This window comes from Paraburkholderia fungorum (assembly GCF_900099835.1).
Classification (GTDB): domain Bacteria; phylum Pseudomonadota; class Gammaproteobacteria; order Burkholderiales; family Burkholderiaceae; genus Paraburkholderia; species Paraburkholderia fungorum_A.
Genome location: NZ_FNKP01000002.1, coordinates 746,085 through 976,770 on the forward strand (window position 1 = coordinate 746,085; position 230,686 = coordinate 976,770).

The window sequence follows — 230,686 nt, forward strand, 5'->3', positions numbered from 1 at the left end:
GCGTACAACAAGGCCGGCGGACAGTGGGTCGACAACGCGGTGGCGGGTGCCGATCAGGCGCGCTCCACCGCGATCAACCGGATCGTCGGCGGCGATCCACCCACGGCTGCGCAGTTCAACACGTCCAAGCAGTTTCACGACCTGATCGATCAGGGCCTGCTGAACAATGTCGACGACGTCGCCAGCAAGGAGAACTGGAACGGTATTTTCCCGCAGTCCATTCTCGACAGCATCAAGGTGAAGGGGCATTACTACGCGGCGCCGGTGAACATTCACATGCCGGCGTGGTTCTTCTACTCGAAGCCGGTGTTCCAGAAAGCGGGCATTGCCGCCGAACCGAAGACCTATGACGAGTTCCTCGCCGATCTCGGCAAGCTGAAGACCGCAGGCGTGATTCCGCTCGCGCTCGGCGGCCAGCCGTGGCAGGAAAAGATCACGTTCGACGCGGTATTCGCCGACGTGGGCGGCCCCGATCTGTACCTGAAGATCTATCGCGATCGTGATCAGAACGCGGTGAAGTCGGATGCGTTCAAGAAGGTGCTGGTCGCGTTCAAGCGTCTGCACGATTACGTCGATCCGGGTTCGCCGGGCCGTAACTGGAACGACGCCACCGCGCTCGTGATTTCCGGCAAGGCAGGCGTACAGATCATGGGCGACTGGGCCAAGGGCGAATTCTCGGCGGCCAATCAGACGGCGGGCAAAGACTTCGGCTGCTTCCCCGGCTTTGGTCCGCATTCGCCGTATCTGGTCGCGGGCGACGTCTTCGTATTCCCGAAGACCGACAATCCGACCGCGATCAAGGCGCAGAACCTGCTCGCCACGGTGATGACCTCGCCGGGTCCGCAAGTCGCGTTCAACGCGAAGAAGGGTTCGATTCCGATTCGTCCCGACGTGGACGTCAGCAGCCTCGACATCTGCGCGAAAGAGGGCATGGCGATCATGAAGGACAAGTCGCGTCAGCTGCCGAATCCGGAAATGCTGTTGTCGCCGGATACGCAGGGTGCGCTGATCGACGTGATCACGAACTTCTGGAACAAGAACCAGTCGGTCGACGACGCGCAGAAAGCGTTCGCCAGCGCATTGAAGAGCTAAGGTACGACGACGATGCACGCGCTCAAGCTTCCAGCTTCATCATCAGCGGATAAAAAGCTGAACAAGCCGAATAAGCCGCTAAAGAAGCGTTTTTCCATCGCAGCATGGGTGGCGTTGCTGCCGATGATCGTGACCGTCGTGTTCGCGTATCTCGGCACGATGGTCTGGACCGCGCGTGTGTCGATGAGCAATTCGCGCACGTTTCCTTCCGATAACTTCGTGGGCTTCGCGCAATACGTGCGGCTCTTCAACAACGACCGCTGGTTGTTGTCGCTGCAGAACATCGTGATCTACGGCGCGTGTTTCATTATCGCGTGCATGGTGATCGGTTTGCTGCTGGCGATTTTCATCGATCAGCGCGTCGTGGCGGAAGGTGCGTTGCGCACCATATTTTTATATCCGTATGCGATGTCGTTCGTTGCAACGGGGCTTGTGTGGCAATGGATTCTGAATCCGGAACTCGGCGCGCAGGAGGTATTGCACAGGCTCGGCTTCACGCATGCGCGTTTCGACTGGATCGTCGATCAGGACTGGGTGATCTACACCATCGTGATCGCGACGGTATGGCAGGCATCGGGTCTCGTGATGGCGCTGCTGCTCGCGGGGCTGCGCGGGATCGACGAAGAGTTGTGGAAGGCGGCGCGTATCGACGGCATTCCGCGTTGGCGCGTGTATGCGAGCATTGTCGTGCCGATGCTCGGACCGTCGATGTCCACCGCCTTCGTGCTGCTGTTCGTGATGGTGGTGAAGCTCTACGACGCGGTGGTCGCGATGACGCAAGGCGGCCCTGGCACCGCGAGTGAAGTGCCCGCGAAGTTCATCATGGATTATCTGTTCGGGCGGGCCAATATCGGGCTGGCGTCGGCGGCTTCGATCGTTTTGCTGGCCACCGTGCTCGCGATTCTCGCGCCGTTCTTCTATGCCCGCAGCCGCGCGGCATTGCGCAAGGAGGCTTGATGAACACGCTCAGTTCTCCGCTGAAAAGCGGCACGCCGAGCCGCGTGCATAAGAGGAAGCGCCGTTCCGCATTCACGCCGGCGCGCTTCGGTATCTACGCATTTCTGCTGACGGCGGCACTGTTCTTTTTATTGCCGCTTTACGTGATGCTCGTTACGTCGGTCAAACCGATGAGCGAGATCCGCATGGGCAATCTGCTGGCTTTCCCCGCCCATTTCACGCTCGACGCGTGGAGCGCCGCGTGGCAATCCGCGTGTACGGGGCTCGATTGCAACGGCATCCGGGTCGGCTTCTGGAACTCGGTGCGCATTGTCGTGCCGAGCACGATTCTGTCGATCGCGATCGGCGCGGTGAACGGCTACGCGTTGTCGTTCTGGAAACCGCGCGGCGCGGGCGTACTGTTCGGCGTGCTGCTGATGGGGGCGTTCATTCCGGTGCAGGTGATGGTTTATCCGCTGGTGCGGGTGCTGGCCAGCGTGCATCTGTTCAGTTCGCTGCCGGGCATCGTCGTAATTCACACGATCTTCGGCATGCCGGTGATGACGCTGCTGTTCCGCAATTACTACGTGTCGATCCCGCAGGAACTGTTCAAGGCGGCGCGGATCGACGGCGGCGGATTCTGGCGTATCTTTCTTCAATTGATGTTGCCGATGTCCACGCCGATCATCGTAGTCGCGGTGATCATGCAGGTGACGGGTATCTGGAACGACTTCATTCTGGGCCTCGTTTTCGCGGGCACGAAAAACCTGCCGATGACGGTGCAACTGAACAACATCATCAATACGACGACCGGCGAGCGTCTTTATAACGTGAACATGGCGGCGACCATCCTCACGTCGATGGTGCCGCTCGCGGTGTACTTCATTTCGGGTCGCTGGTTTGTGCGCGGCATTGCGTCCGGCGCGGTCAAGGGATAGGGCATGACAAACGTGGCTAATCTGGCAGATTCAGTGACAAACACGCTGGCAAATGCAGCGGATATGACGGGCGAAGCGAGCGCCGCCGACGCGGCGGGTCTCAAGAATCCGGCCAATGTGGCAGTGCGCGATCTGACGATCCGGCTCGGTGCGAATACCGTGATCGAGAATCTCAATCTCGACGTGCGGGCCGGCGAATTCGTGGTGCTGCTCGGGCCGTCGGGATGCGGTAAATCCACGTTGCTGCACAGCATTGCCGGACTGATCGACGTGACCGACGGCGCGATCGAAATTGCCGGTGAAGACATGACGTGGGCCGATCCGAAAGATCGCCGCATCGCGCTGGTGTTCCAGTCGTACGCGCTTTATCCGACCATGAGCGTCGAGCGCAACCTGTCGTTCGCGTTACGGATCAACGGCACGCCGAAGGCGGAGATTGCGCGGCGCGTTACCCGTGCGTCGGAGATGCTGCAACTCGGGCCCCTGCTCAAGCGTAAACCGGCGCAGCTTTCGGGTGGACAACGGCAGCGCGTTGCAATTGGCCGCGCGATCGTGCGCGAAGCCGACGTGTTCCTGTTCGACGAACCGCTGTCGAATCTCGACGCCAAATTGCGCACCGAATTGCGCCGCGAACTCAAGCAGCTGCATCAGCGCCTGGGCGCCACGATGATCTACGTCACGCACGATCAGGTCGAAGCGATGACGCTTGCCACTCGCATGGCGGTGATGCGCGGCGGCGTGATCCAGCAGTTCGGCACGCCCGCTGAAGTCTATGCGCGGCCCGACAACCTGTTCGTCGCGACGTTCCTCGGCTCGCCCGCGATGAATCTGCTCAAGGGCACGCTGGAAACGCGTGACGGCGCGCTGCATTTTTGCACGGAGCACTGGCGGCTCGACGTGTCCGCGTATCCGTTCAAAACCGCCCCGTCGCAAGGGTTGCCGTGTGTGCTCGGAGTCCGTGCCGAAGACGTGCGGATTGGCGAGGGCGCGAGCGAGCGCGCGAAAGTGTCGCTGGTGGAACCGATGGGCAATCACCGCGTCGTCTGGCTCGATTATCATGGCGTGCAAGTCGCCTCGATCGATCAGACGAAGACGCCGGTCACGACCGGCGACACCGTCGCGTTTTCATTCGACGCGGCGCATATCTCGCTGTTCGACGACGCGGGCGGCGCACGCTTGTAAAGCCTGTCGCGCCCGCAGGCGGCGCCATTCGAAGCAACATGGCTGACGGAGAACCGCGTGGCTACACTCAAGGATGTCGCGGCACTGGCGGGCGTGGGCATGTCGACCGCGTCGCGCGCCATTTCCGGCAAAGGGCCGATTTCCGCCGATGCCGCCGCGCGCGTGCATGCGGCGATCGAGCAACTGAATTTTCGTCCGTCGTCGATTGGCCGTGCAATGGCGACTCAATCGCTCGGCATGGTCGGCATTTTCGTGCCGACGTTTTTCGGCTCCTATTACGGCACGATTCTCAAGCAGACCGATACCGAACTGCGTGCGGTGCGCCGTCACGTCGTGGTCGCGACCGGCTGCGGAGAAGTGTCGCCGCGCGAGCAGGCGATCGAGGCGGTACGTTTCCTGATCGGTCGCGATTGCGACGGCGTGGTGGTGATCAGCCACGATCTGCATGACGAAGACCTGATCATGCTGCACCGCATGCATCCGAAGATGGTGTTCCTCAACCGTGGCTTCGAGCAGTTGCCCGAGGCGTCGTTTTGCGCTGACCATCGGCGCGGCGGCGAACTGGCGGCGCGTACTTTGCTCGATCACGGACATCGCGAAATCGGCGTGATTTCGGGGCCGTTCACGGCCTCGGACAACCAGCTCCGGCTCGAAGGCTTCTTCGCCGAACTGGCGCGTGAAGGCATTTCGCGCGACGACGTCACGCTGATCGAATCGGACTTCTCGTCCGAAGGCGGCTATGAATCGGCGCAGAAGCTGCTCGACGCGAAGCGGCGCGTGACCGGCGTGTTCTGCGCGAACGACACGATGGCGGTGAGCGCGCTCGCGCGCTTGCATCAGGCGGGGGTGTCGGTGCCGGAAGAGATGTCGGTGATCGGTTACGACGATGATTACTCGGCGGCCTACACCGCGCCGGGGCTGACGTCGGTGCATATCCCGACGGCGGAGTTGACGCAGAACGCGGTGCGCTGGCTGCTCAACCAGTGCTACCGGACGACGTGGGAGATTTTCCGCGAGTTTCCGGTCAGCGTGACGATGCGCGGGTCGGTGGGGCCGGCGCCTGTCGCGGCAGCGCCGCTGAAGGGCGCGCGCGTGGGTAGTGCGGGGTAGTCGCGGGGTAGTTTTTCTCGCGATGCAGTGTGGCCGGTCGCGGTCATTCGTTCTTGTCGCTGCCATTCCCGGTCGCGACTGAAAGTGACCGGGAATGCGAGCGAAGAGTGCATCGGATACTCTTGCGCGCCGCCTTGGCTTTTGCCCTACGTCCCGCTGCGCAGCGACTGTTCGTGGCGCAAACGGGCTTCTTCATCGAGCCGCGTATCTTCGAGTTCCTGGAGCACGGCTTCCAGATCGATCGGCGTGGTGTCCTGTTCGACCCGGCCTGTCAATTTCGCGTCGACGTGCAGCGCGCCCGCTTCATATAACGCCCAGATTTCCTTGCCGTAACTCGCGTCGAGCAGCGCGGGCGCAAAGCGGCCGAAATACGCGGCCAGATTGTCGACGTCGCGTTCCAGCATCGCGGGCGCTTCGAGATTGCCCGCGGCATCCACGGCTTGTGGCAGGTCGATGATCACCGGGCCGTCGGCTGCCAGCAGGATGTTGTACTCGGACAGGTCGCCGTGAATCATGCCGGCGCACAGCATCCGCACTACTTCGTTGAGCAGCGCTGCGTGCAATTCCAGCGCGCGTGCTTCGCTCATGTCGACGTCGTTCAGACGCGGAGCCACATTGCCGTCGGCGTCCGTCACCAGTTCCATCAGCAGCACGCCGTCCGTGCAGATGAACGGTTGCGGTACGCGCACGCCCGCGTTGGCGAGCTGGAACAGCGCGTCGACTTCGGCGTTTTGCCATGCCTGTTCCTGCACTTCGCGGCCGTAGCGGCTGCCTTTTTCCATCGCGCGTTGCTGGCGGCTGTTCTTGACCTTGCGGCCTTCGCGATAGGACGCAGCCTGGCGGAAGCTGCGCTGCTTGGCGTCCTTGTAGACCTTCGCGCAACGGATCGAGTCGCCGCTGCGCACCACGTACACGGTGGCTTCCTTACCGCTCATCAACTGGGAAATGACTTCGTCGATCAGACCTTCTTCGACCAGCGGGAGCAGGCGTTTCGGCGTCTTCATGCGACCGCCGGAAAGCGGTAAGCGGCGTGGCGGCGGGTGGCGGCCGCCCGAGCGGGCATAGGGGGGGAAATTCGGATCATGCGGGATTATACGGGGAGACCGGCGGGGCTCCGGGCGGCGCTCATTTTCGTCCGCATTTGCCTGTCGAAAGTGCGAGCCGCTTAGGGAATAGCCGCGCTGTCGGAACTTGCGCTCGTATCGCGTGATAGAGAAGCTATTCTAAATTCCGCGCTATTACCGCTGGTCAAGGATGTTTGTAAAAGCAATGGCATGGTTTCGGCAATTTGAAGCAAAGGTTTGCGATTCGTTCAATTGACGGCTTCCTGCTTTCAAAACGTCTGTTTAAATGCATTTCCTATGAATAAACCGAAGCCCTTACGAAAGATTTCTGTAATTGTCCGCAATAAAGCTTTGTCGTTTCCACTGATTCAAGATGCATCTCAATAGCGTAGACTTGCCAGTAACAAATTGTTACGGGGTGGTTGTGATGGTGTCCGTATTTCTGGTGGTCTGTCCAGTTTGTATCGCTGCGCTGTTTGGTTTTGCGCGGCGTATCGATCCACAGACAGGCGAATTCAAGCGTTGATCTGAAAGACGATTGCGGTTTCAGGCGTGCCGCCGGAGCGATTTTCGCCGCCGGTCATGTTTGGCCGATTCATCGTCAGTCTTGCCTTTGTGTGCCCGATCGCGGCACGATGCGCGATAACCTTAGTTTGGGGCAGCATCGCGTATGCAAGATTTTCTGGCGAATATAACGGCACGGTTCAACCTGCTGACGGGCATCCTTCCATTGGGCCGCGCTGCAGCGACGCGCGACGCAATAGCCGGCGTGCAGCTTGCGTCGATGGATATTCCGCAAGTGCTCGGCTATGCGCGCATTGCGGGCATGCCTGCCGTCACCGGGCTTTACACCGCATTTTTGCCGCTGCTTGCGTTTGCTTTTTTCGGCGCGTCGCGGCATCTCGTCGTCGCCGCCGATTCCGCCACCGCCACCATCTTCGCCAGCCGGCTTTCCACGATGGCGCCCGCGTCGAGCGCCGAATACGCCGCGCTGGCGGGCATGGTCGCATTGCTGACCGCCGGCCTGCTGTTCATCGCGCGAATCTTCAAACTGGGCTTTCTCGCGGACTTTCTGTCGCGTACCGTGCTGGTCGGCTTTCTGGCGGGCGTCGGCGTACAGGTCGGGATTGCGATGCTGGGCGATATGGTGGGCCTGACCGGGCATTCGTCGCGCAGCATCGATCAGCTTCTCGTCGTGGTGCGCGAGGCTGCTCATGTCAATCTGCCGACCCTTGCCATTTCCGCGCTGGTGGTCGTCGCCATTCTGGTTTGCAAGCGCTTCTTTCCGCGCCTGCCGGTGCCGTTGATCGCCGTTGTCGCCGGGATCGCCGCGAGCGATATCTACGGTTTCGCGGCGCGCGGCATCTCCGTGCTGGGGCCGGTGGCGGGCGGCTTGCCGCCGTTCGGCATGCCGTCGGTGACCTGGCAACAGTTGCTTGATCTGTTGCCGGTAGCGGCGTCCTGCTTCGTGATGATCGTCGCGCAAAGCGCCGCCGCGAGCCGCGTGTTCGCCGAGCGCTATCACGAACCTGTCGATACCAACGCCGACCTGCTTGGCATCGCCGCCGCCAACGCGGCGGCGGCTTTGTCGGGCGCGTTCGTGGTGAACGGCAGTCCGACCCAAACTGCAATGGCCGATCGTGCGGGCTCTCGCAGCCAGTTCGCGCAGGTCGTGTTCGCGCTCGTAGTGGTCGTCGTGCTGCTGTTTTTCAGTCGCTATCTGCAATATTTGCCGCACTGCATTCTTGCCAGCATCGTGTTCACGATCGCGGTCGGCCTGATCGACGTGAAGACGCTGTTCGCGATTCGCCGCGAAAGTCCCGGCGAATTCACGCTCGCTCTCGTGACCGCCGCAGCGGTGGTGCTGGTCGGCGTCGAGCACGGCATTCTGATGGCGGTGGCGCTGTCGCTGCTGCGACACGTGCGGCACAGCTATCGTCCGCACACGATGATTCTCGCGCCCGGCGACGACGGCGTCTGGGTGCCGGTGCCCGCCGTGCCGGGCATCCAGACTGCGCCCGGCCTGATCGTGTATCGCTTCGGCGCGGACCTTTTTTACGCGAATGACCACTTTTTCGTCGACGATACGCGGCGTCTGATCGACCAGGCACCGAGCGCGGTGCGCTGGTTCGTGATCGACGCAAGCGCGATCACCGATCTCGATTATTCGGCGGCGCGCTCGGTCGGCGAGTTGTGCGAGACGTTAAAGCGTGGCGGTATCGAAGTAATTTTCGCGCGCGTGAACCGCTACTTGCGCTCGGATATGGACCGGCATGGGATTACGCCGATCGTCGAAGAACGATGCATTTTCAGCACGCTGCACGAAGCGTTGAAGATGGCTGGCGTGGAGAAGCCGGAGGCGCAGATCAAGGGCGTGTCGTAGGTTGTTATCGACCTCACGCTTCTTCATCGGCGAAAAAATAGCCGATGAAAAAGCAGATGCCTGCGATTGCGATACCCAGCACGGCCACCGTATAAGCGAGCGCCGTACCGTGCCACAAGCCGTCGAACCATTGATGAAACTGCGCCATCAACACCGCTGCATTGCCGCCGATCCGCTGCAGTTCGATCTGGTAACGCGGGTCGGCAACGGCGTACATCGACGCCGCGCTATCCGGCCGCGCGGCGCTCGCGTAGATAATCGCCGCCGCGATAAAACCGGCTAGCAATACGGCCACGCCGGCCCGGTACAACTTTTTTCGCCACGGCCAGTGCTGCGTCGCCGGGTCCGACTGATTGCCGCCATTCATCGTGTTTGCAGGTCCGCTTCCATCATCGAGCCGACAGTATCGCAGAGCGCGCGACGCGGCCGGATTCCTGCACGTCGAAGCAAACCTTAGCTTTTCGATGTCAGCATCTTGATGCCTGCAATTCCGAACATGATCGCCAGCGACCCGTCGAGCCAGCGCCGGATCGCCACGTAAATGCGCCGCGCCGACGCGGTCGAGAACAGCACCGCGTAGCTGCTGAACACGGCGACGCCGATCGCCATGCAGCCGAGCACCACCGGCAGCGTGTGCGACGTGCCGCCGGCCGGGGACATCGCGAGCGAGACGATCGACAGCCACACCAGAACCGCTTTCGGATTGGTGAGATGCAACAGCAGACCGCGCAGATAAAGCCGCTTGAGCGGCTCATCCGTCCGCGCGGTGCTGGCGTTTAACGGCGCAGGACTCAACGCGGACCGTGCCGACTTAAACCCCAGCCACAGCAGATAAAGCCCGCCGGCAATCTTGATCGCGATCAGGCATTCGGAGTAAGTCGCGAGTACCGCCGACAATCCCAGCGACGCGAGCAGCGCCCACGAGAACGAGCCGGACACCACGCCGAGCGCGAACGTCAACGCGGAACGGCGCCCCGCGCTCATCGCGAGCGACATGATCGCCAGATTGCTCGGCCCCGGACTCGCGGTGCCGACGAAGTAGGCGCCGTAGGCGATCAGGACATCGGCGGTGAGAAAGGGGGCGAGCGTCATGATGGGAGTCGGCGTTCAATGTAAGAGCAGACGATTCTGCGCGCTGTCGCGCTTGCATCACAGATACAGTTGGCACTTCACACGACAGCACACCCGGCGAGCGGCTCGACTGTGAATCAGATTCACGCCGCCCGCATTCACAACCCCGCCGCCGTCCCGATGCAATCGGCGAGCGCGTCGGTCACCGCCTGTCTGCTATGACGCGGCCGCTGCACCAGTCCGATCTCACGATGGAAGGTCGCGTCCCCAAGCTCCAGCACCGCGACGCTGGCGGGCCATTTGCCGATCCCCGCCGTGTTCGGAATCAGCGCGACACCGATACCCCGCGCGACCAGTTGCACGATTGCCTGCAATTCGTCGAGTTCGATCACGTCGTTCACGTTCAGCCGCGAGCGCCTCAAAAATCGCTCGACCAGCCGGCCGCCAAACGAAGTCCGGTCATAGCGGATAAATGGTTCGCTCTTCAGCAACTCACGCCACGAACGCTGAGCGCGCGCCAGCTTTTTCGGCACCACCAGCACGAACGGCTCGCTGGCGAGCGTGCGCCATTCGAGTTCGGACGGCAGCGCAAAGGGCGGCTTGATGATGACGGCCAGATCGAGTTCGCCGGAGTCCACCTGCCCGAGCAGGCTCAGCGACACGCCCGGCACGACGCGAATCCGCCAGCCGGGCCGGTCGTCGCGAAAGCGGGCCAGCGCGTCGGCGAGCAACGACACCTGCGCCGACGCAATCGCGCCGATCCGCAGCATGCCGCTTTCCGCCGCGACCGCTCCGCGCTCGGAAAGCCGCGCGTACAGCGTCATCATTTCTTCGGCGAGCGTGAGCGTGTCGCGCCCGGCATCGTTGAGCGTGGCGGAGCGGCCGGTGCGGTCGAACAGCGCGAAACCGAGTTCGTCTTCGAGCCGCTGCATCTGCGCGCTCACAGCCGATTGCGTCAGCCCGATGCGCGCGCCCGCTGCGGAAAACGTGCCGTACTGGCTGACGGCGATGAAGGTTTTAAGTTCGCTGAGCATGGATCGATTAATCGATTTTGGTGTTGGTCAGGTCAAATATATATCGTTTTTCATCATTTTTAATCATGGATAAACTGTGCTTCACGCGTGGAGCCGCGCATACCTTCGCGCAGTTGTATCCGACCAGACCAATCCATTCCCCTCAGCGAGTTCTTCAATCATGAGCGTTGCCGACAACGTTTTGCCGCCGTTCCATCTGGCGTTTCCTGTTCATAGCCTCGCCGCTGCCCGTGAGTTTTACGGCGAACTGCTGGGCTGTCCCGAAGGACGCAGTTCGGAAGCGTGGGTCGATTTCAATTTCTACGGCCACCAGATCGTCGCGCATCTCGCGCCCGAGGAAATCGGCCACCGTCAGACCAGCAAGGTCGACGGCGACGCGGTGCCGGTTCGTCACTTCGGCGCGGTGTTGTCGATGGAGCAATGGCAGGCCGCTGCCGACAAGCTGCAAGGCGCCGGCATCGACTTCATCATCGAGCCGCATGTGCGCTTCAAGGGCGAAGTCGGCGAGCAGGCGACGATGTTCTTTCTCGATCCGTCGGGCAATGCGCTGGAATTCAAGGCGTTTGCCGATATGTCGTCGTTGTTCGCGAAGTAAAACGGCTCGACACCAAGCCCGCAGCACGTAAAAAAGGCTGTTCGCCCTGACGGGGCGAGCAGCCTTTTTTCATTTGATCCGACGCCAACAGACTTGCTTTGCACAAATCAATCTGAAAGTATATTTCTCTATATTTCAGCCTTCCGGCGCGACTCGCGCGAGGCAACCTGCTCTCAACCGCGCTTATCTTTGCGCAACAAACGTTTGCTTGCCGCCAATCGTCAGCGGATTAAGACGGGTTTCAGCGGACAAAAGCACTTACAAAAAGCTTCCTGACAATCCGGCCATTTTCGCGCCATGCAGGTGTTGGTGCTAGCGATCTAGCATAAGCGCAGATTCTCCATCCCCTTATCTGCATCCTCTCAGGCGCGTTTCAATGTGGATCGTCAACGTAGCGCTTAAACGGCCGTACACGTTCATCGTGATGGCCATTCTGATCTTGCTGGCGACGCCATTCGTGCTGTTCACCACGCCGGTCGACGTGCTTCCGGAAATCAACATTCCGGTGGTCAGCATTATCTGGTCGTACACGGGCTTGTCCGCCGAAGACATGGCCAACCGTATCACGTCGGTCAATGAGCGCAGTCTGACCACCACGGTCAACGACATCGAGCACATTGAATCGCAATCGCTGGCCGGGATCGCGATCCTGAAGATCTTCCTGCAGCCGAATGCGAACATCCAGACGGCCATCGCGCAGACCGTGGCCGTCGAGCAGGCGCAGGTCAAGCAGATGCCGCCAGGGGCCACGCCGCCGCTCGTGATCAGCTATTCGGCGTCGAGCATTCCGGTGATCCAGCTGGGTCTGTCGAGCCCGAAGCTCTCCGAGCAGTCGCTCAACGACACGGCGCTGAACTTCCTACGCCCGCAACTCGTGACGATTCCGGGCGCGGCGGTGCCGTATCCGTACGGCGGCAAATCGCGGCTGATATCCGTCGACCTCGACACGCGCGCGTTGCTCGCCAAGGGCTTGACGCCGTCCGACGTGGTCAGCGCATTCAATGCGCAGAACCTGATTCTGCCGACCGGCACGGCCAAGATCGGGCCGAAGGAATACACGGTCAACATGAACGGCTCGCCCTCGACGCTGGAGGGGTTGAACGACATACCGGTGCGCACGCTCAACGGTGCGACCACGTATCTGCGTGAAGTTGCGCATGTGCGCGACGGCTTCTCGCCGCAGACCAATGTCGTGCGGCAGAACGGCCATCGCGGCGTGCTGCTGTCGGTGCTGAAAAGCGGCAGCGCGTCGACCCTTTCGATCGTCGATACGCTAAAAGGCCTGCTGCCGGGCGCGCGCGCCGCGTTGCCGCCGGACCTGACCATCACTGCGCTGTTCGATCAGTCGGTGTTCGTAAAAGCGGCCGTGCAGGGCGTGGTGCGCGAGGCGCTGATCGCCGCCGCGCTGACTGCCGCGATGATCCTGCTGTTCCTCGGCAACTGGCGCAGCACCTGCATCATCGCGATCTCGATTCCTCTGTCGATTCTGTCGTCGCTGATCGTGCTGCATGCGTTGGGGCAGACCATCAACATCATGACGCTCGGCGGGCTCGCGCTCGCGGTCGGGATTCTCGTCGACGATGCAACGGTGACGATCGAGAACATCGAACGGCATCTGCATATGGGCACGAATCTGCACGATGCGATTCTCGACGGCGCGGGCGAAATCGCGGTTCCGGCGCTGGTGTCGACGCTGTGTATCTGTATCGTGTTCGTGCCGATGTTCTTCCTGACCGGCGTCGCGCGCTATCTGTTCGTGCCGCTCGCGGAAGCCGTCGTGTTCGCGATGATCGCGTCGTACATCCTGTCGCGTACGCTGGTGCCGACGCTCGCGATGCTGTTCATGGGCCACGCGCACAAGCCGAAAGAAGGCGCGAAGCCGAATCTGTTCATGCGGCTTTATCAGCGCTTCGACCGTGGTTTCGAGCGCATGCGCGCGGCCTACATCATGGTGCTGAGCAGTGTGCTGGTGCGGCGCGGCCGGTTCGGTGCGCTGTTCCTCGGCTTCTGTGTCGTGTCGATGGGCCTCGTGTTCGTGCTCGGCGAGGACTTTTTCCCGACCGTCGATGCAGGCGACATTCGTCTGCACTTCCGTGCGCCGACCGGCACACGTATCGAGGAAACCGCGCGTCTCGCCGATCAGATTGAAGGCGTGATTCGCGAAGTCGTACCCGAAAAAGAACTCGGCACGATTCTCGACAACCTCGGTTTGCCATACAGCGGTATCAACCTGTCGTATAGCAATTCGGGCACGATCGGCACGCTCGACGGCGAGATTCAGGTTGCGCTGAACGAAGACCACAAGCCGTCGCAGATCTACATGGACAAGTTGCGCACGATCCTGCCGCAACGTTTTCCGGGCGTCGAATTTTTCTTCCAGCCCGCCGACATCGTCACGCAGATTCTGAATTTCGGCTTGCCAGCCGCAGTGGATGTGCAAATTGCCGGGGCGGATCAGTCGGGCAACTTCGACGTCGCGCGTAAATTGCTCAAGCAGGTGCGGCTGATTCCGGGCACCGTCGACACGCACATCCAGCAGAAACTGGATGAGCCGGTCATCAATCTTCAGATGGATCGCACGCGCTTGCAGCAACTGAATCTGAGTGCGAGCAACGTGTCGCAGAACGTGCTGATTTCGTTGTCGGGCAGCTCGCAAACGTCGCCGGGATTCTGGTTCAACAACAAGAACGGCGTCGAATACCAGGTGGCGGTACAAACGCCGCAATATCAGATTTCGTCGATCGACGAGCTATTGCGCACGCCAGTCTCCGCGTCGGCCAACGGTCCGACGCAACTGCTCGGCAACCTGGTGCGCGTGTCGCCGCAGAATCAGTTTGCGCTGGTCACGCACTACAACATCCGGCCGGTGATCGATCTTTATGTGAGCGTCGAGAACCGCGATCTGGGCAGCGTCGCGAATCAGGTGGACAAGCTCGTGAACAACGTGCGCGCATCGTTGCCGCGCGGCAGCACGATCATCGTGCGCGGTCAGGTGCAGACCATGCGTAGTTCGTTCTTCGGCCTTGGTCTCGGCGTGGCGATGGCGATCGTGCTCGTGTATCTGCTGATCGTGGTGAATTTCCAGTCGTGGGTCGATCCGCTGATCATCATCAGCGCGTTGCCGGCGGCGCTCGCGGGCATCGTATGGATGCTGTTCCTGACGGGCACTCACCTTAGCGTGCCCGCGTTGACCGGCGCGATCATGACGATGGGTGTGGCCACCGCCAACAGTATTCTGATGGTGTCGTTCGCGCGGCAGAGATTGCAGGCCGGTTCGCCGCCGCTGACCGCCGCTCTCGAAGCGGGCGCGAGCCGGATTCGTCCGGTGCTGATGACCGCGTTCGCGATGATCATCGGCATGATTCCGATGGCGCTGGGTCTCGGCGAAGGCGCTGAGCAGAACGCGCCGCTGGGTCGCGCGGTAATTGGCGGCCTGCTGTTCGCCACGGTGTCCACGCTGTTCTTCGTGCCGCTCGTATTCGCGGGCATTCATACACGTCTCGCCCGCAAGCATGGCAACGGCGATGGCGATGGCGGCGGAGACGGTGGCAACGGTGGCAATAACGGTGGCAACGGCGGCGGTCACGGCAACGACGGTGACCGCGCCCATGAAGATGACAAACGCGCCGGGGCTGCCCAAGGCCACGCCCATGACAGTGGCAACACGCAAGGCAAGGGCAGCAACGACAGCAAAGACAATGGCAATGGTGGCGAGCGCGGCAATGACGGCACGGGCAGCGACCCCGCGCCGGACCACGGCGGCGCTGTCCAGCCCGCGTAAAGTTAAATGACGGCTGACTGAGATGGCTGACTGAGATGACCGAAAAAACTCATGCATCGCTAGCGATCCCCTCGCGAGACACCGAAGGGGGGCACGCTTTGCCACCGCGCAACCGCGAATGGAAACGCGCGAAGATCGCTATCTGGATCGTGCTGGCGCTGCTCGCGTTAGGCGCGTTGCGCAGCGTGATCGCCAACGTGCTGCAAAGCCGCTCCGTCTCCGCGACGACCAAACAGAACGCCACACAGTACGTGAACGTCGTGACCCCCACGCAGACCCAGGGCGGCGGCGACACACTGCTGCCGGGTACGTTGCGCGGCTTCGTCGAGTCGCCGATTTACGCGCGTTCCACCGGTTATCTGCTGCACTGGTACGCCGATATCGGCGCACGCGTGAAGCAGGGGCAACTGCTCGCCGAACTGGACACGCCTGAAATCGATCAGGAACTCGCGCAGGCACTCGCGCAGCGCCAGCAGACCAGTTCGAGCCTGGGCCTTGCGAAAAGCTCGCTGGATCGCTGGCAGCAATTGCGTCAGCGCGACGCCGTCTCTCAGCAGGAACTCGACGAGCGGCAAAGCACGTACACACAGGACGTCGCAAACCTCGCCGCCGCCGATGCCAACGTGAAGCGTCTGCAGCAGCTCGAATCGTTCAAGCGCATCGTCGCGCCGTTCGCGGGCGTGGTGACACAGCGCAACGTCGATGTCGGCGACCTGATCGACGCGGGCAGCGGCACGAGCCGCGCGCTGTTCGCGCTCGCGCAGTCGGACCCGTTGCGGGTGTATGTGCAATTGCCGCAGGCTTACGCGCAAAACGTGTCGGTCGGACAGAACGTGGTGGTGACCCAGGCCGAATTGCCGGGTCAGCAATTCCACGGCACGATCACGCACATTTCCGGCGCGATCGACGTGCCGACCCGCTCGCTGCAGATCGAAGTGACGCTGCCGAATCCCGACAGCAAACTGCGCCCCGGTGCTTACGTGCAGGTAGCGGTGCCCGCCGTCGCGCATGCACGGATGATGGTGCCGGGCAACGCGCTGCTGTTCCGCGCCGAAGGTCCGCGTGTGGCCGTGGTCGATGCAAACGGCAACGTGGCATTGCACAAGATCGTGATCGCGCAGGACCTCGGGCAGTCGCTCGAAATCGAAAGCGGGATCGAGCCGACCGACAAGGTCATCATCAATCCGAGCGATTCGATTGCGGACGGCGACCACGTGCAGATCGCGCAGCCGCAGAAGAATGGCAAGGAGGCGTCGTGAAGTACGTGGGCACACGCCGGGCAATCAGCGCCGTCGGCGGCGCGGTGAGCGTCGCAGGCATTGCGGGCGTGGCGCTGTCGCTGGCCGCGTGCACGGTCGGCCCGGACTACGCGCGACCGCAGGCCGACGTGCCGCCCACCTGGCAAACCGATTCGTACTGGCGGGTCGGCGCGCCGTCGCACGCGCCTGTTTCGCCCGACTGGTGGAGCGGCTTCGGCGATCCGATGCTCGCCACGCTGGAGACCCAGGCGCTCGCGCAGAATCAGACGCTGGCTGCGGCCAGCGCGCACTACGAGCAGGCGAAAGCGACGCTCGCGAACACCAGCGCGCAGCGGATACCCGAGGTCGACTTCGGCGCGCAGGCCTCGCGCTTCAGGATTTCGCAGAACCGTCCGCTGACCAATTACGACACGCCGACCATGTCGACGGTGCAGAACAACGTGCAGCTCGGTCCGACCATCAACTACGACACCGATCTATTTGGCCGGATACGTCGGCAGGTGGAGGGCGCGAAGGCGTCGGCGGAACAATCGGCGGACGATCTCGCGAACGCGCGGCTTGTGCTCACCACCGATCTCGCCACCGATTATTTCTCGCTGCGCGAACTCGATTCCGAGATCGACGTGCTGAATCAGGCCGTGAAATTGCAGCAGAAGGCGCTCGATTATGTGACCTCCGAGCACGATCTCGGCTCGGTATCGGGGCTCGACGTATTGCAGCAGAAGTCGCTGCTCGATTCGACGCGGGTGTCGGCGCAACTGCTGCTGAATCAGCGCGCACAATACGAACACGCGATCGCCGCACTCGTTGGCGTGCCCGCGCCGCAGTTCGCGATCGCACCGAAAGTGCTCGACGTGAAAGTGCCGTCGATTCCGCTCGGTGTGCCCAGCGATGTTTTGCAACGCAGGCCCGACGTGGCATCGGCGGAACGTGCAATGGCTGCCGCGAACGCGCAGATCGGCGTCGCCAAGGCGGCGTTCTTCCCGAGTTTGACGTTGACGCCGAGCATCGGCTGGGAAAGCACGCAGTTCGCGAGCCTGCTGAGCGCGCCCACGCTGATGTGGACGCTCGGCGCGACGGTCGGCCAGGTTCTGTTCGACGGCGGCCGTCGTGCGGCCAACGTCAAATATGCGAGCGAGGGCTACAAGGCCACCGAGGCGAACTATCGTCAGACGGTGCTCACCGCGTTCCAGCAGGTGCAGGACGGCATCACCGGACTGTCGGTGCTGGACGGCGCGGCAACGCAGTCGCACGAAGCGGTGGCCGATGCGCAACGTTTGTTGTCGCTCGCCAATGACCGCTATTCAGGCGGCCTCGTCGCGTATCTGGATGTGATCACCGCGCAGCAGTCGCTGCTCACCAGCGAACGCCAGGACGTGCAGATTCATGGCCAGCAGATGACGCTGTCGGTGTCGCTGGTGAAGGCGCTCGGCGGTGGCTGGGAGGCGGGCACCGAGGTGTCGGCTGCACCGGCCGGCAACCAGCCCAACGATTCGAAGGAGGCGATGGCTCCCGCACGGTGAGTCGCGCGCGATGATGATTGCCGGCGAGCAGGAGGAAATTCAGGGCGTTTCGTATAATGCAAATTCAAGGGGACGCGCATGAAATTGCTGATTGTTGAAGACGAGCACAAGGTCGTGGACTATCTGCGCTCCGGTTTGACAGAGCAGGGCTGGGTGGTCGACATCGCTCTGGACGGCGAGGAGGGCATGCATCTGGCCACCGAGTTCGACTACGACGTGATTGTCCTCGACGTGATGCTGCCCAAGCGCGACGGCTTCAGCGTGCTCAAGGCGCTGCGCATGCGCAAGTCAACCCCGGTCATCATGCTGACCGCGCGCGATCACGTGAACGACCGCGTGCGCGGCCTGCGCGAAGGCGCAGACGACTACCTCACGAAACCCTTCTCCTTCCTCGAACTGGTCGAACGGCTGCATGCGCTTGCGCGTCGCACGCGTTCGCAGGAATCGACGCTGATTTCGGTCGGCGATCTGTTCGTCGATCTGATTGGCCGCCGTGCGACGCGCGACGGCGTACGCCTCGATCTGACCGCCAAGGAGTTTCAATTGCTGAGCGTGCTGGCGCGCCGGCAAGGCGACATCCTGTCGAAGACGGCCATTACCGAACTCGTGTGGGACGTCAATTTCGACAGCCATACCAACGTGGTCGAGACCGCCATCAAGCGATTGCGCGCGAAACTCGACGGCCCGTTCCCGTCGAAACTGCTGCACACCGTGCGCGGCATGGGCTACGTGCTCGAAGTACGCGAGGAGGCGGAGCAATCATGAACCGGTCGATCGCCCGCCGCCTTGCGTTGATGTTCGCGTTCGTCGCGCTATTCGTGTTCACGCTGGTGGGCACCGGCCTGTTTCTCGTGTTGCGCACGCAACTCGAACATCATTTGCGCGAATCGCTCGACGACCGCACGCAGATCGCGCGAATCATCGTGTTTCACGCAGTCACGCCGGAAAAGTGGCGTATGGTCCGCGAAAAACTCACCGACATGACGCCGCACGACAGCAGCACGGTGTATGCGGCGACCAGCACGGACCCCGGCTTCCACTACGGCCAGCCGGTGGTCGGCACGGTCGTGCGTAGCTGGCCCGGCGGCTATCAGCGCGTAACACCCGCCGACGGCGGCCCCGACATGCTGATCGCCACGATGACGATACCGGCCAGCGCCGCGCGTCCCACAGTCCAGTTGCAGGTGGGCGTCAGCTATTCGCCCAATGTGCGGACCATGCGCGTGTTCGGCTCGGCGCTCGCCGCGCTATCGGCGCTCGGCAGTCTCGCCGTGCTGCTGCTCAGCTACTCGGTCACGCGAATCGGCCTCGAACCGCTGACACGTTTGACGCGCGATGCGTCGGCGGTGAGTCCGAACAATCGCTCGCAGCGTTTGAATACTGCGTCGTTGCCGCTCGAACTGAACGACCTCGCCAATTCGTTCAACGGCGCGCTCGAACGGCTGGACGGCGCGTATGGCCGGCTCGAATCGTTTAACGCCGATGTCGCGCACGAGTTGCGCACGCCGGTGACGATCCTGATCGGTCAGACCGAGGTCGCGTTGACGCGTAGCAATCGCACGGTCGACGATCTGCGTCATACGCTGCAATCGAATCTCGAAGAGTTCGAGCGGATGCGCGCGATCATCAACGACATGCTGTTCCTCGCGCGCGCCGATCAGGGCGAACGGGCAACGGGGCTGATCGACGTGTCGCTGGCCGCCGAGGTCGCGCATACGCTGGAGTTTCTGGAGATACCGCTCGAAGAAGCACGCGTGCACGCCACGCTGCGCGGCGACGCGATGACGCGGGTCAACCGTTCGCTATTCGGCCGCGCATGCACGAATCTGCTGATGAACGCGATCCAGCATTGCGAGCCAGGTGTGGCGATCAGCGTGACGATCGTGCGCGAGGACGAGCGTGTGCGCGTCGAGGTCGCTAATCCAGGCAAGCCGATTCCGCCGGACATTCTCGAACATCTGTTCGACCGTTTTTATCGCGCCGAAGTCTCGCGCACGAATAGCCGTGAAAATCACGGGCTGGGTCTCGCGATCGTGAAGGCGATTGCGGAGATGCATCGCGGCACGGTGTCGGCGCATAGCGCGCATGGAATCAATACGTTTGCGTTTTCGGTCGCGGCGTCGCAGGTGGAAAGCGAGTTGCACGCGGCACGCCCGGACGCTGGTGGGACGGCTCAAGCGGCGGGTTATTCGTCGCTGGCAAAAGGCAAGTCGGCCTGAACCGGCAGGCGCGGTTTGGGCGTGACCGCGCTGGCCGGCGTCAACGCGCTTACGCGCACGCCAAGCAGCCGCAGCTTGCGGTTCAACTCCACTCTGCGTAGACACTCGGTCGCCGCGCGCCGGATTTCGGCGGCGTCGGCGGTGGGCTCGTCCAGCGTCAGGTCGCGCGTGACGGTGCGGAAATCGTCATAACGCAGTTTGATGCCCACCGTGCGGCCCACATATCCTTTCCGCACCAGATCTTCGGCGACCCGCACGCATAGCCCGGTGAACGAACTGGACAACGCCGGGCGATCATGACGCGGATGCAGATCGCGCTCGAACGTGGTTTCGCGGCTCATCGATTTCGGTTCCGACGACACGACGACCTCACGGTCATCTTCACCGTGCGCTATTCGCGCCAGCCATGCAGCGTAAGTTCGTCCAAAGTTTTCCTGTAACAGCCCGAGGTCGGCTGAGGCCAGGTCACCTACCGTCACAATGCCGAGGCCGGCCAGACGCTCGCTGGCGCGCGGCCCAATGCCGTTGATCTTTTTTGCCGCTAACGGCCAGATGCGTGACTCGAGGTCCGACATCGAGAGGATGGTCAGCCCGTCGGGTTTGTCCAGCTCGGAGCCGATCTTTGCAAGCAGTTTGTTCGGCGCAATTGCGATGGAGCAGGTCAGGCCGGTTGCCTCCCGAACCGCGTTCTTGATACGAGCGCCGAGCACATGCGATTCACCCTCCGCCAGAGTGAGGTCGACGAAAATCTCGTCGATTCCGCGGTCCTCGATCTGGTCTGTGAATGTCCGCACTGCGTCCTTGAACAGGCGCGAGTAACGTCGATACGAGTCGAAATCGGTGGGTAGAAGGACCGCATCGGGCGCGAGTTGCGCCGCCTTCATCATGCCCATCGCCGAAAACACGCCGAACGCTCGCGCCTCGTACGTCGATGTCGTCACGACACCTCGCCCGGCGTAATCGCGGAGTTTGGCGAAGCGGCGCGTGCCATCGGGCAGGAGCTCGGGTGCGGCATTGCGGCCGCCGCCAATGACAACGGGTTGGCCGCGCAACTCGGGATAGCGGAGCAGTTCTACAGACGCATAGAACGCATCCATGTCGACATGCGCGATGCGACGTATGGGCTGACTGCTCACGACGACTGTACCGCCACACTGCACAACATATTGACCAATGTCCTTATGTGACGTTGCTTGGGGTCTTTGGGTGTGTTGCTGGACGCAACAGGGGTTTGACGCATATCGCCGTGGGACGCAATCGGAATCTGGTGGACTGTGTATTTATACAGTATTTTACTGGTATTCAGGAGATCGCGCGTGATTCGCCAGCATCGGAAGAGAATGGCCGAAGCGCATCTTCTCGAGGTAGTTCAGCAGGCGCATCTCCCGCACGCCCATAGACTTCCATGCCGCTCACAAACCGCCGCTCTCTAAGATGAATAGAGACGCGTAATGCTGGCCGCTTTTCGTCGACACTCCTTCACTACACAGCGCTTTCAGCGAGCATGAAGCACAACATTCGTTGCAGGTTCTCCGCGCTGTTTTTTGCCGCCGGAAATCTGAGCGCTTCAGAGTCGACCCAGATAAAGCAACCCAAGATAGACCGTGCAGCGCAACTCATTGCAGTTCGTTTGAAATGCGCTTGGAAATATGGAAAAACGCCCTAGACTTGACTTTGCGCCTACCGTCCACGTTTATCGGAGTCCATATGAATCGCGGTCAATGCCGTTGTCTGAAATGCGAAGAACCTGATCGTCGTCAAATGTTAAAAGTGGGATTCGGCATGGCGACGGCAGCAACGCTTGGCACACTCGGGTTGGCTTTTCCGCGCATGTCCCGCGCCGCTGCGCTCACGCAAAAAGAGCGCGATAGCATGACGCCGGATCAAATCATTGCAGCAATGAAGCGCGGCAACGAGCGGTTTGTGTCAGGCACAGCGCACCGACATGACTACCTCGCGCAAAAGCGCGCAAGCGCCAGCGGACAGTTTCCGTCATCGGTCATTCTCAGTTGTATCGATTCGCGCTCGCCTGCCGAACTCATTCTCGATTCGGGTATTGGCGAAACCTTCAATGCGCGTATTGCCGGCAATATTGCCAATGACGATCTGGCCGGAAGCCTGGAATTCGCGTGTGCCGCAGCGGGCGCGAAAGTCGTGCTTGTAATGGGCCACACCAGTTGCGGTGCGATCAAGGGCGCCATTGACAATGTCAAGCTCGGCAATCTGACCGGACTTCTCGCAAAGATAAAGCCGGCGATAGACGCGACGAAATACGACGGTGACAGAAGCGGCAGCAATATCGAATTCGTGGATCAGGTCGCGCGATCCAATGTACTGAACACGATCGGCGATCTGCGCAAAAGCAGCGACATTCTCGCGTCGATGGAAAAAGACGGGAAGATAAAGATGGTGGGATCGATGTATCACCTCAATACGGGCAAAGTCGAATTTCTCAGTTGAGTTTTACTTGAGAGAGGCGACGCGCCCAGATCCATTCAAAACCGGTAGCTCAGCCCAATCTGCACCGCAGGATAAAGCTTGTAGCGCGAAAGCTTGTTGCTGATGTTCTGCTCTTCCTGATCGATGTTCGCCTGTGACGTCAGCATCGAATAAATGGCCGGCACGTTATATGTCGTGCGCGGACGGCCATAGGCGACGCCCAGATCGAACGTCAGCCCGAAGCCCTTCGAAGCAGGTTTGTGACCATAGCCGATGCCGAGGTACGGCATCACGCGCGGCAGCGTGGCGGTCGCGGATGGCGCGGGTCCCACGGCCGGAACGAAGTCGTCGCCGATCTTGAACTCGCCTTGCGCGTTTGGCTGTGCCTGCGCGCTCAGGCGGTTGTCGTTGATCAACGCGCCCGCCGTCACGCGAAATCCGCTCGACACAAACGGGAACAAGTCGAGATAGGCACCGCCTTGCAGCAGTTTGAGATGACCGTCGTAGCGGTTGCCGTCGACATCGAATGAATGCGACAGGCCGAAGCCTTCGATCTCCGCATGCACGCCGCTCCATGCATTCAGGGACAGCGCCCCGCCGACACCGGCACCGAGCGTGCCGCCGTGGACATAGATTTCCTGCGCGTTCACCGCGCCCGGCAGCGCGATCGCGGCCGCCGCGATCGAAGCGATCGTCGCGGACATAACCGCATTTTTTACCTGTTGCATCGCACCGTCTCCAGACAGGAATCATTTCCTTGCCGACGACTTTACGAGCGGGCGTTGCGTATCAATGGAGGGAAAAGCGGGCGCTTGAGGCGGTTATTCGCACTCAAGTTTTGCGATGGAACGAAAGCGGAATTTATGACCTGTAAGTCCTGCCAAACCGCCGCTTCAATCCGGCGTTCCGCGCAGAAAAGGTCCTGTTTGAAGGGCTATCCGTTGAAAAGGATCGTAGCCGGATGGAGCGGTTACGGCAACTAGCCGGTCTTTGCCGGCGCGTTGCCGCAACCTGTATATCAGCCAGAAATCAGCCGACAGGAACCGCCTTTATTGCTTGATGCCTTCAGCCTGGATATGCAGCGTGGTCTTCATCTTGAAGCCATAAGTCTTGCCGAAGTCGACGCCGAAGTCGTCGCGATTGAACGTCGCGGTCGATTCCGTGCCGCACACTTCGCGCTTGAGCATCGGGTTCTGGAAGCACTTGAACGATTCGATCTTCAGGTTCACCGGCTTCGTGATGCCGTGCATCGTCAGCGTGCCGATCACTTCCACCGGCGTGTCGCCCTTGAAGCGGATCGACGTGCCCTTGTACTCGGCAGTCGGGAACTTCGCGGTGTCGAAGAACTTGTCGGTGACGAGTTCAGCGTCGAGCTTGTCGTTGCCGATATCGACCGAAGTCATGTCGATCGTCACGTCGACCGTGCCGGTCTTGGCCGCGCGATCCAGCACCACGGTGCCGCTGCTTTTCTTGAACTTGCCGCGCCAGATCGACACGCCGCCGAAGTGGTCGGTTTCGAAGCTCGGGTACGTGTGGGTCGGATCGAGCTGATACGTGTCGGCAGCCATCGCGCTGATTGCGTTAAACGACAGTGCAGCAGCCAATGCGCCGGTGGCGAGCAAAAATTGTTTCTTCAAGATGTTCTCCAGATGTCAGAAAAATACTGCGATGCTTCGATTCAGTGAGGCTTCGATGCGTTACTTCTTCGAAGCGACAATGTGAAATTTGATAACCACTTCGTCGGCGACAACCGACGTGTCTTTCCATTCGCCGGTGCCGACGTCGAACTGCGAGCGTTTGATCGGCACGGAGCCGTCGAAGGTTTGCGTGGCGCCGTTGCTTGCAATGCTGACCGGCACGACGACAGTTTGCGACTTGCCCTTGATGGTGAGCTTGCCGGTGATCCTGTACAGATTGCCGCCCGCCGGCGCAATCGCGCTGGAGACGAAGGTCGCGTTCGGGAACGCGGCGCTGTCGAACCATTCCTTGCCCTGCGCCTGCTTGTTGTAGTCGTCCGCGCCGAGGTCGTAGCTGGCGGTGTCGATCGACACGTTCGCGCTGCCTGCGGTCGGCTTCGCCGGATCGAAATTCAGTTGCGCGGAGAACTTTTTGAACTTGCCGTCGACGGGCACGTTCATCTGTTTCGTCGTCGCGATCACGCTGCTTTTGGCGAGGTCGACGTCCGCATGCGCGAGGCCCGCGCCGAACAGCGAAAGGGCGGCAATGCCGGCGAGCGTCGCGCGGGAAGCGCTGTGACGGGCGGAGTGGAAGATGGTCGATTTCATGGTGGTACGCATCCTATCGAACCCGTGTGCGTTAATTGCGCACTGCCGGGAATTAGATTGCCAACAGGCCGGAGCCAATCGAGGCCGCTCGAGGCCGATCGTTGAGCAACGGCTTCACTTCAAAAACGGCATCATCCGCGCCAGCAATCCGTCCCGGTCGACGAATTGATGCTTGAGTGCCGCCGCGACGTGCATGGCGACCAGCGCCAGCAGCGTGTAATTCAGCAATACGTGGACGGTGCGCAGCGTGGCTTTCAGCGCCTGGTCCGGGCCGATGATCGTCGGCAGCGGCACGATGCCGAGATACACGACCTGAATTCCGGCTGCCGAGCTGTAGAAATAGCCGGACAGCGGAATCGCCAGCATCAGCAGATACAGCAGGCCATGCACCGCATGAGCGGCGGCCTTCTGCCACGTTGGCGTAGCGCTGTCGAGCGGCGGCGCGCGGTGCGTGGCGCGCCACAGCACGCGCAGCACCGCGAGAACGAAGACGGTCACGCCGATCCACTTGTGCCACGAGAAATACTTCAGCTTGGTCGGCGTGAAGCCGGGAATATCGGTCATGATCCAGCCGATATAAAAGCCGCAGATAATCAGCGCCGCAATCAGCCAGTGCAGTGCAATGGCAATGCCGTTGTAATGTTCTGAACCAGAGAGACGTGATTTCATTGTGTGTTCGTCGATCGCAAGGTAAGGCGAATGAGTGCGAATGGTAGGGACGCCAATGAAAACTGAATAGGCGGGCAGAAGGGAACAGATTGTTGTCGGCGTGACGTTAATGGTTCTTCGGCTGACCTGAATCGAAGTTAGCCGCCCGCTTCCCGGCAACACATCAAGCCGCAAACAATTGGCCGGACACAGCGCTGTGGTAATTTGCCGTTAAATCGTCTTAAGGACCGTTCACCCATGAATAGCACTGGAAAACAGCCGGCCGGGCTCGGCGCGGATTTCTTGCGGCACGATAAAGATCAGGCAGACACGCCGGCCGATGCCGCTTCAGGTTCGACGGGCGTCGAAGGTTACATGGAACACGACGCGGCCGTCTACCGCACGCTGCTCGAATCGACGAAGGCCATTCCGTGGAAGATCGACTGGGCGACCATGGCGTTCGCCTACATCGGCCCGCAGATCGAAGCCTTGCTGGGCTGGACGCCGTCGAGCTGGAAAACCGTGCAGGACTGGGCTGCCCGCATGCATCCCGAAGACCGCGACAAGGTGGTCGAGTTCTGCGTCGCGCAGTCGAAGGCGGGCACCGATCACGAAGCGGACTACCGCGCGTTGACGAGCCGCGGCGACTACGTCTGGCTGCGCGACGTGGTGCATGTGGTACGCGACGAGCGCGGCGAGGTCGAGTCGCTGGTGGGCTTCATGTTCGATATCAGCGAGCGCAAGAAGACTGAGGAGAAGCTCGCCGAACTGCAACGCGAACTCGAAGCGCTGTCGTTCAAGGACGGTCTCACGGCAGTCGGCAATCGCCGCGAATTCGACGCGGTGCTGCAACGCGAATGGAACGCCGCGCAGCGTCACGGCGCGCCGTTGTCGCTTGTCATGGTCGATATCGATTTCTTCAAGTCGTACAACGACTATTACGGACACGTGCAGGGCGACGAGTGTCTGAAGCGCGTGGCCGGCCTGTTGAGCGACGCGGTGCGTCCTGGCGATTTCGTCGGCCGGTTCGGCGGCGAGGAATTCGTGCTGATCCTGCCGAATACCGGCGCGGACGCCGCGCGGCAAGTCGCCGAGCGCTGCCGCAACCGGATCGGCGCCGCGGAAATCGCCCACGAGCGCTCGCCGTTCCGGCAGACCGTGACCGCGAGTTTCGGCGTGGGCAGCGTGATTCCCGACGGTTCGGGCGATCCCATCGCGTTCGTGAATCTCGTGGATACCCAGTTGTATCTCGCGAAAGACAACGGCCGCGATTGCATCGCAGCGGTGAACCGGGTGGCATAGCGGGTGTCGCGCGACGCATCGGCCAGGGCGCGGTTGCAGGCATGTCGATTGCAACCGCAAGCGCGGGCCGCAATGATTCAGGCGTGATGCTGTGTGCAGGCATCGCGCCCGCAGACCAACCAAAGATCAACCGGTTATCAACCGCTAATCAACAATAAACCTGGGCTTGCGCTGTGAATTCCGTTTTCCTTTCGTGGGGCATTGCCGCCGTCGCCACCGCCGGTGTGATCACCCGGCCGTTCAAATGGCCAGAGGCGATCTGGGCAGTCGCGGGTGCGCTGCTGCTGGTGCTGTTCGGATTGCTGCCGGTTCATCTGGCCATCGAGGCGATCGGCAAGGGCACCGACGTCTACCTGTTCCTGTTCGGCATGATGGTGCTCTCCGAAGTCGGCCGCCGTGAAGGACTGTTCGACTGGGTCGCGGTGCTCGCGGTGAATCACGCGAAGGGTTCGCCGCGCAAGCTGTTCGTGCTCGTGTACCTGGTCGGCGTGGTGATCACCGCATTTCTGTCGAACGACGCAACCGCCGTGGTTCTCACGCCTGCCGTGTTCGCCGCCGCCAAAAAAGCGAAGACGCCGCCGCTGCCGCTGCTGTTCGTCTGCGCGCTGGTCGCCAACGCCGCCAGTTTCGTGCTGCCGATTTCGAATCCCGCCAACATCGTGCTGTATGGCAATCACACGCCCGCGCTCGGCGCATGGCTGATGCGTTTCACGTTGCCGTCGATCCTGTCGATCGCCGCCACTTACGCGATGCTGCGCTGGACCCAGCGCGACGCGCTCGCCGGTACTTGCGAGGCGAATCTCGACGCGGTCGAACTGTCGTCGAGCGGACGGGTTGCACTGGCCGGAATCGCGGTCACCGCGGTTGTCCTGCTGACGGTTTCCGCGTACGACATCGCGCTCGGTCTGCCCACCGCGATTCTCGGCGCGCTGACCGCGCTGGTCGTGCTGATCCAGGAGCGCAAATCGCCGTTGCCGATGATCCGCGAGATTTCGTGGAGCGTGCTGCCGCTGGTCGCCGCGCTGTTCGTGCTGGTGCAGATGCTCGATTACACCAGCGTGATCACTACGCTATCCACGGTGCTGCGCCGCGCGACCGAACACAATGAAATGGCGACCGCCGGCTGGGCGGGCGCGATCATCGCGTTCGGCAGCAATCTGATGAACAACCTGCCGGCGGGTTTGATCGCCAGTTCGACAGTGATGCAGGCGCATAGTCCCGAGCGCGTAATAGACGCATTGCTGATCGGCGTCGATCTCGGCCCGAATCTGTCGATCACCGGTTCGCTCGCGACCATCCTCTGGCTCAACGCGATTCGCCGCGAAGGCGAGGACGTGAGCTTCATGAAGTTTCTGAAGGTCGGCGTGCTGGTGATGGTGCCCGCGTTAGTGCTGGCGCTGGGGGCGCGGGTTCTGACTGGCTGAGCGAGTGTGTGGGTCGCATGGGAGTTTGCGTAGGCAGACCGAGGTGTTTGAAACTGCGGCTTTGATGTCCGGCCGCCGCTCACACTCAACCCACCGCCGGCTCAAACCGTTTCGCGCGACTCCCCCAACGTACGCAGCGTTGCTTCGAGACGCGTGACGCGTGCGCGTTGCGCAGGCATCATCGCCGAACGGTGCAGCGCGAGCAGCCGCTTATGCCAGTACGACAGGGGAAAGCGATCGCGCGTAGAGATCTTGCCGAACACGAGTTCGAGGTGGGCAATCTCTTTGTCTATGTCCTGATAACTCATCTGATGTTTCCGCAGAAGTGGGCCTGGCAAGGAGGCGTCCCGATAGCGCGCTCGAGCCTGACGGCTGGACGGACAGACGCTCTGTTCATACGCATCGATCCGCGTGTTTATCGCTGGATATCGAGCAAATCGCATTCCCGTGGCGGATGGTTTGCGTCGGCGGCTACCTGGTCCTGACGCGCAAATTGTCTGCGGTTTACCGCCGAACTCCGCCCGCTTTGCCTTTGACGCGAAGCGCGATGCCAACGTGTCGACCGTGATCGATCTGGGCCAGAGCCGTCGGACAAATAATCACGTTCACCCCGCGACCGCGTACGCCGTGCAATAACAACACGGTGTCGTTCACGCACACATCGGCCTTGATCACGAATTGCGATAACGGGAATCCACCAGGCGGTTTTGTCTGACGCATGTCCTATCCTGAGGCAACGGTCCTGATTGCAGGCAGCGGGTCAAACGCTGTCGTTCGCCGTCGGCGGACTCGCGGGAAACGCGTCGAAAAGTTCGGCTAGCGCGGCACCGCCATCAACGGTTGAGCGTAGGTAACGACGGGGGCGGGGACGACCGCATAGTTCGTCGGTGCGGGCACGACGACGTTGGTGTACATCGGCATCGGCTTGACCGGCGATGCAGGCGCACTCGCTACACCCGGAAGCGCGACGGCAACAGCCGCTGGCGGAGGCGCCGTCACATACACGGGATCGAGCGGCACCGGATAGTCAAGCGGCCGGGGCGGTGCGTAGATAACTGGAACGGGCATGTAGACGACGACACGGGCAAACGCCGTCGATGAACAGGCGAGGCCCAAAGCGGTGAAAGTCGAAGCGCAGGCGAGACGGATAGTCACGGGAAACTCCTGATGCATGAGGCGACGCATCTTCGGTTGAAGAAGCGTGCCGGGTGGTTCGGTATGAAGGGCGCTCGTGGCGCGGAAACAGGCTCGTGGCCGCTGCGGCACTGACGACATCGGCAGCACCGGCAGACGAAAGATACGCAACGCACACGCAAAACGGCATCACAAACTCATTTCATTCGATGTCATGCACAGCGGCCACCGTAGCCTCGATGCGAAGCGCAGCAGACGCACATCACCCGTTCGCATCAGCGAAAAATTCATGACATAACTCGACATGATTCTGCAATTGCCAACCATCGGCGCTTCGCCAAGAATTCGGCCTGTCATCGAACGGATCGCGGCACGAGGCAGGCGACGCCCGATGGCTCAATCGAAGGAGTCAGTCATGAAAAAGTTCATCGCCGCCGCGTTGCTGTGCTGTGCATCCACCGTTACGTTCGCTCAGGCCATGGCGCCGCAAGGCGGCAATCCGCAGCGTATGGAGCGCATGATCCAGCAGTTGCAAAACCGATTCGCCAACGCGAATACCACGCACGACGGCAAGCTCACCCGCGACCAGGCGGCGGCCGGCATGCCGATGGTCGCGAAGCATTTCGACGAGATCGACACGCAGAAAGCGGGCTACATTACGCTGCCGCAAATCGAGGCATTCGCGCAGGAACGCGGCGCAGCGCACTGAGCCCGGAGCATTCGCGCGCTGTCTGCCGAGGATTGCGGTATGTTCTGAAGAGCCTGAACCCAAGGAGCTTTCGCATGGATCGCCCCGCCAAAATCATCGTGCTCGACGACGAAGCCGAACTGCGCAACATGCTGCAGCGTTTTCTGCGCGGCCACGGTTTCGAGGTGCGCGTCGCCGAGGACAGCAAGCGTCTGAACCGGTATCTGGAGCGCGAGCCGTTCGATCTGCTGGTGCTCGATCTGATGATCGGCGAAGAGAACGGCCTTGAAATCTGCGCACGTCTGAGGGAGCAGGGGCAGACGCTGCCCATTCTGATGCTGACCGCGAAGGGCGATCCGCTCGACCGCGTGGTCGGTCTCGAAACCGGCGCCGACGACTACCTCGCCAAACCGTTCCTGCCGCGCGAACTGGTGGCGCGCATCAATGCGCTGCTGCGACGTCAGAAAATGGCGTCGGGCGATGTCACCGTGACGTCGCAAAGCGTGCGTTTCGGCAACTTCACCGTCGATGTCGGCAAGCAGCAGCTGTCACGCGCGGGCGAGTTGCTGGAGATTCATTCCGCGCAGATGCTGCTGCTGGTGGCGCTGGCGTCGTCGCCGAACCGGCCGGTGAGCCGCGACAATCTGCTGGCGCGTGCGCGGGGCCGCGATCACGACGCGCTCGATCGCAGCATCGACGTGCAGGTGTTGCGGCTGCGGCAGATCGTCGAAGACGATCCGTCGAAGCCGCGTTTCATCAAGACCGTGTGGGGCGTCGGCTACATGCTGGTCGCCGACGTCGACTCATGACGCGTCCACTATTGCGCAGGCTTCTGCCGAGAACGCTGCTGGCGCGCAATATCGCGCTGCTGATCGTGCTCGTGATGCTGAGCCAGATCTGCTCGCTCGCCGTGCTGCTGCATTACGTGCAGCGGCCTCGCGTGGAGCGCGCGGCGACCGTGTTCGCGACCTACGTGACGACGCTCGACAACCTGCTCGAAGCGACGCCGTCCGGCGCGCGCACCGCGTTGACGACGCGCCTCGACGCGCGCGCGGAACCGCCCGCGGCGAGCGCGTCCGAGCCGCCGCCGAGCGTCGCGCGCGCGTATCGCACGTATCAGCGCGATGTGTTTCTCGACAGCCTGCGCGCGCATCTGCCCCCCGACATGCCGGCACGCTGGCAGACCGAGGGCGGCCAGCGTCTGTGGATCCGCATGCACGCGCCCGCCGACGATCCGCACGCGCCGTACTGGATCGCGTTGCCGATTCCCGAAGACGCGCAGAGCAGCGGGCTCGAAGCGGCGATCGTGCTGTCGCTCGGCCTGGGCGCGCTGGCGGCGCTGGCGGGCTACGCGATCCAGCTTCATCTGAACGAGCCGCTGCATGAACTGACCCAGGCGGCGCGTCATGTGAGTGCGGGCAAAACGCCCGCGCCGTTGCCGACCGACGGTCCGACCGAAATCGCCGCCGTCAGCCGTGCTTTCAATCAGATGACGCAGACGTTGCAGGAGGCCGAGGCGACGCGCGCGCTGATGCTGGCCGGCATCTCGCACGACATCCGCACGCCGTTGACCAAGCTGCGCCTGTCGATGGCGATGGCGATGCCGGACGGCAGCGACAGCAGTTTCGTGGTGGCCGCCGAGTCGTATCTCGACCAGATCGAGACGATCCTGCAACAGTTTATGGACTACGCGGGCAGCGGCGAGCGCGAGCAGCCGCAGCCCGGCGATTTGAACGCGCTGATCGAACGGCTGGCGGGCGATTTCGCCGGGCTTGGGCACGAGTTCGAGTTGTCGCTTGGGGCGCTGCCGGTGCTGGCGTATCGGCCGATCAGCATGATGCGACTGCTGATGAACCTGATGCAGAACGCGATCGTGTACGGCAAGACGGGGCTGGCGGTTCGAAGCTGGGTGACGACCGCAGCCAAAACCGGCGAAGAAGACGGGCAGACGGCGATCGTCGCAGTCGGGGATCGCGGCGCGGGGCTGTCGGCGCAGGAACTGGAACAGCTGAAAGCGCCGTTTCAGCGCGGGCGCAATGCGCGCTCGCATAGCGGCGGCACGGGATTGGGGCTGTCGATTGTCGAGCGGATCGCACGGCTGCATGGCGGCAGCCTGCAATTTCATGCGCGCGAAGGCGGTGGACTGGAGGTGTGGGTGGTGTTGCCGGTCAAGACCGGGTGACGATGATTCTGCTGCGGCTGTAGTGTCGATGCCCGGCTGCCGGCGTCGCCACTCGCAGGTTCACTCGCGATCCAGGTACGCATCCAGGCCGACGCGGAACGCCACGCCCGCGATCACCGGCACGGTCAGCATCAGGATGATGCCGAAGTTCGGAATCGGGTCGCCGTACATGAACGTGCTGTAAAGCACGACCGTCGCGACGATCGCGAAAACCCCGAAGCCGATGGCGACCATCATGAGATTGCGCACGGTAATGCTCAGCGTTTTGCGCGTGGCCGCGCCCGGCGTCGTGCTGGCAGGAGAAGCTTCGTCGTGTTGGGCAGGCATGATGGTTCTCGTGGCTGAAATAGTGCGTCGAGCGCGCTTGGTATGCGACTTGGGACCCTGCGCGAACAAGGTGCGCGACCGGCATCATAACCGCATGCGAGCGCGCTGCGCAGATCGGCGGAGCGGGGTGCGGGGCGCAGCGGGCCGGGCGGGTGAGCGAAGGCTCGTTAGCTTCAATATAGGCCGCATTGCCGGCGGGCAGATGAAATACGCGATTCGCCGCGTGGATGAGACCTTGCGAGGCGATGGCGGCTGGTGAGCGGCCGTCTCGCCGAGCGTACACGCATACTGCGTCGCGCTAGCGCGCTCGCGCTTCGCCTCAAACGGCGAGTCTCCCAAGCTTCTTTTCATGGTGACGTCCCCAGCGCCGGTAGCGAATCGATTCTAGCGATACCGCCGTGAACCGCCGCCACGCAATACATGATCCACCTCGCGCCGTTTTATGGAATCCACTAACCTTGTGGGGCGTCACCGCCCAGCGCGCTTTTGCGTCCTCCAACATCCGTCCTGCCTATGCCGGGATGCCAACGTGTCGAGAGCTGCCATCCGATGTCTAACGACCTTCCAGAACCGCAAGCTGTCTGCAATGCCATTACCCGTAGCGCCATTTTCATCGTCGCCACGCTGACGCCCGGCGACGATCACGCGGACACCGTACGCGGCTTATGCCCCGACATCGCCGGGCTGGTCCGCGCGGTCGGCACACGCGCGCCGACGGCCGACCTGTCGTGTGTTTGCGGATTCGGCTCCGCCGCGTGGGACGCGCTCTTCGGCACGCCGCGTCCCGCGTCGCTGCACGCATTCCGCGAATTCGGCGAGGGCAAGCGCCGCGCCGTGGGCACGCCGGGCGACATCCTGTTTCACATACGCGCGGATCACATGGATCTGTGCTTCGAACTCGCCGCGTTGTTGATGCAGCGTCTGAAAGGCGCGGTCACGGTGGTCGACGAGGTGCACGGCTTCCGTTATTTCGATTTGCGCGACATGGTGGGTTTCGTCGACGGCACCGAGAATCCGCGCGGGCGCGAAGCGTTCGACTTCGCGGTGATCGGCGATCAGGACCCCGGTTTCGCGGGAGGCAGTTATGTGATCGTGCAGAAGTATCTGCATGACATGGAGGCGTGGGAAACGCTGCCGGTCGAGGCGCAGGAACGCATCATCGGCCGCAGGAAGCTTTCGGATGTCGAACTCGACGAATCGGTCAAGCCAAGTTCGTCGCACAGTTCGCTGACGACGATCGAGAAGGACGGGCAGGAAGTCAAGATCCTGCGCCACAACATGGCGTTCGGCCGACCCGGCGCGGGCGAGTTCGGCACTTACTTTATCGGTTACGCCAACTCGCCGGAGCCGACCGAGCAGATGCTGGAGAACATGTTCGTGGGCCGTCCGCCCGGCAACTATGACCGGCTGCTCGATTACAGCCGCGCGGTGACCGGTGGGCTGTTTTTTGTTCCGTCTGAACCGTTGCTCGAGCAGCTGGCGGACCGGAAGCCGGCGAGCAATGGGTGAGTTGCGAGGGTGGAGTGCTCGTGAACGTGTGAGATTTGCCGTTGGCTGGATGCCGGCAGCCGGATAAAACCGGCCCGGCAAATGTTGGCGACAAGAAAGGTGTTGGGTAGGGAAGCGGTTGCGCAGCCTGCCGATGCAGGTTGCTTCGTGCGTCCATGACGCAGCACGGTTCCGATCGAGAACGGTCCGCTCGTGCCGACCCGCAGCCGTCTTCACGGAAAGCCGCATCGCACGTAGCGTCGCGGTTCGCCCTGGCGCCTACGTTAGAATGCCGGGCTTTTCCCTTTCCAACGTCACACTGTGCAACCCGCCTCCTCTGCGGCTTCCCGTGAAGCCGACGGCGTCGAATCTTCCGCCGATCTCGTCTACGGTCTCAATGACCGCCCCGCACCGACCATCGCCTTCGTGGCCGCGCTTCAGCATCTGCTCGCGATCCTCGTGCCGATCGTGACGCCCGGGCTCCTTATTTGTCAGGCGCTCGGCGTGTCCAGCCGGGATACCACGCTGATCGTGTCGATGTCGCTTGTCATCTCCGGTATCGCGACTTTTCTGCAGTGCAAACGCGTCGGCCCGCTCGGCGCGGGTCTACTGATCGTTCAGGGTACGAGCTTCAATTTTGTCGGCCCGCTGATCGCGGGCGGCAGCCTGATGGTCAAGCAGGGGACGCCGGTGCAAACCGTGATGGCCGCCATTTTCGGCGTCGTCATCGCGGGTTCTTTCGTCGAAATGGCCGTCTCGCGCATCCTGCCGTTCGTCAAGCGGCTGATCACGCCGCTCGTCACCGGCATTGTCGTGCTGCTGATCGGCCTGACGCTGATCAAGGTCGGCCTGATCAGCATGGGCGGCGGTTACGGTGCGATCTCGAAGGGCGACTTCGCGAGCGTCGGCAACCTGACGCTGTCCTGCCTCGTCCTGGGCACCATCATCGTGCTGAACCGCGTGCCGGTCGTGTGGATTCGCAGCACCGCACTGGTCATCGCGCTGGTCATTGGTTATGTCGTCGCGGGCGCGATGGGACGCCTCGATTTCACCGGGGCGCGGCAGGCGGCGCTGTTTCAGATTCCGACGCCGCTGCATTTCGGCATTGGCTTCTCGTGGTCGCTGTTCGTGCCGATGCTGATCATTTACCTCGTCACGTCGCTCGAAGCGATCGGCGATGTCACGGCCACCAGCAAGGTGTCGAAGGAGCCGGTCGAAGGGCCGGTATGGATGCGGCGGATCAAGGGCGGCGTGCTCGTCAACGGTTTCAATTCGTTGCTGGCCGGATTTTTCAACACGTTTCCCAGTTCGGTCTTCGCGCAGAACAACGGTGTCATTCAGTTGACGGGGATCGCCAGCCGCCATGTCGGCCTCTGGATCGCCGGCATGCTGGTCGTGCTCGGCCTGTTCCCGCCGGTCGCGGGCCTGTTGCAGGCGGTGCCCGAGCCTGTGCTCGGCGGCGCTGCGATGGTGATGTTCGGCGCGGTGGCCGCGTCGGGGATCAACATTCTCGCGGGCATCCGGCTCGACCGCCGGGCGCTGCTGATCATCGCGGTGTCGCTCGCGTTGGGGCTCGGCGTGTCGCAGGTGCCGGAGATTCTGAACAGCCTGCCGCACGCGCTGAAAAACGTGCTCGAATCGGGCGTCGCGACAGGCGGAATCTGCGCGCTGATATTGAACTGGTTCCTGCCGGAAAAGGCGTGATGTGATGCGGTCGGCACGCGGATGATCGCGGATCGCAAGGGTCGCGCGCGCAGTGAGCGGGATGGCAGTGTTGCGCGCAATCAGACGAAGGACAGGCTCCTGATCGAACTTTGCCCGATGACAGGCAGCCCGTTCGACCCTCGGCGGGGTTTTCCAGTTTCCCTGAAGCAGCCGGTCGGACATCGCCCGCGTGCTACGTGAGATTCAATCCGCCGTCCGACAGCAGAATCTCGCCGGTCAGATAATCCGAAGCGACCAGCAACGCAACAGCCTGAGCAATATCGTCGGGACTGGCGGCGCGACGCATCGGCGCGCGTTCTTTCCAGAGTTGCTGGGCTTGCGTCCAGTCCGCCGTCAAAGGCGTATCGACCAACCCCGGCGCGACCGCATTCACGCGAATATCCGGCGCAAGGGAAACAGCGAGCAGGCGGGTCACGTGATTCAACGCCGCTTTAGTCGCCGCGTAGGGAATGGACGCCCCCTTTGGCCGCACACCGGCATGCGAACTCACGTTCACGACGCAACCGGGCCGCCCTCGGGTGGCCGCTTCACGGAGCGCCGATTGCGCTTCCGTGACCAGGCGGAACGGAGCCACGACGTTGACTTCATGCAGTTCCTGCCAGATGTCGGGTGTCGCCGCAGCGAGATCCGCATGAGGGATGACGCGACTGATCCCCGCGTTGTTGACCAGAACGTCGAGCCTCCCCCATACGGCAATGGCTTCGCGAACGAGCCTCACTCTTTGCGCGTCGTCGGCCAGATCGGCTTGCACATAGGCCGCCGATCCGAGTTCGCGGGCCAGCGCGTGACCGGTAGCCGCCGAACTCCGCGAATGAAGGACGATTGAGAAGCCGTCCTTCGACAGCCGTCGTGCGATTGCGGCGCCGATGCCAGAGGTTGAGCCAGTGACAAGAGCGACAGGTGCGTCAGTTTTCATGGAGGCGCTGATAAGGGGGAGTCAGGTTTTTCGGAGGGGTGGAAATCGTCTGCTTCGCCTTTGAACGGCTGACCGCAAAGGCCGACTGACAACAAACGTCATCGATTCTCGACGATCCAGCCCGCGCTGTCGATTGGGCGAAAGTGACGCTTGCCCGACGCGCGCCTTTCGTCGTCGCCTCAAACCCGCGCAACCCTCCGCAGCCCCCGCTAATGCGATCCCGCCACCCGCACGAGCGCGAACACCAGCGCCAGCAACACCACAATCACCCCCGTCGCAACGGCCAGGCGGTCAGCCAGTAATCGACGCATCGCAATTCTCCTAAACGAAGCTGTAGCGTTCGGAATGGTATCTGGCGAGCGGTACTTTCATCCCGGCCAGTGCGGTTTCGATTACGTCCATCATCATGTCCGGTCCGCAAATGAAGTACTCGTGATCCGCGTACGCAGGCGGCAAATGGCGCCTGAAAACGTCCGCCGTGATGCGTCCGCTTTCTCCGCTCCAGCCCTCGGGCGGCTGCGACAGAACATAAACGATCTTCAGATCGAGCCTCGTTTTCAGCACGTCGAGTTCATCGCGAAAAGTTAGCGTGTCCCAGTCCTTGCCGCCGTACAGCAGCACCAGCGGACGCGTGTCGCCACGATCGGCGAGCGTGCGGATCATGCTCATCATCGGCGTGATGCCGATGCCGCCCGCGATCAGCACGTGCATGTCGGTCGGGTTGCCGATCGTGAACGCGCCGTACGGGCCGTCGAGATAGATCCGCTGGCCGGCCGTCACCGTGTTGACCGCGCTGGTGAAATCGCCGAGATTGCGGATGGTCATCTCGACGCGGCCATCCGGCGCTTCGGCGCTCGACGAAAACGAGAACGGATGCCCGGTGATGCGGAACGGACCCGCCCACAGCGTCAGCCAGCCGAATTGTCCCGGCTTGAAGCGAAAACCCGCGTGACCGTCGGGCTGCATCACGAGCGTGGTGGTGTCGCCGCGTTCGGTGCGCACTTCGGCAACGCGATACGGACGCCGCAGCATGAAAAGCGGCTTGAACAGGCGTACATAAAGCAGCAAGCCGATCCAGAAAATCGTCATGCCGATCCACAACGCGCGCTTGAGTGGATCGACCAGATAGAAGCCCCAGCCGACCATATGCAGCATGCCTGCGAAGACGGCGGTCAGCGCGAGCACGATATGCGACAGATGCCAGAGTTCGTAGCGGATCTTCAACTGCTTACGCCACAACGCGGTGACGACGAGCAGAAGCAGCGAACCGATCGACAACACCGCGAAGCGCGCGCCCCACGGAATGTCCCAGACCGAATCGGGCAGCGCGAGCGACTCCGAGCGGATCGCGATCAAGATCAGCGGATGCACGACGACGAGGCCGACCGCCATCAGCGAAATACGCCGGTGGAAGTGATAGATGACGTCTTCGCCCCACGGCTCGGTCACGTAGCGAAAGCGCGCGGTAAGGCCGAATTGCAGGCCCATCATCGCGAGACCGGAGTAGCCGAGTGCAACCGAAAACTCGGTGCCGAAATTGCGCGCGGGCGGCAGCCTGCCCGCAAGCAGCGCGAACAGCGGTGCGAGAATGAACAGCAGATAGACGGCGGACCAGATGGCCTTGCGCATGAGATCGCGGTGCTGCATGGATCCTTTCTCCAATGGCGGTGGCTGTGGTGCCGTTGGCGTTGGCTGTTGCGATGGGCGACGAGTTGCAGCGTTCTGCTTCGACCGGCGTCGGCTTGCGACGGCGTGCGTTGGCCTTCGACGACCCGCTTCGGCCTTCCATGACGCGCATCGACCCGCATCGAACGATCCGCGCGAGAAGCGAAGGCTCCGCGCTTTCACACACGCGGCGCGGTTTCCAGCGAGCCGCACTACCTGGCGAATTCGCTCTCGCCATTCAGATCGCGTTACCCACAGCCGCCATGCCGGTCAGATGCAGGTGGTCAGCAACAACGCCGGTCCAAACGTAATCACCGTGGCGGCCAGCGCCGCGATCAGTGTCCACACGACAACGGTATGCAGAAACGCGCCGATACGCTCCGGCCCAGGTTCGCGGCTTGTCCTGGTTCCGGCCGTGGCCCAGTAACGCCACAACCAGCCAATCGCGATCAGATGCAGCGCGAGCACGATCGCGAGGCTCAACCGAAGCGGGCCGCCCGGCCAGCCGAACGCGCAGCCGATCGCGTGCAGCGCATAGAGAATCACCAGCGCGAGGCACCAGATCGTGAAGCCGACGGCCAGCCACCACAAACGCCTCGGCGAAAGCGGACGCCCGTTCATGGCCGCGCTCCCAGCATCGCCACCAGCCCCGGCAGCGCGAGCACGAGACCCAGCGCGATCACGCCGGTGGCCAGCGTGTAATCGATCCATAAACGCGTGAGACGCAAATCCGTCAATCGTCGCGGTGAGATGAAACCGGCGCCAAGCCGCAGAACATTGCTGATCAGAAACAGCAGTCCGATGCCCGCATGTAGCGCGACATACGAGAGCAGCGCGGCGGCGGTCGCGCCGAGCGCATGTTCCAGAGGATTCGGCGTGACACCGCCGATCAGCGCGACATCGGCGGCAATCGCTGCGACCAGGGCGAGCACGGTCACGCCGATCCACCCATGCGGTTTCCCGCCCGCAGCCGCGCTTCGCAGCGAGCCGCGCGCGGCCACGGCTGCAACGGCCAGCGCGACGACCGTCGCGAGCGCAAGCAGCCGGCTCGGCTCGGGCGTGACGGCGGCCGGCCAGTTCGGCGCGGCGATCCACAGATAGAACACGCCGAATACCAGCGACGTGAACAGCGTGCCGTTCGCCACCAGCGTGCAGATCAGCGCGAGCCACGCGGGCGAACCCGCTACCTCGGTATGCGGCGGCACGCTGATGCCGCGTCCCACCGGCAGCGGTCCGTAATCGCGTGCGAGACCGGCGCTTTGTCCCGCGTAGATGAACATACCGAAGGTCACGAACGCAAAAGCGAGCGCCGGCAGATAGAACTTGAACAGCATCGCGAGCACCGCCGCGCAGGTGATGAGCGCGGTGAACAACGGCAGATACGTCGCTCGCGGCAGCACGATCAGTTGCTCCGGTTCGCCCGACGTCATATGCACGCCGAGCGTTTCCTGCCAGCCGTTGCGCGTCGAGCCGAGGTAGCCGTCGCCGCGTGCGAGCGACGCCGCCAGCGTGCCCGGCGCGATGCCGTCGGTCTCGGCGCCGATTCGCGGGATCGACGCGAACGCGTACGGCGCGGGTGGAATCGGCATCGCCCATTCGAGCGTGGTCGCGTCCCACGGATTGCGCCGCACGCGCCGCCCGAAACGCACCTGCACGATGATGTCGATCGCGACCAGTGCGAAGCCGATCGTCATCACGAAACTGCCCACCGACGACAGCAGATTCAGCCAGTTCCATCCTTCGTCGCCGCTATAGGTGAAGACGCGGCGCGGCATGCCGAGCAGGCCGGTCAGATGCATCATGAAAAACGTCATGTTGAAGCCGATGAACACCAGCCAGAACGCGGGCAGCGACAGCTTGTACACGGCAGTGCGACCGGTCAGTAGAGGCAGCCAGTAATAGAACGCGGCGAGCATCGGAAACGCGAGCGCGCCCGCCACCACGTAGTGCATGTGCGCAACGACGAAGTAGGTGTCGTGAGCCTGCCAGTCGAACGGGACCATCGCGAGCATCACGCCGGTCAACCCGCCAGCGGTGAACACGAAGAAGAAGCCGAAGATGTACAGCATCGGCACGTCCCAGCGCGGCCTCCCGTGCGACAGCGTGGCGAGCCACGCAAAGAACTGGATCGCGGTCGGCACCGCGACGATCGCCGATCCCGCCGAGAAAAACGCCAGCGCGAGATGCGGGATGCCCACCGTGAACATATGGTGAACCCAGATGCCGAAGCTCAGAAAAGCGAGCGCGATGATCGCGACGACGATCGCGCGATAACCGACCAGCGGCCGTCGCGCGAACACGGGGATGATGGTGGAGAGCACGCCCGCCATCGGCAGGAAAATGATGTAAACGTCGGGGTGCCCGAACAACCAGAACAGATGCTGCCACAGCAACGGATCGCCGCCGCGCCGCGGGTCGAAGAACGGCAGGTCGAACGCGCGCTCGACTTCGAGCAGGATCGAGCCGAGGATCAGCGGCGGAAACGCGACGATCATCATCATCGCGGTGACGAGGATGTACCACGCGAAAATCGGCATCCGGTCGAGCGACATGCCGGGCGCGCGCATCTTCAGGATCGACACGACGATTTCCATCGCGAGCGACAGCGCCGAAATCTCGACGAAGGTGATGCCGAGCAACCACACGTCCGCGTTGATGCCGGGCGTGTACACGTGCGAGCTGAGCGGCGTGTACATGAACCAGCCGCCGTCGGGCGCGGCGCGCAGGATCAGCGAGACGGTGAGGATCGTGCCGCCCAGCAGGTAGCACCAGTAGCCGTACGCGGTGAGGCGCGGAAACGCGAAGTCGCGCGTGCCGAGAATTTTAGGCGTCAGGTAGACCGCGAAGCTTTCCACCATCGGAATCGCGAACAGGAACAGCATCATCGAGCCGTGCATCGTGAAGACCTGGTTGTAGGTCTCCGCGTCCATGAACGCGGCGTGCGGCGTCGCGAGCTGCACGCGCGTGAGCATGCCGAGCACGCCTGCAATCGCGAAGAACAGGAACGACGTGATCATCATCCGCATGCCGAGGACGCTGTGATTGACCGCGGCAAAGCGCTCGATGCCGGGTCCGGTCGCCCAGATCGCGGCAAGCTGGCGGTGCAGCCGCAGCGCATTGCCGCGCGGTGACGGCGGCTCGACGGGCACGCTCATTTCATCCCCTCCCCGGTGGCGGCTTGTTTGACGGCGGCGGCGAAGTCTTCTGGACGATCGACGCTCACCGAGAAGTGCATTCCCGCATGGCCTAATCCGCAAAACTGGTTGCACAGGCCTTCGTATTCGCCGGGCTGATCGGCCTGGATGCGCAGATGCGTGGCGTGACCGGGGACTGCGTCGATCTTGCCCGCGAAGCGCGGAATCCAGAAAGAGTGCACGACATCCTGGCTGGTCACGACGATGTCGACCGGCATGCCGGCGGGAACGTGCAGAACGCCGTGCGTTTCGACGCCGCCCTGGTCCGGGTAGCGGAAAGTCCAGTTCCATTGTTTTCCGATCGCCTCGATGCGCTGCGGCGCGTGTCCGGGCAACGGCAGAAGCTGTTCACCCGCATAGAGCGCATAGCAGATCAGCGGAATCAGGACGATGGCGGGCAACACGAGGCCGCCGAGTACGATCCAGCGCCCGGGCGACACGCGCGAGCCCCAGCCGGGGCGCCGGTACACCATCAAAAACAGCACGAGCACAAGCGCGAACAGCACTGCCGCGCCCGCCAGCATCACCCACCACAGCCCCGCAATCGACGCAGCCGATGGACCCGACGGCGCCAGCGTCGATAACGGACCCGCGCAGCCTGTGAGTGCCGCGAGTGTGGCGAGTGACGCTAACGATGCTGGCGTCGCGACTCGCGATGCCGCATTGAATCGTCCTTGGACCCGCCTGTTCAGGAAGCTATGATGATCTGCAGCGCTCTCCACCTTCACGTTAAGCAAGGAATACTGATCATGGCAAAGAAAGGTGATTCCGCTTCCAGTTCCACCTCCCAACCCAAAAGCGAAGTGCTGCTGGAATTGCTGCGGCTCGACGCGGGCTCGGCCGTCGCCTTCGTCGGCCATCCGATTCACGTGATGATGGTGCATTTCCCGATCGCGTTCGTCGTCGCGACGCTCGGCGTGGATGTCATCTACTGGTGGTCGGGCGATCCGTTCTGGATTCGGGCCGGTTTGTGGGCCGCCGGTTCGCCTTCTGGAGCGGCGTGGGCGCGAGCCTCGTCGGCACCGCCGAGCTTCTGCTGGTGCGCGGCATCCGGCTCAGGGAGGCCAGCTGGTCGCACGCCGTCGCCGCGATGACGCTGGTCGCCATCGCAGGCGCGAACTGGGGGCTGCGTCTTTACTATCCCGGGCAAATCCTGCCGCACGGGCTCGCATTGTCGGCGCTCGCGTCGGTGATGACGGGCTTCGCCGGCTGGCATGGAGGCAAGCTCGTGTTCGATCATGGCGTGGGCATTCTCGTGTCGCCGAAGGAGTGATGCAGCCATCGGGCGAGTCCGCCGGGTTCGAACAGATGCGGGGCGAACAGGTTCGAGTCGACGTGCGGTTTCGCCAGCACGATCCAGATGATCGCGACGATCACCACCACGTAGGCGCTCATCAGCGCGACGCCGGACAGGCGGCTGAAGCGGCCCTCGGGCAGGAACAGGTTCAGCATCACGAGCCCGGCGACCACGTGCAGCATCGCCATGATGCCGACCAGCACCATCTTCAGCGAGAACCATTCGACGAACGTGGCCTGCAGAAAGATCAGCGCCGTGCCGCTCGCAATCGCGACAAACGCGGCGGGCGAAGTCAGTTCCACATAAACGAGCCGCGTAATGCGATGCAGCCGGTCGAGTTCGACGCCGCTGGTGAGCGCGCGGCGTTGCCAGAACAGAAACGGCAACACGATCAGGCCGCCTGACCACAGCGCTATCGCGGCCAGATGGATGAACTTCAGCAGGATCGTCACAGTGCGGGCTCGGTTGCGCGCAGGCTGGACCAGGTGATCCAGAGTCCGGCTGCGAGATAGGGGACCATCGCCAGCACCCACATCAACAGTCCCGCGAGTTGCTGGTCGGTGAGCGGCGTGATGCCCCACGCGGCCGTGCTGGCGAAGTGCACGCCGTACAACGGCTCGGGCGCGAACACGATCAGCGCGCCGAGCAGGCCCATCTGTCCGATTGTCGTGGCGAGTGCGATGAGCGCGGGCCAGGCCGGCGTCGACGGGGCGAAGATGCTGCGCCACATCAGCCATGCACTGCCGAGCAGTGTGAGTTGCATCAGCCAGTAACCGGGCACGGTGGCGAGTCCCCATGCGTAGGGGCCGGGTGCATGCCAGAGCCAGACAAGCACCGCATGCGCGGCGACCACCGGAACCAGTGGCGGATAACCCATTCGCGGCAATGGAAACGCGAGCACGAGAAGCGGCGCGACCGCAGCAATGAGAATGATGTGATGGGTGACGCGCGCCGAAAATAATGCCGACGACAACGCGCACAGCGGCGACACGAATACGACAGCCATCAGCGCTATTGCGGCCCAGCCGGCTCGCGCATTGGCACTACGGCCGCTGGCGACGAACCACGCCAGCGCGGCGAGTGCTGCGAGCAGCAGCGGGTCCATATTCCAGCGCACCCATAAATCGTCGGGGACGGCCGCTGGTCCACAGTAGGCGACTGGAAAATATGGCATGACGCGATATCTTCGTAGGGTCTGCATTCAATGCCGGAGCACCAGGCCGGCTTGATGAAGCTTGCCTCGACACGGTGCCTGTTCGTCTTTCTGGTGTTTCAGTAGAGCGGGGCGGCGCGATGAATTAACAAGCTTGTTTAGACTAACCTCGGTCGATCCGGCACGCAATATAAATTCTTCTGCGTTCCTGGAGGAGAAGGCGGTGATTTTTCAAAGCGAGAAAGTACTTGATAATGCGGTGTTTTCTGCTTTCCGGCTCTTGCGGCTATTTTTGCGCTGCAATGATCATTGCGCGCGTTGAACCGTTAGTCACGCTAACTACTCAAGCTAAAGCGGTTGTGCGTCGCAATACGATCAGGCTCGCACCACGCTGACTCCAGCCGCCTCGATTGCCTCTGTCAACGCATTGTCGGTTGTCCGCTCGACAACCACCGTTTGCGCCAGCGTGATGTCGCCGATCGAATACGCGGACGCCGCATTGAGCTTGTCCATCGAAGCGAGCACAACAGTCTCGGCCGACCTCGCGGCGAGCGCGCGTTTCACATAGGCCTCTTCGAGATCGCCGGTACTCAGCCCAGCGGTGGGGTGAACACCGGTCACGCCCATGAAGTAGAGATCGGCGTGGATGTGCGAGATCGCCTCGATGGCAGCCGCGCCGACATTGACGATGGAGTGCTTGTACAGCCTGCCGCCGATCATGATTACGTCAATCGAAGGATGATCGACCAGGGCGACGGCCACCGTCGGACTGTGCGTGACGACCGTCGCTGCCAGCGTGGGCGGCAGGTGCTTCACCAGTTCGGCGGACGTCGTGCCGCCGTCGATCATCACGATCTGCCCCGGCAGGATCATCGCGGCAGCGGCCATGCCGATCGCGCTCTTGCCCGACGACTCCAGCGCGCGCCTGGCGGAAAACGGCGCCACCGCCGACGACGCCGGCAACGCCCCGCCATGCACACGTTGCAGCAAACCCTCCGAGGCCATCTCGCGCAGGTCGCGCCGGATCGTGTCCTCCGAGACGCCGAAGGTCGCTGCGAGCGGCGCCGCCAGCACCTGTCCGTCACGAGCAAGCAATTCGAGGATGGTTTTCTTGCGTTGGGTCGTCAACATGATATGCACGAATTTTCTTGATATTGCACGAAATTGCACGATATCATGATTTCACCTTTTTCGTGACCGGAGCGACTCATGACAGCGACGCAAGACCGTGTACGCATCGTCGACACAACCGTGCTTTCGAACGACTGGTATGTGCTGAAAAAGACCACCTTCGACTTTCTGCGGCGTGACGGCACGTGGCAGCGTCAGAGCCGCGAAACCTACGACCGAGGCAACGGCGCGACCATTCTGCTGTTCGATCCTGTGCGCAAAACCGTGATTCTCACGCGCCAATTCAGGTTTCCCGTTTTCGTGAACGGTCATGACGGGATGCTCGTGGAAGCGGCTGCGGGTCTGCTCGACAACGCTTCGCCAGAGGAACGCATCCGCGCCGAAGTGGAGGAGGAAACGGGGTTTCGCGTGCGGGACGTGCAGAAGGTCTTCGAGGCGTATATGAGCCCCGGCTCGGTGACCGAAAAGCTCCACTTCTTCATCGCGGAATACGACGCGACGACGCGCGTCAGCGAGGGTGGCGGAGTCGAAGCGGAAGGCGAAGACCTGGAAGTGATGGAGTTGACGCTGGCGGACGCGCTAGCGGCGGTGCGGCACGGTGAGATCGTCGACGCGAAGACCATCATGCTGTTACAGCATCTGGCTCTGCGCGAACTGACGGAGCAGGGCGGAAACTAGCCGCCTCTGGCCGTCAGTCCGCCGCGCGTTTATGTGCCGCGCGTTTATGTGCCGCGCGTGCTGGTTCCTAGCGGCTGGTCCGTTTTCTTGCCCAGCCTTGCTTTCAACTGACGCCCGAGGCTTCCGCCCGCAATGCGCTGGCGCAGACCGCCGTATTGCAACTGAAGGGCGCGCGCGGCAAACGCCATCTGCCCCCACCGGCTTACTGCAATTCGAAAATCGGTGCAGGCATAGCCGAGTCCACCGGTCCAGATCGATTTATAGCGGCTGTCGCCGGAACCGAAATCGACATCGCGCTGATTCTCGAATGCCCATTTGAGAATACTTTCGAGTAACAGAGAGCCGGGTGAGCATTTCGACTGAGCGGGATCGTAAGCCGCCTGCATTCCTATCACCGTGCGCTCGGATATGGCGACAAGACTAATGGCGATCGCTTTGCCATTCAGTGTTGATATAAATAGCCGGAACGATTCTCCGAATAGTGAATCGGCCGACATTTTTCGCAGGAAATTCTGATAGGGCTGTTTAAAAAATTCGCCGTCTGCGCCAACCTTTGCCGCCCACTGGTGTTTCCACTCGAGCATGGTTTCGACATAAGCGGCGCTGCGTGGATCGTCCAGTCCGATTATCAGCAATGCCGATTCCCCGGTTCTCAGCAAACGACGCTGATGGTAATCCTGTTCTTTTTTAAATGAATCCGGTAGTGCATGACGATATTCGCTCCATTTGCCGTACCGCATCAATCGCGCCATGCCGATCATGCGCGGTTCGGCGCGCGACTGCCATTTCGCCGCCGATGCATGCCGATGCAGCGGGGAGCCGGTACGCACCATCGGCAGCCGGATGATGTCGCTGCCGCACGATGAAAGCAGCACTCGCCACGCAGCGGCCACCAGCGATTCCCTGTCGCCGCCGGGCCCAACCAGCACTTCCGACTGCTCCGAAATGTCCGGCGCCAGCGGCCGCACGGTGGTCCACGCGTATTCGCGGTAGCGGATCAGCGGCCACGCCAGCACCATCCGCCCGTCCTGTCTGCCGATGATGCAATGCAGGCTCGCGCCCGTGGGAATCGCCACCTCGCGCAGTGCGTGAAGGCAGTAGCGAAACAGTTGGAACGGCGTGCCTCCGGCGGATTGCCAGAGCGTTTCCCATTCCTTGTGCAATGCGGTGAATGCGTCGATATCGGTGACAATTTCAAACTGCACAGTGCCTCGGTTTGACTGCGTTTCCATTGGTGTTTGTCCATAGGAACAGCGTAATTCGGTGGATGAATTTTTATTTGAAGCTATTGCGTTGTTATTTGTTAAATGCGTAACGAGGTCAAATAATCAGCATCGATTTATGTTGTCGTTTATTCGCAAGGTAAGGAATATGTAGCGTTTTTTTACATCGACAGAATATCTGAAGATTAGTCGCCGTTATGCGGGGTCGCGCACACTTCAAACGTGCGATTTTTTTCTGGAATAGCGTAGGAATTGCCGGTCGGGCGGCAGCGGTATTCCGTATTTATAGTGAGTGACTGAATGAGGATTTCAGTATGGAAGTTTTTACCGCGATGTCGATGTTTTTGACATAGGCAGGTAATAACTGAATGTTCGATTACGTACGTGCGTGGGCTGAATCATCAACTGAATAATAATCGGGCGTATTCCCAGAATGAGTGTCAGGTGATTGACAGGCGCGAAACGTGCTATCGATTTGTCCGATCGCACGCGAGACGGAAACCGTACCCATTTCAATAACAGACCCATCGCACCATGCCCCAAAAAAACAACGTAAAACGCAAACTGCCCGATGCGCAAGCGCGCCAGCCGCTGTTGACCAGCCGCCGCAACGCCCGAATGGCGCGCTCCGCGCACGCATATGTCCGTGGCAATACCAGCAAGTTCTACGAGTGGCTCGACGGTATCGACGGACACGCGCTGCCCGAGGGCCCGGCGATCTGGATTTGCGGCGACTGCCATAGCGGCAATCTAGGGCCGGTGGCCGACTCGCGCGGACGCGTCGAAATCCAGATTCGCGATCTCGACCAGACCGTGATCGGCAATCCCGCGCACGACCTGATCCGGCTCGGTCTGTCGCTGGCGACTGCCGCGCGCGGCTCGGACCTGCCCGGCGTCACGACGGTCCGCATGATGGAGGCGATGGCGGATGGCTACGAGCGCGCGTTCGACGAAGCCGCCGGCGACGCCGACATCCACGCGGAAAAGCCCGAAGCCGTGCGGGTGGTGATGAAGGAAGCGGTGCGCCGTTCATGGCGTCATCTGGCCGAGGAGCGTATCGAGGATATCGAGCCGAGCATCCCGCTGGGTCCGCGTTTCTGGCCGCTGGCAAAGCGCGAGCGGCGCGAGATCGACACGCTGTTCGAAAAGGGGTCGCTCGAAGGACTCGCCAGGGTGCTGCGCGACGGCCGCGAAGGCAGCGACGTCACGGTGCTGGACGCCGCCTACTGGGTAAAGGGATGCAGCTCGCTGGGCCGTCTGCGCTATGCGGTGCTGCTCGACATCGACGGTGCGGCGGTGGAGGGCGACGACCTCTGCCTGATCGACATCAAGGAGGCCGCTCAGGCTGCCGCGCCGCGTTACGCGGGCGTCCGCATGCCGCGCGATAACGCCGAACGGGTGGTGGAGGGCGCGCGCCATTTGTCGCCGCTGCTGGGCGAGCGGATGCGCGCGGCGCGTCTCGCGGATCGCGCGGTCGTCATCCGCGAACTGTTGCCGCAGGACATGAAGCTGACGATCGAGCAATTCACCCGCGACGAGGCGATGAAGGTGGCGCGCTTTCTCGCGCTGGTGGTGGGCAAGGCGCACGCGCGGCAGATGGACAGCGTCGAGCGTAAGGCGTGGCTGGCGGAGTTGCGCAAGAACCGCTCGAAGACGCTCGACGCCCCCGGCTGGCTGTGGACCGGCATCGTGGAACTGGTGAGCAGTCACGCGGCCGGTTATCTGGAGCATTGCCGGCGCTATGCGACGGAGCGGTGAAGCCTGGCGAGTCGGGTACTGCTTTGGAGAGCATCATTCGAACGACGGCCGGCGTCGATATGAAAACGACGCCGGCCGTCGCCGGACTTCAACCCTGCGTCACTAGTTCGACAGCGACAGATACGGCGAGCTGAGCGGAGCGGGCGGGAACGGCTGCAAGCCGGTCTGCTTGCTGAAGCTGTAGCGCACGTACACGGCGGCGAGCCACTCGCGATATTCGTACGCATTGCCCAGCGAAGCCGTGGCGCCGAACGCCAGTTGCGGCGCGAGTTGATACTCGCCCACCGCGCTGAGCGAGTACGACACGCCCGTCTTGCTCTGGCCTGGATAGACCTGATTGGCGACCACGCCGCTGGTGCCCGTGCTGTTCAGCAGCGCGGCATTGCTCACCGCTGCGGATTGCAAATTGCCATTGGTCGGGAAATAGTTCGACGCGTCCTCGCGATAATGCTGCACGCCGATCGAGCCCTTCACGTCATAGGTGAACGCGCCGTTACGACCCATCCATTCCACCGGCAGATTCAGGATCACGTACTGCTGCGGGCTGAAGTAGCCGCCCTGACCGTACGTGAAATAGGACAGGTTCTTGTCGTAGCGCATCAGCGTTGTGTTCACGCCGATTGTCAGCGTCTGGTCCGCATCCTTCAGCAGACGCGTGTAGACGCCGCCGCCGCCCTTCACGGCGTTGTTGCTCTGGACGTTATCGCCGCCGTAATACTGATACGAGCCGTTCACGTACAGGCCGCTCGTGCCGTCGTCCCAGGCGAGGCTCGCTAGGCCGCCCGTCGACGTGACGCCGCCCCATTCAAGGCCGGAACCCGAGTCGCGCGCACCGGCGTACGACAACAGGCTGTCGGTCACCGCGCGGCGTGCGATCGCGAGCGAGTACGACACCTTGTCGCTGATGCCGCCGTTGTATTGCGCGCCGCCCACGATGTTGGTTTCGCGGAAGCCGATCGGTGTCACGCCGATATCGGCGGCGATGCTGCGGCTGTCGTAGCCGACCGACAGGCCCACGCCGCTCGCGGTCTGGCTGCCGTAGTTGTTGGTGCCCGCCACCGCTGCCGATTCCGACGTGCTGTTCGACAGACCCGCACCGAAGCGCGCGAGCGTCGACGTGCTACCGGACGCGGTGCCGGCATCGAGCGTGACAGGCGTCGCCGTGACGACGATGTGGCCATTGCCCGCCTTGATGCGCCCCTGGATCGGCGCTTCGATATCGTTGAGGGTGGACAGGCCGTCCTCGCCGCTGCGGTTGCGGAACACGATCCCGCCCGACACGGTGCTCGCCTGCTCGCGGTTGATCTGCGCGAGTTCATCCGCGACGCCGAGCGTTTGCGTATTGGCGACGTTCGACGGCTGGTAGCTGTTGTCGTTCGCGCCCGGCTGTTGCGGATAATACGGCTGCGCGTAGCCGGTGGGCGGCTGCGGAATGTACGGCTGCTGCGCGTAGTAGCCCTGGTTCTGATACGCCTGTTGCTGCGGCGGATAAGGCTGGTAGGGCTGATACGGCTGCTGTTGCTGCTGATACGGCTGTTGCGCGTAGGTCTGCTGCCGGTTATAGGTCTGCTGGCGCGCGTTGGTGGTGGCGGTGTGGGTCGTACGCGGCACGCTTTGCCGTTTGGTGGTCGTCGCGCGTCGCGCCGTGGTGGTTGCAGGGGCGTACGGCTGCGGCATCGCGCCGGGATTGGCTTGCGCCTGGCGTGAAGCGGGCGACATCGGCCAGGGCGTCGACGCGTAGCCGTCCTGCCCGTATGGCTGCTGTTGCTGTTGCTGCTGCGGATAGCCGGGGTTGTATTGCTGCTGCGCCTGCTGCGGATAGCCGCCGTTGTACTGCTGTTGCGCCTGCTGCGGATAGCCACCGTTGTACTGCGGCTGTTGCTGCTGCGCATAACCCGGGTTGTACTGCTGCTGCGGCTGCCCTTGTCCCTGGCCCGGATACGGCTGCAACGGCGCACCCGACTGGCTCGACCCGTAAGCTTCCTGCCCATAGCCGCCCGAATCCGCACCCTGACGCGGCGCGTTATAAGGCAACGCTGCGGGCGCGACGTTCGGCGTGTAAGGCTGCGCGGGCGCAGAGTAAGGCGCGACGTAAGGCGCGGGCTGCGAAGGCGGCGGATAGTTCGGCACGGTCTGTGTCGGCAAGGAGGACTGCGTGTACGGAAGCGCTGCGCGCGCGGCATTGAAGCTGCCGTCGGCACCTGCGCCAGTGGCGGTGTCGGTCGGCGAAGCGACGGCGGTTTTGCCCTCGAAAGGATTGGTGCCGGGCAGCGGCGTCGAGCCCATCCGGCTCATGGCCGCTTCCCAGCCGCGCGGCACGTTGCTGGCCGTGCCGTTACGCGGCGCGTTGGCCATCAGCGGCGTGTTGGCGGCGACCAGCGAGCGCTGCAAATACGTTGACGCCAGCGACAGCTTGCCTTCTGCGCGATACATGCGGCCGACCGTGGCCAGCAGACCCGGATCGCCAGGCGAGGCGGCCAGCGCCTGTCGGGCGAGCGATTCGGCATAGCTGAACTGCTTCGCGCCGACCGCAGCGGGGATCGCCGCCTGCACCAGATTCAGGTCGTCGGGTCTGCGCTGCAAGGCGACGCGATAGGCCGCGAGCGCACTGCGGTCGTCGCCGGCACTGGAGTAGAGACGCGCCAGCGCGGCCTGCAAGTCGGGGTTGTCGGGCATGGCTGCGAGCCACGGTGCGATCACGTCGTACGCGCTGGCGAGATCGCCGCGCTGACGCACCGAATCCGCCTGCTTGATGACGATGCCCAGATTCAGATTGCCGAAGTCGGTGCGCTGCTGCGGCGTCAATTGCATCGACGACAGACGGCGCATCACCGAGCCGAGTTCGACGTCCTGATGCGTCGCCGACAGGATGCCCGCGTATTGCAGAAGCAGATCGGTGTTACCGGGCGCGGCGTTCATCGCGCTGCGCACGAGACCGAGCGCGCGGGTCGGGTCGCCCGCCTGCTGATACGCACCGGCGATCACGCCGATCAACTCGGGACTGTTGCCGGCCACCGGCTCGGTCGCGCGCAACGTGGCGAGCGCCTGCTGGTTCTGACCGGCGCGCGCCATCCGCGCGGCCAGATCGGCCTGCTGATGCACCCACAAACGGTGCTGCAACGCGGTCATCGCGTCGGTGCGCTGGGCGACCGGAATCCGCTCGAGTTGCGCGAGTCCCGCCGACCAGTCCTGTGTTTCGCCCGACAGCAACGCGCTTGCATACAGCGCGTCGGTCATGTCGGGATGCGCGGCGAGCAGCCCGTCCATCATGCTGCGCGCGTTCGCGACCGCGCCCTGGCGCACGTAAATGCGTGCGAGGTCGAGGCGCAGCCACGGGTCGTCGGGCGTGTTCAGCAGCGCGTCTTCGAACAGGCTGCGGGCAGTGCCGAGATCGCCGCGCGCTTCGGCGGCGCGCGCCTGCGAAGCCTGCGCCTCACCCCGCAGACGGTTGATGCCGCCCGCTTTCGACTGCTGTTCGGCATTCAGCTGATTGGCGAATTGCAGCGCTTCGTCGCCCCGGCCTTGCGCGGCCAGCGCGCCGACCAGTCCGCGAATCGCGTCGGGGTTGTCGGCCTGACGGCGCAGCGCCATCCGGTAAGCCTGTTCCGCGCCGACCGCGTCGTGATTCGCAAGCAGCATCTCGCCGAGCTGCACCTGCGCGGTGACATCGGACGGATTCAGCGCAATCGCGCGCTCGAACAGCGACTTCGCCTTCGCGAACTCGCCGTTGCTGCGCGCGCCGATAGCGTCGCTCGTGTAGGTCCAGTAGGTCGCGCTGTCGAGCGCGGTTTTCCAGCGCGCCGGATTGCCGCTGCGCGACGCGCGTTCCAGATAGTTGCGCGCCTCCGCGAAATGCTCCTGCTTCAGCGCGGCAATGCCCATGCCGCCGAGCGCGTCGGTGTCGTTCGGATTATTAGCGAGCACCGACGAAAACTTGGTGCGCGCGGTCGCGGCGTCGTCGCGGTCGAGCGCGGCGAAACCTTCGCCGATCACGCGGCCGCGCGCATCCGCCGCGACGTTTTCCTGTGACCGCTCGCGGGTCGCGCTGTCCTGCTGCACCATCGAATCGAAGCGCGCTTTGACGGCGGCGTCGTCGGTACTGGTTTGCAGATACGCCTGATATAGCGCCGAGTCGGACGGCCGCGCGTCGAGCCACAATAGCGCCTGCCGCCAGCTCTTTTTCGCCGCCGCGCCGACCGACCCGTCGGACGCGAGCTTCTGCAGCCGCGCGATACCGTCGCGGCGCGTCGTGTCCCGATAGGTCAGATGCTGTGCGTAAGCGAGTGCGTAACGCGGATCGTCGGGGTTGTCGCGCGCGAGCTGTTCGAGACCGCGCCGTGCCTGATCCCAGCCCTGCGGCGTCGCCGACAGCGCCTGGTAATACTCCAGTTGCAATTCCGGCGTGGCCGGTTTGCCTTGCAGCGCGCGCTGATATTCCTGCACCGCGCTCGCACTCTGGCCGCTTTGCGCGAGCCGCCGCGCGTCGTTGACGGTCTGATCGCGCTCGCTGGTTTCGCCGAGTCTACGGCCCAGTTCGTCCATCCGCGGATAAGCCGGCGCGGCCGCCTTCAGCCGCGCCAGGTATTGCTGGGCACCGGCGCCGTCCTTGCGGTCGGCGAGCACCATGCCCATGCCCCACAGCGCGTCGGGCTGCTTTGGATCGATCCGCAGTACCTTCAGCCACGCCTGCTCGGCGAGGTCGCCGCGCTGGTGCGACTGCCAGTACTTGCCCTGATCGATCAGCACGCTCAGAGGATCTTTCGACGCCTGCGCCAGCGCGTCGGGCGCGGCCGTCGCCACGCAGCAGACAGCCGTGACGCTCAGCGCGAGGCGCAATGACAATGCGAGGGCGCTCAATCGCATGCGTTTCTCCAACTTGGCACGAGACGGCCGGCTTCGTCGAAACGATAGCGTCCGTCGATAAAACCCGTGCCGAACAAGCCCAGCACACGATCGTAGTAAACCGGTTCGTGACCGGGCAGGTGAGTGTCGAGCGCGGCCAGATGCTCGCGAGCGAGGCCGAGGCCGCGTTCGTCGCCGAGCGACTTGAAGTACGGCGCGAGCGCGCCCCAGTAGCTGAGCGGACCTTCGCCGCTGGCAGCGCCGGTGGTCGATGAAACCTTCTCGGGCGGGAAGCCGGTTTGCGCGACCTTCGTGCGCATGCCGCCGAGCGCGGCGAGCCACGGCTTCGCGAGCGGATCGGCGGACGACGCGAGACCCGCCCACAGATACACGCGGATCGCGTCGTAGCTGCCGACGTCGCCGTTTTGCGGATCGACCACGAACTGGCCGCCTTGCCATGCCGCCCAGTCGGGCGCGAAGCCTTGCGGCGAGGTGGTCTTGACGAGCTTGTACGCGCTGTCCGCGAGCTTGCCCCACGGGCCGCCCGGCAGATCGTGCGCGAGGCCGCGCAGCACCGGCAACGGCATATAGCTCGGATTCAGCCGCGTCACGCCTGCGTTGACGAAGCCCTGCGGCCCCGGCAACAGCATCGGTCCGACGCCGGGCAATGTCGTGATTTCATGACTCGCTATCTGCCCGGCCAGTGCCTCGCCGAGTTGCGTATAGCTCGTATCGCTCCACAGGCGGCCTGCCTGCAGCAGATCGTAGGCGATCCACAAGTCGGAGTCGGACGCGGAATTCGGATCGAGCACGCCGAACGAGCCGTCCGGCTTTCTGCCCCATTGCCACGCAGGCAGCCGCGCGTTCTGCCCGTCGAACTGGTTGCCCGCGAGGTTGGTGCGCGTCCACGCGAGCAGCCGGTCGAAGGTCGCGCGGTCGTTCGCGACCAGCGCGAAGAAGAGGCCGTACGACTGGCCTTCCGACGTGGTTTGCTGAATCGGCGTCGAGTAGTCGATCACGCGGCCGTCAGCCTGCACGAAGCGTTCGACGAACGTGCGGTAGCCGGTCCATTCACCGCACGCGCCGGTGGTCTGTGCAACTTTCATCATGCCTGCGAAGCTGGTGGAGGCGGCAAGGCCCAATCCGAGGGCCAGCACCGCGCCAAATTTCCGGTTAATTCGAACCCGCATATCTGTCCTGTTAGTCCTTCAGGCGGCGCGCGGCGATGGAGCGCAGCGTCCGGTAGAAGAGGCCGGCGATCAACAATGCGGCGAGCACGCCGCCAAGCATCAACAGCAGCGGATGCGACGACAGCGCCCAGCGCAGATATTCCTGCGGCGACAGATGACCGACATAGTAAGCCGTGCCGTTCGACGTGATGGTCACGTCGCGGCCATGGATCACGGCCATGGCGCCTTGAATCTTCGGCAGCACGTCGGCGTCGAGCAGGGCGGCGGACAGGTCCGCGTCCGACTGGCCGGCCGCGCTCACCAGCGCGACCGCACTGCGGTTCTTCTGCAGCGGCGACTCGAAGCCGGTCAGCAGCGCGGAGCCGTTCGAACTGACGAGCGTCAGATCGGCGCGGGCGGGCGTGCGTTCGACGCCGCGCTCGCCGTGCCACCAGTCCTGCAGCTTGAACACGATGTCGGACAGCTGGAACGTGCGCGCGTCGCCGTCGCTCGAGAACGGCATCGACTTCGACCAGCGCTGCAACAGCGGCTGCTTGCCCGGTGCGCCGAAAATCAGCAGGTCCTTGTTCGCGTACTTGTCGGCGTCGTCGGCGGTGCCGACCGTCACGCCCGTCACCGGATAACCGGTCGACGCGCCCATCCGGCCCATCGTCAGCAGATACAGGCTGAAGTCGCTCGAATCGGCGTCGTTCGGCAGGATCACGGCGGTCTCGGAGAGGTCCGCCATCCGCGTGAACGGGAAGCCGCTGTTGGCGAATGCAGCCAGATCGGGCAGCGCCATGTAATGCGGGAACGACGACAGGTCGATGGTCGAGTTCGGGTCGATCGCGCCGACCACGTTGTCGAGCAGGCGGCCGTGACATTCACCGGTATTCGGGATGTCGTAATAGAAGTGCAGACGCACCTGCGTACGCGGCGTCAGCAGCAGCGGCGGAATGTAGACCGTGCGGCGTGCTTCGGCGGTCCGGTCGGGCATGATGCGCGCGAAATAGCGGCTCAGTTCGAATACCGACGCGGATTCCGCCGGAATCGGCAGCGCCTGCACGAAGCCGTTGTTCACGCTGATGTTCAGCGACGAGCGGTCGCGCGCCGGACGCACCGTGTAGCGGTAGCGCAGATCGAGCGGCGCACCCTTGGTGTGCCACATGAACAGATCGGGCGGCACGCGCATGTTCACGCGCACGGCGTCGGCGTCGTAGCCGGACACGGTCAGGTCGGCCGGATTGGCGAGCTCGCCGAAGCGCACCGGACGGTTGGTCGGCAGCCAGTTCGGCGCGTCGTACGGCTCGCGCGGTGCGAGCTGGGTCAGCGAGGTGATCGTCGCGCTCGGGCCGCTCAGCGTGTTCTGCCCGATACCGAGCGACTTCGCGGCGGTTTTCAGTTCGGCTTCGTTGCGCCCGAGCACGAGCAGCAGCTTGCCGTGCGCCGGCGCGTCGCGGTCGACCACGGCGATGGTCGGCCCGGAGATCGCGGGAATCGTGATGCCGGCGGGGCGCTGGTCGTCGGTGGCGAAAACGACGGCGTTGCCCGACAGCGGCGCGTTATCCAGTTGCGACGGGAACACCGCGCCGCGATAACCGGCCAGCGCGCCGAACCACGACGCGACGATGCCGGCCGCTTCGAGCGTGCCGTTGCCCGGCTTCTGCGGGAACACGAACGGCAATTCGAGCCGGCGCACGTCGCGGCGGTCGAAGAACGGCTGCGGCAGCGCCGCCAGTTCCGGCTTGGTCGCGAGCGACGCGTAGGTCAGATCGAGCGAACTCGCATTGCTGACCGTAGCCCACAGCGACGAGTTCGCCGGGTCTTCGCAACTGGTCGTGTAATGGCCGATCAGCTGCACGTTCAGGTGATTGAATTCGGTGATGAAGCGCGGATCGATCGATACATCGCGCGCCACCAGCATGCCTGCCTGCTCATGCGGCACGGGCAGGGTAGCGGCGACTTCGCCGTTCACCAGCACCTTCAGTTGCGACAGGCTCGGCAGCAGCGCGGGCGAGTAGCTGTACACCAGATGCAGGATCGCGCCGGTCACGACTTCGTCGCCGCGGACCGAAAACGCGATGCCGTTCTGGCCGTCGGTGCCGCGCAATTGCAGCGGATCGAGCGCGCCGAGATCGGCGAACGTGAGCGTTTGACGGCGGCCGCCTGGCACCTGGGTGCCGGGTTCGGCCGTGGTCGGCGTGCGAATGCCCAGCGCTTTCACCGACGACGCGGCGAGCGCGGGCGTCGGTGTCGCGAGTTGCGGTTGTTCGATTGCGTTGGGATCGAGCGGCACGGCCGCGCTCGGCGGCGCCATGCCGGGGGTGCCGGTGGCGGCGCGTGCGCCCGCCGACGACGGCGCACCTGCTGCCGCGGTTTGCACCGCCGCACCCGTGCTGACGCTGCCCGACGCCGCCAGCGCTTCAGCCGCCGACGCCAGCGGCGCAGCCAACCCGGTCTGCAAGGCGAGCCAGCAGGCGATACCGCGCATGAATCGTTGTGAGCCGGCGCGTCCAAAGAAACGCGTGTCCGGGTGAGTGCCGCTGCGCTCGTGATGCGAGCGTTCGATGTTTTGCTTCGCCATCCTCTTGCCTTAGATCAGTCTTTGGTTTTTAGCTTCTTGACGTCCACCGGACGGCTTTTCATCGAACTACGAATGTCGGCGTAAAGATGTTCGAACAGCCCTGCGATGCCGAGCGCTCCCACCCTCAGCACATGCGACAGACCACGCAACGGCGTGTCCTGCTGCCGCCCTTCGGCCCACCCGGTCCAGGCGTCCGCTCGAGCGAAAGTTGTCTTGACGAACTCGTACTCCTGCTCACGCGTCATCGCGGAGAAGCGCAGCCCCACACGCCCCGGCGCGGTGAAGCCGACGGTCGCGGGGAAGGCGTATTCCTCGTCGCCGCGAAACAGCGACACGCTCACGCGTTCGTGCATCGGCACTTCGATCTGCGCGGGCAACGCGACGCCGACCCCGCCTTCGGAGTAGTCGATCGTTTCGCAAGCCAACGTGCGGCCGGTCGAGAACTTGAGCATCACAGGCATCTTCATCGCGACGCGGTGAACCGCGCGCACCTGGCGGCGCTCGCTCGCGGCGGCCACGCTGGCGCCGAGAATCAGCATGTTGTAGCCGGTCCACGCGAGGTTCAGGATCGTGGTTTCGACGACGCTGCGCGTATGCCAGTTCAGATAGATGTGCACCAGCCCGACCACGAAGCCGATCAGGTTCAGCAGCAACAGGAACAGGTACGGCCGCGAGATCGACCAGTCGAAGTAGCTCTTCTCGATCTGGCCGCCCTTGGCCGTCACGTTGAACTTGCCGAGCTTCGGGTTGATCAGCGCGAGCAGGGTAGGCGCGGTGATGTACGACGCCAGCACCGACTCATACACCTCGGCCCAGAACGAGTGGCGGAACGAGCGCTGCATCCGCGAATTGGTGATGCTCGCGTGCATCATGTGCGGCAGCGCGTAGATCGCGATCGTGCTGGCGGCGGCTTCGATCACGTGCGCGCCGAAGAACAGATACGACAGCGGCGCAGTCAGGAACACCAGACGCGGAATGCCGTAGAAGAAGTGCATCATCGCGTTCAGATAGCACAGCCGCTGGCCGATCTTCAGCCCCTTGCCGGTCAGCGGATTGTCGATCCGGAAAATCTGCGTCATGCCGCGCGCCCAGCGAATCCGCTGGCCGATGTGGCCTGAAAGACTTTCCGTCGCGAGACCGGCCGCCTGCGGAATCGCCAGATAAGCGGTGGTGTAGCCGAGGCGGTGCAGCTTCAATGCGGTGTGCGCGTCTTCGGTCACGGTTTCGACCGCGATGCCGCCGATCTCCTCGACCATGGTCCGGCGCAGCAGCGCGCACGAACCGCAGAAGAAGGTCGCGTTCCACAGGTCGTTGCCGTCCTGCACCAGCCCGTAGAACAGTTCGCCTTCGTTCGGCACCTTGCGAAAGGTGCCGAGATTGCGTTCGAACGGGTCGGCGTTGAAGAAGTGGTGGGGCGTTTGCAGCATCGACAGCAGCTTGTCGCACAGGAACCAGCCGAGGCCGATCTGCAGGAACGAGCGGGTCGGAATGTGATCGCAGTCGAAGATCGCGAGGTATTCGCCGGTGGTGATCTTCAGCGCCTCGTTGATGTTGCCGGCCTTCGCGTGGCGGTTGTGCGTGCGGATCGTCCAGTTGACGCCGACTTCCTCGCAGAACGCCTTGAACTCGGGACGGCGGCCGTCGTCGAGCACATGAATCGAGATTTTTTCGGCCGGATAGTCGAGCGCGAGCGCGGCGTAAATGGTCGGCTTCACGACCGACAACGGCTCGTTGTAGGTCGGAATGAACACGTCGACGGTCGGCCATTGGTCGCGCGACGCAGGCAGCGGCATCGGCGTGCGCTTGAGCGGCCATGCGGTCTGGAAGTAGCCGAGCATCAGCACGACGGTCGAATAGACTTCCGCCGACACCAGCAGCAGACCCCACGCGGCGTCGAGCGGATGTTCCCAGTACGTGGTCGAGGTCAGCCGCCAGTACATATAGCGGCCCGACGTGACTACCGACAGCATGATCATCACCATCGTCGCGTATCGCCCTTGCAGACGGCGGAACAGCAGCGCGACCACGAAGCAGCAGGTGGCGAACGTCAACTGTTCGTAGAACGCGAGCGGCACGGTGAACACGAAGTACAGCATGCACAGCGCGAGCAGCGTGACGACGACCGTGACGATGCGGCTATTCCAGAAGCGCGCATCGACGAAACGTTCCAGCCGCGATGGCGGACCACCCTCCAGGCTCTGCGAATCCGGCGTACTCATGCGACGTTCCTCGGCGAGACGGCGATCGCGTCGACCGCCGCCATCAGCCAGTCGCCGCACGAACGGAGGTCGGCAGCGGCCTGGCTGAGTGGATCGTAGTGAATCAGCGTGGTGTCGCAGGCGAGCGCTTCGCTCACCCCTTCATCCTGATGGATCACGCCCGGAAATACCCGGTTGCCGAGCATCTGGCGCAGCACCTTGAGCACGTCCTTGGTCAGCTGGCGAGACTGGTCGATCTGGTTGACCACATAGCCTTCGCCGCCGAACTCGGGGCGCGGTGCGGCGTAGGTCGCGATCAGCCGTTCCATTTGCGGGATCGCCGCGTACGACGCAGCGTCGGCGAGCACCACGTTCAGCGCGAAGGTGGCCGCGCACAGGGCGGTGCGGACATACGTGGACGACCCCGGCGGCGTGTCGATGATGACGATGTCGGACGGATCGAGCCGCAGGTTCTGCAGCGACTGCGCGAGCCAGCGCGGATCGTGGTCGATATACGCTTCGAAGCGGCGGCGGTCGTCTTCGAGCACCGCGCCGTACGGCAGCACGGTCACGCCGTCGATGCCGTCGAACATCACCGTTTGCCACGGATCACCGGTCAGCGTGGCGCGCGACAAACCGTCGATGCTGTCGAGCGGCACGCCGAAGTGCAGGCGCAGCGCGTTCTGCGGGTCGAGGTCGAGGGCGATCACGCGACGGCCGCTGGCGGCCAGTACGGAAGCGAGATTGGCGGCGAGGGTGGTCTTGCCGACCCCACCTTTGGCGGACACTACCGCGATGACTTTCATGAGCGACGGGGGCCGTTGACCAGCCACGAAGGGGGGACGCCGGGCGCGGCGGCCTGCGGTTGCGGCTGTGCCTGACCGGACTGGCCGCGCAGGCGGTCGAAGACCGATTGCAACGGTGCGGGTTGAGCGGCGGAGGCGTCGGCTGCGGGCGGCTGTTGCGGCGCGGCCGTGGGCTGCGCGGCGAACAGCTTGCCGAGAATCGACGAGGACGGCGCGGGTTGCGGGGTTGCGTGTGCCGCGTGCATGAATGCGGCGTGCGGCGGAGCTGCAGCAGGCGCTATGGCAGGTGTGACCGGCGTCGCGGCGTAAGCTTGCGTGGGCGCCGGTGCTTGCGCCCAATTCGGTACCGGGGATGCAGCCGGTGTAACCGGTGCCGCGTACGCGGGTTGCGCAGCAAGAGCGGCCGGCGTGCGGAATGGACTGCCGAACGGAGCGGCGGCTAGCGGGGCCACAGGTGAAATCGATGCCGCAGGTGGCACGGCTGCAATCGATGCAAACAGACCCGTCGACACGCCCGGAGCCACTGGCACCGCGAAGGGATTCGGCGCAGCGTGCGCTGGAGCCGCCACGGGTGCAGCCGGTGCAGCCGCAGCGATCGGTGCAAAAGGCGCAACGAACGGAGCAGGCACAACAGGCACAACAGGCGGCACCTGCGCCGCGACAGCAGGCCGTGCGACCACCGGATCGTTCATTGCCACAGCGGGTGCGCTTTCCTCGTGACTGCCCAGCGCGCCGAAGCGCGACGCGCCGCTCGGCGCGGCAGGCTGGGGTGCGGTAATGGCGACCGGCGGAATGTCCCGCCGATGCGATCGCGTGAACAGCGGCGCTTTGGCGCGCGTGACCGACGCGACGTCTTTCGGCGTCGTGTCCTCGCGATCGATAGCCGGCGCCGGGGCGACCGGCTGCTGCGGTCTCGCCTCGCGACGTTGGCCGATTTCGGGAATCGTCGGCTGCGTGAGATCCAGCGTGACCAGCAACGGCCAACGCGTGCGCGCGGTGCGCGCATCGTTCTCGCGGCCGATCTCCTGATACGCGTTGGCGTCGCCGCCAAAATGATCGAATAATTTTTCGATGTCGCTCGATGAACTCATAATGCCGCCGTCTTGTTCATGACTTGCCTTGCCCCGATCCTTAAATTTTCTCGCGGCGCTCAACCCCGTACTGCAACCTCACCCTGCACTCGATGCTGTGTTACGTGCCGTGTGTTACGTCCTGCGTGCCACGTGCTACGTATCACCTTGCGTATGTCACGCGTCCGGTCCGGCGCGTTCTCTCCTGCTTTATCGACTGCTGCTGCCACTGCCTTTAGCTACCGTACCGGTCCGCGCTGACATCCACGTTCAAATGGCGCCGGACCGCAAGCGCCAATGCACGAGTCATGCCTGACGAATGCGCTGCGCTGCCGGTTGGACGGCCAGCGCAACCCGTGCACTCCGCGCAACCGTTCAGGCCGGATGGCGGCCCAGACGGAATTCGATCGCGGTGTCCTCGCCATAGGCGCTGGTCTGCGCGACCGACAACCCTTGCGCGCCCAAGGAACTCAACCACGTCTGATACACACCCTCGAGAAACGCCGGAGTCCAGGCCAGCGCCGCACCGCCGAAGGCCGGCAGCGGCGCGCAGTAATGAACGATGCGCAGCGATTCGGCTTCGTCGACGAGTTTGACGTAGCCCCAATCCATCTCATGCCAGTACAGGTTCAACGCATTGGCAAGCTCGGCTGTTGACCCGCAGGCCGGCAGCGGATGCGCGGCCGCGAAACGGCTGCCGACCCGATGCATCAGCAGACGCAACTCGTCGCGGCCGATCTGCGCTTCGAACTCGGTGGCCAATGCGGTCAGCATTCCGCGCCACTGAGGCGAGACTTGACGATCCAGCAGGTAATCGAGAATTGGGACCATATTTTCCAGGGGACGGCCGTCGTTTCGGTTTGCATCCAAACCGCTTGCGGCCAGGTGAAGATAAATGCGTCGGGAAATCGCGCGTTGCACGCGTCTAGGTTACTTTTACCGGGATGTCCAGTCTGTCCGGCACACTTCGGAAGAAGTCTACTTAAGACATTAACGTTTTGCCACTTCCCATTGGTATGTTGATACGCAGAATGGATTGGAATGGATGCAGGGTAATTACGTAATTTTTGCGGATCAAATCGCGCGCGTCCCTTGCTGCTGTACTTACGGCATGCATAAGCGTCGGCAATATAGGGATTAACACGTGAGCCGGACTGTGAATCCGGCTTAACCGTTTTGTCGCAAATGCAACGCTTCGGTGACTGGGCAAGACCCGCGCGCATTGGCTGAGGCCACTTTCTTTCATAATCTTCCGCTTTCGCGGCGGTCGCTGTTTTTGCGCGGGCAGTCAGATTTGCCGGTTAAGCTTACGTTCGCCACGGAGTGTGACGGGTTGTCGTGAATCAATGACGACACGATCACGGTTAAAACCAATGCATTAAGCGTGCGACGGGGTGATGCAAAAAACGCCACGCTAATCGTTTGCCGTTTGATTCACTGAACTGTAATGCTCAATCCACTCAGTATTCTGCTGATCACGGTTTTGTCGAGCGCCATGGCAATGGCGGTGCTCGGTTCGCTATGGCGGGCGGCGATTCCGGGCGTCGGCTACTGGATTTCGGCCAACGCGGCGGCGATCGTCGCACTGCTCGCGTTCGCGATGCAGGGCCGTGCGTCGCCGTGGCTGAGCTTCGTCGGCGCCAACGAATTGCTGGCCGTCTCGTTGCTGCTGGTGGTCGAAGGCAGCCTGCGCTTTCAGGCGAGCCGCCTCCGGCTCTGGCCCGCCTATGCCGGGCTGGTGGCCGTCTTCGCGGGGATCGCGTGGTGGACCTTCGTCACGCCGGATTTCAACGCGCGCGTCGCGCTGGTGTCGGCGTTCCACGCGTCGCTTTACGCGGTGCTCGCCGTGCTGATGTGGCGCGGACGTCCCGCAAACCGGCCGCGCTACAGCTACTATTTTCTCGCTATCGCGGCTGCGCTGCTATGCGTGGGGCATGCGTCGCGCGGCGTGATGTACGGCTTCGGCATCATCGAGCAAACCGGACTGATGCAGGTCTCGCCGTCCAACATCATTTTTCTCGCGCTTGGCATCCTGGCGCCGCCGTGTCTGTCGATCGGCGTGGTGATGCTCGCGCACGACCGGCTGGCCGAGCGGCTGGAGCGGCTCGCGAATGTCGACGACCTGACCGGCGTGCTGTCACGCCGCGCGTTCCTGGCGGCAAGCGGCGTCCTGCTGAAGGAGTCGCTGAGAACCCGTTCGCCGGTGACGATGGCGATCATCGACATCGATTCGTTCAAGGCCGTCAACGATACCCATGGACATGCCGCGGGCGATCAGGTGCTGAGGCATTTCGCGGCGTTCGTGTCGCGCAACCTGCGAGCCGGCGATGTGTTCGGCCGGCTCGGCGGCGAGGAGTTCGGCGTGCTGTGCCCGGCGACCACCGCCGCCGAGGCGGTCGCAGTCATGGACCGTCTGCGCGTGCGGCTCGCCGCGATTCCGCAGTCCGCGCGGCCGTTGGGACTGGCATACACGTTCAGTGTCGGCGTCGACCAGTACCGGCCCGACGAATCGCTCGACCAGCTCAGCGCCCGCGCCGACGGTGCGCTCTACGCGGCCAAGGCGTCGGGCCGCAATCGCGTGATGGCGGCAGCCTGACAGAACGGGCGCCGACTCCGGCCTCGCAGCGCAATCTGCAATGCGTAACCGGCCTTAACGAGCAATTTCTTACGCTTTTTTGCACGACAGGCATAAATATTCGTCAGACATTTGCCGTTATCCAATGGCGGAGTGACTGGAACCAGCCTGAGACAGCCTGATAACGATCAATATGCCTGCCACCTCAACGCCTCACCTACCCGAACCAGGTTTGCGGGAACGTTTTCATCGACGTTCGCTAGAACATCAACGGCCGCTTTCCACGGTGACGATGGCATTTACCGTGGTGGCGTTCCTCTGTCTGGTCGGGGCGCGCAACCTGGTCAGCGGCCCAGCCACACCGCTGGCTTACCGGCTGGCCTGCGCGCTGATCCTCGCGCTGCTCGTGCTGGCGATTCCCAGCACCCGCTCGACATGGCTGTTCGGCGCAATCGGCGTCGCGTACATGCAGGTGCTGGTCGCCGGCATGGCGCTGAACATCGGCGGCGTCGAGCAGCCGTTGCTGTGGCTCCTGCCCGCGATGGTGGTGGTCCCCGTCTGCGCCGCGCCGCTGTGGCTCACGCCCGCGCACTTTTTCACCGGCACCGCGTTGTTCTATGCGTCGGCGTTCGCGCTGCTGTTCGACGAGCCGCTGACCCATGACATCGACACGGTCGTCTGGACCTGGATCATCGCGATCGGCGTGCCGACTTCGGCGGTGTTTCACTTCGGCTTCTATCGCTTCCGGCGCAATCACTTCCTGCTCGAAAGCCAGCTCGCGCAACTCGCCGCGACCGATCCGCTGACCGGCCTGCAAAACCGCCGCGCGTTCGTCAAACAGGCCGAGCATCATCTCGACACGATCATCGGCGACGCGCAGGTCAGCGCGATCTTTCTCGACATCGACAACTTCAAGTCGCTGAACGACCGCTTCGGCCATGCGGTCGGCGATCACGCGCTGTACCAGGTCGCCCAGGTCCTGATGGAGCAGACCTCCGCCGACGACAGCGTGAGCCGGATCGGCGGAGAAGAATTCGCGGTGCTGCTGCGCAACGGCCTGAGCGGCGCGCTCGATCTGGCCGAGCGGCTGCGCGGCGCGATTGCCGCGATCGAACGGCCCGACGGCAATCTGACCGCGAGCTTCGGCGTGGCCCAGCACCGGCGTGGCGAAAGCATCATGGTGCTGCTCGACCGTGCCGACGAAGCGCTGCTGCGCGCCAAGTATTCGGGACGAAACCGTGTCTGCGCCGAGCGCCGCATGCTGCCGGACGTGCAGCGCCTGTTTGCCGACGAGCGGCGCGGCGAAGGGCATCGGCATCAATGGGAAGACTATTACCTGACTTCGCATTTCCAGCCGCTCTACAGTTTGTCGCATCAGAAGCAGGTGGGTTTCGAGGCGCTGCTGCGCGGCGAGCAGGACGACGGCACGCTGGTGCCGCCCGTGGTGATGTTCGCGCCGAAGCCGTCCAGCGATGAGGGTGCGCTCGACCGCGCGAGTCATACCGTGCACCTGGGCAACGCGAGCCAGTCGCTGCCGAACGACGCGTGGCTGTTCCTGAATATTCTGCCGGCCACTTTCATTGCAACCGGTTATGCCGATCAGTTGAGCGAGCTCGTGCGCGCAGCCGGGCTCGAACCCGAGCGGGTGATTCTGGAGATTCTCGAATCGCACGGCGGCAGTGTCGACGATATGTCGCGGGCAGCGGCGCTTTATCGCGAGCATGGCTTCCTGATCGCCGTCGACGACTTTGGCGCCGGTCAGTCGAACCTCGACCGGCTGCTGCGGATTCGCCCCGATCTTGTGAAGCTCGACGGCGAACTGATCCGCGCGACGAGTCACGGCACCGGCCATCCGATCCTGCCGAAGCTCGTGTCGCTGCTGCATCAGGCGGGCATGCTGGTGGTGGTCGAAGGTGTGGAGACGACCGACGAGCTGATTCTCGCGGTGGAATCGAATGTGGATTTCGCGCAAGGCTATTTGCTCGGGCGGCCGGCTGCGCAGATTGCGCCGCCGGAGTCGGTGCACCGGCAGATCGACGATGCATTCGACGTGATCGCGCAGGGGCGCGCGCATCAGTATGCGTTGTTCGAATCGGAAGTGGAGCCGTACCGGGTCGCGTTGCGCGATGCCGCCGATGCGTTGCTCGCGGGCGTCGCGATGGACGAGGCGTTTGCACCGCTGGCGAGGTTCGATCGCTGCATCAGCTGTTTCATTCTCGACGATACGGGCAGACAGGTCGGTCACGAAGTGCCGGGTCCGGCGTGGAGCCGGGACGGGGCGTCGCTGCAACCGGTTGCAAATCCGCGCGATGCGCGTTGGGATCATCGGCCGTATTTCAGGAATGCGGTTTTGCTGCCGGGCGTGGCGGTGACCAGCAATCCGTATCTGTCGCTGGCAAGCGGCAGGCCGTGTATCGCGGTGACGCTGGCGGTGCCGTTCGCCAACGAGCGCTCGGTGATCGGCGTGGAGCTGGACTGGTCGGCGAGGGGCTTGCCTTGGCCTGCGGGCGAGTAGGGGGGGTTGCCGCAGGCTTTCGTCTGTCGATGAACAAGCTAACGCCTATCAGTAGCCACCTTTAACCGGCGCCGCGCTCGCCGCGGTTTTCTTGTACGACGACGCGAGGTCCGCGGCCGCACGGCTCAGCAGACCCGTGTCCGAGCCGACCGCGACAAAGGTCGCGCCGGCCGCAAGATACTCGGCGGCAATCGCGGGGTCGGCGGCGAGCACGCCAGCCGCTTTGCCTGCGTCGCGCGTTATCGCGATGCCGTTGCGGATTGCTTCGCGCACGCTCGCGTCGCCCGGCTTGCCTAGCAGGCCCATCGACGCACTCAGGTCCGATGGGCCGAAGAACACGCCGTCTACGCCGTCCACTGCGGCGATGGCCCGCAGATTCTCCATGCCTTGTACCGATTCCACCTGCACCAGCACGCACAACTCTTCGGCGGCGGTGGTCAGATAATCGGGTACGCGATTCCAGCGCGATGCGCGCGCCAGGCCGCTGCCCACACCTCGAATGCCTTGCGGCGGATAACGTGTGGCGGCGACTGCGTCGGCGGCCTGGTCGGCGGTATCGATCATTGGCAGGAGCAGCGTTTGCGCGCCGATATCGAGCAGCTGCTTGATCAGCGCCGCGTCGCTGCGCACCGGACGCACCACCGGATGTGACGCATAGGCGGCGACCGCCTGCAACTGCGCGAGCGTGCTGCGGACGTCGTTCGGCGCGTGCTCGTTGTCGATCAGCAGCCAGTCGAAACCGGCGGTGGCGAGCAACTCGGTCACGTACGCGTCGGCGAGCGCGGCCCATAGGCCGAATTGCGGTTGGCCCGAGGCCAGCGCGCGCTTGAATGGGTTTTGCGGAAGGGACATGTCGATCCAGTCGGGTTGTATGCGGTTACGAATTCAGATGAAATTCAGGCCGATGCCGCCGAGCGGGCCATAGTCGACATGGAATGTGTCGCCTGCACGTGCGGGGATCGGACTCGTGAAGGATCCGCTCAGGATCACGTCGTTCGCGTTCAGCATCTCATCGTAGGGCGCGATCTTGTTGGCGAGCCACGCCACGCCGGTTGCCGGGTGATTCAATACTGCCGCTGCGAGACCGCTTTCCTCGACCGCGCCGTTTTTATAGAGCAGCGCGCCGACCCAGCGCAGATCGACATCGAGCGGACGCACCGGACGCCCGCCGAGCACGATGCCCGCATTCGCGGCGAAGTCCGAGATCGTGTCGTAGACCTTGCGCGGCGCACGGGTTTCGCGGTCGAACTGCTCGATGCGCGCGTCGATGATCTCCACGGCGGGCGTGACGTAAGCGGTTGCATCGAGCACGTCGAACAACGTGACGCCTGGGCCTTTCAGCGGCTTGTTCAGCACGAACGCGAGTTCGACTTCCACGCGCGGCGCAATGAAGCGGTCCGCGCGAATATCCTGGCCGTTTTCGATAAACATGCTGTCGAGCAGCGGCGCGTAGTCGGGTTCGTCGATCTGCGACGAGCGCTGCATCGCGCGCGACGTGAGGCCGATCTTGCGGCCTTTGATTACGTGGCCTTCGGCCAGCTTCAGCCTGACCCACTCGCGCTGGATCGCGTAACCGTCTTCGATGGTCATCTGCGGATATTGCGCTGAGAAGTGGCGCAATTGCGTGCGGGTTTTCTCGGCGTGATCGAGTTGCGCGGCGAGTTCGCGGATGGTCTGTTCATCTAGCATGATGGTTTCTCCTTGCGACGCGGCGCTAACGTAGCGCCTCGTCAGGCGGATCAGGTTTTGAAACGTGCATGCAGGTTGTTGTGCTTCCACGAACCGGCTTCGCTGAATTCGCCGATTTCCAGCGATAACGCCAACCCGTGCTGTTCGAATTCGGCGGCGAAGTGCTGTTTGATCAGCGCGAATAGCGCGTCGCCGGTAGCCTTTTTTACGGCCCCGGAGCGGCCTGCGCCGATCTTCAGATTCGCGTGCAGAAACGCGGCGTCGGGGCGGCCGTCGGCGATGTAGTACTGGTCGCAACGCAATGCGCGCACGCGGATGCCGCCCAGCGGATAGACGCGCTGTTCGCCATCGCGTTGGGCAGCCAGACATTGCGCGAGCGTGTTGCACAGCTGGCCGATGCTTTTCTCATCGGCGAGATTGGCGCTGTATTCGAGCGTGAGATGCGGCACGGTAAGCTCCTTCGAAATCAGACGGGCAGCGGCGTAACCGGGAAGATCGCATTGATCTGCCCGGTACCCGAACTGCCGAAATACGGTGTGACGACTTCAACCTTGCCGTCGTAGCGGTCCCAACCCAGCGCGCCGAGCAACATGGCGGTGTCGTGCATGCCGCCTTCGCCCCAACATTTCTCGTTATAAAGCGGCAGCATGTCGCAGAAGCTTGTCCAGTCGCCGGCTTTCCATAACTCGACCACGCTGCGGTCCATCTGTTCGAGAAACGGATTCCATACCTTGTGCATGAATTGCTCGGCGGTGCCGTTGTTCGCGAAATGATGGCTCAGCGAGCCGCTTGCCAGAATCGCGACGGTGCCGTCGTAACGTTCCTCGATCGCCTTGCGAACCGCGAGGCCGAAGCGGGCGCTGGTGGCGAGGTCGTGCCACATGCACCAGCCCGATACCGACACCGCTTTAAAACGCCGGTCGCTGTTCATATAACGCATCGGCACCAGCGTGCCGTACTCGAGCCCGAGCGTGGTCTCGCTATGCGCGCGGCTTTTTACGCCCATTTCGTTGGCGACTTCCGCGATCAGATTGCCGAGTTCGACGTTGCCGGGGTACGAGTACGGCATGTTCCTGATGAAATGCGGCAACTCATTGCTCGTGTAGACGCCTTCGAAATCCGGTGCGCAATTGATGTGGTATTCGCTATTGACGAGCCAGTGCACGTCGAACACGACGATCGTATCCACGCCCAGTTCGCGGCAACGCCGGCCGATTTCATGATGACCGTCGATGGCGGGCTGACGGCAACCTTTATGCGGGCCGTCGAGTTCCGATAGATACAGCGACGGTACGTGAGTGACTTTTGCTGCCAGCGCGAGCTTGCCCATCGCGGTCTCCAGTTCGGTGTTGCTTTGGCCGGGCGCGTCGTATTTGCGCGCGGCATCTCATGCGCCGCTATGCTTTTGACGCGTTGACTACATTAAACGCCCCAGCGCGGAATTTGATGCGATCCGAGCGACACGCACACGTTTTTTGGTTCGAGAAATACTTCGTAGCTCCACGTTCCGCCTTCGCGGCCCACGCCGGATGCCTTCGTGCCGCCAAACGGCTGACGCAGATCGCGCACGTTCTGGCTGTTCACGAAGCACATGCCTGCTTCGACGGCCGCCGCAACACGATGCGCGCGGCCGGTGTTCTCGGTCCAGATATAACTCGACAAGCCGTACGAAATGTCATTGGCAAGCCGGATCGCTTCGGCTTCGTCGTCGAATGGAATCAGGCACGCGACGGGTCCAAAAATTTCTTCCTGGGCGATGCGCATGCGATTGTCGACATCGACGAAGACGGTCGGCATCACGAAGTTGCCTTTGCGCATCGCGTCGGGCAGGTCGGGCGTATCGAGGCCGCCGCACGCGAGCGTCGCGCCTTCTTTCGGACCCAGTTCGATATAGCTGCGGACTTTCGCGAGATGCGCCTGACTGATCATCGGCCCGACGATGGTGCTGTCCGCGAGCGGATCGCCTACGGTCAAACGCTTTGCACGTTCGATGAAACGCTCGGCAAAACGCGTGTAAATCGAGCGTTGAACCAGAATGCGCGAACCTGCCGTACAGCGTTCGCCGTTGTTCGAGAAGATCATGAATACGGCGGCGTCGAGCGCACGTTCGAAATCGGCGTCGTCGAAAATCACGAACGGCGATTTGCCGCCGAGTTCCATCGAAAACTTTTTCAGCCCCGCGGTTTGCACGATACGGTTGCCGGTCGCCGTCGATCCGGTGAACGACACCGCGTGCACATCGGGATGCGCGACCAGCGGTTCGCCGGTCTCCTTGCCGAAGCCGTGCACGACGTTCAGCACGCCCGCAGGAATGCCGGCTTCGAGCGCGAGTTGCCCGAGCATCGACGCGGTGAGCGGCGACAGTTCGCTCATCTTCAGCACGGCCGTGTTGCCGAATGCCAGGCAGGGCGCGACCTTCCACGTAGCCGTCATGAACGGCACGTTCCATGGCGAAATCAGCGCGCACACGCCGACCGGATGAAACAGCGTGTAGTTCAGATGCGTATCGGTCGGATACGTATGGCCGTCGACGCGCGTGCACATCTCGGCGAAATAGCTGAAGTTGTCGGCGGCGCGCGGTACGAGTTGCTTGCGCGTTTGCGAGATTGTTTGGCCGGTGTCTTTTGTCTCGGTCTCCGAAATATCGGGCACGTTCTTCGCGATCAACTCGCCGAGTTTGCGCACCAGTTTCGCGCGCTCCGCAGCGGGCTTCGCGGCCCATGCGGGAAATGCGTTTTTCGCCGCGCGCACGGCTGAGTCGATCTCCTGCGCACCACCGCGCGCAACTTCGGCCAGCACTTCCTGCGTGGCGGGATTGACCGTCTCGAAGTAGTCTTTCGCGGCGCAGGTCTCGCCGTTGATCAGATGCTCGATTCGCATTGCGATGTCCTTTTATAGCTCTATCGATGACGGATTACGTACGGCCAAAGTCGGCGTCCGACGCAATCGTGTTCACGAGACGGCCAAGACCGTCGATTTCGCAGATCACTTCGTCGCCCGCATTCACATTGACGACGCCTTCAGGCGTGCCGGTCAGGATCACGTCGCCGGGCGCGAGTGTCATGAAGCCGCTCAGATATTCGACCAGCGAGGGGATATCCGTGACGAGGTCGCGCGTGTTGCCGTGCTGTTGCTGCGTGCCGTTCACAAAGGTGCGCAATTCCAGTTGATTGACGTCTTCGATATCGGCCGCGTCGACGAACCAGGGGCCGAGTACTGTGCCGCCGTCGCGATTCTTCACGCGAAGATTGGGGCGATAGTAGTTTTCCAGGTAGTCGCGGATCGCGTAGTCGTTCGCGATCATGTAGCCGGCCACGTGCTGCATCGCGTTTTCGCGCTTTACGTTGCGTGCGGTCTGGCCGATCACGACGGCGAGTTCGCACTCGTAGTGCATGAACGTGACGTCTGCGGGGCGGCGTGTGAAACCGCGATGACCGATTACTGTGCCCGGCCCTTTGAGAAAAACGAGAGGTTCTTCCTGCTTGCCGAACTGCAATTCCTTCGCATGTTCGGCGTAGTTCAGACCGAGTGCGAAGATCGTGCCGACTTCGATGGGTGCGAGCCACACCACTTCATCTTCGCGACGCACGCGGCCATCGGCGAGGAGCACGCCCTGTGCGTGCGGATGGGCTTCGTGAATCGCGCCTGCATAGGCAACGCGGCCGCGCATCATGACAGTTCTCCAGCGTATTCCTGTGCGGCGACAAACGAGACAGTGAGCGGTGGCAAGCCTTCAATCGACAACGTGGCCGTGTCGCCGATATGCGCGGGCGGCGAACCGTGCGGCACGCCTAATGTGAGCACATCGCCTGCGCTGAGGGTCATGAAGTCGGTGACATCCGCGAGCAATTGCGCGACGTTGCGTACCGCCGACGCTGTGTTCGCCGAAAAAATCTCCACACCGTTGAGCGAGACCTTGATCGCCAGATGATCCGGCGTTGCAACGTGACGCGCTGCCACCACCGCAGGCCCGATTGCACAAAAACCGTCGCGCGCGCGAAACCTCACGGAGGGCCGATAGACGCTCGCATGCGGGACGCTGAGGTCGCCGACCAGCGTATAACCGGCGATATATTCAGCCGCGCGATTTGCGGCGATACGTGTTGCCGTGCGGCCAATCACGATCCCCAGCGAAGCACCGACTTCCACGCCCAATTCGTTATCCGGCACGACGACGCGCGCGCGATGCCCTGCAAACGTGTTACGCGGCTTCAGATAAAGAACGGGTGCTTTCGGGGGTGCTTTGTACGGCGCGGCGTGCATCGCGTCGCCCAATGCCTGCAGCGCGGCACGGTCGTTTAGCAGGGTGCCGTACACCGCGCCGCTAACAGGCGCGCGACAGGCGAGGCCGCTACGCAGCAGCGCCGCGAGAGTACTGGCATCTACGTCGCGGGGCAGCGCTTCGCCTTCGGGATGCAGCAGATGATTGGCAAGTGCAAACATCGATGAGCCGCCTTTCTGTAAAGGATCGCGAAAAAAGCCGGAAAAAATCCTGCGAAAACACTAACATGTTAGTAGTATTGCGCTTGATATGATTCACGGTCAATAGGCCGTCGGCTGATCGCGGGTTTTCCCTTAAATTTCGACGGTAGTTTTTATTCTTCTGCCACTATGTCCGCTGCGTCCACACGAGTTTTGCATCGCAATCTGCCCATGCTGCTGTTGCGAGCCAGAGAAAAAATGATGGAGCGGTTTCGTCCGCTGATTACCGCGCATGGACTCACCGAACAGCAATGGCGCGTGATTCGCGCGCTCAACGAACATGGGCCGATGGAGCCGCGTCACATCTCCGATATCTGTACGATTTCGAGCCCAAGCATGGCCGGCGTGCTCGCGCGCATGGAGAGCATGGAACTGGTGACGAAGGAGCGTTTCGCGGAAGATCAGCGCCGTGTGCTGGTGTCGCTGACAGACACCAGCGTGGAACTGGTGCGCGTGATTTCGAAAGACCTCGAAGCGCACTATCGGGAGTTGGAGCGCAAGGTCGGACCGGAGATCGTCGAGCGCGTCTATCGCGCGGTGGACGATCTGCTGGCCGGTCTTGGCGAAGAGGACGAGTGAGTCCAGGCTAAAGCGGCGTTGCGGCTTACCAGCCGTGAAAACGTTGCCATTCGACGCTGCTTCCATCGGGCGAAACCGCGTGATATTCGGGAAACTGGGCGCCCGTCGCGCACGCATGATTCGGCAGAATGCGCAGCTTCATACCGATTGGAAAGCGCTGGGTAATGTCGGGAGTTTCGTCCGCTTGCGAACCGTCCCCCGTTGACGAAAGAATGCCGTGCTCCTGGTTCGCGCCGCTCACCACGTAGCCGGGAAGCAGCGTGCCGTTCAGCAGACACGGCTGCCCGTAGCCGAAATCGTGCGCCTGCTTCGACGTGCCGCGATCGCGGCTCATCGCCATCCAGCCCGCGTCGAGAATCGCCCAGCCTTTTTCCGCCTGATGCCCGATCACGGTGGCGAGCACGCTGAGCGCGATATCGTCGAGTGCACACACACCCACGTTGTGCATGACCAGATCGAACAGCACATACACGCCGGCGCGGACTTCGGTCACGCCGTCGAGTTGCGCGGCGGCGAGCGCGGTCGGCGTCGAACCGACACTGACGACGGGGCACGGAATACCCGCATCGCGCAACCGTTGCGCTGCGCGTACGCAGCCCGCGCGTTCCTGTTCGGCGAGCGCGGCGAGCGCCTCCGGCGTGTTCAATTCGTAGCTCGACCCGGCGTGGGTCATCACGCCGCCCAGCTTGACGCCGTTCTCGTGCAGAATCCGCCCGACTTCGAGCAACGTGTCCTGTTCCGGCGTGATGCCCGAGCGATGACCGTCCGTGTCCACTTCGATCCATACCTCGAAGGTTTCGCCGTGCTGGTCGCCGAATGCCGCGATCGCCGCTGCGGCGGTCGGGTTGTCCACTACCAGTTTCAGGTCGCAGCCCTGGCGGCGCAGCGCGAACGCTCTCGGCAACCTCGCGGGCACCATGCTGACCGCGTACAGAATGTCGCGGATGCCTGCTGCGAAAAACGCCTCCGCTTCCTTCAGCGTCGACACCGTAATGCCGCGTGCGCCAGCCGCGATCTGTGCGCGCACCACGTCGATACATTTGGTGGTTTTCACATGCGGACGAAACGCGACGCCCAGCGTGTTCATCTGCGCCTGCATTCGTGCGATGTTCTTCTGCATCCGCGCGACGTCGATCAACGCGGCGGGAGTTTCGATCTGTTCGAGTTTCATGCTTTCACCGGGAAATAAGGTGGTTTTGGACTCACAGGCCGCCGAAGCGGCTGAGCCACGGGAGCAGCTGGTCGAGCGTAGGCGCCTCGATCTCCGGGGCTTGCGCGCCCGCGACGAGCGGCAAGCCGACGTGGTTGTGCCAGTATGTGCGCAAGCCGACCGCAGCGGTACCGAACATGTCATAACTGGAACCGGCGACGAAAGCGGCTTCGTGCGCTTCTACACCGAGTTTGTCGAGTGCGAGACGGTACGGTTGCGGGTCCGGTTTATAGACGCCCGCTTCTTCGGCCGTCACGATCGCATCCCAACTGACAGGGAAAATGTTCGCCGCCTGCGAACCTAACCGCGTCGAGCAGTTGGTGACGACCGCGAGTTTGCAGTGTGGCGCGAGCGCCTGTAATGCATCGGTAGCACCTTGCCATGGCGTGAGTTTCCGCCAGTCAGCTTCGAGCGCGAGTGCCGCAGATTCGGGCAGTCCTACTTCCGTGGCCGCGTCGCGAACCAGTTGTTCATATGGAATGTAGCGACCGCAGCCATATGTCAGACGCAAATAGGCGGCTCGCCATGCGCGGCCCGATTCTTCGGACCCTGCTGCGTGATTCCACGAAGTCCAGGAATCGAGCAGGGCGGTCAGAAGGTCGAACAGAACGGCTTTGGGGTACAAGGTGGAAGTCATGACGGCTATTTCACTTTGACCGGCTGTGAACAGTGAACCCATTATAAAGTTCGATCCGCGGAATGAAGTTCACAGTGGCTAACTCATAGATTCAGTCAAACTGAATGACGGTGTTGGCGTATTGCTGGCTTTATCGTCTCCACGGAGGAACCGGCTTGAAGCGGCTCTGCAGAAACTGCATGAAATGACGGGTCCGCGCGGGCAAGCCCGCTCTCTGGTGCGTAAGCGCCATCACGTTGGCGTCGGGCGCTTTCCATCCAGGCAGCAAACGTACGAGCTTACCCCGGGCGATGTCGTCGGCGACGTCCCATTCGGAACGCAGAATCACGCCGCGCCCTTCGCAGGCCCATTGACGGATCACGTCGCCGTCGTTGCAACTCAGGTGAGCGGAAACGCGTACGCTGCGGCGGGTGCGCCCCTTGCTGAACTGCCATAGCGTCACATCTTCGTTGTTCTCGCGCAGCACGATGCACGGCAGCCTGCCCAATTCATCCGGCGATTCCGGCATGCCCAGGCGTTTGACCAGACCGGGCGCTGCGCAGACGAAGCGCGCATTTGGTGCGATTGCGTAGCCGACACGATTCGACAGCGGCAACTCGCCGATATGCACGACGATATCGAAGCGGTCCATCGTGTCGGTCAATGGCTGATCGGACAGCGTGAGCGAAATGTCGATATCCGGGTTCTGCTGCTGGAACTCGCCGATCGCGGGCGCGAGATGGCGTCGCCCGAACCCTAGCGGTGCGTTGATTTTCAGCGTGCCGACCAGGCCGTTGCGGCGCATCTGCAAGTCGTCGAACAGCGAGTCGAACTGCTCGATGAGTTCGGCGCCGCGTTCGCACAGCAGCACGCCTTCCTCGGTAAATTGCAGGCGGCGAGCGGTGCGGTTCACCAGTTGCGCGCCGAGTTTCTTTTCGAGTTGCTGCAGGCGTTGTGTGATCGCAGAGGGCGAGAGTCCCAGCTTGCGTGCTGCGGCGATCAGGCTGCCACTTTCGCGGATGGTCAACAGAAAGCGGATATCGGCCGAATCGTTCATGTCAGCAATTTTCGAGTGCGGAATCTGGCAGCATAATGGCTTTGCGCGAGCTGTTCCATGCTTACCGTGTGCGCATTCGCGATTGCGCGCGGGTATCGCAAGGTAAAGTATTGTTTCCGTAACGCAGCCGACAGCCTGGTTCGCTAAAGTACGCGCTTCTCGAGCGTCGCTTGGCGGCTAATGCTTTCCATCGACTCGTTGTCATTTCCATTTGAAGAGAAGTCCCATGTCGTTGCCCAACTCCGCTAACGATCCGGCAAACTCCGCCGATCATGCCACGCAAAAAAGTGCCGTGAAACAGGCAGTATTTCTGCATACAGGTTGGCGCAGTGCCGGAACGTGGGTATGGTCGCGTCTGCGTGAGCTGGAGGGGGCGACCGGTTTCTATGAGCCGCTCAGCAATGTTCTCGCCGACTTGAGCCCGGCCGACGTCGCCGCGTCGCGTCCCACGCTTACGTCAGGACACCCGCCGCTCGACGCGCCGTATTTCGACGAATATCGCCCGTTTCTTCAGGATGGCGCGCGTGGTGTGACTGGCTATCGCAAGCGCTTCAGCATTGATCGCTTCTCGCGTGAACCGGATGCGGATTTCCCGGTGTTGCAGGCGTATCTGCGTAACTTGTGCGCGCGCACGGTCGAGCAGAGCAGCGTGCCGGTCTTCAAGTTTTGCCGTTCGTCAGGGCGGTTGCCCTGGCTCAAAGGCGCGTTTCCCGATGCGATGCATGTTGGCGTGTTGAGAAATCCGGCGTCGCAGTTTGCGTCGGGCTGGCTGCTCAGTCAGCAGTGGGGCAATCCGTTTTTTGTCGCCGCGCCGTTTCGCGTGCTCGGGTTGAATCTGTCGGACCCGCTTGTGCGGCAGGTTGTCGAGGCGTGTAGCGTGAGCTTGCCGCCGTCGTCGTCGATGACGGACGACGCCTACGCGATGGCGTGCGAGCAATACGCGCGCACCGCGGAAGGCAATAACGCCTATCGCGCGTTTGTCGCGTTGTGGACGCTGTGCGCGCTGCGGATGGCGGAGGGCGTCGATCTGCTGGTCGATATCGACAGGTTGGGGCAGTCGCGCGACTACGCGGCCGGTTTGCGCGCCGGATTTCACGCGCAGAGCGGTTTGTCGCCGGACTTCGGCAACGCGCGCGACCTGGTTGAAGAGACGCGCCGCAGCGCGTCGCGTATTGCCGGAATCGATGGACGCTCGATGCGCGCCGTGCATTCCGCCGCGCTTAAATTCCTGAAGAGCCAGGGCGGTCTCGATGCCGCGCTGGTCGACGTGATTCGCGAGAAGATGGTGCTGGCCAACGAACTGACCGACCAATGGCGCTAACTATCCGGCGATTGCTTATCCTGCCGCAGACACCGCCGCCCGCAATCCCAATAGATAACTGTCCACGCCGAAGCCGCAAATCTGTCCCTTGACGATTTCCGCGAACACTGACACATGCCGGAACGCTTCACGCGCGTGAATGTTGGACATGTGAATCTCCACTACCGGCACTGTCAGAATGGCGAGTGCGTCGCGAATGCCGTAGCTGTAGTGGGTCCATGCACCGGCGTTGATCAGCACGCCGTCGGCGTTATCGGTGAATGCCTGGTGAATACGTTCGCACATCCCGGCTTCGCTATTGGTCTGAAAGCTCTCGACCCGCACGCCCAGTTCCTTGCCCAGTGCATGAAGTTTGCTGTCGATTTCAGCGAGCGTTACCGTGCCGTATTGCGCGGGATCGCGCTTGCCGAACATATTGTGGTTGATGCCGTGCAGCATCACGAATGTTTTCATCGAGTGTCCCGGAAGAGTGAAATCGGCGGCGCGAGCCGCACTGCGTTAATGGACAGCGGAATGCGCGGCGGAGTTCACTGCTGGGTTCGCCGCGGAGTTCACCGCAACTTCGGGTGCGGTATCGACAACCACTCCCGCATTGGCCGCGTGCACGATTGCCTCGGTAATCCGCAGATTCTGCAAGCCGTCGCGAGCGCTGACTAGCGGCGCAGTCTCGCCGCGAACCACTCGCCCGAAATGCTCCAGTTGAAGCTTCAATGGATCGTCGCGCGTCATGTCGGCGACACTCACGTCGAACGGCTTCCACCACGAGCGGTCTTCCGCTTTGCCATACGTCTTCAGGCGCATGGTCGGCACGGCGAGCGAGCCGAATGTCCCTGCAATCACGTAACAATCTTCATCCGGATACGACGGATAAGCCTTGTTTTCCTGCGATGTCTGTTCCCAACTGCGCGCACTTGCAGCCGTGTCCGACAGCATGAAACTGCCTAGCGCGCCGTTCGCGAAACGCAGGTTGATCGCTACCGTATCTTCGACCGGAAAGCCGCGCGTCGCATGCGATGAAAACGCCTGCACGGCGACGATATCGCCGCACAACATACGCAGGTTGTGCACCTCGTGAATCATGTTCAGCAGAATCGGGCCGCCGCCGGCCTTGCGTCGCCATTCGGCGCCCGAGAAGTACTCATCCGGTTTGAAAAAAACCGCGCTGCCCATCACCGCGACCAGTTTGCCGAGCCTGCCTTCGTCGATCAATTGCCGCGCCCGCGCCATGATCGGGCTATGCGCGCGGTGATGGCCGATCAGCAACGGCACACCGCAGCGCTCGACTTCCGCGACGAGCGTTTCGGCCTCTTCGACCGTCGACGCTATCGGTTTTTCGAGCAGCGTCGGCATGCCGGCCGCGAGACAAACCTGCGCATGCTCCACATGCAACTGGTTCGGCGTGGCGAGAATGACGCCATCAGGACGATCCCGTTCGAGCAGTTCATCGAGCGTACGGTAAAGCGGAACGCCGGCCTCGGCAGCCAGCGCGGCCGCCGCCGACGACGGGTCGACAATGGCCGACAGTGTGCAGGTCTCGCTTTGCTGCGCGACGGCCATATGAGCGCGGCCGATATAGCCCGCGCCGGCCACGGCGATCCGGGTTCGGTTCATGGAGCAGTTCCTTCAGGCCGCCGGGCAGGCGGCACAGTGAGCTTGCGGTTGAGCAGCAGTACCTAAACTTCAGGCGAGTGCTTTCTTCGCTTCGGCCATGGTTTCCGCGCGCAATGCATCGTAGCTGTGCTTGTCGATAGGAACCGCGTTGGGCTCGCCGAGATCGCTCAGTTTGACGCGGAAGTTTTCTCGCGCGGTCCATGCCGTCACCGCCGATATCACGCAGATGCCGAACGTAATCGCGCCGATGGTGAGCGGCACGTTGTTCGATCCCGGCGGCGCGACATAAGCAAAGAGGGCGGGCAGAAGCGCGGTAATCGTGGTGCCGATGTTCTGGCCGATCGCCATCGCGGAGACGCGCGAGCGGGTCGGGAACAGCTCCGGGTAGAAGCTTGGGAAGGTCGCGTTATAGCCCTGATAGATGACGCCCCACATGAGGATCGACATCACCATCGCGAGCGGCACGTTATGGATGCTGATCGCGTATAGGTAACCGAACGAGAGCAGACCCGCGCCGAGCGCGCCGACGATGATCGGCAGGCGGCGGCCGATCCGGTCCGACAGATTGCCCACATAAGGAATCACCAGCACGGCGACGATGTTGCCGACCACCGGAATCCACAGATACACGCTCTTCGAAAAGCCGATGCCGTACGACGCCTGCACCGCATAGGCCGCGCCGAATATGGTGGCGACCACGGGGATCACGTTCATCAGCGAGCAGAGCACCACGCGAATCATGTCGCCCCAGTTGTAACGGAACGCTTCGACAATCGGCGACTTCGGCACGCCGCCGCTTGCGTCTTCCTTGGCGAACGCGGGCGTTTCTTCCACTTCGCGGCGGATGATGTAACCGGCGATCAGCACGACCGAACTCAGCAGGAACGGAATGCGCCAGCCCCACGAATTGAACGAGCTTTCGTCCATGTAGTAGGCGAGCGGCAGGAACACGGCGGCGGCGAGAATCTGGCCGGCCTGCACGCCTTGCAACGTGAAACTGGCGTAGTAGCCGCGTCGTCCGAAGGGCGCGTGTTCGAGGATCATCGAGCTGGCGCCCGAGATTTCACCGGCCACCGCAAAACCCTGAATCAGACGAAGCACGACCAGCATCGCCGGTGCGAGCATGCCGACGCTGTGATATGTCGGCAGAAAGCCGACTGCCATCGTCGAGAAGCCCATCAGGAACATGCAGACCAGCAGGACGTTCTTGCGGCCGTGCGTGTCGCCCCAATGCCCGAGAACCAGTGCGCCGATCGGCCGGGCGACGTAACCCACGCCGTAAGTGGCGAGCGACGCGACGATCGCGATCTTCGGGTTGCCCGAGGGAAAGAACAGTTGGGGAAAGATTAGTGCGGCGGCCTGCGCGTAGATGAAGAAATCGTAGTACTCGAGCGCCGAGCCAATCCAGCCGCTGGCGGTCGCTTTGCGAGCCTGCGAGCGATGTGCGTGCGCGTCCGGCGATGCATTCGTTTCCATATCGTCTCCTGAGCGGAAGTGTTTTTTATCAGCTTCTATGGCTGACTCATTGGGCGTCCTGAAAGCACAACAATGCAAGCCAGGACTTTCCGGGACATGTGGCCCAGGTTTCCTGTCCAGCGGGTTTGCCGCAGTGCGGCATTCAACGGTGAGCCGGGATGCAGCACAGGGTTAACCATTGATTGGGTATCCGGAATATTGCGTCCGGCCTGCTTTGCTTGCCCGATCGATTCGTTACGGCTAGGGTAATGTGCTTCTGCACCGACACAATGCGCCCCGATGGAAAATCAGAATGCGCTCACAGCCAATAATGAATCTTTCCTGCGCGATCTCCAGTTGTTCTGCAACATCGCCCGGCGGGGAAGCTTTATCGCGGCATCGACGGAAATGGGTTTGTCGCCTTCGCATGTGAGCAAGCGCATCGCGATGCTGGAGGCGAGTCTCGGCGTGAAACTGTTTCAGCGGACCACGCGGCGCGTCAGCGTGACGAGCGACGGCGAAGCCGCTTTGCAGTGGGCGCAGAAAATACTCGACGACGTGCAAGGCATGGCCGACGCATTCGCCGATCGCCGCACCGAATTGCGCGGCCTGCTGCGTATCAGCACGAGCTTGCGGCTTGGCCGCAAACATGTGTCGCCGATTCTCGCGATGCTGCGCGAGCGTCATCCGAATCTGGAGCTGTGGCTCGAGTTGCTGGACCGTCGCGCGGATCTGGTCGGTGAGAATTTCGACATCGACGTACGTGTGGGCGAAGTGCACGAGCCGCATCTGATCGCACACAGGATGGTGGAGAGCGCGCGCATTCTGTGCGCGTCGCCGGCGTATCTGGAAAGGCGCGGCATGCCGCTCGATCCCGGTGAGCTGGCGCAGCACGACTGCCTCGTGTTTCGCGGACGCGACGACCGCTTCGGCGTCTGGCGGCTCGCCGGACCCAACGGAGAGAAGAGCGTCAAAGTGACAGGTACGGTCGCGTCGAATCTCAGCGATATCGTCGTGCAATGGGCGCGAGACGGTTACGGGATCGTGATGGTGTCGATCTGGGACGTCGCCGAAAGCCTGCGCGCGGGCGAACTCGTGCGCGTGCTGCCGGACTACCAGCAATCCGCCGATGTGTGGGCGGTCACGGCGGAGCGGCTGTCGTCGTCGGCGAAGATTCAGGTGTGTATCGAGTTCCTGCGGGAGCAGTTGACCAGCGGCCCCTATGCGCTGGTAACGCGTGGCGTGGGCGGGTTTTGAAGCGGCGTGAAACCCCGTTCACGCCGCTTTACTTCGCAAGCTTCATTCAGCACCGGGTCACTTCTTGCCGAGCCCACCTACCAGTCCGCCCACCGCGCCCGTGACAGGCGAGAGCAAGCCGCCGACTGCACTGGTCGTGCTGGTTGTGGTCGCCGAAAGACCCGCCGTCGCCGTGACGCTCGCCGACGAACTCGTGCTCTTGCCCGACGAAGTCGAGCCGGCCGGTGTCGTTACGCTGCCAAGGGTGCCCGTCACGGATGAGACGAGGCCGGTGATCGGCGAGGTCAGTGCGTTGCTGCCGCCGCCGGTTGCGCCGCTGAGCGAGCCGGTTACCGTCGAAGTCAGTGCGGCGACCGGGTTGGTGCCGCTCGTCGAGCCGGTTGCCGCTGTGATGCCCGACAGCGTGCTGGCGATGCCGTTGCTGCTGCCGCCCGTCAGCAGGCCGCCCGTCGATGCCACCGTCTTGCCCGTATCGGCGACGACGCTCCCTAGTCCTGCCGTGACCGGATTGCCGCCGCTGGTCGCGAGCAGCGCGCCGGTCTTGTCGAGCGTGCCGCCGACCGTGGCCAGCACGCCGTTGACCGGCGCGCCGAGACCCGTGGTCGTGCCGACAGTTTGCGTCGTCTGCACCAGCACGGATTCGATTGGAGCGACCGCTGAACTCACGCTGCTGGTGACCTGCTGAACCGGGCCGGTGGTGACCGCGCTGCTGAGCGAGGTGCCGAGGTTGGACACCGTGCCGCCGAGCGCATCGACGGCGCCGCCCACGGGCGTGGTGACGGTCGCGAGCGGCGCGAGCGCGCCGCTGCCGAGGCTGCCGACCAGCGTACCCGCGTTGCTTACCGCTTTGCCGGCGTAGTCGACAGCGCCGCCTACGCTGGCGGCGGTGGTGCCGACTCCGTCCGTGCCGGTGCCGAGTTGTCCCAGCCCGGCGGAGATGCCGTTGCCGAGCGTCGCGACGCTGCCTCCCACGTTCTGGACGATGCCGCCAGCGGCCTGGGTGGTTTGTGCGTCGCTGACCGGCAAGGTCTGCGAGCCGATCACGGTGCCGACGCCGGAAACGGTGTTGCCCGCGTCAGTGACGACATTGCCGGAATTGCCTACGGTCTGGCTCAGCGCGTTGGGTGTCGTCGTACTGCCTGTCGTATTGCCGCCGGACGACGTCCCCGTGCCGCCGCTCGTCCCGCTCGATGAACCGCCTGCGCTGGCAGTCGAACCGGTGGTGCCCGAGCCTGCGGCCAGTGCGCCGCCGCCTTGACTGCCGGTTCCTGAACTCAGCGCGCCGGACCCGCCGCACGCACTGAGAGAAAGGACCGCGGCCACCGAGGCCGCGATCAAGCTGGTACGCAACGTACCGTCGGTCGTTTGAATCTTCATGTTGCCCTCGGCTCTCGTGTGTCGTTATGAAGGTGCTGATTTTTTCAGCACCTAGCTTCGTCAACGGCTTGAAAGTAAGGAACTGGAGGCGGGTTTTCCCGCGTTTTTACACTTTTAAAATGGCGACGGATTAATGCAAATTGATCTGAAAAAGAATGCCGATCCATGCAACTTGGCCGCTTTTATTTAAGCGAACGTGTGAATGAATTCGCGTGTTGCCGATGAATTGAATGCGGCTTGGGCCAATACAGTTGACGTTTGCAAAACAGCACAGTGAGGCGCGGTTTTATTACGCTGTATCGGGAATACGATCCGCGCCGTCGATTACAGTTGGCGGGTCAATTTTTCCTACGACCCGGCGTGGTCCTCCTATCTGCCGTGGTCAATCCCGAACCCGAGGTCAGGACATGAATGCAGTGAACGAACAGGCGCAGTTGTCGGTGCAGCAGTTGAGCCACTACATCGGCGGTGCGGTTGTGGCGCCGACAGGCGGCCGCTTCAAGGATGTGTTCAATCCGGCCACTGGCAAGGTGACTGCTTCGGTGGCGCTGGCATCGGTTGAAGAAGTCGATGCGGCGGTCAGCGCAGCGAAGGCCGCGTTTCCTGCGTGGAGCGAAACCGCGCCGATCAAGCGCGCCCGCATTCTGTTCAAGTTCAAGGAACTGCTGAACCAGCATCACGACGAACTCGCGATGCTGATCACACGCGAACACGGCAAGGTATTCACCGACGCGCAAGGCGAAGTCGTGCGCGGTATCGAAGTGGTGGAATTCGCGTGCGGCATTCCGAACCTGCTGAAGACTGACTTCACCGACCAGATCGGCGGCGGCATCGACAACTGGAATCTGCGTCAGCCGCTCGGCGTCGTCGCGGGCATCACGCCGTTCAACTTCCCGGTGATGGTGCCGATGTGGATGTTCCCGGTCGCGCTCGCTTGCGGCAATACGTTCGTGCTGAAGCCGTCGGAACGCGATCCGTCCGCGTCGCTGCGGATCGCCGAATTGCTGAAGCAGGCAGGTTTGCCGGATGGCGTGTTCAACGTCGTGAACGGCGACAAGATTGCCGTCGACGCGTTGATCGATCACCCCGATGTCGCCGCGTTGTCGTTCGTCGGCTCGACGCCGATCGCCGAATACATTCATACGGAAGCGTCGAAGCGCGGCAAGCGGGTGCAGGCGCTCGGCGGCGCGAAGAATCATCTGGTGGTGATGCCCGACGCGGATCTGGATCAGGCCGTCGATGCGTTGATCGGCGCGGCCTACGGCTCGGCCGGTGAGCGTTGCATGGCGATTTCGGTGGCGGTGGCGGTCGGCAATGTCGCCGACCGGCTGATCGAGAAACTGGTGCCGCGCGTCAAATCGCTGATCATCAAGAATGGCGAAAACCTCGACGCTGAAATGGGACCGCTGGTGACTGCCGAACATAAGGCCAAGGTGGCCGCCTATATCGCATCGGGCGAGGCGGAAGGTGCGAAATTGATCGTGGATGGCCGCGCGCATCCGGTCGCGAACGAAGAGGGATTCTTTATCGGCGGCACGTTGTTCGACGAGGTCGGCACGCAGATGAAGATCTACAAGGAAGAGATTTTCGGCCCGGTTCTGGCGGTGGTGCGTGTGCCCGATTTCGCGAGCGCCGTCGAGTTGATCAACGCGCATGAGTTCGGTAACGGCGTGTCGCTGTTCACGTCCGATGGCGGCGTCGCGCGTGCATTCGGCCGGCAGATTCAGGTGGGCATGGTCGGTATCAACGTGCCGATTCCTGTGCCGATGGCGTGGCATTCGTTCGGCGGATGGAAGCGTTCGCTGTTCGGCGATCACCATGCTTACGGCGAAGAAGGCGTACGTTTCTATACGCGCTACAAGAGCATCATGCAGCGCTGGCCGGATAGCATCGCGAAGGGCGCCGAGTTCACGATGCCAGTGGCGAAGTAAGCGGGTCGATAAGCGCGATACGGAATGTGAAGTACTGGTACTGATGCAATGAAAAAGCCGCACCTGATTTGTCAGGCGCGGCTTTTTTAATGTTGAGAAGATGACCGTTTAAACGCCTGAAGAAGAGTCCTCTTCGGCTTCGTTCAAAACGGCGGCCTGTAAGGAACTGACGGTGACATAAGACGGCGCGCGACGGGGTTCATCGATGCTGTAGCGCAACCGTCCGTCCTCGAAATACACGCGTAACTGGCGATACTTGTACAGATAAAGCAGGCCGACGAGCGCCGCGAGAATGCCGGATGCGGCGCCCACTCCCAGCGCCCAGCGTGGGCCGAAACGGTCCGCGACCCAGCCCACGACCGGCGCGCCGAGCGGCGTGCCGCCCAGTGCAATCGCCAGCAGGATCGCGATCACGCGGCCGCGCATCGCGGGTTCGGTGGAGAGTTGAACGAGGCTGTTGGTCGAGGTCGTGAAGGTTTGCGTCGATACGCCGATCACGACAAGCGCCATGCCGAACAGCACGTAGTTCGGCATCAGCGCGGCCACTGTGCAGCCCACGCCGAACACAGCTGCCGCGCCCAGCAGGAGCGCCATGCGCGGCCTCGCTCTGCGTGCCGAGAGCAGCGCGCCGGTGACCGAGCCGATCGCCATTGTCGAACTCAATAGCCCGTATTGACTCGCGCCCGCGTGAAACGCGGTGACCGACATGGTCGAGATAAAGATCGGGAAATTCAGTCCGAATGTGCCGATCAGGAACAGCATCAGCAATGCGGCTTTCAGATCGGGGCGCGTCCACACATATTTGAAGCCTTCGACAAAACTGCCGCGCGAGCGTACAGCGCGAGGCTTCAGATGCAGTTCATGCAGACGCAGCATGCGCAGCGAGCCGAGCACGGCGACGAACGAGATCGCATTGATCAGAAACACCCAACCTGTGCCCACTGACGCGATCAGCAGCCCCGCGACTGCCGGGCCGATCATCCGCGCTGCGTTGAACGACGTGGAGTTCAGCGCGACCGCGTTCGACAGATCTTCTTCGCCGACCAGGTCCGACACGAAAGTTTGACGCGCCGGTGAATCGAATGCGGTGACACAGCCGAGCAGTCCCGCGAATACGTACACCTGCCACAGCTGGACGAGACCGGTGACGGTAAGCAGGCCGAGACCCAGCGCCAGCGACCCCATCGCCGCCTGAGTTGCGAACAGCAGCTTACGACGGTCGAAGTGGTCGGCCGCATAGCCGGTAAGAGGCAGCAAAAGCATTTGCGGCCCGAATTGCAGCGACATGACGATACCCACGGAAGTCGCATTGTGATGCGTGAGTTCCGTGAGTACGAGCCAGTCTTGCGCGGTGCGCTGCATCCACGTACCGATGTTGGAGACGATCGCGCCGCTGGCCCAGACCCGATAGTTGAAATTACGCAGCGAACGGAACGTGCCTGTCACCGGCCGGCCCTCACATGAAGAAGCCGAACGGTGCAATAGCGGACGCGAGCGCTCGTGCGCAATGTCATGCGCGCGTGCCTTCCAGCAGGTCGAGCAGTTCCTGCGTCGTGCCGGTTTCGCCGAGACGCGGGAAGATGCGCGTGACGCTGTTGGTATGGGCGTCGGCGTTCATGTCGGTCATCGCATCGACGACCAGCGTGACGTTCAGGCCGAGTTCGCTTGCGTAACGTGCGGTGGATTCGACGCCGATGCTGGTCGCGATACCCGCGAGCACGATTTGCGTGACGCCCTGTTCACGCAGATGCGCTTCGAGATCCGTGTTCGTGAAGGCGCCCCACGTGCGCTTGGTCACGACGTGGTCCGACGGTTGCTGCTTCAGTTCCGGCACGAGATCGGCGAAACCGGCGGGAAAATCGCCTGTGCTGCGACCGTTGTCGGTACGGCCCGGTGCGCCTGCGGTGACGCGAACCAGCACGACCGGCAAGCCATGACGGCGAAACGCATCGAGCAGCGCCACCGAGCGTTGCACGATTTCCTGCGCGGGATGAACAACGGGCAGCGCGACGATACCGCTCTGCAAGTCGATGATGACGAGTGCGGTTTTTGCGTCGAGAGTAGTGAGTGCCATGACGATGCTCCTGAGAAATACGAATGACAGATTACGAGTCGATGAGGCGTTTGAGTAAGTCGACGCCCGTTGCGAGCTGTTGTTGCTCGGCCGCTGAAAAGCCGGTTTGAATGGTGCGAAACAGCCAGTCTTCGCGCGCCGCGCGGCTGGCCTTGACCTTCTTGCGAAACGCCGGTGTGAGCGAGAGAACCGTTTGCCGACCGTCATTGGGGTCGGGAGCGCCACTCACGAGTCCGGCAGCTTTCAATACTGAAAGTGTCTCGCCCATGGATTGCGGACGCATGCCGATAGCGCGTGCAAGTGCTGTGACCGTTGCCGGACCTTCACGTTCCAGCAAATTGAGGACCTGCACCTGCGACGGCGTGAAGTCGCCCACGTGGGACTCCTCGCGCAGACGGCGGCGGAGTTTGCCGGCCAGCACACGCAAATCTTCTGCCAGGGCATGCAATATTTCGGGCGCAACCGGCGGAGCGTTCTTGCTCATGATGACAGGATATGAAGGTTACCTGTGAAGGCTACCTTCGTATCTCGGTCGAGTCAAGGTGATGAAATGGGGCGGGGAGAAGATCGCAACGAGTCGCCACGGCGAGTCGCGATGGTGTGCGTGGCATCGCGAGGTGCCCGCGCATGTCACTGCATGCGACGCCCGCGCTGATTGAAAAGACGCCACAGCGCCGCGACGAACACCGACCCGCCGCCGACCACGACGCCGAGCAGCACGATCGAACTCATATGATCGTGCACCAGCGGCATGTTGCCGAACAGATAACCCGCAGTCACGAGCGCGCCGATCCATAACGCAGCACCCGCGCAGACGAATGACACAAAACGCACGAACGTCATGCGCGAAACGCCCGCGACGAATGGCGCGAATGTGCGCACGACGGCGAGCAATGGCGACAGCAGAAAGGTCAGGCCGCCTCGCGCTTCGTTGAAGGCGTGCGCTTTGCGCAGCGCCTCTTTGTTGAGCCAGCGGTAGTTGGCGGTATAGGCCCGCTCGCCGATTGCACGGCCGATTCCATAGCCGACGATGCTGCCGGCAACGGTGGCCATGAATAGCGTCAGCATGATGAGCCAGACATTCAATGCACCGGTGGCCGCGAGTCCGCCGCAAATGAAAATCAGCGGATCGCCGGGCAGGAAGAACAGCGGTAGAAAACCGATTTCGAAGAAGATGACGAGAAACAGCATGGCGTACACGGTCGTGCCGAATTGCGCGGTCAGTGCGCCCAGGTGCCTGTCGATATGCAGGGCGACGTGCAGGATTTGCATCAAATGCATCATGGCTCGAGTGAAATCGGAATCTCATGAGTGTAGCGCCGTGATCGCCTACGCACTTGTGTATTTGTAAGCAGGAGTGTCAATATCCCGGAGCCGTGTACCTGGTCACGAAAGCTGGCTCTCACGATAAAAGCCCATGCAATACGCACCCAATGTGATGTTTCGTTTTGCCGCACTGCACGATGCACAGTCGATTCGCGAGATCGAATTCGAAGCGGGTCAGCGATTTTTGAGCGTCGATATGGCGGGGATTGCCGATGCCGCGCCGATGGACCTGGAGGTGGTCGAGCGCAAGATCGATACAGGCGAGATCATCGTCGCCGTCGATTTCAACGCCGATAAAGCGCTGGTCGGCTTCGTCATGTTCGAACCGCAGCCTACGCGAATCTACGTGCAGGAACTCGATGTGCTGACCACGCATGCCGGACGCCGAATCGGCGCGGCATTGATCGAACAGGTTGCGCAACTGGCTCGCGAGCGGGCGTTAAAGCAACTCGTGCTGTCGACCTTCCGCGATGTGCCGTGGAATGCGCCGTATTATCGGCGGCTCGGGTTTGCCGATATCGATTTCACCGAACTCGATGCAGCACTGATCGAGCGGCGCAACGCGCATATCGCACGAGGACTCGATGAGTCGAAGCGCGTATTCATGCGCCGCGATCTCGCGTGATGTATGGCACATGCACGCTATTGCGCAACTAGACGCGCATAAAAAATGCGGCGGGTATGGCCGGCATATCGTCCGGTCATACCCGCCGCGCGGTGCTACAACGTGCTGATTTATTCCACTGCTTCCAGCGTCGGATAATCGACGTAACCGGTTTCACCGCGAGCGTAATACGTCGACGGATTCGGCTTGTTCAACGGCGCATCCGTTTCGAAGCGGCGCACCAGATCCGGGTTGGCGATGAACAGTTGACCCCAGGCAACCGCGTCCGCTTCACCTGCGTCGAGCACGTGTTGCGCGGTTTCTTTCGTGAACTTTTCGTTCGCGATGTACGGGCCACCGAATTCCTTCTTCAGTTGCGGGCCGAGGCGGTCATCGCCGAGCGACTCGCGTGCGGCGATGAAAGCGATCTTGCGCTTGCCGAGTTCGCGTGCCACATAACCGAACGTGCCGGCCGGATCGGAATCGCCCATCGTGTGTGCGTCGCGGCGCGGTGCGAGATGCACGCCCACGCGGTTCGCGCCCCACACGTCGATACATGCGTCGGTCACTTCGAGCAGCAGACGTGCGCGGTTTTCGATCGTGCCGCCGTACGAGTCGGTGCGCTTGTTGGTGCTGTCCTGCAGGAACTGATCGAGCAGATAGCCGTTCGCGCCATGTACTTCGACGCCATCAAAACCGGCTGCTTTCGCATTTTCCGCGCCTTTGCGGAACGCTTCGACCACGCCGGCGATTTCGTCGAGTTCCAACGCGCGCGGCGTCACGAACGGACGTTCCGGGCGCACATGGCTCACATTGCCTTGCGCCGCGATTGCGCTCGGCGCGACCGGCAGTTCGCCGTTCAGGAACAGCGGATCCGAAATGCGGCCCACGTGCCACAGTTGCAGGAAAATCTTGCCGCCCTCGGCATGGACCGCGCTCGTGACGAGCTTCCAGCCTTCAACCTGTTCCTGCGACCAGATGCCCGGCGTTTCTGCGTAACCCACGCCTTGAGGCGTGACTGACGTTGCTTCGCTGAGGATCAGGCCGGCGGTAGCGCGTTCGGCGTAGTACTTCGCCATCAGCGCGTTCGGCACGCGGATTTCTTCAGCGCGTTGACGCGTAAGCGGAGCCATGATGATGCGGTTCGACAACGTGATGTCGCCAATTTGCAGCGGATCGAAAAGAGTCGGCATAAGTATTCACCTTTGGCGGCGGGCGCGAGTCCCGAGCCTGAATAAACTGCTTGATGAAAAATCAGGAAAAAAGCGCGGCGATGCCAATGACGTGTTCAGAGCCGGGCGTTCATATGATCGAGAAACGCCTGGATGACAGCCTCATTGCGCTTGAAAAAGACCCACTGACCGACCCGCTTCGACGTGACCAGCCCAGCACGCTGCAATGCCGCGAGGTGGGCCGACACAGTGGACTGCGACAGACCGCAGCGCGCGTCGATCTTGCCCGCGCATACGCCATGGTCGAGCGGCAGCTCCTGATCGGCGAAATGCGCGTACGGCTCGCGTAGCCAGCCGAGAATCTCCCGGCGGACCGGGTTGGCCAGCGCTTTGTGAATCGCGTCGATATCGGGCGTCATTGAGTTCGTTTCAGTATTCGGCAACGGGCAGGTGCGGCGCGAATGGGCGTCGACACATCTGCATCGCTACAAGACGAATCATATATCGGATTTTTGCGATATGCGAGAAGGCACTACTGGCGATGGGGCGATAGGGATGGCGGCGAATCTTTCTGTTTCCTTGCGACACAACTCGCCGCCTGCCTTTTATAAAACAACACCAACCTACAGCAACGATTTCCCCTGAGCGAGAATCTTGTCGCAGACCTGTTTCGTGAGCTGCTCTTTCAAACCGCCGCCGCTCAGGTCGACCTGCTTACCGCTGCCGCTGTTCAGAATGCCCTTGGCGCCGTCGGTGTATCCACTATCGGTCGACGAAGAGCCGCCCAATTTGCTCATCAGCCCGTCTTTTACCGACGAAGCACTCGGATCGAGATAATTGTTCTTGACGCAGAACTGCAGCACGCCGGCAACGTTGCCCGTACTGCTCGACGTGAGCGACTGCAACGACGATCCGCCGGTTAAGCCGCTGAGACTGCCAAGTCCGCCAGCAGCACCGCTGTTGCCGTTCTGATTGAGGAGATTGCCGAGCTGCGCGTGCGCGGCGGGAAGATAGAGCAGGGCGCCGATCAGAAATCCGCTGGCCCAGGTGCGACGCTTGCTTGAAGTCATCGAAGAACCCTCTTCAAGGATTGAAGACAGTCTTCACTATAGTGCGTTTCGCAGACGGCGCGGTTTTGATTCGGGCGCTTACGCGTGCGCCGATCACGCAGAAAGCGCCTCATCCAAAGCAACCGCGAGCATCATCGCATCGGCGTTGGTCGGAGGCGGATCGGCCTTGGTCGGACGATAAATCGGCTCGCCTCTCGCAATCGGCTGGCCGGTCAGCACGCAGGTTCCCGCACGCTTGGCCGCCGCGAGCCGCCAGACCTGTTCGCCATATTTGCAACCTTGCGGATCACTCCACGAGACCGTTGCAGTGCGCGGGCTGATCCGGTCGAGCAGTACGACCGAGACGGCCTCGTTTCGCGGCGACACGCGGGTCGACACATGCGAACTCACAATCTGCCTGACATGCGCTGCGAACTGATGCGCGCATCCTACGTCGAGCTGACCGACCGTTTTCTGCCATGCCGTGTTGCTGATGTTGCATTGATCCACCGTCATGCCCCTTTGAAGATGTGCTGGATTCAGGTCAGCCGGATGCTGGGTTGCACGAGGCCATTGATCCGTTCGGCGGTCCACAGCAGCGTCGCCTTGCGAAAACCGTGCAGTGCCTGTTGATGTTGCCGGTAAAGCATCGCGTGACTCAACTGCGCAAAGCGGCCTTTGATAAAGCCGCCTCGAAAGAAGCCGAACTGACCGAGTGTCCCGAAAGCGTTGTAGTCGCTAAGGGAAACCAGCGCGCCGAAATCGTGGAATGCGAAGTCGGGTAACGAGCCTGTTTCGAGCCAGTCTGGCAAGTGCTTCGCGAGAAATTGCGCCTGCTGCGTAGCGACTTGCGCAGTGGGCGCGAGTGCGCGCTCGTTACCGGCGAGTGTCAATGTCGAACAGTCGCCGAGAGCGAAAATGCGGTCGTCGTCTAGTGCCTGCAGCGTTGGCCGCACGCTGATCTGATTCGCGCGATTGACCGCGATTCCATCGAGCTTTCCCAGAAATTCGGGGGCTTTGACGCCAGCAGCCCACACCATCAGATCGGCGGCCTGCATGGTGCCGTCACCGAGTTGCAGTCCGTCGGATTCTGCTGCGGTCACACGCGTTCCGGTTTGCACGTTGAAGCCAATATGACGCAACTGTGCCTCGCTCGACTCCGACACCGCAGGCGGAAATGCCGCGAGTATGCGAGGCGCGCTTTCATAGAGCGTGAGTTTCAGACGCGAGCGAATGCCCGCGTCGCCATAACTCGCGGCGACTTCGAGCAAACGACTCAACTCCGCCGCGAGTTCGACCCCTGTCGCTCCCGCGCCGACAATCGACACGCGCAACGGGCTTTTCGCCACGACGCTCTGGAATATGCGTATACGCAGGGCTTCGTTGAAGACTTCGGCCTGCGCCTGGCTATCGATGAAATGGCAATGCTCGAGCACGCCAGGTGTGCCGAAATCGTTGGCGCGGCTGCCTAGCGCGAGAATCAGTACGTCGTATTCGACCGTACGCGAGCCGATCACCACTTCACCCGAAGGCGCTCTGAGTTCGGCCAGCTTCACCACGCGCGCGCCACGGTCCAGACCTTCCATTTCCCCCGGCTGATAGTCGAATCCGTGATCGCGCGCGTGGGCCAGATAGATGACCTGCTGTTGCTGCACATCGCGCGTGCCGGCCGCGATGGTGTGCAGCATCGGCTTCCAGATATGGGTGGCGCTTTTGTCGATCAGCGTGACGTGCGCGCGGCCGCCGCGCCCGAGTGTGTCGCCGAGCCGCGTCGCGAGCAGAAGTCCCGCAATGCCGCCGCCGACGATAACGATCCGGGTCGGGTTGGTTGCTTGCATCGCTACGGTCATAAGCAATTAATTCTACGAGTGATGAATTAATGCGATACTACGGACTCGAACAGTTCATGTCAAATGGGTGATCGCTGTTACGCACGCAAGCCGAGCGGTTAAAATTTCGGACTTTCCCTGAACACTGCTTTGCGCCGCCGATGAAACAACCGAGAGACACTGCCGTGCCTGCCACGACGACCGCGATGCCGCGTCGCACGCGTGGCCGTCCCGCTTGCACCGATGCGGGTGGCGCCGATGCGTTACTGCGCAATGCGCGCATTGCGTTCGCGAGAAACGGCTATGAGGCGACCAGCGTGCGGGAGATCGCCAAGGCTTCAGGGGTGGACCCGGCGCTTGTCGCGCATCATTTCGGGTCGAAAGAATCGTTGTGGATGGCGGTGGTCGACCGGATCGCCGACGAAGCCGCGCCGATGATCGCGAAGACCGGCACCTTGCGGGAAAGGAGCGAATTGGGGCCGAGAGCGCGTATCGAAGAAGCAGTGTCGATCCTGATCGACCAGGTGTTTCTGACGCCCGACGTAGGCATGTTTTTCTCGACTGCCGCGACGGAAAGCGGGGAGCGGCTGGATGCTCTGACCGAGCGGCTAGTGCGGCCTTTTCATGACGCGCTGGTGCCACTGCTTGCCGACGCGATCGATGCCGGTGAGGTGCCTCAGCAGGACCCTCAGGTCATGTTCATGCTGCTCGTCAACGGGATCAGCAAGACGGTGGCTTATGGTCATGTGTTGAGTCCATTTTCCGCGCTGCCCAGGCGGCCGAAAGCGTTTAAACAGGCTGTATTGACGAGTGCGCTTGCGATGTTGAGGTGAGGCGGCGCGTGCGCTGCCATGTCTTTAAAAAAACTGCGGTCGATGAAAAACTGGCCACAGGTTAGCGAAAACGAATCGCGCGAGAGAGCATCGGCTTTCGCGCGCATCATGTTTTGGCCGCTATTCTTTATCTATTACTCTGGCTTCGACAGCATCGTTGCAAGAAGACGCCGCAATTCAGAGCGCTCACAATCGATCGAAGCTTCCGCCCCGAGAATGGATGGATTCCTGAACATTGTGGGACCGGCTTGTTCTTCGTAGGCGAGGTAGTGTTGTTTGCCGGTTGTGACAACGCGCAGCAGGTCGCCAAGCCGCTCCGCACCGCGACGGCTGGCGAATTTGACAAACAGCCTCGTCGATGACTTGACAATAGTCCCCCGTCCTCCAAAAAAAGCTCATGCGTATCCGGTGATATGAACTATAAAGTTTAAACGGGTACGCATCGCCCGACGACAACCGGAGGATAAGGATGGAGTGGTTTTATCGCCAGGCCCGAGTCGAAAGCATGAGCGTCTGCGTTCCCGGGCAATACGCCAGGTCATTCCGTGAAGCATTGGCTGAAAGCGCAGCCGGTCGCTTTGCGCGAAGTCGCAGCAAAACCATCCATGTCGCGCATCTTATTGGCCCAGGTTGACGTGGGCGCCAATCCAATTTGTTAACTGTTAAACATTTCAATCTCAACCCGAATGTCTGGAGAAAAGAATGCTCTTTAATGGTGGGTTCACATTTCCGAATTTTCTGGCCGACGTTTTTTCGGTATTCATGTTTATTTTGTGGTTCTGGTTGCTGATCACGGTGTCGGGCGACCTGTTCCGCCGCAGTGACGTATCGGGTATAGCCAAGGTCATCTGGATCATCGTGCTGATCGTGTTGCCGTACATCGGCATATTCGCGTATCTGTTGACACAAGGTCGTGGTATGGCGGAGCGCGACGAAGCGCGAATGAAACAGGCGCGCGACAATCTGCGCCAGGTTGTCGGCTTCAGTGCCGCCGACGAGTTGGAAAAGCTCGACCGCCTGAAGGCAGCGGGATCGATTTCGGACGAAGAATACAAGCGTCTGAGAGCACGGGTCATGCAATAGTCAGGGGCCGCTGCGAGGCGGCTGGCAGCAGCACGTCGAATCTGCCAGACCGCCGACATCAACCGGCTGGGTAAGTCGTCGGTATCATGGTCGCCTCGTCTTTGTCCTTGTGGATTGCTAAGGGGGCAGCAAGGGCGCACGCTTCAAGATGATCGGTCAGGCAGATAGAACGAAGCACCAAGGCCGTAGTTGGAGGAATCCATGTTGACCCGTCTGGCTCATATTTCCGATTTCGCCGCGAGGGGCAGGCGGACATCTACGGTTTTTCGCCACGCTGCGGTAGCGTGCGTTACAGCGCTGATGCTGGCCTCATGCGCGCAGCCATGGCAGCAATTCGAGGCAGGCCAGGACCAGTCGACGATCATCGCGCGAATGGGGCCGCCGCGCGAAACCTATGATCTACCCGATGGCGGCCGGCGACTCATGTGGCCGACCCAGCCGATGGGCACAACCACGGTCGCCGCCGACATCGACGCATCCGGCAAGATTGTGAGCGTGCGTCAGGTGTTGCAGATCAACGAGTTTAATCGCGCGGAAATCGGCAAATGGACGCGTAATGATGTATTGATCAATTTCGGCCGCCCCGTGGACACCGTTTTCTTCCGGCTCTCGCAACGGGAAGTCTGGTCGTATCGTTATGTTGAAAACAACATTACGCCTTTGCTTTTTAATTTTTCTTTCGACACGACCGGCGTATTGCGTGAAACGCAGCGAACGCCTGATCCGTTGCGTGACCCGAGTTTGCGGCGTTTCTGATTTCTCTTTCAATAAGCAAATTTCCGGTATTGCTCCGGTGCATGCGTTGCATTGAGTTGCTCGACGCGCGGCATGTACCGCAGTAAGCGCTTTGCTCGCGTGCTCAATTGCGCGTGAACCTCGGCAGGTACGTCGATATGAACTTCCGGCCTGAAATACCAGCTTCTGCTATAGCCGATCACCACCATTGGGCGCGGAATGTCGGTGCGGTTCGGTGTGCCGCGATGCAGTGCGCGAACGTCGCGGATCATGACGTCGCCCAACTCCATTGGAATTGCGTGCAACGCTATGCGGCCGTCGCGCCATGCATCCATGGCTTCTTCCTGGCGCATGCGGTGCGTGCCTAGCGTCGTTTCGAATGGGCCGTTTTCTAGCGTAACGTCGCACAAAGGAAAATTGACGGCCAACTGGAAAGACGGCGTTTCCGCAATGCTATCGAACAGCGCCGGCGTATCGCGATGAATATCCTGATATGTCGAACCGTTCATTGGCGTGTCGGTGGCAAGCTGGCACATCACGGGATCGTCGCCAGCCACGCGTTCGACAATAGCCAGCACGTCGGCATCGCAAAAGATGCGCTCGTCGGCGAAGACACCACTGAAGGGCAGCGTAATGTAATGCCGGTTCTCGCCGCGCACGGCTGTCGCGCGTGAGGCAATCCGTTCGTCGAGCAGTGGAGTAAATGCCTCACGCCAGCGTTCAAGCGTCTCTTCAGGAAAATGGCCCTTTAATATAACCAGTCCATCGCGCTCGAATGTCGCTGCGTAGTCATCGAGCTGATCGGTCGAGAAGCGTGCCACAGTTGTCTCCTTCGTCTCTTTTCAGATTCATTCGTAGTCGGACCGGCAATATGCTGCTGCCGCGTCAGTAGGGCGGCGAGCCGCTATCGCTGAGCGCGCCTCGACTATCCTGATGCGCTCTTGTTTCCACATAGTACATTTGCAGGGCGTCAGCAGAGCGGCTGCCTAATGAGTTAATTCGCGCGACCCAGTCGGTTTGTACCGGCCACTTCTTTGCAATGAACGGCGGGTATATCTGCCGGGCGAATTGATGGAGTGCCTTCGCGCCGATATTGCCGCTGATTCCAAGAAGCTGATGCAATGTGTTGTGCGTCGCTTCAAGATCGTTGGCATCTACGTTAGTAGCGATTCGCGCCACAAGTACGCGAATCTGTTCAATGCCGTTCAGGAAAGGTTCATCCAGTAGCTCGAGCGTCGCAAGTTCTTCCAGGTGTTTTTCGTCGAGCAGGTTTTCCAGGGGAGCAGTTTCCGCGACAGAAGCTGGGCTGCTAACCGGTGTAATAGATGCTTGCAAGCGTTCTGCGTTCGCCGGTTTGCCGGGTTCGGATTGCTGCGCAAATTGCCGCGCCACGCACGCGTAAAGCGAGTCGCCGTGCACGGGTTTTATCATCACTTCGTTCATGCCGATCGCGAGACATGCCTGCATCGATTCATTATCTGACTGGCTGGTCAATGCAATGATTGGTATGGCGGCATACGCGTCGGCGCGGGCGCGAATTGCGGCGGTCGTCTCCGCGCCACTCATGCCAGGCATGTTCATGTCCATCACGATTGCGTCGACAATCTCTTTCGCCTGGAGGCGGTCCAGCACGGCTTGCCCATGTCCGGCCTCGATGACGGTCGCGCCGCAGCGCTCCAGACAGGCTTTGGCCACCAACCGGCTATAGGTGTCGTCGTCGGCGACAAGGATCGATTTGCCCGCGAGTCCATCGGATCTCTGGCTTTGATGGCGCTCCTCGCCGTTTTCAAGAAGCGTCTGTAAAGACGTGATCAACTCCAGCACGCCGGACGATTTGCTGACCATGTCATCCATGCCGGCTCTGCGCGCATGTACGCGCGCGGCATTGCCGGGCTCGGCGGTATAGGCCACGATCAACACGTCCCAATTCGGATAGCGGCGATTCGCGCGAATCTTCTCCGCCGTCGCGTAGCCATCCAGTCCGGGCATATTGATGTCCATCAGCACGAGGTCGTAAGTTGTGGGCTGCTGCAGCAGAATCAACGCCTTTGCACCGCTTTCCGCCGATTCCGCGCGCGCGCCGACCCGGGACAACGCGTGACAGGTTCTGGTCCGGTGACTGGCTTCGTCGTCCACTACCAGCACGCGCTTGTCTTTGAAAAACGGCGTGGCGCGGTCGAGAATCCTGTGTTCGTGGCCGGCCACTTCTTCTTCGGAGACGGCGGGAAATTGCAGCGTGAACTCTGTGAACTTGCCGACTTCCGACCGGCAAACGATGCTTCCGCCGACCGCCTGCATGGCTCGCTGACAATAGGCGAGTCCGAGCCCGGTGCCCGCCGAATTGCCCGCGGTTCGGAACGGCTCGAACAGGTACGGCAGAATTTCGGGCTTCACGCCCGTGCCGGTGTCCATCACGATTACCGTTTGCCGGTCGACCTTGAGCGTAAGAGTGGCCAGCGGCAGTGTCGCGATGTGATGCAGCGCATTCTTGATCAGATTGAATAGCGTGAACAGATAAACCGTTTCGTCGACTTTGAAAATGAAATCTTCCTGCACGACCAGTTTGACTTTGCCGCGCTCCTTTTCATTATCGAAGCCATATTCTTCCAATGCCTTACGTGTGGTGTCGGCCGCGCTCAGATAGGTCAGGTGATCGGAGCGGATCGATTTGTCGCCCACTTCGTCGAGTGTCATCGCAATGATGCGCAGACCGCGCTCGATCGACAATTGTCCATGCGCGACATGCTGATAAAGCTCGGCGGATCTGGCGGCCGATAAGGCGGTCAACTGGTTTGAATGGGTAGTGGCGGGGAGTGCCTCTTCTACCTGATCGAGAACATGCCTCAATTGACTTAGCGGATTGCGCATTTCATGAGCGATCGATCCGGCGAGTGCCTGTAATGCACGGTTCTTTTCGACAAAAATGCGTCCTTTGCTGATTGCATGACTGAAAGCCATGCTGCACAGCACGACAACCGGCAGTAACGCGAGATTGGATTGCGTGGCCGCGTCGAGAACGATCGGCGCCGGAGAAGTCGCCACCGCCGCCACTGCACCGGAGAACATTCCAATGCCAATACACGCCATGAGTAGAAGCGGGTTGTCGATACACAATGCCATGATGAAGATCATCATGACTTCGGTCATCATCCACATGGTGGAGAAATCGTTTCTGATCGCCAGAAACGTGCAGACAAACGGCAATACGTAGATCAGGCAGCAATGCCAGTAAATCAGCAGATAGTGATTAAAGCGCTTCGGCCAATGCGACTGAAAAATCAATGGCACGCAAACAGCCGCTGCACTCAATCTGAGTAGCAGGTTGTCATAAGGTTGAGGCAGAACATACGTCCAGATGACGTAATAGATGGGGTGGCACAGGAGGCCCAGTGCACCTCCCCATCGAATTGCAAACCGGCTTCTTTCCAGCATGTCCCGCATGCTTTCGCGCGGTACGACCATCAGGCCTCCGTGGTTGCTCAATTGAGAATCAGGACCCCATCAATTCATGCTCGCCGCTGTGCTGGGTACCCAGAATGATTGGCGACCCATTTTTTCCGTGAAACGGGCCGACCGCAAAACCGTACTTCTTCAGAAGGCTATGCGTATAGGAGACCGACCAGACGGGCGGACTGCCAATGATGAAGTCGGAAGCAATGCCTTCCTGCCAGGCTGAATAGCCTTCGGCGAAACACGTGTAGCAGTCGCGGGTGGTCGGCAGTCGAAACGGAAATTTCGTGTCGAGGCCGGCCGGACCACGGGCGAAGCACTCAATATATAGCGTATGTTCGCGCGACGCGAGTTCGGCGTCGACGCTTGCCGCGCGGGGGTGCGAATCGTCGATCCAGAACTGTGCCCGTTTGAGGTCGGCGGCGGTGAGGTAAGGCACGCTCGTACTGCTGGTGAGGATCGCGCCGTCGAATTGCGGCAAGGGCGTGTCGGGGCTGAAAGTATGAATCGACACCTTCGACTTGCCGAGCAGATCCGACGCGAGAAGCTCCTGCGCCTGATCCCTGAGCAGGTTCACCTTGTCCGGCAAATCGATCAGCACCAGTTCCTTCGGCGCATCTTTATAGAGCACGTACCTGGCCACCGTGGTGCCGAGCCGCCCGGCCGCACCGAAAAGCGCGAGCTTCGTATTGCCGAATTCGAGACCGACTTCGTTGCTGCAATGAACGGCCCAATCTTTCAGCATTGCCGCCGTGGCCGCGTGACCCGTGGTGATGTGAGGCGGTTTGACCGGACGCGGCAGTGCGCCGTAATTGCACGCATAGGGCGTGGACGCACCCATCGCCACCATGTTCAGACCCGCCAGTCTCGCAAGTTCGAGTGCCGGAAAAAATTGCGTCTCTCGAAACCGCTTGATCCCGCGCGGACTGCCGAGCCACATTTCGAGTGGAACCGGACACGCAATATTGGCGCCGATAACCTGCGTCCCCTGGTAGATAGGCGAAGCAATAAAGGGCTTCGTGTTCCAGAGTTCTTCTTCGAATAGCGCGTCTCTTGGTTTGACGTTGTGAAATGAAAATGAAAGCGTCTCCCAGTCGGTGGCGTGAAACATGAAGCCGATGCCGCCTTGTCCTTGCGGAAGGTTGTCGCGAATCTCTTCAGGGCGGATGACGTGTTTGAGTGCCAAAGGAGCACTATTTCGATGCAGTTGAAGACCGTGTTGATCATTGGAATCGGTCAATACTTCTCTGTGGAAAGAAGTTCTCATTTGTTTTTTCCCATAGGTTGAATTAACGCTGAAATCAGCGCAGAGGCGTCCGTCAAAACTGACAGATCCCTCTTCGAATGCTACCCCCAAGGTAATTCAACAGATCGGGAGGTTCTGACTCGGCGTACTCCATTTCGCGGCGTCGGCGAGAGCGCGCAAACGCTTGCGGTAGCACGCATTTGGGGCTTTCGGCCGGTTTTTATTGTCGAACGGACGCAAGCGCGTGGCGGTGCGTTTTGCAACAGTGCGGATCGTTTGAATGAGAAAAGTGGCGCCGCCGTTACCCGGCGAATCGGGGCATCGCGGATGTTTGAAACAACTGGGGGAGTGGAGAGGGAGAAGAAGGCCGGAGAGGCCGTCTTTCAATGCGTACGTGGGAGAGATCGGTACTTATTACAAATCGGCTGTGTTGGCCGAGAGAAAATACAGGACGCAATACGCGACGCTTATTTTATGCGTGGCGCGTAAAAGCAGTAGGGGATATCGCAAAGCAATAAGCCGTAAGGGAAGGCCGAAAAGTTAGCCTTCTCCCGGCAGACGAACAGGTGGCGCACCCGAAACCAGAACCCCAATACGGGGATTCAGCTTCGATCGCAAGCGCGCCACCTCAGAACCTCAATGACTATTGCGAACCCGGCCACGTCTGACCGGCCGGCGACGATTCCCCGATACCTGGGAAATCGACATAAGCCGCTGTGCAATCCACGGCCGTCGCCATGCTGAGCGAGCGGGACGCCACGCCATTCAACGTCACGTTATTCGCCGTCGATGCAAAAATCGGCAGGTTGACGTTGGTTAGCGTGAGGTTCGCATCGGACGTGCTCACGGCCACCGTGTCGGGCGAATCGGCCAGTACGTTCGTGAGCGTCATGCCGAGCGGAATCTGCGCATGAGCAATGCCGCCGGTATTGGCCTGGAAGCCCTGAAGCTGAACCGTCGTGGTGCCGGTGATATGCACGTTCGACACCGAGATGTCGTGGAAGTCCGGATACAGCGGCGAGGTCGGATTCGACAGCGCTTTGGTGCTGTAGTACGGCGTGAACACGAGAGCGTTGTCGCTATTGCGGATACAGATGTTGTTGTAGTCGACGTTGGTCACCGTGCCGCCCCGCGCCCAGTCCGACTTGATACGCAGCGCCGATTCCGCGCCGTCGAACGAGTTGTCGTAGACCTGGATGTTGGTGACGCCCGCATTGGTCTCGCTGCCCACCGAGATACCGTGCCCCGCGTAGATGTGATTGTGCGCGATCACAAAACCGTACTTGCGGTCGGTCGCGACATCGCGATTGCCATCGACGCCGAACAACCCCGAACCCGCCGGACTCGGATTGCTGGAGCCCTTGATCGCAACGTCGTCGTCGCCGGTGCTGATGTAGTTGTACGCGAACACCGTGTTCTTCAGATAGCCGTCGAACGAAATCTTGCCGGCGCTCGAGGTCTTGCCGTTACCGGTCGTCAGTGCCTGAACAGCGGTTTTCGATGCGGAGCCCGGATCGAACGCATCCGTATTCTTGGCGGTTTCGACGCTCGGCAGCATGCCGAGATAGTTAGGATTGCCATTGCCTGCAGGGTTCGCCGATGCCGACAGCGACGGCGTTTGCACCTTCACGCCCCACACGGTCAGACCGTCCACGCCGCTCGGCACGACATGGAAATTCGCGCTGTTATTGAGCGTGATGCCGTACAAGGTCAGGTTCTTCGCATAGCTGAAGACCATCATGCGGAAGTTCGACTGCGAGCCGACGCCGGTCGTGCCGTTCTCGATCATGTTGCCGAGCCACGCCAGATCCCACCACGTCATATGACGCGACGAGCCCGCCGTATCGACGAACGTGCCGCCGTTATCGCACGAGGTTCCCGTGGTCGCCTGTTTGCCGGTCGCGTACGCGGCGTACGTGTTCGTGCAGGTCAGATCGACTCGCATCAGCGGATAGAGCGGATTCGAGCTGACGATCTCGGAGGCCGCACGGCTGTCGATACTGCCGCCGCCGACAATCGCGGAGTTCACGAGGTAGTTGCCGCCGATCAGCGGCAGGCAGTTGCCCGAGCTTCCCGCCTTGGTCGAACTGACGGCGGTGTTCGCGCAATACGGGCCAGCGGCGTTGGGCGCGTATGCCATCACGTCGCGCGTGGCATACACGGTGACACCGGTGTCGATCCACAGCGTGACGCCGGACGGCAGCGTCAGCGGACCGGTGATGAACGCGTTGCCCGGACCGCTGCTCGACACGCTGAGGCGCACGGCGAACTTGCTCGCGCGGTACTTCGGCTGCGCCAGTTGCTGCGCCGACGCGCCCGCGATATTCACGTTCGGAAGCGCCGCAGCGGTTTGCGAGGCGGCGGCCGCTGCGTCCGCTGCGGCGATGGTTGCGCCGACCTCGGCATCCACGGCTGCGCCGCACGCGTCGAGCGCGGCCTGAATACGTTGCTGGTCCGGATTCAGGATTGCCGAGGTCGTGCCGTTGTCGGCCTCCGGCCCCAGCGCGCCGCTCGGTTGCCGGACGTAGCTGTTGCTGGCTTCGACGGTGCTGCACACCTGGGCATCGGTCGGGAGTTGTGGCGCGGGCGGCAGTGCGGCGTCGCTGGTCGTCACGCCGACCTTGAACGGCGCCGCGGCGATCGGGGTCGGCGTGCTGGCGGAGGGTGGCGGCGAGTCGTCGGACCCGCAAGCGGCGAGCGACGCAAGGACGCATAAGACTGCTGTTGTGCGAATTGACATGTCCTTATCCTGAAGGTGGCGGTTGAATCGAAAAACAAAAAAGACGGCCGGGCGACGCCATCGCCAGCAAAGGCGATCGCGTGGATCGGTTGGTCAGAAGCGGAAACGGAGTGGGCTGCGACGTGCCCGTGTGTGCCGGTGGCGATCAGCCGGTTCGGGCGAAACGGCGTGATGGCCGGATGTCTGGAGTGGTGGTGTTGAAGCTTTGCGATGCGCGGTCGCCTGGCGAGGCGCGGCGTTCGCGAGTCACGCGGCGGACGTCAACGGGCAGGGATTGATACGGCATCGTGAGCGCCATGCGTTGTCTCCGTGAACGGGCAGCGCCGATATGGGTTCGGCGTCTACAGTCCATCATGTTATATGTCATCCTATCTCTTTCTCATTGTTACATTCGCGTTGCTTTCAGCGTAAGCCATGTAAACCCGTAAATTGCTGCTTGTTTAAGCGATATTGATGCGAGACGAGTAGGTTTTGAAAGTGTTTGTTATAGGACAACGTATCTCAGAGATGCGGCTGTAATTGAGCGGCTTCTGAATCCATCCAAATGTCAGATAGGTCCCAAATGGAATCGTGTCGTTAATTCGCAGAAGATCCGTGGGCCGCCTTCAACCGAACCACTCAAGGATCCCCGACGTGAACAGCCTGATTCGTGCCGACCATGTTTTGCCCATGACCGACGACAATGCCGTGATCGTCGACGGCGCGGTGGTAATCGACGCGAGCGGGCGGATCGCCGCAATCGGCGATGCGCGCGAACTGATCTCGCGCTATCCGGCACTGCCGGTGCGCCATCTGAAAGACCGCCTGTTGATGCCCGGCCTGATCAATACCCATTGCCATTCGGGATTGCTGCGCGGCACCGCTGAAGGACTGCCGGTGTGGGACTGGTTGCAGCAATTCATCGATCCGATGCACCGCGTGCTCAATGCAGAAGAAGCGGAAGCGGCCTCCTGGTTGTGCTACGCCGAAGCGCTGTTGTCCGGCACGACCACGATCGTGGATATGTGGCGCTTCATGGACGGCAGCGCTCGCGCGGCAACTGGATTGGGTATTCGCGCGGTCCTCGCTCCTTATGTTGCCGAGCATCCCGAGCACGATTACTTCGAAACGCTCGATATCAACGAGAAGCTGATCGAGCGCTGGCATGGTCGTGCCGATGGACGCATTAGCGTATGGGTCGGCCTCGAACATATGTTCTATGCCGTGCCGCAAGCGTGGCAACGCGCGGTTGCAATGAGTCGCACGCATGGCGTCGGTTTGCATACGCACAGTAACGAAAGCCGCTTCGATGTCGATGCAACGCAAAAGCGCTATGGTGTGCGGCCCATTCAGGCGCTGGAAAAATTCGGTTTGCTGGACGCGCACAAAGTCATGCTCGCGCATTGCGTCTGGCTCTCCGACGACGAAATCACGATTCTCGCGGACCGCAATGTCGGCGTTGCACACAATCCCGTCAGCAATATGAAGCTTGCGAGCGGCGCGGCGCCGGTCGAGAAGTTACTGGCAGCAGGTATTTGCGTCGGCCTGGGGACGGACGGAGAGAAAGAGAATAACAACCTCGATATGTTCGAGGAAATGAAGGTCGCGTCGTTGCTCGCGAAGGCGACGGGTCTCGACGCGGCAGCACTCGATGCCTGGTCCGTCTGCCGGATGGCGACCGCGACGGGCGCACGCGCGATCGGATTGTCGAACGACGTGGGTACGCTCGAAGTCGGCAAATGCGCGGACATGATCGCCGTGCGCACCGACACGCCGCGTATGACGCCGCTATTGACGGGGCGGTATATGAACCTGCATCACAATCTGGTTCACGCGGTGCAGGGTGGCGATGTCGACATGACGATCGTGAATGGCCGCACGGTGGTGGAAAATGGGCGACTGGTCAACGGCGATTTGCGGGAGTTGATTGCGCGCGTGAATACGCTGGTTCCCGGATTGTTCGAGCGTCGCGCTCGCTGGCTCGACAGCAATGGTGCGATTACCAAACGTGGCGCGGAGAACTCGCTGCTCGATGCGCTTAGCTAAGTATTGATTGCCTCGAGCGCGAGGCGCGCAAATGAGCCCGCCTAATCGCCGATTTCATTGCGGCTCAATTCAGAGCGCAGGCACATCGCGGCTTGTCCCGACTGCTGTTGTGTCGACCAGATCAGATCGATTCCCACCGCCCATTCTGTGAATGGATAAGCAGCGAGTTTGAGTTCCACCAGTTCGCCGGATTCAAGCTCGCTGCGGATCATCCGCTTCGGAACGGATGCCCATCCCAAACCGTCCCTGATCATGTCGAGAAGTGCCGTATAGCTCCTGACGTTCCACGAGCGAGGTGACTTCAGGTACTCGCCGGTCGGCAGCTTTCGGCCGTGCGGCGTCACGACAATCTGCCGATGATCGTTCAATGCCGCAAACGACACCTCCGGCATCGTCGCCAGTACGTGATCGTGTCGAACCGCGTTGGTGAAAATAAGCTTGCCGAGCCGGCAGAAAGCGATCTGCTTCGGGTACTCGGCCTGAGCGAACATGAGTCCGAGATTGACGTCGCCGGCTACCGTCAGTTGAAGAATATCTTCGTGCGACGGCTGGCGCATATCGAGTTCGACATCGGGAAATGCCGCTTCGAACCTGCGCAATGCGGGCGACACGGCTGCATAGGGAATGGCATCGTCGAATGCCAAAGCGAGCTTCGTTTCCACTCGCGCGCCGAGCTGATTCGCACGGTCCTGCAATGCCCCGCAGTGCGCGACCACGGCTTCGGCTTCGCGCAACATCGCGCGGCCTTCTTCGGTGAGTGTGGGGTAGCGGCCGCTGCGATCGAACAGCGTTACACCGAGATCGATCTCGAGATTGATGACAGCGGTGCTGATTGCCGATTGCGCCTTGCCGAGCTTTCGCGCCGCGCCCGAAAACGAGCGTTCATGCGCGGCACAGACGAATGCCTCCAGTTGCTCGAGAGAAAAACGTGAAGACATTTAAAACGTCCTGATTCTGGAGAGTTTCTGATTTTACGTCTCCAGAAATCAGGCAGATCACGCGCACGTGCTGATACGCAAATAATTCACGCGTAAATAATGTTCGTGCCGTTCCCGGTGATCCAGTTGGCGAATTCGTCGCTGAGCCCTTCGTCGGTGACGAGGTAGTCGACGCGGTCCATCGCACCGAACGTCGCGAACTCGCGCTTGCCGAATTTTTGCGAATCGGCAAGCAGGTACACAGTTTTGGCCGCGTCGATCATCGCGCGCTTCACGTGAATATCGATGAAATCAGGGTATGAAATGCCCGACTCCATCGACACGCCGCCCGCCGCGAGAAAGAGTTTGTCGACGAACATGCCTTCAAAAAAGGTCGATGCCTTTTCGCCCGAAACGGCAATCGTCTCGGCTTTGAAGATACCGCCCGTCAACATCACGCGATTGGTCGGTTCGGCGCCGAGCAGGATGGCGATATTGAGCGCGTTGGTCACGATGCGCAGGTTCTGCCGGTCGAGCAGGTTCTTCGCGAGTTCGGTGGTGGTTGCGCCGCAATCGAGAATGACCGAATCGCCGTTCTCGATCAGGCTCGCAGCCTTGCGACCGATCAGCGCCTTTTCCGGACTCGTTGGCAGAACGTTCGAGCCGAACGTGCGGCGGGTGGAATCGGACTGGGTGGTTTTCAAACGCACGTTACCGTGCACGCGCTCCACGCGTCCTTCTTTTTGCAACTCGTCGATGTCCTTGCGGATGGTCGGCATGGAGACGCCGAATTCGCTGGAAAGCTCCGAAAGCTTTACCAGTTTCAGCGATTGCACCCGTTCGAAGATTTTTTCTGTTCTGGTCCGTTGATCCATTTTCGCTTTCCTTGCGAACTGCCGGCCGGCGTCGCTACTACAGGACGTATTGTGCCTGATTCCACCAGCCGGAAGCTGTCGTTAGGTGTTTTCCCTCTTTCCGTCGTTTTCCTTTTGACTTTCGAAAGAAAGTAACAGAAACTTAAAGCCAAGAAAACAGGAAGTACAGGAGCAGGGAATGGAAAACCCCTTCAAGCAGACCGGCGTCCCTTTGCACCGGCGGGCGCAGGAAATCCGTAAGAAGATATGCGTGATGAATTCCGCGGCAAAAAGCGGCCATACGGGCGGCGACATGTCGGAAGCGGACATTCTCGCGGCGCTGTATTTCCACGTTCTCCGCTATGAGACCCAAGCTGACCGCACGGTCCGCTGGCACGACGAATTCATTCTGAGCAAAGGTCATGGCGTGGGCGGTCTGTATGCGTGCTTCGCCGAACTAGGCTGGCTCGCGGACGAAGAACTGCTGACCTACCTGAAGGACGATTCGCGGCTCCCCGGCCACCCCGTCAAGCAGAAATTGCCTACCTGGGTGACCGTCAACACGGGCGGTCTCGGTCATGGGCTGCCCATCGCCGCCGGTCTCGCGATGGCCAAACAGCGCCACGCCGCCGCCACGCAGGGCGACGTCGGCCGCGTGTTCGTGCTGACCGGCGACGGTGAACTCGAAGAGGGGTCCAACTGGGAAGCCGCGATGGCGGCCGCGCATTTCGAACTGTCGAACCTGGTGGTGATCGTCGACCGCAACCGACTGCAACTCGCCGATTTCACGCACAACATCATGGACCTCGATCCGCTCGACGAAAAATTCCGGGCTTTCGGTTTCGAGGTGCACGACGTCAATGGAAACCAGCCGGACGCTGTTTGGAAACTAATAGAAAGTCTGGATAGCTCAAACGGAAAACCGAAAGTGCTGATTGCTCACACGATCAAAGGCCGCGGCGTGTCGTTCATGGAGAACGTGCCGGCATGGCACCACAAATTCCCCGATGAGGATCAACTCAAACAGGCGTTGAAGGAGCTGGATCATGCGTGAGTACGGTGACTTGCGAGACGGAGCAGTGAATGCGCTCGGCCGGCTCACGGCTGCCGGTCAGGACATCATCGTGATGGTGGCCGACTCGACCTCCACGTCGAAAATCGGCTCGTTCCTGGACAAGTATCCGGAGCGCGTGATCAACGTGGGCATTGCCGAACAGAACATGGTCGGCATGGCTGCCGGACTCGCACTTGGCGGGCATGTCGTTTTCACGGCTAACGCTGCGCCTTTTCTGATCGGCCGCGCGAACGAGCAGGTCAAGAACGACATCTGCTACAGCGCAACGAACGTGAAGATGCTCGGCCTCAATGCCGGTGTCGCGTATGGTCCGCTCGCGTCGACGCATCACGCAATCGACGATATCTCGGTGATGAGCGGCTTCGGCAACGTGCAGATTTTCGCGCCATGCGACGAAGTGGAAACGTCGCAGATGATCGACTACGCGGCGTCGATCGACGGACCGGTTTATATCCGTCTCGACAACGCAAAGTTTCCGATTGTTCACGACGCGCAATACCGCTTCAAGCCGGGCCGTCCTGATGTGCTGATCGAAGGCAATCGGGTTGCGGTGATCGCGTTGGGCTCGGTAGTCGGCGAAGCGCTGGAAGCGTGTGAATCCATACAGAAGCAGGATGGCATCAATGCGACGCTCGTCAATCTGTCGTCGCTGCGGCCGCTGGATCAGGACGCGCTGGCCGCGATCATCGAGCGGCACGATGCCATCGTCACCGTCGAAGAACACTCGCTGCACGGCGGCATTGGCGCGACGGTCGCGGTGCTGATGGCGAAGCGTCAGATCGCGCGGCCGCTGACCATGCTCGGTATTACCGAAGGCGAATTCGCCCATTACGGTACGCGCAAAGGCATTCGCCGCCATTACGGAATTGACGCAGCAGGGATTGCCGACAGCGTGCGCGCTTACTGCTCGAAGTGAAACATTAAGCACAAGATCAAGGAGACAGAAGATGGGAATTCAGTACGACGTGTCGCTGCGCCACGGTGTCGATTTCGACTTTCGCCTCGACGGCAAGGTCGCGGTCGTCACCGGCGGGCTCGGCGGCATTGCCATGGCGACCAACGCGGCGCTGATTAAGAAGGGTGCGCGTGTCGCCATTCTTTATCCCCGTTTTGAAGAGGCGCGTGTTCCTGCCGCGATCGAAGAACTGGGTTCCTCCAATGCCGCCGCTTTCGCGTGCGATGTCGCTAACGAAGCCGAAGTCGAAGCCGCGATCAAAGCCGCCCACGAACATTTCGGCGACCTGCATCTGCTCGTGAATGCCGCCGGCTGCATCACGCTGACGCCTGCGGAGAACATCGGATTCGACGAATGGCAGCGGCAGATCGGCGTGAATCTCACCGGTCCGTTTCTGTGCTCCAAACATTTCGCGCGTCACGTTCTGGCGAGCGGACACGGCGGGAAGATCGTCAATATCGCCTCACAGGCCGCGACGGTCGCCATCGATCAACACTGCGCGTACACGTCGGCTAAAGCCGGATTGATCGGCATGACGAAAGTGCTCGCGAAGGAATGGGCGGCGCGCGGCATCACCGTCAATACGGTCTCGCCGACGGTCGTGCTGACGCCGATGGGCGCGACGGCATGGGAAGGCGAAAAGGGCGAAGCGATGAAAAAGCTGATACCTGTAGGCCGTTTCGCGTACACCGACGAAATTGCAGCGGCAATTCTCTTTTTGCTGTCGAACGGCGCCGACATGATTACCGGCGCCGACATCATGATCGACGGCGGTTATACGATCTGCTGACCCACTGACAGATCCGGCGGTACCACCCGTAAAAGAAATTCAATCAGGAGACAGGACAATGTGGAAGAAACTTGCAGTGGCAGCCGCCGTAACGGCTTCGATCGTCGGCATGCTTGAACCGGCTCAGGCCGCGAGCAAAGGCACGATCGCGATTCTCGTCAACGCACTCGACAATCCGTACTACGCGGCCGAGGCCAAAGGCGCGGAGCAGGAGGCGAAGAAACTCGGCTATGACACGATCGTGCTGTCGCACGGCGAGGACGTCAACAAACAGAACGAACTGGTCAACCTCGTAATCGGCAAGGGTGTGAAAGGCATCGTGCTCGACAACGCCGATTCGAACAGCAGTGTTGCAACCGTACGTACCGCGCAGGAGAAAAAAGTACCGGTGGTGCTGATCAATCGCGAGATTCCGAAAGACGGCATCGCAATCGCACAGTTGAGTCACAACAACTTGCAGGCCGGTACTGAGGTCGCGCAACGCTTCGTCGAAACGATCGGCGAAAAAGGCGAGTATGTCGAATTGACCTGCAATCTGGCGGACAAGAACTGTGTGACGCGCTCGCAGGCATTCCACCAGGTGCTGGACCAATATCCCGATCTGAAGATGGTTGCCCGCCAGGATGCGAAGGGCGCACTATTACCCGGCAAGCAGGCGATGGATTCGATTCTGCAGGAACACCCGCATATCAAGGGCGTGATTTCCGGTAATGGACCGGTCGCGCTGGGCGCGATTGCGTCGCTCGATTCGGCGGGGCGCAAGGACGTGGTGGTGATGGGTATCGACGGCAGCAACGACGAACGCGACTCGGTACTCGCCGGCAAGCTGAAGGCAACGGTGATGTTGCAGGCGCAGGGCATTGCGATTCACGGTGTCGATCTGCTCGACAAGTACATCAAGACCGGCAAGACAGGTGAGCCGGAACGCCAGTTGTTCCGCGGCATTCTGATCACCAAGGACAATGCTTCCAAAGTGAACGACTTCTATTACACCAAGTAAAACGCGGTGTGCGTGAGCGGGTGCTCGACCACGCACCCGTTTGAAGTTCTGTCTGAAGTGAGGTAGCCATGGTTCATCCCATCTCCACCGTGCGATCCGTGCTTGCGATCATGGGCGTTGTCATGTCTCTGGGCGCGTGCCACGTCGTGACCGACAAGGAGCTGGCGGATATCCGCAGTCAGGGGCAACGTCATGGGCCCGATCCGGCGAAAGTTTTCAACGATCAACTCGTTCCGTACGCGGACAAGAACGCGAAGCCGGCCGCGCAGGTCATCAGCGCCTTGGGTACGAATTTTGACGACGCGTGCAAGCAGTACGGTTTCCGGCAAAGCAGCGCGTTTCCGTGCAACTTCTGGCTTCGCGTGCAGGGAAAGGTCACACGTATCGACGATTCGTCGCGTGTGGGCAAAGCCTATGTCGATCTGACGCCGGCTTCCGGCGGCGCGCCAGTGAGCGTGGTTCTGCAAACCGGGCCAGTGGTGATCGGCACAGGAGTACGCGACGGCTTTCCCGGCATCAAATACAGCGATTTCGACGATCAGACGAAATTCGCCGCGTTCGGCCAGGAGATCAACAAGCTCGTCGTGGCGCGCGTACATCAATCGTTGCAACTGAAAGTGGGCGAGAGCGTCGACGTCGCGGCTGTTTACAGCAGCTGGAGCGAGCCGACCGGCGAGATCCGCGCAATTCCGGTGGCCTGGAAATGAATACACCGCGAACCATGAACCCCGTCAACGTGATCGAGACGCGCGGGCTGTCGAAGATTTATCCCGGCACCGCTGCGCTGGTCGACGTGGACTACAAGGTGCGGCGCGGCAAGGTCAACGTGCTGATCGGCGAAAACGGTGCAGGCAAGTCCACGCTGATGAAACTGCTCGCGGGTGCAGAAGTGGCGAGCTCGGGTGAGATATGGATCGACGATAAGCTCGTTCATATCACCGACGTTCGCAGCGCCGAACAGCATGGCGTAGGCATCATTTTTCAGGAGCTGAATCTCTTTCCAGAGATGACGGTTGCCGAGAACATTTTCGCGGGAAACGAGCCGACCAGTGCGGGCGTGATCCGCAACAAAGTCGAAAATCACTCGGCAAAAATACTGCTTCAACGCCTGCAGATTCCAATTGATCCACGCACGCGTCTTGGCGATCTGTACGTGGGTCAACAGCAACTCGTTGAAATTGCAAAAGCGCTGTCCAAGCACATCAAGGTGCTGATCATGGACGAGCCGACTTCCGCACTGTCGAAAACGGAAGTCGAGATTCTCTTCAAGATCATCCGTCAGTTGAAAGAAGAGGGCGTGACGGTGATCTACATCTCGCATCGTCTCGAAGAGATCATGGCGATCGGCGATTGCATCACGGTGCTGCGCAACGGCCGCCTGGTTGCTGAAGACGAAATCGCCAATATCGACATTCCGTGGATTATCGAAGCGATGGTGGGTTCGTCGAAGAAACGCTTTGCGTTCGAACAGCACGGCATTGGCGAAGAAGTGCTGAGGGTGAAAGACCTCGCGCTGAAGCGCTCGAACGGCATTTACGCGGTGGATCACGTGTCGTTCTCGGTGCGCGCGGGTGAGGTCGTCGGCATTTATGGGTTGATGGGAGCGGGGCGTACAGAGTTGCTTGAGTCGCTGCTCGGTGCGCAACCGCTCGCCATCGGCGAGATCGAACTGGCGGGTAAGTCGGTCGAGAATTTTTCGATACCGAAGCGCATCGACGCAGGTATTGCACTGGTTCCCGAAGACCGGCAGAAGCAGGGCATGATTCAACTGATGTCGATTCTCGAGAACATGACCTTGTCGAGCCTCGGCAAATTTACGCGCCGCTTCGCGTTCGGCGCGCTCGGCAGAGACAAACAGGTGGCCGCCGCCGACGATATCGTCAAGCGTCTCGCGATCAAGGCTTCATCTGTCGACGCACCTATTACTTCGCTGTCCGGCGGCAACATGCAGAAGGTGGTGATCGGCAAAGCATTGCTGACGTCGCCGAAAGTTCTGCTGATGGACGAGCCGACGCGAGGCATCGACGTCGGCGCGAAGGAGGACGTGTACAAGACCATCAGCCTGCTCGCGCAATCGGGCATTGCGGTGATCTACGCGACATCCGAACTCGATGAAGCAATGGCGGTTTCCAATCGTGTCTTCGTGATGGCCAGCGGCAAGCTGACCGCTATCATGGACCGCGCCCAGTTTGATAGCGAACGGATCGTGCGCGCGTCTACGCCCGCCACGGCCGTAGTCTGAAGCGTATTCGAGGTCTACATGATGAACATGAACACTCCCGACAGTACGATTCATCCGGTGCACGCGAAACACAACCGGCATGCCGCTTATGTCGCGTCGCGTGTCGCAGTGGGCGTGCTGAAATTGCGGATCTTTATCGCGCTCTTTGCGATCATCATCGTCTTCTCGTTCGCCACCGATAACTTCCTGTCCACCAGCAACATGCTGATCATGGCAAAGCACGTGACGGTGGTGGCGATTCTTTCGATCGGTATGACGCTGGTGATCCTGACGGGCGGCATCGATCTGTCGGTCGGATCGATTGTCGGAATAAGCGGCATGGCGGCCGGCTACCTGTTGCTGGAAGGCGTGAAGATCGGCCACCACGTCGTGTTCTTCAATCCATGGGGCGTGGCGTTGCTGGCGTGCGTGCTCGGTGCGCTGATCGGCGCGGTCAATGGCTATCTGATTACTGCGCTGAACGTCGCTCCGTTTATCGCGACGCTGGGCATGTTGTACGTGATTCGCGGCGCAGCGCTGCTCGTCAATAACGGCAGCACGTATGCCGATCTGGCGGGTAATCCGGCACTCGGCAATACCGGCTTCGAGTTCATCGGCAACGGCACGATACTCGGTCTTTCCATGCCGGTGTGGATCATGATCGTGCTGGCGGCAGTGACGATCTTCGTGGCTAAAAAGACGCCGCTGGGCCGTCGTATTTACGCAATTGGTGGCAATGAACAGGCCGCGCGCTTCTCGGGTATTCGCACCAATCGGGTAAAGCTTTTCGTTTATATGTTCTCGGGATTTTGTGCGGCCATCGTCGGCCTCGTGATTACCGCGCAATTGCAGACGGCCCACCCGTTGACCGGGCAAACGTTCGAACTCAATGCGATTGCCGCGGTCGTGCTTGGGGGCACGGCGCTGATGGGCGGACGCGGCACAGTGTTCGGATCGGTAGTGGGTGCATGCGTGATCAGCATTCTCGGTGACGGCATGGTGATGTGCGGGATCAGCGACTTCTGGCAGATGGTCATCAAAGGGCTGGTGATCATCTTCGCGGTGGTGATCGATCAGTTGCAACAGCGCCTGCAATCCAGAATGGTCTCGCTGACTGCATAACTTCACGATTCGCTCATACTCAAACGGGATTTCCATGCAATACGTTCTGGCGATCGATCAGGGGACCAGTGGCACGAAAGCGCTTGTCTTCGACGCGAGCGGCCGCGTCCATTCACGAGGATTCACTGCGGTTCCGTGTACGCATCCACGTACTGGCTTTGTCGAACAGGACGCGAATGCGATTTATCAGTCGGTGTTAAAGGCGGTCGCCGAATGTCTGGAGCGCTTCGAAGGCGATCAGAAAGATATCGTCGGTGTCGGCATTTCGAATCAGCGTGAAACGGTCGTCCTGTGGGATGCGCAAGGCGACCCGATCGGTCAGGCCGTGTCGTGGCAGTGTCAAAGGTCGCTCGGCGTATGCGAGCGACTGAAGCAGGAGGGTATGGGGCCGACTATTGCCGAGAAGACGGGCTTGCTGATCGACCCGTATTTTTCGGGCACCAAGCTGATCTGGCTCAACGAGAACGACGAGCGCGTGCGTTCACACATCGCTGCAGAGACGGCGTATTTCGGCACCGTCGACAGTTGGCTGCTTTATCGCCTCACGAATGGCGGCGTTTATTGCACCGACTACACCAACGCGTCACGCACGATGCTGTTCAATCTGAACACGCTCGACTGGGATCGCGAACTGCTGACTGCATTCGGACTCGACGGGTTGCGTCTTCCCGAACTACGGCCCTCGGCGTCGAACTTCGGCGCGACCGATTTCGACGGATTGCTCGCCCGTCCGATCCCGATCGTGTCGATGATCGGCGACTCGCATGCCGCCGCCGTCGGCGAAGGATGTTTGAAGCCAGGTCTGGCCAAGGCGACGATGGGCACCGGTTCATCGTTAATGATGAACGTCGGCAGTCAACCGCAGGCACCCGCCCATGGACTCGTTTCCACGCTGTGTTTCGCCACTGAAAAGCGCGTGGATTATGCGCTGGAAGGGATCATCATCAGCGCCGGTTCGACGCCCGCGTTTCTCAAGGAAAAGCTCGGACTCTTCGACGACTTCGCCGTCGCCGAGCAGGCTTTTACGGACTACGACAACGGCGGCGTTTTTCTGATTCCCGCTTTCTCGGGAATTGGCTGTCCGCACTGGAAGTACCCGGGCGGCGCGCAAATCGTCGGACTGAATTTTTCGAATTCATGGCAACACGTTGCACGCGCGGCGTACGAGTCGATCGTTTATCAGATCAAGGACGTGATTACGGTGATGGAGCAGGCAGCTCAGGTTCCGCTACTCGAACTGTTCCTCGACGGTGGACTCGTGCAGCGGCCCTTCCTGCTTCAGTACCTGGCCGATACGTTGAATCGCCCGGTCAGTACGCTGGCGCTCAGCGAAATATCGGCGGCGGGCGCGGCCGCATTGGCATCGCTGGAACTTGGACTGGTCGATTCGCTCGACGCGGTTCATACGGAGCGGCCCGTTCTGCGCCGCGTCGAACCTGGCAGCGGTGTGTCTGCTGCAGCGGAGAATCACGCGCAATGGCTGCGCTGGATCGAACGGCTCTAATTCAATTCATCTGGGAGAAGGGAATGGTTAGCGAAGTAAAACCCGCAGCAAAGCGCTTCGACAATAAAGTCGTGGTTGTGACGGGCGGCAGCCGGGGGATTGGATTAAGTATTGGAGAACGTTTCGCACAGGAAGGCGCGAAAGTTTGCCTGTCGGCGAATGAGAAGAGCGTGTTCGACGCGGCGGCCCATTTGCGCGAATCCGGCTACGACGTCATTGCAGCCGAAGTGGATGTGACTGACAAGTCGCAGGTAAAAGATCTCTACGATGAAGTCGCCGGCAAACTCGGCGAAGTTGATATCTCGGTGCAGAACGCGGGCGTCATCACCATTGCGAAGCTGCCCGATCTCACCGAGGCCGAGTGGGACAAGGTTCTCGCAGTCAATACGAAGGGCGTTTTCCTGTGCTGCCAGGAAGCGGCGACGCGCATGTTGCGCGCGGGGAAAACCGGGCGTCTGATCAATACGGCCTCAGGGCAGGCTCGTCAGGGTTTCGTCTACACGCCGCACTATGCAGCAAGCAAGTTCGGCGTATTGGGTATTACCCAAAGCCTCGCGAAAGAACTCGCGCCGACCGGCATTACGGTCAATGCATTCTGCCCCGGCATTATCACGACCGACATGTGGTCGTATAACGACGAAGCATGGGGCAAGCTGCTCGGCGACTATAAGCCGGGCGAGTTGATGACCGAGTGGGTGAACAACATTCCGATGAAGCGCGCAGGGACGGGCAAGGATGTGGCGGGACTGGTCGCCTTTCTGGCGTCGGACGATGCGGCCTACATTACCGGCCAGACGATCAACGTCGACGGCGGCATGTTCATGTCGTGAAGTGACGTGATTCTGGCGCCAGTATGCAGATGAAAAACATTTTTCCACCCGCATACTGGCGCCGTGTGTGACTACTTCAACGTGACTTCAGTGCAGTTTCAACGCGGTATCACGCAACCGGCAACGCCGCGAATTTGCGAACCGTGTCTGCGCAGGCGTGAGCCGCTTCGGCACCCTTCACCAGGAAGTGCTCCTTGAAGTATTTCGCGTGTTCTTCGCCGTGGAAGTGGTGCGGCGTCAGCACGACGGAAAACACCGGCACGCTGGTTTCGAGCTGTACCTGCATGAGTCCGCTGATAACGGCCTGAGCGACGAACTCGTGCCGGTAAATGCCACCGTCCACGACGAGGCCTGCGGCGACGATGCCCGCATAACGTCCGCTTTGCGCGAGGCGTTTGGCGTGCAGCGGAATTTCGAATGCGCCGGCCACTTCGTAGAGGTCGATATCGTCGGCGCTATAGCCGCGCTCCTGCATTGCTTCGACGAACGAGATCTTGCATTGATCGACGATATCGCGGTGCCAGCATGCCTGAATGAAAGCGATGCGTGTGCGGCTACCGTTGGACGAACCGTTGTGTGCTTCTGAATGGAGTGAGGTTGCGATATTCATGGACTTCAGCCTGTTGGTGTGAACAGGGCGAAGGACGGCCCTTTCCCGCTATATCGCTGTCGCGACGAGCGCAGGCCGTCCCGTTCTCTTTCATCCGGACTATGACCGTCGGCCCCGGAATCTAACCGGGTCTGCTGACCTCTGCACCAAAGAATGGTGACTGAGCGCTCGCGGGCTACGCGCTTTTCGCACGATTACCGCCGGTGGGGAGTTTCACCCCGCCCCGAGAACTTGTTCTTTTCAGAACGGTGCGTAAGGTATCACGAATTTTTAATTTTTGCTGCAACGCGGGCGGTCTGACTATCGCGCGCGCGACGCGGGTCAATGAGAGGAAAGCATGCAACGCAAGCTGATTTTGGGTAACTGGAAGATGCACGGATCGACTGAATCCAATGCCGCGTTGCTCGCCGCAATTCGCGAACGGATGAGCCGCGAAAACACCAACGTCGATGTCGGCGTGTGCGTGCCCGCCATTTTCGTCGAGCAGGCCCGTTCCGCGTTGCAGGGCAGTGCGGTTGCGTGGGGCGTGCAGGATGTCTCCGCGCATGTGCAAGGCGCGTTCACCGGCGAGATTTCCGCCGCGATGGTCGCCGGGTTTCAGGCAACATTCGCAATCGTCGGACATTCGGAGCGGCGGGCGAATCACGGAGAAACGGCGTTGGTGGTCGGCGAGAAGGCGCGTCAGGCACTGGTCGCCGGACTGGTACCGGTCGTGTGCGTTGGCGAAACGCTGGCGGAACGCGAAGCGGGCGCAACCGACGCAGTGGTTCGCGCACAACTCGCCGCCGTGCTCGAAGCAATTTCCGTCGACGACGCGAAGAAAATCGTCATCGCGTACGAGCCGGTATGGGCGATCGGAACGGGCCGCAGCGCATCTGTCGACGAAGCGCAGGCCACGCATGCTGGATTGCGCAGTGTTCTGCGCGAATACGATGCGGGTCTGGACAAGCTGCGGATTCTGTATGGCGGCAGCATCAAGCCGGATAACGCAAGTGCGCTGCTCGATTGCGACGGGATCGACGGTGGTCTGATTGGCGGCGCGTCGCTCAAATCGGCGGACTTCATTTCGATCATCGAGGCGGCTGCCAGCCTGCATGCCGATGATTCTCTGCATGTCGGTTGAAACGGGCTCGCGCTATTTCTGCGGGCGTTTCGCGCGTCCGCCAATTGAACGTGTGTTATTAAACTGAAAGAATTGTTACCCGGCGGCCAGCGAAACATCGTTGCAAGGAACAATCCGTTCAAGCAGAAAAGGGCTTAAAAAAGGCCGCTTTCCGGCATCGTCGAACAGGTAATGGCCGGTCCGGATCTACGTGCCAAAACCAGAACTTGCGCCTGTCGAGTTATAATTGGTAAGCATGCTGATAAAAGAAGCAGCATTTATCAGCCTCGGTAGATCTGGACTTAACATTACAAAATGACTCATCCCCACGAGCCCGATACGGGCCGCTCCGTGCCGAATTCCGGCCGGCGCTTACTGCTGGCCAGCATATTGGCCAGCTACGCCAGTTCTTTTATTCCCTGGCCTCTCGCCAACGCACAAACAGTTGTTCCTGAAACCGCTGCCGCGCCCGAAGCGTTTTTGATGGTGTCGCGTGCGATCACGGGGCGCGCCACGCTCGACGCTGTTCAGGCAAACCGGCTTTATGCCGGCCTTGTTGCGACGGTTCCTTCGTTTGCCACGCAATTGACCGCGCTCGCCGCGTTCATCGCAGCGAATCCGTCCGCGGAAAAGCAATTGCAGGCTTCTCTCGATGCCGCGAATGTCCCGTTCGCCAAACTGCCTCGTCAAATTGCGACCGCCTGGTATGTCGGCGTGGTCGGCTCGGGTCCGGCCGCGCGTTGCGTGACCTACGAAACCAGTTTGATGAATGTCGTGGTGTCCGACCGGTTGAAGCCGCCGAGCTACGCCTACGGTCCCTATGGAAGTTGGGGCCGTAATCCCCTCTCGGCAGCCTGACGCTTCATCGGTAATTCAAGGAACAAAGCATGTCTGAGCAGTTGTCAGCCGATATCGTTGTTATCGGCTCGGGTATCGTCGGTTCTCTCGCGGCCCATCGTCTCGTGTCGCAAGGCGCGTCTGTATTGATTCTCGAAGCGGGTCCGCGCGTGGATCGCGGCCGCATCGTCTCGAACTTCCGTAATTCCCCGCGCAAGGGTGACTTCATGTCGCCTTATCCGTTTTCGTCGTGGGCGCCGCATCCGGTTTATCAACCTGTCGATAACGATTATCTCGTGCAGGCCGGGCCGTATCCGTACAAGGCGGAATACATCCGCATGGTCGGCGGCACGACCTGGCATTGGGCCGCGCAAGCGTGGCGTCTGCTGCCGAACGACTTCCGTCTGCAAACGCAATACGGCGTGGGTCGCGACTGGCCGATTTCGTACGAAGACCTCGAACCCTTCTATTACGAAGCGGAAGTGAAGATGGGCGTGTCGGGTGCGCCGAACAACGGTTCGCCGCGTTCGAAACCGTTCCCGATGCAACCGGTTGCGGAGTCGTATCTGGAGCAGCGTTTTCGTGAACGTCTCGCACCTGGCGGTTATGACGTCATCACCAATACGACTGCACGTAACAGCCGCAACTACGATGGCCGTCCGGCGTGCTGCGGCAATAACAACTGCATGCCGATCTGCCCGATCGACGCGCAATATCACGGGGGTCTCGCTGCTGAGGCAGCCGAAAAAGCCGGCGCGAAGCTGGTCGAAAACGCGGTGGTGTATCGCATCGAACACGATGCAAGCGGCCGTATCGTCGCGGTGCATTACTACGATCCGAACAAGGTCTCGCACCGCGTGACGGGCAAGACCTTCATTCTTGCGGCGAACGGTATCGAAAGTCCGAAGCTGTTGCTGCTGTCGGCAAGCGACAAATTCAAGAACGGTCTCGCGAACAACTCGGACATGGTGGGCCGTCATCTGATGGATCACCCGAGCAACGGTCTCGTGTTCGATGCCGAAGAAGAACTGTGGCCGGGCCGTGGCCCGATGAGCCCGAGTTCGATCAACGCGCTGCGCGACGGTGCATTCCGTTCCGAACATGCGGCGTTCCGGATCGACATTTCGAACGCGTCGCAAGTGGCGTCGGTCACGCAGGCACTGATTGCGAAGGGTGTCTATGGCGAAGAACTCGAACAGCAGATCCGTTATCACGCGGCACGCCAGTGCAGTTTGAAGAACGTGCTGGAGATCCTGCCGGATCCGAATAATCGCGTGACACTCAGCGATCGCAAAGACGCGCTTGGCATTCCGACACCGCAAATGCACTACGCGATGAACGACTACGTGCACAAGGGCATGGCGGCGGCACGCGACGAGTACACGCGTATCGCGAAGCTGATGGGCGGCACGAATCTGCGTTACAGCCCGGACGGCGTGTATGGCAACAACCAGCACATCACCGGCACGATGAGCATGGGTCACGATCCGAAGAACTCGGTCGTCGACGCATTCGGGCGCGCGCACGATCACGAGAACCTGTATATCGCGAGCACCGGCGTGATGCCGACGGCCGCCACGGTCAACTCGACACTCACCGCTGTAGCGCTTGCGCTTCGTTCGGCCGATCATATCCACGCAAACGCCTGAAGATGACTTATTTTCCGTTCATGGCGTTCAAACGCCATTTGTGCGCGGCCTTGTTCGCGTCGGTCGGCCTCATGGCCGGGGTTCACGCGGACGAGGGCGACCTCGTCAAGCGTGGCGAATATCTCGCGAAGGCGGGCGACTGCATCGCGTGCCACAGCGCACCGCAAGGCAAGCCGTTCGCGGGCGGCCTGCCACTGGCGACGCCGCTCGGCGAGATCGTCTCCACCAACATCACGCCGTCGAAGACCAACGGTATCGGCAACTACACGCTAGATCAATTCAGCGCGGCGTTGCGACAAGGTGTGCGTGCGGATGGTCAGCATCTGTATCCGGCCATGCCGTATACGTCGTACGCCAAGGTCAGCGACGACGACGTGAAGGCGCTCTACGCGTACTTCATGCAGGGCGTCGCGCCGGTCGATACGTCGCCGCCGCCGACCGACTTGCCGTTCCCGTTCAACGTGCGTCTGTCGATGGCCGCGTGGAACCTGCTGTTCCTCGATCGTCAGCCGTTCAAGGCTGATCCGGCGAAGAGCGTCGAGTGGAATCGCGGTGCGTATCTGGTGCAAGGGCTCGCGCATTGCAGCACCTGTCATACGCCGCGTAACGCGTTGATGGCCGAAGATACGTCGGCAAGTCTGGGCGGCAGCGTGGTCGGTACATGGTATGCGCCGAACGTGTCGTCCGACGCGACCAGCGGGATCGGTTCGTGGAGCGAAGACGAGATCGCCGCTTATCTGCGCACCGGTCACGTCGTGGGCCGGGCACAGGCAGCGGGTCCGATGGCCGAAGCGGTGGACAACAGCTTCCAGCATCTGAGCGACAGCGATCTGCACGCGATGGCGGTTTATCTGAAGTCCGCAGCGCCGGTTCACAACGCCGCTGACCGTCAGGCCGCCGACACATGGGGCGCCGCAAAATCGAGTCTCGACGAGATTCGCGGTGTGCCGTTGGCCGCCGACGCGAACCAGATGAGCGGTCCGCAGATTTACGACGCCTATTGCGCAAGCTGTCACCAGGCGCATGGCGAAGGGGCGGGGCAAGGCATCGACGGACCGGGTCTGCCGTCGCTGTTTCATAACACGGCGCTGGGTCATGCGAACACGAATAACCTCGTGATGGTGATGCGCGAGGGCGTGCATCGGCAGGACAGTGCGCCTGATGTGCTGATGCCGGCCTTCGGCCATCTGCTCTCCGATCAGCAGATCGCGACACTCGGTAACTATCTGCTCAAGCAGTATGGAAACCCGGACGCATCAGTCACGGTGCAGCAGGTGGCGACCTTGCGCAAGGGCGGCGAAGCATCGCCGCTGATCATGATCGCGCGAATCGGAATGGCGCTTGCGGCACTGATCGTGCTGGGCATTGTCGTTCTATTGATTCGCCGCCGATAAGCTCTCGCCTCGCAACGCGCCGTGGTCATCGACCATTGCGCGTTGCGAGCCACTCTTTATAGACGCATCAAAGACGGTGCGTCTATAAAGAGCGCTATTAGGAACTGTCTTTCTATTGCTCGTGCGAAGAAATCACAGACGGGTTTTCAGGTAGGCTATGCAAGAACTCAACCAAAGTGGAGAGCATCTTGCAGGAAAGCCGTTTCCATCTTTATGCCGACGCTCAATTCACGAGCCCTTACGCGATGTCGGTTTTCGTGACCCTTCACGAAAAGAATCTGCCGTTCGATCTCTCTACTGTCGACCTCGACAGTCATGCCAATAAAGAAGCCGGCTACGCCGCCACGTCGCTGACGCAGCGAGTGCCGACGCTCGTGCAAGGAGACTTCGCGTTGTCGGAATCGTCGGCGATTACCGAGTACCTTGAAGAAGCCTTTCCGCAGACGCGCGTCTATCCGCAAGACAGATTGCTGCGCGCGAGAGCACGTCAGGTGCAGGCGTGGTTGCGTAGCGATCTGATGCCCATTCGGGAAGAGCGCTCGACTCAGGTCGTGTTTTATGGCGTGCGCGGCGCGCCGCTTTCCGCTGCGGCGAATGCAGCGGCCCAGAAATTGTTCTCTGCGGCAGAGGCGTTGCTTCCTGCTGGTTCGCCCAATCTGTTTGGAGAGTGGTGTATCGCCGATACGGATCTCGCGGTCATGCTGAATCGCCTTGTCATGCATGGCGATCCGGTGCCTGCACGGTTGGCGGAATATGCGACACGTCAGTTTGAGAGGCCTTCTGTGCGGCTATGGGCTGAATTGGATCGGCCGCCGCTATAACTGCGTATAAGCTCGCCAAAGGCGTCATAAGATCCATCTTTCGCACCGCTACTTCCGATGAGCCTGTCCCGCCCATTGCCGCCGCTGTTGTCCTTACGCGCTTTCGAAGCCGCCGCGAGGCGAATGAGTTTCAGCCAGGCGGCGCAAGAGCTTTTCGTCACGCAAAGCGCAGTCAGTCATCACATCCAGAAGCTGGAAGCCGATCTGGGCGTCGCATTGTTCGAGCGTCGTACGCGCGCTGTTGCACTCACCTCGCACGGCGAGGCTTATTACGCAAAGGTGCGGGACGCATTCGAACTTCTTCGGCTAGGCACTGAGCAGATCCGCTCGCGGCCGCGGGAAAAAGCCACATTGACGGTCGGCTTGCTCGCTTCGTTCGCTACCCGCTGGCTGGCGCCGCGACTGCGTGCGTTCTCCGCGGCCTATCCAGACATCGCGCTGCAATTGCGGCCCGAGATCGCGCTCGCCGACGTCACGGCCGGTGAGGTCGACGTGGCGATTCGCTACGGCCGCGGCGGCTGGGCTGGCGTCCATGCACAACGGTTGATGCCCGAGCGTCTGTCGCTGGTGTGCGCGCCGTCGCTTGTCACGGGAAAGAATCGTTTGCGAAAGCCGCAGGACGTATTGCGCTTTCCGCTTCTCACCTCGTATTCGAAGCACTCGTTCGAATGGGATGCGTGGGCGCGACGTTTCGACGTCGATCTCGGTCAGACGCAGATGGTGCAACTGCACGACTACAACATCGTGGTGGAGGCAGCGCTCGACGGGCAGGGTGTAGCGATGGGCCGGCATCGTCTGATCGGGCGTCATCTGGCGAGCGGCGAACTCGTGCCGGCGCTGCCCGAGGCGATACTGGACGACGCCCGCATCGGCTGGTGGTTCGTGACGCCAAAGGGCAGTCTGAGCGATGCAGCCGCCGCGTTTCGCGACTGGCTCGCCGATGCGGCGCGGCAGGACGCATTCGATGCCACGCATGAATCTGGCTCATCTGTCGCAGGCAAGAATTGATTGGTCAGCGCATGCCCGAACGAATAGGATCGATTTTCCCCAATCCAATCGACCCCCATCGACCCCCATCGACCCCCATCATGAGCACTTCGATCTCTGCCCGCGTTGCCAGTCTCGGTCTCACGCTCGAACCCGCCGCGTCGGCTGCCGCCAATTACGTCCCGTTCGTCCAGGATCACCATCTCCTGCATATTTCCGGACAGATTTCGCGCAAGGGCGGGGCGCCTGCCTATCTGGGCCGATTGGGCGACAATCTGTCAGATGACGAAGGCATCGAGGCCGCACGACTGTCGGCGCTCGGCGTGCTTGCGCAAATCGCCGCGGCCACCGGCGACCGCCTGGATCGCGTCGCACGCGTTGTACGTCTTACGGTGTTCATTGCCAGCGCGCCGGGTTTTGATCGACAGAGCGCGGTGGCCAACGGTGCGTCCGATCTGATGGTTCAGGTATTCGGCGACGCCGGGCGGCATGCGCGAAGTGCGGTCGGCGTCGCGGCGCTGCCTGCGGGCGTCGCTGTCGAAGTCGATGCTGTTATCTCACTGGTTCCCCCTTCGCACGAATTCGCGTGACAGGAAAAAACATGTCTACTGCACTTTCGACCACCGCCGTGGATGCGCTGCGTGCGCAAACGCCCGGCACACAAACCACCACGCACTTCAATCACGCGGGCGCTTCGCTGCTGTCGTCGGCGACACTCGATGCGATTCACGCGCAGTTGGCGCGCGAAGCCACGATGGGCCAGATGGAGGCCGGTTTCGCCGGACGTGAGCAAAGCGGGCGGGCGCGGCAACTTGCTGCACAACTGTTCAATGCACAAGCGTCGGAGATCGCATTGACCTCGGGCAACTCGTTCGGCTGGGTCGCGGCGTTTGCCGCGTTGGGGCCGTGGCAAGCGGGCGACCGGATTCTGGTCGGGCGGCACGAGTGGGGCGGCAATCTCAGCGCCATGCGGATGGTGGCGAAGCGTGACGGCGTATCGATCGAGGTGATTCCGTGCGATGCCGACGGCGCAGCCGATCCTCAAGCGCTCGAATCGATGATCGACGGCCGCGTGCGCCTGATCTCGCTCACGTGGCTGCCCGCGAACGGCGGCGTGATCAACCCCGCAGCGGCGATCGGGCAAGTGGCGCGACGGCACGGCATTCCCTATTTCATCGATGCCGCGCAGGCAGTCGGACAAGTGCCGGTGGATGTCGTGGCCCTCGGTTGCGACGTGCTGAGCGGCGCGGGCCGCAAGGCGCTGCGCGGTCCGCGAGGCACGGGTCTTCTGTATGTGCGGAAGGATTTTCTGCCGCGCCTCACCCCGGCATTGGTCGACACACATTCCGCGCCGCTTGATACCCACGGCGAGCCGGTTCTGCGAGAAGATGCCGCGCGGTTCGAATTGTCCGAGGCGGCGTATGCGTTGCATTGCGGTCTCGCCAACGCGCTCCACGAAGCACTGGAGATCGGCGTCGACAACATTCGCGCGCAGATCGACCGGATTGCGGCGGGACTGCGTGAACAACTCGCGGAGATTCCGGGTGTGACGGTGCTCGACCTCGGCGCCGAACGCTCGGGTCTGGTGGCGTTCAACCTCGCGGGCCTCGATGCGAGCGACGTGCAGCGCAGCCTCGCAGAACAGGGCGTCACGATTGGCGGCAACGGTGTCGCCTACACGCCGTTCGATATGGAAGCGCGAGGACTCGCCAGAATCGCACGAGCGTCGGTCAGCTATCTGACTACCGAGGCCGAGATCGACCGATTGTTGAAGGCGCTGCGAACATTTCGGCGCTAGCTAATACCGATATAATCGGCAATATTTACCTTAAATAGCTGCGAATGTGTAGTAAAAATTACTCATTCGCGCCCAGAGTCATAACTATTCAGACTTTTGCGTCAATAAATTCAACAAACGCAAGAATCATTCTCAAGGTAATTAAGTAGTTGCCGTAAACGAGGACTCAGGGCTGTGATGAACAGCGACATCCTCGGAGAGAAAAATGAAGGCTGGGAAAGCGGCGATTTCGCTGCAGGCGCGCATTGCGCTGACGATGGGTTTTCTTGCGATCCTGATGGTGGTTATCGGCGTTCTCGGTCTGCTCGGCACGAGCCAGGCGAATCGCGCGAACCAGGATACGTATGAAAACAAGCTGACCGCGGCGACCAATATCGGCAACGCGGAAATCTACATCGCTCGCACGCGCCTGGTTCTGGACCGAGTCGCGCTGCATCCGGACGACCCGAACACCGCCGATCAGATCGACCGCGCCAGCGGCTTCTTCGGCAAGTCCGACGACTGGTGGAAGAAGTTCGTCGATCAGCCGCACGAACCCAGCGAGGCCAGCCTGATCGGCGACGCAACCGAGCGCCGCAAGGCGATGCGCGGCGCGGTCTCCGCGTTCATCGCGGCGATCAAGGCGAACGATCGCGCGCAGATCGACACGATCGCGATGACGCAACTGAGCTCGCTCTATAACGACATGAGCGCGGCCAACGAGAAGGTCAAGCAGGCGCTCTACACGAACGCCAAAAACAATTACGACGCAGCCGAATCGAACTTCCGCACCTTCTTCACGGTGTCGATCGCGATGATCGTGATCGGCGTGTTGGCGGCCGGCCTGAGCTGGTTTGCGCTGCGTCGCGCGATCATGAGTCCGCTGAATCAGGCACTCGATCATTTCGATGCGATTGCCGAAGGCGATCTGAGCCGCCGTATCCACGTGATCGCCGAAGACGAAATGGGCACACTGCTGCGCGGCGTCGAGAAGATGCAGGCGAGCCTTGCAAAAACGGTGCGCGCGGTGCGCGGCAGCAGCGAGTCGATTGCCACCGCGACCGCGCAGATTGCGTCGGGCACGATGGATCTTTCGTCGCGCACCGAAGAGCAGGCCGCCTCGCTCGAAGAAACGGCGGCGAGCATGAGCGAGTTGACCGCTACCGTCAAACAGAATGCGGACAGCGCACGCACCGCGAGTTCGCTCGCCGACAACGCTTCCCTCGTCGCGACGCGCGGCAACGAAGTGGTCGAGCGCGTGGTCGGCACGATGGGCGGCATCGACGCGAGTTCGCGCAAGATCGCCGACATCACCGGCATTATCGAAGGCATCGCTTTCCAGACCAACATTCTCGCGCTGAATGCAGCGGTCGAAGCCGCGCGCGCGGGTGAACAGGGTCGTGGCTTCGCGGTGGTCGCGTCCGAAGTGCGCAGTCTCGCGCAACGTTCGTCGTCGGCGGCGAAGGAGATCAAGGACCTGATCACCGAGTCGGTGCAGACGGTGACGGTCGGCTCGGAACTCGTCGCGGACGCGGGCCGCACGATGCAGGAAGTGCTGGTCGCGGTGCGTCAGGTGACCGATCTCGTCAACGAAATCGCGGCGGCCGCCGAACAGCAACGCGCGGGTATCGAGCAGGTCGACACGGCCGTCAGCCAGATGGATTCGATCACGCAGCAGAACGCCGCGCTCGTCGAACAGGCGACCGCTGCCGCCCAGGCGCTCAATGAACAGTCGCGCAGCCTGCATGGCGTCGTCGACGTATTCAAGCTCGCCTGAGTTTTTATTTCCCCACTCGACCTATAAAAATGAAGATCCCCAACGATCGCAGCCGCCGCGGCTTTCTCAAGGGCTCGCTGGCGATGGCACCGTTAGCCGTCGTCGGTGTGTCCAGCGCGGTGGTTCAGCCTCTCTCGCAAATGCAGAAGCCGGGCCTGCCGCCGCCCGACCATCCCACGGTAGAAAACTACACGCCGGGCTATTTCACGCCGGAAGAATGGGCGTTCGTGAACGCCGCCTGTGACGTGCTGATTCCAAAGGACCACGTCGGTCCGGGCGCCGTCGAACTCGGCGTGCCGCAATACATCGACCGTCAGATGCAGACGCCGTATGGCGACGCGTCGCGCTGGTACATGCAGGGGCCGTTCCTGCCCGCTGAAGCTGAATTCGGCTATCAGTCGAAACTCACGCCGAAGGAGCAGTACCGTCTCGGCATTCGCGCGATCAACGCGTATTGCCGCGAGCATTTCGCGGGCAAGGTGTTCGCCGATCTGACGGTCGAACAACGCACCGACATGTTCAAGCAGATCGAGTCCGGCAAGTTGAACGTCGAAGGATTCAAGCTGAAAAGCTTCTTCAGCGGCTTCCTGCTGAAGAACGTCTACGAAGGCTATTTCTGCGACCCGTCGTACGGCGGCAACAAGGACATGGCCGCGTGGAAAATGATCGGTTACCCCGGCGTGCGCGCCGATTACCTGGAGTTCGTGGGTGAGGCCAAACCTTATCCGTATGCACCGGTGAGCCTGTACGGCAAGCGAGGATAAGAAAGATGGCAAGCATTAAAAAGAAGCCGGTCGACGCGGTGATCGTCGGCTTCGGCTGGACGGGTTCGATCATGGCGATCGAACTGGCGAACGCAGGTCTGAACGTGGTCGCGCTCGAACGCGGCGACGCGCGCGAAACGGTGCCCGATTTCGCGTATCCGCAGATCGTCGACGAAATCAAATACTCAGCGCGTCAGGCGCTGTTGCAGAACCTCGCGAAAACCACGGTCACGAACCGCCATACGAAGAACGATACGGCCGTGCCGTACCGTCAGATCGGCTCGTTCAAACCGGGCGAGGGTGTGGGCGGCGCGGGGTCGCACTGGTCGGGCGTGCAGTCGCGCGTGATGCCGGACGAACTGCGCATGAAGAGCCATATCACCGAGCGCTACGGTGAGAAGTTCATCCCCGAAGACATGAACCTGCAGGACTGGGGGATTACTTACGACGAACTGGAGCCGAGTTTCGATCGTTTCGAGCGCGTGTGCGGAACGTCGGGTAAGGCAGGCAATATCCAGGGCAAGCCGGTTGAAGGCGGCAATCCGTTCGAAGGACGCCGCTCGGGTGAATACCCGCTGCCCCCGCTCGCCGATCACTCCACCGGCAAGCTGTTCGCCACCGCCGCGAAGGGCCTCGGCTACAAACCGTTCGCACTGCCGGCGGGCAATGCGTCGGGACCGTACACCAACGAATACGGCTGCCAGCTCGGGCCGTGCAATTTCTGCGGATTCTGCAGCGATTACGGCTGCCTGAACTACTCGAAGGCATCGCCGCAAACGGCGATCATCCCGGCGCTGATGCGCAAGCCGAATTTCGAATTGCGGGTGAATTCGCACGTCATCAAGGTCAATACGGATGCGAGCGGCAAGCGCGCGACCGGCGTGACCTATATCGACGCGGAAGGCAACGAAGTCGAGCAGCCCGCCGACATGGTGGTGCTCGCCGCATTCCAGTTGCACAACGTGCATCTGATGCTGACGTCGAAGATCGGCCAGCCGTTCAATCCCGATACGAACGAAGGCGTGGTTGGCCGCAACTTCTGCTACCAGTTGCTCAACAGCGTGAACATGTTCTGGGACAACGATGTGTACATCAACCAGTTCATGGGTGCGGGCGGCGGCGGTCAGGCTATCGAAGAATTCAACGCGGACAACTTCGATCACAGCCAGCTTGGCTTTATCGGCGGCGGCATTATCTGGGGCCGTCAGACTGGCAATGGTCCGGTGCGCGGCATTCCGCTGCCGAAGGGCACGCCGAAGTGGGGCACCGAGTGGAAGCAGGCGGTCAAGGATAACTTCCTGCACACCGGCCGTATCGAATCGCAATGCAGCAACATGGCTTACCGCCAGTGCTTCCTCGATCTCGATCCGAACTATCGCGACGCATACGGTTCACCGTTGCTGCGTCTCACGCTCGACTGGCAGGAAAACGACCTGAAGGCATCGGAATACGTCGCCGGCAAGATGATGGAAATCGGCCGCGCGATGAATCCGAAGTCGATCTCGGGGCGCATTCTCAAACCGGGCACGCACTGGGACACGCGCGCTTACCAGAGCACGCACATCAGCGGCGGCACGGCGATGGGCGCCGATCCGAAGACGAGCGTCGTCAACAAGTACCTGCAAAGCTGGGACGTGCCGAACCTGTTCGTGCTCGGCGCGAATACGTTCGCGCATGGCATCGGCTACAACCCGACGGGTCTCGTCGGCGGCCTCGCTTACTGGGCTGCGAGCAACATCCGCTCGCAATATCTGAAGAACCCCGGCGCCATGGTGCAGGTCTGAGCGAGCGACTAGAAAATGAGGAAAGCTATTAAGGGTGTGGCCGTCGTTGCAGTGGTGGCCGTGGGGGCGCTGTGGGCGTTCGCGTCGGTGCAGCCGTCGGCGTCGGTTAATCCCGCGTTTACGACACGTCAGGGCGACGCGGTGCACGGCGCGTATCTGGCGCGAGTGGGCGACTGCGTGGCGTGTCACACGGCGAAGGGCGGTGCGCCGTTCGCGGGCGGCTTGCCGTTCGATACACCGGTGGGGCGCATCTATTCGACCAATATCACGCCGGATCAGCAGAACGGGATTGGCGGCTATACGTTCGAACAGTTCGCGCTGGCCGTGCGTGAAGGCGTCCGAAAAGACGGCGCGCGTCTTTACCCGGCGATGCCGTTCACGTCGTACGCGAAGGTGTCGGACGCCGATTTGCTGGACCTGTACGCGTATTTCACGTCGAAGGTGCCGGCTTCGGCGCAAGCCAATCGCGCTTCCGACATCGTCTGGCCGCTGAGCGTGCGCTGGCCGCTCGCGTACTGGAGCCGTGTATTCCACGACGACACGCGCTATGTCGCCGATACGTCGAAGAGCGTCGAGTGGAATCGCGGTGCGTATCTGGTGCAGGGCCTCGCGCACTGCGGCGCGTGCCACACGCCGCGCGGCGCCGGGTTCGAGGAGAAGGACCTGAGCGGCAAGACGGACGTCTATCTGTCCGGTTCGTCGCTCGACGGCACCGCGCCGATCAATCTGCGTTCGGCGGCGACCGGCGGTCTGGTGAGCTGGTCGAACGAGGATATCGTCGCGTCGCTGAAGACGGGGCGTAATCCGCATTCGTCGGTGTCGGGTCCGATGGGCGAGGTCGTGGAGAACAGCACGCAGTATCTGAGCGACGCCGATCTGGCTTCGATCGCCGTGTATCTGAAGAGTTTGGGCGCAGCGGATCAACCCGCCTCGTTCCACGCGGACGACTCCACGGTGAAGGCGATCCTGGCCGGACAGGCAACCGGGCGCGGCGCGAGCATCTATATCGATAGCTGCTCGGCATGCCACCGGGTGAACGGGCAGGGCGCGACGCGGGTGTTTCCATCGCTGGTGAACAACCCGATGGCGACGCAGGCGAACCCGGACTCGCTGCTTGCCGTGATTCTGGGCGGCGCGCGTTTGCCGTCCACCGAATCGGCGCCTTCGCCGCTCGCCATGCCCGGCTTCGGCTGGCGTTACGACGATGAAGACGTCGCGCAGCTTGCGACCTTCATTCGCTCGAGCTGGGGCAATCAGGGCGCGGTGGTGACCGCGGACCAGGTCGCGAAGGTGCGGGCGAAAATCGCCGCGAACTGATCGCGAGCGACAGTTGATGTAGCCAGTACGAGGGCGGCCTGAATGGCCGCCCTTTTTTATGCCGACGCTTTATGCCGGGCTCATGGCCCCAACCCCATCGTCCCCTTAAGATGGCGGGTTCAAAAGACCCGGTGGCTTCACCGGGTCGCATTCGATGCAAACTGAATTCGCTTGAATTGAAGGGGGACACATGTCGGAGCAAATCGATTCCCGCAGACGCGGTTTTCTCGGCGCGGCGGCCATCTCGCTGGCCGCCGCGCAGGCCGGTGTGATCGGGTCCGCGAACGCGCAGTCCAGTCAGGGTAAAGCGGCGAACGCGGCCGGTGCGGTGGCGGGTGCGCACACGTCGCTCGGGCCGCTCAAACAGATCGACGCCGGCTTGCTGAACGTCGGCTACGCGGAACAGGGACCGGTTAACGGCCCCGTCGTGATTCTTTTGCACGGCTGGCCGTACGACATTCACGCATTCGCCGATGTCGCGCCGGTGCTTGCGTCGGCGGGTTATCGCGTGATCGTGCCGTTTTTGCGCGGCTACGGCACCACCCGCTTTCTCTCCGGCGAGACGATGCGCAATGGACAGCAGTCGGTCGTCGCCGTCGATATCGTCGCGCTGATGGACGCGCTGCATATCGAGAAAGCCGTGCTCGGCGGCTACGACTGGGGCGGCCGGACCGCGAACATCATCGCGGCGTTGTGGCCTGAGCGCTGCAAGGCGCTGGTCGCGGTCAGCGGCTATCTGATCGGCAATCCGGCCGCGGGCGCCACGCCGTTGTCGCCGAAAGCGGAATGGTCGTGGTGGTATCAGTTCTATTTCGCCACCGAGCGCGGGCGGCTCGGCTATCAGGCCGACCGGCACGACTTTGCGAAGCTGATCTGGCAGAACGCGTCACCGAAATGGAACTTCGACGACATCACGTTCGACCGTTCCGCCGACGCGCTCAACAATCCCGATCACGTGGCGGTGGTGATTCACAACTATCGCTGGCGGCTCGGCCTCGCAGAAGGCGAGTCGAAATACGATCCGCTGGAGAAACGGCTCGCGGGTGCGCCTGCGATCGGCGTGCCGACCATTACGCTGGAAGGCGACGCCAACGGCGCACCGCATCCCGAACCGGCGAGCTATGCGGCGAAGTTCACCGGCAAGTACGCGCACCGGACGGTTAAAGGCGGGATTGGCCACAACCTGCCGCAGGAAGCGCCGCAGGCATTTGCTCAGGCGGTGATCGACGTGGACAACTTTTAAGGTCTGCGGCGTTACGCGTTCACGGTGAGCGCACGGGCTCTTTTATGCCGACCGGCTACGCCGCTGCATAGCCAAGGTGCGTCGCGGCGCGCCCGGCCAGTGCCAGCAGCTTGTCGTCGCCCGCCGGTTGACTCGGGACCACGTAGAGATCGGCGATATCGGTCACGGGATCGCTGAACGGCGTCGGCGCGTGCCGCTGCGAGACGAGGAAGTCGCTGATCGGCGACGCATCCGCGAGGTCGAGAAAGCGGCCGATGCTTGCGCTCGTCATAGCCGGTTCCTCGATCAGTCCGCGATACGGAATCGTCAGACCGGATGGCTGCGGGAGTTCGTCGAAGAAGTCGAGGATCTCGCTCACGTATTGCCCCCATACACGCACGCCGTCGTCGATCGAGCCGATCCAGTGCTTGTGCAGCAGCGAGTTGGCGACCTGGCGCGGATCGCGATGAATGTGGATGAAGCGCGCTTGCGGCAGCATCTCGCGAATCATCCGCAGACAGGAGCCGGAGCGCGGCAGATGTTCGACCGAGCCGGCGCGCCCGGACAACACGGTGGGGTCCGCATAGGAAGGGTGCTTGTCGCCCCAGATCGGCGCGGTGATCTCCAGTTCCTCGCGATAGAAGCGCTCGACCCACGCGCCGAACGTGCGCTTGCCGTAGCCGATCAGGCGATCGCGGCAAACCGGACTGAGCAGATCCGGCCGATGGCTGCCGACCTCCAGCGTGTCCTTGAGCAGTGCGAACACGCGGCACTCGTTGGTCAACTGGATCAGCGGATGCATGTTCAGGACTGAGCACAGAAAGGTCGTGCCCGACCTCGGAGAACCAACCACGAAAAGCGGGAAAGACGCCATGTTTCTCTCCGGTTCATCGCACTGATTCAAGCAGCATACAGAGCGAAGATGGCGACAAACTGACGGGGAGATGGCTTGAGCGTTGGGGGCTTCTAACTATTAGGTACCCGACACGAGCGGGTGCTTTTTTGTTGACCAGGCGGGAGGTAAACGTCACGTATACCGTCGAAAAAATGCTTTCGTATTGCCAGGCTTATCCACAGAAAATGTTCATATCCTTGTGGACAACTCCTCGTGAATCATCCTAACTGCTTGAACGGATAGCGATTTGTCTGCGGATACAGCAAACGGGCGCTTGGTGGCATAACGCTCATTCCATGGGCGCCGCGAGCAGCGATACCGGCACGCCGTGGCAGTCCACTTTGGCGAGCACTTCCGCGCCGAGACCGCCGTGGGATTTCGGATGGGCGTCGAACGCACCTACGGCCCGGTCGACCCGCAGAATGTTGAGCGGCCACGTCGGGCGCGACAGGCGCTCGTGCGCGAAACTGCCGACCCATAGCGGCGTCGCCGAGACGCCGTTCTTCACCGCGTAGCCGCTCGGCCAGAAGCGCAGTACGTCGCGTTCGGCGCGGGTGTCGCCGGGACGCATGAAGACCAGCGACGACGGCACGCCGTTGTTCAGCTTGGGCAGCACCGGCAGCGACACCGCCGCGACATCGGGCGACGCGAGCGAGAGCAGGCTGTGCGCGGACACGTCGGTGCCCTCGATCCAGCCGCGCGCGCGCAGTTGTCCGCGGATCGACGACGGCTCCGCGGCCCATTGCAGCGACAGCGGCTCTCGATGATCGCCGCCCATGTCCGAGCGATAACACGGCAGCCGCTGCCACGCCGACAGCGTCCACTCCGATTGCGACAGCAGCGTGGGCGGCGGCGCGGGCGACGTGTCGGGCGGCGGCGCGGGCAGGTTCACGCCAAGCTGCACCACCACGCTGAGCACCACGACCGCCAGCACGACGACCGGCATGAAGGTGCGCGCGGGCGGCGCTTCGGGGTGCCGCCACATGGCCGTCAGCGCGACGATTGCCACCCAGATGTACGCGAGCGCGGCGCCGCCGATCGCGTCGGACACCCAGTAGCGGCCGAAGTACACGCCCGCCAGTGCGACCACGATCACGACGATTGTGCTCGCCGCCGCCACCAGCACGCCCTCCAGCTTGCCGACACGGCGTCCGAGCAGGAACGCGAGGAAGCCGTACACGATGACGGTCGCGGCGACGTGATTGCTCGGAAACACGTAATGCGCGGTCATCAGTTCGTTGGGCGGCGCGCGATGCATCGCCAGTTGCAAGCCGAGGATCAGCAATTGGGAAAACACGACCGCCGCGAGCCAGTAACCGATGGTGCGCCAGCGCCGCTCCAGCATCATCCACACGACCACGGTGACGATCAGCGCCGTCAGCGTGATGCCGCTGCCGAGCGTCGCCAGGCTCGCGAGCACGGTGTCGCCCCACGGTGTGCGCACCGATTGCAGGAAGTGGTAGACGGAGAGGTCGACGGTGGTCAGTGGATCGCCGCTCACGACGTCGTCGAGCACGCCGAAAAAGAGCGCCCCGGCCACCAGCACGACCACCGAGGTCACGAGTATGTGAGTGGCGTCCGGCGTGTCGGGGTCGAGCATTCTGCGCGCAGCGCGGCCGAACGGGCCTGGGTGCCGGCAGGCCCAGCTGCCAAGATGGCGGCCCACCGCGCTCGACCACGCATTGGCGTGCGACAGCAGGAAGCCCGCGCCGCGAAAACTCAGCCAGACGATGCACACCAGCAGCGCGAGGATCACGACGAGCCGGAACGACACCGCGCCCGCGAGCAGCACCGACGCGCCGAAGACCACGCCCGGCAGAATATGGGCGGGCGCCCACAGCAGCGCCGACACCACGTTCATCGCGTAGAAGCGGACCGGCGGCATGCCGAGCATGCCCGCGACCACCGGCACGATGGCCCGCAACGGTCCGATGAAACGCGCGAGCACGACGCTTTTCGCACCGTGTTTGCGGAAGAAGCGATGACCGGCTTCCAGCACTTCGGGATGCCTGCTGAACGGCCACATCTGGACGATCCGTTCCTTGTAGCGGCCGCCGAGCCAGAAGCTCATGCCGTCGCCGGCGATCGCGCCCACGATGGCCCACACGAAGACCCAGCCGAGACTCAGCGAGCCGGTGCCGGTCAGCGCACCGGCCAGGAACATCGCGGTGCTGCCGGGAATGAACGTGCCGATGACAGCAATCGCTTCGAGGAACGCCGCCAGAAAGACGACCGCGAGCATCCATGCCGAGTGGCCGGCAAGCAGATGCAAAAGGTGGACGTAAGCGTGCTCCATCGTGCGTGATCTACCGTTGTCGCGGCCATTCTGGCGTCACGATCGATCATAACGCGCATGGGCGTTCGATTATTCCTTTCGCGTTCAATTTGCTGCGGCAGGGGCGAAGTGCGTCGGCGGAAATACACGAAGTGTGGCGTGGTGGCGCTGACTTGTGATGTGAGGATTTGGCGCATGTCCGTTGATGCGCACTGGCGGACGCGGCCTTGCTCACTGAGTGTGAACAAACGCGGGCGCGCGTCGTCTCACTCTTTGAACGCTTCGTCACGCGGACGCCGCGCTCATGCAGTTCAATGATGTGATGGAGCAGGCCATGAAAATCGTACCAGGCAGTATCGCGAGATCGGCGCTTCGTTCGATCTCGCTTGCAGTGGCGATGATGGGCGTCGCGGTCGCGGCGAATGCGCAGTCGGGCAATGCCGGTTCCGGTGCGGCCAACAGCGCGCAGTACGGCTCGGGAAACAATCATGCCGCAACGAGCGGCACTGCGGCGGGGACCGGTCTCACGCCGGGGCTGGGAACGGCGGGCGGTTCCGTCACGGGCGGCTTATCAGGCGGCGGATCAAGTGGCCTGTCGACCGGCGTGCAACCAGGACCCGCGCTCAACAATATGCGGGCAAACGGCACGAGTCTCTATATGAGTCCCGATCCGCGTGCGCCGAACGTAAGCGGCAGAGCCGCCCCGACCCGATAGTAGGCTTTCCCCTTTTATCGCGCCTTACTGCATATAAAATGCACGTCCCGGCAATTGGATCCGGTTCGGCAATCCGCAGAAAGGAGAGAGGCGCATGGCGTACGGCGAGCACAAGTACCAGGTATCGGTGGAGTGGACCGGCAATCGTGGCAGCGGCACTTCGGGATATCGCGACTACGGTCGGGATTACGTCATTACCGCGGGCAGCAAGCCTGCGATTCCGGGTTCGTCGGACCCCGCGTTTCTCGGCGACGCCAACCGCTGGAATCCGGAAGACCTGCTGGTCGCGTCGGTATCCGCGTGTCACAAACTCTGGTATCTGCATCTTTGCGCGGATGCCGGCGTTGCCGTGCTCGACTACCGTGACAACGCGCAGGGCACCATGCTCGATGATCCGCGACAAGGGCGCTTCTCGCAGATCGTGTTGCGCCCGCGCGTGATCGTTCGTGCCGGCGACGATGCCGCGCTGGCTGAGCGCTTGCATCATGTGGCGCACGAGAAGTGCTATATCGCGAACTCGGTCAATTTTCCGATTCTTTGCGAGCCGGTGGTGGAAGTGCAGGCGGGGTGATGATTGTGCGGGGGTGGTGGGTCATGCGGGCTGACGCTGACGCACCATGAAGCAGGCGTTCGGGGCATCAAGCTGACCCAGCTCAAACGCCCCCGCGCCGTCACCGATTCCCGTCGAGCAGATCGCCGAGCATTTCGTCGAACGCGGCTTGTGCGTCTTCGAGTTCCTGCAACGCGGCGTCGAATGTTTGCAACGCGAACTGCGAAGGCTTGCCGCTGCCGGCCGGCGGAAATTGCGATTGCAGCGATGCAAACGCGCTCTGCACCCGCTGCGTCGCGGTCAATACGCGCTCCATTGCCGCCGACTCTTCCGCGCGTGCCTTGCTGTGGTCCTGATCCATGAAAACTCCGTGATTGTCTGGTTGCTGACCGGCCCATGCCGGATCGGGTGGATGAGACTATGCCACGTTCGCGGTCAGGACAATGGCAAGCCGCCGTTGCTTTTCACTTCCCGCAATGACAGCGACGATTCCACCGAAGTCACGCCAGGCAGGCTGCGCAGCTCGTCGCGCATGAACGTGCCGTAGTCGTCGAGATCGCGCGCCACCACTTGCAGGATGTAGTCGGCGCTGCCCGACACGTTGTGACACGACAGAATGCGCGGGATCGCCTGCACCTCGCGCTCGAAACGTGTGGCCGTCGCGCGATCGTGCACGGCAAAGCGCACATAGATAAACGCGACCACCCCGAGACCGAGCGCGGAGCGCGACAGCATCGCACGGTATTGATCGATATAGCCGTCGTTTTCGAGCCGCTTGAGCCGGCGTGCGCACGGCGTTTCGCTCAGGCCGACTGTTTCGGCGAGCCGCGCATTCGACATGCGGCCGTCTTTTTGCAGCGCGTCGAGAATCGCGCGATCGGTTTTGTCGAGGCCGGTTGTCATGGCTTTGGGCGGGGGTCTCTGGTGCTGGGTGGAAATCGTATTCGATGGGTCGAATATTAGCGTATTCCGCCAAAAATTCGGAGTTAAGGCCTGCAATTCGCCAGCAAACCCTCCGTCGACAATAGCAAGATAGATCCCTTGAAAACAGGGGGTTTCAATGATTTCCGCACACTTGCTGGCCGTTTATGTCGCCGCGCTGTTCGTGGTCTACGCTGTGCCTGGGCCGGACATGGCGCTGGTGCTGCAAACCAGCATCGGACGCGGCGTGCGCAGCGGTTTCGCGGCCGCCGGCGGCCTCGGTCTGGCGCGCGCCACGCATGTCACGCTGTCCGCTTGCGGGGTCGCAGCGCTTCTGCGCAACGCGCCCTGGCTGTACGACGTGGTGCGATACGGCGGCGCGGTTTATCTCGCGTGGGTGGGCATTCAGATATTTCGCTCGCCGGTGTTCGCATTGCCTGACGGTGATTCGACGAGTGGGGCCGAACGTGGCGAAGCGCGTCCGTTGCGCACCGCGTTCGTCAAAGGCTTGTTGACGAATCTGCTTAACCCGAAAGCGCTGCTGTTCTGCTCGGTGCTGCTGCCGCAATTCGTGCGTCCGGAAGCGGGGCCGGTCGCATGGCAGATGGTCGAGCTTGGCGCGGTGTTGCTGATTACCGGCGCATGTTTCGATGTGATTTACGCGATCGGCGCCGCGCGAATCGCGGGCTGGATGCGCGCTCATCCGCTTGCGCAGACTTTGCAACGCTGGACATTTTCCGCTGCGCTGATTGGTTTCGCGCTGCGGCTTTCGCTGGATTGACCGCGATTGAAAATAAATCAGAATGGCCGCTACGGTTTCCTGCAGCGGCCATTTTTCATTGCTGAATAAACGCGGCAGAATCCCGCTCATTTTTTCAACTTATGCTCGCGACGCGGACGATCCTCGATAATCTTCCGGCGATGCTTGTCCTTCATTTTCTTCCAGCTTTTGCATTCGTCGCGCGTGCGCATACAGCCGATACAAAAGCCGGTTTTGCTATCGAATTTACAGATGTCGATACAGGGTGAGTCGACGCTCATGGCTGTTCGCTAATTGATAAAAAGGGTAATGCGAATGTCGCATGTGTCATGCCCGGTCGCAAAGTGATTGTGTTAATAAAGCCGATAGCGTCGCGCAGCCGTTTGCGGCGGCTAACCCAATCAAACCAATCACGCTCCATTAACGACTCGCCGATGAAAACTTTTTTGCTGTATGCCGTGACCGCCATTGCTGAAATTGTCGGCTGTTATTTGCCGTGGCGCTGGCTGAAGGAGGGCGGCTCGATCTGGCTGCTGGTGCCGGGCGCGTTGAGCCTCGCGCTGTTCGCGTGGCTGCTGACCTTGCACGGTTCCGCCGCCGGCCGCGTGTATGCGGCTTACGGCGGTGTGTATGTGGCGGTGGCGATTGCGTGGCTGTGGTGCGTCGACAAGGTGCGGCCCACGCTGTGGGACGCGGCAGGCGTTGCATTCACGCTGGCCGGCATGGCGATTATCGCGTTCCAGCCGCGTGTCTAGGCATCGCGCGATGGCCGCTCAAACAGCGGCCATTGCACCGCTCCAATCCCGTTAGCCGATGCTGCCCAGGTAATCGAGCTTGCCGAGTTCTACGCCGTTGTGACGCAGGATGTCGTACGCCGTCGTCACGTGGAAATAGAAGTTCGGCAGCACGAAACCGAGCAGGTATGACAGGCCCGTGAACCCGATCGGACCCGAACGCATTTTCAGCGTGATCGCGCGTTCTTCCGAGCCGTCGATCTGTTCGGGCTTGAATTCCTTCAGATAATCGATCGTCTTTTGAAGGCGGGCCTGCAGTTCGTCGAAGGTCTGTTCGACGTCGTCGAATTTCGGCGCTTCGACACCGGCCAGACGCGCTGCGCAACCCTTCGCGGTATCGCTCGCGATGGTCACCTGGCGCACCAGCGGCAGCATGTCCGGCGCAAGACGGCCGTTGGTGAACACGGTGGGATCGATCTGCTGTTCGGACGCATGCACGTCTGCCTTGGCGAGAATGGCCTGCAGGTTGGTCAGGCCGCGAATCAGCACGGGCAGTGATGCTTGATACATCGAAATGGACATGGGGTTCCTCTGATTCTTCGATCGTGCGCGCGGACGGCGCGCGAGGCAATGTAACGGCTGGATTGCCGCAGCAGCATCATAGCGCGAGCCGTGGACGAAGCGCATCGGCGCGGCACGGCATTAGCCATCCGGATAACTGTCGGGCGCGCCGGAACTGTGTTCGAATGCTTTGGTCGGACGGATTGACGAGGTCCTTGAAACATCAACTCACGCGTCGGTCCCGTCGATCAATGACGCGATGAGGTCGTGCAGGCGCGTGCCGTGCTGGTGTCCACCGTCTGGTCCATCGGGGCCGCGCGTCACGCTTACAGGAGAGTCGATACCATGGTCACCAAGCATCCGTTGCCGGGAAGCGAGCGAAACGTAGAGCAGGGTTCGAAAGTCGTCGGGCAGTGCGATCCAGCGGAACGGATCGAAGTATTCGTGATGCTGCGCCGCCAGCAGCAAGCGCAATTCGACGCGTTGATGAGCAAAATCGAAGCCGGCGACCCCGGCGTCAAACCGTTGTCGCGTGAGGCACTAGCCAAAGATTTCGGCGCCGCGCCCGACGACGTCGCGAAAGTCAAAACCTTCGCGCAGGCACATGGCCTGACGGTGGTTCGCGAAGATCCGGCGGCGCGCTCGGTGTTGTTGAGCGGCACGATTGCGCAGTTCCAGAGCGCGTTCGGCGTGAAGCTGGAACATTACGAGCATCACAGCGTGGGGCAGTTCCGTGGACGCACCGGCACGATCAGCGTGCCGGACGATCTGCACGGCGTGGTCGAGGCGGTGCTCGGGCTCGATAACCGGCCTCAGGCGCGGCCGCACTTCCGTATCAGGCCGCCGTTCGAGCCGGCCAAAGGGCGGCAGGTGTCGTTCACTCCGCCGCAACTCGCGTCGCTCTACCAGTTTCCGCAGGGTGACGGCAAGGGCGAGTGCGTCGGCATCATCGAGCTGGGCGGCGGCTATAACACGTCCGATCTCAAGTCCTACTTTGCGAGCCTCGGTGTTGCGTCGCCGACGGTGAAATCTGTCGGCGTCGATCAGGGCAGCAACCAGCCGAGCGGCGATCCAAACGGCCCGGACGGCGAAGTCACGCTCGACATCGAGATCGTCGGATCGATCGCGCCGGGGGCAACCATTGCCGTGTATTTCACGCAGAACAGCGATGCCGGTTTCATCGACGCGGTGAGCCGCGCGGTGCACGACACGACCAACAAACCGTCGGTTATTTCGATCAGTTGGGGCGGCCCGGAATCGAACTGGACCAGCCAGTCGATCAAGGCCTTCAACAGTGTGTTGCAGTCGGCGGCGGCGCTTGGCGTCACGGTCTGCGTCGCGTCGGGCGACAGCGGCTCGAGCGACGGCTCCGGCAGCGGCAACCAGGTCGACTTTCCTGCGTCGAGCCCGTATGTGCTCGCATGCGGCGGCACGAATCTGACCGCGTCCGGCACGTCCATTTCGCATGAAGTCGTGTGGAACGACGGCGCTCAGGGCGGCGCGACCGGCGGTGGCGTGAGCCAGGCATTTCCGGTGCCGGTGTGGCAGAACGGTTTGTCGTCGACTTCGACGAACGGCGGCAAGACCCCGCTCAGCGGGCGCGGTGTGCCCGATGTGGCGGGCGATGCATCGCCGGTCACCGGCTACAGCGTGTTGATCGACGGCGAACAGACGGTGGTCGGTGGCACCAGCGCGGTCGCACCGCTGTGGGCGGCGCTGATCGCGCGGATCAACGCGGCGAGCGGACAGCCGGCAGGGTTCGTCAACCCGAAGCTGTATAAGGCGTCGGGCGTGTGCAACGACATCACGCAGGGCAACAACGGCAGTTTCGCGGCGGCGCCGGGTTGGGATGCCTGCACGGGTCTCGGCAGTCCCAATGGTCAGAAAGTGGCGGCCGCACTATAGTTTGCAACTCGCTCCCGGAGAAGGCGTTCGGGAGCATTGAAGAAAGCCCCAAAGGGGCAGCCTGCAAGACGTGAACGAACCCATGGAGCGATCATGACAAGCACAGAATCAGCTTCCGTTAGTCCGCAGTCGCCGCACAATTCTCACGCATCGGGCGCTTCCGCCGCTTCGACGCCCGCCAGCGCAGCGCGCAAAAGCGCGGATCAGCCGTTCTTCGATCCGGTCGCCTACGGCAACGGACCGGACGATTCGGTCACCGACACCACCGAAACCGCCGCGATCACGCATCATTCGATCACGATTGGCGGGCACAAGATCAACTACACGGCCACCGCCGGTCATCTGGTGATCGTCGATCCAAGCAGCTCGCAACCCGAAGCGCGGATGTTCTACGTGGCGTTTACGCAGGACAACCAGAAGGAAGAGGCTCGCCCGGTCACGTTCTTCTATAACGGCGGGCCGGGGTCGTCGTCGGTGTTCGTGCTGCTGGGATCGTTCGCGCCGCGCCGCATCAAGACCTCGATGCCGGGCTTCACACCGCCCGCGCCGTACGCGATGGAAGACAACCCCGACAGCCTGCTCGACAAGAGCGATCTCGTCTTCATCAATCCGGTCGGCACCGGCTATTCGGCGGCGATCGCGCCGAAAACGAATCGCGCGTTCTGGGGCGTCGATCAGGACGCCGACTCGCTCAAGCAGTTCATCAAGCGCTTTCTGACGAAGAACAACCGCTGGAATTCGCCGAAGTATCTGTACGGCGAGTCGTACGGTACGGCGCGCAGTTGTGTGCTGGCGTACCGGCTGCATGAAGATGGCGTCGATCTGAACGGCATCACGCTGCAATCGTCGATTCTCGATTACACGCAGTCCGGCAACCCGGTCGGCACGCTGCCCACGGCCGCGGCGGACGCGTGGTATCACAAGAAGCTCGGCCTCGCGCCGCGTCCGACCGACCTTGGCGCGTTCGCCGAGGAGGTCGCGCAATTCTCGCGCACCGACTACCTCGCGGCGCTACGCAAGTTTCCGACCACCGACTCGGCGACCGTCGAAAAGCTGAGCGAATACACCGGCATCGACAAGACGACGTTGCTCGCGTGGAGCCTCGACATTGCGGCGTACGACAGCCGTGGCAATTCGCTTTTCCTGACCACGTTGCTGAAGTCGCAAGGGCTGGCGCTCGGCGAATATGACGGACGCGTGACCGCGATCGACACCGGCATCGCGGGCAAGATCGATCCGAACTCGGGCGGCAACGACCCGACCATGACAGCCGTGACCGGCGTCTACACGACGATGTGGAACGTGTATCTGAACGAGCAGTTGAAGTACACATCGAACTCGTCGTTCACCGACCTGAACGATCAGGCGTTCAAGTACTGGGATTTCGGCCATATCGACCCGACTGGCGCACAGAAGGGGCTCGACTCGAAGGGCAACATCATTCTGTACACAGCCGGCGACCTGGCGGCGGTGATGGCGCTCAATCCCGACCTGAAAGTGCTGTCGGCGAACGGTTTCTTCGATTACGTGACGCCGTTCTATCAGACGGTGCTGGACCTGCAGCAGATGCCGCTGCTGAGTCAGCAGGTCAGGCAGAACCTGTCGGCGCGTTTCTATCCGTCGGGGCATATGGTTTATCTCGACGGCGGGTCGCGTACCGCTTTGAAGGCGGATCTCGCGGCGATGTACGACTCGACGGTGTCGAACACGCAGGCGGTGGGGCGGATTCGCGCGTTGCAGGCGCGTGTGGCGCAGTAGGGCGGTCGGTTGATCCGCTGCCGCATGCGAAGTTCATGGACTTGCGAGGTGGCGTCGGTGAACCGGATGGCCGTCGTTGTGTGAAGACGCGAGGGCAACGCGCAGGTTTTGCGCGTTGCCTTTTGCTTTTTTGCTCTCTGCCCGCAACGTGTGCGGTTGCCCCGAAACTCGTGCCATTCGTTGTATGTCACGACTGATCTGCTCGTGTCGCCGCCCGCATCGTTAAGTCCACAGCCTGTAACCCAAAATCCCTCCGAACCCTGCCCATCAATCTTCCATCACCGCTTTCACGAGTGCGCCTTTTACACCCAGCTATATTGAATGTGTTTTAATTAGTCTGCGAATTGACTATTGCGTGCCACCAACGGTGCGCCGACGAATGAACGCAGACATTGCCGACAGGCGTCGCATCCAGCTTTCCAGCGACCCAAACCGCAGTACGTACCGGCCGGATCCGCCCCGGTTCACGAATCAGGCGGCGTTTTCACGCTTCACTCGCAGACGTTGGCGTGCGCTATTGCTCGGCCTCGGAGCGCTTGTCGTTTTGCGGACCGGCGCGGCTAGCGCACAGGAAAGCAGCATGCTCGACGAGCGCGTGACGCAGGAATCGGTGGGCGAGACAATTTGCCGCCCCGGTTATGCCGACACGGTTGCACCTCCGTTCGACGAACTGATGGCGCACAAGGATCATCTGCTGGCCGAGCGAGGCATCGACGCGGAAAGCGGCGTTTCCTTCGCGCTCGACCGGCGCGTGCCCATCGTGCTCGGCGGCTCGCCGGATGCTCCCGCGAACCTCGACCTCGTGCCGTGGGCGGGCCAGCAAGGCGAGCGCCGCAAGGCTCGCGCGGCCGTCATGCTCAAGCGCTGCGTCTGCGAAGGCAAGCTGAGCCTCGCCGAAGCACAGGCTGCGATCGTCGGAAACTGGTCGGTGGTGTATTCGGGCTTCAGCCAGACGTCCTGCGACATAAGTCGGCTCGACGTCGCCACCGGCGATAATGGCCGCTCCGCCGAACGCGACAGTGCGCCCTGAGTCCGAGGCGCCGCCTGCCGGGCTGCCGTCTTCGCGGGTGCGTTCGTCCGCGCGTATTCAGGCGCGCAGCGTGTAATTGCTACAGGCTGCGCCTAATTTTTCCGGAGAATTACGATGAACCCTTCACGCCTCATGGCCGTGGCCCTCACTTTCGGCAGCCTGCTGGGCAGCACCGCCGCATTCGCCGCCGAGCCCGCGCGTTGCGGCAGCGCCGACGCCTTGCAGATCCGCGGCGACGTGCCGGCGGCAATCAGCTTCGACGTTTACCAGCAGTTGCGCGCGACGCAACCGTCGAACGCGCAGCGCATCGCGCTGTTCCAGTCGGCGGGCGAGGTGAAGCGCCTGCCCGACGGCCTGTCCGTATGCGCAATCGCCGACGACGGCGTAGCAGACCCGTCAGCGGTACTGGTCCAACTGCCGCAGGGCAAGAACGCGTGGTGGGTGAGCGCGGCCAACGTAGAAGCAGCGGACTGATCCCGTCGATCAATCCGCCGCAGGCCTCAAGTCCCCGCAGGATGCCGTCTGGATACCGCGGCCCGTTTTTTGCAAAAGACAGGCGGTGAATTGTCAATTGCAAGTGTGGGCCAACCCATGATTCGCGTTAAACCCAGGGCGTTTCGCTATTTTTGACGCGGCTTATTCGGGTACAGTGCATTAACGGAGAAAGTGAATTCCGTTTTTGCAATACGCTATTGCGTCGCTTTTGCTGTCGAATATGGCTATCCTGATTACAGGACGAAATTCGCTGAGGAGATTTAAATGATTGCCTTCTATCTGTCATTGGCTGCTTTGGGCGCCGCTGGCGCCGCACTCATCCGCGAATTGGCCGCCGCTCAGGCGAAGCAACGAGCAGCATTGCGCCCGGTGCGCGTGCAGTCGGCGGATCGTGGCGCGGGCCGCAGTACGCGTAGAGGGTAGAGCGCATGAACCTGATCGTGCGCAATATCGCTGAATCGTGCAGTGAGCAGGACGTACGGGAGTTTCTCAAGCACGAACTCGGGCACTACGCGAAAAACGTCGAGGTGATCGACGCCGGCAAGCCCTCGGCTTACGCCACGGTCGAACTGGACGCGAATGTGCCTTACGTCGGCGATGTAATCGCGCGGCAGATTCACGGCAAGCAGTTGGGCGGTCAGACGCTCGAAGCGAGCGCGGATCTGTTCACCGACGAGCCGCCCGCGCACTGATTATTGGCGATCGAATAGCGGGGCGCGGTGCGCACCGATTGTTTGACGTAGATTGAAAACACGGCGAAGCGGTTTGTTTCGCCGTGTTTTTTTTGCGCCATGAGCCAGCGTTAGTTGATGTGCTCATACGCGGCGCAATGCGAGGCGAGTGAGCGTTGCTTTCCCGTTCGCCGCGTGCGGTCTGGTTTCATTCCCCATCCGTTGTCGTCGGCCAATCGAACGGCGTGTACGGCAACGCCCGCTTGTGGCGCGTGGCGTCGTAAAAACGCAGGACGACATCGCGTGCGGCATCGCCAACCGGTTTGCCTTCCAGAAAGTCATCGATCGAGTCGTACGGGATGCCGTACGCGTCCTCGTCCGGACGCAACGGGCGCAGCATTTCCAGGTCGGCGGTCGGCACCTTGTGCGCCAATGTTTCCGGCGCGCCCAGCGCCTTGGCCACTGCTCGCACGCGACGCTTGTTCAATCCCGTAAGCGGCAGCACATCGGCGCCGCCGTCGCCGAACTTGGTGAAAAAGCCCATCACCGATTCAGCCGCGTGGTCCGTGCCGATCACCACGCCCCTTCGCGTGCCGGCTACCGCGTACTGCGCAATCATCCGCTGCCGTGCCTTGATATTGCCGTGGATGAAATCCTGCTGCGATTCGTCGGCAAATAGCACGCCGCTATTACCGAGTGCCGCGAGCATGGCGTCGGCCGCCGGTTTGATGTCGATAGCGATATTTTCGTCGGCGCGAATGAATTGCAATGCCGTCTGTGCATCGGCTTCGTCTTTCTGTTCGCCGTAAGGCAAACGTATTGCGACAAAATGCGCATCGTAATTATCGGCGCGTAAACGCTCGACCGCGAGTTGCGCAAGTCGTCCGGCAGTTGTGGAATCGACACCGCCGCTAATACCGAGGACATAAGTCTTCAGGCCGCTGCTGCGTAAATAATTCGCCAGAAAATCGACCCGGCGTTCAATTTCACGCCCGGCGTCGAATTCGGCGCTCACGTGCATCTCCGCTGCGATGCTTGCCTGACGGGAGACTGGGTCGTTCTTCATGATGATGTCCTGTGGTTCGCGCCTACCTGCGCATTGTCGATAACGCGCCGCATGCGGCAAATAAAGTAAATGGTGGAACGAGTTGCGTCCGGGCTTCGGGATTGCTGCAGTGTGCATAACGCGACAGCTTCATTGTCGCTTCAGCCGCGTTAGTGGTTTTGAAATCGTTTATATAGGCGCTCGCAAATGTTGTGCAAATACTCGAATACCTCTGGCTATTGCCGCGATATTGGCGAACCGATTTTCTATTCATCGACAGACGCTAGTGCGCTTAGTAACATCCTCGTGCCGGGGCGCTGCATCAACCGGCGAGCAGTCAATAATAATCAGGTTTGCTCTGATACGCGATGAACAACCCAAATCGGCCTGGCCAGCCTGTATTGGACCGCCTGACTTCTGCGTCGCCGGATGGTGGGCGCGTGGGGGCGTTTGTGTGTTTGCGTCTGTTCCGGGTGAGCGTGGATCGTTCGCTGCTGTTCGTGTTGCGGTGGTTGATGCTGATGCTTGCAGCGGGCGCGGTTTTCTTCGCGATGTCATCGGGGGTAGCGGTCGCTGCGTCGGCGCCTGAGAAGACTACGGTGACCGGTTCGGCTTCGAAATCCGCTTCGGCTTCGAAGGCTGCTTCTGCTTCAAAAGCGACCTCGGCCTCGAAGTCCGCCTCGGCTTCAAAATCAAAGTCCGCCTCCGCCGCTTCCTCCGTCGCCTCCGCCTCCGCTCCGACGAGCCACCCGCTAACCGCCATCAACGCGTCCGCGCTTGCCGCACCCGACGCGGCCGGTGTCGTCGATCCGCGTCGCGCGTTCTTGTTGCGCGCCGTGTTCGCGCAGAACGTGACACGCAGGCTGAAGGTGCCCTCGTCCGAACAGAGCGCCTACGCCGATCGCCTGCAAGCGGCGCTCGACGCAAACACGCTCGGCAATCTGTCGGGCGAATATGTCGTGCTGGTCGACCGCAACCCGAACGTGCAGGCGCTGCTGATCTATTTTCGCGCGACCCCGGCCGACACCTGGCAGATGATCGGCGCGTCGCCGGTGTCGACGGGCAGGCCGGGCGAATACGACCATTTCGTCACGCCGCTCGGCGTGTTCGAACACACGCCCGCCAACATGGATTTCCGCTCGGAGGGCACGCAGAACGAAAACCACATTCGCGGATACGGCAAGCGCGACATGCGCATTTTCGATCTCGGCTGGGCGCAGGGCGAACGCGGCTGGGGTAAAGGCGGTATGTCGCAGATGCGTTTCCAGTTGCACGCCACCGATCCCGACCGGCTCGAGCCGTTGCTCGGCATCCGTCATTCGAAGGGATGTGTGCGAATGCCCGCATCGCTCAACACGTTTCTCGATCATTACGGCATTCTCGATGCCGAGTATGCCGCGCTGATCGATTCCGGCAAGTCGCTGTGGGTGTTGAAGAGCGATCGGCAGATTACGCCGTGGGCGGGGCGTTATATCGTCGTGGTGGACTCGCAGCGCAAGAGCCGCCCGACGTGGGCGCCGGCGCCGGGCGGCAAGGCGCAGGCCAGAATGCCGGCGGGGGCGGATACGGGGGATTGAATTGGGGCGCGGCGGTGGGGCGCGACGCCGTTAGCTCTTTTGGGCTGCACTTGCTCCGGTGTTCGAGGCAGGCGAGCCCGGCTGTTTTCGATGGATCACGATTGTCAGCACGAAAGGAGCGCGATTCGCGAATTGCACGGGCAATGGCGATTCGCTGTACTGGTTGAACCTTGAGGAAGCGGCGAGCGGCGTGGAGCGATCAACGGCACATGGAAGCGTAGCGCGGCTTCGGCTGATCCGCGCAATGCCACCCCGAGCGCATCTCCATCACAACCGCTACCACCGCCACAGTCCCATCACGACCGCGCCAGCAAAACCCCCACCAACGCCAGCACAAACCCCCCAATCTGCACCGGCAACAGCATTTCCCCAAAGCCCACATACCCTTCAAGCGCCGCAAGCGGCGGCGCGAGAAACATCAGCGCGGTGGCGCGTGCCGCATCGCCGCGTCTGACCATCCAGACCAGCAAGGTCACGCTGATGCCGGACAGCATCACGATGCCCCACGCCAGCGACGCCCACAGCGTCGTCGATGCAATCCAGCGATGTTCGCCAAGCGCCATCGCCAGCACGGCCGCGACGATTGCCGCGCCGAAGTTCTGCACCGCGCTCGCCGTGCGGATATCGGCCTTCGCCAGCGAGGTCTTCTGGAACAACGTACCTGCCGTGATAGCGATGACCGCGACGATCGAGATAAGCACGACCAGCCAGCCCGGTGCATGCCCATGCTGTGCAACGGGCGCGGCCACGGTCAGCCTGGGTTCGAGCACCAGCACGACGCCCGCGAGGCCGAGCGCCATGCCGGTCCAGCCGCGCCGCGACAGACGCTCGCCGAACAGCGGCGCGGCGACGGCCGCGGTCGCGAGCGGCTGCAACGCGCCGAGCAGAGCCATCACGCCCGCGCTCATGCCCTGCGCGACGGCCCAGTAGCCGGCGCCGAGGTACACGCCCTGAAGCAGGGCGCCCGCGAGCAGATGCTTGCCGAGGTCGCGTCCCGTCGGCCAGGCGGCACGCGTGACCAGCGCGGCAAGCGCGAATATCAGCGCCGTGCCGCCGAAGCGCGCGAGTAGAAACAGGTTGGGGTCGGCGTAGGGGGTGATCGCACGGGCGACCACGAAACCGGTCGACCAAAGAACGACAAAGACGGCGGCGATCAGGGAAGCAAGCATCGGCAGGGAGCGTGGTGAAAAGCCGCCATCTTGTCGCGACGGACGAAGCATGTCTTGTTCGAAGCTGCAATGGAGCAAATGAAGCCATCGGAGCAGGGTGGCACGTGTCGGCGGCTTCGCATGCCCATGTGAGCAGACCAGACGCCACGTGCTCAACGCCATCGCAATTAACGAGCCGCGAGCCGCGAGCGACGCCGCGCGCGCTCACCACATCAGCAAAACGGCCCCGGCCCCGAGCACTCCGCCACACACGGCGCACGCCCACAACAACGTCCTCGTGCGCCGGTATTCGCGCCCGATATCCGCGATCAACCTGGCGTTCTGCTGCGGAGTCCGCGCGCGGTCATGCTCGTGCTGCAAATAGCGCACCGCCAGTTGCGGCACGCGCGGCAGCATATGCGCGAGATGCGGCAACTCGCGCGAAATCCGCTTGATCCAGCCGCGATGATCGACATCGCGTTGCGCGATTCCGGCCAGCACGCCACGCGTGATGTTCCACGTATCGACGCCCGGATGCAGCGCGCGCGCCAGCATCTCCGCCTGATGAAACGAGCGCTGCGCGGTGGCGAGACGGCCGGACACGGCGCCGTCGAACGGATGCACTGAGTGCAGCAGATGGTGAAACAGCGAACCCGCCGAGCGGTCTTCGGGATTCGCTGCGAAGTGGGCTTCGGCGCGCGTGCGCAATTCGGCTTCGAGCATCTCCGTGCGCGTGTCGTGAGGAACATGCCCGGCATCGCGATGCATGTCGGCGAGACGTCCGTAGTCCTGGTCGAACAGCGCGGTCGCGCCATGCACGAAGAACTCGCGCTCGCCGGTGGAGAGCGTCGACATGATCGAGAATTCCGCCAGCACGAGCCGCCCCAGCGTGTCCGGTTCGATGCTCACGCGCACCCGGCGCGCATCGAGCGTCGCGTGAAAGAAGCCGTGCTCGAACGCCTGCTCGGTCACGACTTCGACGATATGCGCGGCCAGCGGCGCGAGCTTCACATGATGTGCATGCAGGCCAGGCAGATCGCTCGCGGGCAACGTGTTGATGCGCTGCATGGTCAGCGTGTGGTTGGTGCAGAGATCCCAGATCACGTCCGGCACGACGATCCGTTTGTCGCCGTCGAAATGATGGCCGGTCTGACTCAGGTTGGCGGCTTCGGCGCGCAGATCGAAGCGGCGCTGGATGTCGTCCGAAAAGCTTTGCGCGAGTTTGCGCAGTTGCAGGCGGCGTGCGGAGCCGGAGAGTTTTTCGAGCCATCGGGCAACCCAGCGCAAGAGCGCGAGTTCGTCGCCGATTTGCTGCAACTGGTCGGCGCGTACCAGTTTGATCGCCACTTCGCTATGCCCTTTGACCGGCGTAAGGAGGCGCGCGAAATGGGTCTGCTCGGCGAAGCCGGTGCGCACCGGCACGAGATCGACGGCGCTGAAGATCGCCGCCAGCGGATGCCCGAATGCGCGCGCCAGCGCTTCTTCGGATTCGCGCGGCGGCAGAGGCGCTTCCATGTGATCGATTGCGTCGATTGCATCATGCAACGTGCCGGACGCGAGTTCGGGACGCTCGGCGAGCGTCTGTGCAAACCGGCTCGCCAGCGGACCGAGCGCAGGCAGCACGCCTTGCAGACCGCGGCCGCTGTTGCCCGATGCATGCACGCGGCCGACCATTTCGATGAGCCAGTGCAGCTTGTGCCCCTGCGGCGCGGCAAGCCAGATCAGGCGCGCGCCGTAACGCAGCGCGTGGAACAGCAGCAATAGACGGCGAAACAGTGGCGGCATCGGCAGTTCGTTAAGCGGGGTGCTGCGGTCGTGATGGTATCGGCATGCAGCCGGAGCAAGCGGACGCTTTCCGGCTCGGGTCGTTAAGGTTAGCAGGTAAGCGCGAGATGAGTCGCACGATCGGTGCCTGCGGGCGCACGGTAAGCGCTGCGTAAGCGGCGCGGGGACGCGAGGCACGAATGGGCCTGCGCCGCATCATCAGGCGACGCGTAATACAATACGGCGGCCTTCTCCAACCGTGGCGAACCCTCCAGCGTGCCGGCTTCCGGCTTTCAACAGATGCTTGCAGAACAACGTCACCAATACATCCTCGCTCAAGTCGCCAAAACGGGCGCGCTCTCGGTCGCTGAACTGGTGCGTGAACTGAACGTATCGCGCGAAACCATCCGCCGCGATCTGAACGCGCTGGCCGGGCGCGGACTGCTCGTCACGACGCACGGCGGCGCGCTCTCGAGCGACCGCCGCGAGCCCGACCTCGACACGCGTGAAGCCGCGAACGCCGGCGCAAAGCGCGCGATCGGCGAGCGCGCGGCGGAGTACGTGCCCGACGGCGCATCGCTGATCATCGACTCGGGCAGCACCACCCAGGCCGTGGCGCGCGCGCTGCTCGACCGCCACCGGCTCGCGGTCTATACCAACGACTGGCGCATCGCGCTGCTGCTCGGCCGCCGCAACGACAACCGCATCACGCTGCTGGGCGGCGAGCTTTCCGATATCGAAGACGCCACCTTCGGACTCGACACGGTCCATCAACTGACGCAGTACCACGCGGACTTCGCGTTCATCGGCGCGGGCGGGATTTCGCCGGACGGTTATCTGACCGACTACAGCCGCATGGCCGCCGAAGTGCGCAGCCGCATGATCGCCGCCGCCGACACGGTGGTGGTGGTCGCCGATCATTCGAAGTTCGGCCGCGTGACGCCGGTGCGTATCAACGGTATCGAGTCGGCGCGCTATCTGGTCACCGAACTGGCGCCCGAGCGCGCGCTCGGCAAAGCGATCACCGCGCACGGTCCTGAAATCGTGATCGCCTGACGCCCGTCAGCCCGACAGAGCTCGGCCTGGCAGCGCTCAGGTTGATGCCTCATGTTCTGGTGCTCAGGCTGACGCTGCGTGACCAAACGGTACTCAGGCAAGAGGCCGCGCGTCACGATGCTGGCGGACGCTACCCCTCTCGCTCAATTTCTGCCCAACTCAAGCCGCCCTTCGCTGCAAGATCCCCGCCGGAAGGGCACAATACGCGCCGTTGTCCGCAAGCCGGCCCTGAGTCGCGTGACGTCGGCGTGTCAAAGGCCGCTTGAGTCGCGAATTTTCAGCGCTTTCATGCAATGCGCGTACGCCGTCATTTTCGCCATATACGATTCTGCTGCGCACGCCTCGATTTTCATTCATTCGACCGTCAATCCCAATCGAAGCGTGCGGTTTCTGGCCGTGCCGGGGACACTGCGCGTCTAACCGGATCGAGGTCGGATCAACGCCTGCAACAAGCTTCAATCGTCACAGCAATCGTCCGGATCCGCAGCAGATTGCCATTCGATCGCTTTGGCTATTATTGGCGATTTGTGTCATTTTTTGGAATTCGCCACAATCGTCATGGCGTTGTCATGGAAACCTGTGATTCTTGCCGTGCCCGTTCAGGCATGGCAGGCAGCGCGAAGTCGTCAGTGAACTGCAGGTCAGGCTGAAGAAGACGCGGCGAAGTTGTTGGCAATCTGCAATCTGCGCGCAAGCCGCGCGATTCCGCGTCAAAGCGGGGCAGAAAGCGACCGGCAACTGGCTGCGGGCAACACGCAAGCGGCGCGGCGCTACCGCCGTTCAATCACAACAGGTATCGGGATATCCCGACCGTCTGGTTTTTTGCCTTTCGGAGAAGAGCGACATGACAAAGACGAATTCCCTTCAAGTCACGGCCGGTTTCGCACGCAAGCTGTTGCCGGCGCTGGTCGCCGCGGCTGCGTTCGGCGGCATGGCAGTGCAGGCTCACGCGGCCGACGCCGTGGTGCTGTACACCGCCGACGGCCTGGAGAACCTCTACAAGGACGTGCTGCCGGCTTTCGAAAAGAAAGAAGGCGTGAAGGTCAACATCGTCACGGCGGGCAGCGGTGAAGTAGTGAACCGCGCGACCATCGAGAAGGACCAGCCGAAGGCCGACGTGATCGTCACGTTGCCGCCGTTCATCCAGCAAGCCGATCAGGCTGGATTGCTGCAGGCTTACCAGAGCGCCAACTACAAGAACGTGCCGGCCATCGCGAAGGCGCCGAACGGTGCGTGGGCGACTTTCGTGAACAACTACTTCTCGTTCGCGATCAACCCGGACGTCACGAAGAACCAGCCGAAGACGTTCGCCGATCTGCTGCACCCGGATTTCAGCGGCAAGGTCGCGTATTCGAACCCGGCGACGGCGGGCGACGGCATGGCCGTGATCATCCTGACGTCGTCGCTGATGGGTGAAGACAAGGCGTTCGATTATCTGAAGAAGCTCGAACAGAGCGCCAAGTTCCACACCAAGGGCACGGGCTATCTCGACGTGCTGTTGTCGCGCAACGAAATCGCGGTGGCCAACGGCGATCTGCAAATGGATCTCGACGATGCAGCAAATGGCGGCCTGTCGCTCAAGCCGGTGTTCCTCGCTGCCGCCCCCGGCGGTCAGCCGACCACGTTCCAGTTGCCGTACGCGATCGGCCTGATCAAGGGCGGCCCGAACCAGGCTGAAGGCAAGAAGCTGATCGACTATCTGATGTCGACGGACGTGCAGGCCAAGGTGCCGGACATCTTCGGCATTCCGGGCCGTACCGACGTGCCGCTCGCCGGCAAGAACGGCGAAGCCGTCAAGCAGGCAATTACGGGCGTGAAGCTGATTCCGGTGGACTGGAACCAGGTGATGGCGAAGAAGGCGGACTGGACCACGCGCTGGAAGAACGACGTGATCGGTTCGTCGGGCAAGCAGCTCGAAGTGGTCAAGCCGAAGTAAGCCACGGCTCGCCAGCGACGGCGATCCGATGTGAAGTAGTCGATTCAGGCGGCGTCTCACAGTCATGGAGACGCCGCATCAGCTTTAATCTTGTTGGAGGATGAACCCGGTGAATACCGCCAGTCTTGCTCAACCTGGCGCGCTCGGCGCCTCACCGGACGCGCTCGCGCGTTCGACTACGCCGGGCGGCGTGCAGATCGACCATCTGACGGTGCGCTTCGGTTCGCGCACGGTGCTCGACGATCTGTCGTTGACCATCCAGCGCGGCGAATTGCTGACGGTGCTCGGCCGCAGCGGTTGCGGCAAGACCACGCTGCTGCGTTTCATCGCCGGGTTTATCGAAGCAGATGGACTGTCCGGCACGTTGACCGTGGCTGGCCACGATCTCACGCACGTGCCGCCGCATAAGCGCAACCTCGGTCTGCTGTTTCAGAGCTATGCGCTGTTCCCGCATCTGTCGGTGTTCGACAACGTCGCGTTCGGTTTGCGCGCGCGTCGCACGCCGTCGAAAGACGTCGCACGCCGTGTCGCCGATGCTTTGAAGCTCGTGCAACTCGGCGACGCCGGTCATGTGATGCCCGCGCAACTGTCGGGCGGCATGCAACAACGTGTGGCGCTGGCCCGCGCGCTCGTGATCGAGCCAGACGTGTTGTTGCTCGACGAACCTCTTTCCGCACTCGACGCCAATCTGCGCGCATCGGTGCGTTCCGAACTGAAGGCGCTGCACGAGCGACTGCCGAATCTGACGATCGTCTGCGTGACGCACGATCAGGACGACGCGCTCGTGCTGTCCGACCGCACGCTGCTGATGCGCGAAGGCCGCATCGCGCAACTCGGCACGCCGCAGCAGTTGTACGACACCCCCGCCGACGGCTTTGTCGCGCGCTACCTGGGCGCGGCGAATCTGCTGTCGCCGCAGGTCGCGTTCAGCATGGACGACGTGCGCTATAACGAGCGCGACCGGGTGGCGTGTCTGCGTCCCGAGGCGCTGCGCATCGTGCCACTCGGCGAAGGGCAGTTGCATGGCGCGATCGCGTCGGTCGAATGGTATGGCGCGGTGTTGTCGGTGTCGGTCGTGCTCGACGCGATGCCCAACGAACCGGTGCTCGTCACCATGCAGCGCGGCCACGGCATGATGCCGGAGAAGGGCGCGCGTGTTTCCCTGCGTTATGAGGCTGACGATGTCGTCCTTATCAACCGCTAATGTGTCTGCGCCGCTGAGCGCGGCCGAATCGCAGGCCGATAGTCAGGCCGATGTTCAGGCCGAAGCCGAAGCCCAGGCTCGCCGCGACGCGAGCGCCGCGTCACACACCGCGGCCGTCAAACGGCGCGAACGCGCGGCGCAGTGGCATCTGCTGTTTCTCGCGGTGGTGGTGCTCGGGCCGCTGGTTATCTATCCGCTGGTGCGCCTGGTGATGCTGAGCCTGACCGGTTCGCACGGTATCAGCGTGCAGGCGTATTCGACGTTCTTCGGCAACCCCGAAACGCGCGGCGTGATCGGCACGACGCTGTGGATTCTGTTCGCCAGCGCCGGTCTTGCGTCGTTGCTCGGCGTGGCGCTCGCGTCGATCCTGTTCTTCAAGCCGTTCCCGGGCGCACGCATGGTCACGCGCTTTCTCGAACTGTTCGTCGCGTTTCCGTCGTTCCTGGTCGCGTTCACGCTGATCTTCCTGTACGGCTCGCAAGGCTCGGTCAGTATCGGCTTGCAGCGGCTGTTTCATTTGCAGGAGCCGCCGCTGAACTTTCTGTTCGGTGTCGGCGGCGTGATTCTCGCGGAAGTCGTGTTCTACGCGCCGTTCGTCGTGCGTCCCACGCTGGCGTCGTTCGCGTTGCTGGATCGTCGTTTGATCGAAGCTGCGCGCAGCCTCGGCGCGAACGGCGTGATGGTCGCGTTCAAGGTGATCCTGCCGCTCGCGTGGCCGGGCATCGCGGCGGGCACGATCCTCTGTTTTCTGTTGACGCTCAACGAGTTCGGCATCCTGCTCGTGCTCGGCAGCGCGCATCTGATCACGTTGCCGGTGGCGATCTACAGTTCCGCCACCGTCGACCTCGATCTGCCGACCGCCGCCGCAGGCGCTGTCGTGATGCTGCTGATGTCTTTGTCGCTGTATGCGTTGTACCGCCAGGTCAACCGTCGCCAACTGAAAGGAGCGGGCAATGGCCGTTGAACTCGACCCGACCGTATTGCCGGTCATGCATAAAAAGGCGCGGCCGGTGCGTCACAGCCTGCTCACGCGGATGCTAAGCGGCCTGTTCCTCGGCTTTCCCGCGTTGCTGTGCTTCTGGCTGTTCGTGTTGCCGGTGCTGGTCGTCGCGCTCTCCAGCGTGGCCGCGCACTGGTCCGGCACGATGCTGCCCGACGGTTTCAGCATGCGCTGGTTCGAACGCCTCGGTTCGAGCGACTTCGATGCGCTGACCACCAGCCTCGAAGTCGGCATGGGCGTCGCGGTGCTCGGCACGATTCTCGGGCTGTGGCTCGCGCTGGCGCTCGAAGGACGCGACCGCCGCGGCCTGGGCGCTTTCGTCGACACCATCGCGATGATGCCCAACGGCGTGCCGAGCGTGGTGCTCGGGCTGGCCGTGCTGATCGCGTATCACAAGCGGCCGATCGATCTGTCCAGTTCTGCCGCGATCGTCGTGTTCGTGCAGTTGGCTCTCGTGCTGCCGTTCTGCTACCGCTGCGCCGCCGCCGCGCTGCGCCCGGAACTGACGATTCTGCGCGAAGCGGCCGCGAGCCTCGGTGCACCGCCGTCGATGGTGTTGCGCCGTGTCGTGCTGCCGCAACTCGTGCCGGCGATCCGTGCGAGTCTCGCGCTGGGCTTCGCGCTGTCGCTCGGCGAACTCGGCGCCACGCTTACCGTGTATCCGCCGGGCTTCGCGACGGTGCCGATCGTCGTCGTCGGCCAGGTGGAGCGCGGCTATTACCTGCCGGCCTCCGCGCTGTCGCTGATTCTGCTGCTGGTTTCGCTGGCCGCGCTGTTGCTGATCGCCGCGCGCGCGCCGCGTCGCCGGATCGACTGACGAGCAGATCGGGGTGTTGTGTTTGTGTGCACGGGCCGCACACAAACATCCGTCGATGTGGCGAAATTTGTCAAAATGACCGAAAATATGCAATCTGCCGGGGTTGATCCCATCGACGTGGTGCGCCGGCATTCGCTGACAACGCTGGTCCGGGACGAAATCGAGCGGCATATCGTCGAAGGCATGCTCGCGCCGGGCGACAAGCTCAACGAAGCCGATTGGGCGGCGCGGCTGCAGGTGTCGCGCGGGCCGGTGCGCGAGGCGTTTCGCGCGCTGGAACAGGCCGGACTCGTGCGCACCGAGAAGAACCGTGGGGTGTTCGTGCGCACGGTGACGCTCGCGGAAGCCGCTGAGATTTACACGGTGCGCGCGGTGCTCGAACAGGCGGCGTGCCGGATGCTGGCAGCGAATATCGACGCTCGCAAGCTCGCGGTGCTGCGCGATTGGGTCGACGCGATGCGCGCCGCGGTCGATGTACAGGATCACGACGCGTACGCCCGCGCGAACGTCGCGTTTCACGACGCGCTGGTGGCGTCGGCGGGCAATCTGAAGCTGTACGAGACGTATCGACGGCTGGTGAGCGAATTGAGCCTGTTCCGCCGCGCCGCGCTGGCCGTGCAGGCGGACGCGCTGGAGCGCTCGCTGACCGAGCATCGCGCGATTCTGACGGCGCTGGCTTCACGCGACGCCGACCATGCCGCCGCGCTGATGCACGCACATGTGCACGGCGGCTTGCAGCGCGCTCACGCGGCGTGCGAACCGGCGGGGGCGCTCGAAGCGGTGCGGATGCCGGCTTCATCGGCTTCATCCGTTTCGCCGGACGGTTGAGAGCGCATCAACTGATTGACTACGGCACGCGTGTCCCCGCGCGCATGGAAGGTAACGATGGCGGATTCCAGCGAACGTACGATCGAAGTCAATGGCCGCAGCTACCGGCTGCCGTCGCAATCGACCGTTGTGGTGTGCGTCGACGGCTGCGAATTCGACTATCGACGCGGCGGTATCGGCGGGCGTCGCGCTGTTCATCGGCGCGATGCTCAAAGGCGGCTCCGCATTCCGGGGCGACTGCGTGATTCTGTCGTTCACCAACCCGAACAATCTGTCGATCGTGTGTGGCGTGCCGCCGTCGGTGCATGGCATCTGCGGCAATTACTTCTGGGACCCGGCCGCGTTCGATTACGCAGCCACTTATCCAGCCACGCTCACGTGCTATGAGCGTTCGCAGATTCTCGAATGCGCGGCCGGTCCGCTGCGTGACCGCGCTGAAGAGGCGTCCGATCTGATCTCACGCGAATCGGGCTTGTCGAAGCAGGACTCGCGCTATGAGATGGGGCGCGTGGCCGACGTGTTCAGGTTCGCGTCGATGGAAGCGTTGCGTGACGACGGCCAGTCTCTTGCGATCTCACGCCGCAAGGCAGGAAGCGGCGCGTGTTTTCGCGGCGTGAGCTGCTGGCGGGTTTGATCGTCGCGATGACGTCGTTCAACCATCCGATGAACCAGGTTGCGCCGGCGATCGCGACGAATAATCGCGTGGTGCTGACGCCGTTGGAGAAGGTGCTGTTGTCGGCGCTTCATCTGGCCGATGTGCTGTATGAGGCCGGCTTGCCTGCGCCGATGTTGCAGATGCTGACCGGCGCTCCGCGTGAAATCGAGGAAGAGCTGACCACGCATCCGCTGGCGGAGCGGGTGACTTTTACAGGCGGGGTGATAACCGGCAAGTCGATTGCGGCGCGCGCGGGCTTTTCGTCGCGTCGTGCTGGAACTCGGCGGCAACGATCCGCTGATTGTGCCCGACGACGCCGATCTCGAACGTGCCGCGACGCTCGCCGTGCAGGGTTCTTATAAGTGCTCCGGGCAGCGTTGCAGGGCGGTCAAGCGGATGCTGGTGCAAAAGCGGGTCGCTGACGAGTTCGCCGATCTGGTGGTTGAAAAGACGCGTGCGTGGCCGTTCGGCGATCCGTTCGATACGTGCAATCAGATGGGCACGGTAATCGACATCGCCGCCGCACAGCTTTTCGAAGCGCGCGTGAACGAGGCGATGGCGAATGGCGCGCACCTGTGGATCGGTAATCGACGCAACGGCGCACTGTATTCGCCGACCGTGCTCGACGGCGTCGATCCGTCGATGACGCTGGTGCGCGAGGGAACGTTCGGCCACGTGTCGCCGATCATCGCGCTCGATTTGCTCGACGACGCGATCCGCATCAGCAACGGGACGCCGTTCGGGTTGTCGTCGGGCGTGTGTACGAACCGGCAGGACGCGATCACGCGCTTTATCAACGAATTGCGCGTGGGGACGGTCAACGTGTGGGAAGTGCCGGGTTACCGGATCGAGCTGACGCCGTTCGGCGGCAACAAGGATTCGGGGCTTGGCTAGAAGGAAGGCGTTCAGGAAGCGATGAAGCGCTTCGCCAACCTGAAGACCTTTTCATTACCGTGGGAGTGAGAGAGTGGCATTGAGTCTGAACGATATCCGTTCGCTGTTCGAGCGGTACGGCGCGCTCGCGTATAGCGGCGAGCCGGTCACGCAGCTTGAGCACGCGTTGCAGAGCGGCGCACTGGCCGAAGAGGCGGGCTCCGCCGACGAGCTGGTCGCTGCTGCGTTCCTGCATGACCTTGGGCATTTGCTGAATCTGCAAGGGGAAACGCCGACCGAGCGGGGAATCGACGACTTGCATCAGTACTTCGCGCTGCCGTTCTTGCGACCGGTGTTGCCGGATGCGGTGCTGGAGCCGATCCGGCTGCACGTCGACGCCAAGCGCTGCCTGTGCGCAATCGACGCCACGTATTTTGGCCAGCTTTCCGCCGACTCGGTGCGCAGTCTGGAATTGCAGGGCGGCATCTTTAGTGACGAAGAGGCTGAGTCGTTTCTGCAGAAGCCCTACGCGAAAGACGCGCTGCGTCTGCGTAAATGGGACGACCAGGCGAAAGTTCAGAATCAACCGACGCCGGATCTGAATCACTATTTAGGACTGGTTGAGCGGGTGATGAGAAAACATGCGGCTGTATGGGCTGGCGATGGTTCTGATCGCACTGGGCCTGCTTCGAAGGCGGCCGTTTCTCCGTCAAATCTGACGAATCCACGCACATCAAAATAACGCTTGCAAGTGCCTGCGCGGCTCGCTAGAATCTCGCTCTTTCGTGCTTCGGATACCGGAGCACGGGGAAGCGGGAAAGCCAGCAGTGGCAAGGCTTCCAGCGAAGTAGGCAGGTTTGGTAAGTGATAAAAACCTGTTGACGGTGCTGCGAAAGTTCTTCATAATCTCGTTTCTCTGCTGCAGACGCAGCGACGCAGAACGAAGCGGTGCCGGGTGGTTGAAGTGGGCGCGGTTTTGTGAGCGGATCGATCTTTAAAAATTAACAGCCGATAAGTGTGGGCGCTTGATACGCGATGCGAGTGGATCCTTCGGGGTCTGCTGCAAAGCAAAAGCATCAAGTCTCACACAGTAATGAAAGGAAGGTTTTTCTGTCCTCGGACAGATGAATCATTCGTCAGTACGTTGAGTGAGCGACCGGTTCTTAACGGAACCGAAAAACAGTAACAGGTTTGAACTGAAGAGTTTGATCCTGGCTCAGATTGAACGCTGGCGGCATGCCTTACACATGCAAGTCGAACGGCAGCACGGGGGCAACCCTGGTGGCGAGTGGCGAACGGGTGAGTAATACATCGGAACGTGTCCTGTAGTGGGGGATAGCCCGGCGAAAGCCGGATTAATACCGCATACGCTCTACGGAGGAAAGGGGGGGATCTTAGGACCTCTCGCTACAGGGGCGGCCGATGGCAGATTAGCTAGTTGGTGGGGTAAAGGCCTACCAAGGCGACGATCTGTAGCTGGTCTGAGAGGACGACCAGCCACACTGGGACTGAGACACGGCCCAGACTCCTACGGGAGGCAGCAGTGGGGAATTTTGGACAATGGGCGCAAGCCTGATCCAGCAATGCCGCGTGTGTGAAGAAGGCCTTCGGGTTGTAAAGCACTTTTGTCCGGAAAGAAAACTTCCTGGTTAATACCCGGGGAGGATGACGGTACCGGAAGAATAAGCACCGGCTAACTACGTGCCAGCAGCCGCGGTAATACGTAGGGTGCAAGCGTTAATCGGAATTACTGGGCGTAAAGCGTGCGCAGGCGGTTCGCTAAGACAGATGTGAAATCCCCGGGCTTAACCTGGGAACTGCATTTGTGACTGGCGGGCTAGAGTATGGCAGAGGGGGGTAGAATTCCACGTGTAGCAGTGAAATGCGTAGAGATGTGGAGGAATACCGATGGCGAAGGCAGCCCCCTGGGCCAATACTGACGCTCATGCACGAAAGCGTGGGGAGCAAACAGGATTAGATACCCTGGTAGTCCACGCCCTAAACGATGTCAACTAGTTGTCGGGTCTTCATTGACTTGGTAACGTAGCTAACGCGTGAAGTTGACCGCCTGGGGAGTACGGTCGCAAGATTAAAACTCAAAGGAATTGACGGGGACCCGCACAAGCGGTGGATGATGTGGATTAATTCGATGCAACGCGAAAAACCTTACCTACCCTTGACATGTATGGAATCCTGCTGAGAGGTGGGAGTGCCCGAAAGGGAGCCATAACACAGGTGCTGCATGGCTGTCGTCAGCTCGTGTCGTGAGATGTTGGGTTAAGTCCCGCAACGAGCGCAACCCTTGTCCCTAGTTGCTACGCAAGAGCACTCTAGGGAGACTGCCGGTGACAAACCGGAGGAAGGTGGGGATGACGTCAAGTCCTCATGGCCCTTATGGGTAGGGCTTCACACGTCATACAATGGTCGGAACAGAGGGTCGCCAACCCGCGAGGGGGAGCCAATCCCAGAAAACCGATCGTAGTCCGGATCGCACTCTGCAACTCGAGTGCGTGAAGCTGGAATCGCTAGTAATCGCGGATCAGCATGCCGCGGTGAATACGTTCCCGGGTCTTGTACACACCGCCCGTCACACCATGGGAGTGGGTTTCACCAGAAGTAGGTAGCCTAACCGCAAGGAGGGCGCTTACCACGGTGGGATTCATGACTGGGGTGAAGTCGTAACAAGGTAGCCGTATCGGAAGGTGCGGCTGGATCACCTCCTTTCTCGAGCTAACGCATCAAGTGTTGAGCGCTCACGCTTATCGGCTGTAAATCAAGACAGACTCAGGGGTCTGTAGCTCAGTCGGTTAGAGCACCGTCTTGATAAGGCGGGGGTCGATGGTTCGAATCCATCCAGACCCACCACTGTTTCTGCGGTGGCTGCACTAATCGATAAAAAACCTCTGTGATATCTGTATGACTGGGGGATTAGCTCAGCTGGGAGAGCACCTGCTTTGCAAGCAGGGGGTCGTCGGTTCGATCCCGTCATCCTCCACCAATCTTCAATGCCTAGTGTTCTGTGAATGCGCAGAACGTTATGCATTGGCGATTGAGCCAGTCAGTAGGGATACGCGGTTATAGCAATCGCGATATCGGCTGTCGTTCTTTAACAATCAGGAAGAAGTAGTAAAGAGATTCACGAAAGCATACTTAGAGATGGGTGTGTGAGTAGGTGGATCAGGGTTGTGATTGTATCAATGTATGAAAAGGTGATCGAAAGATTGCCTTGGAATACGGCGCAACACGAATACTCAACCTGTAGCGAGTGTGAGAAAACGCGGTCTTCCCAGTGAAGACGGCGGGAGACACACCCGTTATAGGGTCAAGCGAACAAGTGCATGTGGTGGATGCCTTGGCGATCACAGGCGATGAAGGACGCGGTAGCCTGCGAAAAGCGGGGGGGAGCTGGCAAACGAGCTTTGATCCCCCGATATCCGAATGGGGAAACCCACTCCTAATGGAGTATCCATAGCTGAATACATAGGCTATGAGAAGCGAACGCGGTGAACTGAAACATCTAAGTAACCGCAGGAAAAGAAATCAACCGAGATTCCCAGAGTAGTGGCGAGCGAAATGGGACCAGCCTGTACTCTTTATCTTCATTGTTAGTCGAAGGCTCTGGAAAGTGCCGCCATAGCAGGTGATAGCCCTGTAGACGAAAGCAGCGAGGAAGAACTAGGTGTACGACAAGTAGGGCGGGACACGTGAAATCCTGTCTGAAGATGGGGGGACCATCCTCCAAGGCTAAATACTCGTGATCGACCGATAGTGAACCAGTACCGTGAGGGAAAGGCGAAAAGAACCCCGGGAGGGGAGTGAAATAGATCCTGAAACCGCATGCATACAAACAGTAGGAGCCTCGCAAGGGGTGACTGCGTACCTTTTGTATAATGGGTCAGCGACTTACATTCAGTGGCAAGCTTAACCGATTAGGGCAGGCGTAGCGAAAGCGAGTCCGAACAGGGCGATTCAGTCGCTGGGTGTAGACCCGAAACCAGGTGATCTATCCATGGCCAGGATGAAGGTGCGGTAACACGTACTGGAGGTCCGAACCCACTAACGTTGAAAAGTTAGGGGATGAGCTGTGGATAGGGGTGAAAGGCTAAACAAACCTGGAAATAGCTGGTTCTCTCCGAAAACTATTTAGGTAGTGCCTCGTGTATCACCTTCGGGGGTAGAGCACTGTCATGGTTGTGGGGTCCATTGCGGATTACTACGCCATAGCAAACTCCGAATACCGAAGAGTGCAATCACGGGAGACAGACATCGGGTGCTAACGTCCGGTGTCAAGAGGGAAACAACCCAGACCGCCAGCTAAGGTCCCCAAATATTGCTAAGTGGGAAACGAAGTGGGAAGGCTAAAACAGTCAGGAGGTTGGCTTAGAAGCAGCCATCCTTTAAAGAAAGCGTAATAGCTCACTGATCGAGTCGTCCTGCGCGGAAGATGTAACGGGGCTAAGCAATATACCGAAGCTGCGGATGCACATTTATGTGCATGGTAGGAGAGCGTTCCGTAAGCCTGCGAAGGTGCATTGAAAAGTGTGCTGGAGGTATCGGAAGTGCGAATGCTGACATGAGTAGCGATAAAGGGGGTGAAAAGCCCCCTCGCCGTAAGCCCAAGGTTTCCTACGCAACGTTCATCGGCGTAGGGTGAGTCGGCCCCTAAGGCGAGGCAGAAATGCGTAGCTGATGGGAAGCAGGTTAATATTCCTGCACCATTGTTAAATGCGATGGGGGGACGGATCGCGGAAGGTTGTCCGGGTGTTGGAAGTCCCGGTCCTTGCATTGGAGAAGGCGCTTAGGCAAATCCGGGCGCGGAATTCAAGGGTGTGAGGCCATTCACTTAGGTGAAGAAGCAATCGGAAGTGGTTCCAAGAAAAGCCTCTAAGCTTCAGTTTAACAAGACCGTACCGCAAACCGACACAGGTGGGCGAGATGAGTATTCTAAGGCGCTTGAGAGAACTCGGGAGAAGGAACTCGGCAAATTGGTACCGTAACTTCGGGATAAGGTACGCCCCTGTAGCTTGATGCCCCTGCGGGCAAAGGGTGAAGGGGTTGCAATAAACTGGTGGCTGCGACTGTTTAATAAAAACACAGCACTCTGCAAACACGAAAGTGGACGTATAGGGTGTGACGCCTGCCCGGTGCCGGAAGATTAAATGATGGGGTGCAAGCTCTTGATTGAAGTCCCGGTAAACGGCGGCCGTAACTATAACGGTCCTAAGGTAGCGAAATTCCTTGTCGGGTAAGTTCCGACCTGCACGAATGGCGTAACGATGGCCACACTGTCTCCTCCCGAGACTCAGCGAAGTTGAAGTGTTTGTGATGATGCAATCTCCCCGCGGCTAGACGGAAAGACCCCATGAACCTTTACTGTAGCTTTGCATTGGACTTTGAACCGATCTGTGTAGGATAGGTGGGAGGCTATGAAGCGTGGACGCCAGTCTGCGTGGAGCCAACCTTGAAATACCACCCTGGTTTGTTTGAGGTTCTAACCTTGACCCGTTATCCGGGTCGGGGACAGTGCATGGTAGGCAGTTTGACTGGGGCGGTCTCCTCCCAAAGTGTAACGGAGGAGTACGAAGGTACGCTAGGTACGGTCGGAAATCGTGCTGATAGTGCAATGGCATAAGCGTGCTTAACTGCGAGACCGACAAGTCGAGCAGGTGCGAAAGCAGGTCATAGTGATCCGGTGGTTCTGTATGGAAGGGCCATCGCTCAACGGATAAAAGGTACTCTGGGGATAACAGGCTGATACCGCCCAAGAGTTCATATCGACGGCGGTGTTTGGCACCTCGATGTCGGCTCATCTCATCCTGGGGCTGTAGCCGGTCCCAAGGGTATGGCTGTTCGCCATTTAAAGAGGTACGTGAGCTGGGTTTAAAACGTCGTGAGACAGTTTGGTCCCTATCTGCCGTGGGCGCTGGATATTTGAAGGGGGCTGCTCCTAGTACGAGAGGACCGGAGTGGACGAACCTCTGGTGTACCGGTTGTCACGCCAGTGGCATCGCCGGGTAGCTATGTTCGGAAGAGATAACCGCTGAAAGCATCTAAGCGGGAAACTCGCCTTAAGATGAGATATCCCCGGGGCTTTAAGCCCCTTGAAGGGTCGTTCAAGACCAGGACGTTGATAGGTCAGGTGTGGAAGCGCAGTAATGCGTTAAGCTAACTGATACTAATTGCCCGTAAGGCTTGATCCTATAACAGGTGTGTCTTGCTCCCGCAAAGGGACACGAGACGCACGGTTGAGATCAGTGTTGTGCCAGAAACAGCACAACCCCAAAAGCTTCTCTGGTGAGCATCACCAGAAACTACTTCTTCCAGATTGGTTGTATTGCTCCACGAGCAGTGCGACAACAAGTCATGCCTGATGACCATAGCGAGTCGGTACCACCCCTTCCCATCCCGAACAGGACCGTGAAACGACTCCACGCCGATGATAGTGCGGATTGCCCGTGTGAAAGTAGGTAATCGTCAGGCTCCCCAGCAGCATCAGAAACCCCACCCCGCAAAGGTGGGGTTTCTGCGTTTACCAGCACCGATTCAGCATCCTGAACGCATCGGGGGGCGCATCCCGCAGGCTGCAGAGGAATCCCGGCCATGGCAGGGGAACGATAGCGGTGAGCATCAAGCCGGGACACCCAGGTACCCCAGCTTACCGCCGTCGCGAATGACGCCTGATCGCTGCAGCGAAGTCCCCTCAGTGCCTCCCCAGCCGCAACGCATCCGCATAGCCGGTCAGTTCCAGATAGCCACGACCCCCCTGCGCGTCATCACGATTCAGGCGCACCGCGCCTTCCCAGTACACCGCGCCGGTCGACTGGCGCGAATCCAGTTCCTGATCGTCCATCAGCGGCGTGAGATGCCACGCCAGCGAGCCCGTCCTGAGCGTCATCGAAACCGGGTAGGACGTGTTCGTGCGCGGTGAGCGCCACGTACGAACCGGCATGAACCCGACCTGATCGGCCGCGAAGGTCGTGACCTGACCGTCGCGATTGCGAAGCACTGCATGCGCCCACATCGCGTGTCCATCGTGGGCGCGGATCCTGAAGGCCATCAGCGCCGAGCCGTCGGCGAGATTCGCCCCGAGCCAGTCCCAGCCCTGCGCGCGGGCGTCGAGCAAGGTACTCGACCACTCGTGATCCAGCCACGCCGTCCCTTAACAGTACGCGCCTCGATCATGAGCGCGAATCCTGAGCACCGCATCAACGCCGGGCAGCCAATGAGACTGGCACTTAGCCCCAATCTCATCCTCAACACCTACAAAAATCCCACCAGAGCAGCGCTTCCATACGCATATCCAGGCGTCCGCCGCTCAACTCTGAGTTACTCCCGGTGCGTCGCCATCCGCAGCGTTACCGGCACTATCAACTACAACAACTGCCTCCTCAGAATCCTCGCGGCCAACCTCAGCAAGCAACGCCTCGTCGCGTGCGATGACTTTTGGCAGATGGGTACGCAAGAACTCCACCCACGTGCGTGTTTTTGCGTCGATGAACTTACGCGACGGGTACAGCGCATAAACGTTCATCTTCTGCAGCGTATAGTCCGGCAACACGCGCACTAATGTGCCGTCGCGCAACCCGGAAATCGCCGCATACAACGGCACCATGCCAATCCCCATTCCCTCGCGAATCGCCACAATCAACGACTCCGCGATGTTCACATGCACGGGCCCATTCACCTCCATCATTTCGCTGCCATTCGGGCCGTCGAGCACCCACTCGTGCGGGGGAAACGCCGGCGTGTGCAGAATCAGGCACTCGTGATGCGCCAGATCGCCCGGTTTCTGCGGCGCGCCGTGTGTACGCACATAAGCCGGCGACGCGCACAAAATGCTGAACGTCGTCCCCAGCGGGAGCGACACGAGATCCGAATTAGGCAGAGTGGAAGCCCCGATCACCGCGACATCCGCGCTACCTTCGAAAAGATCTGGCATGCGCTGCGACAGCGTCAGTTCGACCGTCACCTCCGGATACAACGCGCGATAACGCGAAACGGCAGGCAACACGTAATGCTGGCCGATGCTGGCAAAACTGTGCATCCGCAGCGCGCCACTCGGACGCTCGTGCGCGCAACTCGCTTCTTCCTCGGCCGTGTCGACATCGGCAAGTATCTGCTGCGATCGCTTCAGATAACGCTCGCCCGCCGTGGTTAGCGCAAGCCGTCGCGTGGACCGGTTCAGCAGACGGGTGCGCAAGTGCGCTTCGAGTTCGGAGACTGCGCGGGACATGGCGCCCGTCGTCGAATTGAGCGACTGCGCGGCGGCGGTAAAACTGCCGGCTTCAACCACGCGCACGAACACCCGCATATTTTGTAACGTATCCATCGATCCTTCTATTTCACGGCAGAAGCCGTATTGTCCGCCTCTCGCGAAGGCGCATTGTTGTCCGTTCTGGAAGGGACGTTCCCTGATCGCCCCCTTAATGCACGCATTGCATGCTCCTACAATCGGCGCCTTGCCTGCCGGTGCGCGCAGTCGTCGCCGGCGCTTTTTCCAGCGACCAAGCGGGGCGCACTGCTTTCAGATGAAACGCCAACATGCGATCAGATTCACGGTGGATTCCATCCGCCCGTGGCGTGTCATGTGGCAATCGTTCAGCGAGAAGTCGCTCAGCCCCGCGCTTCGTGACTGGGCGAACACCGACGGCCTGATCTGGCTGCATCTGCTGAAAACCGTGACGGCGGGTCTGCTGGCGCTGGGTATTGCGATGCTGCTCGATCTGCCGCAACCGCGTATCGCGATGACCACGGTGTTCGTGCTGATGCAGCCGTTCAGCGGAATGGTACTCGCGAAGAGCTTCTACCGGATTCTCGGCACGGCGGTCGGCACCGTCGCAGCGCTGGTGCTCGGCGGGCTGTTCGTCCAGCAGCCCGAGTTGTACATGCTCGGCATGATCGCGTGGGTGAGCGCCTGCGTTGCAGCGGCGGTGCGGTATCGGCATTTCAGGTGGTACGGCTTCGTGCTGGCGGGATACACCGCCGCGTTAATCGGGATTCCGAACGTTACCGCGCCTCACGCATTGTTCCTTGCCGCGCTCACGCGAGCTGCGGAAGTGGCGGTCGGCATCGTCTGCTCGAGTGCGGTCAGTGCGTTGATCGTGCCGCAGCGTTCCAGCCTCGCGTTGCGTCGCGCGCTCCAGATCCGCTTCACAAATTTTACTGCGTTCGCCGCCGATGTGCTCCATGGCGGGATCGAGCGTGGTCAGTTCGAACGGCGCTTTGCGGGCCTCGTCGACGAGATCGTCGGGTTCGAAGCGACGCGCACGTTCGCCGCTTTCGAGGACCCGGCGATGCGTTCGCGCAGTCAGCATCTCGGTCGTCTGAATGGCGAATTCATGGATGCGTGTGCGCGTTTGCACGCGTTGCATCAATTGCTGAAGCGCTTGCGAGCGACCGGTTCGCAACCGGTGGCAACCGCGATCAAACCGTACTTCCACGAACTCGCGGCGCTTCTGGCGCCGCAACCGGATCAGATTGTCCCCGACCCGTCGCAAATTGCGGCGCGTCTGCGAAGCTTTCAGGCGACGTTACCGCGCCGTGTACGTGAGACGAAACGACCTTTGGAAGCGGCGTCACCCGAGTCGCTGGCCGACTTCGATACGGCGGCAGAAATGCTTTACCGTTTCGTCGACGAATGGATCCGCTATTCGCAGACGTACGCGGCGTCGTTAGCGCAACGTAAGCCGGCCAGCCAGCCGCGCAGCACGAGCCGCTATGTGAGCCGCACGAATGGTTTTGTCGTTGCGTTCACCTTCGTGCGCTGCGCCGTCGTGATGGCGATTGCCGGTGCTTTCTGGATCGCAACCGACTGGCCGAGCGGCGGTCTTGCCGTGATCGGCGCAGCGCTTGCGTGCGCGTTGACGTCGACGGCGCCGAACCCATCGAAAATGGCCGTTCAGATGGGCGTGGGCGCGGTGTTTGCGACCATGACCGGCTATCTTTTCACCTGCTACGTCTATCCCAACATCGACGGCTTTCCGCTACTGTGCGCGATGCTGGCGCCCGTGCTCGCGCTGGGCGCGTTCGTCGCGACGCGCAAGGGCACAGCGGGTTACGGCATCGGATTTTCGGTGTTCTTCTGTCTGCTTGCGGGGCCGGATAACGTCGTCAGCTATGCGCCGGATCTGCTGATCAACAACGGCATCGCGCTCACTGTATCGATGCTGTTGTCGGCACTCGTCTCTTCAACAGTTTTCCCCGCCGACATGCCGTGGCTCACGAGAAAAATCATGAGCGATCTGCGCGCGCAGGTTGTATCCGCGTGCAAGGACGAATTGCCGGGACTCAACCAGCGCTTCCAGTCGAGCACGCATGATCTGACATCGCAGTTACGCATGCTTTTGACGCGGCATTCGCGGCGGCGGCGAGAAGCGATGCGCTGGATGCTCGCCACGCTCGAAGTAGGTCACGCCGTGATAGACCTGCGCAATGAAACGACGAGCGCCGCGTACGCGCACGAACTGCATCCGCGCTGGAGCAGCAGCATCGAACGAACGCGCGCCGATCTTGCGCAACTGTTCGAGCGTCCCGACACGCGGGCACGGGAAAGCGCGCTTGTTGCGGTGCGTTCATCCACGTGGATCGCTCAGGACCTATTGCAAACCGTCCACGAGGATCGCGAAAAACGCCACGATTTACAGCGCATTCTGAGTTGTCTGCACTTTATCCGCGCTGCGTTGCTCGACAAGGATGCACCGTTTAATGCACGTTGAAAGCACGGTTCGATCTTTCCGCCAGATAGAAAGATCACTTCCGGGCAGCCCCGTTTATCTGCGTAGGTGGCAGTCATATAGTTTCATCACTGCCTCGCAGTAACCGTCAGTCCTGGAGAACGAAATGAAAGTGTTGAAGATTGCCCTGATTGCCTGCTCTTTGTCTGCTGCTGTTGCTCACGCACAGTCTGCGCCGGTCGCTCAGGAAGAACAGGTCGCGCAAGCAGGTGTTCCGCGCGCCAATAGCGTCAATAGCGTCAATCGTCTGAATGCACGCAGCCGTGTCGACGTGCCGAAGTCCAAAGCTGAAGAGTGCGTCGGTCCTGTGAGCTTCTGCAATATCTACTTCGGAAGCTGATTCGACCACCGTGCAGCATCACGGTTTGATAACTGAAGTATGAGTAAAAACTGTCGCAAGCAGGTTGCGCGCGACGAAGTCACTGGCCGCGCCGTCCCTCGGGATGCCGTGGCCAGTACGCGATCTGGCTAGCGGCGAAGCACACCGCAGACGTGCGCACCGCCAGATCGACTGGTGATTATGGAGAGACTCGTTTCATGTACGAAGACCGGATTCGTTGTGCCGCGTTGCGCGGCAAGATCACATCGGCCGCCGAGGCCGCGCTTCTGATTCAGGACGGCATGCGCGTGGGCGCGAGCGGTTTCACTAGGGCGGGCGATGCGAAAGCCGTCCCCGTTGCGCTTGCCGAACGCGCACGCGCGGAAGGCAAGCCGCTGCGTATCACGCTAATGACCGGTGCGTCGCTCGGTCATGACGTCGACCGCATGCTCACCGAGGCTAACGTGCTCGCGCGCCGCTTGCCGTTTCAGGTGGACAAGACCTTGCGCGACGCGATCAATCGCGGCGAGGTGATGTTCGTCGACCAGCATTTGTCGGAGACGGTCGAAATGCTGCGCGCCAATCAGCTCGGCAAACTCGATGTAGCGATTATCGAAGCCGCCGCGATCACCGAGACCGGCGGCATTGTGCCGACCACGTCGGTCGGCAATTCGGCCAGCTTCGCGATCCTTGCCGATAAGGTGATCGTCGAAATCAATCTGGCGCAGCCGCTTGCGCTCGAAGGGCTGCACGACATCTGGATTCCCGGCCGCCGACCTTATCGGGAACCGCTGCCGATCGTGCGGACGCGTGACCGCGTCGGCGTGCCGGCCATCGAGATTCCGCTCGAAAAAATCGCGGCCATCGTCATTACGAATCTTGCCGATAGCTCGTCGACGGTATTGCCGCCCGACACGGATACCGAGTTGATCGCCGGTCATCTGATCGAATTTTTCCAGCATGAGGTGTCGCAAGGACGTATGCCGTCGCGCCTGCCGCCGTTGCAGGCAGGCATCGGCACGATTGCCAATGCGGTGCTCGCGGGCTTTGTCGATTCGCCGTTCGACGACTTCGAAATTTACTCAGAGGTCCTGCAGGACTCGACCTTCGACCTGATGGACGCCGGCAAGGTGACGTTCGCGTCGGGGGCGTCGATCACGCTGTCGGCCGCGCGCCAGGCGCAGGTGTTCGGCGAGATCGAACGTTACCGCGACCGGCTCGTGCTGCGTCCGCAAGAGGTCAGCAACCATCCCGAAGTGATCCGCCGTCTCGGTCTGATCGCGTTGAATACTGCGCTCGAACTCGACATCTACGGCAACGTGAATTCGACGCACGTGGGCGGCACGCACATGATGAACGGCATTGGTGGTTCGGGCGATTTCGCGCGCAATGCGTCGTGCGCGATTTTTGCCACGAAGTCGATGGCGAAGGACGGCCGCATTTCGAGCGTCGTGCCGATGGTGCCGCATTGCGATCACAACGAACACGACGTAGACGTAGTCGTGACAGAGCAAGGTCTCGCGGACCTGCGCGGCCTCGCACCGCGTGAACGCGCTACGCTGATTATCGAGAATTGCGCGCATCCGCTGTATCGCGATCTGCTTCGCGATTACTATCGGGACGCGTTGAAGTGGGGCGGACAGACACCGCATCAACTGGATCAGGCTTTTGCGTGGCACACGCGCTTGCGTGATACCGGCTCGATGTTGCCGGCGACAGAGGCGGGGTTGGCTGCGGGGCTGGAAGCGGTGCGGCTATAAGCGGTGCGGCTATAAGCAGAAAAGAAGCGTCAGGCGGAGTTTGCCCCTGACGCTTTGCGCATGAATGACGACGCTCAGCCCCGTCGGATGAGCCGGATAATAAACAGCAGAATGACCGCGCCGATCACCGCGGTGATGATCGAGCCGATCCAGCCGCCGCCCAGCGAAATGTGCAGTACACCGGCAAGCCAGCCGCCGATGAACGCGCCGACAATCCCAACGATGATGTCGACGATCAGGCCGAAGCCACCGCCCTTGACGAGCACGCCGGCGAGCCAGCCCGCAATCGCGCCGATGATGAGCCATGCAATGATGCCGTGTTCCATATTCGAGACTCCCTGGTTGTGTGTGAAGAAATCACGCTGACAGAGCTTAGTCGATGGTTATGGGGCAGTCCATTTTAAGGACGCTGAATTAACACTGTCTGACTCTATTGCAAGCTAAGTGTAGACGATGCGCGCCGTTCCGGGGAACTCGCGCACGGCGTCCTGCCAAGGCTCTTATTCGGGCGTCGGCTCGGCTTCTCTCGCTGTCCAGCTGACGCTGGATACGCTCTTTTCCATGCTCAGACGGCTTGCCATCTGTTCGAGCTTCGACTGGTCTTTCGGATGCAGCTTGAGCGTCGCCGTCACGCGAATACGGCCGGAATCGTTGTCGACGTCTTCGCTCGTCAGGCTCTGGAACGACAGCGGCGCCGAGTACATCGAGTTGGAAATGGCAGTGCGAATATGGATCTCGTCCGGTTCCTTGCAGACGATCGTCAGTACATATTCACGCACGAGATCGGCGTTCGACACCGACGTCGCGTTGATCGTGCGGCTCACTTCGCGCAGCACGGTATTGGTCAGCAGCACGACCGCGGTGCCGGCGAGCGCCGGTCCGTAGTGCCCCGCACCGCATAGCACGCCGACCGCGGCCGAGCACCACAAGGTGGCGGCCGTATTGATCCCCTGAATGGAACCTTTGTCGCGCATGATCACGCCGCCGCCGAGAAAGCCGACGCCGGACACGACATACGCCGCGATCTGCGTGATGCCGGAGGTGCCGTTGCCGGTTAGCACGCCGAGCGTGACGAACAGGCATGCGCCGCTTGCGACCAGGGTGATCGTGCGAAGCCCGGCATTGCGCTGCCGCATCTGCCGCTCAAGGCCGATTGCGACGCCGCAGGCGAAGGCGGCCGCGAGCCGCCAGACGAATTCGAGTGTCATCGTTAAGAAAGGTTGAGGCGCGTGTTCGCGCAGTGTGAACCCGACGCGTGACAGCCGCGCGTCTCGCTAGCGAGGCGGGCGGTTCAGGCGTGACGCATTACACGAGCGAAAGCTCGCGGCGCTGACGGGTATCGGGCGTCGCACGGGATCGAACCATGCTGCGACTTGCCATCAACGGCTTGATGTCAAACTGGGATGTGAACGACGTGCACCATCGAGCCAAAGGGCAAGACGGCGACAGAGGAAACTGGCGCGGAAATCTTGCCGATCAGACGATCGGGCGAATCGAAGCTCGACGAGTACAACTGCTACTGTCCAAGATCGTAATTCCGGTTGAATAAAGTGGGCGAATTTTAGGCAGCTCTGCAAAGTTAAGTCAAGCCGGGATTAGGCGATCTGTCGTTACTGTCGTGAATTGCGCTTGGAAATTTCGTCGGCGGGATCAGAGTTATCCCCGCTTAGATACGGACTCCGAATATTGACGGGTTTCATCCCGGAAAACACACTGTTTGAGTATGTCGTCCAGCTCAATTGAGGAATGTATGAAAGTGAAAGCTTCCGGCATCGTCGCCGCTGTGTTGCTGGCAGTATCGGCGGCCGCGCCACTCGTATCGAACGCTACAGATTTGCCCGCCGCGTTCGAAGGCACCAGCACGTTGCAGGCCGACGGTGTCGTCAAGTCGATAAACCCGGCTCAACGCTCGCTAACCGTGCTCGATGCGCAGGGCCGCGAGGCCTCGTTCAATATCACTGATGCACGCGAGCTCGCGCAGATCAGCCAGGGTGGCAAGGTCCATCTCCGTATGGTGCGCAACGCGGTGGTACGTGTCACGCACGCCGCGAATAGTCAGAGCCCGGCTGCCCAGTCGGATACGCTCGAAAACGTGACCGCCGAAGTTCAGGCGGTCGATCACGCGACGGGTGTGATGGCGCTGAAGCGCGCGAATGGCGCGGTGTTCCATATCCAGGGGCGCGAGCCGGCAAAGCTTGCCAGGGTTACGCCGGGGATGCAGGTGTCGGTAGTGTTCGCGCCACAAGCGAGCGTGGCGGTGGCGCCCGCGCTGTGATGGGCCGCGTTGGCTAACGGAGCTAACGCGTTTGCAGGCGCCGAATCAGGCTAGTCGGGTTCGCCGGGCACGAGTCGCACGCGGGTGATTTCTGACGGTGCGCCCAGCCGTTTCGGCGGGCCCCAGTAGCCAGTGCCTCGACTCGTATAAACCCACAGTCCATTCAGTCGCGCGAGACCGGCAGTGAACGGCTGCTGGAATCGCACAAAGAAATTCCACGGGAAGAACTGACCGCCGTGAGTGTGCCCGGACAGCTGCAGCGTGAAACCCGCTGCGGCAGCGGCTTCGGCGGAGCGCGGCTGGTGCGCGAGCAGCACTTTGATCAGCACGTCGCCTGGTGCGCCTGCAATCGCCGCAGCGGGGTCACTGCGATGCGACGGGTCGTGGTGTCCTGCGGAATAGTCCGTTACGCCGGCAATGACGGCGCGCGCGCCATTGTGATTCACGACTACGTGCTCGTTAAGCAGAACGTTCAGACCAAGGCGGCGGAATTCGTCGATCCACGCGTTCGCGCCCGCATAGTACTCGTGGTTGCCGGTAACCAGAAATGCACCGTGACGAGCACTGAGGCGTGACAGCGGTTGCGTGTGCCGGGTCAGTTGCGGCACGCTGCCGTCCACCACGTCACCGGTCACTGCAATCAGGTCAGGTTTGAGCCGGTTCACTGCATCGACGATCGCGTCGACATACCGGTGTTTGATCGTCGGCCCAACATGAATGTCGCTGATCTGCACTATCGTGAAGCCGTCGAGTTCGGGCGGCAAATCGTCGATCGGTACATCGATTGTTACCACTTTCGCGCGACGGCGTGCGTTGAACAGGCCGACCAGCGTCGAGAGCAACGCGAGCACTGGCACCACCGCCGCTGAGCCGGTGCGCCAATGATGGATTGCAATGGAATTGGGCCAGATTGCCTCGACGGTAAGCAGCGAGGCCAGCATCAGGTCGCGCGCGAATGTCAGCACCAGCAGCGACGAGAAAAAGCCCATCGCGAGCAGGCCGACCCAGGCGAGCCGGTCGCCGAGCGGCTGCCGCTTGATACTGCGCGCCAGCATGCCCAAGGGAATCAGAAAGATCGACAGCACGAGCCATAACGCCATCAGCCAGCGGCCCGTTGTGTCGACCGGCGTATCCGGGATCAGACGTAAGCCGACGTAGATATGCAGCAGGATGCCAATCAGGATGATGCGGACAAGAAACGATGAGCGGCGCATAGAAAGGATCAGGGCGGGAAGGGGCCGGCATGAAGCGCGGGCACGGCGATGTCAACCGCGGCAGCGCAGCAGCTATGCCGTAGCGAAGGAGCCGATCCATTCTACCGGCATGTTTAAGCGCTTGCCGGAGCCGTCAGATTCAGCGCTCACGCGTTGGATTTTCGAAACTTGATGCGAGCGCAAAGCTCATGCACCGCAGCAATCCAGATGCGCGTGCTCGAGCTGTTGAAGCCTGTCCGCCATCCAATTAAATGGGCTTTGAATTGTGTTCGAGTGTGGACTATTCTCAAAGTGAACCGGCTGGATTTATCGATTACCGCAAGGGCCGCGGGCATGCTGTAGAGGCCGGTTCTGTCGCCGTGAGAGGGCGAGGAGGCGCATCATGAAACTGCTGAGAACAAGCCACCCATTACGTCACGCGCATCATGCGCACCATGCGCATCACGTCGGACACGAGGGTAGCCATGTCATGCTGCCACTCGTGGTGATCTCGGTAATGGCGATCGCCTTGTACATGGGGGTGCGCAATATCGACTTTTCCGAGCTGGGTCGGAGCGCGCTATTCGATGTAACGATGCTGTGTGTCGCGCTGGGCATCGCGGGACTATTCGGCGTCGTCGGAGCTTGGGTGCGCTCCAGCGGCGACGCCACGGATGAAGGCGAGGGCTTCTGCTTCGTCGGAGCGTTGATCGGTGCCGTCGTCTTCTACGTGGCGGTTTTCAGTTGAACGCAGCGGGGTGCGTCACGCGATACGCGCGGCTTCGTCGAACGAGAAACGCGGGCTGCGCGCGAACAGCTTTGCCGGATCGCCATAGCCGAGATTGATCAGGAAGTTCGACTTCACGGTCGTGCCGGCAAAGAACGCTTCGTCCACCTTGACCGCGTCGAAGCCGGACATCGGGCCGGCATCCAGACCCAGCGCACGGGCGGCGAGAATCAGATAGCCGCCTTGCAGCGTCGAGTTGCGAAACGCGGTATCGGCGATTGCCTTGTCATTGCCCGCAAACCAGCTGCGCGCGTCCGCGTGCGGAAACAGTCTCGGCAGATGCTCGTAAAACGCCATGTCCATTGCGACGATCGCCGTCACGGGCGCAGCCATCGTTTTGTCGAGATTGCCGGGCGACAGCGCGGGTCGCAGCTTTTCCTTCGCTTCCGGCGATTTCACGAACACGAAGCGAGCCGGGCTCGAATTGGCCGAAGTCGGGCCCAGCAGGGTGAGTTCGACAAGTTGCCTGAGCAGCGCATCATCGACGGTTTTCGGCTGCCAGTCGTTATGTGTGCGCGCTTCGCGAAAGAGCTGGTCGAGTGCCTGGTCTGAGAGAGTCATGAGAGGGCTTTTGATGTTGAGAATGAAGAGAGAGTGCGCCGAATGACAGCGCAAGGCATGCTGTGCCGTTGCCGCCATAATAGCCGGGGTTTTCACCCCGTAAGCGCTGTTCGCGCGATCGAATCCGGCATCTGATCATGGATCTTTTCAACGACCTGCCGACGCCCGACGTCGACTGGTATCCCGACTGGCTCGAGCCCGCCACTGCAACGCGTCTCCTGACGCAACTCGTCGAAGAGGTCGCGTGGCGACAGGACACGATGGGCACGCCCGCCGGCCGCGTTCCGCTGCCCCGGCTGACCGCCTGGCAGGGCGAATCCGGCGCGGTCTATGTTTATTCGGGCATTCGCAACGTGCCGCAACCGTGGACGCCGGCCGTGGCCGAACTCAAAGCCGCCGCCGAGGAGTCAAGCCGCGCGCGCTTTAACAGTGTGCTGATCAACCGCTATCGCAGCGGCAATGACAGCATGGGCTGGCATGCGGACAAAGAACCCGAACTCGGTACTCATCCCGTAATCGCGTCGGTCAGTCTCGGCACGCCGCGTACCTTCGATTTGCGGCACAACAAATCCGGTGTCGTGCAGTCTTTCTCGCTGAAGGACGGCAGCCTGCTGGTGATGAAGGGCAACACGCAGGCGGAGTGGCGGCATCGGGTTCCGAAAGAGCCGCGCGTGGCCGGCGAGCGCATCAACCTGACGTTTCGATGGGTCACGCCGCGAGCCGTCATCGCCCGGTCGTAATCGATCGAAATATGCGCAGCAGGTAAGCACATAAAAAGCCCGGCCAGCCGGTTGCACGGCCTGCACAGCGTCAATTGCCCAAACCACGCGTAGGCTCAAGGCCACCCCGACTTCGATCCCGCCCGCTATACCAAAATTGATATCGCGGATGCGAATCATATGATTGGACGGGTAACGCCCCGCACACTACGCTACAGCACGATCCATGCACCTTGAGGGCCGCAAGGGCTGGGCAGGGCTGGGTCGCCTACACAACAAAGATCAGGAGACAAGTCATGGCGAATAAACGACGTGCCGCATGTCGTGCGTTGGGCGCACTCGCACTTTCCGCGGGCATCGGCGCGCTGACGCTGGCCACGCCGGGCGCATACGCGCAAGACAAGCAGATCACCCTCGGTTTTGCGCAGGTCGGCGCGGAAAGCGCATGGCGAACCGCGAATACCGAGTCGGTCAAATCCGCTGCCGCGGACGCGAAAATCAAGCTCAAATTCTCCGACGCCCAGCAGAAGCAGGAAAACCAGATCAAGGCGATCCGCTCGTACATCGCACAAAAAGTGGATGTGATCGCGTTCTCGCCGGTGGTCGAATCGGGCTGGGAGCCGGTACTGCGCGAGGCGAAGGCTGCGAATATTCCCGTGATCCTGACCGACCGTAACATCGACGTGAAAGACACGTCGCTGTACGTGACAATGATCGGCTCGGACTTCATGGAGGAAGGCCGCCGCGGTGGTCATTGGCTCGCAGATCACTATAAAAACGATCAAGGTCCCGTTAACATCGCCGAACTTCAGGGAACTGTCGGTTCCGCGCCCGCGAATGACCGCCACTCCGGTCTGATCGAAGTGATCAAGAGCGATCCCAAATTCAAGATCATTGCGTCGCAAAGCGGTGACTTCACGCTGGCCGGCGGCAAGCAGGTCATGGAAGCGTTTATAAAAACTTACGGAAATAAAATAAATGTAGTTTATGCGCATAACGACGACATGGCGCTCGGCGCAATCCAGGCCATGGAAGAGGCTGGCATGCATCCGGGCAAGGACATCACTGTCGTTTCGTTCGATGCCACCAAGGGCGGGTTCCAGGCCATGGCCGCAGGCAAGATGAACGTCGACGTGGAATGCAGCCCGCTGCTCGGACCGCAACTGATGTCGGCGGTCAAGGATGTCGTCGCCGGCAAGCAACTGCCGAAGCGCATTCTCACGGAAGAGACGGTGTTCCCGATGAGCGTCGCCGCGCAGACATTGCCGACGCGCAAATACTGAAGCGGACACTGCCACGAAGCAGTCAGGCGAAAGTACCAGGCTTTCCTGATGATTTGCCCTCAGGCGGCGCAACAGGAAGCGCTGGTACGGACATAGCGAAAAAAGGTTTCTCCAGTGGTGCCTGACCGCCCAGCTGCTTCGGCAGCGGGCGGTCTCTTTTCAAGGCGCGCGCAGAGCCGCTTAAGTCAGCTTAAGGGCCACGTACTGTCGCGAAATATCGCGCAGAGCCGCCGCTGGAGGCCGCAGCCCCACGCATTGCCTATCGAGCGAGGTCTATGACCCATTCCGCCTCCGAACCGAATTCGCCGGATAAAGGCGCTCCGGGCGCCAACGGTACAGCGAGCGCGCCCGAACCTATTCTCGCCACCTCTGGCGTCAGCAAGACATTCCCCGGCGTGAAAGCGCTGCAGGGCGTCGATTTTCGTCTGTTCCCCGGCGAAGTTCACACGCTGATGGGACAAAACGGCGCCGGTAAATCCACCTTGATCAACGTGCTGACCGGCGTGGTCGCACCCGACGCCGGGACGATCCGCCTCGGCGGCGAAGTGGTCGCGTTCGCGTCGCCGCAGGAGGCCGAAGCAGCCGGCGTGCGCACGCTGTATCAGGAAGTGAACCTGTGTCCGAACCTGTCGGTCGCGGAAAATATTTTCGCGGGCCGGCAGCCGAAGCGCTTCGGTGCGATCGACTGGTCCGATATCAAGCGACGCGCGCAGGCTGCGCTGGCGCGTCTCGACGTGTCGCTCGACGTGACCCGTTCGCTCGACGCGTATCCGATCGCCGTGCAGCAGATGGTGGCGATTGCACGAGCGTTATCCGTGGACGCGCGCGTGCTGATTCTCGACGAGCCGACCTCGAGTCTCGACGACAGCGAAGTCGCGCAGCTTTTCAAAATACTTCGGCATCTTAAGCAATCGGGTATTGCGATTCTGTTCGTCACGCACTTTATCGAGCAGACGTATGCGATTTCCGACCGTATCACGGTGATGCGCAACGGCGAGCGCGAGGGCGAATATCTCGCTCGCGATCTGCCGGCCGATTTGCTGGTGTCGAAGATGGTGGGCCACGAACGCATGAGCGCGCGTTTGCGCGAAGCGTCGGAGGAACACCTGGCAGCGCAGGAATCCAGCGAAGATGCGACGCATGCAGCGCCGCATGCCGGATCGAATGCGCAGCCGTTCATGCAGTTACGCGGCGTAGGCCGGCGCGGCACGATGCAACCGATCGATCTAGATGTTCAACCCGGTCAGATTCTCGGCCTCGCCGGTCTGCTCGGCTCGGGTCGCACTGAAACCGCGCGCCTGCTGTTCGGCGCGGATCGCGCGGACAGCGGCACGATTCTCGTCAACGGACGGCAAGTGCGTCTGCGCTCGCCGCGCGACGCAGTGCGTCACGGCATCGGCTATTGCGCGGAAGACCGCAAGAAAGAGGGCATCGTCGCCGAGTTGTCGATCCGCGAAAATATTCTGCTGGCGCTGCAGGCGCGTCGCGGATGGTGGCGCAAGATCAGCCGCCAGCGCGCGCGCGAACTTGCCGATCTGTGGATCGAGCGGCTCGGCATCAAGGCGTCGGACGCGGAGCAGCCGATCGGCCTGCTGTCCGGCGGCAACCAGCAGAAGGCGCTGCTCGCCCGCTGGCTCGCCACCGATCCCAAACTGCTGATCCTCGACGAACCCACACGCGGCATCGACGTCGCCGCGAAGTTCGACATCATGGATCGCCTGCTAGCGCTTTGCGCGAACGGCTTGAGCATCCTGTTCATTTCGTCGGAAATCAGCGAGGTGCTGCGCGTCAGCCATCGCGTGGCGGTGCTGCGCGACCGTCGCAAGATTGCCGAAGTGGCCGGCAAAGCCTCGACTGAAGACAACATCTATCGACTCATCGCGGGGAGCGGCGAATGAAGCTATCGAACTGGTTCGTGCGCGACGGCGTAGAGCGTCCGTTGATCTGGCCATGCGTCACGCTGGTCCTGCTGTGCATCCTGAACCTGTGGGTCAATCCGCATTTCCTGTCGCTGCGGATGCTCGACGGCCATCTGTTCGGCGCACCCATCGACGTGCTGAACCGCGCCGCGCCGCTGGTGCTGGTCGCGACCGGCATGACGCTGGTGATCGCGACACGCGGCATCGACATTTCGGTCGGCGCGGTGGTGGCAATCGCGGGCGCGGCGGCGGCGACGATTCTCACGACGCAGGCCGAGCCGAGCGGTGCGCTGATCGCGCAGGCGCTGGTGGCCGCGCTGATCGTCGGCGTGTTGAGCGGCATGTGGAACGGTTTGCTGGTGTCCTTCGTCGGCATGCAGCCGATTATCGCCACATTGATCCTGATGGTCGCCGGGCGCGGCATCGCGCAATTGCTCACGGCCGGGCAGATCATTCCGATTGGCGCGCCGGGCTATCTGTTCGTCGGCGGCGGCTACTGGCTGGGCGTGCCGTGCTCGGTATGGATCGCCACCGTCGCCGTGCTGGCGACGGCGGCGATCGTCGAGGGCACTGCGCTCGGGCTGTTCATCCGCGCGATCGGCGTGAATCCGGTGGCGACGCGCCTCGTCGGGCTGCGTTCCAAAGCGCTGGTGTTCGCGGTGTACGGTTTCTCGGGATTGACGGCGGCGATGGCCGGCATCCTGATCAGTTCGAACGTGCGCAGCGCCGACGGCAATAACGCCGGCCTGCTGCTCGAACTCGACGCGATTCTCGCGGTGACGCTCGGCGGCACGTCGCTGCTCGGCGGCCGCTTCAGTTTCGCGGGCACGGTGCTGGGCGCGCTGATCATCCAGACGCTGACGTACACCACCTATTCGATCGGCGTGCCGCCCGAAGCGACGCTGGTCGTCAAGGCAGCCGTGGTGCTGGCGGTAAGCGTGATCCAGTCGCCGACTGCGCGCGGGCTGGCGATGTCGGTCTTCACCCATCGCGGGGTGGCACGATGAGACGAATCCTCGATGCGTGGTCGCATATCGTCGATCCGCGTACGCTGCCGATCGCCGTCACGATCCTGCTGTTCTGCGTGCTGTTCGGTTTCGGCTCGGTGATGTACACCGGCTTCTTCTCGTGGCAGGTGTTGCTCGATCTGCTGGTCGACAACGCGTTCCTGCTGATCGTCGCAATCGGCATGACGTTCGTGATCGTCTCGGGCGGGATCGATCTGTCGGTCGGCTCGGTCGTCGCGCTGACGACGATCGTCGAAGCGGTGTTGTCCGAACATTGGCACTGGCCGGTGTGGATCATCATCCCGATCGTGCTGCTGATGGGCACCGTGTTCGGCGCCGTGCAGGGCGCGCTGATCCATTTCTTCCGCCTGCAGGCGTTCATCGTCACGCTCGCGGGGATGTTCTTCGCGCGCGGCCTGTGCTTCCTGATCACGACTCAATCGATCACCATCACCGATCCCACCTTCGCGAAGATTTCCGCGTTCCGGCTGAACATCGGCGTCGGCTCGGTGACGGCGAACGTGTTGATCGCGCTGCTGACGCTGGCGGCGGCGATCTATGTCGCGCATTTCACGCGCTTCGGCCGCAACGTGTACGCGGTCGGCGGCAACCCGCGCTCGGCGCTGCTGATGGGCTTGCCGGTCGCGCGGACGCGGGTCGGCGTGTATGCGCTGAGCGGCTTCTGTTCGGCACTCGGTGGCGCGGTGTTCACGTTCTATGTGCTGTCGGGCTACGGCTTGCAGGGGCAGGGCATGGAACTCGACGCGATCGCCGCGACGGTGATCGGCGGAACCTTGCTGACGGGCGGCGTGGGCTATGTGATCGGCTCGCTGTTCGGCGTCGGCATTCTCGGCACGATCCAGACGCTGATCACGTTCGACGGCACGCTCAGTTCGTGGTGGACGCGTATCGTGATCGGCGCGTTGCTGTGCGCGTTCTGTCTGCTGCAGCGGCTGATCGAGCGGCATGCGAAGTCGGCGCGCCGGCCGGGCGGGACCGGCGCGGTGGCGACGGCGGGACGCGACCGTGCGCATGGCGACACGTCGGCGACGGCGTCGACTGCGTCGAATGGACAGGTGTTGGGGCGGGCGCCGGAGCAGGCTTGAACGGGTGGTGACGCTGTTTTCGGGCTGAAGCTTCCGGTCCGGCTAATTGCTGTGCGAAGGCGAGGTGTCCGCGAAATGAGGAAGGAGCGACTGCGCTCCGATGGCAGTGCAGTCGCGATATTTCAGCTCACTCAGCGTTGACACTGAGCGTTGTCAGTCAGCGTTTGCAACGCAAGCTTTGCAAACGCGTCTCCAGGAAAGCGGGCGAATCCCGATTCGCGCTAACCGTTTTCCAACCGCCGACGCGCCGTTGTGACCAGTCTGTCGAACTCGTTGAACGTGCTCGCGGCGAGCGCCGTGGTCTGCGGAAAATACTCGCGTGCGATGTCGGTCAGCACCTGGCCCGGCGGTGCTTCGATCAGCACGCGCGCGCCCATTTCCTGCATGACGGTGAGCGCGTCGAACCAGCGGACCGTGTAGCGCATATTGGTCGCGAGATCGTCGCGGATCGCGGCCGCCGTGTACAAAGGACGGCCGCCGCGATTGCCGACATAGGTGCTTTGCGGCGTCTGAAAGGGCACGTCGTGCGCGTAGGCGATCAGTTCGTCGGTGGCTTGCGCGAGCAATTCGCAATGCGACGGCACGCTCACGGCGAGGCGCGTCGCCTTGCGCGCGCCAGCCGCCAGCGCACGTTCGATAAACGCATCGAGCGCGGCATTCGCGCCCGCCATCACAATCTGGCGCGGCGCATTCACGTTGCCGATATAAACCCGCTGCGCCGTTTCATCCGCATGCTGAGCGGCGAGTGTTTCCAGTTGATGCTCGGTCAAACCGGACACCGCCGCGAGACCATAGCCTGACGGATAGGCGGTTTCCATCAGCTCGGCGCGTCGGCGAACCATCTTCAACGCGGCGTCGAACGGCACTGCGCCGCAACTTACCGCCGCCGGATAGGCACCCACGGACAATCCCGCGCTGGTCTCCGGCGCAAGCCCTTCAGCGGCCAGCGCGCGCGCGATGGCGACGCCCGCAATCGTCAGGCCGGTTTGTACGGCGACGGTCGAGCGCAGTGCGTCGGATGTGTCGAGCGTCAGCACGTCGACGTCGAGTACCTGCGACGCTTCATCAAGCGTGTCGCGCACGGCCTGGTGGGTCGGCAGGTTATGCAGAAAGCCGTTGGTCTGCGCGCCTTGACCGGGAAAAAGCAGCGCGAGCATCAGATGTCGACGCCTTCAGCGATTGCCCAGGGATCGGCAATCAACTGCGGACCGCGCGCATGGCGAGCCATCACGCGGGATTTGCGCGCGGCCCATTCGACCAGCGCGACGCCCCCGGCGGGCGTTTCCAGTTGTGCGTCGAGACGAATGCCCGTTTGCACAGCGAGCGCTTGCAGTTGTTCGAGCAACTCACCGGCAACCTCTCGCGAAAGCGGCTCGGGCGTACGGATCAGCAGATCGAGATCGCTTGTTTCGGTGACGGCGGGCATCTGCGTGGCGAGTTCAAAACCCGTGCTGCCCGTCGGACCCCAAGCGAATCGGCTCAACGGCGAGTTCGCTTCGCTTTGCTGCGCAACGAGCCGGGCCATCGCGACGAAAGGCGGCAACGTATCGCGTCCGGCGAGCGGCTTCGAGCGGATCAGCGACTCGGGTGAGACCGTGGCCATCACCTCATCGGCTCGCGCCCACGCTCCATAGCGCTGCGCGCGTTCAGCACCGCGCAGGCCGATCGCGATCACACCGTCAGCGGCCAGCGCACGTCGGACGACCGCATACGGCGCGCGCCCGAAAGCATCGCGGACCCAGGCCGGTTCGTCATCGAATGTCTGGAGATTGCGCAAACGCAGCAAGTCATGCGGACGCCACCGCGCGTCGCACGACAACGACGATGGATCGGCCGCGACAAAAGGCGGTGCCGCGCAGACCCGCATCACACGGCATCCCATTGCTCGGCGAGACGGCGGCGCACCTCGATCGATGCCGCGCGGTTCTTCTGCGCCGCCGCCGATTCCAGCCGATGCGACAACGTCCGTCCACCGTCGCGCGCGCTACGAATCTGCGCGGACAGCACGTCGCGCACGTGTTCGATTTGCGACGCGTCGGGCGCATCGGCGTCCACGCCGGTGATCAGTTCGTCGAGCAGGCCGAGTTTCGCGAACGACGCCATCGAATACGACATCGGCACAATGGTTTCGCCGAGCGCATCGAGCGCTTCGACCGTGCGGCGCGTGACGCGTGCGGCCGCTTCCTTGCCCATCGCGTGAACCATCGTGCCGGGCGCGTCGAGCGCGACGATCCGGTTGGCCTGATAGCCGTGCGCGAGGAACGCGCCCGACATGGCCGGTCCGACGATCAGCGCAACGACCGGATGACCGGCGTCGCGTGCGCTCGCATAGGCGTCGACGGCCGCCGCGCAGGCGAGATGAATGCCGAGCATTTCCTCGCGATAGCCGTAAGCCTGGCTTTTCACGTCGACGATCGCGACGATCGGGCGACGCGTGCTGCTCGCCGCGTCTGCTGCGATCACTTCGCGGACCGCCTTCGCCAGCAGCCAGCCCTGTTCGAGACCGACGACGTTGTCGACCGCGCGCGGAAAGCGGTTAGCCGGATCGGGCACGACGGTGATGAAGCGCGCGGTTTCGCCGCCGAGCGATGCATCGCCGCTCAACACGGGCGCGCGGCCGGCCGGTTCGCCGGCCAGCGCGCGGAACCAGCGGGCGCCACGGGTGAGTGAGGTATCGCTCATGACTGCTCCTTGTGGGTGGCACCTGACGTGGATGCGGACGGGTTGTACACCTCGCGCATGCTTTCCGCCGTGACGCTGGCCGGGTCGATCTGCGCGAGCCGGTTCAGAAACGTCTCCACCTGCTCGCTACGATGCGCGACCGGCACGCCTTGCGCGAAAGCGGCGCTCACCGCAAGCCGAACCGCGTCGGCGTCGTCGTCGACCAGTTGATCGGCGAGCGCCGTTGCCGCGCGCTGTTCTCCGCCGATCAGTTGCCACACGCGTCGCCGGTCGCTCGAATCGAGTTCGTCGATGCCGGCTTCCTGTTCGATTACTTCCGGGCCGTTCATGCCGAGTCGCCCCTGTTTCGTCACGACCAGATACGAGCACAGCGCAGCCGCGAGCGACATGCCGCCGAAGCAGCCGACCATCCCCGCAATCACGCCGACCACCGGCACATGGCGGCGCAGCGCGACGATCGCCGCCTGCATTTCGGCGATCACGGCGAGGCCGAGGTTGGCTTCCTGTAGCCGCACGCCACCGGTTTCGAACAGCACGACCGGCCGCACGATCTTGCCGCGCTCGCAGTCGCGCAGCGCCATTTCCAGTGCGGCGGCGATCTTGCTGCCCGATACCTCGCCGATGCTGCCGCCCTGGAACGCCGATTCGATCGCGGCGATCACGGCGGGCTCGCCGTCGATCGTGCCGCGCGCGATCACGCAGCCGTCGTCGGCCTGGCAGACGACGCCTTGCAGCGGCAGCCACGGCGACTCGATCCTGTCGAACGGACCAAGCAGTTCGCGGAAGCTGCCCGCGTCGAGCAGCGAGCGGGCGCGTTCACGCGCGGGCAGTTCGATGAAACTGTCGCGCAGCAGCGGCGCGCTATGGGCGCCGGTGGAGGGGCTGGCTGAGGGGCTCGGAAGCGTGCTCATACGGCGTCTCCCTCTTCAGCGGCTTCGACGGCTTCGGCGAGGCGCAGCGCGACCACGCCGGGCGTCGCGCCGAAATCGTTGATTTCGATTTGCGCGGCGCCGTCGTAGCGGGTGAAAAAGCGGTCGAGCACGCTTTTCCAGATGTGGCTATATCCGTCGACGCTGGTGCGCACGACCACATGCGCGCTCAGCGAGCCAGCGGGAGCGGCGGACGCGGCGGGAGCGAGCAGCACTTCCAGATCGCCCGAGCCGACCACGCCGACATGCGCGCGGGTCGTGACGGCGCGTTGCGCCGGGTAGTCGAAGGTCAGATGTTCCATGAGTCCTGGCTCCGGCCGGCGTCGCGATGCGCCAGCATGTCGAGAAAGAGGGTGGCGGCGAGCAGATCGGCTGCGCCGCCCGGCGATGCGTTGAGCGACAGCAACTCGCGTTCGAGCGCGGCGAGCGCGTCGCGTCCGGCGGATGTCGAATAACCGCCTGCCTGCAGCACGCGTTGTGCGCCTTTCTGGCCCGCGTGCAAACCGGGCAAGCCCGCGCGATGCAGCAGGCAGGTGTCGTCGAGTGAAGCCATGATGGCGAGCAGCGTATCGACACGCGCCGCGTTTTCGTCGAGACCACGCGCGCGCGCCGCATGCAGAAACGGCAAACCTATGTCGATGACGTGCGGAAAGCCGTCCTGCGCTTCCTGACGCGCACCGCCGACCTGGTAACGCTGACGCGCGAGTTCGCCGTGACTGTCGGTGGACGGCGCGGCGAAACGGTCAGGGAAACAAGCGATTTGCGCGGCGAGCGTGCAGATGTGCGCCGCGTTCGATTGCGCTGACGCGATGCGTTGCCGAGGCATGGCAGCGCCCGCGACCAGCAAGCCGACGATCCAGATCGCACCGCGATGCGCGTTGCTGCCGCTGGTGGCGTTCAGCATGTCCTGCTCACCCTGGCGGCCGATCTGTGCAAGTTCGGTACGCAGCAACGCCGACGGCTCGCCGCGTCGGCGCGCAGAACGTGCGAGCGCCGCGAACGTGGGTTCGAGCGCATGTGCGGAGCGCAGCATCGTTGAGAGATCGAGGTCGCGATGTGCGCCGCTGCCGCGCCGGTCGACCAGCGCGGGTTTGGGCGTGAGTTGGGCTTCGTCGATCAGCGCGGCGATCGCGTAGCGGGCGAGCCGGGCGTCGGAGAAAGGGGCGTGCCAAGGCGCTCCGCTGGCTTCGACGCATGCCGTCGACACCAGCGAGTTCTCCGCGCGCTTCAACACAGCAGCAGCGGGCGCCATTGTTACCAGCTCCTGAAGCGTGCCGGCGGCGCGTACAAACCGCCTGACCACGTGACCAGATCGTCGATGCTGCGCGCAGCCAGCAGCGACCGCTTCGCTTCACCGCGCCGGATACCGAGGTCTTCGGGGTATGCGACGATGCCGCGCCGACGCAACTCCGCTGTTTTCTCCGGCTTCGCGCGCAAGCCGATCGGCGTCACGCCGGCCACGGCGGCGATGGCCGCGCGTCGCTCGTCGATGCCTTCGGCCTTGTGCAGATGCGCGATGCCTTCTTCGGTGACGACATGGCTCACATCGTCGCCGTAGATCATGACCGGCGCGATCGGCATGCCGCTTTTCGCGCCGACCGCGACCGCATCGAGTTCATCGACAAAGGTCGGCTCGCCGCCTTTCTTGTACGTCTCGGCCATCTGCACGACCAGCTTCTGGCCGCGCGATACCGGGCCCTGATCGCGCAGCAGCTTGAGCCACGCTTCGCTCGAATGACGCCGTCCGCGTGGATCGTGACCCATGTTCGGCGCACCGCCGAAACCGGCGAGCCGCCCGCGTGTGACCGTGGATGAATTCGCGTCCGCATCGATCTGCAAGGTCGAGCCGATGAACAGATCGACGCCGTATTGCCCGGCCAGTTGGCACAGCACGCGGTTCGAGCGCAGGCTGCCGTCGTTGCCGGTGAAGAACACGTCGGGCCGCGCCTCGATATACGCCTCCATGCCGACCTCGCTGCCGAAGCAATGGATGCTGTCGACCCAACCGGATTCGATTGCGGGAATCATCGTGGGATGCGGATTCAGCGTCCAGTTGCGGCAGATCTTGCCCTTCAGGCCGAGCGATTCGCCATAAGTAGGCAGCAGCAATTCGATCGCCGCCGTGTCGAAGCCGATGCCGTGATTCAGCGATGTCACGCCATACGGCTCGTAGATGCCGCGAATCACCATCATCGCGGTGAGCACCTGAAGGTCGCCGATATGACGCGGATCGCGCGTGAACAGCGGTTCGACGGCGAACGGCCGGTCGGCCTGCACGACCACGTCGACCCACGAACCGGGGATATCGACGCGCGGCAGTTCGTCGACGATCTCGTTGACCTGCACGATCACGATGCCATGCCGGAACGCGGCGGCTTCGGCGATGGTCGGGGTGTCTTCGGTATTCGGGCCGGTGTACAGATTGCCGTGACGGTCGGCCTTTTCCGCGCACAGCAGCGCGACGTGCGGCGTCAGGTCGACGAACATGCGTGCATATAGTTCGACGTACGTATAGATCGCGCCGATTTCGAGCTGGCCGTCTTCGAGCAATTGCGCGACCCGCAAGCTCTGCGTGCCCGCGAACGAAAAATCGACCTTGTGCGCGATACCGCGCTCGAACAGCGTCAGATGCTCAGGACGCCCAATGCTCGAAATCAGCAGATGCACGTCGTGAATCTTCTGCGGATCGACCTTCGCGAACGAGCGAGACAGGAAGTCGGCCTGCTTCTGGTTGTCACCTTCGAGCGCGACGCGGTCGCCTGGCTGGATCAGCGTTTCGAGTGCATCGACGATGCGGTGTGGCGGCAGCACGCCGTCTTCCAGCCAGGGCGCGATGGCCGCGAGGCGACGATTTTTTTCGTCGCGACGGGTGGTCCATGAGCGGGAAGATGAGGGCGGCGCAGCGGCTTTGGCGGGACGGTTCATCGGCTTATTCGTCGTTGCAGTCATCGGCTCAATCAGCTCCCGGTGGTGTTGCGCGGACGTCGGCCGCGCGGCTTCGGTTGATTCGCAAGCGCGGTTTCAGCTTGCGCGCGTTCGGTCAGGAAACGATGGAGCAGGTCGCCGGTGCCGAGCAGATGCGCGACGACCAGCGATTGTGCGGCAGGAATGTCGCGGCGTTCCACAGCGTCGAGCAGCGCGGCATGTTCATTGTCTGACTCGCCCTTATACGACGGCAAGCCGAACTTGAGCCGCAAGTATCTTTCGCCGCGCCGATGCAGCATGCCGATCATGTCCGCGAGTTGCGGACGCCCGGCCGGTGCATACAGGCTCATATGGAATGCGGCATTGCGCTCGACATATAACGACGGGTTCGCTTCGCGCTCGGCGGCGCGGCACAGCGCGGCGCATTCGCGCAGCGTCGCCGCGCTGTGATTGGGAATGGCAAGGCCAAGGGCGAGGCTTTCGAGCGCGGAACGGATCTCGTAGATTTCGCGCGCTTCGTCCGCCGATAAAGGCGCGACCGTTGCGCCTTTATGCACGGCGGCGCGCGCCCAGCCTTCGCTTTCGAGCTGGCGCAGCGCCTCGCGCACGGGAATCGCGCTGACCGAGAAGTGCCGCGCAATTGCGTCCTGCCGCAGCGGCGCGCCGGGCGCCAGCGTGCCATCGACAATCGCCGCGCGCAACGCCTCCGCGATCACGCGGGACGTGCTCTCGCGCGGCGGCGCAGCCGGCAGAAGCGGGTTGCGTGCCGGGGCGTCCAGGGGAAAACCATCTATTGCGTCGCTCATGATATTAAATATTATATATAAAAAGACGCCAATTAAGTCAGCACAAACCCGCAAAAATTTTCGTCCGGCCGCCTGTTGCGTGGCCTTTCGGCGGTTGTAAGGGAAGGCGCTTTTGATCGTAAGCCGTACGTCGTTCTGTTGTTTCCATTGCGTCAGTCAACTGTAGGGCTGGAGGAGCACGATGAGTTCATTAACCGACCGCTCGACGGTCGCGCGGCGTCGAACGCCGCTCAATCGTTCGCAGATCGTAGGATTTTGGGGGGCGTGGGCCGGCTGGACGCTCGATGGCATGGACTCGTTCATCTATGCGCTGGTCCTCGCACCGGCCTTGACCGAACTACTGCCGCGCTCGGGTTTTGCGGCCACGCCCCAGAACGTCGGGCTGGCCGGGTCGATCCTGTTCGCGCTGTTTCTCGTGGGGTGGGGGCTGTCGTTCATCTGGGGGCCGCTCGCCGACCGGTTCGGACGCACCAAGGTGCTGGCCGGCACCATCTTCACGTTTGCGATTTTCACGGGACTCGCCGCGACCTCGACGAACGTGTGGGAACTCGGCATCTACCGCTTCATTGCGGGGGTGGGGATCGGCGGCGAGTGGGCGCTGGCCGGGACCTATGTGGCCGAAGCGTGGCCGGAGGACCGGCGCAAGATGGGCGCGGGTTATCTGCAGACGGGTTATTACGCGGGCTTCTTTCTCGCGGCGGCGCTCAATTACACGATCGGCGTGCACTTTGGCTGGCGCGCGATGTTCCTGACCGGCGCGATTCCGGTCGTGGTCGCGATCCTGATCCTGCTGCGCGTGAAGGAGCCGGAGAAGTGGCAGAAGGCCGAAGCGCGCACGGTCCAAAGCAAGCCGTTACGTGAGATTCTCGGGCCGATGTACCGGCGCCGCACCTGGGTCGCGTGCATTCTGTTGACGATTGCGATCATCGGCCTGTGGGCCGGCGCGGTGTACGAGCCGACCGCGGTGATTCAACTGGCGACCCGCGCGGGCATGGGCAAGGCCGATGCGATCAGAACGGCGTCGCTGGCAACTGGATTGCTGTCGATCGCGACCATTCTCGGTTGCCTCGCGTTGCCGCCGATCGCCGAGCGCATCGGCAGAAAGAAGACGCTGGCGATTTATTTCGCGGGGATGGCGGTGTCGATCGTCGGCAGTTTCGGCTGGGCGTTCTATCTGCCTAACGGGCTCGGGCCGTTTATCGCGTGGCTGTGCGTGCTGGGATTCTTCGGCGGCAATTTCGCGCTGTTCAGCCTGTGGCTGCCGGAGCAGTTCGAAACCCGGGTTCGCGCGACGGCGTTTGCGTTCTGCACGTCGTTCGGACGGTTTGTCGGCGCGGGCGTGAACTTCCTGCTCGGCGCGGCGGTGCTGCATATGCATACGCTCGGCGTACCGGTCGCGTTGACGGCGATTGCGTTCGTCGTCGGCCTGTTCGTGATTCCGTTCGCGCCGGAAACGAAGGGCGAAGTGTTGCCGCAGTGAAGTCGATTGTTTGAAGGGCGCGGGCGCGGTTGCACACGTTACGACGTGCGCCGCGCCCGCGCTTCAGTCAGCATTTCAATCCGCATGCCGCCGCGTCCGCGTGCCGGAGCGCAGCAAAGACAACAGCGGCCAGCCGAGATTCACCCCCAGACTCGCGACCACGATCAGCGCCATGCCCGCGAGTTGCGGCATCGACAGCGCGCGGCCGTACACCACCGCATCCACGACGATCGCCGTCAGCGGATACACGAACAGCAGCACGGCAATCACCGGCGTGGTGAGCTTGGGCAGCGCGCCGTAGATCAGCACATACGACAGCCCCGTATGTAGCACGCCCATGCCGACCAGCCAGAACCACTGCATCGGGCCGATATGCACGGCGGTTAGCGGTGCGATGAACGGCAGGCACACCACGCCGACCGCGCACTGCACGAGCGCCAGCAGATGCGGCCGCAATTCGCCGAGTCCTTTGGCGATCAGCGTGACGGTTGCGTACAGCAGCGAGCCGAGCAATGCCTCGCCGATCCCGATCAGATAACCCGAATGGCCCTGCCAGTTGTCGGTGGCCGCGACGCCCGACGCGAGCACCAGACCGACGAACGCCGTCGCGATCCAGCCGAGCCGGTCCATCCCCAGACGCTCGTTGAAAAGCGCCGCGCCGATCAGCACGACCCAGAACGGCTGCACATGAAACACGACCGTCGCCACCGCAATACTCGTGCGATGAATCGCGTCGAAGAAACCGACCCACTGCGTGACCATCAGCACGCCGGAGATCAGCGCGAGCACGATGGTGCGTCGCGTGAAATGCGCTCGCGTGAAATAGCCTTTCCACGCGCAATACGCGGCCAGCGACATAAAACCGAACAGGCAGCGGAAGAACACCAGCGTCAGCGCGCCGAGCCGCGCTTCCTCGACGAAAACACCGATCGTGCCCATCAGAAGCCCGCCGCTGGCGAGCGTGATGGCGCCCTGTTGACGTGAGGTGAGGGACATGCGAAACGGCTCCGTGAAGTGATGTGCGGAGTATTGCGCGGCTTGCCGGGTCGCTACAAACGAATTAAATTGAGAAATTCCATAAGCTGGATTGATAAATCATGCACCCCGAATTCGACGTCGATCTATTGCGCACTTTCGTCGCGGTGGTGGAAACGGGCAGCTTCACGAAGGCGGCGACGACCGTTTACCGGTCGCAGGCGGCGGTCAGCATGCAGATCAAGCGGCTCGAAGCCATGCTCGGCACGACGCTTTTCGCGCGCAGCACGCGCAGTCTTTCGCTGACGCGGCCAGGCAATACGCTGCTCGAATACGCCCGGCGCGTGCTGGCGCTGCACGAGGAAGCGTGGTCGGCGATCGTGCGGCCCGAAGTGACCGGACGCGTGGTGCTCGGCGCACCGGACGATTACGTGTCGTCGCTGCTGTCGCCGGTGTTGCGGCGCTTTTCGAATCTGTATCCGCATGTCGAGATCGAGATCGTCTGCGCGCAGAGCACGTCGCTCGCACCGATGCTGGCGGACAACAAGATCGATCTCGCTTTCGTCACGCGCGACCGCAAGCTGCGCGGCGAATTCGTGCGCAGTGAGCCGATGGTGTGGGCGGGGGCGTCGGTGGATACGCCGGTGCTGGCGGTGTCGCCGTTACCGGTCGGGCTGTACGAGCCGGGCTGTGTCGCGCGTCAGCATACGCTGGCGGCACTGGATGGCGCGCGCATCCGCTATCGCGCCGCGTTCAGCAGCGCCAGTCTGATGGGCCTGGTCGCGACCGTCGATGCGGGCTTGTCGGTGGTCGCGCTGACGCGTTGCAGCGTGCCGCCGCGCCTCGCGATTCTCGGCGAAGCGCAGGGCCTGCCGAAAATCGAGCCGCTGGAAATCGTGGTGGCGCGGAGTGCGAAATCGGATCGTCCGACCTGCGATTATCTGGCCGCGCAGATGATGCAGGACCTGTCGTTGCGAGGGGCGAAGGGCGTGGGTTAGCAGAAAGAGCAGGGCGGTGCAGATGGCTCACCGGTCAGCCGCCTCGCGCGTGCTGAGCGCCGCGAATTCCGGACTCTGATCGGCGACCTTCGCTCCGCGTTTTATCCGCGTGGATAGGCGGTCACGTTGCCGTCCACCGCAAGCCGCACCTGCTCGCCGGGCCTCGGGCACAGATACCCCGGCACGCGTGCGCGCACCATCGTCCGCGCGGCGGATTGCAGTTGCAGCACGACGCCTGCGTCCTGCCCCTGGAAGGTGACGCCGGTGACCACGGCGTCGTAGGCGGCCGTGCCGTTCATCGATGCTTCGCCGTCGCGCAGTACGCGAATCTGCTCAGGTCGCAGCATCACGTCGACCGCGCCGTCGTTCATCGGCGCGGCCAGCGGCAACTCGCCGAGTTCGCAGCGCGCGCGATCCTGCACGACCACGCCTGGCAACAGCACCGCCTCGCCGACAAACGATGCCAGCTCCGGCGTTACCGGCCGCTGGTACAGCGTCTCGGGCGTCGCGGTCTGGATCAGCCGGCCGTTCCACAGCACGGCGACTTCATGTCCGAGCGACAGCGCCTCGGATTGATCGTGTGTGACCAGCACCGCCGTCGCGCCCGTTGCGGCCAATGCGCTCGCTACCGCCTGGCGGGTTTCGAGCCGCAATGCGGCGTCGAGCGAGGAAAAGGGCTCGTCGAGCATCACGAGGGTCGGCGACGGCGCCAGCGCGCGCGCCAACGCCACACGCTGCTGCTGTCCGCCCGACAACTGCTGCGGCGCGCGCTCGCCGAAGTTAGCGGGCAGGCCGACCAGTTCGAGCAATTCCGCGACCCGATGCCGTGCGCGCCGTTGCGAACGCGGCAGGCCGAACACGATATTGTCCGCGACCGACAGATGCGGAAACAGCGCGCCTTCCTGTGGCACATAACCGATGCGGCGCTGCTCGGACGGCACGTGCAGGTTGTCGCCCGCCACGCGCTGGCCGTCGATCTCGACGCTGCCGCTATCCGCGCGTTCGAAGCCGCACAGCAGACGCAGCAACGTGGTCTTGCCGCTGCCCGACGGACCGAGCAGCGCGAGCAGCGTGCCGCGTTCGACGGACAGATCGATACCGTGCAGCACGGGCACACCGTCGAACGATTTTTGCAGTCCGCGGATACGAAGTTCGCTCATGAATTTCCGATGATTAAAGCGCGTGATGGACGGGGGCGGGCGGGTGGGTCGCGATGGTTGCGCAGAGGCAGTGCGTGAAGGCGGCTCGCACCGGCCTCGTTGGAGTCATTGGATAGGCTTCGTCATCCGCGTTCACCGAGCAAGGCCGAGCGTCCCAGCAACGCAAACAGCAGCCCCGACGCGAACAGCGAAATGCCGGTCAACAACGCTGCGTAGGGCGCGGCGGCAGCGAACGCCATCGTGGATGTATCGGCCCATACCTGAGTCGCGAGCGTCTGCGTATCGAGTGGCGACAGCAGCAGTGTCGCATTCAGTTCGGTGACCACCGAGATGAACACCATCGCCGCCGCAGCGCCGAGTCCGGGACCGGCGAGCGGCAGCATCACGCGAAACAGGGTTTGCGACCAGCTGAGACCGAGCGCGCGCGCGGTTTCCTCGAGTCGCGGCTGAGCCTGCATGAAAGCGGCGCGCACGCTGACCAGCGCAAGCGGCATGAACAGCATCGCGTACGCGACCACCAGCAGCGTCGCGCTCTGATACAACGGCTGCAGCGCATGCACCGCGAGCGACACGATAGCCAGTGCGATCACCAGCCCCGGCACGCCCTGCGCGAGAAACACGGTGCGCTCGAACAGCGTCGCGAAACGCGTCGGATAGCGCACCAGAAGGAACGCGAGCGGCACCACCAGCAGCGTGGTCAGCAGCGCGGCCGCAAGACCGAAGCCGAGCGACGACAGAGTGGCGTTTAACAGCAGTTCGGGCGACACATCGGCGGGCGTGACCGCGGCCGCGCCCGGCTGGGTGAGCCAGTAACCGATCATGCCGAGCGGCACGCCTAGCGTGGTGAGGGTGAGCAGCGCAAAACCGGCGACCACGACCCAGCGCCACGCGCCGAGTTCGTAGCGAAGTACCGCGCGCCGCGTGCCGCGATCGACGCGTTCATAGCGCGCCGCACCGCGTACCCGAAACTCGAACGCAAGCACGATCAGACAGATCACGATCAGCAGGCACGCGAGCAGCGAAGCGCCGCCGCCGTCGAAACTGGTGCGGAATTCCGCGTAAATCTGCGTGGTGAAGGTGCGAAAACGCAGCAGCGTGAAGGCGCCGAATTCGGACAGCACGCCGAGCGCCACCAGCAGCATTCCGCCGAGCAGCGCGGGGCGCAATTGCGGCAGCACCACGCGAACGAAACTGGTCCAGCGGTTGCAGCCGAGCGCGCGCGCACTTTCTTCGAGCGCCGGGTCCATGCCGCGCAAAGCGGCGGCCACCGGCAGATAAACGAGCGGGAAATACGCGCAACTCAGCACCAGCAACGCGCCGTTGAAATCCTGCAGATCCTCGCTGAGCGACACCCACGCATAGCTCGAAATAAACGCGGGCATCGCGAGCGGGGCGGCGCTGAGCACGGCCCACGCGCGGCGTCCCGGCAAATGCGTACGTTCGACGAACCACGCGGCGGCCGTCCCGACCACCGCGCAAACCAGCGTGGTGGCGACTGTAATCAGCACCGTATTGACTAGCAACTCGCCGACCAGCGGCCGGACAATCAGATCGACCGCCTCGCCGACGCCGAAGCTCGCCGCGCGCCAGAACGTAAACGCAATCGGCAGCAACACCAGCAAAGCGCTGAGTGCTGCTGCCGCGAACAGACCGCGCGGCGCGCGCAAACGGGTGCGCGCCGGGACGGCTGGAGCAGCCGCCGGAGCGGCTGACAGGGCTTCGCTCATTTACAGCAGACCGGCCTGGCGCAGCAGCTTGCCGGCCTGGCTGTCGTCACCGAGTTGCTCGATCGTCAGCGACGGCGGGCTCAGGTCGGCCAGCGGCTTGAGGATCGGGTCCGGCGCGACGCCCGCGTGCAGCGGATATTCGAACATCACGTGGCTGTTCGCCATCAACTGTTGCGCGCGATCGCTGACGAGATAGGCGAGGAATTTCTGCCCGCCTGCCGGGTTATGCGCGGACTTCAGCACCGCTGCGCCCGACACGTTCACGAGTGCGCCGGCGTCGCCGTTGCCGAAGTGATAGATCGCGCTACGGGTTTTGCCGTCGCCGATTTCGGCATGCAGACGCGCCCAGTAGTAGTTGTTGATCAGGCCCGTCGCGACGCCGCCGCGATTCACTGCGGCCACTACGCCTTCGTCGTCGTCGAAAATCTGCGCGTTGGCTTTCAGGCCCTTGAGCCATTGCACGGTTTGCGCTTCGCCTTTCAGCGCGAGCACGGCTGAGACGAGCGGCAGGAAATCGCCATCGCTCGGTGCAATGCCGATCTTGCCTTTCCACTCCGGCTTCGCGAGATCGAACAGCGATTGCGGCAGTTGCGACGGCTGCAGCTTCGTCGTGTTGTACGCGAGCACGTTTTCACGTGCGGTCACCGCGACCCATGCACCGCTCGGCGAACTGAAACGCGTCGGCACCGTGGCGAGCGTTGCGCTATCCACCTTGTTCAGCAGCCCCTTTTCTTCGAGCAGCATCAACTCCGGCGAGTTTTCCGTGAAGTACACATCGGCGGGTGTCGCCGGGCCTTCCGCGACGATCTGCGCGGCCATCGCCGGGCCTTCGCCGTTGCGGATCTTCACCGAAATGCCCGACTGCTTTTCGAAGTCTTTCGCGAGCAGATTCACGACCTGCTCGTGCTGCGCGTTGTACAGCGTGATCGAGTCGGCGTGAGCCGCCGACGGCATCGTCGCGAGAGCGGTCAGCGAGAGCGCGGCCGCGCTGCTCAGAGTACGCAGGCGGCTGCCAAACCAGGAATAAGCCATGTTCCAGACGTCCGTTGTGATGGTGATTGGTTGTTGGTAAATCTGCGGTGCTTATAGCACGCGCGTATTACGTCTCGAACAGCCCCGCGCCGATATACGAACCCGGCTTCGCCCCCGGCGGCACCGCGAAGATCGCACTGCCGACGTGAGTCGTGAACTGGTTCATCATGTCGAACTTCGCGAGCCGGTTGTTGATCGGAATGAAGCCGGTGCGCGGGTCGCTCTGGTGCGCGATGAAAATCAGCCCCGCGTCGTACTCCGTCTCCTGACGCCATGGCGGCCAGCGCTCGATGTAGAAGTTTGTGCCGTCGTTATACGAATACGAGCGGCGCAGAATCTGCGCACCGTCGTTGCTCGCCTGATTCGACAGACGCACGTGCGAGTTTTCCGGGATTACCGGATTGCCGTCCTTGTCTTCTTCCTTCAGGTCCACGGCGTCGAATTCGCTCTTCTTGCCGATCGGCGCGCCGCTGTACTTGTGACGCCCGAACACCTGTTCCTGGAAGCCGAGTTCCATGTTGTCCCAGTGCTCGAGCGTGATGCGGATACGGCGCACGACGGTGTAGGTGCCGCCTTCCATCCACGGCGCGTCGGCGCTGGCGCCGGCCCACACGAACTCTTTCATCAGGTCCGGTTTCGCGGTGGACGGGTTGTTGGTGCCGTCCTTGAAACCCATCAGATTGCGCGGCGTCTGACCGCGCGGACCCGACAGGAAACCGGACTGGCCCCAGCGCATCGCGGCGGTGCCGTAAGCGAGGCGCGACAACTGCCGGACCGCGTGAAACGCGACCTGCTGATCGTTCGCGCAAGCCTGGATGTAGATATCGCCGCCGGTCTTTTCGGGGATCAGCTGATCGCCGTTAAAACGCGGCAGATCGACGAGCGCGGCAGGGCGGCGCGCGGCGAGGCCGTAGCGGTCCTTGCCGTCTTTCGTGAAGAGGCCGGGGCCGAAACCGAAGGTGATCGTCAGACCGTTCGGGCCGAGGCCCAGCACGTCGCCGGAATCGGGCGCGGGCTTGCTGTCGCCGGCGTCGCCGGTCGGCAATGCCGCGGCCGTGCCCCCTTGCGTCAGGCGAGCGGCTGCATAGGTCCAGCTGCGCAGCAGCGCGATCACGTCGTCGCGTTTATCGGTGGTCAGATCGAGCGCGGCCACGTACGTGTGGCTCTGCTGCGGCGTGACGATGCCCGCCTGATGCGGGCCGAAAAACGGTTCGACGGCGAGTTGCGGATCGGCGGCCTGCGCGTGCGATTTCAGTTGCGCGGCCTGGGCTGCCAGTGCGTCCGGCGACGCGGCGAGTCCCGCGCCGAGACTTGCCCCGGCTGCTACCGCCGCACCGCCCGCCTTCAGAAAACCGCGCCGTGACGGGCGCGGCGGTTGGTCGTTTGCCATGGTTACTTCACCTTCTTTTTCATCTTCACCTTCTGCTTCAACTGACTTCGCAAGATGGGCGCTACTTCGCGAGCACCAGCGTGTTGACGTCGTCCTGCACGTAGTAGAAGCCGTCGCCTTCGGGCGTCATCGCGAGACCGAACAGGTCGCCGTTGCCCGGGGGCGATTGCGCTTTGTCCGTGTCGATCCAGCGCGCGTAGATCTGCTTGCCGGTGGCCGGGTCGATTTCGACGATCTGGCCGTTCAGCGCGTTGGTCACGAGCAGGTGGCCGTTAGGCGCGGTGACCATCGCGAGTGGGCGGTGCAGCAGACCGTCGGCGGTGAGTTGACGGCCTACGCCCGCGCTCGTGTCGCGCGTCATCGGCTCGTCGATTTCGGTGATGCGGTTGCCGATCGCGTCGGACACGAACAGCAGTTTCTGATCGTTCGACAGCGCGAGGCCGGTCGGGCCGACGAGGAACACGCCCTTGTCCGCCTGCGCGCCGAAGCCGCTGCCGACCACCGTTTCGCTCTTCACGACCGGTGGCTTGCCGGCCGGGATGTCGAGATCGAGACGCAGCACGGTCGCCTGCTTGAACACCGGCGGCACGCCGTCCGCGCCACCGACGCCGAAGCCCGCGTTGCTGACGAACAGCGTCGCGCTGGTGCCGTTGTCGACGACCGCCATGTTGCCCCACGGATCGTTGATGTTCGGGCTGCTGATGGTCGATACCACCCTGCCCTGCGAGTCGAGCACGATCAGGCAGCCCGCGCCCTTGGTGCCGGTCGTGCCGTCGTTGCTCGGCGTGCTGCCGACGATCACGTAGCCGGACTTCAGCATCGTCATCGCGGTGGACAGGCCGATGCCGCCCGGACACTCTTTCAGATCGCGCGGCACGGTGGCGAACACGGACATCTGCTTCGTATCGGGACGATAGTTGATGATCGTGCTGCCGGTGCCCTGCAGATTGGTCGAGTTATTGAAGTTGCCGATCAGCACGTCGCCCTGTTTGACGGTGCCGGCCGTGACCGGCGCGACGACCACCGCGTACGGATTCTGGTCGCCGTTATCGGGCACGGTGTTGATCAGCGTGGTGTGGTGCTTGATGGTTTCGAGGAAACCTTGCGGCTCGGCCTGCGCGGTGCCGAACGTCGCGAAAGCGGCGACGCCGGTTGCGAGTGCCAGCAAGTTTCTCACGAAGCCGCGCGCGACGCGGGTGCCGGGCGAAAATTTGCGCGTGGAATGGTTCACGATTGGGTCTCCGTGCATGCGCAAAAATCGGGGAGTGAAGTCATGTCGAAAGCTTTTTGATTTGATTGGGTGACCGCGTTCGAACCGGAATGGGAGTCGGACGCGTATCGCATCAGAAATTGATATTAGTCCGTACGCCGATAACAAAGGTATTTCGCAACGGCTGCGTAGGGTCGTTCGGATTCTGTCCCGCGCCTGCATTAAACGTGTACTGCGCATCGGCCTGCACTTGCCACCACGGATTGATCGCGTACTGATAGGTCGCTTCCAGCACGGTTTCGCTGGTGCGCACACCATACGGACCGCCGCTGAATGCCTGGGCATCCTGATCGAGTCCCTTCACGCGATTACTGACCTTGATGTACGTGAGCGCAATGCCCGCGCTGTCGTCGTCGCGGCCTTTGAACGGCGCCTTCAGCACGAGGCCCAGGTTGGCTGCGTAGCTCACCAGGTTGCGGTCGTTCGGCGCGCCCATCACGCGGGCGAAGACGCCGAGGCTGCGCGGTTCGTCGGGGTCCGGCCGCCAGATCATCTGGTCCGCGACCGCGTAAATACTGTAGTTGCCGCTATGGTTAGCGGCAATCCCGTTCGACGCCGGATTCGCCAGCGACAACCCGAGCGTGTCGTAGCGCTGGTCCGCGAACTGGTTCGTGTTGTACCAGACGCCGAGCTTGTACGTACCCGGCAAACCGCCGCCGCCCATGCCGACCATTTCACCGTCGGAGGGCTGGTTGATCGAGTATTGAAACTCGCCGATCCACAGCGCGCCGTTGTGCAGGTTGAAGTTGGTGCCGCTCATGTTGTTCGGGTTGTTGCCGAGCGGATCGCCGGAGAACACCCCGGCCAGCGCGGTCAACGAAGGCGTGATCTGGCCGCGCACGCGCACGCCGAGACCCGACAGCGGGTAGGCCGGGCCGCCGGACGGCATGTCGTACGACGGCAGCGCGGGCCAGCCGAACATCGTGTTGAGGAACAGCGCCGAGTACGTGCTGGTGATGAATTCCTGGTCGATACTTTGCTGACCGATCTTCACGTCGACGCGTTTGTTCAGGAACGATTGCTGGTACCACAATTCCCATAGACGGGTGGCGTCGTCGGCTTCGATACCGCTTGCCGTATTCAGCGTGCCCAGCTTGTTGGCGCTCAGGTTCGCGCCGTGAATCTGCAGCGCGCTGACGTTGAACAGGCCGCCCGGCAAACCGAACGCTTTTTGCGTGTCCATCTGGACCGTGGCGGTTGTCAGGCCATCGTAATCCGCGCCGCGCGCGAGACCGCCGCGCAGGTTCGCCAGCAATTCGCTCGTTTCAGTGAGCGTGAACGTGACGCCATATTTTCCGAGCCACGGGCGCAGGCCGCCTATGTCGCCGAGCATCTGTTCGCGGTTCCAGAAGCCGGTCCACTGATTCGTCTGCGTAGCCTGAATTTTCAGGTCGGCCTCGGACGAATCGGGGATCGCGTCGGGATTGGCTTCGGCCAGTGCGGCGCCCGCAGTCAGCGAAGCCCATGCAAACGCCGTGCAAAGCGCGACGCGACGAGCGGACGGAATACGCGTGTGACGCGTTGCGCCGTCATGAGACGACGATGCGCGAACTGGATGCGCCTGAGCGGCGGCTCGATTGAGCTGGGCGAACTTCATCGGATTCCTTATTTGTGTTGTATCGACTTACTTGTGCCTCGCCACGCGGCTCGCTGCCAACATCTCCCGAGGCGAGAACAGGGAGTCGTGACAGCAGTTTGACGGGATCGTACTCAGGCAGATTGGGATCGTCAACTCAAATGAGAACGATTCGCATCAATATTACTGACATGTAATCTTTTGTTCAGCTACTGCGGTAAATGAGCATTTGTACGTAATGCCAATCGAATCTCGGCGTAATAAAAAGGAAGGTGTGTGGTCTGATATAAGGCCGCTGTCGTGTGATATCGAATTGGCCGGGTAATCCCCAATAGCCGGTGAATGGATGAATTTGCCGTGGGTATTCCGTGTGCGTAAAACAGGCCGACGCAGCGCGCATCGGGGCGACAGAAAAAGCGGCTATGATCATGTCCCGAAACCGCCAGGCCCGGCCACGCGCATTGCGCTGCACGCACGTGTCCGGGGCTACGCGAGACCTCATTCCCACCATTCCAATACCTGCCGGGATCATGCCGATGTCACACACAGTCAATCTGGAAAACTACTTTGCCCGCATCGGCTACGACGGCCCGCGCGCGGCGACGCTGGAAGTCCTCCAGGCGATTCACGAACTGCACCCCCGCGCGATTCCGTTTGAGAACCTGAATCCGTTCACCGGCCGGCCGGTCCGGCTCGACCTCGAGTCCGTCGAACGGAAGCTCGTGACTGAACGGCGGGGCGGCTATTGCTTCGAGCAGAACGCGCTGTTCGCCAACGTGCTGACGCAACTCGGGTTCAGCGTCACGCCATTGCTCGCCCGCGTGTTGTGGGGCCGTGACGACGCCGCCGTACCGCCGCGCACGCATATGGTTCTGCGGATCGACATCGGCGGCCATGCGTGGATTGCCGATGTCGGCTTCGGCAGCGTGACGTTGACCGCGCCGCTGCGCCTGACGGCAGGCGTCGCGCAGCACACGCCGTTGGGTACCTTCCGTCTCGCCGACGCATCGCACGATGCGCTCAATCTCGAAGTGCAGCTTCGCGACGAAAGCTGGGCGCGGGTGTATCGCTTCGATCTGCATCCGGTCGAATGGATCGATTACGAAACCTCGAACTGGTACACGTCGACGGCGCCGGATTCGATTTTCCTGAGCACGCTGATCGTGTGCCGCGTGATGCCCGAATCGCGTATCGCGTTGTTCAACGATCAACTGAGCGAACGCGCAGCGGACGGCGAGTTGCTCAGCGAGCAGCAGATCGCGAGCGCTGACGAACTCGCTGCGTGTCTGCATGATCGATTCGGTCTGAATTCCGGCGATATCGACATCGCCGGAATTTTCACGCGGGTGAGTGCGCCGGTTCAGCCCGCATAACACCTACCGCCCAACCCATCTTCGATGATCAAGCGCCTCATTCTGCAAACCGCGCTCTGGCTGACCGCCATGGGCGGCTTGCTGTTCGGCGCGGCGGGCACGTTCGCGTGGCCGGCGGCGTGGTGGTATCTGATCGAAGTGGGCGGCTTGAGTCTGTGGCTCGGCTGCTGGCTCGCGCGGCACGATCCCGGCCTGCTCGCCGAACGTCTCGCCCCCATTGTGCAGAGCCAGCAAAGCCGCTGGGACCGCATCTTCATGACCGGTGTCGCGCTCGTTTGGTGCGGCTGGCTGGTGCTGATGGGCCTCGACGCAATGCGCTTTCGCTGGTCCGCGCCGTTGCCGGTCGCGCTGGTCAGCCTCGGTTCGCTGTGCGTGTTCCTGTGCATCTTCTTCTGCCATTTCGTGTTCAAGGCGAACAGCTATGCCGCGCCGGTCGTCAAGATCCAGACGGGGCGCGGGCATAAGGTGATCGACACCGGCCCTTATGCGCTGGTCCGTCATCCGATGTATGGCGCCGGGCTGTTGCTGTTCATCGGCACACCGTTGCTGCTCGGCTCATGGTACGGACTCGCGTTCGTCCCCGTGATGGTGGCCGGGATCGGCTGGCGAGCCGTGCGTGAGGAGCGCGTGCTCGCTGCGCAACTCGACGGTTACGCGGACTACATGAAGCGCGTGCGTTTCCGCTTTGTTCCGTTTATCTGGTAACGCCTCGCCGCTCTGCGCAAGTCGTCTTCCCACCGCATCTTCAGTCAACCTGTCTAGACAAAGTAACTCGTACGCAACGGGCGTCGAGTTGCTTTCACACGGCCTTCATTCACCGGTAGTTCCTCGTCGAGCCATACACAAAGCCACTCATAGGGACTTACCCGATGAATGCGGCAAGTTCCGGTCAACCCCCTTGCGATGCGTTTTTGAATCGTGCAAGCTTGTCTATACAAGACGTGCGGCGATCAAAAATTCAATTCGATGGTTCCTCAATCAAGGGAGTTTGACGTGACAGTGAAGCGCAGAACGGCAGCAACGGCAGTGATGAGCGTCCTGCTCGGCTTCGCGGCGAGTGTCGCGGCACCGGCCCAGGCGAAGGACTGGAAAACCGTGACGATCGCCCTCGAAGGCGGCTACGCGCCGTGGAATCTGACGTTGCCGGGCGGCAAGCTCGGCGGCTTCGAGCCCGAACTGGTCGCCAATCTTTGCGAGCGCGCGAAGCTGCAGTGCAACCTCGTGTCGCAAGACTTCGACGGCATGATCCCCGGCCTGCAGATGGGCAAGTTCGACGTGCTGATGGACGCCATTTCCATCACACCGGAGCGTGAAAAGATCATCGCGTTCTCGCGGCCTTACGCGTCCACGCCGGCCACGTTCGCGGTAACCGACACGAAGGTGCTGCCGAAGGCTGTGCCTACCGCAGCCGCCATCAGGCTGACCGGTGATCCGAAGACCGACCAGCCCACCGTCGACGCACTGCGCAAGCAGCTGAAGGGCAAGACGATCGGCCTGCAGGCGGGCACCGTCTACACCAAATTCATCACCGACAGCTTCAAGGACGTCGCCACGATTCGCGTCTACAAGACGTCGTCCGAGCGCGATCTCGACCTGGCCAACGGCCGCATCGACGCCTCGTTCGACGACGTGACCTACTTCGCGGCCACGCTCAACAACAAGGACAACGCGTCGGTCGCCGTCGCGGGTCCGAAGCTCGGCGGCCCGATCTGGGGACCGGGCGAAGGTCTCGCTTTCCGCAAACAGGACGCGGATCTGAAAGCGAAGTTCGACACCGCGATTACTGCCGCGCTCGCCGACGGCACGGTCAAGAAGCTCTCCGACAAGTGGTTCAAGCTCGACGTCACGCCCTGATTCGCCCCGCGTGAAAAGCAGGCGGTACGCGCGTGACGGCCGGTTGGGTCCGGCACGCGCCGGCTGGTGGGTCCAGTCGTCAAGAAAGAAGGAGAGGCAATGGCTCTGATTGAAATGTTCGGCTTCGGGCCGCAGGCGTGGGGCGGCATTCTGCTGCTCGCCGCGTTGATGACGGTCGCGCTGACGCTCGCGGCGCTCGCGGTCGGCGCCGTGTTCGGCGCACTGGTGGCAACGGCCAAGCTGTCGCGCTTTCGCACGCTGCGCGTGATCGGCGACTTCTACACCACGGTGTTTCGCGGCGTGCCCGAACTGCTCGTCATCTACCTGTTCTATTTCGGCGGATCGGCGCTCGTGACGACGGTCGGCCAATGGTTCGGCGCGGATGGGTTCGTCGGCGTGCCGCCGTTTGTGATCGGTGCGCTCGCGGTCGGCATGATTTCCGGCGCGTATCAGGCCGAGGTGTATCGGGCGGCAGTGCAGGCGGTGTCGCGCGGCGAACTCGAAGCGGCCCGCTCGATCGGCATGCCGGTGCTGACCATGGCGCGCCGCATTCTGATTCCGCAGGTGCTGCGTTTTGCGTTGCCGGGCATCGGCAATGTCTGGCAGTTGAGCCTGAAAGACTCGGCGCTGATCTCGGTCACCGGTCTCGCCGAATTGCTGCGCGCGAGTCAGATCGCGGCGGGTTCCACGCATCAGTACTTCACGTTTTTCGTGGCGGGCGGCGCGCTGTATCTGCTGATGACCAGCATCTCGAATCGCGTCTTCAATCACGCCGAGGCGCGCGTGGGCCGGTCCTTCAAGCGCAACTTCGCGCGCAACTGACAGCAACTGATCGCTACCGAAAAACGGACACGCATCATGCATATCGACATCGACTTTCTGCTCGACACGCTGAAGCAACTGCTCGCGGCCGTGCCGACCACGCTCGGACTGTTCTTCAGTTCGCTGGTACTCGGCGGTCTGCTCTCGCTCGTGATCGTCACGATGCGGGTCTCGCCGTGCTGGCTGCCGAACCGTTTCGCGCGCGCTTATATCCTCGTGTTTCGCGGCTCGCCGCTGCTGATCCAGATGTTCCTCGTGTATTACGGCATGGGTCAGTTCGGCGTGATTCGCGAGAGCTTTCTGTGGCCGGTATTGCGCGAGCCGTACATGTGCGCGGTTTTATCGCTTGCGTTGTGCACGGCGGGATATACCGCCGAAATCATTCGCGGCGGTTTGATGGCCGTGCCGGTCGGACAGATCGAGGCCGGTTATTCGATCGGGCTGTCGGGTTTCGCGCTGCTGCGTCGTGTGATCGGTCCGATCGCGTTGCGTCAATGCCTGCCCGCGTATTCGACGGAAGCCGTGCTGCTGGTCAAATCGACCGCGCTTGCGAGTCTCGTCACCGTGTGGGAAGTGACCGGGGTCGCGCAGCAGATCATCCAGCAAACCTATCGCACGACCGAAGTGTTCACCTGCGCCGCGCTGATCTATCTTGCGCTGAACTTCGTGATCGTGCGCGCGCTGGGGTTGCTGGAAAGGCGTCTGTCGCGTCATCTGCGGGCTGCGCCGGCGCGGCCCGAGCCGGTGCGCGTGGTGTCCGCGACGACCTGAGCGTGACTGCCTGTTTGCGCCGCGTACCTGTGCCGCAACTCCCTAACGATTAACTGGATTGATGCGCCGAGTCTCGCGTGGCCGGCCATCCGCATGAACCTGGAGAATTTCCCATGAACGCTACGGCGCCCGTTGCACTGTCGGTCAGGAACATACACAAATCGTTCGGCGAGCATCACGTGCTGAAAGGCATTTCGCTCGACGCGCATCAGGGCGACGTGATCTCGATTCTCGGCGCGAGCGGCTCGGGCAAGAGCACGTTTCTGCGCTGTCTGAATCTGCTGGAAACGCCCGATGACGGTTCGGTCGCGCTTGCCGGCGAAGAGCTGAAAATGAAGCGCCGCAGCGACGGCAAGCTGCAACCGAGCGACCGCCGTCAGGTGGATCGGGTGCGCTCGCAACTCGGCATGGTGTTCCAGAACTTCAATCTCTGGTCGCATATGACGGTGCTCGAAAACCTGATCGAAGGGCCGATGCGCGTGTTGAAGCGAAGCCGCGCGGAGTCGATCGAGGAAGCCGAGGCGTTGCTCGCCAAAGTCGGTCTCGCGGACAAACGCGGCCACTATCCGGCGCATCTGTCCGGCGGTCAGCAACAACGGGTGGCGATTGCACGCGCGTTGGCGATGCATCCGAAAGTGATGCTGTTCGACGAACCCACGTCGGCGCTCGATCCTGAACTGGTCGGCGAAGTGCTGCGCGTGATGCGCTCGCTCGCCGAAGAGGGCCGCACGATGCTGGTCGTCACGCACGAAATGGGTTTTGCGCGGCACGTATCGAATCGCGTGATGTTTTTGCATCAAGGCCAGGTGGAGGCCGACGGCACGCCCGACGAAGTATTCGTCGATTGCAAGTCGGAACGTTTCCGGCAATTCGTATCGAGCCATCAGGACCGTACGACACACTGAATCCGCTAACCAATAAAACATCGATATGGCCGTGATCCGTTCCGAACTTCCGCTCGACTGGACCGAGGTGGCCGCCGTGGCGGCAGGAGAACCGCTCGAACTGTCCGCCGACGCCCGCGCGCGTATCGCGGCGGCGCGCGTGCTGGTCGAGCAGATCGTCGAGCGCGGGATTCGCGCGTATGGCGTGAACACCGGCGTCGGCGCGTTGTGCGACGTGATCGTGTCGCCCGCGGAACAGCGCACGCTGTCGCGCAATATCCTGATGAGCCACGCGGTGGGCGTCGGTGCGCCGCTCGGTGCCGCCGAGACCCGCGCGATCATGGCCGCCGCCGTGAACAATTTCGCGCACGGCCATTCCGGTATCCGGCTCGACGTCGTGCAGCAACTGGTCGCGCTGCTGAACGCCGATTGCGTGCCCGAAGTGCCCGCATTCGGCTCGGTCGGCTATCTGAGCCATATGGCGCATATCGCGCTGGTCTGTATCGGCGAAGGGCACGCGTGCTATCGCGGCGAACGGCTCAGCGGACGCGACGCGTTGCGGCGGCTCGGCCGCGAACCGCTCGTGCTCGAAGCGAAAGAGGGCTTGAGCCTGATCAACGGCACGCCTTGCGTGACGGGGCTGGCCGCGCTCGCGCTGGCACGTGCCGAACGTCTGCTCGACTGGACCGACATGGTCGCCGCGATGAGCTTCGAGAATCTGCATGGCCAGATGGCGGCGTTCGACGAAGAATCGCTGGCGTTACGGGTGTCGGCGGGGCTGAACCGGGTCGGCGAACGGATGCGCGCGAGCCTAGCGGGCAGCGGCATTCTCGCGGCGGTGGTCGGGCAGCGCACGCAGGACCCGCTGAGCATGCGGACCATCCCGCATGTGCACGGCGCCGCGCGTGACGTGCTCGACGCGACCGCCGACGTGGTCAACCGCGAACTGGCGTCGATTACCGACAACCCGGTTGTCGCCGGTACGCCGGACGCGCCGCGCGTCTACTCGCAGGCACATGCGGTGGGTGCATCGATCGCGCTCGCGATGGACAGCCTCGGCACCGCGATTGCGCAGGTCGCCGCGATGGCCGAGCGGCGGCTCGACCGTCTCGTCAATCCGCTGGTCAGCGGCCTGCCGGCGTTTCTCGCGGAGCCGGGCGGCACCAACTCCGGCTTCATGATCGCGCAGTACACGGCGGCCTCGCTGGTCGCGCAGAACCGGCGGCTCGCGATGCCGGCGAGCCTCGACGGCGGCATCACGTCGGGCCTGCAGGAAGATCATCTGTGTCACGCGACGCCCGCCGCGCTGAAAGCGCTGGAAATCGTCGACAACGCCGCACGCATCGTCGCGATCGAATTGCTGGCGGCGGCGCAGGCGTACGACCTGCAAAGCGGCGCCGCGCCGCGCGCGCCGCATACCGAAACCCTATGGCAACGCGTGCGGCGCGCGCTGCCGGTGTATCGCGACGACCGGCCTCTCGCCGACGACATGCGGGTCGCGTTTCGCCTGATCACCGACGAAGCGCCGCCACCGTTGCCGAACCTGGGTAACATTGGGCCTCGGCCCGCGGCGCCGGTGAACGGCGCGCGGCGGGTTGTGCTGGCGAGCGTCACGCATCTGGCGGGCGCCGGCCATTTCGATCCGGCCGTGAATACCGTGAACGTCGCGGTCAACGACGGGCAGGCCGCCGCTCACCTGGCGTGATGAAGCAGGACCGGTGAGCGGGCTTATCCGCTGGCTGACCGGCTAACCGGCTACGAGGCTCACCAGCCTGGCGGCCACGGGCGGACTACCGTGTCCGCTTGCGTACCATCCACGAGGTTGGAGTGAATACAACTACAAACGCCCGAACCATCGAAGCTGCTGCGTCAACGGACGCCGCGTTGCAGACCGCGCACGCGCCGAGCCACGCCGATCGTCCGCGTGAAGGCCCGGCGAAAGCGATGCCCGCATACGAGCAGATCAAGCGCTATGTGATCAAACGCATCAGCGACGGCGACTGGAAACCGGGTGGTCTGATTCCGTCCGAGATGGAACTGGTCAAGGAATTCGGCGTGGCGCGCATGACGGTGTCGCGCGCGCTGCGCGAACTGACCGCCGAGCGCGTCGTGACGCGCGTGCAAGGCTCCGGCACTTTCGTCGCGCCGCAGCGTTACGAATCGACCGTACTCGAAATCCGCAATATCGCCGACGAAATCGCCGCGCGCGGTCATCGTCATTCGGCGCGCGTGCTGAAGCTCGAACCAGGCGACGACCCGCAAGCGCTCAGTTCGCTCGCGCTCGCAAGCGGCCCGGTGTTCCACTCGTGCATCGTCCACTTCGAGGAAGGCGAGCCTATCCAGTACGAGGATCGCTACGTCAATCCGAAGGTGTTCCCCGACTATCTGCAGCAGGACTTCACCGTCGAAACGCCGAATCACTACATGGTGCGGCTCGCGCCGATCCAGCGCGCCGAGTTTCGCATCTACGCGCAAAAGCCCGACGCGTATGTGCGCCGGCATCTGATGATGGAAATCGGTGAGCCGTGTTTGCAGCTCTGGCGGCGCACGTGGGTGGGCGACGAGGTGGCGACGTCGGTGCAGTTGTGGCATCCGGCTTCGCGGTTCCATCTCGCGGGGAATGTTTGACGCGCTGTCAGCGCCTGACTGGAACAGTAGAAGGAACGACGGAATGACGGACCACAGCACGGTAAGCGATATCGCGCCGCTAGCCTCGACTCTCGATGCACTGCGCGCCGCGCTCGGCGACGACTCGGTGCGCACCGGCGACCAGATCGGCGATCGCGCAATGACCGACTGGACGCGCCACGATCCGACGCGTCCCGCTGCGCTGCTGCTGCCGCGCACGACTGGTGAGGTCGCGCGGGCGCTGGCGATCTGTCACGCGGCGCGTCAACCGGTTGTGCCGCAGGGCGGCATGACCGGCCTCGCAGGCGGCGCGATTGCGCGTGCGTCGGACATCGCGTTGTCGCTGGAGCGGTTGAGCGGCGTCGAGGAGATCGATACCGCGTCGGCCACGCTCACCGTGCGCGCGGGCACCACGTTGCAGGCCGCGCAGGAAGCCGCCGCCGAAGCGGGCTTCGAACTCGCGCTCGATCTCGGCGCGCGCGGGTCGTGCCAGATCGGCGGCAATCTGGCGACCAACGCGGGCGGCAATCGCGTGATCCAGTCGGGCACCGCGCGCGACCAGGTGCTCGGGCTCGAAGTCGTGCTCGCGAACGGCGACGTGCTGACCTCGCTCGGCAAGATGGTCAAGAACAATACGGGCTACGACCTGAAGCACTGGTTCATCGGTTCCGAAGGGACGCTCGGCGTGATCACGCGTGCGGTGTTGCGTCTGCATCCGCAGAGAGCGTCGCGTCATACCGCGCTCGTCGCGCTCGATCACTACGACACCGCGGTGAATCTGCTGCGCCGGTTGTCGACACGTTTCGGCAACGACATCGGCGCGTTTGAGATCATGTGGCCGGATTTCTTCGACATCGGCGTGAAGCTGACCGGCACGCGTTCGCCGTTCGGGCAGTCCCATCCGCTGTATGCGCTGATCGAACACGCAAGCTTCGATTCAACCGACGACGGCGAGCGTTTCTCCGCCGTGCTGACCGACGCGCTCGACGCGGGCGCGATCCGCGACGCGGTGATCGCGCAATCGGTCGCCGATGTGCGCGGGTTGTGGGCGATTCGCGAATGCACCGCTGAATTCCCGGTGCGGCTCGACGCGATCAATTTCGACGTGAGCTTGCCGATCGGCGAGATCGGCGCTTTCGTCGACCGTTGCCGTGCGGCGCTCGATCAACGCTGGCCGGGCAACGCGTCGTATTTCTTCGGGCATATCGGCGATTCGAATCTGCACGTCACGGTCGATGGAAATTCGATCCGCGATGTCGATCATCATGCGGTTTATGCGTTCGTCTACGAGATGCTGGGGCCGTTGCGCGGTTCGGTATCGGCGGAACACGGCATTGGTTTGCTCAAGCGCGAGTTCCTGCCGATCTCGCGCTCGCCGGCGGAATTGGCGGCGATGGCCGCGATCAAACATGCGCTGGACCCGCACGGCATTCTGAATCCGGGCAAGCTGTTCTGAGCCTGGCATCCTGCCGATATGATGCAAAATAGCCGCATCTCATCGCGCAGAGGCAACCAGTGGGCGTCAATTTCGACCTGAACGATTTGCAGGCGTTTCGCGCCGTCGTCGAACTGGGCAGTTTTCGCAAAGCCGCCGACGCGGTCAATATCTCGCAACCGGCGTTAAGCCGTCGCATCGACAAGCTCGAAGCCGCGCTCGGCGTGCGGCTCTTCGAACGCACCACACGCAGCGTGACGCTCACTACGGTGGGCCGCGTGTTCGCACCCAGCGCCGAACAGTTGCTCGACGATCTCGATGTCGCGTTGCTCGGTATTCGCGATGTCGCATCGAGCCGGCTCGGTCACGTGACGATCGCGTGTGTCCCTTCGGTTGCCTATTATTTTTTGCCTGGTGTGATCGCGAGCTTTCACGAAAGCTATCCGCGTATCCGCGTGAAATTGCTCGACGGTAGCGCGAACGAAGTGCTGGGCGCGGTGATCAGCGGAGAGGCCGATTTCGGCGTGAGCTTCATGGGCAGCCAGGAATCGGAAGTCGAGTTCAAGCTGCTGTTGCAGGAGAAGTTCGTGGCCGCGTGCCGCCGCGATCATCCGCTGGCGAAAAAGAAGCGCGTGTCGTGGCGCGAGATGTACGAATACGACTATGTGTCCGTCGACAAAACGTCGGGCAACCGTCTGCTGCTCGATCAGGCGCTGGCCGAAGTGACGCCGAAAGCACCGAGCGTGTGCGAGACGCGGCATGTTACGACGATGCTCGGGCTGGTCGAAGCGGGCCTGGGTGTCGCCGCGGTGCCGTCGATGGCGATGCCGATGCGCGATCATCCGATCCTTACCAGCGTACCGCTGGTCGAACCAGTCGTGACGCGGCGCGTCGGCATCGTGAAACGGCGAGGGCGGCCGCTTGCACCGGCCGCGCAGCAGTTTCATCAAACGATTCTCGAAGCGCGGCGCGGTGCGTCTACGAAGAAAAAAGCGGCCGTGTGAAACGACACGCCGTTTTCAATGCGTCGCGACGGAGTCCATGCCGGTTGCCCTCACGGTAGCTTGCGCATCCGGCGACGCGAGATAGTCGAGCAGCGCCTTCGCCTCCTGCGGATGCTTCGAGCCAACCGGAATACCCGCTGCGTAGCGCGTGACCGATTGCAGCGACTCCGGAATCTTGCCGACGAAGGTCGCGCCCTTCACAGGCAGCAACTCGCTGACCTGCTGGAATCCGACTTCGTAGTCGCCATTGGCCACGACCGACGCGACCGGAATGCGCGGCACCATCTTCGCTTTATCTTTCAACTGGTCTTCGATACCGAGTCGCTTGAACAACTCGCGCTGAATATAAACGCCGCTGGCGCTGTCGGAATAGGCAACGGATTTCGCGTGAAGCAAGGTCGTTTTCAGTGCATCGACCGAGCCGATGTCCGGCTTCGGCGCACCATCGCGTACGACCATGCCGATGCGCGAATCCGCGAGTTCGACGCGCGAGCCGGGGATCACCTTGCCTTGCTTGATCAGATCGTCGAGTGCGTAGCCGACCATGATGACCACGTCTGCCGGTTCGCCGCGTTCGAGGCGATTCGGAATCGCTTCCGGCGATTGACCCATCGACGGTCCGAGGATCGTGTCGAGCGTATTGCCCGACGATGCCGCGAACTTCGGGCCGAGCGTTTTGTACGCGGCGGTGAAGCCCCCCGAACTCATCACGTGAAGCTCGGCGGCCTGTACGCTCGCGGCGGCAAAAGTGGTACTCAACAGCCCGGCGCTCAACATGGACAGAAAGAATTTTTTCATTGGAATCGGTAGGGCAGTCTGTTTCTGAAGTGGATAAAAGCGCGTCGACTCAGGCCGCGGGGCGCATGGTCAGCGGACCTCGACGGTACAGTGCAAAAGTCGCGATTAGCGCGCAGGCGGCGGCGAAACTCATCCAGTAGCCGGGCGCGGCCTTATCGCCGGTGACGTGGATCAGCACCGTCGAGATGGCCGGAGTGAAGCCGCCAAACACGGCTGTCGCCAGACTGTAAGCCAACGAGAATCCGGCGACGCGCACTTCGACCGGCATCACTTCGGTCAGCGCCGCGACCATCGCGCCGTTATACAAACCATACATGAACGACAGCCACAGCAGAACCAGCAACATGTTGACGAAGCTCGGCGCATGCGCGAGCAGCGACAGCGCGGGATAAGCGGTGGCGATGGCGAGCATCGCCATTGAGACCAGCACCGGGCGGCGGCCGATTTTGTCGGACAGTGCACCGCCGACAGGCAGCCAGATAAAGTTCGACACGCCGACGCACAGCGTGACCAGCAGACTGTCCGCCGTGCTCAGATGCAGCACGGTCTTGCCGAAGGTCGGCGCGTACACGGTGATCAGATAGAAACTGGTGGTGGTCATCGAGACCAGCATCACGCCCGCGACCACGACGGTCCAGTTGCGCACGAGCGTCTGAAAGACTTCTTTCATCGACGGACGATGACGGCGCTGCGTGAACTCCTCGGTTTCTTCGAGGTTGCGCCGCAGCAGAAACACGAACGGCACGATCATGCAGCCGACGAAGAACGGCACGCGCCATCCCCATGCGGCGATCGTGCTCGCGTCCATCCAGCGGTTCAGCGCGAAGCCGAGACCCGCCGCGATGACGATCGCCACCTGCTGACTTGCCGACTGCCAACTGGTGAAGAAGCCCTTGCGTCCGGCTGGCGCCATCTCCGCGAGATAGACCGACACGCCGCCCAGTTCCGCACCGGCCGAGAAGCCTTGCAGCAAGCGGCCGAGCAGCACGAGGGCCGGCGCCAGCATGCCGATGCTCGCATAGCCGGGGACGAACGCGATCAGGATCGTGCCGCTCGCCATGATCGTCAGCGTGACGATGAGGCCTTTGCGGCGGCCCACGTCGTCGATATAGGCGCCGAGAATGACCGCGCCGAGCGGACGCATCAGGAAGCCCGCGCCAAAGGCCGCGAAGGTCATCATCAGCGACGCAAAGTCGCTGGCTGCGGGGAAAAAGACCGAGGCGATCTGCGTCGCGTAGAAGCCGAACAGGAAGAAGTCGAACTGTTCGAGGAAGTTGCCGGCCGTGACGCGAAGTACGGCAGCGCTTTTCGAAGCGCCTGAAGATGCGGCGGCGGACGGGGGCATCAGTTTGTCTCCAGCAGATCATGCGCCCACGCTGAACGGCGGACGCTTGTGTGCTGGAATAGTGGCGCGAATGCAGTAGAACGATAAGTGCAAACTTCGCAACGATTGATGTTCTCCGGTTATCAATCGGTTGCTTGTCGGAGAAGCGGGCGCGCTGCATTGCACGCCCGCTTCACGTCAATGCGCGTCGAGATACTGCCGGATCAGCGGATAGACATCGACGGACGCGTTCTTGCCGAACATGCAGTCGAGGTGTCCATAACCCGGAATCAGGTGGCGTTCATAAGGCTGTTCGGGGAACTGTTTCATCAGCATGTTGAACGTCAATTCGGTGCTGATTGGCAGATACGTTTCGTTTCTTTCGCCGTGAATGAAGCCGATCGGCATGCGCATACCTTCGAGTCCTTTCATGCCGCCGGTGCCGCTCAGGTAGACATCGTCGCCTTCTGCATCGACTACTTTGCCCGCGCGCACCATCGTCGCGAGATGCTGGAAGACCTCGACGTCGTGTATGCCGAGCAATTCCTGCAGATTCGAATGAAGCGTCTGGTTCAGTTTTTCGTGTTCGTAGAGCAGCCCGTACAGAAACGTCGCGCGATGACAGATCGGATTGCCGCAGCCTTCATCGTGGTCGAGCGGATAGAGCCTGAGTGCTTCGTCGAGCAGATTGGCGGGCCACGAATCGTCCTGCGTGTACGCGGTGAGATCGTTCACGCCGAGATGTTTCATGATGCCGGGAATATGCAGGCCCGCCTTGATTCGCTGCAGCGTGCCCGGCACCAGGTTGGTCGATACCTGCGAAATGACCGCCGAGCGCACGCCTTCGAGACCATACAGCAGCGACATGCTCAACGCGACGCCGCCCATGCAATGGCCCAATGCCTGAATGTCGGCCGCGCCGGTCACCTCGCGAATTCTGGCGACCGCAGCGGGGATGTCCTCGCGCGCCACCTTGTCGACGTTGGTCGGCACCAGCACGCTAGGCATTTCGATGCTGACGCGTAGATCGACCAGCCACACGTCGTAGTCGGCTGCGCAAAGATATTCGACGAGGTTGGTCGCGATCAGATCGGTCGAATACATTCGGCTCGATACGCCGGAGCCATGAATCAGCAGCACGGGGCGAGCGTTTTTTTTTGCAGGATCGACATAGCGTGTGAGGCGCAACTTCGTGCCGTCCGGTGTATCGAAGAAGAACATTTGCGGCGCGGGCGCGCGTAACGCGCGCTTCAGACGCGGCGGCGCGTCAGGGTCGAAAAACTCCAGCGGCGCGGCCACGCCGCCATATTCGGCGAACAATACGCCTGCAAAAAACCTGCCGAATTTCAGCGTCCATTCGAGGCGGGTTTTCAGATCGGGCGCGTTGGTCACTTCGAGCGTGCGTTGCTGCTTGAGAAAGTTTTCCGGCGTGATGATAAGCGTTGCTTTACCGATAACCGGTGCATCCTGTTGCGCCGAATCGCGGATCTCGGCGTAGAGCGTATTGGTCTGCTCCCACAAATTAATCGGCGAACTGCGCGTGATAATTTTCTGGCCGGTCAGATACCACGCTTTTCCCTCGGCGGAATTCAGCGTCATCCGGTAATTCATGTTGCGCTCGCCCACATCCGACTCGTTGACCACGAACAGATTGAACGTGCCGTCGACGATCGTCATCGGTTGAGCGGAAAGTGCGGGACAGGTCAGCGTTCCCGCCGTGTGCGCCAGATGTTGCGGGTTCCTTAGCATATCGTCGAGATCGTCGGATTCGACCGTCAACGTGAATTCCATCGGACTGGTGGCGGCTTGCCCCGCGACCGCCGGCGTGTAGGTGCCGACCATCGTCTCCGTGAAGCGCAAGCCGATTTTTTGCGGAGGCGGCGGCGCGATAGTGCCCTTCGCGGTGTAATCGATCGACCAGCCGTGCGACGCGGCGAGCAGTGCGCAATTGCGTTCGGCCAGCGCGGAAATCGTCAGCAGCGGGTTGACGCCGAGCGACATCGGCATCACCGCGCCGTCCATTACGTACAGGCCGTCGTGTACGGTGGTGCCAGCCGCGCCGTTATACACGCGGCCCATGTGATCGACGACGCCGTGTTCCGCATCCTCGCCCATGCCGCAGCCGCCGAGCGGATGCACGGTGACGGTGCGATTGCCGACGATATCGGTCGAGATAGGGTTGCGCAGGTATTTGCCGCCCAGCGGTACGGTGGCCCGCTTGAGCACGTCCTCAATGGTTTGGAAAACCGGCTGCTTGCCCGCGTTTTTCCACGCGATACGCGCGCGGCCTTTGTCGTCGACGCTGATCTGGCCGCTTTCGTCGTCGTGCGCCATCACCAGATAGCTTTGCGTGTGGTTGAGCGCGCCGTGATACGGGCCGCGCAGAAAGCTCTCTGCCACGCGCGCGTTGTAGTTGAGCCGTTCGCGGATCGAGCGCCGCTCGCCCGCGTCGACATCCACGCCTTCGAGTGGCGCGGCATTGCCCAGCAGCCCGACCAGCGCTACGCCGACCGCCCCCGCAAGCGAGCCTTCTTCGATCACGTAGCCGTCTTTCACGTTGGCGGTATTGCGGTTGTCGATCAGGCCGGTGATGGTCGGCCCGACAGTCGGAATGTCGCCCTCGACATGCGATCCCCAGCCGACGCCGTTGATCACGTCGTTGGTGTTGTACGCGAAAGCGAGCACGTCGCCGTTGCCTGTGAAATGCCGGCCGAGCATGTCCGACGTGGTCAATCCTTCGTTACGCGAGCGCAACAGCAACGCGCTCGAACCAATCGTCCCCGCCGACACGATGACAATATCGGCGCTGACGAACAGGTCAGGTGCGTCGTAGCTTTCGCGACCGAGTTGCACCAGCTGGAAATTCACTTTCCACTGCGACGTGCCGGGCTCGCGCGTCACCGAATGTACGGCGGCGCCGGTGAAAATCTCCGCACCGTGCGCGACGGCGTCGGGCAGGTAGTTCATGTGCGTCGAGTTTTTCGCGTCGTAGTTGCAACCCGAGTTGCAATCGCCGCAACCGACGCACGCCTTCTGCGCGACACCCGCCGCGTTGGTGCGATCTTCGAACGTGACGGTGATCGGCGGACGGCTGAAGCGGTCCGCCATGCCTAATCCTTGCGCCGATTTTTCGAGCGCCTGCAACTTCGGCAGCGGCGGAAAATCGTCGGGTACGGGCGACGGCTGGAGCATCGCGCGAGCTAGCGCATAGCCGTGGTCGCGACCGTCCTTATCGCTGCGCAGCGCGGCCGGCCAGCGCGGGTCGTCCCACAGACGCGGATCGGCTTCGAGCGCGACGTTCGCGTTGATCAGCGACGTGCCGCCCAGCCCGCAGCCGACCACCGCATTCACATCCTCGTTCACGTGCACTTCGAGCAACGCCAGCGGCGAGCCGATTTGCGCCAGTGCCGTGTTGTACTGAATGTTTTCCGTGCCCTGAAACGGCGTACGCGGATATTCTCCCGCCATGAATTCGCGTCCGCGCTCCAGCACGCAGACGCTGCGGCCCGCGCGCGCCATCCGGCTCGCGGCAATTGCGCCGCCGTAACCGGAGCCGACCACGACCACGTCGTAATGCCGTTTCAGTTCCGTCGGGACGCTCGATAAACGCTTCATCAGAACCACCTCGTGTGGAATGAATGCGGGGAAGGGGAGCCGTACTTCGGAAGGAAGACGGGATACCGCGGCGGCTTTTTTATCGTAGGCGGTGCGGGCCCGGCCCGCCAGCGTCGATCAGGCGGCGACCTGATCGAGTTCGCTATCGCTCGATTCCGCTGCCAGCAGGTTCAGCGCAAGCAGAATCGCCGCGCGGTTATCGATGTCGATGGCGATGCCGAGCACGTCCGTCAACCAGCGCCCGATCTTGGTATTCGAAAATTCTTCTGCACCGGCCGTCTTTTTCATCGTGACGCCGAGTTTGATGGCGCGATAGTGATACGAGGGCACCCGATGCTGAGCCGCGACCGCCGACAACCCGCCTTTGCCTTCCGAGCACCAGCCGAGGCTGCCCGCAAGCACGATCCGCTCCGGCTCGTCGAGACTTTCGATAAACGCGCGCGCGGCGGCCCGCACGCGTTGTTCGTCGAGGCCGTATTGCAGCAGCACGCTTTCCACCGGGTCTTCGAGCGCCTGCGCGTGCAGATCGATCTCCTGCGCCATGCCTTCGTTTTCCATCGACACGTTGCGCTGATGGCACGCGCTGCGCAGGCAGTCGATCAGATAGCGGCGGAAATACGCGCACACGGCGTAGCCGTTGGACGGCGCGCTGTCCGCGCAGGAAGCGGTTTCGGTGTGGCCGGGCGCGAGGCGCAGCACCTTCGCGTAGATGAACTGCGCGACCAGTTCCTCCTTGTCCTCGCCGAGCGCCTGCAACTCGAGCGGGTGATAGGTCCGCAACGCGCGTTTGACCAGTTCGACCATCGACACCATTTCGTCGGCGGACAACCGCGTGCGCCGGCGCCACAGGTCGGGCAGGATGGCATCGTCGAGATTGCGGACGAATGCGTGGCTCGGAACTGCGCCCATGAAAACCTCCGTCAAAGGTAAGGCTAAAAAGCGCGGTGAGCCTGAACTGCGACCCGGACATGAATGGTGAAGCTTTGATGCCGCGCGGGAATGTGAACCCAGTATGGTTTTCTGCGACCGCTTCGCCTATATGGATTAAGTGGTAGCTGATGGGTAAACTCCTGGGTAAACCTAAACTACGCTTAATGCTGTGTGACCACGCCCCGTCTGCTTTGGCGGGCGCGTTTCAAACGCGGCGCTGTCATTCGTCTGAAGAGAAACGGGTGCTGCAGCTTCATGCGGGCCCTTGCGTGAACCGTGCCGTGGTTCGCCTCAGCAGGAACCTGCCGTTGTTGCCGATGCGGTCTTCCCGTGCGCGCTGCGCGGTCCGTCCCGCTTGAGCGCTGTTTCGCTCCCTATTACCGAATTTGCCGTGCCCGACAAGGAGACCGCGCAATGCGGGCCGACCCGATCCAGCGTGCCATCGACGAAGACCTCGTGCGCGTGCTGTACGCGCAGGATCCGATCGCCTTCTTCTCGCACTGGTTTTCGATCGCGGTGCTGGTGGCGATCTACTGGCCGGCGATCCCGTCGCCCACACTTTTCGCTGCGTGCTTCGGTTTCTACGCGGTAGCCAATTTCGGCAGCCTCGCGCTGTGGATCTGCAATCGACGCTATCCGCAACTCGCGTCACCGCGTGGCTGGATTTATCTGCATGCGTTGCGCGGTGTGCTGCTTTACAGCGCACCGGGTATCGCGGTGTGGTTCGCGTTCCAGAGTCCGCAAACCGATTTGCCGCTGCTGCATACCGTCATGCTCGTGACATTGGCGGCGGGCGTGTTCATGTCGAATGGTTTCGACCTGCTGAACTTCTCTACCGCGATCCCATTTCTTTTATTCCCGTCAATCTGGCTGCATTTCGGATCGCACACTTTCGACCGCACGCTTCTCGCGATCGTGCTCGCGTTCTTTTTCTGCGCGATCAATGTCTACGCGATGAGTTATCGCAAGCTGTTCCGCCAGGTCGTGCAGGCGCGGGTGGATCAGCAGTATCTGGCGGAGTCGCTGGCGGCGCAGAAGCATGTCGCCGAAGAGGCGAGTCTCGCGAAAACGCGGTTCTTTGCGGCCGCGAGCCATGATTTGCGGCAGCCGCTGCATGCGATCGGCCTGCTGGCCGCGTCGCTCAACGACACGGCCGCGACGCCCGCGCAGCATGCGAAGACGGCGGAGCACATCGTCTATAACGTCGAGGCGTTGAACCAGTTGTTCAATCAGGTGCTCGATCTGGCGCGGCTGGAGAGCGGCGTGACCCAGGTGATACGGCTGCATTTCCGGCTTTCCGAACTGTTCGAGCGAGTCGGCAGCCAGTATCGGCCGCAGGCGGCGGCCAAGGGGCTCGCGCTGCGGATTGCGCCGACCGCGATGGTCGTCCACGACGATCCGGTGCTGCTCGAACGCGTGCTGAGCAATCTGCTGTCGAACGCCGTGCGTTATACCGAGGACGGCGCGATCTGGCTCGGATTCCGGCGCGCGGGGCGGCAAAGCGGCGGGTTTGTCGAAGTGCGCGATTCGGGGATCGGCATTCCGCCGGAAGAGCACGAGCACATTTTCGAGGAGTTCTATCAGGTTGCGAATCCGCAGCGCGATGCGCGTCAGGGGCACGGGCTGGGTCTGCCGACGGTGAAGCGGCTGGTGGAGATGCTCGGCGGCGAACTGCAACTGCGCTCGGCGCCGGGGCGCGGCTCGGTGTTCCGCTTTCCGGTGCAGGCGGGCGAAGCCGGCGGGATCGTTGCGAGTCTGAACGAGGCGGTGGCGGGCGGGCCGTCGGCGCAAGGGCGGCGGGTGCTGTGTATCGACGACGATCCGTCGATTCTCGAAGGTCTGTCGAGTTTGCTGGGACGCTGGGGTTGCACGGTTTTCGTCGCGCGGGACGAGGTGGAGGCGCTGACCGCGCTCGCCAGCGGTTTCGTGCCGGACGCCGTGCTTTGCGATTATCAGCTCGCGAATCACCGGACGGGCGCGCAGGCGCTAACGGCCGTGCGCGGGATGCTGGCGAATGCCGGGCATGACAACGTGGTGACGTTGCTGATTACCGGCGATATGGCGTCGGCGGAACTGGCCGCGCTTGCGTTGCAGGGCATTCCGGTGCTGCATAAGCCGGTGACGCCGGCGCGTCTGCGGCGCACGCTGGAAATGCTGTGGCAGCAGGCGGAACTGGATAGCGGCAGGGCGGCGACGGCGGTGAAGCTGGGCGAGGGCGGCGCGGAAGGGCCAGCGGGCGTGCGCGGTGCGGTTGGCGGCGCGATGGAAGCGTTGGACGAGTCGCCGCCAGGCGACGCGGGGCCGGATCTGCTGGATCAGGCGCAGGGGCAGCCGCAGAAGTAGAGGTGGATGACGCGGAGCGGCGGGGTCCGGCGATGCTGTTTTTTGTCGGGAAAAACGGCGGGGCTGGAGAGGCAGTCCGAAGCCAAAGCCAAAGCCAAAGCCGAAGCCCCCCTTAAAGCGTCCGCCCTGCCTCCAGCCAGCCATTAATCACCGCAATCGCCGTCGACCGGTTGTGCACGCCGAGCGCCCGGAAGATCACCGACAGATGCACTTTCACCGTCCCTTCGGCGACGCCCAGATCGCGCGCGATCATCTTGTTGGTCCAGCCGCGATGCACGAGCCGCATGATGTCCTGCTGACGCGGCGACAGGTTTTCCAGCAAATGCCGCTGATGCGGCTGCAACGCCTGAACCTGCGTGAGCGGTTCGGTCAGCGTCGCGCCAACCGGAGCGCCCCCAGCAGCCCCGGCCTGCGCCGTCGCGCCCTGTCCCGACGCGCCGGAGGCAGAAGCAGAATCCGCACACCCCGCACCCGCCTGCGCATCCCGCGAACCCAGCAGACTCAGCGCTTCCATCGGCACATAAGCGCCGCCCGACAGAACCAGTTCGATCGCCTTCAGCATCACGCTGGCCGGTTGCCGCTTGGGCACGAAACCGAGCGCGCCGGCGGCGAGCACCGCGCGCATCTCGTCAGGGGATTCTTCGGCGGAGAGCACCACCACCGGTAGCGCCGGATTCGCCTTCAACAACACTTCGAGCGATGACGCGCCGCTCATCCCCGGCATATGCAGATCGACGATCGCCAGATCGTGATCGGCATCGGGCCGTGCGGCGGTGGCGAGGGTTTCCCAGCTATCGGCTTCGTCGAATTGCGCGTCGGGATCGAGACCGCGCAGCAAACCCTTGACGCCTTGCCGGATCAGTTCATGGTCGTCGGCCACAAGAAACTTCATGATGTCTCCGCGAGTCGGGCCTGCCCGTTGTGGACGTTCGCCGTCATAGGGTCTCGTGTACGGCCTTGTTGCTGTCGTTCTATCTGTCGTGACGTGAAACGCATCATCATGGCCGGCTACCCCGCGATTCTCGTGCCGATCTGCGATGCGGCCCGCTTGCGGGCGGCCGCACTGGTGGAGCTTTTCAATACAATTGCCGGTTGAGCGAACATGTCCAGGTATCGCTCGGAGATTACCCGGACATCGCCCCGATCAGGTTAAGGCAGGTCTCCTGCGCTTAGGTTCCAGCTTGGTACGTAGACGAGGCGATTGGCCCTTTTTTGAACGCATTGACGCGGGTCGCAGCAGATTATGCGCGCCGGATCAGGCCTGATGAAAGCAGCGTTTATCTGACTGCGAACAAGGTCGCATTCATCAGAAGCTTGAAGGCGAAACCGAGCGATACCGCTGACGCTACGCCAAAGCACCACAGCGCAATGAACCACAGCCAGCCGGGCAATTTAGGCTTCGAAGCGGTGGACGTTGCGAGCGCTTTCTGAGTCACGTCGCCGCTCATCGGCTTAGTGATAGTGATGTTGGTCGTCATGACGCACCTTGCCTCGAAATACCCAGTAACCCATCGTCGAATAGGCGATGATGATCGGCAGAATGACTACCGTTCCAGCCAGCGTGAAGGTCTGGCTCGCGCGCGGCGCGGCGGCTTCCCACAGCGTCACGCTCGACGGAATCGCGTACGGCCACAGGCTCACCAGCAGCCCCAGGTAGCCGAGCAGCACCAGCAGCAGCGCGAGCACAAACGGCGTGTTGTCATGCCGCGCCCGCACCGCGCGATACATGAAGAACGTGCAGATCGCGACCAGGAACGGCACCGGCAGCAGGTGGTAGAAAATATTGTCGTGGAACCAGCGCTGTGCGATCGTCGGGTCCTGCAGCGGCGTCCACAGGCTGACCATCGCGATGAAGCCGAGCAGCACGACCGTCAGCGGCCACACCACGCGGTGCAGGCGGCGCTGCAGATCGCCTTCGGTCTTCGCGACCAGCCAGCAGCAGCCGAGCAGCGCATAGGTGACCACCAATCCGAGGCCCGTCAGCAGACTGAACGGCGTGAGCCAACCGAACGCGTCGCCGGCATACGCGCCGTCGATCACCGGAATGCCTTGCAGGAACGCGCCCAGCGCGATGCCCTGGAAGAACGTCGCTCCCGCCGATCCTCCGATGAACGCCAGATCCCACAGATGTTTGGTGCGGTTCGCCTTCGCGCGAATCTCGAACGACACGCCGCGAAAGATCAGGCAAACCAGCATGAAGATCAGCGGCAGATACAGCGCCGACAGCACGGTCGCATAGACCATCGGGAACACCGCGAACAACGCGGCGCCGCCGAGCACCAGCCAGGTTTCGTTGCCGTCCCAGACCGGCGCGACCGTGTTCATCATCAGATCGCGTTCTTTTTCATCGGGGAAGAACGGGAAGACGATGCCGATCCCCAGATCGAAGCCGTCCAGCACCACATACATGAAGAGGCCCAGCGCGATGATCGCGGCCCACACTACGGTTATATCCATTCTGTTTCTCGCAAGCGTCTAGGGGAGCGGGCCGTTTCAGGCAGCGTCGATCATCTGATCGGCGGCGGACATCGGGCGGCGCGCGGTCTGATTCGGCGAATGCGCGGGCGCATGGTGCGGCGTGTGCCCCGGCAGCGCCGGACCCGAGCGCATCAGCTTGAGCATGTAGTAGATGCCCGTGCCGAACACGAGGAAGTAGACGGCGACGAAGGTCATCAGCGAAATGCCGACCTGTTGCGTGGTGAGCGGCGACACCGCCTGCGACGTGCGCATCACGCCGTACACGACCCATGGCTGGCGTCCGGCTTCGGTCGTGACCCAACCGGCCAGCAGCGTGATGAAGCCGGTCGGCCCCATCGCCACCGCGAAGCGCTGGAACCACTTCGACTCGAACAGGCGCTCGCGGCGGCGCAGCGCCCAGGCCGCGACCGACATCAGGATCATCAGCACGCCGAGTCCGGCCATGATTCGGAAGCTCCAGAACACCACCGTCGAATTCGGACGGTCTTGCGGCGGGAATTCCTTCAGACCGCGAATTTCGCCGTCCCAACTATGGGTGAGGATCAGGCTGCCGAGGTGAGGAATCGACACTGCGTAGCGGGTGGTTTCCGCCTTCATGTCGGGGATGCCGAACAGGTTCAGCGCGGTGCCGCCTTTCTCGGTTTCCCACAGACCTTCGATCGCAGCGATCTTCGCCGGCTGATATTTACGCGTGTTCAGGCCATGCTGATCGCCGACGAAAGCCTGGATCGGCGTGAGGATCAGCAGCAGCCACAGCGCCATCGAGAACATTTTCTTGACGGCCGGATCGCGCCGTCCGCGCAGCAGATGCCACGCGCCGACCGCTGATACCACCAGCCCCGCGACGATGAACGCCGCGATCGCCATATGCGCGAGCCGGTACGGGAACGACGGATTGAAGATGATCTTGAACCAGTCGAGCGGCACGACGTGGCCGTTGACGACTTCGAAGCCTTGCGGCGTCTGCATCCAGCTATTGGACGCGAGAATCCAGAAGGTGGAGATCAGCGTGCCGATCGCGACCATCAGCGTCGCGCCGAAGTGGGCACGCGGACTCACGCGCTGCCAGCCGAACAGCATGATGCCGAGGAAGCCCGCTTCGAGGAAGAACGCGGTCATCACTTCGTACATCAGCAGCGGTCCGGTGATCGGTCCCGCGAAGCTGGAGAAGCCTGACCAGTTGGTGCCGAACTGATAGCTCATCACGACGCCGGAGACGACGCCCATGCCGAAGGCCACTGCGAAGATCTTCGACCAGAACAGGCAAAGATCTTTGTAGTACGCCTTGCCGGTTTGCAGCCAGCGCCATTCGAGGACGGCGATGAAGCTGGCGAGACCGATACTGAGCGCCGGGAAAACGATGTGAAACGAGACGGTGAAGGCAAACTGAATCCGGGCTAGATCGAATGCCGATATTGCGGTGTTCATGGGCGTGATATGCGTGATGTCCGCGAGGGCGGACTACGCGCGTCGACCGTTGTCGGTGCGCACTGCATCTGGCAGATGGCGCAAGAGTAGGGGATCGGCGGAAATCTTGCTGCGGCGCGACATGCGTCAAAAAACCGCCTTGTTTTAAGCTGTTTTACGGTTTTTTGGCGTCAAACCCTTGATGGGTATCAAGTTTTCCTGATTGTCTTGCGGGAGGCGCCTCGCGCGTGTGTGCGCCAAGTGCGTCAATAGACCGCGCTGCAACAATCGGGCTCGATTGAGGCGCACGCGGCTCGTGATAGTCGGGCTTCAGGCCGCCTTCGTCACTCCGCTTCGTGACGTCCCGCTTGAATCACCTCTCGTGCGTTTCGAGGCGAATGTCCGCGAACCGTCATCCGCCGACATTCGCGCGACTCTGCCCGACTTCCATGAACCCGCGCGCTAGCCACTGAATTATTTTGCCTCTACCATGCAGACAGCCAGCGTCGGCGTCTTCCAGTCCAGAGTCCGTTACTCCGTTTCTCCGTTTCTCGATGCACGCGCGCCACGCAGGCAGTCCAGTCGTTATTCCCGATATTCGTTTCGAATAGTCACATCGAAGTGTCCGCGAGCCAATCTCCCGGTGCTTCGCAAATCCGTCAAGAAAGTGTGGTGCGATGCAGACCGTCCGTGACAGGGCGCGTCGTCCTGCGCCGCGCGAGTGCTTCGAAAACCCGCTTCATCCCCCTGCCGGCGACGGCAGACTTCATCCACAAGGAGTCAGCAGATGAGCACGATCAAGACGAAAGACGGCACTGAAATCTTCTACAAGGACTGGGGCACGGGGCGCCCGGTCGTGTTCTCGCACGGCTGGCCGCTGTCGGCGGACGCGTGGGACGCGCAGATGCTGTTTCTCGGCAGCAAGGGGTTTCGCGTGATCGCGCACGACCGGCGCGGTCATGGCCGTTCGTCGCAGCCGTGGGACGGCAACGACATGGACACCTATGCCGACGACCTCGCCGCGCTGATCGAACACCTCGACCTGAAAGACGCGACGCTGGTCGGCCATTCGACCGGCGGCGGTGAGGTCGCGCACTACATCGGACGGCACGGAACGCAACGGGTCGCGAAGGCGGTGCTGATCGGCGCCGTTCCGCCGTTGATGCTGAAGACCGACGCCAATCCGCTCGGCTTGCCGATCGATGTGTTCGACGGAATCCGCAAGGGCGTGGTCGACGACCGCTCGCAGTTCTTCAAGGATCTGGCGGTGCCGTTTTACGGCTACAACCGGCCGAACGCGAAGGTGTCGCAGGGCGTGATCGACTCGTTCTGGGCGCAAGGCATGGTGGGGTCGATCAAGGGTCTGTACGACTGCATCAAGCAGTTTTCCGAAGTCGATTACACGGAAGATCTGAAGAAGATCGATGTGCCGACTCTGGTGCTGCACGGCGACGACGACCAGATTGTGCCGATCGACGCGGCAGGCCGACGCACGGCCGAGATCGTCAGGAATGCGACGCTCAAGGTGTATCCGGGCGGTCAGCACGGAATGTGCACGGTCGAAGCCGACAAGGTGAACGCCGATCTGCTGGCGTTCATCGGCTCGTGATGAAGCGGGGTTGAAGTTTTCGCCAGGCAAGGAGGGCGCAGCCGGTTACCGATGGCCGCGCCCTCGGCCCGAAGCATGCCGTTTGTAAAGGCCGCCGCTCAAACAGTCGGCCAGCCCATTCGCGCCGCTCGCCGCAACGACGAGCGCACCACCAGCCGGTGGAACGGCGCGATCGCCACGATGTACGCGCGCCCCAGCGCATTGTGACAATTCACGACCGTGGACAGAACCAGATAACGCGAGCGCCCCTCATGCGTGCTGCGGGTTTGTTGCAGCACCGACACCCGGAAGTCCAGATGATTGTCGTTCTCGCCAAGAATGATCTCGTGCGCGCTACGCGTGTAGATCCTGAAGATATCGACGCGCTCCCGCGGGCCCTCCGCGCCTTCGCGGCGTAACTGCTTCGCCGTCTTGAGTCCGAAACGCGCGACCAGCACGTCGCGCAGCGCCAGCAATTGCGCGACCCATCCCGCCTGATTGGCGAACAGGAAGCGCGCGAGCAGCTCGGGGTCGTCGATTGCGTTGTCGGGCAGGCGGACCGCGAACGCGTCGGCGAGGTCGGGCGCGTTATACAGACGGGTGACGGCGGACTCGGACGGCAGCGCGACGGATCGCACGAAATAGTCGGCAGTGGGCATGGTGAGTTGCTGTGCTGAAAATGAACCGGGCTTGATGGACGAAAGAGCCGCAACGGCCTGCGCCTGCGGCTCCTGCATGAGCGGTAAAAGCAGCGGTAGAAGCGGTCGGTAGGACGGCAAACGGGACAACGGCGAAACATTCACCGTACCCGAACGCGACAACCGGCGCTGGCGCACAAGTCTACGCGTCCTTGCCGGAGGCTGCTTCACAGGAGGAGGCCGGTGATTTCCGCAGCCAATCGATGAAAAGAAAAGTGAGCGAGAATTTTTGCGTTATGTCATACGACATCGCATAAATAAAAAATGAGATAGCGCTTGTTTATTAAGGAAAATTCCATTCAACCCGAATACGGATCAGGGTAAATGCCTGGTTGAAATCCGCGTGAGCATCGTTAATAGTACGTTATCGTACAACTAGCGTGTGTTAAGCAGGCGATAAATGCCGCTGCTTTGCCGCTGGCTTGTCACCCCAATTCGATCGCGCGCGGCGCAGTTGCCGCAGTCAATGAAGCAGGAAAGGAACCGTATGAAAAAGATTGCTCTGAGTGGCGCTGGCGGCCAGCTAGGCTCGGTTGTACGTGCAGCGTTGATCGCGCGCGGCACCTCGTTGCGTTCGGCGGCAGGCTCGAAGGCGTTGACGCCGCTGGTCGAAGGCGAGGACGTGATGCACGGCGACCTGCGCGACCCGGCGATCGTGGATCGCCTGCTCGAGGGCGTCGACGTGCTGATCCATTTTGCCGGGACTAGCGTGGAGCGTCCGCTGCCGGAGATCATCGAAAACAACCTGCGCGGTCTCGTCGAAGTGTACGAAGGCGCGCGCCGTCAGGGCGTGAAGCGCATCGTGTTCGCCAGCTCGAATCACGCGATCGGCATGTATCCGGTCACCGAGCATCTGAGCCTCGACTGCGAACTGCGCCCGGACGGCTTCTACGGCCTGAGCAAGGTGTGGGGCGAAGCGCTCGCCAGAATGTACTGGGACAAGCACGGCATCGAAAGCGTGTGCGTGCGGATCGGCAGCTGCCTCGCGCGTCCGGCCGAGCAGCGTCATCTGAGCACGTGGTTCGGTCACGAAGACCTGATGCATTTCCTCGACCGCTGTGTCGAAGCCGAAGACGTCGGCTTCCTGACGGTGTGGGGCGTGTCGGCCAACACGCGTAGCTGGTGGGACAACAGCGGCGCAGCGCGGCTGGGTTATCAGCCGAAACAGAACGCCGAAGACTACGCGGCGGAAATTCTCGCGCAGCCGAACCCGCTCGACGCGTTGGGCCAGCGCTTCCAGGGCGGCAGTTTTGTCGGTATCGATTATTCGCGCACGGACGGCGGTCCGGACAGCTCGACGGCAAACACCGCGAAGCCGGTCTGACAGCGGTAGGCATTACGAGGAGACTCAGCAATGAAAATCAAGGGCATCCGTTGGTGGATGGTCAGTCTGGTCGCGGCCGGGCTCATCATCAATTACCTTGCGCGCAATACGCTGTCGGTGGCCGCACCGACGCTGATGAAAGACCTGAACATCACCACCGAGCAGTACGCGCACGTGGTGGTCGCCTGGCAGCTCTGCTATGCGTTCATGCAGCCGGTCGCGGGCTGGGTGCTCGATACCATTGGCACCAAGCTCGGCTTCGCAGCGTTCGCGCTGGCGTGGTCGGTGGCGTGTGCGGCGGCGGCGTGGGCCACGGGCTGGCGCAGTCTCGCGTTTTTCCGCGGCGTGCTGGGTCTCGCTGAAGCGGCGGGCATTCCGGCCGGCGTCAAGGCGACCAGCGAATGGTTTCCCGCGAAAGAGCGTTCGGTGGCGATCGGCTGGTTCAACATCGGCTCGTCGATCGGTGCGCTGCTGGCGCCGCCGCTGGTGGTCTGGGCGCTGCTGCGTGGTCAGTGGCAACTGGCGTTCGTGATCGTCGGCGTGGCGGGGATCGTGTGGAGCGTGCTGTGGATGGTGCTGTACAAGCATCCGCGTCAGCAGAAACTGCTCGGCGACACCGAGCGCGACTACATTCTCAGCGGCCAGGAAGCAAAGCACAGCGACGACGCGAGCGCGCCGAAGCGCAGCCGTCTCGCGATGCTGGCGAGCCGCGACTTCTGGGCGATCGGCATTCCGCGCATTCTGTCGGAACCGGCCTGGCAAACCTTCAACGCGTGGATTCCGCTGTACATGATGACCGAGCGTCACATGAACCTGAAGGAAGTCGCGCTGTATGCGTGGATGCCGTTCCTCGCTGCCGACATTGGCTGCGTGCTCGGCGGCTATCTGAGCCCGCTGTTCCACAAGTACGCGAAGGTGTCGCTGTTCACGTCACGCAAGATGGTGTTCGTGGTCGGCGCGCT

196 protein-coding genes, 2 tRNA genes, 3 rRNA genes, 4 pseudogenes and 1 riboswitch (2 of these 206 only partly in view) are annotated in these 230,686 nt (G+C 62.1%); of the genes and pseudogenes, 106 read left to right on the forward strand and 99 right to left on the reverse strand.

All coding sequences use genetic code 11. The features are described 5' to 3' along the window. The 5 genes in view from BLS41_RS19395 to BLS41_RS19415 are tightly spaced (at most 57 nt apart) and all read left to right on the forward strand, a layout consistent with a single transcriptional unit that may run on beyond the window. On the forward strand, positions 1–1,092 hold the 3' portion of the coding sequence (locus BLS41_RS19395) for an ABC transporter substrate-binding protein (RefSeq protein WP_074767752.1). Its footprint begins 147 nt before the window's first position; 1,092 of the gene's 1,239 nt are visible here — the last part of the coding sequence; its start codon lies off the left edge, out of view; it ends in the stop codon at positions 1,090–1,092. Positions 1,093–1,104: 12 nt separating this feature from the next. Next, positions 1,105–2,049, forward strand: a complete 945-nt coding sequence (locus BLS41_RS19400) for a carbohydrate ABC transporter permease (protein ID WP_074767754.1) — start codon at positions 1,105–1,107, stop codon at positions 2,047–2,049. Beyond that, the gene (locus tag BLS41_RS19405) at positions 2,049–2,966 is read left to right on the forward strand and encodes a carbohydrate ABC transporter permease (RefSeq protein ID WP_074767756.1); all 918 of its coding nucleotides are present in this window, start codon (positions 2,049–2,051) and stop codon (positions 2,964–2,966) included. The genes BLS41_RS19400 and BLS41_RS19405 overlap by 1 nt, the downstream gene beginning before the upstream one ends. Before the next feature lie 3 nt (positions 2,967–2,969). Beyond that, entirely contained in the window at positions 2,970–4,148 is a 1,179-nt protein-coding gene (locus BLS41_RS19410) for an ABC transporter ATP-binding protein (protein WP_171910271.1), read from the forward strand. Between the two features lie 57 nt (positions 4,149–4,205). Further along, positions 4,206–5,258, forward strand: coding sequence for a LacI family DNA-binding transcriptional regulator (locus tag BLS41_RS19415; RefSeq protein WP_074767758.1), 1,053 nt, complete (start codon positions 4,206–4,208; stop codon positions 5,256–5,258). A 146-nt stretch (positions 5,259–5,404) separates the two neighbouring features. On the opposite strand, the gene BLS41_RS19420 is transcribed toward BLS41_RS19415, so the two are convergent. Continuing rightward, positions 5,405–6,262 (reverse strand): PA4780 family RIO1-like protein kinase, encoded by an 858-nt coding sequence (locus BLS41_RS19420; protein ID WP_074767760.1) that lies wholly within the window; start codon positions 6,260–6,262, stop codon positions 5,405–5,407. Positions 6,263–6,992: 730 nt separating this feature from the next. Between BLS41_RS19420 and BLS41_RS19425 the strand changes: the two genes are divergently transcribed. Further along, positions 6,993–8,705, forward strand: coding sequence for a SulP family inorganic anion transporter (locus tag BLS41_RS19425; RefSeq protein WP_074767762.1), 1,713 nt, complete (start codon positions 6,993–6,995; stop codon positions 8,703–8,705). A gap of 13 nt (positions 8,706–8,718) precedes the next feature. Here BLS41_RS19425 and BLS41_RS19430 read toward each other — a convergent pair whose 3' ends face one another. The 3 genes from BLS41_RS19430 to BLS41_RS19440 form a co-directional block, all read right to left on the reverse strand. After that, entirely contained in the window at positions 8,719–9,072 is a 354-nt protein-coding gene (locus BLS41_RS19430) for a hypothetical protein (protein WP_074767764.1), read from the reverse strand. 86 nt (positions 9,073–9,158) lie between these two features. Next, the gene (locus BLS41_RS19435; protein WP_074767766.1) at positions 9,159–9,797 is read right to left on the reverse strand and encodes a LysE family translocator; all 639 of its coding nucleotides are present in this window, start codon (positions 9,795–9,797) and stop codon (positions 9,159–9,161) included. 137 nt (positions 9,798–9,934) lie between these two features. Then, a complete protein-coding gene (locus tag BLS41_RS19440; protein ID WP_074767768.1) occupies positions 9,935–10,810 on the reverse strand; it encodes a LysR family transcriptional regulator in 876 nt (291 codons plus the stop codon). A 160-nt stretch (positions 10,811–10,970) separates the two neighbouring features. Between BLS41_RS19440 and BLS41_RS19445 the strand changes: the two genes are divergently transcribed. From BLS41_RS19445 to BLS41_RS19470, 6 genes are all read left to right on the forward strand, one after another. After that, positions 10,971–11,405: a VOC family protein gene (locus BLS41_RS19445; RefSeq protein ID WP_074767770.1), complete on the forward strand. Its 435-nt coding sequence runs from the start codon at positions 10,971–10,973 to the stop codon at positions 11,403–11,405. A 376-nt stretch (positions 11,406–11,781) separates the two neighbouring features. Then, positions 11,782–15,186, forward strand: coding sequence for an efflux RND transporter permease subunit (locus tag BLS41_RS19450; protein WP_253189716.1), 3,405 nt, complete (start codon positions 11,782–11,784; stop codon positions 15,184–15,186). Between the two features lie 35 nt (positions 15,187–15,221). Next, a complete protein-coding gene (locus BLS41_RS19455; protein ID WP_074767772.1) occupies positions 15,222–16,445 on the forward strand; it encodes an efflux RND transporter periplasmic adaptor subunit in 1,224 nt (407 codons plus the stop codon). A gap of 23 nt (positions 16,446–16,468) precedes the next feature. Then, positions 16,469–17,968, forward strand: coding sequence for an efflux transporter outer membrane subunit (locus BLS41_RS19460; RefSeq protein WP_074771054.1), 1,500 nt, complete (start codon positions 16,469–16,471; stop codon positions 17,966–17,968). A gap of 78 nt (positions 17,969–18,046) precedes the next feature. Continuing rightward, the gene (locus tag BLS41_RS19465) at positions 18,047–18,733 is read left to right on the forward strand and encodes a heavy metal response regulator transcription factor (RefSeq protein WP_074767774.1); all 687 of its coding nucleotides are present in this window, start codon (positions 18,047–18,049) and stop codon (positions 18,731–18,733) included. After that, positions 18,730–20,187 carry a heavy metal sensor histidine kinase gene (locus BLS41_RS19470; RefSeq protein WP_074767776.1) on the forward strand — a complete coding sequence of 486 codons (1,458 nt, stop codon included), beginning with the start codon at positions 18,730–18,732 and terminating at the stop codon, positions 20,185–20,187. The genes BLS41_RS19465 and BLS41_RS19470 overlap by 4 nt, the downstream gene beginning before the upstream one ends. Here the strand turns inward: BLS41_RS19470 and dinB are convergent. Next, a complete protein-coding gene (gene dinB / locus BLS41_RS19475) occupies positions 20,154–21,323 on the reverse strand; it encodes a DNA polymerase IV (protein WP_074767778.1) in 1,170 nt (389 codons plus the stop codon). The genes BLS41_RS19470 and dinB overlap by 34 nt on opposite strands. 571 nt (positions 21,324–21,894) lie before the next feature. On the opposite strand from dinB, the gene BLS41_RS19480 reads away from it, so the two are divergent. Continuing rightward, entirely contained in the window at positions 21,895–22,647 is a 753-nt protein-coding gene (locus BLS41_RS19480; protein ID WP_074767780.1) for a carbonic anhydrase family protein, read from the forward strand. 35 nt (positions 22,648–22,682) lie between these two features. Here BLS41_RS19480 and BLS41_RS19485 read toward each other — a convergent pair whose 3' ends face one another. The 4 genes from BLS41_RS19485 to BLS41_RS19500 all read right to left on the reverse strand — a co-directional run bounded on the left by BLS41_RS19485 (position 22,683) and on the right by BLS41_RS19500 (position 25,580). After that, entirely contained in the window at positions 22,683–23,354 is a 672-nt protein-coding gene (locus BLS41_RS19485) for a hypothetical protein (RefSeq protein WP_074767782.1), read from the reverse strand. 321 nt (positions 23,355–23,675) lie between these two features. After that, positions 23,676–24,263 carry a YceI family protein gene (locus BLS41_RS19490; RefSeq protein WP_074767784.1) on the reverse strand — a complete coding sequence of 196 codons (588 nt, stop codon included), beginning with the start codon at positions 24,261–24,263 and terminating at the stop codon, positions 23,676–23,678. A gap of 60 nt (positions 24,264–24,323) precedes the next feature. Beyond that, entirely contained in the window at positions 24,324–24,911 is a 588-nt protein-coding gene (locus BLS41_RS19495; protein WP_074771055.1) for a YceI family protein, read from the reverse strand. 114 nt (positions 24,912–25,025) lie between these two features. After that, on the reverse strand, positions 25,026–25,580 hold the full coding sequence (locus BLS41_RS19500) for a cytochrome b (RefSeq protein ID WP_074767786.1): 555 nt from the start codon (positions 25,578–25,580) through the stop codon (positions 25,026–25,028). 237 nt (positions 25,581–25,817) lie between these two features. Here BLS41_RS19500 and BLS41_RS19505 point away from each other — a divergent pair, with 237 nt between their 5' ends. Further along, entirely contained in the window at positions 25,818–26,861 is a 1,044-nt protein-coding gene (locus BLS41_RS19505) for a GGDEF domain-containing protein (RefSeq protein ID WP_074767788.1), read from the forward strand. 173 nt (positions 26,862–27,034) lie between these two features. Beyond that, positions 27,035–28,285, forward strand: coding sequence for an arsenic transporter (locus BLS41_RS19510; protein WP_074767790.1), 1,251 nt, complete (start codon positions 27,035–27,037; stop codon positions 28,283–28,285). Between the two features lie 101 nt (positions 28,286–28,386). Here the strand turns inward: BLS41_RS19510 and BLS41_RS19515 are convergent, their stop codons facing one another. The 3 genes from BLS41_RS19515 to BLS41_RS19525 form a co-directional block, all read right to left on the reverse strand. Then, a complete protein-coding gene (locus BLS41_RS19515; RefSeq protein WP_074767792.1) occupies positions 28,387–28,593 on the reverse strand; it encodes a hypothetical protein in 207 nt (68 codons plus the stop codon). Between the two features lie 196 nt (positions 28,594–28,789). Beyond that, a complete protein-coding gene (locus BLS41_RS19520) occupies positions 28,790–29,005 on the reverse strand; it encodes a hypothetical protein (RefSeq protein ID WP_074767794.1) in 216 nt (71 codons plus the stop codon). 96 nt (positions 29,006–29,101) lie between these two features. Further along, a complete protein-coding gene (locus BLS41_RS19525) occupies positions 29,102–29,440 on the reverse strand; it encodes a hypothetical protein (RefSeq protein WP_074771056.1) in 339 nt (112 codons plus the stop codon). Between the two features lie 394 nt (positions 29,441–29,834). Here BLS41_RS19525 and BLS41_RS19530 point away from each other — a divergent pair, with 394 nt between their 5' ends. The 3 genes from BLS41_RS19530 (at position 29,835) to BLS41_RS19540 (ending at position 32,289) form a co-directional block, all read left to right on the forward strand. Then, complete coding sequence (locus BLS41_RS19530) at positions 29,835–30,128, forward strand: EF-hand domain-containing protein (RefSeq protein ID WP_074767796.1); 294 nt, start codon at positions 29,835–29,837, stop codon at positions 30,126–30,128. 74 nt (positions 30,129–30,202) lie between these two features. Next, positions 30,203–30,916: a response regulator gene (locus BLS41_RS19535; RefSeq protein ID WP_074767798.1), complete on the forward strand. Its 714-nt coding sequence runs from the start codon at positions 30,203–30,205 to the stop codon at positions 30,914–30,916. After that, positions 30,913–32,289 (forward strand): ATP-binding protein, encoded by a 1,377-nt coding sequence (locus BLS41_RS19540; RefSeq protein WP_074767800.1) that lies wholly within the window; start codon positions 30,913–30,915, stop codon positions 32,287–32,289. Before BLS41_RS19535 ends, BLS41_RS19540 begins: the two co-directional genes overlap by 4 nt. A gap of 60 nt (positions 32,290–32,349) precedes the next feature. On the opposite strand, the gene BLS41_RS19545 is transcribed toward BLS41_RS19540, so the two are convergent. Next, entirely contained in the window at positions 32,350–32,616 is a 267-nt protein-coding gene (locus BLS41_RS19545; RefSeq protein WP_074767802.1) for a hypothetical protein, read from the reverse strand. 549 nt (positions 32,617–33,165) lie between these two features. On the opposite strand from BLS41_RS19545, the gene BLS41_RS19555 reads away from it, so the two are divergent. Continuing rightward, the gene (locus tag BLS41_RS19555; RefSeq protein ID WP_074767806.1) at positions 33,166–34,125 is read left to right on the forward strand and encodes a Dyp-type peroxidase; all 960 of its coding nucleotides are present in this window, start codon (positions 33,166–33,168) and stop codon (positions 34,123–34,125) included. A gap of 300 nt (positions 34,126–34,425) precedes the next feature. Then, a complete protein-coding gene (locus tag BLS41_RS19560; protein WP_074767808.1) occupies positions 34,426–35,808 on the forward strand; it encodes a uracil-xanthine permease family protein in 1,383 nt (460 codons plus the stop codon). A gap of 193 nt (positions 35,809–36,001) precedes the next feature. Here the strand turns inward: BLS41_RS19560 and BLS41_RS19565 are convergent, their stop codons facing one another. The 5 genes from BLS41_RS19565 to coxB all read right to left on the reverse strand — a co-directional run bounded on the left by BLS41_RS19565 (position 36,002) and on the right by coxB (position 42,332). Then, positions 36,002–36,745, reverse strand: coding sequence for an SDR family NAD(P)-dependent oxidoreductase (locus BLS41_RS19565; RefSeq protein ID WP_074767810.1), 744 nt, complete (start codon positions 36,743–36,745; stop codon positions 36,002–36,004). A 321-nt stretch (positions 36,746–37,066) separates the two neighbouring features. Then, positions 37,067–38,392, reverse strand: a complete 1,326-nt coding sequence (locus tag BLS41_RS19570) for a ferredoxin reductase family protein (RefSeq protein ID WP_074767812.1) — start codon at positions 38,390–38,392, stop codon at positions 37,067–37,069. 288 nt (positions 38,393–38,680) lie between these two features. Next, positions 38,681–39,031 carry a hypothetical protein gene (locus BLS41_RS19575; protein WP_074767814.1) on the reverse strand — a complete coding sequence of 117 codons (351 nt, stop codon included), beginning with the start codon at positions 39,029–39,031 and terminating at the stop codon, positions 38,681–38,683. Further along, the gene (gene ctaD / locus BLS41_RS19580; RefSeq protein ID WP_074767816.1) at positions 39,028–41,565 is read right to left on the reverse strand and encodes a cytochrome c oxidase subunit I; all 2,538 of its coding nucleotides are present in this window, start codon (positions 41,563–41,565) and stop codon (positions 39,028–39,030) included. Before ctaD ends, BLS41_RS19575 begins: the two co-directional genes overlap by 4 nt. Continuing rightward, positions 41,562–42,332 (reverse strand): cytochrome c oxidase subunit II, encoded by a 771-nt coding sequence (coxB, locus tag BLS41_RS19585; RefSeq protein WP_253189797.1) that lies wholly within the window; start codon positions 42,330–42,332, stop codon positions 41,562–41,564. Before coxB ends, ctaD begins: the two co-directional genes overlap by 4 nt. Before the next feature lie 147 nt (positions 42,333–42,479). On the opposite strand from coxB, the pseudogene BLS41_RS40300 reads away from it, so the two are divergent. Next, positions 42,480–42,877: pseudogene (locus tag BLS41_RS40300) on the forward strand (DUF2231 domain-containing protein). Here BLS41_RS40300 and BLS41_RS19595 read toward each other — a convergent pair. The 3 genes from BLS41_RS19595 to BLS41_RS19605 form a co-directional block, all read right to left on the reverse strand. Further along, positions 42,841–43,353 carry a CopD family protein gene (locus BLS41_RS19595; RefSeq protein ID WP_074767820.1) on the reverse strand — a complete coding sequence of 171 codons (513 nt, stop codon included), beginning with the start codon at positions 43,351–43,353 and terminating at the stop codon, positions 42,841–42,843. The pseudogene BLS41_RS40300 and the gene BLS41_RS19595 sit on opposite strands and share 37 nt — an antisense overlap. Then, on the reverse strand, positions 43,350–44,075 hold the full coding sequence (locus BLS41_RS19600) for a cytochrome c oxidase assembly protein (protein ID WP_171910272.1): 726 nt from the start codon (positions 44,073–44,075) through the stop codon (positions 43,350–43,352). Before BLS41_RS19600 ends, BLS41_RS19595 begins: the two co-directional genes overlap by 4 nt. A gap of 354 nt (positions 44,076–44,429) precedes the next feature. Next, positions 44,430–45,185 carry a DeoR/GlpR family DNA-binding transcription regulator gene (locus BLS41_RS19605; RefSeq protein ID WP_074767822.1) on the reverse strand — a complete coding sequence of 252 codons (756 nt, stop codon included), beginning with the start codon at positions 45,183–45,185 and terminating at the stop codon, positions 44,430–44,432. A gap of 78 nt (positions 45,186–45,263) precedes the next feature. On the opposite strand from BLS41_RS19605, the gene BLS41_RS19610 reads away from it, so the two are divergent. After that, on the forward strand, positions 45,264–45,863 hold the full coding sequence (locus tag BLS41_RS19610) for an NUDIX hydrolase (protein ID WP_074767824.1): 600 nt from the start codon (positions 45,264–45,266) through the stop codon (positions 45,861–45,863). A gap of 44 nt (positions 45,864–45,907) precedes the next feature. Here BLS41_RS19610 and BLS41_RS19615 read toward each other — a convergent pair whose 3' ends face one another. Next, positions 45,908–46,882: a GNAT family N-acetyltransferase gene (locus BLS41_RS19615; protein ID WP_171910273.1), complete on the reverse strand. Its 975-nt coding sequence runs from the start codon at positions 46,880–46,882 to the stop codon at positions 45,908–45,910. Positions 46,883–47,620: 738 nt separating this feature from the next. Here BLS41_RS19615 and BLS41_RS19620 point away from each other — a divergent pair. Next, positions 47,621–48,844, forward strand: a complete 1,224-nt coding sequence (locus BLS41_RS19620) for a DUF2252 domain-containing protein (RefSeq protein ID WP_074767828.1) — start codon at positions 47,621–47,623, stop codon at positions 48,842–48,844. 102 nt (positions 48,845–48,946) lie between these two features. Here BLS41_RS19620 and BLS41_RS19625 read toward each other — a convergent pair whose 3' ends face one another. The 7 genes from BLS41_RS19625 to bcsD form a co-directional block, all read right to left on the reverse strand. Beyond that, positions 48,947–53,707, reverse strand: coding sequence for a cellulose synthase subunit BcsC-related outer membrane protein (locus tag BLS41_RS19625; RefSeq protein WP_074767830.1), 4,761 nt, complete (start codon positions 53,705–53,707; stop codon positions 48,947–48,949). Beyond that, entirely contained in the window at positions 53,698–54,876 is a 1,179-nt protein-coding gene (gene bcsZ / locus BLS41_RS19630; protein WP_074767832.1) for a cellulose synthase complex periplasmic endoglucanase BcsZ, read from the reverse strand. Before bcsZ ends, BLS41_RS19625 begins: the two co-directional genes overlap by 10 nt. Positions 54,877–54,886: 10 nt before the next feature. Next, positions 54,887–57,439 (reverse strand): cellulose biosynthesis cyclic di-GMP-binding regulatory protein BcsB, encoded by a 2,553-nt coding sequence (gene bcsB, locus BLS41_RS19635; protein ID WP_074767834.1) that lies wholly within the window; start codon positions 57,437–57,439, stop codon positions 54,887–54,889. A gap of 14 nt (positions 57,440–57,453) precedes the next feature. Then, a complete protein-coding gene (bcsA, locus tag BLS41_RS19640; protein WP_074767836.1) occupies positions 57,454–59,658 on the reverse strand; it encodes a UDP-forming cellulose synthase catalytic subunit in 2,205 nt (734 codons plus the stop codon). Then, entirely contained in the window at positions 59,655–60,443 is a 789-nt protein-coding gene (gene bcsQ / locus BLS41_RS19645) for a cellulose biosynthesis protein BcsQ (RefSeq protein WP_074767838.1), read from the reverse strand. The genes bcsA and bcsQ overlap by 4 nt, the downstream gene beginning before the upstream one ends. Continuing rightward, complete coding sequence (bcsP, locus tag BLS41_RS19650; RefSeq protein WP_074767840.1) at positions 60,440–61,534, reverse strand: cellulose biosynthesis protein BcsP; 1,095 nt, start codon at positions 61,532–61,534, stop codon at positions 60,440–60,442. Before bcsP ends, bcsQ begins: the two co-directional genes overlap by 4 nt. Positions 61,535–61,888: 354 nt before the next feature. Further along, positions 61,889–62,344 (reverse strand): cellulose biosynthesis protein BcsD, encoded by a 456-nt coding sequence (gene bcsD, locus BLS41_RS19655; RefSeq protein WP_074767842.1) that lies wholly within the window; start codon positions 62,342–62,344, stop codon positions 61,889–61,891. Positions 62,345–62,960: 616 nt separating this feature from the next. On the opposite strand from bcsD, the gene BLS41_RS19660 reads away from it, so the two are divergent. Next, positions 62,961–64,109, forward strand: a complete 1,149-nt coding sequence (locus BLS41_RS19660) for a GGDEF domain-containing protein (RefSeq protein WP_074767844.1) — start codon at positions 62,961–62,963, stop codon at positions 64,107–64,109. Positions 64,110–64,281: 172 nt separating this feature from the next. Continuing rightward, on the forward strand, positions 64,282–66,603 hold the full coding sequence (locus BLS41_RS19665; RefSeq protein ID WP_074767846.1) for a bifunctional diguanylate cyclase/phosphodiesterase: 2,322 nt from the start codon (positions 64,282–64,284) through the stop codon (positions 66,601–66,603). A 48-nt stretch (positions 66,604–66,651) separates the two neighbouring features. On the opposite strand, the gene hpaI is transcribed toward BLS41_RS19665, so the two are convergent. The 7 genes from hpaI to BLS41_RS19700 form a co-directional block, all read right to left on the reverse strand. Continuing rightward, positions 66,652–67,455 (reverse strand): 4-hydroxy-2-oxoheptanedioate aldolase, encoded by an 804-nt coding sequence (gene hpaI / locus BLS41_RS19670; protein WP_074767848.1) that lies wholly within the window; start codon positions 67,453–67,455, stop codon positions 66,652–66,654. A gap of 33 nt (positions 67,456–67,488) precedes the next feature. Beyond that, positions 67,489–68,292, reverse strand: coding sequence for a 2-oxo-hept-4-ene-1,7-dioate hydratase (gene hpaH, locus BLS41_RS19675; protein ID WP_074767850.1), 804 nt, complete (start codon positions 68,290–68,292; stop codon positions 67,489–67,491). 50 nt (positions 68,293–68,342) lie between these two features. Beyond that, positions 68,343–68,741 carry a 5-carboxymethyl-2-hydroxymuconate Delta-isomerase gene (locus tag BLS41_RS19680; protein WP_074767852.1) on the reverse strand — a complete coding sequence of 133 codons (399 nt, stop codon included), beginning with the start codon at positions 68,739–68,741 and terminating at the stop codon, positions 68,343–68,345. A 17-nt stretch (positions 68,742–68,758) separates the two neighbouring features. Continuing rightward, the gene (gene hpaD / locus BLS41_RS19685) at positions 68,759–69,622 is read right to left on the reverse strand and encodes a 3,4-dihydroxyphenylacetate 2,3-dioxygenase (RefSeq protein ID WP_074767854.1); all 864 of its coding nucleotides are present in this window, start codon (positions 69,620–69,622) and stop codon (positions 68,759–68,761) included. Positions 69,623–69,714: 92 nt separating this feature from the next. Beyond that, positions 69,715–71,172, reverse strand: a complete 1,458-nt coding sequence (gene hpaE / locus BLS41_RS19690; RefSeq protein ID WP_074767856.1) for a 5-carboxymethyl-2-hydroxymuconate semialdehyde dehydrogenase — start codon at positions 71,170–71,172, stop codon at positions 69,715–69,717. A gap of 34 nt (positions 71,173–71,206) precedes the next feature. Further along, the gene (locus tag BLS41_RS19695) at positions 71,207–71,965 is read right to left on the reverse strand and encodes a fumarylacetoacetate hydrolase family protein (protein ID WP_074767858.1); all 759 of its coding nucleotides are present in this window, start codon (positions 71,963–71,965) and stop codon (positions 71,207–71,209) included. Beyond that, complete coding sequence (locus tag BLS41_RS19700) at positions 71,962–72,735, reverse strand: fumarylacetoacetate hydrolase family protein (protein WP_074767860.1); 774 nt, start codon at positions 72,733–72,735, stop codon at positions 71,962–71,964. Before BLS41_RS19700 ends, BLS41_RS19695 begins: the two co-directional genes overlap by 4 nt. Positions 72,736–72,945: 210 nt before the next feature. On the opposite strand from BLS41_RS19700, the gene hpaR reads away from it, so the two are divergent. After that, on the forward strand, positions 72,946–73,353 hold the full coding sequence (gene hpaR / locus BLS41_RS19705) for a homoprotocatechuate degradation operon regulator HpaR (RefSeq protein WP_074767862.1): 408 nt from the start codon (positions 72,946–72,948) through the stop codon (positions 73,351–73,353). A gap of 25 nt (positions 73,354–73,378) precedes the next feature. On the opposite strand, the gene BLS41_RS19710 is transcribed toward hpaR, so the two are convergent. From BLS41_RS19710 to BLS41_RS19720, 3 genes are all read right to left on the reverse strand, one after another. Further along, the gene (locus BLS41_RS19710) at positions 73,379–74,524 is read right to left on the reverse strand and encodes a DSD1 family PLP-dependent enzyme (protein ID WP_074767864.1); all 1,146 of its coding nucleotides are present in this window, start codon (positions 74,522–74,524) and stop codon (positions 73,379–73,381) included. Between the two features lie 31 nt (positions 74,525–74,555). Beyond that, positions 74,556–75,200 carry an HAD family hydrolase gene (locus BLS41_RS19715; protein ID WP_074767866.1) on the reverse strand — a complete coding sequence of 215 codons (645 nt, stop codon included), beginning with the start codon at positions 75,198–75,200 and terminating at the stop codon, positions 74,556–74,558. 130 nt (positions 75,201–75,330) lie between these two features. Next, positions 75,331–76,236: a LysR family transcriptional regulator gene (locus BLS41_RS19720; protein ID WP_074767868.1), complete on the reverse strand. Its 906-nt coding sequence runs from the start codon at positions 76,234–76,236 to the stop codon at positions 75,331–75,333. Positions 76,237–76,462: 226 nt separating this feature from the next. Between BLS41_RS19720 and BLS41_RS19725 the strand changes: the two genes are divergently transcribed. Next, positions 76,463–77,557 carry a hypothetical protein gene (locus tag BLS41_RS19725; RefSeq protein ID WP_074767870.1) on the forward strand — a complete coding sequence of 365 codons (1,095 nt, stop codon included), beginning with the start codon at positions 76,463–76,465 and terminating at the stop codon, positions 77,555–77,557. Positions 77,558–77,572: 15 nt separating this feature from the next. On the opposite strand, the gene aroQ is transcribed toward BLS41_RS19725, so the two are convergent. From aroQ to BLS41_RS19740, 3 genes are all read right to left on the reverse strand, one after another. Further along, entirely contained in the window at positions 77,573–78,010 is a 438-nt protein-coding gene (gene aroQ / locus BLS41_RS19730) for a type II 3-dehydroquinate dehydratase (protein ID WP_074767872.1), read from the reverse strand. 45 nt (positions 78,011–78,055) lie between these two features. Continuing rightward, on the reverse strand, positions 78,056–79,168 hold the full coding sequence (locus tag BLS41_RS19735) for a Gfo/Idh/MocA family protein (protein WP_074767874.1): 1,113 nt from the start codon (positions 79,166–79,168) through the stop codon (positions 78,056–78,058). A 69-nt stretch (positions 79,169–79,237) separates the two neighbouring features. After that, complete coding sequence (locus tag BLS41_RS19740; RefSeq protein WP_074767877.1) at positions 79,238–80,644, reverse strand: MFS transporter; 1,407 nt, start codon at positions 80,642–80,644, stop codon at positions 79,238–79,240. Positions 80,645–80,923: 279 nt separating this feature from the next. Here BLS41_RS19740 and BLS41_RS19745 point away from each other — a divergent pair, with 279 nt between their 5' ends. Beyond that, positions 80,924–81,880 carry a LysR family transcriptional regulator gene (locus BLS41_RS19745; protein WP_074767879.1) on the forward strand — a complete coding sequence of 319 codons (957 nt, stop codon included), beginning with the start codon at positions 80,924–80,926 and terminating at the stop codon, positions 81,878–81,880. A gap of 57 nt (positions 81,881–81,937) precedes the next feature. Here the strand turns inward: BLS41_RS19745 and BLS41_RS19750 are convergent, their stop codons facing one another. After that, positions 81,938–83,257, reverse strand: a complete 1,320-nt coding sequence (locus BLS41_RS19750; RefSeq protein ID WP_074767881.1) for a collagen-like triple helix repeat-containing protein — start codon at positions 83,255–83,257, stop codon at positions 81,938–81,940. A gap of 407 nt (positions 83,258–83,664) precedes the next feature. Here BLS41_RS19750 and BLS41_RS19755 point away from each other — a divergent pair, with 407 nt between their 5' ends. Next, on the forward strand, positions 83,665–85,188 hold the full coding sequence (locus BLS41_RS19755) for a CoA-acylating methylmalonate-semialdehyde dehydrogenase (protein WP_074767883.1): 1,524 nt from the start codon (positions 83,665–83,667) through the stop codon (positions 85,186–85,188). Between the two features lie 108 nt (positions 85,189–85,296). On the opposite strand, the gene BLS41_RS19760 is transcribed toward BLS41_RS19755, so the two are convergent. The 4 genes from BLS41_RS19760 to BLS41_RS19775 form a co-directional block, all read right to left on the reverse strand. Beyond that, positions 85,297–86,634 (reverse strand): MFS transporter, encoded by a 1,338-nt coding sequence (locus BLS41_RS19760; protein WP_074767885.1) that lies wholly within the window; start codon positions 86,632–86,634, stop codon positions 85,297–85,299. Between the two features lie 64 nt (positions 86,635–86,698). Further along, positions 86,699–87,262, reverse strand: a complete 564-nt coding sequence (locus tag BLS41_RS19765) for an isochorismatase family protein (protein ID WP_074767887.1) — start codon at positions 87,260–87,262, stop codon at positions 86,699–86,701. A gap of 31 nt (positions 87,263–87,293) precedes the next feature. Then, positions 87,294–87,746 (reverse strand): MarR family winged helix-turn-helix transcriptional regulator, encoded by a 453-nt coding sequence (locus BLS41_RS19770; RefSeq protein WP_074767889.1) that lies wholly within the window; start codon positions 87,744–87,746, stop codon positions 87,294–87,296. A gap of 146 nt (positions 87,747–87,892) precedes the next feature. Continuing rightward, positions 87,893–88,543, reverse strand: coding sequence for a VTT domain-containing protein (locus BLS41_RS19775; RefSeq protein ID WP_074767891.1), 651 nt, complete (start codon positions 88,541–88,543; stop codon positions 87,893–87,895). 136 nt (positions 88,544–88,679) lie between these two features. Between BLS41_RS19775 and BLS41_RS19780 the strand changes: the two genes are divergently transcribed. Then, positions 88,680–89,213, forward strand: coding sequence for a GNAT family N-acetyltransferase (locus BLS41_RS19780; RefSeq protein ID WP_074767893.1), 534 nt, complete (start codon positions 88,680–88,682; stop codon positions 89,211–89,213). A 110-nt stretch (positions 89,214–89,323) separates the two neighbouring features. Here BLS41_RS19780 and BLS41_RS19785 read toward each other — a convergent pair whose 3' ends face one another. From BLS41_RS19785 to BLS41_RS19805, 5 genes are all read right to left on the reverse strand, one after another. After that, positions 89,324–90,385, reverse strand: coding sequence for an alkene reductase (locus BLS41_RS19785; RefSeq protein WP_074767895.1), 1,062 nt, complete (start codon positions 90,383–90,385; stop codon positions 89,324–89,326). A 95-nt stretch (positions 90,386–90,480) separates the two neighbouring features. Then, complete coding sequence (locus BLS41_RS19790) at positions 90,481–90,783, reverse strand: ArsR/SmtB family transcription factor (protein ID WP_074767897.1); 303 nt, start codon at positions 90,781–90,783, stop codon at positions 90,481–90,483. Between the two features lie 204 nt (positions 90,784–90,987). Further along, positions 90,988–91,434 carry a YjjA family protein gene (locus tag BLS41_RS19795; RefSeq protein ID WP_074767899.1) on the reverse strand — a complete coding sequence of 149 codons (447 nt, stop codon included), beginning with the start codon at positions 91,432–91,434 and terminating at the stop codon, positions 90,988–90,990. A gap of 93 nt (positions 91,435–91,527) precedes the next feature. After that, the gene (locus BLS41_RS19800) at positions 91,528–91,929 is read right to left on the reverse strand and encodes a DUF3331 domain-containing protein (RefSeq protein ID WP_074767901.1); all 402 of its coding nucleotides are present in this window, start codon (positions 91,927–91,929) and stop codon (positions 91,528–91,530) included. Positions 91,930–91,952: 23 nt separating this feature from the next. Then, positions 91,953–93,251: an NAD(P)/FAD-dependent oxidoreductase gene (locus BLS41_RS19805; protein ID WP_074771058.1), complete on the reverse strand. Its 1,299-nt coding sequence runs from the start codon at positions 93,249–93,251 to the stop codon at positions 91,953–91,955. Positions 93,252–93,403: 152 nt separating this feature from the next. On the opposite strand from BLS41_RS19805, the gene BLS41_RS19810 reads away from it, so the two are divergent. From BLS41_RS19810 to BLS41_RS19820, 3 genes are all read left to right on the forward strand, one after another. After that, a complete protein-coding gene (locus BLS41_RS19810; protein WP_074767903.1) occupies positions 93,404–94,075 on the forward strand; it encodes a TetR/AcrR family transcriptional regulator in 672 nt (223 codons plus the stop codon). 702 nt (positions 94,076–94,777) lie between these two features. After that, a complete protein-coding gene (locus BLS41_RS19815; RefSeq protein ID WP_074767905.1) occupies positions 94,778–95,158 on the forward strand; it encodes an SHOCT domain-containing protein in 381 nt (126 codons plus the stop codon). Positions 95,159–95,359: 201 nt separating this feature from the next. Further along, positions 95,360–95,914 carry a hypothetical protein gene (locus BLS41_RS19820; RefSeq protein WP_074767907.1) on the forward strand — a complete coding sequence of 185 codons (555 nt, stop codon included), beginning with the start codon at positions 95,360–95,362 and terminating at the stop codon, positions 95,912–95,914. A gap of 8 nt (positions 95,915–95,922) precedes the next feature. On the opposite strand, the gene BLS41_RS19825 is transcribed toward BLS41_RS19820, so the two are convergent. From BLS41_RS19825 to BLS41_RS39080, 5 genes are all read right to left on the reverse strand, one after another. Then, positions 95,923–96,714: a phytanoyl-CoA dioxygenase family protein gene (locus tag BLS41_RS19825; RefSeq protein WP_074767909.1), complete on the reverse strand. Its 792-nt coding sequence runs from the start codon at positions 96,712–96,714 to the stop codon at positions 95,923–95,925. Positions 96,715–96,778: 64 nt separating this feature from the next. Next, positions 96,779–99,355, reverse strand: coding sequence for an ATP-binding response regulator (locus BLS41_RS19830; protein WP_074767911.1), 2,577 nt, complete (start codon positions 99,353–99,355; stop codon positions 96,779–96,781). Between the two features lie 28 nt (positions 99,356–99,383). After that, positions 99,384–100,610: a hypothetical protein gene (locus BLS41_RS19835; protein ID WP_074767913.1), complete on the reverse strand. Its 1,227-nt coding sequence runs from the start codon at positions 100,608–100,610 to the stop codon at positions 99,384–99,386. 622 nt (positions 100,611–101,232) lie between these two features. Continuing rightward, positions 101,233–103,329 (reverse strand): glycoside hydrolase family 28 protein, encoded by a 2,097-nt coding sequence (locus BLS41_RS19840; RefSeq protein ID WP_074767915.1) that lies wholly within the window; start codon positions 103,327–103,329, stop codon positions 101,233–101,235. A 145-nt stretch (positions 103,330–103,474) separates the two neighbouring features. Then, positions 103,475–103,627 carry a hypothetical protein gene (locus BLS41_RS39080; protein ID WP_171910274.1) on the reverse strand — a complete coding sequence of 51 codons (153 nt, stop codon included), beginning with the start codon at positions 103,625–103,627 and terminating at the stop codon, positions 103,475–103,477. Between the two features lie 335 nt (positions 103,628–103,962). On the opposite strand from BLS41_RS39080, the gene BLS41_RS19845 reads away from it, so the two are divergent. Next, positions 103,963–105,354, forward strand: coding sequence for an amidohydrolase family protein (locus BLS41_RS19845; protein ID WP_253189720.1), 1,392 nt, complete (start codon positions 103,963–103,965; stop codon positions 105,352–105,354). A 41-nt stretch (positions 105,355–105,395) separates the two neighbouring features. On the opposite strand, the gene BLS41_RS19850 is transcribed toward BLS41_RS19845, so the two are convergent. Then, the gene (locus BLS41_RS19850) at positions 105,396–106,292 is read right to left on the reverse strand and encodes a LysR family transcriptional regulator (protein ID WP_074767917.1); all 897 of its coding nucleotides are present in this window, start codon (positions 106,290–106,292) and stop codon (positions 105,396–105,398) included. 86 nt (positions 106,293–106,378) lie between these two features. Next, positions 106,379–107,146, reverse strand: coding sequence for a DeoR/GlpR family DNA-binding transcription regulator (locus BLS41_RS19855; RefSeq protein ID WP_074767919.1), 768 nt, complete (start codon positions 107,144–107,146; stop codon positions 106,379–106,381). 178 nt (positions 107,147–107,324) lie between these two features. Here BLS41_RS19855 and BLS41_RS19860 point away from each other — a divergent pair, with 178 nt between their 5' ends. From BLS41_RS19860 to BLS41_RS19900, 9 genes are all read left to right on the forward strand, one after another. Next, the gene (locus tag BLS41_RS19860) at positions 107,325–108,179 is read left to right on the forward strand and encodes a transketolase (protein ID WP_074767921.1); all 855 of its coding nucleotides are present in this window, start codon (positions 107,325–107,327) and stop codon (positions 108,177–108,179) included. Beyond that, a complete protein-coding gene (locus BLS41_RS19865) occupies positions 108,172–109,116 on the forward strand; it encodes a transketolase family protein (protein ID WP_074767923.1) in 945 nt (314 codons plus the stop codon). The genes BLS41_RS19860 and BLS41_RS19865 overlap by 8 nt, the downstream gene beginning before the upstream one ends. 31 nt (positions 109,117–109,147) lie before the next feature. Beyond that, the gene (locus BLS41_RS19870; RefSeq protein ID WP_074767925.1) at positions 109,148–109,945 is read left to right on the forward strand and encodes a GolD/DthD family dehydrogenase; all 798 of its coding nucleotides are present in this window, start codon (positions 109,148–109,150) and stop codon (positions 109,943–109,945) included. A 58-nt stretch (positions 109,946–110,003) separates the two neighbouring features. Further along, positions 110,004–110,945 carry a D-ribose ABC transporter substrate-binding protein gene (locus BLS41_RS19875; RefSeq protein ID WP_074767927.1) on the forward strand — a complete coding sequence of 314 codons (942 nt, stop codon included), beginning with the start codon at positions 110,004–110,006 and terminating at the stop codon, positions 110,943–110,945. 68 nt (positions 110,946–111,013) lie between these two features. Then, positions 111,014–111,652: a DUF2291 family protein gene (locus tag BLS41_RS19880; protein ID WP_074767929.1), complete on the forward strand. Its 639-nt coding sequence runs from the start codon at positions 111,014–111,016 to the stop codon at positions 111,650–111,652. After that, positions 111,649–113,187, forward strand: coding sequence for a sugar ABC transporter ATP-binding protein (locus tag BLS41_RS19885; protein ID WP_074767931.1), 1,539 nt, complete (start codon positions 111,649–111,651; stop codon positions 113,185–113,187). Before BLS41_RS19880 ends, BLS41_RS19885 begins: the two co-directional genes overlap by 4 nt. Positions 113,188–113,205: 18 nt before the next feature. Next, on the forward strand, positions 113,206–114,288 hold the full coding sequence (locus BLS41_RS19890; RefSeq protein ID WP_216350614.1) for an ABC transporter permease: 1,083 nt from the start codon (positions 113,206–113,208) through the stop codon (positions 114,286–114,288). A gap of 34 nt (positions 114,289–114,322) precedes the next feature. Beyond that, positions 114,323–115,792: an FGGY family carbohydrate kinase gene (locus BLS41_RS19895; RefSeq protein ID WP_074767933.1), complete on the forward strand. Its 1,470-nt coding sequence runs from the start codon at positions 114,323–114,325 to the stop codon at positions 115,790–115,792. A 23-nt stretch (positions 115,793–115,815) separates the two neighbouring features. Further along, positions 115,816–116,622, forward strand: a complete 807-nt coding sequence (locus tag BLS41_RS19900; protein WP_074767935.1) for an SDR family oxidoreductase — start codon at positions 115,816–115,818, stop codon at positions 116,620–116,622. A gap of 109 nt (positions 116,623–116,731) precedes the next feature. On the opposite strand, the gene BLS41_RS19905 is transcribed toward BLS41_RS19900, so the two are convergent. Next, positions 116,732–117,232, reverse strand: a complete 501-nt coding sequence (locus tag BLS41_RS19905) for a 6,7-dimethyl-8-ribityllumazine synthase (RefSeq protein WP_083380029.1) — start codon at positions 117,230–117,232, stop codon at positions 116,732–116,734. Positions 117,233–117,310: 78 nt separating this feature from the next. Next, positions 117,311–117,467: riboswitch (FMN riboswitch) on the reverse strand. A 102-nt stretch (positions 117,468–117,569) separates the two neighbouring features. Between BLS41_RS19905 and tpiA the strand changes: the two genes are divergently transcribed. From tpiA to BLS41_RS19970, 13 genes are all read left to right on the forward strand, one after another. Beyond that, on the forward strand, positions 117,570–118,355 hold the full coding sequence (gene tpiA / locus BLS41_RS19910) for a triose-phosphate isomerase (RefSeq protein ID WP_074767937.1): 786 nt from the start codon (positions 117,570–117,572) through the stop codon (positions 118,353–118,355). Positions 118,356–118,649: 294 nt separating this feature from the next. Then, positions 118,650–119,192 carry a sugar dehydrogenase complex small subunit gene (locus BLS41_RS19915; protein ID WP_074767939.1) on the forward strand — a complete coding sequence of 181 codons (543 nt, stop codon included), beginning with the start codon at positions 118,650–118,652 and terminating at the stop codon, positions 119,190–119,192. Between the two features lie 29 nt (positions 119,193–119,221). Continuing rightward, a complete protein-coding gene (locus BLS41_RS19920) occupies positions 119,222–120,820 on the forward strand; it encodes a GMC family oxidoreductase (RefSeq protein ID WP_074767941.1) in 1,599 nt (532 codons plus the stop codon). A 2-nt stretch (positions 120,821–120,822) separates the two neighbouring features. Further along, positions 120,823–122,214, forward strand: a complete 1,392-nt coding sequence (locus BLS41_RS19925) for a cytochrome c (protein ID WP_253189721.1) — start codon at positions 120,823–120,825, stop codon at positions 122,212–122,214. Positions 122,215–122,402: 188 nt separating this feature from the next. Then, positions 122,403–123,035 carry a glutathione transferase gene (gene yfcF, locus BLS41_RS19930; RefSeq protein WP_074767943.1) on the forward strand — a complete coding sequence of 211 codons (633 nt, stop codon included), beginning with the start codon at positions 122,403–122,405 and terminating at the stop codon, positions 123,033–123,035. 57 nt (positions 123,036–123,092) lie between these two features. Beyond that, positions 123,093–124,043 carry a transcriptional regulator GcvA gene (gene gcvA, locus BLS41_RS19935; RefSeq protein WP_074767946.1) on the forward strand — a complete coding sequence of 317 codons (951 nt, stop codon included), beginning with the start codon at positions 123,093–123,095 and terminating at the stop codon, positions 124,041–124,043. An 80-nt stretch (positions 124,044–124,123) separates the two neighbouring features. Continuing rightward, on the forward strand, positions 124,124–124,612 hold the full coding sequence (locus BLS41_RS19940; RefSeq protein WP_074767948.1) for a RidA family protein: 489 nt from the start codon (positions 124,124–124,126) through the stop codon (positions 124,610–124,612). Between the two features lie 11 nt (positions 124,613–124,623). Then, the gene (locus BLS41_RS19945) at positions 124,624–125,820 is read left to right on the forward strand and encodes an aminotransferase class V-fold PLP-dependent enzyme (RefSeq protein ID WP_074767950.1); all 1,197 of its coding nucleotides are present in this window, start codon (positions 124,624–124,626) and stop codon (positions 125,818–125,820) included. A gap of 205 nt (positions 125,821–126,025) precedes the next feature. Next, positions 126,026–127,576, forward strand: a complete 1,551-nt coding sequence (locus tag BLS41_RS19950) for a methyl-accepting chemotaxis protein (RefSeq protein ID WP_074767952.1) — start codon at positions 126,026–126,028, stop codon at positions 127,574–127,576. 29 nt (positions 127,577–127,605) lie between these two features. Next, positions 127,606–128,340: a gluconate 2-dehydrogenase subunit 3 family protein gene (locus BLS41_RS19955; protein WP_074767954.1), complete on the forward strand. Its 735-nt coding sequence runs from the start codon at positions 127,606–127,608 to the stop codon at positions 128,338–128,340. Between the two features lie 5 nt (positions 128,341–128,345). Beyond that, positions 128,346–130,124: a GMC family oxidoreductase gene (locus tag BLS41_RS19960; protein ID WP_074767956.1), complete on the forward strand. Its 1,779-nt coding sequence runs from the start codon at positions 128,346–128,348 to the stop codon at positions 130,122–130,124. A gap of 15 nt (positions 130,125–130,139) precedes the next feature. Next, entirely contained in the window at positions 130,140–131,441 is a 1,302-nt protein-coding gene (locus BLS41_RS19965; RefSeq protein ID WP_074767958.1) for a c-type cytochrome, read from the forward strand. A gap of 190 nt (positions 131,442–131,631) precedes the next feature. Further along, the gene (locus BLS41_RS19970) at positions 131,632–132,684 is read left to right on the forward strand and encodes an alpha/beta fold hydrolase (protein ID WP_074767960.1); all 1,053 of its coding nucleotides are present in this window, start codon (positions 131,632–131,634) and stop codon (positions 132,682–132,684) included. Between the two features lie 55 nt (positions 132,685–132,739). Here BLS41_RS19970 and BLS41_RS19975 read toward each other — a convergent pair whose 3' ends face one another. Next, positions 132,740–133,537 (reverse strand): sulfotransferase family protein, encoded by a 798-nt coding sequence (locus tag BLS41_RS19975; protein WP_074767962.1) that lies wholly within the window; start codon positions 133,535–133,537, stop codon positions 132,740–132,742. 310 nt (positions 133,538–133,847) lie between these two features. Continuing rightward, on the reverse strand, positions 133,848–135,854 hold the full coding sequence (locus BLS41_RS19980) for a bifunctional DedA family/phosphatase PAP2 family protein (RefSeq protein WP_074767964.1): 2,007 nt from the start codon (positions 135,852–135,854) through the stop codon (positions 133,848–133,850). Between the two features lie 313 nt (positions 135,855–136,167). Between BLS41_RS19980 and BLS41_RS19985 the strand changes: the two genes are divergently transcribed. Together BLS41_RS19985 and BLS41_RS19990 are read left to right on the forward strand one after the other, a co-directional pair. Beyond that, positions 136,168–136,548, forward strand: a complete 381-nt coding sequence (locus BLS41_RS19985; RefSeq protein ID WP_074771063.1) for a hypothetical protein — start codon at positions 136,168–136,170, stop codon at positions 136,546–136,548. A 94-nt stretch (positions 136,549–136,642) separates the two neighbouring features. Then, positions 136,643–137,119 carry an OsmC family protein gene (locus BLS41_RS19990; RefSeq protein WP_074767966.1) on the forward strand — a complete coding sequence of 159 codons (477 nt, stop codon included), beginning with the start codon at positions 136,643–136,645 and terminating at the stop codon, positions 137,117–137,119. A 100-nt stretch (positions 137,120–137,219) separates the two neighbouring features. Here the strand turns inward: BLS41_RS19990 and BLS41_RS19995 are convergent, their stop codons facing one another. Next, entirely contained in the window at positions 137,220–137,459 is a 240-nt protein-coding gene (locus BLS41_RS19995) for a hypothetical protein (RefSeq protein ID WP_074767968.1), read from the reverse strand. 74 nt (positions 137,460–137,533) lie between these two features. Then, positions 137,534–138,001: an Lrp/AsnC family transcriptional regulator gene (locus tag BLS41_RS20000; protein WP_074767970.1), complete on the reverse strand. Its 468-nt coding sequence runs from the start codon at positions 137,999–138,001 to the stop codon at positions 137,534–137,536. A gap of 157 nt (positions 138,002–138,158) precedes the next feature. On the opposite strand from BLS41_RS20000, the gene BLS41_RS20005 reads away from it, so the two are divergent. Then, positions 138,159–138,800 (forward strand): LysE family translocator, encoded by a 642-nt coding sequence (locus tag BLS41_RS20005; protein WP_074767972.1) that lies wholly within the window; start codon positions 138,159–138,161, stop codon positions 138,798–138,800. Positions 138,801–138,886: 86 nt separating this feature from the next. On the opposite strand, the gene BLS41_RS20010 is transcribed toward BLS41_RS20005, so the two are convergent. Continuing rightward, positions 138,887–139,060 (reverse strand): DUF1289 domain-containing protein, encoded by a 174-nt coding sequence (locus BLS41_RS20010; RefSeq protein WP_074767974.1) that lies wholly within the window; start codon positions 139,058–139,060, stop codon positions 138,887–138,889. A gap of 153 nt (positions 139,061–139,213) precedes the next feature. Here BLS41_RS20010 and BLS41_RS20015 point away from each other — a divergent pair, with 153 nt between their 5' ends. Continuing rightward, positions 139,214–139,534, forward strand: coding sequence for a YnfA family protein (locus BLS41_RS20015; RefSeq protein WP_074767976.1), 321 nt, complete (start codon positions 139,214–139,216; stop codon positions 139,532–139,534). 51 nt (positions 139,535–139,585) lie between these two features. On the opposite strand, the gene BLS41_RS20020 is transcribed toward BLS41_RS20015, so the two are convergent. Beyond that, a complete protein-coding gene (locus BLS41_RS20020; protein ID WP_074767977.1) occupies positions 139,586–140,095 on the reverse strand; it encodes a DUF1993 domain-containing protein in 510 nt (169 codons plus the stop codon). A gap of 324 nt (positions 140,096–140,419) precedes the next feature. Here BLS41_RS20020 and BLS41_RS20025 point away from each other — a divergent pair, with 324 nt between their 5' ends. The 5 genes from BLS41_RS20025 (at position 140,420) to BLS41_RS20045 (ending at position 145,954) form a co-directional block, all read left to right on the forward strand. Further along, positions 140,420–141,979: a S53 family peptidase gene (locus BLS41_RS20025; RefSeq protein ID WP_074767978.1), complete on the forward strand. Its 1,560-nt coding sequence runs from the start codon at positions 140,420–140,422 to the stop codon at positions 141,977–141,979. Positions 141,980–142,072: 93 nt separating this feature from the next. Beyond that, positions 142,073–143,737, forward strand: a complete 1,665-nt coding sequence (locus tag BLS41_RS20030; RefSeq protein WP_074767980.1) for a S10 family peptidase — start codon at positions 142,073–142,075, stop codon at positions 143,735–143,737. 379 nt (positions 143,738–144,116) lie between these two features. After that, positions 144,117–144,767, forward strand: coding sequence for a hypothetical protein (locus BLS41_RS20035; RefSeq protein ID WP_074767982.1), 651 nt, complete (start codon positions 144,117–144,119; stop codon positions 144,765–144,767). 114 nt (positions 144,768–144,881) lie between these two features. After that, a complete protein-coding gene (locus BLS41_RS20040; RefSeq protein WP_074767984.1) occupies positions 144,882–145,241 on the forward strand; it encodes a hypothetical protein in 360 nt (119 codons plus the stop codon). Positions 145,242–145,690: 449 nt separating this feature from the next. After that, on the forward strand, positions 145,691–145,954 hold the full coding sequence (locus BLS41_RS20045; protein ID WP_074767986.1) for an RNA recognition motif domain-containing protein: 264 nt from the start codon (positions 145,691–145,693) through the stop codon (positions 145,952–145,954). Positions 145,955–146,141: 187 nt separating this feature from the next. On the opposite strand, the gene nadE is transcribed toward BLS41_RS20045, so the two are convergent. Beyond that, complete coding sequence (gene nadE / locus BLS41_RS20050) at positions 146,142–146,999, reverse strand: ammonia-dependent NAD(+) synthetase (protein WP_171910275.1); 858 nt, start codon at positions 146,997–146,999, stop codon at positions 146,142–146,144. 494 nt (positions 147,000–147,493) lie between these two features. On the opposite strand from nadE, the gene BLS41_RS20055 reads away from it, so the two are divergent. Further along, entirely contained in the window at positions 147,494–148,555 is a 1,062-nt protein-coding gene (locus BLS41_RS20055; protein WP_074771065.1) for a L,D-transpeptidase, read from the forward strand. Between the two features lie 296 nt (positions 148,556–148,851). On the opposite strand, the gene BLS41_RS20060 is transcribed toward BLS41_RS20055, so the two are convergent. Continuing rightward, positions 148,852–149,724 (reverse strand): DMT family transporter, encoded by an 873-nt coding sequence (locus BLS41_RS20060; RefSeq protein ID WP_074767988.1) that lies wholly within the window; start codon positions 149,722–149,724, stop codon positions 148,852–148,854. A gap of 204 nt (positions 149,725–149,928) precedes the next feature. Then, positions 149,929–151,488: an ABC1 kinase family protein gene (locus tag BLS41_RS20065; RefSeq protein WP_074767992.1), complete on the reverse strand. Its 1,560-nt coding sequence runs from the start codon at positions 151,486–151,488 to the stop codon at positions 149,929–149,931. Between the two features lie 279 nt (positions 151,489–151,767). On the opposite strand from BLS41_RS20065, the gene BLS41_RS20070 reads away from it, so the two are divergent. From BLS41_RS20070 to rrf, 13 genes and pseudogenes are all read left to right on the forward strand, one after another. Then, a complete protein-coding gene (locus BLS41_RS20070) occupies positions 151,768–152,523 on the forward strand; it encodes a DeoR/GlpR family DNA-binding transcription regulator (RefSeq protein ID WP_074767994.1) in 756 nt (251 codons plus the stop codon). 844 nt (positions 152,524–153,367) lie between these two features. Continuing rightward, positions 153,368–154,459, forward strand: a complete 1,092-nt coding sequence (gene phnS, locus BLS41_RS20075; RefSeq protein ID WP_074767996.1) for a 2-aminoethylphosphonate ABC transporter substrate-binding protein — start codon at positions 153,368–153,370, stop codon at positions 154,457–154,459. A 109-nt stretch (positions 154,460–154,568) separates the two neighbouring features. After that, positions 154,569–155,663 (forward strand): 2-aminoethylphosphonate ABC transport system ATP-binding subunit PhnT, encoded by a 1,095-nt coding sequence (gene phnT / locus BLS41_RS20080; protein WP_074771067.1) that lies wholly within the window; start codon positions 154,569–154,571, stop codon positions 155,661–155,663. After that, complete coding sequence (locus BLS41_RS20085) at positions 155,641–156,627, forward strand: 2-aminoethylphosphonate ABC transporter permease subunit (protein ID WP_074771066.1); 987 nt, start codon at positions 155,641–155,643, stop codon at positions 156,625–156,627. Before phnT ends, BLS41_RS20085 begins: the two co-directional genes overlap by 23 nt. Next, positions 156,617–157,480, forward strand: coding sequence for a 2-aminoethylphosphonate ABC transport system, membrane component PhnV (phnV, locus tag BLS41_RS20090; protein ID WP_074767998.1), 864 nt, complete (start codon positions 156,617–156,619; stop codon positions 157,478–157,480). Before BLS41_RS20085 ends, phnV begins: the two co-directional genes overlap by 11 nt. Before the next feature lie 75 nt (positions 157,481–157,555). Next, positions 157,556–158,308, forward strand: a complete 753-nt coding sequence (locus BLS41_RS20095) for a phosphonate utilization associated transcriptional regulator (RefSeq protein WP_074768000.1) — start codon at positions 157,556–157,558, stop codon at positions 158,306–158,308. A gap of 205 nt (positions 158,309–158,513) precedes the next feature. Beyond that, positions 158,514–159,926 (forward strand): annotated as a pseudogene (phnY, locus tag BLS41_RS20100) (phosphonoacetaldehyde dehydrogenase). A gap of 4 nt (positions 159,927–159,930) precedes the next feature. Continuing rightward, a pseudogene (locus tag BLS41_RS20105) lies at positions 159,931–160,485 on the forward strand (phosphonate degradation HD-domain oxygenase); the annotation flags it as partial. A gap of 544 nt (positions 160,486–161,029) precedes the next feature. Then, a 16S ribosomal RNA gene (locus BLS41_RS20110) occupies positions 161,030–162,560 on the forward strand. Between the two features lie 64 nt (positions 162,561–162,624). Beyond that, a tRNA-Ile gene (locus BLS41_RS20115) sits at positions 162,625–162,701 on the forward strand. A gap of 57 nt (positions 162,702–162,758) precedes the next feature. After that, positions 162,759–162,834 (forward strand) — tRNA-Ala (locus tag BLS41_RS20120). Positions 162,835–163,156: 322 nt separating this feature from the next. Continuing rightward, a 23S ribosomal RNA gene (locus tag BLS41_RS20125) occupies positions 163,157–166,036 on the forward strand. A 166-nt stretch (positions 166,037–166,202) separates the two neighbouring features. Further along, positions 166,203–166,316, forward strand: a 5S ribosomal RNA gene (gene rrf, locus BLS41_RS20130). The 16S, 23S and 5S rRNA genes sit together here with 2 tRNA genes alongside, the layout of an rRNA operon. Before the next feature lie 220 nt (positions 166,317–166,536). Here rrf and BLS41_RS20135 read toward each other — a convergent pair. Continuing rightward, positions 166,537–166,995 (reverse strand): annotated as a pseudogene (locus tag BLS41_RS20135) (lipocalin family protein); the annotation flags it as partial. Positions 166,996–167,151: 156 nt separating this feature from the next. Beyond that, positions 167,152–168,165: a LysR family transcriptional regulator gene (locus tag BLS41_RS20140; protein WP_074768002.1), complete on the reverse strand. Its 1,014-nt coding sequence runs from the start codon at positions 168,163–168,165 to the stop codon at positions 167,152–167,154. A 199-nt stretch (positions 168,166–168,364) separates the two neighbouring features. On the opposite strand from BLS41_RS20140, the gene BLS41_RS20145 reads away from it, so the two are divergent. From BLS41_RS20145 to BLS41_RS20155, 3 genes are all read left to right on the forward strand, one after another. After that, positions 168,365–170,551, forward strand: a complete 2,187-nt coding sequence (locus BLS41_RS20145) for an FUSC family protein (protein WP_074768004.1) — start codon at positions 168,365–168,367, stop codon at positions 170,549–170,551. Between the two features lie 124 nt (positions 170,552–170,675). After that, positions 170,676–170,909 carry a hypothetical protein gene (locus tag BLS41_RS20150; protein ID WP_074768006.1) on the forward strand — a complete coding sequence of 78 codons (234 nt, stop codon included), beginning with the start codon at positions 170,676–170,678 and terminating at the stop codon, positions 170,907–170,909. Between the two features lie 197 nt (positions 170,910–171,106). Next, positions 171,107–172,648 (forward strand): acetyl-CoA hydrolase/transferase family protein, encoded by a 1,542-nt coding sequence (locus BLS41_RS20155; RefSeq protein ID WP_074768008.1) that lies wholly within the window; start codon positions 171,107–171,109, stop codon positions 172,646–172,648. 74 nt (positions 172,649–172,722) lie between these two features. Here BLS41_RS20155 and BLS41_RS20160 read toward each other — a convergent pair whose 3' ends face one another. Next, positions 172,723–172,974: a GlsB/YeaQ/YmgE family stress response membrane protein gene (locus BLS41_RS20160; protein WP_074768010.1), complete on the reverse strand. Its 252-nt coding sequence runs from the start codon at positions 172,972–172,974 to the stop codon at positions 172,723–172,725. A gap of 174 nt (positions 172,975–173,148) precedes the next feature. Beyond that, positions 173,149–173,856, reverse strand: a complete 708-nt coding sequence (locus BLS41_RS20165; RefSeq protein WP_074768012.1) for an MgtC/SapB family protein — start codon at positions 173,854–173,856, stop codon at positions 173,149–173,151. 155 nt (positions 173,857–174,011) lie between these two features. Here BLS41_RS20165 and BLS41_RS38505 point away from each other — a divergent pair, with 155 nt between their 5' ends. Next, a complete protein-coding gene (locus tag BLS41_RS38505) occupies positions 174,012–174,197 on the forward strand; it encodes a hypothetical protein (protein WP_143026323.1) in 186 nt (61 codons plus the stop codon). A 201-nt stretch (positions 174,198–174,398) separates the two neighbouring features. Next, positions 174,399–174,923, forward strand: coding sequence for a hypothetical protein (locus tag BLS41_RS20170; RefSeq protein ID WP_074768014.1), 525 nt, complete (start codon positions 174,399–174,401; stop codon positions 174,921–174,923). A 50-nt stretch (positions 174,924–174,973) separates the two neighbouring features. Here the strand turns inward: BLS41_RS20170 and BLS41_RS20175 are convergent, their stop codons facing one another. Then, positions 174,974–176,137, reverse strand: a complete 1,164-nt coding sequence (locus BLS41_RS20175) for a metallophosphoesterase (protein WP_074768016.1) — start codon at positions 176,135–176,137, stop codon at positions 174,974–174,976. A 382-nt stretch (positions 176,138–176,519) separates the two neighbouring features. On the opposite strand from BLS41_RS20175, the gene BLS41_RS20180 reads away from it, so the two are divergent. Then, positions 176,520–176,864: a hypothetical protein gene (locus BLS41_RS20180; protein ID WP_074768018.1), complete on the forward strand. Its 345-nt coding sequence runs from the start codon at positions 176,520–176,522 to the stop codon at positions 176,862–176,864. A gap of 15 nt (positions 176,865–176,879) precedes the next feature. On the opposite strand, the gene BLS41_RS20185 is transcribed toward BLS41_RS20180, so the two are convergent. Further along, positions 176,880–177,464, reverse strand: coding sequence for a malonic semialdehyde reductase (locus BLS41_RS20185; RefSeq protein WP_074771068.1), 585 nt, complete (start codon positions 177,462–177,464; stop codon positions 176,880–176,882). Between the two features lie 137 nt (positions 177,465–177,601). On the opposite strand from BLS41_RS20185, the gene BLS41_RS20190 reads away from it, so the two are divergent. The 5 genes from BLS41_RS20190 (at position 177,602) to yjfF (ending at position 183,498) form a co-directional block, all read left to right on the forward strand. Further along, on the forward strand, positions 177,602–178,204 hold the full coding sequence (locus tag BLS41_RS20190) for an alpha-ketoglutarate-dependent dioxygenase AlkB family protein (protein WP_074768020.1): 603 nt from the start codon (positions 177,602–177,604) through the stop codon (positions 178,202–178,204). 275 nt (positions 178,205–178,479) lie between these two features. Next, entirely contained in the window at positions 178,480–179,466 is a 987-nt protein-coding gene (locus tag BLS41_RS20195) for an ABC transporter substrate-binding protein (RefSeq protein WP_074768022.1), read from the forward strand. Positions 179,467–179,741: 275 nt separating this feature from the next. Further along, positions 179,742–181,364, forward strand: a complete 1,623-nt coding sequence (locus tag BLS41_RS20200) for a sugar ABC transporter ATP-binding protein (RefSeq protein ID WP_074768024.1) — start codon at positions 179,742–179,744, stop codon at positions 181,362–181,364. Next, entirely contained in the window at positions 181,361–182,392 is a 1,032-nt protein-coding gene (locus tag BLS41_RS20205; protein ID WP_074768026.1) for an ABC transporter permease, read from the forward strand. The genes BLS41_RS20200 and BLS41_RS20205 overlap by 4 nt, the downstream gene beginning before the upstream one ends. Then, positions 182,389–183,498, forward strand: coding sequence for a galactofuranose ABC transporter, permease protein YjfF (gene yjfF / locus BLS41_RS20210; RefSeq protein ID WP_074768028.1), 1,110 nt, complete (start codon positions 182,389–182,391; stop codon positions 183,496–183,498). Before BLS41_RS20205 ends, yjfF begins: the two co-directional genes overlap by 4 nt. A gap of 221 nt (positions 183,499–183,719) precedes the next feature. Here yjfF and mdcH read toward each other — a convergent pair whose 3' ends face one another. From mdcH to BLS41_RS20250, 8 genes are read right to left on the reverse strand one after another with little or no spacing between them, the layout of a single operon-like run. After that, positions 183,720–184,655, reverse strand: a complete 936-nt coding sequence (gene mdcH, locus BLS41_RS20215) for a malonate decarboxylase subunit epsilon (protein ID WP_074768030.1) — start codon at positions 184,653–184,655, stop codon at positions 183,720–183,722. Continuing rightward, positions 184,655–185,365, reverse strand: coding sequence for a malonate decarboxylase holo-ACP synthase (locus BLS41_RS20220; protein ID WP_074768032.1), 711 nt, complete (start codon positions 185,363–185,365; stop codon positions 184,655–184,657). Before BLS41_RS20220 ends, mdcH begins: the two co-directional genes overlap by 1 nt. Beyond that, positions 185,365–186,180 carry a biotin-independent malonate decarboxylase subunit gamma gene (gene mdcE / locus BLS41_RS20225; RefSeq protein WP_074768034.1) on the reverse strand — a complete coding sequence of 272 codons (816 nt, stop codon included), beginning with the start codon at positions 186,178–186,180 and terminating at the stop codon, positions 185,365–185,367. Before mdcE ends, BLS41_RS20220 begins: the two co-directional genes overlap by 1 nt. Beyond that, positions 186,177–187,091, reverse strand: coding sequence for a biotin-independent malonate decarboxylase subunit beta (locus BLS41_RS20230; protein ID WP_074768036.1), 915 nt, complete (start codon positions 187,089–187,091; stop codon positions 186,177–186,179). Before BLS41_RS20230 ends, mdcE begins: the two co-directional genes overlap by 4 nt. After that, entirely contained in the window at positions 187,088–187,411 is a 324-nt protein-coding gene (locus BLS41_RS20235) for a malonate decarboxylase subunit delta (protein ID WP_074768038.1), read from the reverse strand. Before BLS41_RS20235 ends, BLS41_RS20230 begins: the two co-directional genes overlap by 4 nt. Further along, positions 187,399–188,361, reverse strand: a complete 963-nt coding sequence (locus tag BLS41_RS20240) for a triphosphoribosyl-dephospho-CoA synthase (protein WP_074768040.1) — start codon at positions 188,359–188,361, stop codon at positions 187,399–187,401. Before BLS41_RS20240 ends, BLS41_RS20235 begins: the two co-directional genes overlap by 13 nt. 2 nt (positions 188,362–188,363) lie before the next feature. Then, positions 188,364–190,034: a malonate decarboxylase subunit alpha gene (gene mdcA / locus BLS41_RS20245; RefSeq protein WP_074771069.1), complete on the reverse strand. Its 1,671-nt coding sequence runs from the start codon at positions 190,032–190,034 to the stop codon at positions 188,364–188,366. A 32-nt stretch (positions 190,035–190,066) separates the two neighbouring features. Next, entirely contained in the window at positions 190,067–190,840 is a 774-nt protein-coding gene (locus BLS41_RS20250; protein WP_074768042.1) for a GntR family transcriptional regulator, read from the reverse strand. Between the two features lie 181 nt (positions 190,841–191,021). On the opposite strand from BLS41_RS20250, the gene BLS41_RS20255 reads away from it, so the two are divergent. Continuing rightward, positions 191,022–192,320 carry an MFS transporter gene (locus BLS41_RS20255; protein WP_074768044.1) on the forward strand — a complete coding sequence of 433 codons (1,299 nt, stop codon included), beginning with the start codon at positions 191,022–191,024 and terminating at the stop codon, positions 192,318–192,320. Positions 192,321–192,395: 75 nt separating this feature from the next. On the opposite strand, the gene BLS41_RS20260 is transcribed toward BLS41_RS20255, so the two are convergent. After that, complete coding sequence (locus tag BLS41_RS20260; RefSeq protein WP_074768046.1) at positions 192,396–193,316, reverse strand: DMT family transporter; 921 nt, start codon at positions 193,314–193,316, stop codon at positions 192,396–192,398. 101 nt (positions 193,317–193,417) lie between these two features. Between BLS41_RS20260 and BLS41_RS20265 the strand changes: the two genes are divergently transcribed. Next, positions 193,418–194,293: a LysR family transcriptional regulator gene (locus BLS41_RS20265; protein WP_074768048.1), complete on the forward strand. Its 876-nt coding sequence runs from the start codon at positions 193,418–193,420 to the stop codon at positions 194,291–194,293. 101 nt (positions 194,294–194,394) lie between these two features. On the opposite strand, the gene BLS41_RS20270 is transcribed toward BLS41_RS20265, so the two are convergent. The 6 genes from BLS41_RS20270 to BLS41_RS20295 form a co-directional block, all read right to left on the reverse strand. Beyond that, positions 194,395–195,453, reverse strand: coding sequence for an ABC transporter ATP-binding protein (locus BLS41_RS20270; protein ID WP_074768050.1), 1,059 nt, complete (start codon positions 195,451–195,453; stop codon positions 194,395–194,397). 122 nt (positions 195,454–195,575) lie between these two features. Further along, positions 195,576–197,180, reverse strand: coding sequence for an ABC transporter permease (locus BLS41_RS20275; protein ID WP_074768052.1), 1,605 nt, complete (start codon positions 197,178–197,180; stop codon positions 195,576–195,578). Continuing rightward, complete coding sequence (locus BLS41_RS20280) at positions 197,181–198,212, reverse strand: iron ABC transporter substrate-binding protein (RefSeq protein ID WP_074768054.1); 1,032 nt, start codon at positions 198,210–198,212, stop codon at positions 197,181–197,183. Between the two features lie 67 nt (positions 198,213–198,279). Beyond that, positions 198,280–199,602: an iron uptake transporter deferrochelatase/peroxidase subunit gene (efeB, locus tag BLS41_RS20285; RefSeq protein WP_074768056.1), complete on the reverse strand. Its 1,323-nt coding sequence runs from the start codon at positions 199,600–199,602 to the stop codon at positions 198,280–198,282. A gap of 61 nt (positions 199,603–199,663) precedes the next feature. Further along, positions 199,664–200,833: an NHL repeat-containing protein gene (locus BLS41_RS20290; protein ID WP_143026325.1), complete on the reverse strand. Its 1,170-nt coding sequence runs from the start codon at positions 200,831–200,833 to the stop codon at positions 199,664–199,666. A gap of 112 nt (positions 200,834–200,945) precedes the next feature. Then, the gene (locus tag BLS41_RS20295; protein ID WP_074768058.1) at positions 200,946–202,469 is read right to left on the reverse strand and encodes a carbohydrate porin; all 1,524 of its coding nucleotides are present in this window, start codon (positions 202,467–202,469) and stop codon (positions 200,946–200,948) included. Positions 202,470–202,984: 515 nt separating this feature from the next. Here BLS41_RS20295 and BLS41_RS20300 point away from each other — a divergent pair. The 10 genes from BLS41_RS20300 to BLS41_RS20345 all read left to right on the forward strand — a co-directional run bounded on the left by BLS41_RS20300 (position 202,985) and on the right by BLS41_RS20345 (position 213,219). Beyond that, the gene (locus BLS41_RS20300) at positions 202,985–203,821 is read left to right on the forward strand and encodes an arylamine N-acetyltransferase family protein (protein ID WP_074771071.1); all 837 of its coding nucleotides are present in this window, start codon (positions 202,985–202,987) and stop codon (positions 203,819–203,821) included. A gap of 24 nt (positions 203,822–203,845) precedes the next feature. Then, positions 203,846–204,526: a methyltransferase family protein gene (locus tag BLS41_RS20305; RefSeq protein ID WP_074768060.1), complete on the forward strand. Its 681-nt coding sequence runs from the start codon at positions 203,846–203,848 to the stop codon at positions 204,524–204,526. A 324-nt stretch (positions 204,527–204,850) separates the two neighbouring features. After that, positions 204,851–205,675 carry a transporter substrate-binding domain-containing protein gene (locus tag BLS41_RS20310; RefSeq protein WP_429253393.1) on the forward strand — a complete coding sequence of 275 codons (825 nt, stop codon included), beginning with the start codon at positions 204,851–204,853 and terminating at the stop codon, positions 205,673–205,675. Positions 205,676–205,774: 99 nt separating this feature from the next. Then, a complete protein-coding gene (locus BLS41_RS20315; RefSeq protein WP_074768064.1) occupies positions 205,775–206,497 on the forward strand; it encodes an ABC transporter permease in 723 nt (240 codons plus the stop codon). 36 nt (positions 206,498–206,533) lie between these two features. Continuing rightward, entirely contained in the window at positions 206,534–207,268 is a 735-nt protein-coding gene (locus BLS41_RS20320) for an ABC transporter permease (protein ID WP_074768066.1), read from the forward strand. Between the two features lie 113 nt (positions 207,269–207,381). Beyond that, positions 207,382–208,173 carry an ABC transporter ATP-binding protein gene (locus tag BLS41_RS20325; RefSeq protein ID WP_074768068.1) on the forward strand — a complete coding sequence of 264 codons (792 nt, stop codon included), beginning with the start codon at positions 207,382–207,384 and terminating at the stop codon, positions 208,171–208,173. A 25-nt stretch (positions 208,174–208,198) separates the two neighbouring features. After that, positions 208,199–209,857, forward strand: coding sequence for an HAL/PAL/TAL family ammonia-lyase (locus BLS41_RS20330; protein ID WP_074768070.1), 1,659 nt, complete (start codon positions 208,199–208,201; stop codon positions 209,855–209,857). A 122-nt stretch (positions 209,858–209,979) separates the two neighbouring features. Next, entirely contained in the window at positions 209,980–210,780 is an 801-nt protein-coding gene (gene hutC, locus BLS41_RS20335; RefSeq protein WP_429253309.1) for a histidine utilization repressor, read from the forward strand. 43 nt (positions 210,781–210,823) lie between these two features. After that, positions 210,824–212,236 (forward strand): FAD-binding oxidoreductase, encoded by a 1,413-nt coding sequence (locus BLS41_RS20340; protein ID WP_074768072.1) that lies wholly within the window; start codon positions 210,824–210,826, stop codon positions 212,234–212,236. Positions 212,237–212,295: 59 nt separating this feature from the next. After that, positions 212,296–213,219 (forward strand): LysR family transcriptional regulator, encoded by a 924-nt coding sequence (locus BLS41_RS20345; RefSeq protein ID WP_074768074.1) that lies wholly within the window; start codon positions 212,296–212,298, stop codon positions 213,217–213,219. A gap of 15 nt (positions 213,220–213,234) precedes the next feature. Here the strand turns inward: BLS41_RS20345 and BLS41_RS20350 are convergent, their stop codons facing one another. From BLS41_RS20350 to BLS41_RS20365, 4 genes are all read right to left on the reverse strand, one after another. Beyond that, positions 213,235–214,017 carry a substrate-binding domain-containing protein gene (locus BLS41_RS20350; RefSeq protein ID WP_074768076.1) on the reverse strand — a complete coding sequence of 261 codons (783 nt, stop codon included), beginning with the start codon at positions 214,015–214,017 and terminating at the stop codon, positions 213,235–213,237. Positions 214,018–214,066: 49 nt separating this feature from the next. Further along, positions 214,067–215,362 (reverse strand): MFS transporter, encoded by a 1,296-nt coding sequence (locus BLS41_RS20355; protein ID WP_074768078.1) that lies wholly within the window; start codon positions 215,360–215,362, stop codon positions 214,067–214,069. Between the two features lie 177 nt (positions 215,363–215,539). Continuing rightward, entirely contained in the window at positions 215,540–218,956 is a 3,417-nt protein-coding gene (locus BLS41_RS20360; protein WP_074768080.1) for an alpha/beta fold hydrolase, read from the reverse strand. 117 nt (positions 218,957–219,073) lie between these two features. Continuing rightward, positions 219,074–219,865, reverse strand: a complete 792-nt coding sequence (locus BLS41_RS20365; RefSeq protein ID WP_074768082.1) for a hypothetical protein — start codon at positions 219,863–219,865, stop codon at positions 219,074–219,076. Positions 219,866–220,300: 435 nt separating this feature from the next. Here BLS41_RS20365 and BLS41_RS20370 point away from each other — a divergent pair, with 435 nt between their 5' ends. After that, positions 220,301–222,229, forward strand: a complete 1,929-nt coding sequence (locus BLS41_RS20370) for an ATP-binding response regulator (protein ID WP_074768084.1) — start codon at positions 220,301–220,303, stop codon at positions 222,227–222,229. Positions 222,230–222,341: 112 nt separating this feature from the next. Here BLS41_RS20370 and BLS41_RS20375 read toward each other — a convergent pair whose 3' ends face one another. The 4 genes from BLS41_RS20375 to BLS41_RS20385 form a co-directional block, all read right to left on the reverse strand. Beyond that, positions 222,342–223,121, reverse strand: a complete 780-nt coding sequence (locus BLS41_RS20375) for a response regulator transcription factor (RefSeq protein WP_074768086.1) — start codon at positions 223,119–223,121, stop codon at positions 222,342–222,344. Between the two features lie 385 nt (positions 223,122–223,506). Further along, positions 223,507–223,707 (reverse strand): hypothetical protein, encoded by a 201-nt coding sequence (locus tag BLS41_RS38510; protein ID WP_143026326.1) that lies wholly within the window; start codon positions 223,705–223,707, stop codon positions 223,507–223,509. Next, a complete protein-coding gene (gene cydB, locus BLS41_RS20380; protein ID WP_074768088.1) occupies positions 223,682–224,686 on the reverse strand; it encodes a cytochrome d ubiquinol oxidase subunit II in 1,005 nt (334 codons plus the stop codon). The genes BLS41_RS38510 and cydB overlap by 26 nt, the downstream gene beginning before the upstream one ends. Before the next feature lie 36 nt (positions 224,687–224,722). Continuing rightward, entirely contained in the window at positions 224,723–226,135 is a 1,413-nt protein-coding gene (locus tag BLS41_RS20385; protein WP_074768090.1) for a cytochrome ubiquinol oxidase subunit I, read from the reverse strand. A gap of 766 nt (positions 226,136–226,901) precedes the next feature. On the opposite strand from BLS41_RS20385, the gene BLS41_RS20390 reads away from it, so the two are divergent. Next, on the forward strand, positions 226,902–227,723 hold the full coding sequence (locus BLS41_RS20390) for an alpha/beta fold hydrolase (RefSeq protein ID WP_074768092.1): 822 nt from the start codon (positions 226,902–226,904) through the stop codon (positions 227,721–227,723). 98 nt (positions 227,724–227,821) lie between these two features. On the opposite strand, the gene BLS41_RS20395 is transcribed toward BLS41_RS20390, so the two are convergent. After that, positions 227,822–228,361, reverse strand: a complete 540-nt coding sequence (locus BLS41_RS20395) for a DUF2867 domain-containing protein (RefSeq protein ID WP_074771073.1) — start codon at positions 228,359–228,361, stop codon at positions 227,822–227,824. A gap of 526 nt (positions 228,362–228,887) precedes the next feature. On the opposite strand from BLS41_RS20395, the gene BLS41_RS20400 reads away from it, so the two are divergent. Together BLS41_RS20400 and BLS41_RS20405 are read left to right on the forward strand one after the other, a co-directional pair. After that, positions 228,888–229,724 carry an NAD-dependent epimerase/dehydratase family protein gene (locus tag BLS41_RS20400; protein WP_074768094.1) on the forward strand — a complete coding sequence of 279 codons (837 nt, stop codon included), beginning with the start codon at positions 228,888–228,890 and terminating at the stop codon, positions 229,722–229,724. 30 nt (positions 229,725–229,754) lie between these two features. After that, positions 229,755–230,686 carry the 5' portion of an MFS transporter gene (locus tag BLS41_RS20405; protein WP_074768096.1) on the forward strand. 367 nt of this gene lie beyond the right edge of the window, so the window shows 932 of its 1,299 coding nt (coding positions 1–932); it begins with the start codon at positions 229,755–229,757; its stop codon lies beyond the right edge, outside the window.

Bases quoted from the DNA above. Each gene is read 5' to 3' on its own strand.
- BLS41_RS19400 (WP_074767754.1), top strand. From the start codon at position 1,105: ATGCACGCGCTCAAGCTTCCAGCTTCATCATCAGCGGATAAAAAGCTG.
- BLS41_RS19405 (WP_074767756.1), top strand. From the start codon at position 2,049: ATGAACACGCTCAGTTCTCCGCTGAAAAGCGGCACGCCGAGCCGCGTG.
- BLS41_RS19410 (WP_171910271.1), top strand. From the start codon at position 2,970: ATGACAAACGTGGCTAATCTGGCAGATTCAGTGACAAACACGCTGGCA.
- BLS41_RS19420 (WP_074767760.1), bottom strand. From the start codon at position 6,262: ATGAAGACGCCGAAACGCCTGCTCCCGCTGGTCGAAGAAGGTCTGATC.
- BLS41_RS19425 (WP_074767762.1), top strand. From the start codon at position 6,993: ATGCAAGATTTTCTGGCGAATATAACGGCACGGTTCAACCTGCTGACG.
- BLS41_RS19430 (WP_074767764.1), bottom strand. From the start codon at position 9,072: ATGAATGGCGGCAATCAGTCGGACCCGGCGACGCAGCACTGGCCGTGG.
- BLS41_RS19435 (WP_074767766.1), bottom strand. From the start codon at position 9,797: ATGACGCTCGCCCCCTTTCTCACCGCCGATGTCCTGATCGCCTACGGC.
- BLS41_RS19440 (WP_074767768.1), bottom strand. From the start codon at position 10,810: ATGCTCAGCGAACTTAAAACCTTCATCGCCGTCAGCCAGTACGGCACG.
- BLS41_RS19445 (WP_074767770.1), top strand. From the start codon at position 10,971: ATGAGCGTTGCCGACAACGTTTTGCCGCCGTTCCATCTGGCGTTTCCT.
- BLS41_RS19450 (WP_253189716.1), top strand. From the start codon at position 11,782: ATGTGGATCGTCAACGTAGCGCTTAAACGGCCGTACACGTTCATCGTG.
- BLS41_RS19455 (WP_074767772.1), top strand. From the start codon at position 15,222: ATGACCGAAAAAACTCATGCATCGCTAGCGATCCCCTCGCGAGACACC.
- BLS41_RS19465 (WP_074767774.1), top strand. From the start codon at position 18,047: ATGAAATTGCTGATTGTTGAAGACGAGCACAAGGTCGTGGACTATCTG.
- BLS41_RS19470 (WP_074767776.1), top strand. From the start codon at position 18,730: ATGAACCGGTCGATCGCCCGCCGCCTTGCGTTGATGTTCGCGTTCGTC.
- BLS41_RS19480 (WP_074767780.1), top strand. From the start codon at position 21,895: ATGAATCGCGGTCAATGCCGTTGTCTGAAATGCGAAGAACCTGATCGT.
- BLS41_RS19485 (WP_074767782.1), bottom strand. From the start codon at position 23,354: ATGCAACAGGTAAAAAATGCGGTTATGTCCGCGACGATCGCTTCGATC.
- BLS41_RS19495 (WP_074771055.1), bottom strand. From the start codon at position 24,911: ATGAAATCGACCATCTTCCACTCCGCCCGTCACAGCGCTTCCCGCGCG.
- BLS41_RS19500 (WP_074767786.1), bottom strand. From the start codon at position 25,580: ATGAAATCACGTCTCTCTGGTTCAGAACATTACAACGGCATTGCCATT.
- BLS41_RS19505 (WP_074767788.1), top strand. From the start codon at position 25,818: ATGAATAGCACTGGAAAACAGCCGGCCGGGCTCGGCGCGGATTTCTTG.
- BLS41_RS19515 (WP_074767792.1), bottom strand. From the start codon at position 28,593: ATGAGTTATCAGGACATAGACAAAGAGATTGCCCACCTCGAACTCGTG.
- BLS41_RS19520 (WP_074767794.1), bottom strand. From the start codon at position 29,005: ATGCGTCAGACAAAACCGCCTGGTGGATTCCCGTTATCGCAATTCGTG.
- BLS41_RS19530 (WP_074767796.1), top strand. From the start codon at position 29,835: ATGAAAAAGTTCATCGCCGCCGCGTTGCTGTGCTGTGCATCCACCGTT.
- BLS41_RS19535 (WP_074767798.1), top strand. From the start codon at position 30,203: ATGGATCGCCCCGCCAAAATCATCGTGCTCGACGACGAAGCCGAACTG.
- BLS41_RS19540 (WP_074767800.1), top strand. From the start codon at position 30,913: ATGACGCGTCCACTATTGCGCAGGCTTCTGCCGAGAACGCTGCTGGCG.
- BLS41_RS19545 (WP_074767802.1), bottom strand. From the start codon at position 32,616: ATGCCTGCCCAACACGACGAAGCTTCTCCTGCCAGCACGACGCCGGGC.
- BLS41_RS19555 (WP_074767806.1), top strand. From the start codon at position 33,166: ATGTCTAACGACCTTCCAGAACCGCAAGCTGTCTGCAATGCCATTACC.
- BLS41_RS19565 (WP_074767810.1), bottom strand. From the start codon at position 36,745: ATGAAAACTGACGCACCTGTCGCTCTTGTCACTGGCTCAACCTCTGGC.
- BLS41_RS19570 (WP_074767812.1), bottom strand. From the start codon at position 38,392: ATGCAGCACCGCGATCTCATGCGCAAGGCCATCTGGTCCGCCGTCTAT.
- BLS41_RS19575 (WP_074767814.1), bottom strand. From the start codon at position 39,031: ATGAACGGGCGTCCGCTTTCGCCGAGGCGTTTGTGGTGGCTGGCCGTC.
- ctaD (WP_074767816.1), bottom strand. From the start codon at position 41,565: ATGAGCGTGCCCGTCGAGCCGCCGTCACCGCGCGGCAATGCGCTGCGG.
- BLS41_RS19600 (WP_171910272.1), bottom strand. From the start codon at position 44,075: ATGCCATATTTTCCAGTCGCCTACTGTGGACCAGCGGCCGTCCCCGAC.
- BLS41_RS19605 (WP_074767822.1), bottom strand. From the start codon at position 45,185: ATGTTGACGACCCAACGCAAGAAAACCATCCTCGAATTGCTTGCTCGT.
- BLS41_RS19610 (WP_074767824.1), top strand. From the start codon at position 45,264: ATGACAGCGACGCAAGACCGTGTACGCATCGTCGACACAACCGTGCTT.
- BLS41_RS19615 (WP_171910273.1), bottom strand. From the start codon at position 46,882: ATGGTGCTGGCGTGGCCGCTGATCCGCTACCGCGAATACGCGTGGACC.
- BLS41_RS19620 (WP_074767828.1), top strand. From the start codon at position 47,621: ATGCCCCAAAAAAACAACGTAAAACGCAAACTGCCCGATGCGCAAGCG.
- BLS41_RS19625 (WP_074767830.1), bottom strand. From the start codon at position 53,707: ATGCGATTGAGCGCCCTCGCATTGTCATTGCGCCTCGCGCTGAGCGTC.
- bcsZ (WP_074767832.1), bottom strand. From the start codon at position 54,876: ATGCGGGTTCGAATTAACCGGAAATTTGGCGCGGTGCTGGCCCTCGGA.
- bcsB (WP_074767834.1), bottom strand. From the start codon at position 57,439: ATGGCGAAGCAAAACATCGAACGCTCGCATCACGAGCGCAGCGGCACT.
- bcsA (WP_074767836.1), bottom strand. From the start codon at position 59,658: ATGAGTACGCCGGATTCGCAGAGCCTGGAGGGTGGTCCGCCATCGCGG.
- bcsQ (WP_074767838.1), bottom strand. From the start codon at position 60,443: ATGAAAGTCATCGCGGTAGTGTCCGCCAAAGGTGGGGTCGGCAAGACC.
- bcsP (WP_074767840.1), bottom strand. From the start codon at position 61,534: ATGAGTTCATCGAGCGACATCGAAAAATTATTCGATCATTTTGGCGGC.
- bcsD (WP_074767842.1), bottom strand. From the start codon at position 62,344: ATGGTCCCAATTCTCGATTACCTGCTGGATCGTCAAGTCTCGCCTCAG.
- BLS41_RS19660 (WP_074767844.1), top strand. From the start codon at position 62,961: ATGCTCAATCCACTCAGTATTCTGCTGATCACGGTTTTGTCGAGCGCC.
- BLS41_RS19665 (WP_074767846.1), top strand. From the start codon at position 64,282: ATGCCTGCCACCTCAACGCCTCACCTACCCGAACCAGGTTTGCGGGAA.
- hpaI (WP_074767848.1), bottom strand. From the start codon at position 67,455: ATGTCCCTTCCGCAAAACCCATTCAAGCGCGCGCTGGCCTCGGGCCAA.
- hpaH (WP_074767850.1), bottom strand. From the start codon at position 68,292: ATGCTAGATGAACAGACCATCCGCGAACTCGCCGCGCAACTCGATCAC.
- hpaD (WP_074767854.1), bottom strand. From the start codon at position 69,622: ATGGGCAAGCTCGCGCTGGCAGCAAAAGTCACTCACGTACCGTCGCTG.
- hpaE (WP_074767856.1), bottom strand. From the start codon at position 71,172: ATGCGAATCGAGCATCTGATCAACGGCGAGACCTGCGCCGCGAAAGAC.
- BLS41_RS19695 (WP_074767858.1), bottom strand. From the start codon at position 71,965: ATGATGCGCGGCCGCGTTGCCTATGCAGGCGCGATTCACGAAGCCCAT.
- BLS41_RS19700 (WP_074767860.1), bottom strand. From the start codon at position 72,735: ATGTTTGCACTTGCCAATCATCTGCTGCATCCCGAAGGCGAAGCGCTG.
- hpaR (WP_074767862.1), top strand. From the start codon at position 72,946: ATGCTGCTGTTGCGAGCCAGAGAAAAAATGATGGAGCGGTTTCGTCCG.
- BLS41_RS19710 (WP_074767864.1), bottom strand. From the start codon at position 74,524: ATGAAACTCGAACAGATCGAAACTCCCGCCGCGTTGATCGACGTCGCG.
- BLS41_RS19715 (WP_074767866.1), bottom strand. From the start codon at position 75,200: ATGACTTCCACCTTGTACCCCAAAGCCGTTCTGTTCGACCTTCTGACC.
- BLS41_RS19720 (WP_074767868.1), bottom strand. From the start codon at position 76,236: ATGAACGATTCGGCCGATATCCGCTTTCTGTTGACCATCCGCGAAAGT.
- BLS41_RS19725 (WP_074767870.1), top strand. From the start codon at position 76,463: ATGTCGTTGCCCAACTCCGCTAACGATCCGGCAAACTCCGCCGATCAT.
- aroQ (WP_074767872.1), bottom strand. From the start codon at position 78,010: ATGAAAACATTCGTGATGCTGCACGGCATCAACCACAATATGTTCGGC.
- BLS41_RS19735 (WP_074767874.1), bottom strand. From the start codon at position 79,168: ATGAACCGAACCCGGATCGCCGTGGCCGGCGCGGGCTATATCGGCCGC.
- BLS41_RS19740 (WP_074767877.1), bottom strand. From the start codon at position 80,644: ATGGAAACGAATGCATCGCCGGACGCGCACGCACATCGCTCGCAGGCT.
- BLS41_RS19745 (WP_074767879.1), top strand. From the start codon at position 80,924: ATGGAAAATCAGAATGCGCTCACAGCCAATAATGAATCTTTCCTGCGC.
- BLS41_RS19750 (WP_074767881.1), bottom strand. From the start codon at position 83,257: ATGAAGATTCAAACGACCGACGGTACGTTGCGTACCAGCTTGATCGCG.
- BLS41_RS19755 (WP_074767883.1), top strand. From the start codon at position 83,665: ATGAATGCAGTGAACGAACAGGCGCAGTTGTCGGTGCAGCAGTTGAGC.
- BLS41_RS19765 (WP_074767887.1), bottom strand. From the start codon at position 87,262: ATGGCACTCACTACTCTCGACGCAAAAACCGCACTCGTCATCATCGAC.
- BLS41_RS19770 (WP_074767889.1), bottom strand. From the start codon at position 87,746: ATGAGCAAGAACGCTCCGCCGGTTGCGCCCGAAATATTGCATGCCCTG.
- BLS41_RS19775 (WP_074767891.1), bottom strand. From the start codon at position 88,543: ATGCATTTGATGCAAATCCTGCACGTCGCCCTGCATATCGACAGGCAC.
- BLS41_RS19780 (WP_074767893.1), top strand. From the start codon at position 88,680: ATGCAATACGCACCCAATGTGATGTTTCGTTTTGCCGCACTGCACGAT.
- BLS41_RS19785 (WP_074767895.1), bottom strand. From the start codon at position 90,385: ATGCCGACTCTTTTCGATCCGCTGCAAATTGGCGACATCACGTTGTCG.
- BLS41_RS19790 (WP_074767897.1), bottom strand. From the start codon at position 90,783: ATGACGCCCGATATCGACGCGATTCACAAAGCGCTGGCCAACCCGGTC.
- BLS41_RS19795 (WP_074767899.1), bottom strand. From the start codon at position 91,434: ATGACTTCAAGCAAGCGTCGCACCTGGGCCAGCGGATTTCTGATCGGC.
- BLS41_RS19800 (WP_074767901.1), bottom strand. From the start codon at position 91,929: ATGACGGTGGATCAATGCAACATCAGCAACACGGCATGGCAGAAAACG.
- BLS41_RS19805 (WP_074771058.1), bottom strand. From the start codon at position 93,251: ATGCAAGCAACCAACCCGACCCGGATCGTTATCGTCGGCGGCGGCATT.
- BLS41_RS19810 (WP_074767903.1), top strand. From the start codon at position 93,404: ATGAAACAACCGAGAGACACTGCCGTGCCTGCCACGACGACCGCGATG.
- BLS41_RS19815 (WP_074767905.1), top strand. From the start codon at position 94,778: ATGCTCTTTAATGGTGGGTTCACATTTCCGAATTTTCTGGCCGACGTT.
- BLS41_RS19820 (WP_074767907.1), top strand. From the start codon at position 95,360: ATGTTGACCCGTCTGGCTCATATTTCCGATTTCGCCGCGAGGGGCAGG.
- BLS41_RS19830 (WP_074767911.1), bottom strand. From the start codon at position 99,355: ATGGTCGTACCGCGCGAAAGCATGCGGGACATGCTGGAAAGAAGCCGG.
- BLS41_RS19835 (WP_074767913.1), bottom strand. From the start codon at position 100,610: ATGAGAACTTCTTTCCACAGAGAAGTATTGACCGATTCCAATGATCAA.
- BLS41_RS19840 (WP_074767915.1), bottom strand. From the start codon at position 103,329: ATGTCAATTCGCACAACAGCAGTCTTATGCGTCCTTGCGTCGCTCGCC.
- BLS41_RS39080 (WP_171910274.1), bottom strand. From the start codon at position 103,627: ATGGCGCTCACGATGCCGTATCAATCCCTGCCCGTTGACGTCCGCCGC.
- BLS41_RS19850 (WP_074767917.1), bottom strand. From the start codon at position 106,292: ATGTCTTCACGTTTTTCTCTCGAGCAACTGGAGGCATTCGTCTGTGCC.
- BLS41_RS19855 (WP_074767919.1), bottom strand. From the start codon at position 107,146: ATGGATCAACGGACCAGAACAGAAAAAATCTTCGAACGGGTGCAATCG.
- BLS41_RS19860 (WP_074767921.1), top strand. From the start codon at position 107,325: ATGGAAAACCCCTTCAAGCAGACCGGCGTCCCTTTGCACCGGCGGGCG.
- BLS41_RS19865 (WP_074767923.1), top strand. From the start codon at position 108,172: ATGCGTGAGTACGGTGACTTGCGAGACGGAGCAGTGAATGCGCTCGGC.
- BLS41_RS19870 (WP_074767925.1), top strand. From the start codon at position 109,148: ATGGGAATTCAGTACGACGTGTCGCTGCGCCACGGTGTCGATTTCGAC.
- BLS41_RS19875 (WP_074767927.1), top strand. From the start codon at position 110,004: ATGTGGAAGAAACTTGCAGTGGCAGCCGCCGTAACGGCTTCGATCGTC.
- BLS41_RS19880 (WP_074767929.1), top strand. From the start codon at position 111,014: ATGGTTCATCCCATCTCCACCGTGCGATCCGTGCTTGCGATCATGGGC.
- BLS41_RS19885 (WP_074767931.1), top strand. From the start codon at position 111,649: ATGAATACACCGCGAACCATGAACCCCGTCAACGTGATCGAGACGCGC.
- BLS41_RS19890 (WP_216350614.1), top strand. From the start codon at position 113,206: ATGATGAACATGAACACTCCCGACAGTACGATTCATCCGGTGCACGCG.
- BLS41_RS19895 (WP_074767933.1), top strand. From the start codon at position 114,323: ATGCAATACGTTCTGGCGATCGATCAGGGGACCAGTGGCACGAAAGCG.
- BLS41_RS19900 (WP_074767935.1), top strand. From the start codon at position 115,816: ATGGTTAGCGAAGTAAAACCCGCAGCAAAGCGCTTCGACAATAAAGTC.
- BLS41_RS19905 (WP_083380029.1), bottom strand. From the start codon at position 117,232: ATGAATATCGCAACCTCACTCCATTCAGAAGCACACAACGGTTCGTCC.
- tpiA (WP_074767937.1), top strand. From the start codon at position 117,570: ATGCAACGCAAGCTGATTTTGGGTAACTGGAAGATGCACGGATCGACT.
- BLS41_RS19915 (WP_074767939.1), top strand. From the start codon at position 118,650: ATGACTCATCCCCACGAGCCCGATACGGGCCGCTCCGTGCCGAATTCC.
- BLS41_RS19920 (WP_074767941.1), top strand. From the start codon at position 119,222: ATGTCTGAGCAGTTGTCAGCCGATATCGTTGTTATCGGCTCGGGTATC.
- BLS41_RS19925 (WP_253189721.1), top strand. From the start codon at position 120,823: ATGACTTATTTTCCGTTCATGGCGTTCAAACGCCATTTGTGCGCGGCC.
- gcvA (WP_074767946.1), top strand. From the start codon at position 123,093: ATGAGCCTGTCCCGCCCATTGCCGCCGCTGTTGTCCTTACGCGCTTTC.
- BLS41_RS19940 (WP_074767948.1), top strand. From the start codon at position 124,124: ATGAGCACTTCGATCTCTGCCCGCGTTGCCAGTCTCGGTCTCACGCTC.
- BLS41_RS19945 (WP_074767950.1), top strand. From the start codon at position 124,624: ATGTCTACTGCACTTTCGACCACCGCCGTGGATGCGCTGCGTGCGCAA.
- BLS41_RS19950 (WP_074767952.1), top strand. From the start codon at position 126,026: ATGAAGGCTGGGAAAGCGGCGATTTCGCTGCAGGCGCGCATTGCGCTG.
- BLS41_RS19955 (WP_074767954.1), top strand. From the start codon at position 127,606: ATGAAGATCCCCAACGATCGCAGCCGCCGCGGCTTTCTCAAGGGCTCG.
- BLS41_RS19960 (WP_074767956.1), top strand. From the start codon at position 128,346: ATGGCAAGCATTAAAAAGAAGCCGGTCGACGCGGTGATCGTCGGCTTC.
- BLS41_RS19965 (WP_074767958.1), top strand. From the start codon at position 130,140: ATGAGGAAAGCTATTAAGGGTGTGGCCGTCGTTGCAGTGGTGGCCGTG.
- BLS41_RS19970 (WP_074767960.1), top strand. From the start codon at position 131,632: ATGTCGGAGCAAATCGATTCCCGCAGACGCGGTTTTCTCGGCGCGGCG.
- BLS41_RS19975 (WP_074767962.1), bottom strand. From the start codon at position 133,537: ATGGCGTCTTTCCCGCTTTTCGTGGTTGGTTCTCCGAGGTCGGGCACG.
- BLS41_RS19980 (WP_074767964.1), bottom strand. From the start codon at position 135,854: ATGGAGCACGCTTACGTCCACCTTTTGCATCTGCTTGCCGGCCACTCG.
- BLS41_RS19985 (WP_074771063.1), top strand. From the start codon at position 136,168: ATGAAAATCGTACCAGGCAGTATCGCGAGATCGGCGCTTCGTTCGATC.
- BLS41_RS19990 (WP_074767966.1), top strand. From the start codon at position 136,643: ATGGCGTACGGCGAGCACAAGTACCAGGTATCGGTGGAGTGGACCGGC.
- BLS41_RS19995 (WP_074767968.1), bottom strand. From the start codon at position 137,459: ATGGATCAGGACCACAGCAAGGCACGCGCGGAAGAGTCGGCGGCAATG.
- BLS41_RS20000 (WP_074767970.1), bottom strand. From the start codon at position 138,001: ATGACAACCGGCCTCGACAAAACCGATCGCGCGATTCTCGACGCGCTG.
- BLS41_RS20005 (WP_074767972.1), top strand. From the start codon at position 138,159: ATGATTTCCGCACACTTGCTGGCCGTTTATGTCGCCGCGCTGTTCGTG.
- BLS41_RS20010 (WP_074767974.1), bottom strand. From the start codon at position 139,060: ATGAGCGTCGACTCACCCTGTATCGACATCTGTAAATTCGATAGCAAA.
- BLS41_RS20015 (WP_074767976.1), top strand. From the start codon at position 139,214: ATGAAAACTTTTTTGCTGTATGCCGTGACCGCCATTGCTGAAATTGTC.
- BLS41_RS20020 (WP_074767977.1), bottom strand. From the start codon at position 140,095: ATGTCCATTTCGATGTATCAAGCATCACTGCCCGTGCTGATTCGCGGC.
- BLS41_RS20025 (WP_074767978.1), top strand. From the start codon at position 140,420: ATGGTCACCAAGCATCCGTTGCCGGGAAGCGAGCGAAACGTAGAGCAG.
- BLS41_RS20030 (WP_074767980.1), top strand. From the start codon at position 142,073: ATGACAAGCACAGAATCAGCTTCCGTTAGTCCGCAGTCGCCGCACAAT.
- BLS41_RS20035 (WP_074767982.1), top strand. From the start codon at position 144,117: ATGAACGCAGACATTGCCGACAGGCGTCGCATCCAGCTTTCCAGCGAC.
- BLS41_RS20040 (WP_074767984.1), top strand. From the start codon at position 144,882: ATGAACCCTTCACGCCTCATGGCCGTGGCCCTCACTTTCGGCAGCCTG.
- BLS41_RS20045 (WP_074767986.1), top strand. From the start codon at position 145,691: ATGAACCTGATCGTGCGCAATATCGCTGAATCGTGCAGTGAGCAGGAC.
- nadE (WP_171910275.1), bottom strand. From the start codon at position 146,999: ATGAAGAACGACCCAGTCTCCCGTCAGGCAAGCATCGCAGCGGAGATG.
- BLS41_RS20055 (WP_074771065.1), top strand. From the start codon at position 147,494: ATGCTGATGCTTGCAGCGGGCGCGGTTTTCTTCGCGATGTCATCGGGG.
- BLS41_RS20060 (WP_074767988.1), bottom strand. From the start codon at position 149,724: ATGCTTGCTTCCCTGATCGCCGCCGTCTTTGTCGTTCTTTGGTCGACC.
- BLS41_RS20065 (WP_074767992.1), bottom strand. From the start codon at position 151,488: ATGCCGCCACTGTTTCGCCGTCTATTGCTGCTGTTCCACGCGCTGCGT.
- BLS41_RS20070 (WP_074767994.1), top strand. From the start codon at position 151,768: ATGCTTGCAGAACAACGTCACCAATACATCCTCGCTCAAGTCGCCAAA.
- phnS (WP_074767996.1), top strand. From the start codon at position 153,368: ATGACAAAGACGAATTCCCTTCAAGTCACGGCCGGTTTCGCACGCAAG.
- BLS41_RS20085 (WP_074771066.1), top strand. From the start codon at position 155,641: ATGTCGTCCTTATCAACCGCTAATGTGTCTGCGCCGCTGAGCGCGGCC.
- phnV (WP_074767998.1), top strand. From the start codon at position 156,617: ATGGCCGTTGAACTCGACCCGACCGTATTGCCGGTCATGCATAAAAAG.
- BLS41_RS20095 (WP_074768000.1), top strand. From the start codon at position 157,556: ATGACCGAAAATATGCAATCTGCCGGGGTTGATCCCATCGACGTGGTG.
- BLS41_RS20140 (WP_074768002.1), bottom strand. From the start codon at position 168,165: ATGGATACGTTACAAAATATGCGGGTGTTCGTGCGCGTGGTTGAAGCC.
- BLS41_RS20145 (WP_074768004.1), top strand. From the start codon at position 168,365: ATGAAACGCCAACATGCGATCAGATTCACGGTGGATTCCATCCGCCCG.
- BLS41_RS20150 (WP_074768006.1), top strand. From the start codon at position 170,676: ATGAAAGTGTTGAAGATTGCCCTGATTGCCTGCTCTTTGTCTGCTGCT.
- BLS41_RS20155 (WP_074768008.1), top strand. From the start codon at position 171,107: ATGTACGAAGACCGGATTCGTTGTGCCGCGTTGCGCGGCAAGATCACA.
- BLS41_RS20160 (WP_074768010.1), bottom strand. From the start codon at position 172,974: ATGGAACACGGCATCATTGCATGGCTCATCATCGGCGCGATTGCGGGC.
- BLS41_RS20165 (WP_074768012.1), bottom strand. From the start codon at position 173,856: ATGACACTCGAATTCGTCTGGCGGCTCGCGGCCGCCTTCGCCTGCGGC.
- BLS41_RS38505 (WP_143026323.1), top strand. From the start codon at position 174,012: ATGCTGCGACTTGCCATCAACGGCTTGATGTCAAACTGGGATGTGAAC.
- BLS41_RS20170 (WP_074768014.1), top strand. From the start codon at position 174,399: ATGAAAGTGAAAGCTTCCGGCATCGTCGCCGCTGTGTTGCTGGCAGTA.
- BLS41_RS20175 (WP_074768016.1), bottom strand. From the start codon at position 176,137: ATGCGCCGCTCATCGTTTCTTGTCCGCATCATCCTGATTGGCATCCTG.
- BLS41_RS20180 (WP_074768018.1), top strand. From the start codon at position 176,520: ATGAAACTGCTGAGAACAAGCCACCCATTACGTCACGCGCATCATGCG.
- BLS41_RS20185 (WP_074771068.1), bottom strand. From the start codon at position 177,464: ATGACTCTCTCAGACCAGGCACTCGACCAGCTCTTTCGCGAAGCGCGC.
- BLS41_RS20190 (WP_074768020.1), top strand. From the start codon at position 177,602: ATGGATCTTTTCAACGACCTGCCGACGCCCGACGTCGACTGGTATCCC.
- BLS41_RS20195 (WP_074768022.1), top strand. From the start codon at position 178,480: ATGGCGAATAAACGACGTGCCGCATGTCGTGCGTTGGGCGCACTCGCA.
- BLS41_RS20200 (WP_074768024.1), top strand. From the start codon at position 179,742: ATGACCCATTCCGCCTCCGAACCGAATTCGCCGGATAAAGGCGCTCCG.
- BLS41_RS20205 (WP_074768026.1), top strand. From the start codon at position 181,361: ATGAAGCTATCGAACTGGTTCGTGCGCGACGGCGTAGAGCGTCCGTTG.
- yjfF (WP_074768028.1), top strand. From the start codon at position 182,389: ATGAGACGAATCCTCGATGCGTGGTCGCATATCGTCGATCCGCGTACG.
- mdcH (WP_074768030.1), bottom strand. From the start codon at position 184,655: ATGCTCGCGCTGCTTTTTCCCGGTCAAGGCGCGCAGACCAACGGCTTT.
- BLS41_RS20220 (WP_074768032.1), bottom strand. From the start codon at position 185,365: ATGCGGGTCTGCGCGGCACCGCCTTTTGTCGCGGCCGATCCATCGTCG.
- mdcE (WP_074768034.1), bottom strand. From the start codon at position 186,180: ATGAGCGATACCTCACTCACCCGTGGCGCCCGCTGGTTCCGCGCGCTG.
- BLS41_RS20230 (WP_074768036.1), bottom strand. From the start codon at position 187,091: ATGAGCACGCTTCCGAGCCCCTCAGCCAGCCCCTCCACCGGCGCCCAT.
- BLS41_RS20235 (WP_074768038.1), bottom strand. From the start codon at position 187,411: ATGGAACATCTGACCTTCGACTACCCGGCGCAACGCGCCGTCACGACC.
- BLS41_RS20240 (WP_074768040.1), bottom strand. From the start codon at position 188,361: ATGGCGCCCGCTGCTGCTGTGTTGAAGCGCGCGGAGAACTCGCTGGTG.
- mdcA (WP_074771069.1), bottom strand. From the start codon at position 190,034: ATGAACCGTCCCGCCAAAGCCGCTGCGCCGCCCTCATCTTCCCGCTCA.
- BLS41_RS20250 (WP_074768042.1), bottom strand. From the start codon at position 190,840: ATGAGCGACGCAATAGATGGTTTTCCCCTGGACGCCCCGGCACGCAAC.
- BLS41_RS20255 (WP_074768044.1), top strand. From the start codon at position 191,022: ATGAGTTCATTAACCGACCGCTCGACGGTCGCGCGGCGTCGAACGCCG.
- BLS41_RS20260 (WP_074768046.1), bottom strand. From the start codon at position 193,316: ATGTCCCTCACCTCACGTCAACAGGGCGCCATCACGCTCGCCAGCGGC.
- BLS41_RS20265 (WP_074768048.1), top strand. From the start codon at position 193,418: ATGCACCCCGAATTCGACGTCGATCTATTGCGCACTTTCGTCGCGGTG.
- BLS41_RS20270 (WP_074768050.1), bottom strand. From the start codon at position 195,453: ATGAGCGAACTTCGTATCCGCGGACTGCAAAAATCGTTCGACGGTGTG.
- BLS41_RS20275 (WP_074768052.1), bottom strand. From the start codon at position 197,180: ATGAGCGAAGCCCTGTCAGCCGCTCCGGCGGCTGCTCCAGCCGTCCCG.
- BLS41_RS20280 (WP_074768054.1), bottom strand. From the start codon at position 198,212: ATGGCTTATTCCTGGTTTGGCAGCCGCCTGCGTACTCTGAGCAGCGCG.
- efeB (WP_074768056.1), bottom strand. From the start codon at position 199,602: ATGGCAAACGACCAACCGCCGCGCCCGTCACGGCGCGGTTTTCTGAAG.
- BLS41_RS20295 (WP_074768058.1), bottom strand. From the start codon at position 202,469: ATGAAGTTCGCCCAGCTCAATCGAGCCGCCGCTCAGGCGCATCCAGTT.
- BLS41_RS20300 (WP_074771071.1), top strand. From the start codon at position 202,985: ATGTCACACACAGTCAATCTGGAAAACTACTTTGCCCGCATCGGCTAC.
- BLS41_RS20305 (WP_074768060.1), top strand. From the start codon at position 203,846: ATGATCAAGCGCCTCATTCTGCAAACCGCGCTCTGGCTGACCGCCATG.
- BLS41_RS20310 (WP_429253393.1), top strand. From the start codon at position 204,851: ATGAGCGTCCTGCTCGGCTTCGCGGCGAGTGTCGCGGCACCGGCCCAG.
- BLS41_RS20315 (WP_074768064.1), top strand. From the start codon at position 205,775: ATGGCTCTGATTGAAATGTTCGGCTTCGGGCCGCAGGCGTGGGGCGGC.
- BLS41_RS20320 (WP_074768066.1), top strand. From the start codon at position 206,534: ATGCATATCGACATCGACTTTCTGCTCGACACGCTGAAGCAACTGCTC.
- BLS41_RS20325 (WP_074768068.1), top strand. From the start codon at position 207,382: ATGAACGCTACGGCGCCCGTTGCACTGTCGGTCAGGAACATACACAAA.
- BLS41_RS20330 (WP_074768070.1), top strand. From the start codon at position 208,199: ATGGCCGTGATCCGTTCCGAACTTCCGCTCGACTGGACCGAGGTGGCC.
- BLS41_RS20340 (WP_074768072.1), top strand. From the start codon at position 210,824: ATGACGGACCACAGCACGGTAAGCGATATCGCGCCGCTAGCCTCGACT.
- BLS41_RS20350 (WP_074768076.1), bottom strand. From the start codon at position 214,017: ATGAAAAAATTCTTTCTGTCCATGTTGAGCGCCGGGCTGTTGAGTACC.
- BLS41_RS20355 (WP_074768078.1), bottom strand. From the start codon at position 215,362: ATGCCCCCGTCCGCCGCCGCATCTTCAGGCGCTTCGAAAAGCGCTGCC.
- BLS41_RS20360 (WP_074768080.1), bottom strand. From the start codon at position 218,956: ATGAAGCGTTTATCGAGCGTCCCGACGGAACTGAAACGGCATTACGAC.
- BLS41_RS20365 (WP_074768082.1), bottom strand. From the start codon at position 219,865: ATGGGCGCAGTTCCGAGCCACGCATTCGTCCGCAATCTCGACGATGCC.
- BLS41_RS20370 (WP_074768084.1), top strand. From the start codon at position 220,301: ATGCGGGCCGACCCGATCCAGCGTGCCATCGACGAAGACCTCGTGCGC.
- BLS41_RS20375 (WP_074768086.1), bottom strand. From the start codon at position 223,121: ATGAAGTTTCTTGTGGCCGACGACCATGAACTGATCCGGCAAGGCGTC.
- BLS41_RS38510 (WP_143026326.1), bottom strand. From the start codon at position 223,707: ATGACGACCAACATCACTATCACTAAGCCGATGAGCGGCGACGTGACT.
- cydB (WP_074768088.1), bottom strand. From the start codon at position 224,686: ATGGATATAACCGTAGTGTGGGCCGCGATCATCGCGCTGGGCCTCTTC.
- BLS41_RS20385 (WP_074768090.1), bottom strand. From the start codon at position 226,135: ATGAACACCGCAATATCGGCATTCGATCTAGCCCGGATTCAGTTTGCC.
- BLS41_RS20390 (WP_074768092.1), top strand. From the start codon at position 226,902: ATGAGCACGATCAAGACGAAAGACGGCACTGAAATCTTCTACAAGGAC.
- BLS41_RS20395 (WP_074771073.1), bottom strand. From the start codon at position 228,361: ATGCCCACTGCCGACTATTTCGTGCGATCCGTCGCGCTGCCGTCCGAG.
- BLS41_RS20400 (WP_074768094.1), top strand. From the start codon at position 228,888: ATGAAAAAGATTGCTCTGAGTGGCGCTGGCGGCCAGCTAGGCTCGGTT.